204 protein-coding genes and 2 tRNA genes (2 of these 206 running past the window's edge) are annotated in these 230,686 nt (G+C 36.9%); 81 read left to right on the top strand and 125 right to left on the bottom strand.

All coding sequences use genetic code 11. From position 1 onward, the window contains the following. The 4 genes from CRO54_RS08890 to CRO54_RS08875 all read left to right on the top strand — a co-directional run. Positions 1-446 carry the end of a FecR family protein gene (locus tag CRO54_RS08890; protein ID WP_097131109.1) on the top strand. 616 nt of this gene lie to the left of the window's left edge, so 446 of the gene's 1,062 nt are visible here — the last part of the coding sequence; its start codon lies off the left edge, out of view; it ends in the stop codon at positions 444-446. A 59-nt stretch (positions 447-505) separates the two neighbouring features. Further along, on the top strand, positions 506-3,754 hold the full coding sequence (locus CRO54_RS08885; protein WP_097131107.1) for a TonB-dependent receptor: 3,249 nt from the start codon (positions 506-508) through the stop codon (positions 3,752-3,754). 81 nt (positions 3,755-3,835) lie between these two features. After that, positions 3,836-5,224 (top strand): RagB/SusD family nutrient uptake outer membrane protein, encoded by a 1,389-nt coding sequence (locus CRO54_RS08880; protein ID WP_171047866.1) that lies wholly within the window; start codon positions 3,836-3,838, stop codon positions 5,222-5,224. Next, on the top strand, positions 5,217-7,127 hold the full coding sequence (locus tag CRO54_RS08875) for a TlpA family protein disulfide reductase (protein WP_097131103.1): 1,911 nt from the start codon (positions 5,217-5,219) through the stop codon (positions 7,125-7,127). The genes CRO54_RS08880 and CRO54_RS08875 overlap by 8 nt, the downstream gene beginning before the upstream one ends. 57 nt (positions 7,128-7,184) lie before the next feature. Here the strand turns inward: CRO54_RS08875 and mnmC2 are convergent, their stop codons facing one another. Further along, positions 7,185-7,856 carry a tRNA (5-methylaminomethyl-2-thiouridine)(34)-methyltransferase MnmC2 gene (gene mnmC2, locus CRO54_RS08870; protein ID WP_097131101.1) on the bottom strand — a complete coding sequence of 224 codons (672 nt, stop codon included), beginning with the start codon at positions 7,854-7,856 and terminating at the stop codon, positions 7,185-7,187. Positions 7,857-8,297: 441 nt separating this feature from the next. On the opposite strand from mnmC2, the gene CRO54_RS08865 reads away from it, so the two are divergent. Further along, complete coding sequence (locus tag CRO54_RS08865) at positions 8,298-8,636, top strand: MmcQ/YjbR family DNA-binding protein (RefSeq protein ID WP_097131099.1); 339 nt, start codon at positions 8,298-8,300, stop codon at positions 8,634-8,636. 102 nt (positions 8,637-8,738) lie between these two features. Here CRO54_RS08865 and CRO54_RS08860 read toward each other — a convergent pair whose 3' ends face one another. Next, on the bottom strand, positions 8,739-10,775 hold the full coding sequence (locus tag CRO54_RS08860) for a M13 family metallopeptidase (RefSeq protein WP_097131097.1): 2,037 nt from the start codon (positions 10,773-10,775) through the stop codon (positions 8,739-8,741). A gap of 285 nt (positions 10,776-11,060) precedes the next feature. On the opposite strand from CRO54_RS08860, the gene CRO54_RS08855 reads away from it, so the two are divergent. Together CRO54_RS08855 and CRO54_RS08850 are read left to right on the top strand one after the other, a co-directional pair. Then, positions 11,061-13,022, top strand: coding sequence for a heavy metal translocating P-type ATPase (locus CRO54_RS08855; RefSeq protein WP_097131095.1), 1,962 nt, complete (start codon positions 11,061-11,063; stop codon positions 13,020-13,022). Positions 13,023-13,117: 95 nt separating this feature from the next. Continuing rightward, positions 13,118-13,744 carry a Uma2 family endonuclease gene (locus tag CRO54_RS08850; RefSeq protein ID WP_097131093.1) on the top strand — a complete coding sequence of 209 codons (627 nt, stop codon included), beginning with the start codon at positions 13,118-13,120 and terminating at the stop codon, positions 13,742-13,744. 2 nt (positions 13,745-13,746) lie between these two features. Here CRO54_RS08850 and CRO54_RS08845 read toward each other — a convergent pair whose 3' ends face one another. Next, positions 13,747-14,166 (bottom strand): hypothetical protein, encoded by a 420-nt coding sequence (locus CRO54_RS08845; RefSeq protein ID WP_097131091.1) that lies wholly within the window; start codon positions 14,164-14,166, stop codon positions 13,747-13,749. 733 nt (positions 14,167-14,899) lie between these two features. Between CRO54_RS08845 and CRO54_RS08840 the strand changes: the two genes are divergently transcribed. Both CRO54_RS08840 and CRO54_RS08835 read left to right on the top strand, forming a co-directional pair. Next, a complete protein-coding gene (locus tag CRO54_RS08840) occupies positions 14,900-17,434 on the top strand; it encodes an ATP-dependent Clp protease ATP-binding subunit (RefSeq protein WP_097131089.1) in 2,535 nt (844 codons plus the stop codon). Between the two features lie 196 nt (positions 17,435-17,630). Then, positions 17,631-17,984, top strand: a complete 354-nt coding sequence (locus CRO54_RS08835) for a septal ring lytic transglycosylase RlpA family protein (RefSeq protein WP_097131087.1) — start codon at positions 17,631-17,633, stop codon at positions 17,982-17,984. A 12-nt stretch (positions 17,985-17,996) separates the two neighbouring features. Here CRO54_RS08835 and CRO54_RS08830 read toward each other — a convergent pair whose 3' ends face one another. The 3 genes from CRO54_RS08830 to recN all read right to left on the bottom strand — a co-directional run bounded on the left by CRO54_RS08830 (position 17,997) and on the right by recN (position 22,223). Beyond that, positions 17,997-19,067 carry a PA0069 family radical SAM protein gene (locus CRO54_RS08830; RefSeq protein WP_097131085.1) on the bottom strand — a complete coding sequence of 357 codons (1,071 nt, stop codon included), beginning with the start codon at positions 19,065-19,067 and terminating at the stop codon, positions 17,997-17,999. A 191-nt stretch (positions 19,068-19,258) separates the two neighbouring features. Continuing rightward, positions 19,259-20,476, bottom strand: a complete 1,218-nt coding sequence (locus CRO54_RS08825) for a carboxypeptidase-like regulatory domain-containing protein (protein WP_179747341.1) — start codon at positions 20,474-20,476, stop codon at positions 19,259-19,261. Positions 20,477-20,570: 94 nt separating this feature from the next. Then, positions 20,571-22,223 (bottom strand): DNA repair protein RecN, encoded by a 1,653-nt coding sequence (gene recN, locus CRO54_RS08820; protein ID WP_097131081.1) that lies wholly within the window; start codon positions 22,221-22,223, stop codon positions 20,571-20,573. A 176-nt stretch (positions 22,224-22,399) separates the two neighbouring features. On the opposite strand from recN, the gene CRO54_RS08815 reads away from it, so the two are divergent. Further along, on the top strand, positions 22,400-24,823 hold the full coding sequence (locus CRO54_RS08815) for an outer membrane beta-barrel protein (RefSeq protein ID WP_097131079.1): 2,424 nt from the start codon (positions 22,400-22,402) through the stop codon (positions 24,821-24,823). 687 nt (positions 24,824-25,510) lie between these two features. On the opposite strand, the gene CRO54_RS08810 is transcribed toward CRO54_RS08815, so the two are convergent. From CRO54_RS08810 to CRO54_RS08735, 16 genes are all read right to left on the bottom strand, one after another. Further along, on the bottom strand, positions 25,511-27,439 hold the full coding sequence (locus CRO54_RS08810; protein WP_097131077.1) for a M56 family metallopeptidase: 1,929 nt from the start codon (positions 27,437-27,439) through the stop codon (positions 25,511-25,513). A 2-nt stretch (positions 27,440-27,441) separates the two neighbouring features. Continuing rightward, a complete protein-coding gene (locus CRO54_RS08805; protein WP_097131076.1) occupies positions 27,442-27,819 on the bottom strand; it encodes a BlaI/MecI/CopY family transcriptional regulator in 378 nt (125 codons plus the stop codon). 112 nt (positions 27,820-27,931) lie between these two features. Next, complete coding sequence (gene porD, locus CRO54_RS08800) at positions 27,932-28,828, bottom strand: type IX secretion system protein PorD (protein ID WP_097131074.1); 897 nt, start codon at positions 28,826-28,828, stop codon at positions 27,932-27,934. 21 nt (positions 28,829-28,849) lie between these two features. After that, positions 28,850-30,052: a bifunctional phosphopantothenoylcysteine decarboxylase/phosphopantothenate--cysteine ligase CoaBC gene (coaBC, locus tag CRO54_RS08795; protein WP_097131072.1), complete on the bottom strand. Its 1,203-nt coding sequence runs from the start codon at positions 30,050-30,052 to the stop codon at positions 28,850-28,852. Between the two features lie 124 nt (positions 30,053-30,176). Continuing rightward, a complete protein-coding gene (locus CRO54_RS08790) occupies positions 30,177-30,503 on the bottom strand; it encodes a DNA-directed RNA polymerase subunit omega (protein ID WP_097131070.1) in 327 nt (108 codons plus the stop codon). A gap of 1 nt (position 30,504) precedes the next feature. Beyond that, a complete protein-coding gene (locus tag CRO54_RS08785; RefSeq protein ID WP_097131068.1) occupies positions 30,505-31,449 on the bottom strand; it encodes an outer membrane protein assembly factor BamD in 945 nt (314 codons plus the stop codon). A gap of 233 nt (positions 31,450-31,682) precedes the next feature. Beyond that, complete coding sequence (locus CRO54_RS08780) at positions 31,683-33,119, bottom strand: TolC family protein (RefSeq protein WP_097131066.1); 1,437 nt, start codon at positions 33,117-33,119, stop codon at positions 31,683-31,685. Then, on the bottom strand, positions 33,112-36,285 hold the full coding sequence (locus tag CRO54_RS08775; RefSeq protein ID WP_097131064.1) for an efflux RND transporter permease subunit: 3,174 nt from the start codon (positions 36,283-36,285) through the stop codon (positions 33,112-33,114). The genes CRO54_RS08780 and CRO54_RS08775 overlap by 8 nt, the downstream gene beginning before the upstream one ends. 19 nt (positions 36,286-36,304) lie before the next feature. Next, complete coding sequence (locus tag CRO54_RS08770) at positions 36,305-37,381, bottom strand: efflux RND transporter periplasmic adaptor subunit (protein WP_097131062.1); 1,077 nt, start codon at positions 37,379-37,381, stop codon at positions 36,305-36,307. Positions 37,382-37,622: 241 nt separating this feature from the next. Next, positions 37,623-38,021 carry a hypothetical protein gene (locus CRO54_RS08765; RefSeq protein WP_097131060.1) on the bottom strand — a complete coding sequence of 133 codons (399 nt, stop codon included), beginning with the start codon at positions 38,019-38,021 and terminating at the stop codon, positions 37,623-37,625. A gap of 129 nt (positions 38,022-38,150) precedes the next feature. Further along, the gene (locus CRO54_RS08760) at positions 38,151-38,714 is read right to left on the bottom strand and encodes a hypothetical protein (protein ID WP_097131058.1); all 564 of its coding nucleotides are present in this window, start codon (positions 38,712-38,714) and stop codon (positions 38,151-38,153) included. Positions 38,715-38,788: 74 nt separating this feature from the next. Next, entirely contained in the window at positions 38,789-39,955 is a 1,167-nt protein-coding gene (dnaJ, locus tag CRO54_RS08755; RefSeq protein ID WP_097131056.1) for a molecular chaperone DnaJ, read from the bottom strand. An 86-nt stretch (positions 39,956-40,041) separates the two neighbouring features. Further along, entirely contained in the window at positions 40,042-40,632 is a 591-nt protein-coding gene (locus tag CRO54_RS08750) for a nucleotide exchange factor GrpE (RefSeq protein ID WP_097131054.1), read from the bottom strand. Positions 40,633-40,965: 333 nt separating this feature from the next. Then, positions 40,966-41,655, bottom strand: coding sequence for a cell division ATP-binding protein FtsE (locus CRO54_RS08745; protein WP_097131053.1), 690 nt, complete (start codon positions 41,653-41,655; stop codon positions 40,966-40,968). A 1-nt stretch (position 41,656) separates the two neighbouring features. Continuing rightward, positions 41,657-41,860, bottom strand: a complete 204-nt coding sequence (locus CRO54_RS08740; protein WP_097131051.1) for a fructose-6-phosphate aldolase — start codon at positions 41,858-41,860, stop codon at positions 41,657-41,659. Positions 41,861-42,015: 155 nt separating this feature from the next. Further along, positions 42,016-43,038, bottom strand: a complete 1,023-nt coding sequence (locus CRO54_RS08735) for an acyl-CoA reductase (protein WP_097131049.1) — start codon at positions 43,036-43,038, stop codon at positions 42,016-42,018. Positions 43,039-43,117: 79 nt separating this feature from the next. Between CRO54_RS08735 and CRO54_RS08730 the strand changes: the two genes are divergently transcribed. Then, positions 43,118-43,468 (top strand): 4Fe-4S dicluster domain-containing protein, encoded by a 351-nt coding sequence (locus tag CRO54_RS08730; protein WP_097131047.1) that lies wholly within the window; start codon positions 43,118-43,120, stop codon positions 43,466-43,468. A 129-nt stretch (positions 43,469-43,597) separates the two neighbouring features. Here CRO54_RS08730 and CRO54_RS08725 read toward each other — a convergent pair whose 3' ends face one another. The 6 genes from CRO54_RS08725 to CRO54_RS08700 all read right to left on the bottom strand — a co-directional run bounded on the left by CRO54_RS08725 (position 43,598) and on the right by CRO54_RS08700 (position 50,855). Further along, the gene (locus CRO54_RS08725; protein WP_097131045.1) at positions 43,598-44,455 is read right to left on the bottom strand and encodes an EamA family transporter; all 858 of its coding nucleotides are present in this window, start codon (positions 44,453-44,455) and stop codon (positions 43,598-43,600) included. A 136-nt stretch (positions 44,456-44,591) separates the two neighbouring features. Further along, complete coding sequence (locus CRO54_RS08720) at positions 44,592-45,980, bottom strand: Gfo/Idh/MocA family protein (RefSeq protein WP_097131043.1); 1,389 nt, start codon at positions 45,978-45,980, stop codon at positions 44,592-44,594. 46 nt (positions 45,981-46,026) lie between these two features. After that, positions 46,027-47,091 (bottom strand): dihydrodipicolinate synthase family protein, encoded by a 1,065-nt coding sequence (locus tag CRO54_RS08715; RefSeq protein ID WP_097131041.1) that lies wholly within the window; start codon positions 47,089-47,091, stop codon positions 46,027-46,029. After that, positions 47,091-48,110 (bottom strand): NAD-dependent epimerase/dehydratase family protein, encoded by a 1,020-nt coding sequence (locus CRO54_RS08710; protein WP_097131040.1) that lies wholly within the window; start codon positions 48,108-48,110, stop codon positions 47,091-47,093. The genes CRO54_RS08715 and CRO54_RS08710 overlap by 1 nt, the downstream gene beginning before the upstream one ends. Positions 48,111-48,116: 6 nt before the next feature. Then, on the bottom strand, positions 48,117-49,346 hold the full coding sequence (locus CRO54_RS08705; protein ID WP_097131038.1) for an Nramp family divalent metal transporter: 1,230 nt from the start codon (positions 49,344-49,346) through the stop codon (positions 48,117-48,119). 3 nt (positions 49,347-49,349) lie between these two features. Further along, on the bottom strand, positions 49,350-50,855 hold the full coding sequence (locus tag CRO54_RS08700; protein WP_097131036.1) for a PQQ-dependent sugar dehydrogenase: 1,506 nt from the start codon (positions 50,853-50,855) through the stop codon (positions 49,350-49,352). Positions 50,856-51,083: 228 nt separating this feature from the next. On the opposite strand from CRO54_RS08700, the gene CRO54_RS08695 reads away from it, so the two are divergent. From CRO54_RS08695 to CRO54_RS08670, 6 genes are all read left to right on the top strand, one after another. Then, the gene (locus CRO54_RS08695; protein ID WP_097131034.1) at positions 51,084-54,257 is read left to right on the top strand and encodes a SusC/RagA family TonB-linked outer membrane protein; all 3,174 of its coding nucleotides are present in this window, start codon (positions 51,084-51,086) and stop codon (positions 54,255-54,257) included. An 11-nt stretch (positions 54,258-54,268) separates the two neighbouring features. Further along, on the top strand, positions 54,269-56,101 hold the full coding sequence (locus CRO54_RS08690; protein WP_240775061.1) for a RagB/SusD family nutrient uptake outer membrane protein: 1,833 nt from the start codon (positions 54,269-54,271) through the stop codon (positions 56,099-56,101). Positions 56,102-56,218: 117 nt separating this feature from the next. Continuing rightward, a complete protein-coding gene (locus CRO54_RS08685) occupies positions 56,219-56,617 on the top strand; it encodes a hypothetical protein (RefSeq protein WP_097131032.1) in 399 nt (132 codons plus the stop codon). Positions 56,618-56,627: 10 nt separating this feature from the next. Then, positions 56,628-57,623, top strand: coding sequence for a DUF4466 family protein (locus CRO54_RS08680; protein WP_138765789.1), 996 nt, complete (start codon positions 56,628-56,630; stop codon positions 57,621-57,623). Between the two features lie 19 nt (positions 57,624-57,642). Beyond that, the gene (locus CRO54_RS08675) at positions 57,643-60,357 is read left to right on the top strand and encodes a hypothetical protein (RefSeq protein ID WP_138765788.1); all 2,715 of its coding nucleotides are present in this window, start codon (positions 57,643-57,645) and stop codon (positions 60,355-60,357) included. Positions 60,358-60,417: 60 nt separating this feature from the next. Continuing rightward, positions 60,418-61,056: a GntR family transcriptional regulator gene (locus tag CRO54_RS08670; protein WP_097131028.1), complete on the top strand. Its 639-nt coding sequence runs from the start codon at positions 60,418-60,420 to the stop codon at positions 61,054-61,056. A 22-nt stretch (positions 61,057-61,078) separates the two neighbouring features. On the opposite strand, the gene CRO54_RS08665 is transcribed toward CRO54_RS08670, so the two are convergent. Beyond that, positions 61,079-61,873: an SMP-30/gluconolactonase/LRE family protein gene (locus CRO54_RS08665; RefSeq protein ID WP_097131026.1), complete on the bottom strand. Its 795-nt coding sequence runs from the start codon at positions 61,871-61,873 to the stop codon at positions 61,079-61,081. Positions 61,874-62,013: 140 nt separating this feature from the next. On the opposite strand from CRO54_RS08665, the gene CRO54_RS08660 reads away from it, so the two are divergent. From CRO54_RS08660 to CRO54_RS08610, 10 genes are all read left to right on the top strand, one after another. Then, entirely contained in the window at positions 62,014-63,336 is a 1,323-nt protein-coding gene (locus CRO54_RS08660; protein ID WP_097131024.1) for an aspartate aminotransferase family protein, read from the top strand. A gap of 8 nt (positions 63,337-63,344) precedes the next feature. Further along, complete coding sequence (dgoD, locus tag CRO54_RS08655) at positions 63,345-64,523, top strand: galactonate dehydratase (RefSeq protein ID WP_097131022.1); 1,179 nt, start codon at positions 63,345-63,347, stop codon at positions 64,521-64,523. A gap of 9 nt (positions 64,524-64,532) precedes the next feature. After that, positions 64,533-65,300, top strand: coding sequence for an SDR family NAD(P)-dependent oxidoreductase (locus tag CRO54_RS08650; RefSeq protein ID WP_097131020.1), 768 nt, complete (start codon positions 64,533-64,535; stop codon positions 65,298-65,300). Positions 65,301-65,312: 12 nt separating this feature from the next. Continuing rightward, positions 65,313-66,683: a hypothetical protein gene (locus CRO54_RS08645; RefSeq protein ID WP_097131018.1), complete on the top strand. Its 1,371-nt coding sequence runs from the start codon at positions 65,313-65,315 to the stop codon at positions 66,681-66,683. A gap of 33 nt (positions 66,684-66,716) precedes the next feature. After that, entirely contained in the window at positions 66,717-68,285 is a 1,569-nt protein-coding gene (locus CRO54_RS08640; protein ID WP_097131016.1) for an SLC5 family protein, read from the top strand. 5 nt (positions 68,286-68,290) lie between these two features. Then, complete coding sequence (locus CRO54_RS08635) at positions 68,291-69,499, top strand: M20 metallopeptidase family protein (RefSeq protein ID WP_097131014.1); 1,209 nt, start codon at positions 68,291-68,293, stop codon at positions 69,497-69,499. Further along, positions 69,492-70,460, top strand: coding sequence for a Gfo/Idh/MocA family protein (locus CRO54_RS08630; protein WP_240775060.1), 969 nt, complete (start codon positions 69,492-69,494; stop codon positions 70,458-70,460). Before CRO54_RS08635 ends, CRO54_RS08630 begins: the two co-directional genes overlap by 8 nt. A gap of 55 nt (positions 70,461-70,515) precedes the next feature. Beyond that, positions 70,516-71,370 (top strand): fumarylacetoacetate hydrolase family protein, encoded by an 855-nt coding sequence (locus CRO54_RS08625; RefSeq protein WP_097131010.1) that lies wholly within the window; start codon positions 70,516-70,518, stop codon positions 71,368-71,370. A 196-nt stretch (positions 71,371-71,566) separates the two neighbouring features. Next, positions 71,567-71,980: an EVE domain-containing protein gene (locus CRO54_RS08615; protein WP_097131006.1), complete on the top strand. Its 414-nt coding sequence runs from the start codon at positions 71,567-71,569 to the stop codon at positions 71,978-71,980. Positions 71,981-71,993: 13 nt separating this feature from the next. Further along, positions 71,994-72,512, top strand: a complete 519-nt coding sequence (locus CRO54_RS08610; protein WP_138765787.1) for a hypothetical protein — start codon at positions 71,994-71,996, stop codon at positions 72,510-72,512. Here CRO54_RS08610 and CRO54_RS08605 read toward each other — a convergent pair. From CRO54_RS08605 to CRO54_RS08570, 8 genes are all read right to left on the bottom strand, one after another. Next, on the bottom strand, positions 72,509-73,699 hold the full coding sequence (locus CRO54_RS08605) for a cation:proton antiporter (RefSeq protein ID WP_097131002.1): 1,191 nt from the start codon (positions 73,697-73,699) through the stop codon (positions 72,509-72,511). The genes CRO54_RS08610 and CRO54_RS08605 overlap by 4 nt on opposite strands. Before the next feature lie 6 nt (positions 73,700-73,705). Next, positions 73,706-74,239, bottom strand: coding sequence for an acyl-CoA thioesterase (locus tag CRO54_RS08600; RefSeq protein WP_097130999.1), 534 nt, complete (start codon positions 74,237-74,239; stop codon positions 73,706-73,708). A 101-nt stretch (positions 74,240-74,340) separates the two neighbouring features. After that, on the bottom strand, positions 74,341-74,865 hold the full coding sequence (locus CRO54_RS08595; RefSeq protein ID WP_097130997.1) for a YfiT family bacillithiol transferase: 525 nt from the start codon (positions 74,863-74,865) through the stop codon (positions 74,341-74,343). Between the two features lie 6 nt (positions 74,866-74,871). Further along, the gene (locus CRO54_RS08590; protein WP_097130994.1) at positions 74,872-76,128 is read right to left on the bottom strand and encodes a type IX secretion system plug protein; all 1,257 of its coding nucleotides are present in this window, start codon (positions 76,126-76,128) and stop codon (positions 74,872-74,874) included. A gap of 141 nt (positions 76,129-76,269) precedes the next feature. Then, complete coding sequence (locus tag CRO54_RS08585) at positions 76,270-77,250, bottom strand: Gfo/Idh/MocA family protein (RefSeq protein WP_097130992.1); 981 nt, start codon at positions 77,248-77,250, stop codon at positions 76,270-76,272. 293 nt (positions 77,251-77,543) lie between these two features. Continuing rightward, complete coding sequence (locus CRO54_RS08580) at positions 77,544-79,451, bottom strand: ABC-F family ATP-binding cassette domain-containing protein (protein ID WP_097130990.1); 1,908 nt, start codon at positions 79,449-79,451, stop codon at positions 77,544-77,546. A gap of 333 nt (positions 79,452-79,784) precedes the next feature. Continuing rightward, entirely contained in the window at positions 79,785-80,465 is a 681-nt protein-coding gene (locus CRO54_RS08575; protein ID WP_097130988.1) for a response regulator transcription factor, read from the bottom strand. Further along, complete coding sequence (locus CRO54_RS08570; RefSeq protein WP_097130986.1) at positions 80,458-81,759, bottom strand: sensor histidine kinase; 1,302 nt, start codon at positions 81,757-81,759, stop codon at positions 80,458-80,460. The genes CRO54_RS08575 and CRO54_RS08570 overlap by 8 nt, the downstream gene beginning before the upstream one ends. A 115-nt stretch (positions 81,760-81,874) precedes the next feature. On the opposite strand from CRO54_RS08570, the gene CRO54_RS08565 reads away from it, so the two are divergent. Continuing rightward, a complete protein-coding gene (locus CRO54_RS08565) occupies positions 81,875-84,037 on the top strand; it encodes an outer membrane beta-barrel family protein (protein ID WP_097130984.1) in 2,163 nt (720 codons plus the stop codon). Positions 84,038-84,596: 559 nt separating this feature from the next. Here CRO54_RS08565 and CRO54_RS08560 read toward each other — a convergent pair. Beyond that, the gene (locus tag CRO54_RS08560) at positions 84,597-87,689 is read right to left on the bottom strand and encodes an AsmA family protein (RefSeq protein ID WP_171047865.1); all 3,093 of its coding nucleotides are present in this window, start codon (positions 87,687-87,689) and stop codon (positions 84,597-84,599) included. Between the two features lie 282 nt (positions 87,690-87,971). Here CRO54_RS08560 and CRO54_RS08555 point away from each other — a divergent pair, with 282 nt between their 5' ends. Then, positions 87,972-88,385 carry an RrF2 family transcriptional regulator gene (locus tag CRO54_RS08555; protein ID WP_097130980.1) on the top strand — a complete coding sequence of 138 codons (414 nt, stop codon included), beginning with the start codon at positions 87,972-87,974 and terminating at the stop codon, positions 88,383-88,385. A gap of 210 nt (positions 88,386-88,595) precedes the next feature. Then, positions 88,596-89,441: an SDR family oxidoreductase gene (locus tag CRO54_RS08550; RefSeq protein ID WP_097130977.1), complete on the top strand. Its 846-nt coding sequence runs from the start codon at positions 88,596-88,598 to the stop codon at positions 89,439-89,441. Between the two features lie 89 nt (positions 89,442-89,530). Here the strand turns inward: CRO54_RS08550 and CRO54_RS08545 are convergent, their stop codons facing one another. From CRO54_RS08545 to CRO54_RS08530, 4 genes are all read right to left on the bottom strand, one after another. Continuing rightward, complete coding sequence (locus CRO54_RS08545; protein WP_097130974.1) at positions 89,531-90,022, bottom strand: hypothetical protein; 492 nt, start codon at positions 90,020-90,022, stop codon at positions 89,531-89,533. 97 nt (positions 90,023-90,119) lie between these two features. Beyond that, complete coding sequence (locus tag CRO54_RS08540; protein WP_097130972.1) at positions 90,120-91,208, bottom strand: hypothetical protein; 1,089 nt, start codon at positions 91,206-91,208, stop codon at positions 90,120-90,122. 86 nt (positions 91,209-91,294) lie between these two features. Then, the gene (locus tag CRO54_RS08535; RefSeq protein WP_097130970.1) at positions 91,295-91,840 is read right to left on the bottom strand and encodes a hypothetical protein; all 546 of its coding nucleotides are present in this window, start codon (positions 91,838-91,840) and stop codon (positions 91,295-91,297) included. Between the two features lie 134 nt (positions 91,841-91,974). Then, complete coding sequence (locus CRO54_RS08530) at positions 91,975-92,478, bottom strand: hypothetical protein (RefSeq protein ID WP_097130968.1); 504 nt, start codon at positions 92,476-92,478, stop codon at positions 91,975-91,977. 375 nt (positions 92,479-92,853) lie between these two features. Here CRO54_RS08530 and CRO54_RS08525 point away from each other — a divergent pair, with 375 nt between their 5' ends. Beyond that, positions 92,854-94,158 carry an ATP-binding protein gene (locus tag CRO54_RS08525; protein WP_097130966.1) on the top strand — a complete coding sequence of 435 codons (1,305 nt, stop codon included), beginning with the start codon at positions 92,854-92,856 and terminating at the stop codon, positions 94,156-94,158. Position 94,159: 1 nt separating this feature from the next. Beyond that, a complete protein-coding gene (locus CRO54_RS08520) occupies positions 94,160-95,422 on the top strand; it encodes a tetratricopeptide repeat protein (protein ID WP_097130964.1) in 1,263 nt (420 codons plus the stop codon). A gap of 12 nt (positions 95,423-95,434) precedes the next feature. On the opposite strand, the gene CRO54_RS08515 is transcribed toward CRO54_RS08520, so the two are convergent. The 8 genes from CRO54_RS08515 to CRO54_RS08480 form a co-directional block, all read right to left on the bottom strand. Then, a complete protein-coding gene (locus tag CRO54_RS08515; protein WP_097130962.1) occupies positions 95,435-95,851 on the bottom strand; it encodes an arsenate reductase ArsC in 417 nt (138 codons plus the stop codon). 130 nt (positions 95,852-95,981) lie between these two features. After that, on the bottom strand, positions 95,982-96,455 hold the full coding sequence (locus CRO54_RS08510; protein ID WP_097130960.1) for a DUF6428 family protein: 474 nt from the start codon (positions 96,453-96,455) through the stop codon (positions 95,982-95,984). A gap of 59 nt (positions 96,456-96,514) precedes the next feature. Continuing rightward, positions 96,515-96,841, bottom strand: a complete 327-nt coding sequence (locus CRO54_RS08505) for an ArsR/SmtB family transcription factor (protein ID WP_097130957.1) — start codon at positions 96,839-96,841, stop codon at positions 96,515-96,517. Between the two features lie 293 nt (positions 96,842-97,134). Next, the gene (locus CRO54_RS08500; protein WP_097130955.1) at positions 97,135-98,571 is read right to left on the bottom strand and encodes a serine hydrolase domain-containing protein; all 1,437 of its coding nucleotides are present in this window, start codon (positions 98,569-98,571) and stop codon (positions 97,135-97,137) included. A 76-nt stretch (positions 98,572-98,647) separates the two neighbouring features. After that, positions 98,648-99,481 carry a helix-turn-helix domain-containing protein gene (locus tag CRO54_RS08495; protein WP_097130953.1) on the bottom strand — a complete coding sequence of 278 codons (834 nt, stop codon included), beginning with the start codon at positions 99,479-99,481 and terminating at the stop codon, positions 98,648-98,650. Between the two features lie 249 nt (positions 99,482-99,730). Then, the gene (locus tag CRO54_RS08490) at positions 99,731-100,156 is read right to left on the bottom strand and encodes a hypothetical protein (protein ID WP_138765786.1); all 426 of its coding nucleotides are present in this window, start codon (positions 100,154-100,156) and stop codon (positions 99,731-99,733) included. Positions 100,157-100,318: 162 nt separating this feature from the next. Then, on the bottom strand, positions 100,319-100,966 hold the full coding sequence (locus CRO54_RS08485; RefSeq protein ID WP_097130949.1) for a DUF4279 domain-containing protein: 648 nt from the start codon (positions 100,964-100,966) through the stop codon (positions 100,319-100,321). Between the two features lie 51 nt (positions 100,967-101,017). Next, positions 101,018-101,383: a ferredoxin family protein gene (locus CRO54_RS08480; protein WP_097130947.1), complete on the bottom strand. Its 366-nt coding sequence runs from the start codon at positions 101,381-101,383 to the stop codon at positions 101,018-101,020. Between the two features lie 373 nt (positions 101,384-101,756). Between CRO54_RS08480 and CRO54_RS08475 the strand changes: the two genes are divergently transcribed. Continuing rightward, positions 101,757-102,785 (top strand): quinone-dependent dihydroorotate dehydrogenase, encoded by a 1,029-nt coding sequence (locus CRO54_RS08475; protein WP_097130945.1) that lies wholly within the window; start codon positions 101,757-101,759, stop codon positions 102,783-102,785. Here the strand turns inward: CRO54_RS08475 and CRO54_RS08470 are convergent. Further along, the gene (locus CRO54_RS08470) at positions 102,782-103,219 is read right to left on the bottom strand and encodes an SRPBCC family protein (RefSeq protein ID WP_097130943.1); all 438 of its coding nucleotides are present in this window, start codon (positions 103,217-103,219) and stop codon (positions 102,782-102,784) included. The genes CRO54_RS08475 and CRO54_RS08470 overlap by 4 nt on opposite strands. A gap of 171 nt (positions 103,220-103,390) precedes the next feature. Here CRO54_RS08470 and CRO54_RS08465 point away from each other — a divergent pair, with 171 nt between their 5' ends. After that, positions 103,391-103,711 (top strand): hypothetical protein, encoded by a 321-nt coding sequence (locus CRO54_RS08465; RefSeq protein WP_138765785.1) that lies wholly within the window; start codon positions 103,391-103,393, stop codon positions 103,709-103,711. 78 nt (positions 103,712-103,789) lie between these two features. Here the strand turns inward: CRO54_RS08465 and CRO54_RS08460 are convergent, their stop codons facing one another. The 3 genes from CRO54_RS08460 to CRO54_RS08450 all read right to left on the bottom strand — a co-directional run bounded on the left by CRO54_RS08460 (position 103,790) and on the right by CRO54_RS08450 (position 104,966). Continuing rightward, positions 103,790-103,960 (bottom strand): spore protein, encoded by a 171-nt coding sequence (locus CRO54_RS08460; protein ID WP_097130939.1) that lies wholly within the window; start codon positions 103,958-103,960, stop codon positions 103,790-103,792. Positions 103,961-103,998: 38 nt separating this feature from the next. Then, positions 103,999-104,069 (bottom strand) — tRNA-Cys (locus CRO54_RS08455). 156 nt (positions 104,070-104,225) lie between these two features. Continuing rightward, the gene (locus tag CRO54_RS08450; protein ID WP_097130937.1) at positions 104,226-104,966 is read right to left on the bottom strand and encodes a TrmH family RNA methyltransferase; all 741 of its coding nucleotides are present in this window, start codon (positions 104,964-104,966) and stop codon (positions 104,226-104,228) included. Here CRO54_RS08450 and tamL point away from each other — a divergent pair. Next, on the top strand, positions 104,957-107,356 hold the full coding sequence (gene tamL / locus CRO54_RS08445; RefSeq protein WP_240775059.1) for a translocation and assembly module lipoprotein TamL: 2,400 nt from the start codon (positions 104,957-104,959) through the stop codon (positions 107,354-107,356). The genes CRO54_RS08450 and tamL overlap by 10 nt on opposite strands. A gap of 127 nt (positions 107,357-107,483) precedes the next feature. On the opposite strand, the gene CRO54_RS08440 is transcribed toward tamL, so the two are convergent. The 11 genes from CRO54_RS08440 to CRO54_RS08395 all read right to left on the bottom strand — a co-directional run bounded on the left by CRO54_RS08440 (position 107,484) and on the right by CRO54_RS08395 (position 116,843). After that, a complete protein-coding gene (locus tag CRO54_RS08440) occupies positions 107,484-108,011 on the bottom strand; it encodes a hypothetical protein (protein ID WP_097130935.1) in 528 nt (175 codons plus the stop codon). After that, a complete protein-coding gene (locus tag CRO54_RS08435; protein WP_097130932.1) occupies positions 108,012-110,327 on the bottom strand; it encodes a patatin-like phospholipase family protein in 2,316 nt (771 codons plus the stop codon). Between the two features lie 50 nt (positions 110,328-110,377). Beyond that, positions 110,378-110,866, bottom strand: a complete 489-nt coding sequence (locus CRO54_RS08430; protein WP_097130930.1) for a TspO/MBR family protein — start codon at positions 110,864-110,866, stop codon at positions 110,378-110,380. A gap of 80 nt (positions 110,867-110,946) precedes the next feature. Then, positions 110,947-111,093 (bottom strand): C1orf53 family protein, encoded by a 147-nt coding sequence (locus CRO54_RS21185; protein WP_171047864.1) that lies wholly within the window; start codon positions 111,091-111,093, stop codon positions 110,947-110,949. Positions 111,094-111,151: 58 nt separating this feature from the next. Continuing rightward, positions 111,152-112,102 (bottom strand): MBL fold metallo-hydrolase, encoded by a 951-nt coding sequence (locus tag CRO54_RS08425; protein ID WP_097130928.1) that lies wholly within the window; start codon positions 112,100-112,102, stop codon positions 111,152-111,154. A 107-nt stretch (positions 112,103-112,209) separates the two neighbouring features. After that, entirely contained in the window at positions 112,210-112,806 is a 597-nt protein-coding gene (gene coaE, locus CRO54_RS08420) for a dephospho-CoA kinase (protein WP_097130926.1), read from the bottom strand. Further along, entirely contained in the window at positions 112,806-113,753 is a 948-nt protein-coding gene (locus CRO54_RS08415; protein WP_097130925.1) for a CdaR family protein, read from the bottom strand. The genes coaE and CRO54_RS08415 overlap by 1 nt, the downstream gene beginning before the upstream one ends. Before the next feature lie 68 nt (positions 113,754-113,821). Beyond that, positions 113,822-114,130: a preprotein translocase subunit YajC gene (yajC, locus tag CRO54_RS08410; RefSeq protein WP_097130922.1), complete on the bottom strand. Its 309-nt coding sequence runs from the start codon at positions 114,128-114,130 to the stop codon at positions 113,822-113,824. Positions 114,131-114,271: 141 nt separating this feature from the next. Then, a complete protein-coding gene (locus tag CRO54_RS08405; RefSeq protein ID WP_097130920.1) occupies positions 114,272-114,715 on the bottom strand; it encodes a DUF1573 domain-containing protein in 444 nt (147 codons plus the stop codon). 36 nt (positions 114,716-114,751) lie between these two features. Then, positions 114,752-115,672 carry a transcription antitermination factor NusB gene (gene nusB / locus CRO54_RS08400; protein WP_240775058.1) on the bottom strand — a complete coding sequence of 307 codons (921 nt, stop codon included), beginning with the start codon at positions 115,670-115,672 and terminating at the stop codon, positions 114,752-114,754. Between the two features lie 82 nt (positions 115,673-115,754). After that, on the bottom strand, positions 115,755-116,843 hold the full coding sequence (locus tag CRO54_RS08395; RefSeq protein WP_097130916.1) for a Glu/Leu/Phe/Val family dehydrogenase: 1,089 nt from the start codon (positions 116,841-116,843) through the stop codon (positions 115,755-115,757). Positions 116,844-117,047: 204 nt separating this feature from the next. Here CRO54_RS08395 and CRO54_RS08390 point away from each other — a divergent pair, with 204 nt between their 5' ends. Both CRO54_RS08390 and CRO54_RS08385 read left to right on the top strand, forming a co-directional pair. After that, a complete protein-coding gene (locus tag CRO54_RS08390) occupies positions 117,048-118,829 on the top strand; it encodes an ABC transporter ATP-binding protein (protein WP_097130913.1) in 1,782 nt (593 codons plus the stop codon). Positions 118,830-118,932: 103 nt separating this feature from the next. Next, positions 118,933-119,256, top strand: a complete 324-nt coding sequence (locus CRO54_RS08385; RefSeq protein WP_097130911.1) for a DUF3276 family protein — start codon at positions 118,933-118,935, stop codon at positions 119,254-119,256. A 111-nt stretch (positions 119,257-119,367) separates the two neighbouring features. On the opposite strand, the gene CRO54_RS08380 is transcribed toward CRO54_RS08385, so the two are convergent. Continuing rightward, complete coding sequence (locus tag CRO54_RS08380) at positions 119,368-119,838, bottom strand: DUF5362 family protein (RefSeq protein WP_097130908.1); 471 nt, start codon at positions 119,836-119,838, stop codon at positions 119,368-119,370. Between the two features lie 171 nt (positions 119,839-120,009). Between CRO54_RS08380 and ychF the strand changes: the two genes are divergently transcribed. After that, positions 120,010-121,104, top strand: coding sequence for a redox-regulated ATPase YchF (gene ychF, locus CRO54_RS08375; RefSeq protein WP_097130906.1), 1,095 nt, complete (start codon positions 120,010-120,012; stop codon positions 121,102-121,104). Positions 121,105-121,213: 109 nt separating this feature from the next. Here ychF and CRO54_RS08370 read toward each other — a convergent pair whose 3' ends face one another. From CRO54_RS08370 to accD, 4 genes are all read right to left on the bottom strand, one after another. Continuing rightward, positions 121,214-122,296 carry a nuclease-related domain-containing protein gene (locus CRO54_RS08370; protein ID WP_097130904.1) on the bottom strand — a complete coding sequence of 361 codons (1,083 nt, stop codon included), beginning with the start codon at positions 122,294-122,296 and terminating at the stop codon, positions 121,214-121,216. 92 nt (positions 122,297-122,388) lie between these two features. Then, positions 122,389-122,703 (bottom strand): hypothetical protein, encoded by a 315-nt coding sequence (locus CRO54_RS08365; protein WP_097130902.1) that lies wholly within the window; start codon positions 122,701-122,703, stop codon positions 122,389-122,391. Positions 122,704-122,710: 7 nt separating this feature from the next. After that, positions 122,711-123,328 (bottom strand): hypothetical protein, encoded by a 618-nt coding sequence (locus CRO54_RS08360; protein WP_097130900.1) that lies wholly within the window; start codon positions 123,326-123,328, stop codon positions 122,711-122,713. 305 nt (positions 123,329-123,633) lie between these two features. Beyond that, entirely contained in the window at positions 123,634-124,479 is an 846-nt protein-coding gene (gene accD, locus CRO54_RS08355; RefSeq protein WP_097130898.1) for an acetyl-CoA carboxylase, carboxyltransferase subunit beta, read from the bottom strand. A gap of 770 nt (positions 124,480-125,249) precedes the next feature. Between accD and fbaA the strand changes: the two genes are divergently transcribed. Then, the gene (fbaA, locus tag CRO54_RS08350) at positions 125,250-126,329 is read left to right on the top strand and encodes a class II fructose-bisphosphate aldolase (protein WP_097130896.1); all 1,080 of its coding nucleotides are present in this window, start codon (positions 125,250-125,252) and stop codon (positions 126,327-126,329) included. A gap of 198 nt (positions 126,330-126,527) precedes the next feature. Next, positions 126,528-127,010: a low affinity iron permease family protein gene (locus CRO54_RS08345; RefSeq protein WP_097130894.1), complete on the top strand. Its 483-nt coding sequence runs from the start codon at positions 126,528-126,530 to the stop codon at positions 127,008-127,010. 446 nt (positions 127,011-127,456) lie between these two features. On the opposite strand, the gene CRO54_RS08340 is transcribed toward CRO54_RS08345, so the two are convergent. The 3 genes from CRO54_RS08340 to CRO54_RS08330 all read right to left on the bottom strand — a co-directional run bounded on the left by CRO54_RS08340 (position 127,457) and on the right by CRO54_RS08330 (position 129,853). Then, positions 127,457-128,374, bottom strand: coding sequence for an NAD(P)/FAD-dependent oxidoreductase (locus tag CRO54_RS08340; protein WP_097132313.1), 918 nt, complete (start codon positions 128,372-128,374; stop codon positions 127,457-127,459). An 84-nt stretch (positions 128,375-128,458) separates the two neighbouring features. Further along, complete coding sequence (locus tag CRO54_RS08335; RefSeq protein ID WP_097130892.1) at positions 128,459-129,082, bottom strand: chloramphenicol acetyltransferase; 624 nt, start codon at positions 129,080-129,082, stop codon at positions 128,459-128,461. 84 nt (positions 129,083-129,166) lie between these two features. Next, the gene (locus tag CRO54_RS08330) at positions 129,167-129,853 is read right to left on the bottom strand and encodes an HAD family hydrolase (protein WP_097130890.1); all 687 of its coding nucleotides are present in this window, start codon (positions 129,851-129,853) and stop codon (positions 129,167-129,169) included. 74 nt (positions 129,854-129,927) lie between these two features. On the opposite strand from CRO54_RS08330, the gene CRO54_RS08325 reads away from it, so the two are divergent. Continuing rightward, the gene (locus CRO54_RS08325) at positions 129,928-130,482 is read left to right on the top strand and encodes a Crp/Fnr family transcriptional regulator (protein ID WP_097130888.1); all 555 of its coding nucleotides are present in this window, start codon (positions 129,928-129,930) and stop codon (positions 130,480-130,482) included. A 4-nt stretch (positions 130,483-130,486) separates the two neighbouring features. Here the strand turns inward: CRO54_RS08325 and CRO54_RS08320 are convergent, their stop codons facing one another. The 8 genes from CRO54_RS08320 to CRO54_RS08285 all read right to left on the bottom strand — a co-directional run bounded on the left by CRO54_RS08320 (position 130,487) and on the right by CRO54_RS08285 (position 139,208). Further along, positions 130,487-131,362 (bottom strand): hydroxymethylglutaryl-CoA lyase, encoded by an 876-nt coding sequence (locus tag CRO54_RS08320; protein WP_097130886.1) that lies wholly within the window; start codon positions 131,360-131,362, stop codon positions 130,487-130,489. Beyond that, entirely contained in the window at positions 131,337-131,786 is a 450-nt protein-coding gene (locus tag CRO54_RS08315; RefSeq protein WP_097130885.1) for a methylglyoxal synthase, read from the bottom strand. Before CRO54_RS08315 ends, CRO54_RS08320 begins: the two co-directional genes overlap by 26 nt. Beyond that, positions 131,767-133,062 carry an NAD(P)/FAD-dependent oxidoreductase gene (locus CRO54_RS08310; protein ID WP_097130883.1) on the bottom strand — a complete coding sequence of 432 codons (1,296 nt, stop codon included), beginning with the start codon at positions 133,060-133,062 and terminating at the stop codon, positions 131,767-131,769. Before CRO54_RS08310 ends, CRO54_RS08315 begins: the two co-directional genes overlap by 20 nt. A 774-nt stretch (positions 133,063-133,836) precedes the next feature. Then, positions 133,837-136,797: a protein translocase subunit SecDF gene (gene secDF, locus CRO54_RS08305; protein WP_097130881.1), complete on the bottom strand. Its 2,961-nt coding sequence runs from the start codon at positions 136,795-136,797 to the stop codon at positions 133,837-133,839. A gap of 151 nt (positions 136,798-136,948) precedes the next feature. Next, positions 136,949-137,419 carry a hypothetical protein gene (locus tag CRO54_RS08300; RefSeq protein WP_097130879.1) on the bottom strand — a complete coding sequence of 157 codons (471 nt, stop codon included), beginning with the start codon at positions 137,417-137,419 and terminating at the stop codon, positions 136,949-136,951. 27 nt (positions 137,420-137,446) lie between these two features. After that, entirely contained in the window at positions 137,447-137,935 is a 489-nt protein-coding gene (locus tag CRO54_RS08295; protein WP_097130877.1) for a dihydrofolate reductase, read from the bottom strand. A 33-nt stretch (positions 137,936-137,968) separates the two neighbouring features. Continuing rightward, on the bottom strand, positions 137,969-138,346 hold the full coding sequence (locus CRO54_RS08290; protein WP_097130875.1) for a four helix bundle protein: 378 nt from the start codon (positions 138,344-138,346) through the stop codon (positions 137,969-137,971). A gap of 67 nt (positions 138,347-138,413) precedes the next feature. Beyond that, positions 138,414-139,208, bottom strand: coding sequence for a thymidylate synthase (locus tag CRO54_RS08285; protein ID WP_097130873.1), 795 nt, complete (start codon positions 139,206-139,208; stop codon positions 138,414-138,416). 282 nt (positions 139,209-139,490) lie between these two features. On the opposite strand from CRO54_RS08285, the gene CRO54_RS08280 reads away from it, so the two are divergent. The 4 genes from CRO54_RS08280 to CRO54_RS08265 all read left to right on the top strand — a co-directional run bounded on the left by CRO54_RS08280 (position 139,491) and on the right by CRO54_RS08265 (position 142,700). Next, the gene (locus tag CRO54_RS08280; RefSeq protein WP_097132312.1) at positions 139,491-140,078 is read left to right on the top strand and encodes a DUF1287 domain-containing protein; all 588 of its coding nucleotides are present in this window, start codon (positions 139,491-139,493) and stop codon (positions 140,076-140,078) included. A 73-nt stretch (positions 140,079-140,151) separates the two neighbouring features. Further along, on the top strand, positions 140,152-140,955 hold the full coding sequence (gene ispE / locus CRO54_RS08275) for a 4-(cytidine 5'-diphospho)-2-C-methyl-D-erythritol kinase (RefSeq protein ID WP_097130871.1): 804 nt from the start codon (positions 140,152-140,154) through the stop codon (positions 140,953-140,955). A gap of 68 nt (positions 140,956-141,023) precedes the next feature. Then, positions 141,024-141,437 (top strand): OsmC family protein, encoded by a 414-nt coding sequence (locus CRO54_RS08270; RefSeq protein WP_097130869.1) that lies wholly within the window; start codon positions 141,024-141,026, stop codon positions 141,435-141,437. Between the two features lie 96 nt (positions 141,438-141,533). Next, positions 141,534-142,700, top strand: coding sequence for an O-succinylhomoserine sulfhydrylase (locus CRO54_RS08265; protein WP_097130867.1), 1,167 nt, complete (start codon positions 141,534-141,536; stop codon positions 142,698-142,700). 270 nt (positions 142,701-142,970) lie between these two features. Here the strand turns inward: CRO54_RS08265 and CRO54_RS08260 are convergent, their stop codons facing one another. After that, the gene (locus CRO54_RS08260; RefSeq protein WP_097130864.1) at positions 142,971-143,798 is read right to left on the bottom strand and encodes a CvfB family protein; all 828 of its coding nucleotides are present in this window, start codon (positions 143,796-143,798) and stop codon (positions 142,971-142,973) included. 153 nt (positions 143,799-143,951) lie between these two features. Here CRO54_RS08260 and CRO54_RS08255 point away from each other — a divergent pair, with 153 nt between their 5' ends. Continuing rightward, positions 143,952-145,655 (top strand): tetratricopeptide repeat protein, encoded by a 1,704-nt coding sequence (locus CRO54_RS08255; RefSeq protein ID WP_097130862.1) that lies wholly within the window; start codon positions 143,952-143,954, stop codon positions 145,653-145,655. Positions 145,656-145,747: 92 nt separating this feature from the next. Then, positions 145,748-147,739, top strand: a complete 1,992-nt coding sequence (locus CRO54_RS08250; protein WP_171047863.1) for a T9SS type A sorting domain-containing protein — start codon at positions 145,748-145,750, stop codon at positions 147,737-147,739. Between the two features lie 287 nt (positions 147,740-148,026). Here the strand turns inward: CRO54_RS08250 and mgtE are convergent, their stop codons facing one another. Then, positions 148,027-149,400, bottom strand: a complete 1,374-nt coding sequence (gene mgtE, locus CRO54_RS08245) for a magnesium transporter (protein ID WP_097130857.1) — start codon at positions 149,398-149,400, stop codon at positions 148,027-148,029. A gap of 137 nt (positions 149,401-149,537) precedes the next feature. On the opposite strand from mgtE, the gene CRO54_RS08240 reads away from it, so the two are divergent. Beyond that, positions 149,538-150,338 (top strand): SDR family NAD(P)-dependent oxidoreductase, encoded by an 801-nt coding sequence (locus CRO54_RS08240; protein ID WP_171047862.1) that lies wholly within the window; start codon positions 149,538-149,540, stop codon positions 150,336-150,338. Between the two features lie 26 nt (positions 150,339-150,364). Here CRO54_RS08240 and CRO54_RS08235 read toward each other — a convergent pair whose 3' ends face one another. Beyond that, positions 150,365-151,435, bottom strand: coding sequence for a YARHG domain-containing protein (locus CRO54_RS08235; RefSeq protein WP_097132310.1), 1,071 nt, complete (start codon positions 151,433-151,435; stop codon positions 150,365-150,367). A gap of 69 nt (positions 151,436-151,504) precedes the next feature. Beyond that, entirely contained in the window at positions 151,505-152,155 is a 651-nt protein-coding gene (locus CRO54_RS08230) for a hypothetical protein (RefSeq protein WP_138765784.1), read from the bottom strand. 284 nt (positions 152,156-152,439) lie between these two features. Here CRO54_RS08230 and CRO54_RS08225 point away from each other — a divergent pair, with 284 nt between their 5' ends. Together CRO54_RS08225 and CRO54_RS08220 are read left to right on the top strand one after the other, a co-directional pair. Further along, the gene (locus CRO54_RS08225; protein WP_097132309.1) at positions 152,440-153,246 is read left to right on the top strand and encodes a phytanoyl-CoA dioxygenase family protein; all 807 of its coding nucleotides are present in this window, start codon (positions 152,440-152,442) and stop codon (positions 153,244-153,246) included. Positions 153,247-153,514: 268 nt separating this feature from the next. Then, positions 153,515-153,586 (top strand) — tRNA-Arg (locus tag CRO54_RS08220). 42 nt (positions 153,587-153,628) lie between these two features. Here the strand turns inward: CRO54_RS08220 and CRO54_RS08215 are convergent. The 7 genes from CRO54_RS08215 to CRO54_RS08180 form a co-directional block, all read right to left on the bottom strand. After that, a complete protein-coding gene (locus CRO54_RS08215) occupies positions 153,629-153,823 on the bottom strand; it encodes a hypothetical protein (RefSeq protein ID WP_097130851.1) in 195 nt (64 codons plus the stop codon). 82 nt (positions 153,824-153,905) lie between these two features. Then, positions 153,906-155,255: a MutS-related protein gene (locus tag CRO54_RS08210; protein ID WP_097130849.1), complete on the bottom strand. Its 1,350-nt coding sequence runs from the start codon at positions 155,253-155,255 to the stop codon at positions 153,906-153,908. A 76-nt stretch (positions 155,256-155,331) separates the two neighbouring features. Next, positions 155,332-156,129 carry a tRNA pseudouridine(38-40) synthase TruA gene (gene truA, locus CRO54_RS08205; protein WP_097130847.1) on the bottom strand — a complete coding sequence of 266 codons (798 nt, stop codon included), beginning with the start codon at positions 156,127-156,129 and terminating at the stop codon, positions 155,332-155,334. A 4-nt stretch (positions 156,130-156,133) separates the two neighbouring features. Continuing rightward, the gene (locus tag CRO54_RS08200) at positions 156,134-156,595 is read right to left on the bottom strand and encodes a DinB family protein (protein WP_097130844.1); all 462 of its coding nucleotides are present in this window, start codon (positions 156,593-156,595) and stop codon (positions 156,134-156,136) included. 172 nt (positions 156,596-156,767) lie between these two features. Further along, positions 156,768-159,191, bottom strand: coding sequence for a S9 family peptidase (locus tag CRO54_RS08195; RefSeq protein WP_097130842.1), 2,424 nt, complete (start codon positions 159,189-159,191; stop codon positions 156,768-156,770). Between the two features lie 396 nt (positions 159,192-159,587). Next, the gene (locus tag CRO54_RS08185) at positions 159,588-160,922 is read right to left on the bottom strand and encodes a hypothetical protein (protein ID WP_138765783.1); all 1,335 of its coding nucleotides are present in this window, start codon (positions 160,920-160,922) and stop codon (positions 159,588-159,590) included. 7 nt (positions 160,923-160,929) lie between these two features. Then, positions 160,930-161,478 (bottom strand): RNA polymerase sigma factor, encoded by a 549-nt coding sequence (locus CRO54_RS08180; protein WP_097130836.1) that lies wholly within the window; start codon positions 161,476-161,478, stop codon positions 160,930-160,932. A 176-nt stretch (positions 161,479-161,654) separates the two neighbouring features. On the opposite strand from CRO54_RS08180, the gene CRO54_RS08175 reads away from it, so the two are divergent. After that, a complete protein-coding gene (locus CRO54_RS08175) occupies positions 161,655-162,965 on the top strand; it encodes a DEAD/DEAH box helicase (protein WP_097130834.1) in 1,311 nt (436 codons plus the stop codon). Between the two features lie 39 nt (positions 162,966-163,004). On the opposite strand, the gene CRO54_RS08170 is transcribed toward CRO54_RS08175, so the two are convergent. From CRO54_RS08170 to CRO54_RS08160, 3 genes are all read right to left on the bottom strand, one after another. After that, entirely contained in the window at positions 163,005-163,613 is a 609-nt protein-coding gene (locus CRO54_RS08170; RefSeq protein ID WP_097130832.1) for an alpha-ketoglutarate-dependent dioxygenase AlkB family protein, read from the bottom strand. A 17-nt stretch (positions 163,614-163,630) separates the two neighbouring features. Further along, positions 163,631-163,987, bottom strand: coding sequence for a four helix bundle protein (locus CRO54_RS08165; protein WP_097130830.1), 357 nt, complete (start codon positions 163,985-163,987; stop codon positions 163,631-163,633). Positions 163,988-164,062: 75 nt separating this feature from the next. Then, positions 164,063-164,905 (bottom strand): bifunctional helix-turn-helix domain-containing protein/methylated-DNA--[protein]-cysteine S-methyltransferase, encoded by an 843-nt coding sequence (locus tag CRO54_RS08160; RefSeq protein ID WP_097130828.1) that lies wholly within the window; start codon positions 164,903-164,905, stop codon positions 164,063-164,065. Between the two features lie 156 nt (positions 164,906-165,061). On the opposite strand from CRO54_RS08160, the gene CRO54_RS08155 reads away from it, so the two are divergent. The 3 genes from CRO54_RS08155 to CRO54_RS08145 all read left to right on the top strand — a co-directional run bounded on the left by CRO54_RS08155 (position 165,062) and on the right by CRO54_RS08145 (position 166,884). Further along, positions 165,062-165,616 carry a hypothetical protein gene (locus CRO54_RS08155; RefSeq protein ID WP_097130825.1) on the top strand — a complete coding sequence of 185 codons (555 nt, stop codon included), beginning with the start codon at positions 165,062-165,064 and terminating at the stop codon, positions 165,614-165,616. 105 nt (positions 165,617-165,721) lie between these two features. Then, the gene (locus CRO54_RS08150; protein WP_097130823.1) at positions 165,722-166,300 is read left to right on the top strand and encodes a nitroreductase family protein; all 579 of its coding nucleotides are present in this window, start codon (positions 165,722-165,724) and stop codon (positions 166,298-166,300) included. Positions 166,301-166,440: 140 nt separating this feature from the next. After that, positions 166,441-166,884, top strand: a complete 444-nt coding sequence (locus tag CRO54_RS08145; RefSeq protein WP_097130821.1) for a 3-oxoacyl-ACP synthase — start codon at positions 166,441-166,443, stop codon at positions 166,882-166,884. On the opposite strand, the gene CRO54_RS08140 is transcribed toward CRO54_RS08145, so the two are convergent. From CRO54_RS08140 to CRO54_RS08130, 3 genes are read right to left on the bottom strand one after another with little or no spacing between them, the layout of a single operon-like run. Further along, positions 166,881-168,245 (bottom strand): M1 family aminopeptidase, encoded by a 1,365-nt coding sequence (locus CRO54_RS08140; RefSeq protein ID WP_097130819.1) that lies wholly within the window; start codon positions 168,243-168,245, stop codon positions 166,881-166,883. The genes CRO54_RS08145 and CRO54_RS08140 overlap by 4 nt on opposite strands. Positions 168,246-168,299: 54 nt before the next feature. After that, on the bottom strand, positions 168,300-169,157 hold the full coding sequence (locus tag CRO54_RS08135; protein WP_097130817.1) for a polysaccharide deacetylase family protein: 858 nt from the start codon (positions 169,155-169,157) through the stop codon (positions 168,300-168,302). Positions 169,158-169,169: 12 nt separating this feature from the next. Continuing rightward, positions 169,170-170,057, bottom strand: coding sequence for a polysaccharide deacetylase family protein (locus tag CRO54_RS08130; protein ID WP_097130815.1), 888 nt, complete (start codon positions 170,055-170,057; stop codon positions 169,170-169,172). A 335-nt stretch (positions 170,058-170,392) separates the two neighbouring features. Between CRO54_RS08130 and CRO54_RS08125 the strand changes: the two genes are divergently transcribed. Beyond that, the gene (locus CRO54_RS08125; protein WP_097130813.1) at positions 170,393-172,897 is read left to right on the top strand and encodes a S9 family peptidase; all 2,505 of its coding nucleotides are present in this window, start codon (positions 170,393-170,395) and stop codon (positions 172,895-172,897) included. A gap of 485 nt (positions 172,898-173,382) precedes the next feature. Here the strand turns inward: CRO54_RS08125 and CRO54_RS08120 are convergent, their stop codons facing one another. The 7 genes from CRO54_RS08120 to CRO54_RS08085 all read right to left on the bottom strand — a co-directional run bounded on the left by CRO54_RS08120 (position 173,383) and on the right by CRO54_RS08085 (position 182,797). Next, positions 173,383-173,871, bottom strand: coding sequence for a hypothetical protein (locus CRO54_RS08120; protein WP_097130811.1), 489 nt, complete (start codon positions 173,869-173,871; stop codon positions 173,383-173,385). Positions 173,872-174,228: 357 nt separating this feature from the next. Beyond that, positions 174,229-175,686, bottom strand: coding sequence for a serine hydrolase domain-containing protein (locus CRO54_RS08115; protein WP_097130809.1), 1,458 nt, complete (start codon positions 175,684-175,686; stop codon positions 174,229-174,231). A gap of 189 nt (positions 175,687-175,875) precedes the next feature. Next, positions 175,876-176,139, bottom strand: coding sequence for a hypothetical protein (locus CRO54_RS08110; RefSeq protein ID WP_138765782.1), 264 nt, complete (start codon positions 176,137-176,139; stop codon positions 175,876-175,878). Between the two features lie 839 nt (positions 176,140-176,978). Then, positions 176,979-177,458: a hypothetical protein gene (locus CRO54_RS08100; protein ID WP_097130802.1), complete on the bottom strand. Its 480-nt coding sequence runs from the start codon at positions 177,456-177,458 to the stop codon at positions 176,979-176,981. Positions 177,459-177,736: 278 nt separating this feature from the next. Next, complete coding sequence (locus CRO54_RS08095) at positions 177,737-178,387, bottom strand: outer membrane beta-barrel protein (protein ID WP_097130799.1); 651 nt, start codon at positions 178,385-178,387, stop codon at positions 177,737-177,739. Between the two features lie 596 nt (positions 178,388-178,983). Next, positions 178,984-180,411 carry an amino acid permease gene (locus CRO54_RS08090; RefSeq protein WP_097130796.1) on the bottom strand — a complete coding sequence of 476 codons (1,428 nt, stop codon included), beginning with the start codon at positions 180,409-180,411 and terminating at the stop codon, positions 178,984-178,986. A 121-nt stretch (positions 180,412-180,532) separates the two neighbouring features. Continuing rightward, complete coding sequence (locus tag CRO54_RS08085; protein WP_097130794.1) at positions 180,533-182,797, bottom strand: sodium-translocating pyrophosphatase; 2,265 nt, start codon at positions 182,795-182,797, stop codon at positions 180,533-180,535. Between the two features lie 324 nt (positions 182,798-183,121). On the opposite strand from CRO54_RS08085, the gene CRO54_RS08080 reads away from it, so the two are divergent. The 5 genes from CRO54_RS08080 to CRO54_RS08060 all read left to right on the top strand — a co-directional run bounded on the left by CRO54_RS08080 (position 183,122) and on the right by CRO54_RS08060 (position 189,921). Further along, positions 183,122-184,564, top strand: coding sequence for an APC family permease (locus CRO54_RS08080; RefSeq protein WP_097130792.1), 1,443 nt, complete (start codon positions 183,122-183,124; stop codon positions 184,562-184,564). A 687-nt stretch (positions 184,565-185,251) separates the two neighbouring features. Next, complete coding sequence (gene mnmL / locus CRO54_RS08075; RefSeq protein ID WP_097130790.1) at positions 185,252-186,199, top strand: tRNA modification radical SAM protein MnmL/YtqA; 948 nt, start codon at positions 185,252-185,254, stop codon at positions 186,197-186,199. 394 nt (positions 186,200-186,593) lie between these two features. Beyond that, positions 186,594-187,952 (top strand): ammonium transporter, encoded by a 1,359-nt coding sequence (locus CRO54_RS08070; protein WP_097130787.1) that lies wholly within the window; start codon positions 186,594-186,596, stop codon positions 187,950-187,952. A gap of 270 nt (positions 187,953-188,222) precedes the next feature. After that, on the top strand, positions 188,223-189,266 hold the full coding sequence (locus CRO54_RS08065; RefSeq protein WP_097130785.1) for an outer membrane beta-barrel protein: 1,044 nt from the start codon (positions 188,223-188,225) through the stop codon (positions 189,264-189,266). Positions 189,267-189,339: 73 nt separating this feature from the next. Continuing rightward, positions 189,340-189,921, top strand: coding sequence for a DUF4468 domain-containing protein (locus CRO54_RS08060; RefSeq protein WP_097130783.1), 582 nt, complete (start codon positions 189,340-189,342; stop codon positions 189,919-189,921). 103 nt (positions 189,922-190,024) lie between these two features. Here CRO54_RS08060 and CRO54_RS08055 read toward each other — a convergent pair whose 3' ends face one another. Then, entirely contained in the window at positions 190,025-190,498 is a 474-nt protein-coding gene (locus tag CRO54_RS08055; protein WP_097130781.1) for a ribonuclease H-like YkuK family protein, read from the bottom strand. Between the two features lie 254 nt (positions 190,499-190,752). Here CRO54_RS08055 and CRO54_RS08050 point away from each other — a divergent pair, with 254 nt between their 5' ends. Next, a complete protein-coding gene (locus CRO54_RS08050) occupies positions 190,753-192,060 on the top strand; it encodes a DEAD/DEAH box helicase (protein WP_097130778.1) in 1,308 nt (435 codons plus the stop codon). A 152-nt stretch (positions 192,061-192,212) separates the two neighbouring features. Next, entirely contained in the window at positions 192,213-192,440 is a 228-nt protein-coding gene (locus CRO54_RS08045; protein ID WP_097130775.1) for a DUF1456 family protein, read from the top strand. Here the strand turns inward: CRO54_RS08045 and CRO54_RS08040 are convergent, their stop codons facing one another. After that, positions 192,441-192,827: a response regulator transcription factor gene (locus tag CRO54_RS08040; protein ID WP_097130773.1), complete on the bottom strand. Its 387-nt coding sequence runs from the start codon at positions 192,825-192,827 to the stop codon at positions 192,441-192,443. It abuts the gene before it with no gap. Positions 192,828-193,084: 257 nt separating this feature from the next. Between CRO54_RS08040 and CRO54_RS08035 the strand changes: the two genes are divergently transcribed. Genes CRO54_RS08035 through CRO54_RS08020 form a run of 4 tightly spaced genes read left to right on the top strand, consistent with a single transcriptional unit; the run spans position 193,085 to position 195,327 of the window. Further along, positions 193,085-193,588, top strand: coding sequence for a GbsR/MarR family transcriptional regulator (locus CRO54_RS08035; RefSeq protein WP_097130771.1), 504 nt, complete (start codon positions 193,085-193,087; stop codon positions 193,586-193,588). 59 nt (positions 193,589-193,647) lie between these two features. Beyond that, positions 193,648-194,004 carry a hypothetical protein gene (locus tag CRO54_RS08030; protein ID WP_097130769.1) on the top strand — a complete coding sequence of 119 codons (357 nt, stop codon included), beginning with the start codon at positions 193,648-193,650 and terminating at the stop codon, positions 194,002-194,004. Between the two features lie 11 nt (positions 194,005-194,015). Further along, a complete protein-coding gene (locus CRO54_RS08025) occupies positions 194,016-194,414 on the top strand; it encodes a hypothetical protein (protein WP_097130766.1) in 399 nt (132 codons plus the stop codon). Positions 194,415-194,424: 10 nt separating this feature from the next. Further along, a complete protein-coding gene (locus CRO54_RS08020) occupies positions 194,425-195,327 on the top strand; it encodes a TIGR01777 family oxidoreductase (RefSeq protein WP_097130764.1) in 903 nt (300 codons plus the stop codon). Between the two features lie 71 nt (positions 195,328-195,398). Here the strand turns inward: CRO54_RS08020 and CRO54_RS08015 are convergent, their stop codons facing one another. After that, complete coding sequence (locus CRO54_RS08015; protein WP_097130762.1) at positions 195,399-196,013, bottom strand: outer membrane beta-barrel protein; 615 nt, start codon at positions 196,011-196,013, stop codon at positions 195,399-195,401. Positions 196,014-196,493: 480 nt separating this feature from the next. Beyond that, positions 196,494-199,091, bottom strand: a complete 2,598-nt coding sequence (gene clpB / locus CRO54_RS08010; RefSeq protein ID WP_097130760.1) for an ATP-dependent chaperone ClpB — start codon at positions 199,089-199,091, stop codon at positions 196,494-196,496. 344 nt (positions 199,092-199,435) lie between these two features. Between clpB and CRO54_RS08005 the strand changes: the two genes are divergently transcribed. Then, positions 199,436-200,647 carry an MFS transporter gene (locus tag CRO54_RS08005; protein ID WP_097130758.1) on the top strand — a complete coding sequence of 404 codons (1,212 nt, stop codon included), beginning with the start codon at positions 199,436-199,438 and terminating at the stop codon, positions 200,645-200,647. 269 nt (positions 200,648-200,916) lie between these two features. On the opposite strand, the gene CRO54_RS08000 is transcribed toward CRO54_RS08005, so the two are convergent. Next, positions 200,917-201,312, bottom strand: coding sequence for an SRPBCC family protein (locus tag CRO54_RS08000; RefSeq protein ID WP_097130755.1), 396 nt, complete (start codon positions 201,310-201,312; stop codon positions 200,917-200,919). A gap of 36 nt (positions 201,313-201,348) precedes the next feature. Next, entirely contained in the window at positions 201,349-201,993 is a 645-nt protein-coding gene (pyrE, locus tag CRO54_RS07995) for an orotate phosphoribosyltransferase (protein ID WP_097130753.1), read from the bottom strand. On the opposite strand from pyrE, the gene CRO54_RS07990 reads away from it, so the two are divergent. Continuing rightward, entirely contained in the window at positions 201,992-202,603 is a 612-nt protein-coding gene (locus tag CRO54_RS07990) for an NUDIX hydrolase (protein WP_097130751.1), read from the top strand. The two genes, pyrE and CRO54_RS07990, sit on opposite strands and share 2 nt — an antisense overlap. Positions 202,604-202,648: 45 nt before the next feature. On the opposite strand, the gene CRO54_RS07985 is transcribed toward CRO54_RS07990, so the two are convergent. Both CRO54_RS07985 and CRO54_RS07980 read right to left on the bottom strand, forming a co-directional pair. Continuing rightward, positions 202,649-203,254 (bottom strand): hypothetical protein, encoded by a 606-nt coding sequence (locus CRO54_RS07985; RefSeq protein ID WP_097130749.1) that lies wholly within the window; start codon positions 203,252-203,254, stop codon positions 202,649-202,651. Continuing rightward, positions 203,244-203,747 carry an RNA polymerase sigma factor gene (locus tag CRO54_RS07980; RefSeq protein WP_097130747.1) on the bottom strand — a complete coding sequence of 168 codons (504 nt, stop codon included), beginning with the start codon at positions 203,745-203,747 and terminating at the stop codon, positions 203,244-203,246. The genes CRO54_RS07985 and CRO54_RS07980 overlap by 11 nt, the downstream gene beginning before the upstream one ends. 214 nt (positions 203,748-203,961) lie before the next feature. Here CRO54_RS07980 and CRO54_RS07975 point away from each other — a divergent pair, with 214 nt between their 5' ends. After that, a complete protein-coding gene (locus CRO54_RS07975) occupies positions 203,962-204,399 on the top strand; it encodes a hypothetical protein (RefSeq protein WP_097130745.1) in 438 nt (145 codons plus the stop codon). Here the strand turns inward: CRO54_RS07975 and coaD are convergent, their stop codons facing one another. The 3 genes from coaD to CRO54_RS07960 form a co-directional block, all read right to left on the bottom strand. Continuing rightward, positions 204,400-204,861: a pantetheine-phosphate adenylyltransferase gene (coaD, locus tag CRO54_RS07970; protein ID WP_097130743.1), complete on the bottom strand. Its 462-nt coding sequence runs from the start codon at positions 204,859-204,861 to the stop codon at positions 204,400-204,402. Between the two features lie 110 nt (positions 204,862-204,971). Next, positions 204,972-205,502: an RsmD family RNA methyltransferase gene (locus tag CRO54_RS07965; protein WP_097130741.1), complete on the bottom strand. Its 531-nt coding sequence runs from the start codon at positions 205,500-205,502 to the stop codon at positions 204,972-204,974. Next, positions 205,493-206,317: a DUF3822 family protein gene (locus CRO54_RS07960; protein ID WP_097130739.1), complete on the bottom strand. Its 825-nt coding sequence runs from the start codon at positions 206,315-206,317 to the stop codon at positions 205,493-205,495. The genes CRO54_RS07965 and CRO54_RS07960 overlap by 10 nt, the downstream gene beginning before the upstream one ends. Before the next feature lie 202 nt (positions 206,318-206,519). Between CRO54_RS07960 and CRO54_RS07955 the strand changes: the two genes are divergently transcribed. Beyond that, on the top strand, positions 206,520-207,971 hold the full coding sequence (locus CRO54_RS07955; RefSeq protein WP_097130737.1) for an ATP-dependent DNA helicase: 1,452 nt from the start codon (positions 206,520-206,522) through the stop codon (positions 207,969-207,971). On the opposite strand, the gene CRO54_RS07950 is transcribed toward CRO54_RS07955, so the two are convergent. Together CRO54_RS07950 and CRO54_RS07945 are read right to left on the bottom strand one after the other, a co-directional pair. Beyond that, positions 207,968-208,711 (bottom strand): LytR/AlgR family response regulator transcription factor, encoded by a 744-nt coding sequence (locus CRO54_RS07950; protein WP_097130735.1) that lies wholly within the window; start codon positions 208,709-208,711, stop codon positions 207,968-207,970. The genes CRO54_RS07955 and CRO54_RS07950 overlap by 4 nt on opposite strands. Then, on the bottom strand, positions 208,708-209,775 hold the full coding sequence (locus tag CRO54_RS07945) for a sensor histidine kinase (RefSeq protein ID WP_171047861.1): 1,068 nt from the start codon (positions 209,773-209,775) through the stop codon (positions 208,708-208,710). Before CRO54_RS07945 ends, CRO54_RS07950 begins: the two co-directional genes overlap by 4 nt. Before the next feature lie 174 nt (positions 209,776-209,949). On the opposite strand from CRO54_RS07945, the gene CRO54_RS07940 reads away from it, so the two are divergent. The 9 genes from CRO54_RS07940 to CRO54_RS07900 all read left to right on the top strand — a co-directional run bounded on the left by CRO54_RS07940 (position 209,950) and on the right by CRO54_RS07900 (position 219,719). After that, positions 209,950-210,456, top strand: coding sequence for a very short patch repair endonuclease (locus tag CRO54_RS07940; RefSeq protein ID WP_097130730.1), 507 nt, complete (start codon positions 209,950-209,952; stop codon positions 210,454-210,456). A 214-nt stretch (positions 210,457-210,670) separates the two neighbouring features. Then, positions 210,671-211,108 (top strand): RrF2 family transcriptional regulator, encoded by a 438-nt coding sequence (locus CRO54_RS07935; RefSeq protein WP_097130728.1) that lies wholly within the window; start codon positions 210,671-210,673, stop codon positions 211,106-211,108. 328 nt (positions 211,109-211,436) lie between these two features. Then, complete coding sequence (locus CRO54_RS07930; RefSeq protein WP_097130726.1) at positions 211,437-213,527, top strand: HEPN domain-containing protein; 2,091 nt, start codon at positions 211,437-211,439, stop codon at positions 213,525-213,527. Positions 213,528-213,624: 97 nt separating this feature from the next. Beyond that, positions 213,625-214,392 (top strand): uroporphyrinogen-III C-methyltransferase, encoded by a 768-nt coding sequence (gene cobA, locus CRO54_RS07925; protein ID WP_097130723.1) that lies wholly within the window; start codon positions 213,625-213,627, stop codon positions 214,390-214,392. Then, positions 214,376-215,920 (top strand): TSUP family transporter, encoded by a 1,545-nt coding sequence (locus tag CRO54_RS07920; RefSeq protein WP_097130721.1) that lies wholly within the window; start codon positions 214,376-214,378, stop codon positions 215,918-215,920. The genes cobA and CRO54_RS07920 overlap by 17 nt, the downstream gene beginning before the upstream one ends. Position 215,921: 1 nt before the next feature. Next, positions 215,922-216,617 carry a phosphoadenylyl-sulfate reductase gene (locus CRO54_RS07915; RefSeq protein ID WP_097130719.1) on the top strand — a complete coding sequence of 232 codons (696 nt, stop codon included), beginning with the start codon at positions 215,922-215,924 and terminating at the stop codon, positions 216,615-216,617. A gap of 312 nt (positions 216,618-216,929) precedes the next feature. Continuing rightward, a complete protein-coding gene (gene cysD, locus CRO54_RS07910; RefSeq protein WP_097130717.1) occupies positions 216,930-217,835 on the top strand; it encodes a sulfate adenylyltransferase subunit CysD in 906 nt (301 codons plus the stop codon). An 89-nt stretch (positions 217,836-217,924) separates the two neighbouring features. After that, positions 217,925-219,175: a sulfate adenylyltransferase subunit 1 gene (locus CRO54_RS07905; RefSeq protein WP_097130715.1), complete on the top strand. Its 1,251-nt coding sequence runs from the start codon at positions 217,925-217,927 to the stop codon at positions 219,173-219,175. Between the two features lie 319 nt (positions 219,176-219,494). Continuing rightward, entirely contained in the window at positions 219,495-219,719 is a 225-nt protein-coding gene (locus tag CRO54_RS07900) for a hypothetical protein (protein ID WP_097130713.1), read from the top strand. Positions 219,720-219,772: 53 nt separating this feature from the next. On the opposite strand, the gene CRO54_RS07895 is transcribed toward CRO54_RS07900, so the two are convergent. From CRO54_RS07895 to CRO54_RS07885, 3 genes are all read right to left on the bottom strand, one after another. Then, positions 219,773-220,195: a DUF983 domain-containing protein gene (locus CRO54_RS07895; protein ID WP_097130710.1), complete on the bottom strand. Its 423-nt coding sequence runs from the start codon at positions 220,193-220,195 to the stop codon at positions 219,773-219,775. Then, a complete protein-coding gene (locus CRO54_RS07890) occupies positions 220,182-221,072 on the bottom strand; it encodes an AraC family transcriptional regulator (RefSeq protein WP_097130708.1) in 891 nt (296 codons plus the stop codon). The genes CRO54_RS07895 and CRO54_RS07890 overlap by 14 nt, the downstream gene beginning before the upstream one ends. A 341-nt stretch (positions 221,073-221,413) precedes the next feature. Further along, positions 221,414-222,058 carry a phosphatase PAP2 family protein gene (locus CRO54_RS07885; RefSeq protein WP_171047860.1) on the bottom strand — a complete coding sequence of 215 codons (645 nt, stop codon included), beginning with the start codon at positions 222,056-222,058 and terminating at the stop codon, positions 221,414-221,416. Positions 222,059-222,259: 201 nt separating this feature from the next. Between CRO54_RS07885 and CRO54_RS07880 the strand changes: the two genes are divergently transcribed. Beyond that, positions 222,260-223,063 carry a HipA family kinase gene (locus tag CRO54_RS07880; protein ID WP_097130704.1) on the top strand — a complete coding sequence of 268 codons (804 nt, stop codon included), beginning with the start codon at positions 222,260-222,262 and terminating at the stop codon, positions 223,061-223,063. Beyond that, complete coding sequence (locus tag CRO54_RS07875; RefSeq protein WP_097130702.1) at positions 223,041-223,424, top strand: DUF3037 domain-containing protein; 384 nt, start codon at positions 223,041-223,043, stop codon at positions 223,422-223,424. Before CRO54_RS07880 ends, CRO54_RS07875 begins: the two co-directional genes overlap by 23 nt. Positions 223,425-223,672: 248 nt before the next feature. Here CRO54_RS07875 and CRO54_RS07870 read toward each other — a convergent pair whose 3' ends face one another. The 4 genes in view from CRO54_RS07870 to CRO54_RS07855 are tightly spaced (at most 6 nt apart) and all read right to left on the bottom strand, a layout consistent with a single transcriptional unit that may run on beyond the window. Continuing rightward, the gene (locus CRO54_RS07870; RefSeq protein WP_097130699.1) at positions 223,673-224,194 is read right to left on the bottom strand and encodes a DUF3347 domain-containing protein; all 522 of its coding nucleotides are present in this window, start codon (positions 224,192-224,194) and stop codon (positions 223,673-223,675) included. Next, positions 224,191-226,632: a zinc-dependent metalloprotease gene (locus tag CRO54_RS07865; RefSeq protein ID WP_097130698.1), complete on the bottom strand. Its 2,442-nt coding sequence runs from the start codon at positions 226,630-226,632 to the stop codon at positions 224,191-224,193. Before CRO54_RS07865 ends, CRO54_RS07870 begins: the two co-directional genes overlap by 4 nt. A 6-nt stretch (positions 226,633-226,638) precedes the next feature. Further along, positions 226,639-228,066: a RagB/SusD family nutrient uptake outer membrane protein gene (locus CRO54_RS07860; protein WP_097132308.1), complete on the bottom strand. Its 1,428-nt coding sequence runs from the start codon at positions 228,064-228,066 to the stop codon at positions 226,639-226,641. A gap of 4 nt (positions 228,067-228,070) precedes the next feature. Continuing rightward, positions 228,071-230,686, bottom strand: partial view of a SusC/RagA family TonB-linked outer membrane protein gene (locus tag CRO54_RS07855; protein WP_097130696.1) — the 3' portion only. It continues 1,008 nt past the right edge of the window; the window shows 2,616 of its 3,624 coding nt (coding positions 1,009-3,624); the start codon falls outside the window, past its right edge — the gene reads right to left on this strand; the stop codon is at positions 228,071-228,073.

Below are 230,686 nucleotides of genomic sequence, written 5' to 3'. Positions count from 1 at the left end.
TTTTCGCTGCCAAAACAAAAATTGAAGCTTTGGGTACTGAATTCAATGTAAACTACTACAGCGGAAATAAAGGAGTTAAAGCATTTCTGATAGAAGGTTCTATTAGTGTTTCTAAGAAAGATGGACAATCTTTAGTAAAGCCTAATCAACTTTATGAGGGAGATGATGTAACAGGGGCTTCATCAATTACTGAAGTAGAAAAACCAGAAACACAGTATGCTTGGAAAACTGGTTATTTTGAATACTCAAATACACCATTAAACGAAATTCTTGAAGATTTGTCGAGGTGGTATAATTTCAGTTTTGAAATAAGTCCCATATATAAAAATAAAACGCTTACAGGGAAAATCGCTAGAAAACAACCATTTAGTGAAGTGTTGGCCATCCTAGAGTTTTCAGGTATTAAGTATAGAAAGGAGGGTGTGCATCTAGCATTGATTCCATAAACAACCACTCCAACAACCAACTATTATAACATTACAAATTATTAACCTAAACCTTTTTTATGAAAATAAAAATCTACTTATTGCTTAGTTTGTTGGCCTATTTTGGGCCGGCAGCAGCAGCTCAAAATTTAACCCTCAATCTCACAAATGCTAAATTTCAGCAAGTGGTCAAAGAAATTGAGGGTCATTCAAAATTTCGATTTATATACGATCCTAATGAAATTAACAATAATACACTTTACAATGTTAATGTAAAAGATAAGAGTATAGATGTTGTTCTTAATCAGATTTTCAAAAATAGTGAGCTGAAATATCAAACCTTTGATAACACTATTGTAGTTAAACGTAAGAATGCCAATGCTGGTGAAGCAGTACAAGATGGCATTATAGTAACAGTGCTGGATGAAGCCAATAAACCTATTCCTGGTGTAACTTTAAAGATTAAAAATAAGCCTAGTGTTTTTGGTACTAACGAACAGGGTAAGGCCAATATTACCGGATTTAATGCTGGTGACGTTTTAGTAGTATTATATATTGGCTACAAAACACAGGAAATTAAGTTAGAAGGAAATAACGTAAGCGTTGTTCTTATTCCAGATTTAAGCAAATTAGATGAAGTTGTGGTAGTTGGTTATGGTACATCTACCAACAGGAACAACGTTGGTTCTATCTCGAGCGTAACAGCTAAAGATCTAGAAACGCAGCCAGTAGTTGATCCTTTGGCGGCGTTGCAAGGCAGAGCTTCAGGTTTAATGATTTCTTCGAACAGCGGTTTGCCGGGTGGCGGGTTTAATGTCCAATTACGTGGCGCTAATTCTTTAACTAATGGCAATAGTCCTCTTTATATTGTCGACGGTGTGCCTTTCTCTGATGACAATATGAACCAGTTTATAGCTGCTAACGGTCGTCAAAGTGCATTGGCAATGATTAATCCTAAAGATATTGAACGTATAGATATTTTAAAAGATGCAGATGCCACAGCTATTTACGGATCTCGTGGCGCAAACGGTGTTGTTCTAATCACTACAAAAAAAGGTCAAGCTGGAAATTTGAAAGTAGATTTTGGAGCTAACTTAGGTGCTTCTAAAGCTGTTAAAACATTAGAGATGTTAAATACGCAGCAATTTTTAGAGTTAAGAAGAGAAGGATTCGCCAACGATGCTAATACACCAACGATAACTAATGCACCAGATTTGCTTACTTGGAGCCAAACAGATTACAATGATTGGCAAGACAAATTGTATGGTTTTTCTGCACCTTTTGCCAATTATCAATTATCCGTAGGCGGCGGTTCTGATCAGATTAAATATTTATTTAGTGGTAACTACACCAATCAAGGCGATCCGTTGCCTGGAAATAAAGATTATAATAGAATAAACGGAGTGTTTAATATTAGCAGCCAATCTAAAAACGGAAAGTTCAAATTAAATGCCAGTGTAAATTATGCGACAGATAAGAATAATACTGTTCCAACGGATTTAGCGCAGTACTATAATTTAGCTCCTAATTACTACTTGTACAATCCAGATGGCAGCTATTATTGGTTTGGTAATTCGATACAGAATCCATACGCTTATATGGAAAGAACTTCTACATCTCAGTCTAAATCACTTTTAGCAAATACAGTGGTTTCCTATCAAATTCTTCCAGAATTAGAAGCGAAGGTTAGCTTTGGCTATAACTTGAAAAAGATGGATCAGGTTCAAACTTTACCGTTTAAAGGATTTAACCCTGTTTCGGCTACCTCTAATCAAGCTTCATACGGGTTTTCTGATTACAATTCTTATATCGTAGAACCTCAGCTAAACTATGTTAAATCATTTAATAAGCATGAACTTAAAGTATTATTAGGGGGTACATGGCAAAAAAGTATAAATGATGGACATAATTTGTTAGGGACTGGTTACGCAAGCGACGCTCAGTTGGAAAATATGGCTGCCGCTGGCGCCTTAAGGGTAAGTAGTTTCAGTTTCTCCGATTATCGATATCAGTCTTTTTTTGGTAGGATAAACTACAGTTTCGACGGTAAATATCTGCTAAATGTTTCAGGACGTAGAGATGGTTCTTCTAGATTTGGTCCAGGAAACAAATACGGTAATTTTGGTGCGATAGGTGCGGGATGGCTGTTTAGTAACGAAGACTTCTTGAAAGACAGCAAAATTATCAGCTTCGGTAAACTAAGAGCTAGTATAGGTTTAACGGGTAATGATCAGATTGGTAATTATCAATATTTAGATACTTGGAGTTCTAGTTCTTTTCCATATCAAACCATCGTCGGACTATCTCCAGCAAGAATTTTTAATCCAACATATGGTTGGGAAGAAAATACAAAACGAGAAATTGGCTTAGAATTAGGTTTTTTAAAGGATAGAATTTTCTTTAATACTACTTATTACAACAATCGTTCTGGAAACCAACTAGTGGATATTACTTTAGCTCCTCAAACAGGATTTAGCAGCTACAATGGAAATTTGCCCGCAGTTGTTCAGAATTCTGGATGGGAGTTTGATTTATCTTCAACTAACATTAATCGAAGTGATTTTAAATGGACTTCTAGCATCAATCTTTCTATTCCGAAAAATAAATTATTGGAGTACCCAGATTTAGCTAAATCTAGCGATGCGGCAAGGTACGTAATTGGCGAATCTACCAGAATAGTAAAAGGCTACCAATTCACGGGTGTTGACCCAGCTACCGGTGTTTCACAGTTTTTGGATCTCAATGGAGACAATACGCTATCCGTGGCAGATCAAGTGGTACTTGGTGATTTAATGCCTAAATTTTACGGAGGATTAAATAATACTATTTCCTATAGGGGTGCAACGCTCAGCTTTCTGTTTCAATTTGTGAAGCAAGAAGGACCAGGTTTAGCCTATGGACCTTTAGCGGGCAACCTCGGTGGTCTCACTAATTTTGATACCTCTGTTTTAAACCGTTGGAGAAAAGCTGGAGATATTACCGATATACCAAGAGCATCTACACTAACTACATCTTTGGCTTACACAAGGTACACTAGTAACTACCGATATTCTAGTGCAGCATGGGAAGATGCTTCTTATATTAGGTTGAAAAATGTTTCACTGGCTTACGATATTTCTAAATGGACTGAAAAAATTAGTATTAAAAGAGCAAGCGTTACATTTAATGCACAAAATTTAATCACTTGGACATCATTTAGAGGTTTAGATCCGGAAATTCAAGGTTTTGATAGATCGTTTGTATCGCAAGCTAATCCTTTTGGGTCATCAAAAACATCTAGTACGCCAACTATGAGAACATTTACGTTTGGTTTACAAATGACTTTTTAATGGATTCAAAATAGGTTCAAAATGAAAAGTGTATTCAAAAATAAATGGAAGTTACCCACTTCTGTTAATAAAATTAAGACAATGAAAGTTAAATTTATCCCACTATATATTATTGCAACGAGTGTTAGTTTGCTATCGTGCGAAAAATTTTTGGAAGTTGATTCTCCTAAAAATCAAGTTGCTGCCGAAACCGCATTTCAAGATGAAAAAATTGCAAATGCAACCGTAATAGGTATGTATACCAGCATGAATGGCTTTAACTCTCAATTTGGGAGTGGCCTGTTATCTACGCTTCTATCAATCGCTGCAGACGATTATCTTTATGCTGCTGGCTCTTACGATGCATTTAAAGATAATGCACTATTATCTAGTACTAGTTTTTTAGATAGGTTATGGAGCCAGCCCTATGCACACATTGGTCAGGCTAATAAAGTCATAGAAGGTGTAGAAAATTCAACTTTAAGCACGTCTGTTAAGGCGCAGCTCATAGGAGAAGCAAAATTTGTAAGAGCATTCTGTTATTTCTATTTGGTAAATACTTTTAATAAAGTTCCGCTTGTGAAAGATACGGATGTGTTTAAAAATAATCTCTTGCCTCAATCTAGTAAGCAAGAGGTTTACGATTTTATCACGCAAGATTTAGTAGATGCCGTAGCCAATTTAACTGACCCTTATGTGGGTACAGAACGAGTTAGGCCTAATAAAAAAGCTGCACAAGCATTATTAGCAAGAGTTTATTTGTATACCCAAAAATGGGAATTAGCAGAAACAACGTCAAGTGCCGTAATAGCCGATACGAGATATAAAATCCCAACTGATTTAAACTCCGTATTTTTAAAGACTAGCGAGGAAGCTATTTGGCAATTACAAACAGTAAATACGTCTACAGCTGGCGTAAATACTTGGGAAGGTTTTAGTATCGTGCCAACAAGTGCTACGGTTAATCCTTTGTATAGAGTTTACCAAAAAACATTGGATGCATTTGAAAGTACAGTTCTAGGTACAGATAAACGTAAGGTAAACTGGACAAAAGAGCAACCATTTAATGGAGTACCATATAGTTATCCATCTAAATATAAGGTCAGAACATCAACGCCTGTAGCAGAATATAATACAGTTTTACGCTTGGCCGAGCAATATTTAATTAGGGCGGAAGCGAGAGCAAACATAGGTACTGCGGCTAAGCTATCAGTAGCGGTTGATGATTTAAATGTACTTAGAGCCAGAGCCGGTGTAACTTTGTTAAGTAACACTTTAAATAAGGCTGACGCTTTATTAGCTGTTGAAAAAGAAAGACATTTCGAATTATTTGGCGAATGGGGCCATCGTTGGTTTGATTTAGTGCGCACCAATCGTGCTGTGGCAGTGCTTTCGGTAACTAAAGGTAATGGCTTTACTGCATCAGATATGTTGATTCCTATACATGATGAAATTATGAAAACTAACCCTAACTTAAAACCAAATGACTAATTTAAAGGTATTTATTTTAGCTTCAACTTTGTTCTTGTTCGTAAAAGCTTACGGACAAGAACTTGTAAAAGTGGAACCAGCGCAACCACAAGCTGGAGAAGTTTTAACGGTAACTTTTAATCAAAAAGGAAGTAAAATTCCCGATACGGTGAAGAAGCTGTTCATCAATTTTACGTATTCCAATTTTTACGAAATGCCAAATCGTTTGCCAATGCAAAAGGTAAACGGTTTGTGGAATGTTTCTTTTAAATTGCCATTCTATTCTAAGTATGGTTCTTTTACCATTTCTGATGTAAATAAGGATTTTGTACAACAACCGACAGATACTTCGCATTATGAATTTTTCGTGTACAAAGATGGAAAGTTGATAGAAGGTAATTACCTAGCCAAAGGCTATAGCTTGTCGGCACAGAACAGAAAATCACCAACTTACGAGCAACAGCAACTGGCGTGGTTTAAGAAAGAGCTTACGCTTTATCCAGAAAACTACGAATCGCAATTACGCATTTTGGCTTACGATATGAAAAAATCTAAAGGAAAAGCAAAATGGGACGCTCGCGAAAAAGCACTCGCAGTTATCGAGAAGAAATTTAGAAGTAATCCCACTTTTGGAGGAAACATCAACTCTACTACCATGGGCTTTTTAATTATTGGCGAAAACCAAAAGGTAGATTCTATTAGGCAAGTTGTGGCTAAAGATTTTCCAAATTCTAGTTATGCTAAAGAGCATAACTTAAGTAAGTTTTTGCAAACTAAAAACGAAGTATTGGTAGTTGATAGCCTTCAAAAACTATTAAAAACGGTAAAAAATGAAGATGAGAAATCCTATACTAGTGCTCATAATTATCTTTTTAGGTATTACATTAGAAAAAAGGATAAAATAAATGCGCTTGCTCATTATCGTTACACTATTAAAGCCGATACTAGTCCGTACCGTTGGAGAGATTATAATAACCATGTTAAGTTTTTAGAAAGCAATGATATGTTGTTGGATTCTGCCAAGAAACTGAATGCTTATATTTTAAAGAACGTAGATAAATACCCAACCTCGGTAATTCGTTTTTTTCCAGAAACAGGCTATTTAATTGGTTTCGATGAGAAAAAAGCAGAGAACTTAAAGCAAGCAGAAAGCGAATTAAAAGCTATGCAGGGCATTTTAAGTTACAAATTAGGCGATAAAGCTGAAGCGCTGAAATGGTTAGGTGAAGTAAGAACGACCCTGCAATCTAAAGAGTTGCTGCTGAAAGTAGCCGATGTTTACAAAAGCATGGGAGACAAAGCAGCGACTACAGAGATGTTGGGTAATGCATATAAATTAACTCCTTTCGATAGCGCAACAACAACTCTTTTAAAAGAAAGTATTTTAGCGAACGGTGGAACAGAGGCCGATGTCAAAACTAAACTACTTGTTTTGGATAAGGAATGGAAAGCAAGCCATTTTAACAGCTTAAAGAAAATTGTTTTAGACAAAAATTTCCCAGATTTTCAAATTGTGGATATGAACAAAAAGCCTCTAACTGCCGCAGATTTGAAAGGAAAAATAGTGCTAATTGATTTATGGGCTACTTGGTGCAAACCGTGTATCGAGTTCTTTCCGTATTTACAGGTCATCTACAATAAATACAAAGACGACAAAGATGTGATGTTTGTGATTTTAAACACCGCTAGTGGTAATACATTTGAAGATGCTTCTACTTGGGTAAACCAAAACAAAAACTTCACTTTTCCTTTCTATTTTAATGAGGATAAAAAGTTAAATGCAAAATTAGATGTAAATACAATTCCTACCACGTTTCTTTTAGATAAGAATGGCAAAATTAGATTTAAGAAAGTTGGGAATGAGGGAGAAAAAGCAATGCCTCAATTAGATGCCATGATTGAGTTTTTAAAACAGCAAAAATAGAAGGTTAGTTAATATATTTTTGAACTGAGCCGATTTTTATAATCGGCTCTTTTTATTTTAAGATACATTAATCGCTCTCAACATTTCTCTTTTGCCAGGTGCTCCAGGTAATTTTTCAATCTTAAACCCACAACTTTTAACTGCTCTTTTTAAATTTCCGGTAATAGCGTAGGTTACAAAAATACCCCCTGGTTTTAAAAAACTACAAGCATGAGCAATCATTTCGTTGGTCCAAAGCTCTGGTTGGTGCCTAACTGAAAATGCATCAAAATAAAGTACATCAAAACGTTTTTCGGTACCGAAGTTTTGGAGTGTAGTATGGCTTATTTCTAACGAACAATTGTCGGAAAGTTCAGCTGCACTGTTGATCGCTGTTTCATACTTCTCAAAAAAACTATTCCAAACGAATTGTGGGACGTATTGATGATATCCTGTGGAAGCAATAGTTTCTGCTGATAAAGGAAATGCTTCAATAGAATGATAGTTTAATTTTTTGCTGGCATCCTCGCAATTTGCATAACTCAATAAAAAATTCAAGCCTGTACCAAATCCAACTTCCAGAATATCAATTTCAGGTTTGTCAAATTTTTCTAATCCATGCATTAAACCGGCTTCTATAAAGACGTGCTTGCTTTCTTGCAGGGCACCGTGAGATGAGTGGTAATGTTCACCAATTTCTTCGTTGAATAAAGTGTTTGAACCGTCGGCAGTGGGAGTAAGGATGTTCATGGAGCAAAATTAAGCTAATTGTTGGATTGTTAAATGGTTTATTGTTAGGAGATTTGAGAAATGTAAATTTTGAGTGTTTCGGGAACTGTTGCCCCGCTTTCCGCTACAATCTTTTGTTTCCATCACAAACCTTATAGGTTTAAATTGACATTGAGCAAAGGAAACCTATAAGGTTTTTCTCCTACAAAAGTATTTCCGCTTCAATCGGGTTTGTTGAACTTAAATCTGTGCACAGCACTTGCGTTTTAAACCCGACAGTAGCGAACACGTATCCCGATTTAAGCACCTATTTTTATTTATGTGTGGTGTGCTTGCTTGTTGCACAGGTTTCATCGGGAGAAGTAAAGCGCATGGCGGGACTAGCGACAATAGTAGCATTGTTTTTGCTTTTCTAAATAGCTTGATTATTGGAATTTTGGATTTGGTGCTTATCTTTAAATTATGGATATCGAAAGCTTTAGAGAATATTGTTTGAGTTTACCTGGAACTACTGAGGGTATGAAATGGGATCATCTCTGTTTTATGATCGAAGAGAAAATCTTCGTCATTCTAGCAATTGATGACGGAAATAGATTTTCTACCAAATGCACGCCAGAAGAATTTGATGAGTTGACCGCTAGAGACGGTATCAAACAAGCTTACCATTTGGCCAAAAGACAATGGGTGCAAGTAGAAAATTTGGATGTTTTGAATGATGTAGAACTGAAGAAACGTGTAGAACGTTCGAGAGAGTTAGTGTTGGCAAAATTGCCGAAGAAAGTGCAAGCTAAATATATTTGATCATTAGCTGATGCGATGATTAGCTAGTGCCGTTAAAATGAAAAGACAATTAGCCAATTCAAAAATTATCGAATTAGCTAATTGTCAAATCATCAAATTAACTTACCAAAGTTTAATTCTATCTTCTGGTTTTTTGTAAAGTTTATCACCAGGTTTTACATCAAATGCATTGTACCAAGCATCCATGTTTACTGGCGCTCCAATAGTTCTGTACTGTCCTGGAGAATGTGGATCTGTTTTAATCAACTGCGCAGCTGTTTCTGGCAAAGCATTACCTCTCCAAACTTGTGCCCAAGCTAAGAAGAAACGTTGATCAGGCGTAAAACCATCAATTTTCTCATTGCTTTGACCTTGTTTAGTCATTTTAAAAGCAGTGTAAGCAGCATTTAATCCACCTAAATCGCCAATGTTTTCGCCCATGGTAAATTTACCATTTACATGCAGTGTATCTAAAACAGTGTATTTGTCAAATTGCTCGCCCAATTGTTTTGTTCTCTCGTCAAATTTCTTCCTGTCTTCAGCTGTCCACCAGTTTTTTAGGTTACCATCCTTGTCGTATTGGCTACCTTGGTCGTCAAAACCATGGCTCATTTCGTGACCAATTACCGCACCAATACCACCATAGTTAATTGCGTCATCAGCATCTGGATGGAAGAATGGGAATTGTAAGATACCTGCTGGGAAAACAATTTCATTTAAAGTTGGACTATAGTAAGCATTTACCGTTGGAGGTGTCATGCCGAAACGCTCTCTGTCTACAGGTTTACCTAATTGACCAATGTTTTCATTGTAAGCCCATTTGCTTGCGTTACGCAAGTTTTGGAAATAAGTAGCTCTGTTGATTACTAAGCCATCGTAGTTTCTCCATTTAGTGGTATAACCTACTTTTGGTCTAAAGGCATGAAGTTTTGCCAAAGCTTTTTGCTTAGTTTCGGCACTCATCCACTCTAAACCGTTAATGCGAATTTCGAAAGCTTTACGTAGGTTCGCAATCAACTCATCCATACGAGCTTTTGCCGCAGGTTTGAAATATTTAGCTACATATAACTGACCTAATAAATCGCCTAAAACACCGTCAGTTAACGACGACATGCGTTGCCAACGTGGGGTTTGAACTTTTTGTCCGGTTTGCGCCTGTGTGAAAGCAAAGTTCGCTTTTACAAATGGCGAACTTAAGCTACCTGCAGCGCCTTTTAAGATATTCCACTCTAAATAAGTTTTCAAATCTGCAACAGAAGTTGAGGTTAATAAACCATTTAAAGCTTTGAAGAAAGCAGGAGAGTTTACCAAAACGGTATCTTGTCCAGTAACTTTTAGTTGTGTTAACGTGTTTTTCCAGTTGATGTTTGGCGTGATTTTATCAAAATCTGCAACAGTTAATTTGTTGTAGGTTTTGTAAGGGTCACGCATTTCTAAACGGCTCATTTGTGCCTCCGCCAAAGTTTTCTCAATAGTGAAAACAGTTTTAGCTTTTTGTTGAGCAACAGCTTCTGTGTAACCGATTAGCTTGAAAAGCGTAGTCATGTAAGTATCGTACGCTTCTCTAATTTTTACGCTACGGCTATCGTCTTTCAAGTAATAATCTCTATCGCCAAGGGTTGTTCCGCCTTGAGAGATATTCACCATATACTTGTTTACATTCTTTCTGTCCTGCCCAACGCCAAAGCCATAAAAAGTACCACCAATACCGTTAGAACGTAAGTAAGTAGTGTAATCTAAAATACCTTGTAAGTTGTTTAACTGCTTGATTTTCTCTAGCTCACCTTTGATAGGAGTGAAGCCTAATTTTTCGATAGTAACGCTATCCATTGCAGCGGCGTAGAAATCGCCAACGCGTTTAGTTACCGAACCTGCAGCAGCAGATTTATCTGCAGCAGCAGCTTCTACTAAACCTCTTACCGCATTTACGTTAAAATCACGAAGCTCATTAAACGAACCCCAACGAGTTTCTTTAGCTGGAACAGGATTGTTTTTCACCCAAACACCACTTGCATAAGCATAAAAATCATCTCCTGGCTTTACGGAAAGGTCCATGTTAGCAGGGTCGATAAATTTTTTAATCGGAGTTTGTGCATTTGCAACGCTTACGGAAACAACTCCAAGGGCTGCAAAAAAAGTTTTAAACTGATTGATATTCATCTTTTGTAATAAATTAGAAAGATGAAGTTAGAGAAAAAGAAAAACCTATTCGTATTCTTAATAGAAATATTACTTATTGAACCAGTCGTAAATTTTGGTCAATCCTATTTTCCGAAGAAACTCATTGGTGAAAGAAGACAATCTGAACGCTTTCATGCTGATTTGTTTTTATACTCATTTAACATTATTTAACACTTTTTATTGTGCAGCGAAAAAAATAATGTGACATAATTAAAACTTTACAGTGTAGAAAAAACGTAGTTTTGAATAATTCTAAACAAGGATATGGCACCACATCAACATCATACGGATGGATGCTGCGGACATCAGCACCAGCACGAAAAACCTAACGACAGACATGACCACGACCATGATCACAATCATGGTGACGCTTCGTCATTTAAAACATACTTACCTGCAATAGCTAGCTTAGTGCTTTTGCTGATTGCAATAGTGTTTGATCATTTCTCGCTTTCTTTTTTTCAAGGATATTTAAGATTAGGTTGGTATTTACTTGCTTATATCCCTGTAGCTTGGCCAGTAGTTAAAGAAGCTTTCGCTACCATAGCCAAAGGCGATATTTTTACAGAATTTCTTTTAATGGCATTGGCGACAATTGGCGCATTTGCTTTGGGCGAATATCCAGAAGCTGTTGCGGTGATGTTGTTTTACAGCATTGGAGAATTATTTCAGGGAGCTGCAGTGAGTAGGGCAAAAAATAACATTAAAGCTTTATTGGATGTAAGACCAGATACGGCAACCGTTTACAGATACGGCAAATACATCTCCATAAATCCCAAAGAAGTAGCTGTTGGAGAAATTATTCAGTTGAAAGCCGGAGAAAAAGCACCTTTAGATGGAGAGTTAGAAAGTGAAAGTGCAAGTTTTAATACTGCGGCTTTAACAGGAGAAAGCAAACCTAAAACAATCAGAAAAGGTGAGCAAGTACTAGCTGGAATGCTGAACCTTGAGGGGGTGATTACGCTAAAGGTTACTAAGAAATTTGAAGACAGCGCACTTTCGAGAATTTTAGACTTGGTACAAAATGCTAGTGCGAAAAAGGCTAAAACAGAATTGTTGATACGCAGGTTCGCAAAAATCTACACCCCAATAGTATTCTTCTTGGCAGTCGCTTTAACCTTATTGCCTTACTTTTTTGTCGCCAATTACGATTTCAATGTTTGGTTGTACCGTGCTTTAGTGTTCTTGGTAATATCTTGCCCCTGCGCTTTGGTCATTTCAATCCCATTGGGATATTTCGGAGGAATTGGAGCTGCATCTGCCAACGGTATTTTGTTTAAAGGTTCTAATTACTTGGATTTAATCACAAAAGTAAATACGGTAGTTCTAGATAAAACAGGAACCTTAACACAAGGAGTTTTCAAGGTTAAGGAAGTACAAGGTGAAATCCCTGAAAAGGAGTTTATCAGTTATCTGGCTAGTATTGAAAGTCAATCTACACACCCGATTGCCAAAGCAATTGTGGAATATAGCGGCGCTGATAATTTGCTGAAAATCCGAAATGTAAGGGAGATCGCTGGTCACGGATTAGCAGCTGAAATTAATGGTAATGAAGTATTGGCAGGGAATGGCAAGTTGCTTAAACAATTTGGTATTGCTTATCCTAATGAAGTTGATGAGAAAGTAGAAACTACCGTACTGTTGGCTATTGATGGAAAATATGCTGGTTTTGTAACCATTGCTGATGAAGCTAAAACAGACGCTCAACAGGCTATTACTGCTTTACATGCTGTTGGAGTAAATAAAATCGTCATGCTTAGTGGCGACAAAACTTCCATTACACAAAAAGTAGCAACAGATTTGGGAGTGGATGAAGCACACGGAGATCTACTGCCGGAAGATAAAGTTGCTCAACTAGAAAAGATAAAAGCTGAACCAAATAGGGTGGTTGCTTTTGTGGGCGATGGGATTAACGATGCTCCTGTTTTAGCATTAAGCGATGTAGGGATGGCAATGGGTGCTTTAGGAAGTGATGTTGCCATAGAAACTGCGGATGTTGTGATACAAAACGATATGCCAAGTAAGATTGCTACTGCCATTAAAATCGGTCGTGCTACGAAGAAGATAGTTTATCAGAATATAGGTTTGGCATTTGGTGTAAAAGCAGTTGTTTTGATTTTAGGCGCTGGTGGCTTGGCTACCATGTGGGAAGCCGTTTTTGCAGACGTTGGCGTAGCGTTTTTGGCTATCCTTAATGCAGTGCGTATTCAAAGGATGAAGTTTTAGCTATTGCGCTGTATTTCTTGTGTTTATTAGTTTTTTGAAGCTTGATTTGAACTCAGAAAAAATTGTTTTTTAATCGGTTTTAGCTAAATTTGAGTATGCCTACAGTGAAAACATATCCATTACCTGATGAGAAGGTGTATTCCGTTAACGAACTCGACGAGACGTTAACTTACAGTTATGCGCATTATTTGAACTGGCTTTTCGAGGAAAGATTAGAACTGATTAAAGGGAAAATCTACAAGATGAGTCCAGCTCCGTCAAGAGTGCATCAAAAAGTTTTGACCAATTTATTTATACCAATAGGTAATTTTCTTAAGGGGAAAGCTTGTGATGTTTATGTAGCTCCATTTGATGTGCGTTTTCCAAAAGGTAGCAAAGCAGATAAAGATATCTATACTGTTTTGCAGCCAGACCTCTGTGTGATTTGCGATAAAAGTAAATTGGACGACCGCGGTTGTTTAGGTGCTCCAGATTTGGTGATAGAAATTCTGTCCCCAGGAAATAATAAGAAAGAGTTACTACATAAGTACAAGGTTTATGAAGAATTTGGCGTAAGAGAATATTGGGTAGTTAGTCAAAGCGACCAAAATATTTTGATTTATACCTTAGATGATAAGGGCAAATTTCAACCGTCAAAGATTTTTACGTTAAGCGAAGAAGTTGGTTCTTCAGTGTTGCCAGGCTTTGTTTTGAAACTTGATGATGTTTTTGAGGATTTATAACGTTAATGTATTGGCATTATCGTTACACCATTGTAACTGGTAAAGGGAGATAAGGTCCAGTCGTCGGTGGAGACTTCACATTTATAATTTTCTGTCTCTTCTTTTAAATTGCCAATCTTTAGAATTTCGCTTTTATCTGAATATCCCTTAGGATAAACTAAATCAATTTGTGTGATTTTTCTTGTTATTGGGTCAAACTTAATAATCAGTATTCTTCCATCAATTGTGTAATTATCTTGTTTATGGGAAATTGATTTACGAAAAGGCCTTTCTCTATCTTCTTGGTCTTTCAGTATTTCTCTAGCTTCATCAATATCTTTTCCAATAAGCGGGGGTATATCATAGTAGATTTTGTTTTCTGAGCAACTTAAAAACGATATCACTATAATGATATAACTTAGAGTGATCAATCTATTTGCCATTATTTTTTTAAGTAAATCTATTAAAAATTGCCTTGAATAACAACGCATTTTATCTACAATAATTTGCTGAATTTTTTTTATTTGAGGTTAATTTAAACGTAGATATTTTTTAAGTATTCGCAAAGAACGCTAAGTTTGGTTTGCCTAGGATTTTAGTGCAAACAAAACTAAACTTTGTCAATCTTTTTAGGCAAAAGGATAGAAGATTGACAAAGTTGTTTGTACAGGCTTTTGTTATCCAAACCCGATTGAAGTGGTAATACTTTTTGCCAGTGTCATCCTGAGCTTGTCGAAGGATTGGTATGTAAAAGATGCTTCGATAAACTCAGCATGACAATTATTTAAGAGCGGTGCGAGCAAAAAGATTGCAACGGAAAGCGGGACTAACATTAACAGCACTCCAGTTTTTGCTTTTCAAAAAATAAAAAAACTGTCAAAAGTTCTACTTTTTTACTAGATTTTGTATCTTTTGTCAGTAATTACGGTGCTGTTAAAGCTTACAAAAAACCGACAATCGCTACGTTATCGTATGTATTATTGTAAAAATCTTATTTAAATGGGGTAACAAAAGCAACATTTAAAACATATTTATGGTAAAAGGTTGTTATAGATGAAGAGATAAGGTGGCTTAATTCACCAATATGGCGTAATTGTTGATAAAATATAAAAATCGAGACGCCGTATTTATAAAACAAATTTATAGTTTAGTGTCGTCCCCGATAACATACAGATTATGGAAGCTAAATTTTCACCACAAGTTAAAGACGTGATTTCTTTCAGCAGGGAAGAAGCCCTGAGGTTAGGACACGATTATATAGGAGCTGAGCACTTGTTGTTGGGCCTTATTCGTGAAGGAGATGGTATGGCGATTAAGATTTTGAAATCTTTAAGTGTTGATACCTTGAAACTTCGCCGCTCTATTGAAGAGGCCGTTAGAGGCACTTCGAGCGTTACGGTTAATTTGGGTAATATCCCGTTGACCAAGCAAGCTGAAAAGGTTTTAAAGATTACCTATTTAGAGGCTAAAATATTTAAGAGCGATTTAATTGGTACAGAGCATTTATTGTTATCTATTTTAAGAGATGATGACAACATTGCATCGCAAATTTTATTGCAATATGGTATTAACTACGAGATTTTTAAACAAGAGGTAGAAGTTAATAAAAACGGTTTTAGAGACGAAGCGCAAGGTGGTGGTACTGCTGGTGGCGATGACGATTACCAAGAGGAAGAAAGCTTTACGGCTCCTAAGAAAGTTTCGGATATTAAATCAAAGACTCCTGTTCTAGATAATTTCGGTAGAGATTTAACACGTGCTGCTGAAGAAGGTAGATTAGACCCAATTGTTGGTCGTGAGAAGGAAATTGAGCGTGTGTCGCAAATTTTATCGCGTAGAAAGAAAAACAACCCAATATTGATTGGTGAGCCTGGCGTGGGTAAAAGTGCCATTGCCGAAGGTTTGGCATTACGCATTGTACAACGCAAGGTTTCTAGAGTATTGTTTGGTAAACGTGTAGTTACGTTAGATTTAGCTTCTTTGGTGGCAGGTACGAAATACCGTGGTCAGTTTGAGGAGCGTATGAAAGCCGTGATGAACGAGCTAGAAAAATCTACCGATGTAATTTTGTTTATCGATGAAATTCATACCATTGTAGGTGCTGGTGGTGCTTCGGGTTCTTTAGATGCTTCGAACATGTTTAAGCCCGCTTTGGCCAGAGGCGAAATACAATGTATCGGTGCTACAACTCTAGATGAATATCGTCAGTACATTGAGAAAGATGGTGCTTTAGACCGTCGTTTCCAAAAGGTGATGATTGAGCCTGCTACGCCAGATGAAACCATTGAAATTCTAAATCGTATCAAAGAAAAATACGAAGAACATCATGGTGTAACTTACACAGAGGCGGCAATTAATGCTTGTGTGGCGTTAACATCTAGGTATATCACCGATAGATTCTTACCTGATAAAGCGATTGATGCATTGGATGAAGCTGGTTCTAGAGTTCATTTGACCAACATTCACGTTCCTGATAATATCATTTCTATTGAAAGCAAAATAGAAGATATCAAGTTAGAGAAAAACCGCGTAGTGAAAAGCCAAAAATATGAAGAGGCAGCTAAACTACGTGATACCGAGAAAAACTTACTGGAAGAATTGGATAAAGCTAAGGCTGAGTGGGAAGCAGAAACTAAAACTAAACGTTATGAAGTTTCTGAAGATAATGTAGCTGAGGTAGTTTCAATGATGACTGGTATCCCTTTGCAACGTGTTGGACAAACCGATAGCAACAAGCTATTGAATATGTACGACACGGTTGCTGATAAAATTATTGGTCAGGATGATGCGATTAAGAAATTAACGAAGGCTATCCAACGTACTAGAGCCGGATTGAAAGATCCTAAGAAACCAATTGGTTCTTTTATTTTCTTAGGTCCAACTGGTGTTGGTAAAACTGAGTTAGCAAAAGAATTAGCTCGTTTCATGTTTGACGCGGAAGATTCGTTAATCCAAATCGACATGAGTGAATACATGGAGAAATTTGCTGTATCTCGTTTAGTGGGAGCGCCTCCAGGATACGTGGGTTACGAAGAAGGTGGTCAATTGACGGAGAAAGTTCGTCGTAAACCATACTCAGTAGTATTGTTAGATGAGATTGAGAAAGCACATCCAGACGTATTTAATATCTTATTGCAAGTATTGGATGAAGGTCAATTAACTGATAGTTTAGGCAGAAAAGTTGATTTTAGAAATACCATTATCATCATGACATCGAACATTGGTGCACGCCAACTGAAAGATTTCGGTGCTGGTGTTGGTTTCTCTACAACTGCTAAAACTAGTCAGAATGAAGCTCACAGTAGAGGTGTAATTGAAAGTGCTTTGAAACGTGCTTTTGCGCCTGAGTTCTTAAATAGAATTGATGACGTAGTCGTATTCAATTCTCTTGGTAAAGAAGAAATCTTCAAAATCATTGATATTGAATTGAGAGCATTGTTTGGTAGAGTACAAGGTTTGGGTTACCAAATTAAATTGACCGACGAAGCGAAAAGCTTCATTGCTGAAAAAGGTTTTGATAGCGCTTTTGGTGCTCGTCCGTTGAAACGTGCTATCCAAAAATACTTGGAAGATCCAATTGCTGAGGAAATTCTTAAAGGCGAAGTAAACGAAGGCGATACGCTGGAAGTAAATTACGATAAAGAAAAAGAAGAAATCGTAATTGCGCCGAAAGGAAGTAGCAAGAAGAAAAAGAAAGAAGAAGGAGCATAATCCTCAAAATAGATAGCCCCGAAAGTAATTTCGGGGCTTTTTTTATGTTTAATTAATATGAATTCGTTTTGTGTTTTGGAAAATGGCCACAGATACACAGATGAATATTTTAAAATGAATTTAGGTATACAACGCACATTTCATTATCTGACATTATAAATCTGTGCATCTGTGGCAAAATATAAAATAGTTTAATATGAGAATTAGTTTACTACTTTTAGCCGTTTCGTTTTTGTTTGCTTGTAGTCAAAGGGTTAGCCAAACAGGAAAGGCATCTTATTATGCTGATAAGTTTAATGGAAAGAAAACTGCCAGTGGGGTTACGTTCAGAAATTCAACAAAAATTGCAGCACATAAAACTTTGCCATTTGGTACCAAGGTTAAAGTGACCAATTTGTCCAATGGGAAAAGTACCAAGGTTACCATTCAAGACCGCGGGCCACATGTAGTAGGCAGAATAATAGATTTATCTAAAAAATCTGCGAAGAAAATTGGATTAATAAATCAGGGAGTTGGTAATGTTAAAATAGAATACAAGAAGAAAAAATAGAACTTTGTTTCGTTAAAACAGATTTAGTTGAGCTTTTGGTACTTTGAAAGAAGAACTATCAAGCTCAATTTTTTTAACGTTTAATCCGTTTAATTTGCAGTGTAATTTGAAAGTGCTGCTCATTAGCTGGGCGAAATTTCCTTCTCCACGCATTCTTGCGCCAAACCGGCTATCATTTACATTTCCACCATGGCAATCTTGAATTTGGTGCCAAACCTTTTCGAATCTATCAGGGAAGTTTTTAGCTAACCAATCTTCAAATATTTTACTAATAGCCCCGTTGAGCCTAACTACAGTATAACCTGCTCCAATAGCACCAGCATCGGCACTTGCCTTTAAAATAGCAGGTATTTCATGATTGTTCAGTCCCGGTATCATTGGTGCTGCCATTACGCCCATTGGTATGTTGGCTTTGCTTAATTGTTCAATTACTTTTAAACGTTGTTTGGCAGTGGTAGTTCTTGGCTCTAGTTTTTGTCTCAAATCTTCATTTAAGGAAGTAATAGATACATAGACACTAATCAACTTATGCTTTGCCATTTCTTGTAAAATATCCAAATCTCTAATGATAAGCGAGTTCTTGGTAATCATAGAAATAGGTTGTTTATAGTCTAAAGCGATTTTTAGGATTTGTCTGGTAAGTTGAAACTTCCGTTCGCATGGCTGATAACAATCTGTATTGCCAGAAATGGAGATAGGTAGTGCATCCCAACCTTTTTTTTCTATGAATTTCTTGAAGAGTTTGGGCGCATCTTTTTTTACGATGATTTTTCGTTCAAAATCTAATCCTGCACTGTAGCCCCAATATTCGTGAGAGTTACGGGCATAACAATAAATACAACCATGTTCGCAACCTTGGTATGGATTAAGCGAATAAACCATATTCACGTCAGGACTTTCTACTTTATTAACGATAGATTTTGCACTACTAAAAATGAAAGAGGTTTTTTCATTGGTGATTTCCCAATCGTCAATAGCCTCTATGTGTTCTTTGCTAAGGCTGTTCTTTAGAAAACGATTATCAGTATTTAACTGAGCTCCTCTACCATTTAAGTATTCTCTATTCTTCTCGTCCAAATCCATGGATTAAAATTACTAAAAATATTAGTAATTTTAATCTTTTTAAATTGGCGTCTGACAGGAATTTTAGCCGATTTTGTAAGAATGTGAGTTTATTAAACCCGATTGTAGGCGGCAGCTCCCGATGCAATCGGGTCTAATGTCGAAAAGCGGGACTATCGGATCATGAGAAATACTGCCATTGCTTTTCAAAACTACTTTAGAACGATCGGTTTATATTCTATAGGAACTGAATCACCCATCTTTTCATAAGCCCAAAAACCTTTGTATAAAAAACTTCTTGGATTAGCGATACTACCACTTTTATAAAATAAGATAGGAGGTTCTAATAAATTGATTAATGAAACCTGAAAATTACCCATATCTGGGGCTCGACTTACATAAAAGCCTAAGTTCGCATATTCTTCTGTCTCTTTTTCCTTGGTATACATCACAAAAAGGTCGTCGGTAAAATTAACAGATTTTACATCCTCATTGTAGGTTTTTACTAGTGTATCTGTGAGTACTTTTGCTTTGTTCAATACTGCCATAGCCTTAGGTTTGCTACGCTCTTTAAGCCAAAAGTTAAGCGAATCATCTTTGGTAAACGTAAGCATGTTAATGGCTCGCGGTCCAGCAGAAAGCCGTTTGATATTAGCATTGATGGTACTGTCTGGCAACCTGTTTTTATTGCCAATAGTTGCTAGCTTATGTATTACAAAGCCTTCTGTTTCTGATGTTCCCTGATATAGGGATTGAAAAAAGTGCTGCGAAGAACCGTAATAGGCGATATTACGTTTTTTGTTCCATTTGTTGATTCTAGATTTGGAACCTTTCATTTCCTCAAAAAATGGAAAGCCAGCAAAATAAACGATGCGAGTGCTGTAATCGTACTCGAAGTTTTGCAGTAAATACTTGATTTTATAACCTAGCGCCTTATTTTCTATAATCAGGAATTCATCGCTACCTACAGATAATATTTTGCTTTGTTTGTTATAATCGATACGAAGTACGTGACTATTTAAGATTTTGCACTCTCTAGAATTAGGTGTTTGACCGATAAAGAAGTCTTTGAATAGGTTTAAGTACCTCAAACGGTTGGGATCTGGCTTGATAACTACCTCGTTTAAAGTTACCGCATTTGCCTTTATGGTGGCGTCTATATAGATATTTTTATCTGAAATGGTAATGCTTTTGGAATAGGGAAGGTAACCTACCACCTGAATCAATACATCATAATTTCCCGCTGGGAGTTTCCCTAAACTAAATTTTCCTTCGTTATTGGTAATGGTAGATATCTTGGTGCCGCTTAAATAGATTGCCGCACCAGGAATAGTTTCTTTATCGTCTCTTACCACACCACTAATGGTGAAATTACTTTGAGCGAACGACGCCACTTTAAACAGCAGTATGAACAGTAAAAGGGTAGGCAATTTTAAACGCATCCCCTAAATTACTTCATATTTTAGCTTTTCAAAGGATTGTGGATAAAATGTTACGAAAATTTCGTAGATTTTTGATTTTGAACTATCCCAATAATTCTTTCGCATTTTGAAGTGCCGATGCACCAGGGTTTTTACCGCTCAACATTTCGGCAATGGCACTTATACGTTCATCTTTAGCTAGTTTTTTAATTCCTGTGGTGGTTTTATCTGCTTTTTCAGCTTTATAGACAAAGTAATGCGAATTGCCTTTGGCAGCTATTTGGGGTAAGTGCGTGATAGCCAAAATCTGCATATCCATCGCCAAACTATCAATTACTTCACCAACACGTAAAGCAGTTTCGCCAGAAATACCCGTGTCAATTTCATCGAAAATCAATGTAGGGAGAGAAGTGTGCTTTGCCAACAGTGCTTTTACTGCCAACATTAACCTAGAAAGTTCTCCGCCAGAAGCTACTTTTCCAACTGGTGCTGCCTGCTGACCAGCATTTGCGGTAAATAACAATTGTACTTCGTTAAAGCCATTTACATTAAGTTGTGTTTGCTGCGTTAAATTAAAACTGATAGAAGCATTTGGCATACTCATCTGTTTTAAGGCACTACCAACTTCTTTTTCTACCAAGGTAACTGCTTTTTTTCTATTATTATCTAACTGTGCTGCCTGTTTAAATAAGCTTTCGGTGAGCGCATCAATTTCTTTTTGAAGTTTGCTTAACTGTTCGTCGCTATTTAAAATAGCATTTAGATTTTCGGAAAGTTGTTCTTGGATGGCTAATAACTCTGTGTTACTAGTTACGCGGTGTTTTTGCTGTAAACTATAAAACAAATCCAATCTTTCTTGGATAGTTTCTAGTCGTTGAGAATTGTGTTCAGTACCTTCTTCAATTACACTGATTTCGCTAGCAATATCCTTCAGCTCAATTAAAGATGATTTTAACCTTTCATTTAATTCGGCAATTGCAGTATCAAATTTCTCTACATTACTGAGTTGAGAACTAGCTTCTTTAATCAAATTAACGGCTGCGGTTTCGCTTTCGCTGATCAAGTTTGCTCCCACCAATAAAGAACGTTTGATGCTCTCGGCATGAGTCAGTTTTTCTAACTCCTGTTCTAATTCTTCTTGTTCTCCTTCTTTCACAGCAGCCTGCTCTAATTCAGTAAAAAGGAACTGCTCGTAATCTTGCTTGTTTTTTGCTTCGTTGGTTTTCTGCTGCAATTCTTTAAGCTGCTGTTCGGTTTGTTTTAGCTGCTTAAATTCTAATTTATAGTTTTTCAGCAAAGGCTGATGATTTGCCAAAGCATCTAAAATGAGTAGCTGAAAATCTGCATTGCTAATTTCTTGCGTGGCGTGCTGTGAGTGGATGGCAATTAACTGTTCGCCAATTGATTTTAAAGTCGCCAAGTTAACAGGCGTATCATTCACAAATGCTCTTGATTTACCATCAATGGCAATTTCTCTACGCAACAAAGTTTCTTTCTGAAAATCTACATCATTGCTTTCAAATAATGGTTTTAGTATTTCATCCGGCAGTAAAAAACTACCTTCTATTACACACTTTTTATCTTGGTTAAAAAAGTACTTGCTCTCTGCCCTCTGCCCTAAAATCAAAGATAATGCACCTAAAATGATAGATTTACCAGCGCCAGTTTCTCCAGTTATAATATTCAATCCTTTGCTAAAATCAATATCAAGTGTATCAATTAAAGCGTAGTTGCGTATAGAAAGTTTTTGTAGCATATCTACCGCTAAATTAAGAAAACCGATAGTTTAAAAGAATTTATGTGTACAGATAATTTATTTGGCTGAAATATAGTTACTTCCGTTTTTATTTGCAGGTTGGTGCAACGTTACTCATACTTCTGCGTCTGTTAAAGAGAATTACAAAACTAATTCGAATACCAAACAAAAATATAATGAGCAGATACTTCTTAACTCTTTCGATTTTCATGCTGAGCGTCTTTATTTCTTTAAGTTCGCAGGCACAGGAAAAAACATTTCAACTTAAAGGTGTAATTACAGACAGCTTAACACAAAAGCCTGGAGAATATTTCACCGTTGCACTTAAAAAAGATTCCACAGTTTTAAAAACTGTAATTTCCGATGAACAGGGGAGATTTTCGTTCTCGGCAGTTAAAGAAGGAAAATACACTTTGATTTTAGGCTCTATCGGTTATCAATCTAAGCAAATTTCAGTTAAAATAGCTAATGATATAGATTTAGGGAAAGTTAGCATGAAGCCCCAAGGTAACGATTTAAACGAAGTTGCTATTACTGCGAGCAAACCTATCATTAAACAAGAACCTGATCGGATTGTGTATGATACGCAAGCCGATCCTGAAAGCAAGGTGCTATCTGTATTAGATATGATGCGTAAAGTGCCTTTATTATCGGTAGATGCAGATGATAATGTGAAATTAAAGGGTACCGGTAATTATCGTATCCTTATCAACGGAAAGCCATCAGGAGTTTTAACCAGAGATCCTAAAGAGTTTCTGAGAAGTATGCCTGCAAATGGTGTACAAAAAATTGAGGTGATTACCACGCCTCCATCTAAATACGAAAGCGAAGGTTTATCTGGTATCATTAACATCATCACTTCAAAAAAAGTGGGTAATGGTTACAATGGTAATGTAAATGCTCGTATGCAAGAACCATTTAGTCCAGGGCTTAATGCCAACTTAACACTAAAACAGGGAAATTTTGGTGCTAATTTATATGGAGGAACTGGTGTTTGGCGAGTAGATGGTGTAAAGGTTATCGATATAAGAAATAGTCGTAATGTGTTGCCAGAGTCGAAGCTTTACTCTTTAGGTTTTCAAAAAACAGATAACTTTTGGGCTTGGGGCGGTGGCGAGTTGAGTTACGAAATTGATTCACTTAACCTAATCACAGCAGAAATTAATCCTTACGGTGGTTATAACCAGCAGGATTTGGGACAGCGCTACGATATTACTAATGGATCAGATATGGGGTCTTATAATATGAATAGTGGTACACGTTACGAATGGCGTGGTACTGACTATACCCTTAATTATCAAAGGGGATTTAAAGATAAGAAGGAACATTTGTTGACTTTCTCTTATAAGTTTTTTGATAACGAAGAGCCTCAGTTAAATGATGTGAGTTTCTTTAACCCCGTAAACTACACATCACCCTTGCAGAATTACCGACAAAACAATAATAGTAAATCTAGAGAGCAAACAGCGCAGTTAGATTACATTAATCCTTTTAAAATAGTAACTGTAGAAGCAGGAGTGAAGGCGATTTTGAGGAGCGGTGAAGGGGATTTTCAATCGTTAAGATTTGATGATGCTGCAAATGATTATTTATTAGATACGAAGCAAAGTAATGTTTATAGCAATGACCAAAATATCTACGGCGTTTATAATACTTATACCCTTAAGATGAAAGATTGGACCTTTAAGGCAGGTGCTCGTTTGGAAGCTACCTACGTTACAGGTTTGTTCGAAAGTACTAATTCTACCGTAAAATCAGAATATTTCAATTTGATTCCATCTATTTCTTTTAACAGAACTTTAAAGAATAGCCAAAGTGTGAGTGTAGGCTTTACGCAACGTATTCAACGTCCAGGTATTTGGGATTTGAATCCATTTCCAGATGAGTCTAGACCTGGTTTTATATATGTTGGTAACCCCAATTTAGAAGCGGTATTGAGTAATAACTTCGAGCTAACTTACAGCAACTTTAAGAAAGGTTCATTAAATATTAGCTTAACTTATAACTTCGCTAATAATACGCAACAACGTGTTTTTCAATTCATCGAGGCAGAAAACGTGACTAGAGTAACTTCTTTAAATATTGGTAAGGATAAATTGTTAGGTTCAAATATTAACTTCAACTATCCAATTACTCCAAAATGGAACTTAAGTTTAAGCGGTAACCTTAATTACATTTGGATTGAAGGAATGATTGATGGCAAGCTGGCTAAAAATAGCGGTGTTACGGGTTATGCTAATTTCAATACCAGTTACAAGTTCGAAAAAACTTGGAAAGCAACAATGTCAGCTAATTACGGTGCGCCAAGTGTGATGTTGCAAGGCCAGTCTAACGATTACTACTATTTAGGTTTTGGTGGTAGTAAAGATATCATCAAAGATAAATTGACTTTCTCTGCATCGGTGGCCAATCCATTCCAAAAATTTAGAGCTTACAGAAGCTATACAGAAGGGCCTAATTTTACTCAGGAACGTATCAGAGAAAACTATTTCAGAAGAATTTTCTGTAGTTTAAACTGGAAATTTGGTAAGCTAGAAGGTTCTATCAAGAAAAGTGAGCGTAGTATCAGTAACGACGATACCAAGAAATCAAGTAATTAATTGTTTTGTATTATACTCAAAGCCGAACTGCTAATGTTAGTAGTTCGGCTTTTTTATTTTTAACTATTTCATTTTTAATCTTAAAATACTCGTAGTAGTTATAGGTGCGTTCGAATAGTTTAAGTTTATTAGTCGGATTTCTATTATAACGATAAGGTTTGGACAACAAACAGCTTTAGCTTACTAGTGTGGGTGTGCTATATACTTCGGTCGTCATTGCGAGCTTGCGAAGCAATCCTAAAGCGTAGTTTGAATTTATTAACCTGAGCTAGATAATCGATTCATTGAAAATCAACTGTTAAAACAGATGCTGGCCTGTAGCGAAGCGGAAGCTACGCAGAAAATAAATTCAGCATGACGGATCATTGATTTCCACGTCACCCTGACCTGTAGCGAAGCGGAAAGCTATGAAATAAATTTATTTCAGGGTCTACCACGTGTTAAACTAGATGTATAACTAATAAATTGGCAAAATAATAATCGAACTCAGGTTATTAATCTATGAGATTGCTTGATGCCTGCCTCTGACGAATTTGTTTTATGTTGCTGTGATCAAAGAACTATAGATAATCAGCAGGTACTTTGCAACTGCTAAATATTAGATGGTATAACATAAAAAAAGGCAAGAGTTTACACTCTTGGCCTTGTGGTTTCACTTGATACGTTATACTTGAGCTGTGTCCAACCTTACTTAATTGGTTGAGTTTCTGCCAAAGCTTCCAGTTTTGCAATTGCTTTTGGTGAACTTAGGAACGCTTTTTTAATAGCTTCTACAGATTCATGTGGCAAAGCCGCTATCTGCATAGGATTTGAGCCATCATAGATTAAAAAAGCTTTATCTGTAGAAATACCTTTTTTCTTTTTCAGCTCTTCTACCTCTTTCTCATATTTCTCACGAAGTTGTTTATACTCAGGAGATTTTTCCAATTCTTCAAGTTCCTTCATTTTTTTCTTCCACTCTGGCGAGTTAAATTTCTTGTCAAGTTCTTTGGTGTTAAATTCAATTTTATCCATTTTAGCTTTCCATTCTGGTGAATTAAATTTTTTCTCTAGTTCTTTGCTATTAAATTCAATCTTCGCCATGTTTTCCTTCCATTCTTTGGAATTGAACATTTTTTCCATCTTGCTGGCATCAAGCTCGATCTTTGCCATTTGCTTTTTCCACTCTGGCGAATTAAATTTTTTCTCTAGTTGCTTGCTATTGAATTCAATTTTCGCCATGTTTTCCTTCCATTCTTTGGAATTGAACATTTTTTCCATCTTGCTGGCATCAAATTCAATCTTTGCCATCTTGTTTTTCCACTCTTTAGACTCAAACATCTTAGTCATTTCTTCAGCATTCGATTCAACTTTAGCTAAATTCTCTTTCCACTCTGGAGAGTTAATCATCTTCTCTACATCAGCTAACTTCACTTTCAAGCTGTCCGGCATTTCGTCAATTGAATTGTAAACAGTTTTCTTTCCATCTTTATTTCTAATGATGATTTCTCTTTTTACTTTTCTTTTAACCGTGTCAGTATCTGCCGCTAAGCTTATTAGTTTTTTTTCATTGTCAGTATTACTGATGATATGAGCTACCGTTGTTAAGTTTTTATTTTTCACTTTGGCAGTTTCTGTTTTTGTAGGATTAATCCAAGCTAAAGAAGCTACCGTAGCTAATGTTAAGCAAAGTGCTAATATCTTTTGCTTAGCGTTCATATAGTTCGTTTTCATGTCTGTGATTCTTTTAATACGTTGATACAAATGTTGGTTTTTACCCGTAGCGGCCAAACTAAGGGCTGGTTGTGTTTTGTTTTTAATGAGCTCTAATTTCAACAAAGCATGGGCATAAGTAATGGGCGAATTGGTAAACTTTACCACTAAATCATCGCAGGCGTGTTCTCGTTCGATATGGATAAATCTTGTAGTTAACCATACAAAAGGATTAAAGAAAAGTAAGGTTTCTATGCCTGTTTTGAGTAGGTTTAAGATGTAATCATTTCTGCGAATGTGAGATAGCTCGTGAATCAATATCGCTTCCACCTGTTTAATGTCTAGCTGCGTAACTAGAGCAATAGGGAAAAGCACTACTGGTTTTAAAAAGCCTACCGCTAATGGAACATTAACTGTTTCTGATAGAAAAAACTGTACTTTTTTAGTGATGCCAAGTTTGAGTAAAGTGTTTTCGGCAACATTTAGCCAATCGTTCGGCATGGCAGATATATGTGATTGTTTCAGTTTTTTAAGCTTGATATAACCAGAAACTAGTACTACCAATTGAAAACTGATACCTATTACATAAAAAGCAACAATAAATGGAAAGTAGCTCTCCGTTTTAAAACTCCAACTATGGGTAAAGTTGTAAATTTGCTCCAGTGCCGCACCATTCAACTCTAGATTCGCTGTGCTAGCTGCAGCTTTGCTCGGCAAATTAAACAACGATGCAAAAGTTAGGCAAAAGCCGATGAAAATCAGAAATAAGGCCCCCATAGACAAGTTGTGCTTTATTCTGGCACTCATCTTTGGTTTTACGGCTAATGCGATAAATAGCACAGCAAAAATGATAGCTCCTTGCCATAATGAGTGTAAAATGCTCCACCCAATAGCTTTAATAAGGTTGTTGATGATGGCTTCCATGATTATTTGTTTTCAAGTTTGTCTAGATATTCCTTAATTAAATCTATCTCCTCCTTGCTGGCGCTTTTGTTGCCCAATGCTTGCATTACTAACCTTGCTGCAGAGCCATTAAATACGTTGTCAATCATCTTTTTTACCAAGTGTTGTTGCGTAGTTTCTTGGTTGATTAAAGCTCTGTACACATGTGTTTTAGAACTGGTGTCTCTATCTACCAAACCTTTCTCATGCATAATTTGCATTAGTTTAAGTGTAGTGGTGTAGCCAGAATCTTTCTTATCTAAAGCTTCATGAACTTCTCTAACGGTACAATTGCCTTTGGCCCAAAGCACTTGTAGTATTTCCATTTCTCCCTCAGTAGGTTTGATGTTGTTTTTGCTCATTTGTTACTTGTACGAATTTTTTCGTATTCAAATGTACGAACATATTCGTATTATCAAAATATTTTAACAAATTTTTAACAGACTGCTTTGAAAATGGATTAGGAGAGGAGGCTTATCGCTTCTTTAAATCATCGTATTTGCCTGTATTGGCAACATCAATTTCAACAAGCAAGTTGTAGGCTTTGATTTTGTCTTGTGGGTCGGCTAGCGCAAGTACGTTGGTTATTTCATCAGCTTTTGCGGCAAAATATACATTTGGAAATATAGCGCCTAGCTTTTGTTTATCGAAGTTTTTTAAATCTGAAAGGGAAGATAAGATGCTCTTTGTTCCGCTATTGGTGTTTTCTTGTAATTTATCCAATCCATTTAAGTGGTATTCGTAAATGAAGGTACGCAACCCTTTAAAAGAATTGCTCAGTAAGTTTTCGTTTAGCCAATAACGGTTTCTTAAGCCGTCAACTGGTCTCCAACCTTTACCGCCACCCGTTTGGGCGAGATTAATTAAGTTAAGTGCTTTTTGATAGTAAGGAGTACCTCCCAGTTTTCCAAAACTATCTTTATCTAACCCAATAATCGTATAAGCATAAAAACCTAATAATGAATTGAGATTGCCAATGTAGTTTTGTTCTGAAAAATCTAAGGATTGACCCTCGCTAAAAGAGAAACTGAAATCTTTGTCGCTCATATTTAACAAAGTGGTAGAGTAGGAACTGCCAAAAACTGGCCTGCTAGATTGTATCTGAGCTTCTGCTGTATAGCCCGAATTTCCATCCCAAGCTGTAATGTTGATGACCAAGTTGCAATCTATTTTTTCCTGAGCAAGATAAGTTTCTGTTGTCCACTTATTGTTGTTCATGAAATCCCTAATGGCATTTTGTAAAACATCTAAGTTTCTTTTATTGGCATTGTTAACTGTTGGAGCCAAGATTTGAACACGAGTGTTTAGTTCTTGAGCGTTGATTTTAAAGCTAGCAAGGCATAAAAGGAGTAATCCGATAGTTGTTTTCATTAGGTTTTTCAATTATAGGTATTAACTGATATTCATTGTTTTTAGTATCTCTGCACAGATATCTTTAGCAACTTCTGTTTTAGATTTGGTTTCAAATGTTGTTTTAGCCTCTTCTTTGTTAAAGATAGTGATTTTGTTGGTTTCGGTTTTAAAACCTGCGCCTTTATCGTTTAAAGAATTCAGCACGATCAGGTCTAGATTTTTCTTTTTTAGTTTCTCTTTTGCATAGTTTTCTTCGTCAGTTGTTTCTAGTGCAAAGCCTACTAAAAGTTGCTTTTCTGCTTTTTGCCTGCCAAGCGTGGCTAAAATATCGGTAGTTTTTTTCAGTTCAATATTAAAGTGATCTTCTTTTTTCTTGATTTTCTGTTGAGCAACATCTACAGGTGTGTAATCTGCAACGGCAGCGCTCATTACTGTAATATCGCTTTCACTAAAGTATGTCAGACAAGCATCTAGCATCTGTTGTGCACTAACTACATCAATTCGTTTGATGCTGATGTTACTTTTTAGAGCGGTTGGTCCAGAAATTAAAGTTACTTCTGCACCAAGTTGATACATCTCTTCGGCGATGGCAAATCCCATTTTGCCAGACGAATGATTGCCTATGAAGCGTACCGGGTCGATGGCTTCGTACGTTGGACCGGCCGTTACCATTACTTTTTTTCCTAAAAGTGGAAGTCCTTTGCGGATTTCTGCTTCTAAAAAAGTCACGATTTCCTCAGGTTCTGCCATTCTGCCTTCGCCATGTAAACCGCTTGCCAATTCACCACTACCAGGTGCAATCATGATATTACCGAAACTTTGTAGTTTAGCAATGTTATCCTGGGTACTTTCGTGCTTCCACATATCTAAATCCATAGCAGGAGCAAATAGTACAGGACATTTTGCAGAAAGATAAACAGCGCTAAGTAGATTATCACAAAGTCCATTTGCCATTTTGCCTAAGGTATTGGCACTTGTAGGTGCAATAATCATATAATCGGCCCATAAGCCAAGTTCTACGTGATTGCTCCAAACACCAGTTTCGGCCTCAAAGTATTGCGTATAAACAGGGTTTTTAGAAAGTGTGGCTAAGGTAAGCGGAGTAATGAAGTTACTCGCATCAGCAGTAAGGATTACCTTAACATTCGCCCCAGCTTTAACGAGCAGCCTCACCAGCACAGCAGCTTTGTAAGCAGCAATGCTACCGCAAACGCCAAGTATAATGTTTTTGTTATTCAGCATCTATGAGCAAATATAGATAGATTCTAACAGCTTAAAAAGCATTTAAGCCACAGATGCAAAGATTATGTGAAATCAATGTATCTGTGGCCTAATATAATCTGTTTTGCGTAGCGCAGCTTTGTTATTATTGCTCTTTACTCGGGTTTCTGTTATAAACTTTACCGTTCAAGAACTCGTCAATAGCGATTAACGTTGGTTTAGGCAAACGCTCATAGTGCTTGCTAATCTCAATTTGCTCTCTATTTTCAAAAACCTCTTCTAAGTTGTCGTTAGATGAAGCAAACTCTGCTAACTTGCCATGTAGCTCCTCTTTCATATTGTTAGAGATTTGATTAGCTCTCTTCGCAATGATTACTAAAGACTCATAAATGTTATCAGTAGATCTATCCAAATCATGAACATTTCTAGTAACCGTAGTATTTGGAATAGCTGGTTTTGGAGTAGTACTCATTTTATTTTTGTGTTTTATTATCTAAATTATTGTTAGTCGTATCTTTTTTCTTTTTGCCTGCTTTATCACTTTCTTCAAGTGCTTTGTATTTAGCAATCATTGCTTGCTCTTCAGCAATGATTCTTTTAGCATTTGCAATTCCTGCCTCACTATCATCTTTTAGCTGTTTTGCTTCTTTTGCAAATTTGCTGTTAGGATAAGCTTCGATAAATTCGTTATAATACTCGATAGCTTCGTTAAAACGGTCTTCCTGTCTGATAGGATAACTATTTTTTGCATACATGAACTGAGATTTAACAATCAATAAGTTCATTTCTTCTGCGTACTTGATATCAGGAAATTCTGTTTGTGCATTTTTTAACGCCACAACTGCCGATTTGTAGTTGGTGATATCGTAACCTCCCAAATTAAAATAAAGCTTAGCGTTATCAAAAGCCTTAGTTTCTAATTTGTTTCTTAAGTTGGCAATATATTGAGCAGCTTGCGTAGCTCTATCACTTTTTGGGTAAAGGTTGATAAATAACTGTAAGGCATCAATTGCTTTATAAGTATTCTCTTGGTCTAATGATGATTTTGGAGAATCTAAATAATAACAATAAGCACCCATGTACCTACATTCTTCCGCATTTTTACTGGCGGGATAAGTATCTGCAAACTCTTTAAACTTGTAACGTGCAGTAGTGTAATCTTTTAGGCGATATAAAGTGTAGGCGTAGTAGTAGTTCAAATCTTCTGCCTCGGCAGTACCTCTATATTTCTGTACCAAACCTTCGAATAAAATCAAGGCTTTTGAGTAATCTTTCTTGTTATAAAGTCTAATTCCTTCTTGGTATTTTTTAGCTACATCATTACTTAAACGAAGTTTTTCGAAACGACTTTTACATGCGCCTAAACTTAAAAGGGCAATGGCGAAGCAAGAAATAATAAGGTGTTTAATTTTAAACATTTTACAAAGATAAGGTAATAATACGACAACGTCAATTAAATAATAAGGGCTAAACTACTTAAACGTCGTTGAGCTTGAAAATACTTAACAAATTTTAACAAAAGAGAGTGCTAGCTTGAGTTTACTGAACGTAAATGGTTTATAGATAGTGTATCGTTAAATGTAAAAAAGTCCCAGATTAACTGGGACTTTCCAACTAGTAAACAATTAATTAGCCAAAACCTCTAAGCTAACTAATTCCATCCGCCACCTAATGCCTGATAAACTTTTACCATGGCATTCAATTGCTGTTTCTTTGTTTCTATCAATTCTAATTTTGCTTCCAGTGCATCACGCTGTGTCATTAATACTTCTAAGTAATCAGCTCTGGTAGATTTGAATAAATCATTAGAAATTTCGATAGATTGTGTTAAAGCCTGTACCTGTTTAGCTTTTAACTCGTAGCTTTTACTCAAATTGCCGATGCTAGAGAGTTGGTTAGCTACTTCAATATAACCATTCAAAATGCTTCTTTCATATTGATAAACCGCCTGAATTTGTTTCGCGTTCGCTGTTAAGTAGTTCGCTTTAATCGCATTTCTGTTGATAAGAGGAGCTGCTACATCGCCGGCAATAGAGTAAAGTAGCGATTCTGGCGTCTTCACTAAATAGGAAGGGTTAAATGCTTGAAACCCTATACCCGCTGAAATACCTAACGAGGGATAGAACTGCGCTTTTGCTACTTTCACATCCAACTTTGCAGCAATTAAATCTAACTCCGCTTGTTTAATATCTGGCCTGTTGGCTAGCAACTGCGAAGGAATTCCTGTATGCAGGTCATTGGCTAAGTTCGTATCGAAGCTGCTTTTGTCTCTATCGATGTGTTGTGGATACCTGCCCAACAAAAAGTTGATTTTATTCTCTGTTTCTGTGGTTTTTTGTAAGATATCAAACTCCAAACTTCTAGAGCTCAATACTTCTGCTTCAAATTTACGAACGGCCAATTCGGTTACTCTCGTAGCTTCTTTTTGTATTTTAACTACTGCCAGTGCATTGGTTTGTAGTTCAATATTTTTACGCACCATATCTAACTGGTTATCTAAAGCCAGCAACTCGTAGTATGAATTCGCAATTTCTGCTACTAAACTCGTTACTACAAAGTTCTTGCCTTCTACAGAGGATAGATATTTGGTGTAAGCAGCTTTTTTAGAGTTGCGTAGCTTGTGCCAAATATCAACTTCCCAATTGGCGTACAAACCAACTAGGTAATCGGGTAGGGGTTCTGGCATTTCTTTACCGGGCTTAATTTCAGTACTGGCATCACCTGCACCCTGACTAGTATATCTGCCTACTTTTTCCAAGCCTGCTCCAGCTTTTAAGCCCAAGCTAGGTAGTAGTTCGCCTTTTCTTACCCTTACTTCGTTTCTAGCAATTTCAATTTCCTGTAAAGTGATATTTAACTCTTGATTGTTCTGTAAGGCGGTATCAATCAAATTGGTTAAGTATTGGTCTTTAAAATATTCTTTCCATTTGATATTGGCCGAATTTGCGGTGTCATTGGTATAGTTGGCGAAAGCACTCGGAGTGCTCTTGTTCTCTGTTTTTTGAACAATAGCGGGGGTTTTACAGCTGGCATAAGCCAAGCTCAACAAGGTAAATCCCAATATTTTGTGATGATTTTTATTAAACATTGCCTTCAATTTCTTCGGTTAATGGATGTTCGTCTTCAATTTTAATGAGTTTGCGTTTGCTGGCGATAGTGCCAAAAACATAGTACAGCCCTGGGATGATAATTACACCGAACACAGTTCCAAGTAACATACCTCCAGCGGCTGCCGAACCAATGGTACGGTTGCCAATAGCACCTGGACCACTTGCAAAAACCAATGGAATTAAACCTGCAATAAACGCAAAGGAAGTCATCAAAATTGGGCGGAACCTTACTACAGCACCTTCCATTGCGGCGGCCAAGATTGTCTTGCCTTCTGCATGTTTCTGCGCAGCAAATTCTACAATTAGCACTGCATTTTTGCCAAGCAAACCAATCAACATCACCATGGAGACTTGTGCGTAAATATTGTTTTCTAAGCCTAGAAGCTTTAAGAAAAGAAAAGCACCAAATATCCCAGCAGGTAAAGAAACGATTACTGCCAGTGGCAAAATGAAACTTTCGTACTGTGCTGCAAGTACCAAATACACGAAGCCTAAGCAAATGAGGAAGATGTAAATGGCCTCGTTACCTCTCGACGTTTGGTCTTTTGAGATGCCTGCCCAATCGATGCCATAACCTCTTGGCAAGGTTTTCTTCGCTACTTCTGCTACGGCTTTCAGCGCATCGCCAGAACTATAACCTATTGCTTGCGAACCATTAATTTCGGCAGAATTGTACATGTTATGACGAGTGATTTCCGATAGTCCGTAAACTTTTTTCATGGTCATGAACGATGAAAAAGGAACCATCTCGTCTCTATTGTTTTTCACGTACAGTTTCATCACATCAGCTGGTAAAGCCCTGTATTGTGGCAACGACTGTACAATTACCTTGTACTGGCGACCGAATTTGATGAAGTTGGTTTCGTAATTACTGCCAATTAAGTCCGATAAGGTTTCAAGTGCCTTTTCTGGTGTAACCCCTTTTTGTTGCGCTTTATCGTTATCAATATTTAACATGTATTGCGGGAAACTGGCACTGTAGAAGGTAAATACAGATTGTAGCTCTGGACGTTTGTTCAGCTCTTTCACAAAATCCTTGCTCACTTTTTCCATTTCTACATAATTGTTCCTTCCAGCTTTGTCCAATAAACGCAATTCGAAACCACCAGCAGCACCATAACCCGGAATAGCAGGCGGTTGGAAGAATTCTACCATGGCCCCTGGCATATCTTTAGATTTCTCTTCCAGTTCTTTAATGATATCCTGAGCTGTATTTTTACGGTCTTTCCAATCCTTGAGGTTGATTAAGCAAGTACCCGAGTTGGCTCCAGTTCCTTCCGTTAATACTTCGTATCCCGCCAGTGCAGAAACAGAACTTACGCCTTCAATTTCCTCACAAATTTTTTCAAGCTTTTCTGAAATTTGATTAGTTCTTTCTAAGGTAGAGCCAGGAGGAGTTTGAATAATCGCATAAATCATCCCTTGGTCTTCATTAGGGATAAATCCCGATGGTACTGAATTGCTCAAGAAATAAGTAGCTACGCAGAAAATACCCAATACGCCAAAAAGAGCTACTTTACGGGCAATTACTTTGTTCATTACTTTTTGGTAACGACCAGTCAATCTGAAAAACCAAGCGTTAAAGGCATCCAAGCCTTTATCTATAATTGATTTTTTTGTGTGATGATTGGCATTGTGTTTCTTCAACAAGATAGCACATAAAGCGGGTGTTAAAGTCAGCGCCACCACACCAGATAGAATGATCGCCGTAGCCATAGTAATGGAGAATTGACGATAAAAAACACCAACCGGACCCGACATAAATGCTACAGGAATAAATACCGATGCCATTAGGAAAGTGATGGCTACAATGGCGCCTCCAATATCAGTTAATGCTAATTGTGTAGCTTTTAATACCGATAAGCGTTTGTCTGCTTCCATCTTGGCATGTACCGCTTCGATCACTACAATTGCATCATCGACAACAATACCAATAGCCAATACCAACGCAAATAGCGTGATGAGGTTAAGCGTGATGCCGAAAAACTGCATGAAAATAAAGGAACCTATTAGTGAAACTGGTACTGCAATGGCCGGAATTAGCGTAGAACGCCAATCACCCAAGAAAATGAAAACTACTAAACCTACGAGGATAAAGGCTTCAATTAGGGTATGCACCACTTTTTCTATGGATGCATCCAAGAATTTAGAAACGTCATAACTGATTTCGTAATCCATCCCTTTGGGGAAGTTTTCTGCCTTGATCTCTTCCAAACGTTTCTTCACATTCTCAATAACCTCTTGCGCATTACTTCCGTAAGATTGTTTCAGAACGATAGCAGCAGAAGGTTTTCCGTCAAGGTGAGAATACAAATCATACATGGCACTGCCAAATTCTACATCGGCAACATCTTTCAATCTTAATAATTCGCCATTGGCACTTGCTCGTAAAACAATGTTTTTGTAATCGGCTTCTTTCGTGAAACGCCCTGGGTATTTTAAGACATATTCAAATGATTCTGAACGTTTACCTGAGGCTTCGCCTGTTTTACCTGGAGATGCTTCAAAACTTTGATTGTTCAGTGCTTCTAAAACTTCTTCAGAAGAAATCTTGTACGCCAGCATTTTATCGGGCTTTAGCCAAATACGCATGGCATATTCACGGTTACCCAAAATGTCGGCAAAACCAACTCCTTCTACACGTTTCAATTCTGGAATTACATTGATGTCAGCATAGTTGTACAAGAAGTTTTCATTCATGTGTGGGTCTTTACTGAACACATTTACATACATCAACATATTTGGTTGTTGGCGACTGATTTTGATACCTTCACGAATAACCAATGGAGGTAATTTGTTGGTCACAGCTGCTACACGATTTTGTACGTTCAACGTGGCTTGGTCAGGGTCGGTGCCCAAATTAAATACCAGCTGTATCGAACATTCACCATCATTACCAGCATCAGAAGTCATGTATTTCATTCCTGGGATACCATTTAAGGCTCTCTCCAATGGGATAACTACCGCTTTAATCAGTAACTCATTGTTTGCACCAGGATATTCGGCCACAATGTTTACCATTGGCGGCGAGATATTTGGCAATTGGGTTACGGGCAGGCCAATCAAAGCCAGCACACCCATAAATACGATGACAAGGGATATCACGATGGATAGCACCGGTCTTTTTATGAATTTACTAAACATAATTTTCTTGAAAAATGGCCTATTCTGCTTTTAATTGTAATTGGCTTAACACTTGTTTTGGTTCCATGAAAGTGAATTTGATTTTTTCATCATCTTTCACTTTTTGTACACCGTCAAGCACTATTTTATCACCCTGTTGCAAGCCGCTGGATACCACATAGATATCTGGTAGTTCACCGCCAATCTTAATTTCTCTGGATTTTACAGTTCCATTTTTCTCAATCACAAATACATAATTTTTGTCTTGTAATTCGTAAGTCGCTTTTTGAGGAATGATTAAAGCATTTTTCAATGGAATAACCATTTGCACTTTTCCGGTTTCTCCATTTCTTAATAGCTGATTAGGATTTGGGAATTTTGCCCTAAAGGCGATGTTACCAGTTTCGGAATCAAATTCCCCTTCAATGGTTTCTACTTTTCCCTTACCGTTTAATGTTTCGCCATTGGCTAAAACTAAGCTTACGGATTGGTTATGGCTCGTTTTTGCTTGCTGGAAGTTCAAATATTCAGGTTCTGAAACATTGAAATAAGCAAACATCTCACTGTTATCGGATAAGGTGGTAAGTAACTCACCTTCGTCGATTAAGCTCCCCAATTTTTTAGGCAAGCGATCGATAGTGCCATTAAATGGTGCCCTGATTTCGGTAAATGATAAATGCAGCTTTGCTAATGATGAGCTAGCTTTGGCCTGTGCTAATTTGGCTTTAGCCATTGCCAATTCATTTTGTGCCACTACGTTTTTATCTGCCAGTAGTTTAGTATTAGCTACTTCAATTTCGGCAGCGTTGACCTCAGCTTCTGCTTTTAATACTTCAGCTTCGTACATTTTAGGCATAATTTTGAAAAGCAATTGACCAGCCTTTACGGTTTGGCCTTCATCTACATAAATGCGTTCCAGAAAACCTTTCTCTTGCGCTCTTAACTCGATATTGCGAACCGAGCGGATTTGAGATACATATTCTTTAGTGAAAGAAGTATCGATAGTTACTGGACTAGTTGCCGTGTAGTTGGTTTCTTCTTCTTTTTCTTCGCGATTTGATGCGCAACTGGAAAATAGCAAAGCACATACGCCTGTGAGCATTATAATATTTTTCATCTGTATAAAAATTGTGTTTTAAAGATGATGAAGCTATCAAGATGAGATCTAGATAGTTTCATTACGGGTTTTGATTTTTGTTTAGAATTGAGAAATCACATCATCTTTTATCAAAGCGGTGAGTGGTTCTCATTATTTGTTTAATAGAATTTCTTTAGATAAATTTTACAACAAATACCAATGCCAAATAAAAGGCAGGCAAATTTGTTTCGACAGCTAATCGATTAAGTAAAAGAGGGTATCAAATTCTAAAAACTCTCAGCAAGAGATATTTGAAGCTTGAAGTATAAGATAAATGCTCGCAGTAAGGTAATGCAAGCTTTTGGATTGTTCGGAGATTTCCTACTAATAGCGCATAACAGAAATAGGCAGCTTGTTTGATGCTGATGATTCCTTTTCTCGAAATACTTTCGTCATCCTCTTGACTTTCTTCTGCGTAGTTCATTTCGCTTGAAGAGAAACTTTTTTGGATATGAACGTTAGCGTTTTTATGGAAAGGAGTGTGATTTTGTTTAGTTTGAGGGTTTTCATTAAAAAACTCGTAACCCTGAGCTAAACGTGGAGCTACTGCATGCGTATTCTCACTTCCCTTCAGTAAAAGGAAAAACAAGGATAAACAAAATATAATTGTAGCTCTCATTATGGCGTCAAAAGTAAAATAAGGTTTTATATTTTTTTACACTTGATGAAAATTCTTCGTCTGCTTTTTGTCAGATTTTTAAAATTGCGTTAGTAACAGTCTAAAAAGTTAGTTCGTCAATTTTATTATTTAGTCTTTCCATCCCCAAGGAGCGGTGGGAGCGGCGATTGGTTTGGTTAAATCAAATTTAACGGTAAACAAACGGTCTGTGCCAATACGACGCAGATTATAGGTGAAACTATTCTCATCAATGGTAATCCACCAAACATTACCGGCTGCGGCTGGTAGTAAATCTATGGTTTGTTGATCTGCTGGGAAAATTTGCATATTAGCTGTTCCGCTGTTTGAAGTTAAGCCTCCGTATTGCGTTACTTTATCTTCCGAACCATCTGCATGTCGATGATCATGCTTTAATAAAATCCTGCTGTTTGCAAGTTTCAGCACCCAAGTCCTAGATTTATCTTCTCCGACAAAAAATGGAATCTTAATTAGGCTATCATTACATTGCCTAACATGCATTACCAATGGTCCATTTTTAAATGCATCCGTCATGCCATGTGTAATTTCTCCTTGGTAGGCTTTGCCGCAATGCTGTTTTAGTAAATCCCAAAATTGCTGTGCACCTGATTTTTGTTGAGCGTAGGTATTGAAGCTTAAAAGGAATAGTATCGGAAGTAATAATTTTTTAATCATTGGATATCGAGCTTTGTATGCAAATTAGGTTTAATTTGTAAAAACAAAAAATCCCGCATCAAGCGGGATTTCTATTATTCGAAATATTCTTTCATTTTATCGAAGAAACTCTTGTCATTTTTACCAGGTTGTGGTTTAAAGTTCGCAGATTCTCTCAATTTTTCGAGCAATGCTCTTTCTTCACTATTTAGTGCTTTTGGAGTCCAAATGTTTACGTGTATGATTTGGTCGCCTCTATGGTAAGAATTCACCTCTGGAATACCTTTGCCTTTTAAACGAAGCAGTTTTCCACTTTGTGTGCCTGGCTCAATTTTAATTTTTGCCTTGCCATCAATAGTTGGTACTTCCACACTTGCACCTAAAGCTGCATCAGGAATGCTTACATGCAAATCGTAAACTACATTGTTTCCTTCTCTTTTTAAGGTTTCGTGAGGAGTTTCCTCAATCAAGATGATTAAATCCCCTGGTACACCACCATTTGGAGCTGCGTTACCTTTTCCAGCCATACTTAACTGCATGCCTTCGCTCACACCAGCAGGAATATTGATGGTAATGGTTTCTTCGCCACGAACCGTTCCTTCGCCATGACAAGCACCACATTTTGCAGTAATTTGTTGTCCGCTACCATGACAAGTAGGGCAGGTAGCTGTAGTTTGCATCTGGCCTAAGATAGTATTGGTAACTCTACGTACCGAACCTGCACCACCACAAGTGCTACAAGTACTTACCGATGATTTGTCTTTCGCACCAGTGCCATCACAAGTTTTACAGCTTACTTGCTTGTTAACTTTGATTTTTTTCTCGGCACCATTAGCAATTTCTTCTAAGGTTAACTTTACTTTGATACGTAGGTTACTTCCTTTGGCTACTCTGCGGCCACCTCTCGATTGACCTCCACCGCCAAAGAAACTATCAAATGGGCTACCGCCGCCACCACCAAAAATATCTCCAAACTGACTGAAAATATCTTCCATGTTCATGCCGCCACCGCCATAGCCACCACCTCCAGCTGCACCGCCAACTCCGGCGTGTCCAAATTGGTCGTAACGTTGTTTTTTCTCTGCACTACTTAATACTTCGTAAGCCTCTGCCGCTTCCTTAAACTTATCTTCTGCAGATTTGTCATCAGGGTTTTTATCAGGGTGATATTTAATAGCCAACTTACGGTAAGCTTTCTTAATTTCTTCCGCCGATGCGCCTTTGGCAACTCCAAGTACGTCGTAATAATCTCTTTTGCTCATTTTTGTTTAATGATTGAATGACTAAATGAGAAAATGATTGAATGTGTCCGATTTAATCATTCAAAATTTAACCATTCAAAATTCCTTTATGCTCCAACTACCACTTTAGCAAAACGAACTACTTTTTCGTTAAGCGTATATCCTTTTTCTAATTCGTCAATTACTTTTCCTTTTTGCTCTTCTGTTGGCGAAGGAATTTGGGTAATTGCTTCGTGCAAATCTGTGTCAAAAGGAGTGTTCAAACTTTCGATTTCTTTTAAGCCTTTTTGAGTTAAAATACTCTTCAATTTGGTTTGAACCAATTCAATACCTTCACGAACTGGTGCTACTTCTGTAGATTTTTCAGTTGCTTTAATAGCACGTTCAAAATCATCTAAAACAGGTAAGAGAGAAACGACGATATCTTTACCAGCAGTTTGTAACAACTCAACACGCTCTTTTTGTGTACGACGTTTGAAGTTGTCGAACTCAGCAAATAGACGTAGGTATTTATCATTCAATTCAGCTACTTGCTGTAGTAATTTTTCTTCTACTGATAATTCTATTGCAGGCTCGCTCGCTTCGTTTTCAGCTTGCGCTGCTGTGTTTTCTACATTATCTTTAGTGCTTTCCGCTGCTGCTTCAGCTGTATTATTTTCAACCAATGGTTCTTCTTCCTTTTTCTTCTTGTTAAACATGTGTACTCGTGTTTTTTCCCAAAGGGATTCCTTTGAAAGGGTTCTTTACAAAAGTTTTGCCAATGCAAATAAAACAGCCATGCTGTCAGTTTTACGTCAAGTTAGACTAACAGAATGGCTGTAAATTAATTTTTTGTCAGAATACTGCTTAATATAAATTAGCTTTATAATCTTACCCTTTCAGGGTTCCGTGGGCGTAATAACTATAATTTTCTATTATAATATCACCACTTTGTGGTTATATCTAAAGTCCGAAGGACTGGTATTATGATAGCATTTAAATGTTAAAATTTTAAACCACGGAGTGGTGACATAATTAGCGAACTTGAATATTTAAGCGATCTGAACATCTTCATGCACTAATCCATTTTCACATTTGATGATGCGAGAAGGGAAGGTACGGATGATATGATAATCGTGGGTAGCCATTAAAACAGCGGTTCCGTTTTGACTGATTTGCTTCAATAAAAGCACAATTTCTTCCGAAGTTTCTGGGTCTAAGTTTCCTGTCGGCTCATCCGCTAGAATAATCTCCGGATTGTTTAATAGAGCTCTGGCAATTACAATACGTTGTTGCTCACCGCCAGACATTTCGTGAGGCATTTTCTTGATTTTAGAACGCAAGCCCACTTTTTCCAAAACATCTTTAATACGTTCGGTAATCAGGTTTTTGTCTTTCCAACCCGTAGCTTTTAGAACAAATTCAAGGTTTTGCTCAATGGTTCTGTCGCCCAATAACTGAAAATCTTGGAAAACAATCCCAAGTTTTCTTCTCAAGTAAGGAACTTCCTTTTCAGCAAGTGTTTTTAAATTGAAATTAGCTACGCTTCCTTCGCCATTACCGATGTGTAAATCGCCATAAATGATTTTTAACAAACTACTTTTTCCCGAACCAGTTGCGCCAATTAGAAATACAAACTCGCCTTTGGCAACATCAAGTTTTACGTTAGATAGCACTAAGTGTTTCTGCTGAAAAACATCAACGTTGTTTAAGGTAATTACATTTTCTACGTACTCTGCCATGTTAAATATCTAGTTTAGTTACCTGTCCAAAAGGCAACTCGTTAATAAAACTCATTATTTTTTCCTGCTTATCTCCAAAACCTAGTTTCTCTAAAGATTTATCAGGTCTATCTACCCTAAAATAAGCCAACAAAGTGAACTTTTCGTCTCTTAGTTGTACGTAATCAGGTATTTTGGCAATGCCTTTAACTTTGATGATATACATTCCTTCAAAAGTAAGAAGTTAAAAGTTAAAAGTGGAAAGTTAAAAGTAAAAAGTCTTGAAGTCGGAAAGACCAAAGTTAAAAGTGTTCAGTTAAAATTGGCTACAAATCTTTTCTCTCCCTTTTGGGGAGAGATGCCTACAGGGCAGAGAGGCGCTTAATCCCCTAATCCCTTCAAAAACTCAATCGTATCAACATTGTCTGCGTAGTCCCAAAGTTTAGGGTGCTGGCTTTCTCCAAAGCGGAGTACCTGCAAATCTTTATCAATTAGGTTGCCTACAACACATTGAATTTGTTCTCGTTGCTGCTTCAGTTTTTCAGTAACGTCGCCTATGTTCTCATAAGTTTCGTAATATAATACAGCCAAAGGCGATGACAAGCCTTCATCTTCTTTCAACAATAAAAAACCATTGTCGTAATGTTTTTGCTGATTTACCAAATAAATAGACTTGTTGTAATCGTAGTTGTTGTTGTATTTAAAATGGTTGATAATGTCTTGATATTGCTCTAAAGGCTCAAAAAAGTTTTTGATTTCGTAATTTTCAGGGATGTAGATTTTTGAGATACTGCGACAGCCCATGCCAAAGTAATCTAAAATATCATGACCTAGTTCCGCAATTTCTTCTTCTTTTTCCTCTCCAGTTAATACAGCTACACTATTTCTATTTCTTCTGATGATGTTGGGTACTTTACCGAAATAATATTCGAAATATCTTGATGTGTTGTTGCTGCCAGTAGCAATTACCGCATCGAAACCTTTCAATTGTTCGGCATAAATAATGTGGTTTTTCAGCTCTGGTAAAATTTCACAGAGTTGATTTAGCAGAAAGGGCAGGAGTTTATTGTCAGATGAAGATAATTTAATTTGTGCAATATTTCCTGTTGCTAATACACACATCACATCGTGAAAGCCAACCAAGGGAATGTTGCCAGCTAAGATTAACCCCACTTTTTTAGGTGCTGTTGTAACTTCAATATTTTCAAACCATTGTTCTAAATCGGCCTCGTTTAGCATTTCAGCTAAGGCTTTTACCGATTTGTTTACTTCATCTTCTGTAAACCAAGCATTTGCATTTTTAGCCGAATAGACAGCTGATTTGAAGGCTTCATCTGGCTGATTTAGATATTTACCTAGTTGTTTAAAAGCAGAAATGAGCTGTTCTTTACGAAGTGAAGACATATTTAGAACTATTATAAATTTATTATGTATTATATTTGCGACGCAAAGGTAAACTTCGCATTTAGATTTAGACGAAAAGATGGCAATTAAAATAACAGACGAATGTATAAACTGTGGGGCATGTGAGCCAGAATGCCCTAATAATGCAATTTATGATGCTGGTACCGCTTGGAGATTTTCTGATGGTACCGCTTTAGACGGTATTATTGATTTTGGAGGTAGTGAAGTAGATGCAGGTGCTGCTCAAGATGCGGTTTCTGATGAGGTATATTATATTGTTTCAGACAAGTGTACAGAGTGTAAAGGTTTCCATGATGAGCCTCAATGTGCTGCGGTTTGCCCAGTAGATTGCTGTGTAGACGACGAAGATATTCGTGAGACAGAAGAAGAGTTATTGACTAAGAAAGCTTGGTTACACCAGGAAAACTAAGTTAAAATTATAAAGTCAAAAGTTTAAAATATCCGAGAGGATATGATAGCTTAAAGGGAGATGCATTTTTTGTATCTCCTTTTTTGTTTAGTAAAGTTTTCGGTGAACTGCTTAACAGCGCCAATTTACTTAATGGCTTGTAGGTTGTTTGGCCTTAGTTAATGTAGAGCCTGTGCTAGCACCAACTACTAATGCAATGGCTGCCCATTCGTTAAAAGACAGGTATTCGTGTAAAAAGAATAAGCCACAAATTGCCGCTGCCGCTGGTTCCAAACTCATTAAAATACTGAAAGTTTTAGCTGGAATATGCTTTAGTGCGTTCATCTCTAACGTGAACGGAATGGCGCTAGAAAGCAAGGCAATAGCCAAGCCCATAGCTAAAAGTTTTGGAGTAACGTCGAACAGATGGCCATCTGCAAAAGCGAAAGGTAGAACCACGCAACTAGCTATCAGCATTCCTACACTTACCGCTGCTCCGCTATCCATCGCCTTTGAAACTTTACCTCCCATAATGATGTAAAGTGCCCAAAAACCTCCAGCAACCAACGAAAGCAATGCACCTATCATATCAACATTACTTTCTCCGCTCCAAGGTGCAATTAAAGCAATACCTGCCGCCGCCATTACTGCCCATATTAAATCTGTCGCTTTTTTTGAGGCAGCAATTGCGAGAATTAAAGGGCCTATAAATTCTAAAGTAACTGCCAGCCCCAATGGTATGCGTGACAAAGAGAGGTAGAAAGTTAGGTTCATTGAGCCTAACGATATGCCATATAAACTCACCAATTTCCACTGTGTTGCGGTGATTTTTTTGAAATTAGGGCGATAAGCGAGTAATAAAATGATAGCCGAAAGCCCAATGCGCAAGGTAACTGTTGCTGTAGCGCCCAACAGCGGAAACATCCCTTTGGCAATAGCCGCACCACCTTGTACGCTAGTAATAGCTAGTAGTACTGCAGGGATGGGAGGGATGTTTTTGATTTTCATTTCGACTAAATTTTTGCAAATCTAGTTCTTTGCGATGGATAAAATTGCTTTTAATAGAGTAGAAAAGTATAGTAAACAAAAACGGATGAAGGTTTAAGTTTTCATCCGTTAAAAATAATGAGCTAATGGCTTTTTGTTAAACTTTAATATCCATTATTTTTCCTTTTTTCCTGCTTTCTTCGGCCATAAAACCCATCAAGTGACTTTCGATAGATTCATCGATGGTGGAAGTAAGTAGCTTTGCGTTTTGTTGACTTACCGCATTTACGAAGTCTTTAGTGAGCAGCCAATCCCCGCCGCCGTGTCCGTGGTCTTCATAACCTTTTACATCTTGTGCTTCTGGTATAAATTTGGTTTCTTTTCTTGTTCTAAAATCGTTGTGAACCAGCTCTTTCATGTCTCCCACTAAGTCTCCCATAGATCCCATAATTCTGGTGCGTCTGCCGTGGTAAGAAGTAAATGCCTCCATAGAAAAGCTTGCTGTTACACTGTCCGCAAATTGTATGCTGGTTACATAGTGGTCTGGTTGATCGTTATCCATGCGATAAACACAACGCCCGTAGTTGCTTGTTTTAAGTTTCTCCAATATGTATTCTCGACGATTTGGAATGTTATCTGGAACATCCAAAACAGATAAGAAGTGTGTTTGTCGGTCTGCGTATTCCTTCACGGCAGAGTAAGCGCATTCTCTTTCTACGCTACAGGTTACGCATCTATCGCTACTGTTGGCGGGTGCATTTTCTTTACGGAACCATTTTAAATCGCCCATGGCAACTATTTTTTTGCTTGGCTTGTTGATTACCCATTTAATAATATCTAAATCGTGACAAGATTTTGCCAAGATAATAGGCGTGGTTTCTTTAGAGTTGTGCCAGTTTCCACGAACGTAAGAGTGAGACATGTGGATGTGCTCAATTGGTTCGAAATGTTGTACACTCACTACTTCTCCAATAGCTCCTTTTTCTATCAATTCTTTCATTTTGATGAAGTAAGGTGCATATCTTAGTACGTGACAAACTGCTACAATTCTATTGTTTTTCTTGGCAAGCGCCAAAATATCTCTACACTCTTTTTCTGTTGGTGCAATAGGTTTTTCCAAAAGGATGTCGTAACCCATGGCTAACGCCTTCATGCAAGGGCCGTAATGTAAGTTGTCTGGCGTAGAAATGATAATTGCATCTGCAAACTTTGGTCTTTTAAATACATCCTCCCATGTATTGAATCTGTTTTCTTGTGGGATGGAGTGGATTTTAGCATACCTTTCATTTCTAAAAGCGACAGGTTCTGCTACACCTACAATCTTAAGGTCGTTTGGGGTAATTTCGGCGTAGGTTCCGTAAACCATCCCTCGGTTTCCCGCACCCAAAGTAATAGCCGTAACCGCTTTTTTAATGGGCTGATGAAGCGGGTTCTCTTTGATTTTATAACGATAGGTGTTCTTGTCAACTTTAGCCAAAAGGTCTGAAGTAATTACAGTAGCTCCTAAGCTTAGCGTTAATGTTTTTAAAAGATTTCTTCTGTTCATTTTGTTAGTGTTTAGGTTGTGTGTTTGCTAGCAAATCAGGTTTAACTTAATTAGATTTTTCTTTTAAGAACGCTTTTACAAATTCATCATCGTTTAGTTGTGGGTAATCTTGATAGATGCGATCAATCTCTTCGCTTTGTCCTTTAGAGAGAGTTTCTTTTGGACTAATACACCAAATGCCTTTTAATAAGCCTTGTCTGTGCAACACCTCGTGGATGCCAGAGATACAGCCGTGGAAATCATGCGAAGGGTCGAATAAAGCGGCGTTGCTGTCGGTTACTGCAATGTTGTGGCTCAATAATTCATCAGCAACTGCTGCACTTGGTTGAAGTTTGTATTGTTTGATTTTGTCTAGTAATTCTACGGCTTTTTGTGTCCAAACTGCCCAGTGTCCTAAAAGCCCGCCTCTAAAAGTAATTTCAGTCTGTCCTTTTGCAGTAGGAAAACGGTAGCTCGTTAGCAAATCGTTCACAATGTTGTCATCGTTGCCTGTGTACATGGCTACTTCATTTCTTCTGCTCGAGTTGGCTAAAGCTCTCATTACATCTAAAGTTTGGTATCTGTTGAAAGAAGCGCATTTAATTGCTTCCACATTTTCGATTTCCACAAACTTTGCCCAAAAATCGTAAGAGAAAATTCTACCGCCCACTGAAGGCTGCAGGTAAAAGCCAAACACAGGGATTACCTGCGCCACTTTGCGTACTCGCTCAAGAATAGCCTCTTCTGTCCAGCCTTGTAAACCGCCCATGCTTAATAAACCCATGTGGTAACTATGTTTTACTGCTATTTTGGCTTCATTAACCGCTTGCTCAGTTGGCCCACAAATACCACAAACTTTAATAAATGGTCTGTCTAGCTTCGCTTTTGCAATTTCTTCGCTTGCTAGTTCAATTACTTTTTCGAAAAGATTTACTTCGGGCTCTCTAATTTCAAATTGAGTAGAGTGTACGGCGATAGCAATTCCTCCAGCTCCAGAGCTCATGTAATACTGAGTCAATAAACGTTGGTGCTGTTCGTCTAGTGTTCTATCTTCATTCAATGCTAATGGATGTGCGGGGATGACCGTTCCCTGCATTAAGTGTTCTTTCAGCTCTTTTGATAGTTTGTTCATTAAAATTTTCCTCCTCTCTCTTGAAAATGGGTGTCTTTATTCCAAAGTTCTCCGCCATTTAAAATCCAATTAGCGGTGTGTTCAATAGCTTCTCTTATGGTGGTTTTTGGGTAGCCGAATAATCTGTGGCATTCTGATGCATTGTTTAGCAGTGCCGTATCAGCGCCTGAACCAGTAAATTGTGGTGTTTTATTCAATAGTATCCCGAACTGCTCTGCGATCCATTTGGTAGATAAAATTTCTGGTCCGGTAACATTTAGCATTTTGGCGGGCGAGCTGCAGTGCAATAAAGACCTAATGGCAATTTCATTCGCATCGCCTTGCCAAATTACGTTCACGTTTTGTGTGGTAAGGTCTACAGGTCTTTCTGCATTTACCGCTTTGGCAATTTCTATCAGTACGCCATACCTAAAATCAACGGCGTAATTAAGCCTGTAAATTAACATGGGTGTGTTGTTCTTTTTAGAGAAATATTCGAATATTCTTTCTCTTCCCAAGCAAGATTGTGCATATTCGCCTATTGGTTCTGGAGATTGCTCTTCAGATACGCCTCCTTCTTTTAGGTTTACAAAGGGCAATACGTTTCCAGATGAAAAAGCAACAATTTTGGAATTTTTAAAGTGTGATGAAACTAATCCTGGAAGGTATGCGTTCATTGCCCAAGTGAAATCTTCATTGCCTGTGGTTCCAAATTTGTGTCCAGCTAAGTAAATGATATTCGGTACTTGTGGCAGTTGCTTTAAATCAGCTTCATTGAGTAAGTCGCAGGCAATGGTTTGGATGCCTTCGTTTTCAAGTTCCTCTCTCAATCCGCCAGAAGAAAACCTTGATACACCAATTACGTTTTTTTCTATTCCAGCAGCTTTTAGTGCTCTTACAGTGAGTTTTGCCATGCTTGGTCCCATCTTTCCGCCAATTCCCAAAAACATGATGTCGCCATCTATCTTTTTGATGTCTTCGATTAGACTAGTTGAAGGAGCTAAAAGTGTGTCTTCAAATTCTTTTAAATTCAGGTTCATTGTTGTTTATTTTATTAAGGTAATGAGGTTGCTGATGGCTAAGCCCACCAATAGGATTAAACCTAATGCACCCCAAACTTTGGTAATAGGTTTATTTACATGTTCTTTCATGATTTCCTTGTCGTTAGCAATCATGAACATAACCACTGCTATAAAAGGTACAAGGAAAATAGTGATGCTTTGTGCCAGTACAATCAATTCTAAAGGCATTTTTCCAAAGCACAGGGCAATGATAGCTCCAAAAATCATCACTAAAGAAATGAAGATTTTGACCATGCGGTGGTTCAAGTCATTGCCATATTTAAAGGTGTCGCCAAGTAGAGAGCCGCCTAAAACTGCATTTCCAATTAACGAAGAAAAAGATGCGCCAAATAGCCCTATGAAAAATATGGCTTTAGCACTTGGACCCAATAATGGTTCTAAAGCTTTGCCCATTTCGGCTGCTGAGTTGACTTGAATATGTTGCGGATATAAGGTGTTGGCTGCACAGACTAATACTGCCATGCTCATTACGCCTAAAAGTATAGTTCCGGTTTGACTGCCTCTCAAGGTGTCCTTTGCGCTGTGTCCTCCAGAAAGTTTTTTACTGTTTTGCACCAGGTAAGCTTGGTAAAGTGCGCCTACGATAGAGAAGCAAGAAGCGGTAAAAGCAATTACTAAACCGATAGAGCCGTCTGGAATACTCGGGATAAAGCCTTTTGCAAATGCTTCAAATGGTGGCGGAACCATAATTGCGGTAGTTAAGAAAGAAAATAGTTTTAAAATTATTAAAGCAATCATCAATTTTTCGAAGATGTTATAGAATGACCTAAAAAATAAAAGTGAGATGCCTACAAGATTGAAGACTACAATCCAAATTTTGGGGCTGGTACCAGTGGCTTCCGAAGCGGATAAAGACACGCCGGTTGAGTTCCCAGATTGGAAGGAAACAGCAACTAGGAAGATGCCTAAGCCAATAATTATAGAGGTGATTTTTCCGTATTTCTTTCTAATTAAAGTAAGGATGGTATCATCAGAAGCCAAGCCAATTCGGGCAGACATTTTTGAATAAATCATCATAAAGAAAATAGCTACAACAATTACCCAAATTAAACTGAAGCCATAATCGGCTCCCATTTTGGAAGTGATTGTCATTTTGCTCGGACCGAAAATTAAGGAAGCAGTGATGATTCCGGGACCGAGAATGGAAAGGGTTTTTCTTAAAAAGCTATTATTGCTTTTGCTGGTGGTTTCCATGGTTTATTTAGTTTGTTTGAATTGGTTGATTGTTATGGTTGAACTTTGGTTGCCGAAGTTGGTTCTGATATAATTGATAATGGCCGTTGCTTCTTCATCTTTCAAAAAGTTGAATGCTGGCATTGAGGCTTCATATTTTACACCAGCTATGGTTTTGTCTTTTAATCCGTTTAAAATGATTTGAGATAAGGTTTGCTGATCGCCATTTACGGCGGTTGATTTGGCTAATGAAGGGAATGTTCCTGTTATTCCTTTTCCGTCTGCTTTGTGGCAAGAGGCGCAATAAGCTTCGTAAAGATTTTTACCAGATACTTCAACTACAGGTGTTAAAGTAGTTTTTACAGGATGGAAAACTCTGCCTACAGTTTTTTCTGTTAAACTCAATTTATATATTCTGTCATCTTCAGGTTTTGGAAAACCTTTTTGAGGATTCCAGTCTCTGTTGCTGGAACAGAAATAGATATCTCCATTAGGTAGTGTAAGTACCGAGCGTAGCCTGCCCAGTTCATCCTTAAATAAAGTGTATTCGTCTATAATGGCTTTGCCGTCTTCCGAAAGTTTTAAAATGCGAAGAGATTGACTTTTCAGGGTGCTTAGGATAAGACTTTTTCTCCACTCGGCAATTTTTGTGCTGCCGTAGTAAGCAATACCAGCTGGAGCAATCACTGGTGTCCATGATTGAAGCGGTGTAGTAAAGGTAATTGCTTTCATGCTGTCCGTTTCCTTTTTTGGGGTATTTTTTCCTTCTATTAACGGCCATCCGTAATTGTGTAATGGCTGGATTAGGTTTACTTCGTCTTCTACGGCATCGCCATGTTCAGAAGTGTAGATTAGGCTGTTTTCGCCTTGGGCAAGTCCCTGCATGTTACGGAACCCCCAAGCGTAGACGTAGCTGTTGGGTATCGGGTTGTCGTTCGGAATGCTACCATCAATATTTATTCTAAGAATTTTACCATTTTGTTTGCTGATGTCTTGTGCATTGGCGTCAATCGCTGCATCGCCAGTTGCCCAATAAATCTTCTTATCCGTACCTATGATTATTCTGGAGCCATTGTGCCCAGTATTGCCTGGTATCTGTAAAAGTAAATTAGGATTGGTTATGGTTCCATCCTTGTATATATATCTACATAAATTAGAGTAGATTTTTTCATTTGTTTTTGTAGTGTACGATACAAATAAATAATGTTCGTTTTGATGCGGTTGATATAACGCCATGCCCAGCAAGCCGGTGGTACGCTGTTGGAAAACGTTTGGTATGGTTGCTATTAACTTAACACTATTGTCACTAAGGTCTAGTTTCTTGATATTACCTTTGATTTCTGAGAAGATAATATAGTTGTTGGTTTTGTCGTATTGCAAATCCCATGGTACATCTAAACTGTCTGCTTCCTGCGTTAGCAGCAGTTTAGAGTTGCTCAATTCTACAGTGCCTATTATAATTTCGTTCTTTTGAGTGCAAGAACTTAATATGCAACATATATATAATAACAGGATGGTGATATGGTTCATCTTGCCTAGTTTGGTTGTTTGTTTGTCTAAAGTAATTAAAATAAATATATATACAAAAAAACATTAAAATTGTATACAAAATTTTATTTCGTTTGCATATTTTTTAGTTAAATAATTTTGTTTTTTAAAAAATACTTTCTAATTTCAACTAAAAGTATTCAATTGTAGCTTAATAATGTATACAATTTTACTTAAACAACCTAACAAACTATATTAACCTAAAGTACTATGAAATGTAAATTTCTAAAGGCAAGAGCAATACTGAAGTCTCGGTATTTTATGCTGCTTTGCGCTATTTGTCCTGGTTTGAGCCACGCTAGGGATAGGGCAGAAGAACACTTTGATGCCAAAGGGTATCATGTTTACGACAATGAAGTGTTTTTGAAAACAGCAAATTTTCAAAGAACCGTAGTTGGTTTTGTTAAGGATGAAGAAGGGATGCCCTTACCTGGCGTCGAAGTTCGAAATCTAAAGACATCCGAAGTTACAGTAACTAATGGTGAGGGTAAGTTCCAAATCAAAGCTTCCGAGACAGATAGGATTCAATTCAGATTGCTTGGATTTGCTCCAATTGAACTTGCGCCCAAAGATGCTGTGGCTGTAGTAATGAAACCTGAGTTGAGTAAACTTAACGAAGTTGTGGTGGTGGGCTATGGAGCACAAAAAAAGGCAAATATCATTGGTGCTGTCGCTTCTGCTAAATTCGATGAAACCGTAAGTAGTAGAGGTCTTTCTAATGCTTCCTCTGCATTACAAGGTTTGTTGCCTGGCTTGGCGGTAACTCAAAGTTCTGGTATGGTGGGTAATAATGCTGCGGAGTTAATGATTAGAGGATTGGGGACGGTTAATAATGCAGGGCCACTTATTGTGGTAGACGGTATGCCCGATGTGAATATGAATAGGATTAACGTCAATGATATCGAAAGTGTTTCAGTACTTAAGGATGCATCTTCTGCGGCAGTTTACGGTTCTAGGGCAGCTAACGGGGTAATATTAATCACCACAAAATCTGGTAAGCGAAATACTAAACCAAGTATTAGTGTTAACAGCAGTCTATCGATGGTTAGTCCTACCGCTAACGTAGATTTTGTAGATAATTATGCGAAGGCATTAACGGCTACGCAGATAGCACAATCTGCTAATACAGCTGCCTCTGCATTTAACTTTAAAAATGGCACTATTGATCAGTGGTTGGCGCTGAGCATGATTGATCCAAAAAGATATCCAAGTACCAATTGGTGGGACGTGGTGTTGAGGGATGGTTTGGCGCAGAACTATAATGTTGCTGTGAATGGTGGTAGCGATAATACTAATTACTACTTATCTACTGGCATTTTAGACGAGAGAGGAATTCAGATTGAAAATAACTTCAAACGCTATAACCTTGCTTTTAATTTGGAAACCAAGGTTGCTGAAAAAATTACTTCTGGAATTAGGTTTGCAGGTAACTGGTCGCAATTTAAGTATAACTACTCTGAAGGAATGACTAATAACGGAACGAGTGGTTTAGATTTGTTTAGTGCGCCAGCCGGTATTTTGCCTTTCGATCCTGTTACTGGTTATTATGGTGGGGCAATGGCTTACAACGAGAGCTCTCAGGCTTCTAATATGTATGCCGACTACATGGTGAGGAATAGAAATAACATGAACCAAAAGCAGGCTAATTTGAATGGTTATTTAGATTGGAAGCCGATTTTAGGCTTGGTTGCTCGTGTAGACTATTCTCTTGCCTATAACAATAGGTTTGATTGGCGAGCCGACATGCCTACGCAGGCTTATAATTTTCAAACAGACAGTTTTGGTCCGAGGATTTATGTGGGAAACAACGAGCCAATTTACAATACCGATCGTGAGAATATTAAAACACAATTAAATGCAAAGTTGAGCTATGATAGAACTTTCGGCAAATTGCATGCTATTTCTGCTACTGCAATCTATAGCGAAGAGTTTTGGAAAGACAGATATCTTTCGGCAAGTAGGGGAACCCGTTTAAATCCAAATATTTTCGAAATTGACGGAGCTTTAAACGATGTTCAAACTACAGGAGGTAGCTCCGACATGGAAGGGCTACGTTCTTATATCGGGCGTTTAGGCTATACTTTTAAGGATAGGTATATTTTAGAAGGTACGTTTAGGGCCGATGGCTCATCTAAGTTTCTGCCTGGTGATCAGTATGGTTATTTTCCGGCTGGTGCATTCGGTTGGAGGTTATCTGAAGAGGAGTTTATCAGGCCGTTTCTAGAAAAAATAAAAATTAATTCTGCAAAATTTAGAGTTTCTTATGGTAGTCTAGGTAACAACAGTGGAGTTGGGCGTTACGAGCAGCAAGAATTATTAACTGCTGGACATTACTTTTTAGATGGAGCGGCAGTGGTTGGTCTTACCAATAAAAAGTTCATCAACTATGCGCTTACTTGGGAGAAAACTAATATTTTCAATGTAGGTTTTGATGTGTCGATGCTAAGTAATAAGCTTTTGGTAGAATTGGATTACTACGACAGAAAAACCATTGGAATGAATCGTGAATCTGATTTGTCAACTCATCTAACAGGTGTTTATCTAGCTCCTAGAAGAAATATAGGTGACATGAGCAATAAGGGTTTTGAAGCAAATTTGACCTGGAACGATAAGAAAGGTGATTTCAGATACATGGTTAACCTGAATTATTCTACCAATAAAAATACACTATTGTCTTGGAGCGAGACGCTACAGCGAGGTTCGTTATTTGTAGATATGCCATACAATTTTGTTTATGCATTCGAATCAGCCGGTATAGCGCAAACTTGGGAAGATGTATATAAGGCAACGCCACAAGGTGCATCTCCTGGCGATGTATTGATTAAAGATTTAAATGGTGACGGTAGAATTGATGCAAATGATAGGAAAGCTTATCCTAATCACCAGCTGGGTCGTCCTACCTCAAATTATGCTTTGAGGGGTTCTGCGTCTTGGAAGGGATTTGATGTAGCTATCTTGCTACAAGGTGCTTATGGTAGGAAGGAGTTTTGGATGAATAGAGTGAATAGCCCATTTTTAGGAACATCAGCACAGGCGGTTACTTACGAGCAATTGTATCAAACTTGGAATTTGGACCGCAGGGATGCCGAATATCCTAGGTTGTTGCCTAGTGGTTCGGGTTCTACAAGTACCAATAACTATGCAAGTACATTTTGGCTTCAAGATTTATCTTACTTAAGGTTAAAGAATGTGCAGTTAGGGTATACTTTTAATAACAGTGTGATTCAGAAAATAGGGGTGAAAAAAATAAGAGGATATGTTTCTGCTGACAACCTTTTGACCTTTACAAAGTTCAAGGGATTGGATCCTGAAAAAAACACTTATGCTAACGACTCTTATCCAATTACAAAGACATTTGTATTTGGGCTAAACTTTGACTTTTAATGATGATCGCCATGAATAAGAAAATTTTATATATCATTTTTGTCTTTTTGTCGGTTGTAATCATGACCGGTTGCAGGAAAGATTTACTGAACCAAAATGCCACCGTATCTCCAAATAGTAATACTTTTTGGCTAACGGAAGCTGATGCTACTTCTGCATTAATGGGAAATTATAATGAATTTAGACCGTGTTTCGATAGGGATTATCACTTCGATGGACACGGAGATTTCCTTAAAATGTATAATACAGGCGTTGCTCCTATTAGCATCACTGTAAATAGCCCTAGTGCATATGGTGGAGGAGCTGCCGCTTTGTATAGGGAATTGTATGGCAGTATCAATACCTCTAATTATGTGATAGAAAATATCAGAAGTAAACTGTTGCCCAACGCAAAAACAACTGTATCTAGGCAAAACTTAGAGGCTGTTATTGGGGAAGCTCGATTGTTGAGAGGTATTGCCTATTTCCGTTTAATTTCTTTATGGGGAGATGTGCCTTACATTTATAAAATAGTAAATGCACCAATAGAAGTAGATACTATTTCAAGGTCGTCGATAACGAAAGTTAAGGACTCGATTTATGCAGATTTTACCTATGCCGCAGAAAAGTTGCCAAACAGGGGTGCTGCTGTTGGTAGAGCTGGTAAGCCCGCTGCATTAGCTTTTAGAGGGAAACTGCAGTTGTTTTGGGGCTCTTGGAAAAAGAATGGCTGGCCAGAGTTGGAAGGTTTTCAGCAATCTGCAGTCGAAGCTAAAACCGCATTTGAAGGCGCTGCAGCAGATTTTAACAGAGTGATTACCGAGTTTGGCTTGAATTTGTTTAGAGGCGGTGCTCCGGGCGAATGGGGCGAAATGGGTAAGGCTGATGTGTTACCGAATTACTATTACTTGTTTATACCCAATCCAGGAAATGTAAATAATGGAGAAACCGAAGTGTTGATGTCGATTACTCACGGAGGAAATGCGACTGGTCAAAGTGAAGAATATATGAGGGTTTGGACGGGCGTTTCTGTAGGGCTTTCGCAAAATCAAGCTATACCTAGATATGAGCTTGCAGATAGGTATCAGTCTACTATTACAGGAGATTTCTTGCCTAAGATGATTCAAATGAATCCTTCTACTAATAGTGCGGCTCGTACCACGCCTAATTCTTCTGTAAATCCAGAAAGTTATAGAAACAGGGACTATAGGATGAAAGCCAGCTTGTTGTGGGATTATGAAAAAATCATGGGTATTGGTACTACCGAAACAACTGGTTTTGTGGCGTTTTTGTATAAAACCTGGAGCGGTAACATAACTATTGACGGAGTAACTTATCCTGCGTTCAATGATAATACAACTAATCTTTCTGGTTTGCAATCGAGAAAGTTTGTGCGTAATTATGGTGGTGCAAACAGAAGTTCTGGAGATTATAATTGGCCGCTAATGCGTTTGGCAGATGTTTTCTTAATGTATGCCGAAGCTACAAACGAAGTAAACGGGCCACAAGCTGATGCAATTGCATTGGTAAATAGAGTAAGGGCTAGGGGCAAGTTGCCTGCTTTGGCAGCATCTAAAACGGCTTCTCCTTCGGCTTTCTTTGATGCGATAGAGCAAGAGAGAATTGTGGAATTGTTTGGAGAAGGACAAAGAGCTTTTGATTTAAGAAGATGGAGAAAGATAGAATCTGTTTTTGGCCCTGCTTACGGTGCTGGAAAATGGTTTCAGGATAGCTGGGGTAACAATTGGGAGCGTTTTTTCTTTAACGCTGATGAGTTGGTTTATCAGAGATGCTATATTTATCAGATACCTGAAGCCGAAAGAGTGAGAAATAATAAGCTTACGCAAAATAAACCATGGAGATAATCCTAACTATTTAAAATCATGAACCGTCCATGTTTAAATGATAACTAAATATATCAGGCAATGATTATTTAAATATGGTAAGGAACATCTGATAATTAAAAATAAAGATAAAAACAGATGAAAAGAATATTATTAATTCAATTGATATTGGTGCTGTTAGTGGTGGTTTCTTGTAAAAAAGATTACCCTATGGATGATGACGGGCTTTTGATTACTAAACGAGCAGATTGCTATGTCAGTAATTTCGAATTGTTGGGGGCTGATTTCCAAACGGTAAGAACAAAAGCTGCAACAATTGATACTACAGCGCAAACCATTAACGTAGAGGTGCTTTTTGGTACCGATTTAAAGAATCTTTATCCTCAGTTTACTTTGGTGGTAGATGCTGTTTTAGACCCTAAAATCGTAGGTAAGGTAGATTTTTCTGATTTATCGAAACCTAAAGAATGGACGGTGGTATCGGGCAACCGAAAAGTGCGCAAAACCTATAAAGTGTTTTTAACTGTGAAACAATAAGCTAAGCAAGATGAAAAATATAAGATTTAAAATATTGATGTCTTTGACGTTATTGGTTTTATGCCTGGGAGCATGTAAGGATAAGGAATATGCAATTCCAACGGCATTAGATAAATTGCAGAACGATTTAATCAAAAGGTCTCTGGGACCTAATATTGTGGGCGGAACTATTGAATTTGCCTACGCGGCGGCTATTCTGCCTGAAAAAGGGAAGCTTTCTTCTATGACTGTAGAAGCGAGTATTGCCGGTGCTACGGGTACATACTTGGATAATAGGTTTTTTAATACAAGTAGTTCCGGTGCAGATGTGGGTACGGCGGTAGGAGATCCTTCGGTAACCACTGGAAAATCAACTTCAGTAACTTACACCGGTAATTTCTCTGCAGCTACATTACGTTATTTCTATAAAATTCCGGAAGAAGCTAGAGGCAAAACCGTTACTTTTACTTTTACGGCAAAATCTAGTAATGGCGAAACAATTTCTTATCAATCTGGTCCGCATGAAATTAGAAACCAGGATATGGTTTTGGATTTGGTAGCCAAAGATGGTACAGAGTGTTATCTGTCAATTGCCGATATGAAAATGTACGATGCTGCCTTCGCTACTGCTAATCCGGGTAAAATAGATTTGATTTACTTGTACAGGGCACCTGCTAATGTAACTTATTTACATTCATTGGTGGCTCCAACTGCCGATGCGTCTTATAAGCCAACGTTTACAATGCCTGCAGGTTTAAGTAATAGAACCAAGATAGTGAAAGCTTTTACGGTGCGAGATCAGCAATTGTCGAGAATACAGTATGGTGTTTTTGTGGATGATGTGGATTTGAGAACGAAAGATTTTGCAGATGCGCCCGACTTTGCGATTAACGTAAAAGCTGAAGGAGGTGTTTGGGTGCAAACGGCTGATGGCGTGTATAATGCTTACGTTTACATTAACACTGTTACCAATACTGCTTCTGTTAAGGAGATGAAAATCAGTATTAAAAGATTAAAAATTAAATAAGCATTCCATCCGTATATAAATGAGATCCCTTATAGTTAAGAATTTCCTGACGTTAATACTTCTGTTGTTGACGGTGCAGTTTTGTTTTGCTCAAAATGATAAAAGGGAAATTCCTTTGTCTAAGTTTAAGGTAAATAAAAAAGTAGTTAATGAAGTTTTTAATGAAAAAAAGGGATTTCATTTACAGGGGGGGGTATCGAGACCAAGTCTTGATGCCGTTGTTCAAGCAGACTTGGAAGTAAGCTTGGCGGTAGATAAGCTGGGTGTGTTTGTTTTAGAGGCAGAAACAGAGCCTGTGGATTTAGAGAAATTGAAGAGAGAAGATCAAACAGGAAAGTTGACCTTGAAAGCCAAGTTTCAAAATGGTGCTGACAGATCAACCTACCGCATAGTTTACGATATTTACAAAGGAGGTCTGCAGGAATTGGGTAAATTCGAAATCAATTCGAAAAAACAGACGCTTAAGATTTGGCTACCAAATAATTTGGTGCTTAAACGTCTGTTCATTAAGCCTTATGTAGCTCCTAAGCCACCCGAAGACGCTGAACTTTACACTCCTAAAATTGTGCCTCCTAGCGGACATCCAAGATTATGGGTTAATAAGGAAACTTTGCCCATTATTAGACAACGGACTTTAGACACTGCTCATCAAATTGCATGGGCTGCGGTTAGGGCAAAAGCCGAATCGCCATTTAATTTTGCATTCGATAAAAACAAAGAGATGTTCCATGATGAAAAGCTGGAAAGTATTATCGAAGCAAAGGCATTTTATTTCTTAATGACCGAAGATAAAAAAATAGGTGCGGAGGCTGTTCAGCTTGCCTTGGATTACATGTCTGTTTTGGAGTTTGGAAATGTTACTTATGGCGATATAACCAGAGAAGTGGGCAGGGCCATGTATACTGCTTCGTTGGTTTACGATTGGTGTTATCCAATCATGAACGCTGAAAATAGACGACAACTAAGAGGTGATTTGATGCGTTTAGCTAATGATATGGAGATGGGCTGGCCGCCATTTCATGGTATAGAAAGTGTGGTGAATGGGCATGGCAACGAAGCGCAAATTTGCCGTGATTACCTGTCGATGAGTATTGCTATTTATGATGAAGACCCGCTGCCTTATAAATATACTTCTTATTGGATTTTATATCAGTTGGTGCCTTTAAGAAAGTTCGAATATCAATCGCCAAGACACAATCAGGGGATTGATTACGGAGGTTATCGTTTCGGTTGGGAAATGCATGCAGCTTGGCTGTATTATAGGATGTTGGGTTATCCAGTATTTGATGATAACATTAAAAACCTGCCGTACTATTGGGTTTACATGCGTACGCCAGATGGTAAAATGCTTCGTGATGGAGATATGTTCAACATCAAGTACAGCAAAAGCGAAAACTTCTATTGGAAAAATCCACAAACCATGTTGTTGTGCTACGCTTATTCTGGTAACGCAGTTATTAAGGGCGAGTTTGTTAAACAAGGAGGTTTGAAAGATAATCCGGTTTTGTTTTTGTTGCTAGATGACCCTTCGCTTAAACCAGATTTCGATTTGAATCAGCTGCCGTTGACTAAGGATTTTGGCTCGGTGCTTAATAGCATGGTGGCTAGGACAGGATGGGATGAAAAACCTAGCAGTGGAAATGTAGTGGTCGAACTTAAAGGCGGCGGTTTTCACTTCGGAAACCATCAACATGCCGATGCTGGTGCTTTGCAGATTTATCACCGCGGTATACAGGTTGGAGATTTGGGTTTATACCTTTCTTACGGTTCTCCTTACGATTTCAATTTTAACAAAAGGTCGGTTGCTCATAGTATGATGCTGATCAGAGATCCCAAAGAACCACTACTTTTCAGAACCAAAACTAATGATGGCGGAACTAGGTTTAGTCAGCGTTTCCCAAGAAATGTAACCGAAGTTTTGGGCGATGCTTGGTTTCAAACAGGATTTGTAAGGTCTTCAGCAATTGGCACAGATCCAATTCGTCCTTCTTACAGTTATTTTAACGTAGATATTACCAATGCTTATTCGGAAAAAGTAGAAGCGTATACCAAAAGCATGTTGTTCCTTAACTTGAAAAGAGATGATGTACCCGCAGTAATGGTGCTTTTAGATCATGTGGTTTCTAAAGAAGCAGGGATGAAAAAATATTGGCAAATCAATACCTTGGTAAAGCCAGATTTTGCAAATGGTAAACTTGTTTTAAGTAGCGAACTAGATGGGAAACAGGGAAAAACTTATGTGAACATGTTTAAACCAAGTTTAGCTGAAAGGGAAATGGAGGTTTTGTCGGGAGATTCTAGCACTAAGGTATTTGAGGACTTGTATACGGTAAAATCTGTTTGGCCAGAAGCCAAAGGAAGTAGGATCATGATTAGCCCTAAAAAGGAAGATAGGTTATCTGAATTTGCGACGTTGTTTCAAATCACCGAGGATGGAGCAAAGGAATTGCCAGTAGAAATTGTAGAGAAAGCTAATTATTTTATGTTTCAATTGGCGGATAAGGTAGTTTTAATGGCTAAACCGAATGCGTATCTAGCTGAGGAAATAGAAATTAAAGTGCCTGCGGGAAAAACCCATGAAGTGATTTGTGTAGGGTTTGCTCCAGGGTTTTGGGAAGTAAAGAAAATGGAGACAAGGAAAGTGAAAAATGAAAATATCTTGAAGGATCGTAATTCTTTTTCTTGGAATGCGGATCAAGGAATTTACAAATTACTTCCACGAAGAGTAAATTAAATTCTCGTGGATTTTGAAAGTTAAATTGTATTCTTATTTTTGGTTAAAAATGTATGCAAAATGAAAGAAGATTCGTTAGCCTATAAGGTGTATTTGGAGGTGAGAAAGAAAATTCTTTCGAGCCAGTTAGCGGGAGGCGCTCGTTTGGTTGAGAATTTTTGGGCGGAGAAACTGTCAGTGAGCCGTGTGGCTGTAAGAGAGGCTTTTATGAGGTTAGCGGGCGAAAGTTTGGTGGAGTTTGGAGGAAAAGGCGGCTGTTTCGTAAAAAGCATGACGATAGATGACGTGAAAGAGATACGTGAGTTAAGGGAAATATTAGAAATTGGAGCTTTAAAAATCCTTTTTGCAAAGAAAAATAAAGAAGTTTTAAAAGAACTTCAGTTGATTTGTGATGATTTTTCTGCGATGGTAGAGAAAGGATATTATGGCGGTGCTTGTGAAGCTGACGTGAAATTTCACGAAAAGATGATCGAAAGTACTGAGAACGCAAGATTGATATTGATGTACAAAAATAGTAATATCCCTTTGTTTCACATGAGGTTAGGTGCGGTAATGGATCAAATGGAGGATTATCAAGATACTGATAAAGAGCATCGTGCAATTGTGGAAGGGCTAGCTAATGACGATTGGGAGCTATCGTATTCGTCTTTGGTTCGCCATCTGTACAGAGGAGAGCAGGAAGCTTTAGAGTTAGTTTGATAATTATTAAAAGAGGGATTGCTTAAATAATCCCTCTTTTTTTCGTTTTATGCTGAACTAACAAACCGTTTTCCGCTTCAGTGATGAATAACCCTTTTTTGCCATAAGGATCTAGAGCGCAGTTTGTTGGATTGTGTCCTAAAGCGTCAATTTCTTCTCTCAATACGCCATTTTCATCCCAAACTTTCACTTTCCCAGAGCCATATACTGCCGCATAAAGGTGGTCTACTTCATCAAAAGCAATTCCGTCTGGACCAATGGATCCGCCTGTTTCTGTAAATAAGTTTTTGTTGCTAAGTGGTTTGTTGGCAGTGTAGTCAAACTTCCATATTTTTTTAGTTCCCGTTTCTGCTACAAATAAATGAGTTTGCTTTTTATTTAGTGCTAATCCGTTGGGATAGTACATGCCTTCGAAAATCTTCGATAGCTGTTTCTCGGGTGTTAAGCAGCAGATGTATCCCGTGTTGTCTTCCAGTGAATCTCCAGGGCAAGTAAATAACAAATTTCCACTTTGGTCAAAAGTTAAATCGTTTGGCATTTTAAGTGCTTGATTTTCAAAATGCTCAACTATGGTTACTGTGCTTTTTAAAATAGGATCAAAGGTCCTAATGCTGTTCCGTTTCGAATCGCAAAACCAAACTAAGTCGTTGTTGTCTATGGCAATTCCGTTGGGGGCGCCATCTACAAAATACCTGCTGACTATATTTTCGCTGATAAACACTAGATTTCCAGCATCTTTCTCTACAAGCCAGATGTTGCTTTTACTGTCAAAACAAGGTCCTTCTGGGAAGTTCAAATCATTTAAAATTATCGACATAGAAAAAAATTATCTTTTTATTTAAATGTATACATAAAAATTGTAATTTAGTATACAATAATAATCATTTATTGGATACAGATTTTTTAACTGTATGCTTTTAAAAATAGTTAAATAATACTAACAACGAATAACGTTTTATGCAAGAGAATTTAAAATCTGCAGCCATTTTGCAGAACAATGAACAGTGGATACCTGGAGGGGTTGTTTCTTTAAATAGAAAAACAGAACCCAATATTTGTTTTGTAAAAGGGCAGGGTAGTCGAGTGGTAGATGCTGATGGGAATGAGTACATCGATTACCAAGCTGGCTTTGCGGCTTCTTTTTTTGGGCATAACGACGAAGATATTAATGAAGCTGTAAAACGTACACTTTCAGAAAGTCAAGTGCTAATGGGTGCGGGACCTACCTTGTTGGAAGGTGCTTTTGCGAAGATGTTTTGCGAAAGTGTGCCAAGTGCAGAAAGTATACAAATTACTACTACCGGTTCTGAAGCTACTTATCACGCCATTAGAATTGCTAGGGCGGTAACGAAACGAGACCATGTCGTTGTAATGCAGGGAGGTTATAACGGTTGGCATAATGATGTGGCTTGTAATGTAATCAGTAAATTGGAAGATGTTGGTGGTCATGTAAGTCCTGGAGAATATCCATTCGATTCTTTAAGTGCAGGCGTGCCAAAATCACATAGCGATTTAGTGCATGTGGTAAATTATAACGATTTAGACAGCATCAACTATATATTAGAAAAATATGATGTAGCCTGTATTTTGCTAGAGCCGCTTTTACAGAATATCGGTATTGTTAAACCGCAAGCGGGTTACTTGGAAGGTTTACGTGAATTGTCTGATAAAAATGGTTGTTTACTTATTTTTGATGAAGTGAAAACTGGCTTCAGACATGCATTGGGTGGTTATCAATCTATTTGCGGTGTAACTCCAGATTTGTCTACTTTCGGAAAAGCCGTGGCGAATGGCTATCCTCTTGGTGTAATTGCAGGTAAGAAAAAATACATGGATTACTTCGTTCATCCTGATAAGGAAAACAGAGTTTTAATTGCTGGAACTTATAATGCTTTTCCTTTAACAACAGCTGCGGCTATCGCTACTTTAGAGAAATTAAAATCGCCTGTGCATAAGGTATATGAGCATGTAGAGAAATTAGGTGCTGCTTTAGAGAAAGGTTATCAGGAAATATTTTCTAAATTAGACAGACCGGTATACGTTGCCAGACAGGGATCGGCGTTTTGCGTTTACTTTATGGGGCACGAGCCAATAAATTTTCATGATGTGTTACTAAATCATGATTTTGATTTCGACGCTCGTTACCGCAAAGAATTGATAAAAGGTGGTGTATACAATTTTCCTGCGCCAATTAAACAAGGAAGTATTTCTTTTGCGCATACCATGCAAGATATTGAGCAAACTTTAGAGGTAACAGCACAGGTTTTAAAACAATTATAATTGAGTTCATGAAGATTACTGCAATTGAAACCTACGTGTGCAATGCACGTATGAGGAATTGGATTTTTGTTAAAGTAGTAACCGACCAGCCAGGTTTATGGGGTTGGGGAGAAGCTACGCTAGAATGGCATACCAAAAGCGTAGTGGGTGCTATTGAAGATATTTCTCAGTTATTAGTGGGCGAAGACCCTAGGAGAGTGGAGTACTTATGGCAAATGATGTACCGTCAGCATTTTTGGCATGGAAACGGTATTGTACGTGGTACAGCTATCAGTGGTATCGATATTGCCCTTTGGGATATCGTAGGTAAGATACACAACGTACCTTGCCACGAACTTTGGGGTGGTAGAGTGCGAGATTATATCCGTTTGTATTGCCATTTAGGTGGTGGAAAAATGGAAGATTTCTACGAGACTGCTCCTGGCGATGCTTCGCGTTTTGGTGAGTTGGCTCAAAAAGCAGTGGAAGATGGTTTTACAGCGTTCAAATCTATGGCAGTTCCGGAAACGATGCCCTTAGAAGGCTTGCGTCCAGTTAAATATGCAGAAGCTTGTGTAGCGGCAATGAGAGATGCCGTGGGTGACGATATTGACATTATGGTAGATTGCCATGCTCGCCCTAGCCCTAGAATGGGAATGTTGTTCGCCAAAGCATTGGAACCTTATGGTTTGTACTTTTTCGAAGAACCTTGCTGGCCCGAAACCATGGAGGATATTGCTTTAATTCAACGTGCGGTACAAACTCCAATTGCTTCTGGTGAGCGTTTGGTTGGTGTGCATGCATTTAGAGAACTATTAGAAAAACGTGCTGTAAGTGTAATTCAGCCAGATATTACCCACTGTGGAGGTTTAAGTGAAGCTCGTAAAATTGGGGCATTGGCCGAAGCTTACCGAGTTTCAATGGCACCACATAATCCACAAGGTCCAGTGAGTACAGCCGCTTCTATCGAGTTAGGGTTTGCCACGCCTTCTTACATCATCTGCGAGAGCGTTCATAAAGATGTAGAATGGAGAGAAGATGTAGTCTCTGAAGGATTTACCGTTCAAAAACAAGGTAGAATTGTATTGCCAAATGGCCGACCAGGCTTAGGTATCGAAATCAATGAAGAAGAGGTTAAGAAGCATCCTTTTCAGCAAGAGGTTTTACAAAGAACATTTTATAAAGATGGTAGCGTAGGCGACTGGTAAGCACAAAATATGCAGGAATTGAAAGATAAGATAGTTGTTATTAGTGGTGCATTGGGCGATATTGGCTTGGCCATTACCACCGCTTATTTAAAAGCACAAGCTATAGTGGTGTTGAGTGATATTTTGCCTTTGGATAAAGCACAGGAAAAATTGCTTCATTTAAAAGACTACGCAAGCAATTTTGAATACAAATGTCTGAACGTTTCTGATGATAAAGAAGTAGAGGTTTTTGTCAACCAAGTGATAGATAAATACGGTAAAATAGACCATTGTATTTCTAACGCTGCTCGAGTAACCATCAAAGATTTTAAAACTTTAAGTCCCGAAGAATGGTCTCTCGAAATGCGTGTAAACGTAGATGGCGCATTCTATTTTGCCAATTTTGCTGCTAAAAGCATGGTCGAAAAACAAGTCAAAGGTAGTATCCTGTTTCTGGGAAGTTGGGCTGCGCATGCGGTTCATCAAAATTTGCCAGCTTATAGTGTTTCTAAATCCGCTGTGCGTATGATTAACCAAACGATGGCACTAGAATATGCTGCAAATGGTATTAGGGTTAATGAAATTGCTCCAGGTTATGTGAATGCTGGTTTGAGTAAAACCGTATGGAGTGAATTACCTGAGCAAAAATTAATTTCACAAAGTAAAGTTCCATTAGGTAAAATTATGGAGGCCGAGGAAGTGGCGGCCCAAGTGTTATGGCTAAATTCGAGTCAATGCCAGCATGTAACAGGTTCTACTTTTTTAATGGATGGCGGATTGTCGCTGCTTAGACCTTAATCTATCGAAATTATGACGACTGTTGTACCTCCAACTTCAATTACTTCCTTAAAATTTCAAGTCGTAGAAATAGATATCACACCTCCAAAAGGGATTTACTCTAGAAATTGGGGTGCTGCTAAATTTGATGTCGCTTTGGGTGTCCACAAGGCATTGTACTTATCTTGTTTAGTTACACAGAGTAATGATGGAACTTTAGGTGCAATCATCGCTGCCGATTTAGGTTGGTGGAAAAATAACGATGATGAACGGAATTTAAGAAAGGCGATCATTGAAGAATGTGGATTGAAGGAAGAGCAATTGCTTTTTTGCTTGTCACATACCCACGCTGGACCAAGTATTTGTACTAACGATAAAGACCAAAATGGTGGTGAGCATATTATTCCGTATTTAGAATTTTTGAAAAACACAGCTATCACTAGTATCCACAAGGCCAAGGACAACCTAATGGATGGTTTTTTATCTTGGGAATACGGTTGTTGTGATTTGGCAACCAAAAGGGATTTAAATCATCAAGGAGAATACCTGATTGGATATGATTCATCGACTATTGCAGACCATACACTTTTGCTGGGTAAACTAAGTAGTATCGATGGGCAATTGAAAGCAGTAATTTGTAATTACGCCTGTCATCCAACCACGTTTGCTCACGAAAATACACTCATTTCTCCAGATTATGTGGGAGCAATGCGTGAGCTTATTGCCGAAAAATTAAATGTACCGACTATTTTTCTGCAAGGCGCATCGGGAGATTTGGCTCCGAAAAAGCAGTATGTTAAAGAACCAGAAACAGTAGACGCCAATGGAAGAAAGTTGGGCTACGCTGTTTTATCTACCTTAGAAAATACATCACCTGTTGGCCAAAAATGGGTTTTTGACCATGCTTTGCAATCGGGAGCTCCTTTGGCTATTTACACTGAGAAAGAAATTAGGCCTAGTCAAATATTCCGACAGATAAAATTTGAGGTAAGCATTCCCTACAAGCAGTTAGATGCTGTGGAGAAAATAGAAAAGGAATTTGAGGCTTGCGAAGATAGGGTGATGAAAGACCGTTTGTGGCGAAAGTTAAACACCCGCAAATCAATTGGAGACCAAACTCATGCACTACTACCCGTATGGATTTGGCAGTTCGGTGATGCCTTTGTAATAGCGCAAGCAAATGAAGTTTACTCCATAGGACAGCAACTGGTTAGATCACATTTTAAAGATAGGTCTATCGCTTTTATAAATATCGCCAATGGCTATTTGGGTTACCTGCCGCCACAAGATTTGTATGGTAAAGATATTTACGCCGTATGGCAAACACCATTTGAGAAGGGCGGATTAGAGCTGCTAATTGCTGAAATAATTAGCAGGATTGAACAGCTCATCACAACCTCGTAAAACAACCAAAACCGACTAACCAAACAACTAAACATGAAACTAGAACTAATTGATATCGCAATTTTTGCCATTTATATTGTCGGTATTGTTGCTTTGGGATTATATGCTTCTAGGCAGAGTTCCAAGTCAAAAAGAGATTATTTCCTGGCGGGAGATAAATTACCGTGGTGGATGATTGGTGGAAGTATCATTGCCGCTAATATCAGTAGCCACCATTTGGTAGGTGCAATGGGTGCAGCTTATAGTCGCGGTTTTGTAGCCATAACTTTAGAATGGGGCGCAATATTGATAGGTTTCAATGCTTTACTTTGGATATTCCTACCGTTTTACATCAGAAATGGATTTTATACCGTTCCGGAATATCTTGAAAAACGTTTCGGAACCTCTACAAGAGTACTTTATGCCATCTTAATTTTGTTTACTTACATTTTTGTGGAAATTGGTGCAGTGCTCTATCTAGGTGGTTTAACACTTCACGCACTGTTTGATATTCCAATTTTTTACAGCATTATCGGCATGGCGCTGCTTACTGGTTTGTATACCATTTTAGGTGGTTTAAAAGCAGTGATATGGACGGAAATGGTGCAGTTGGTGATTTTAGTTTTAGGCGGGTTAGTTTTAACTTTTGCAACCATAGATAAAGCTGGTGGTTTTGGAGCCATCATAGAGTCTTCAAAGGATTGGAAAATGTTCTATCCTGCTAACGATCCAGATTTTCCTTGGACCATGTATTTAGGAGGTTTGTTGTGTATCAGTGTGTTTTACTGTGCAACTAACCAGTTTATTGTGCAGCGTGTTTTGGCCGCAAAAAATGAATGGCATGGGCGTATGGGCGTTATTTTCGGAGATTATCTCAAGTTTTTTGTGCCTTTGATTATCACTATTCCAGCTTTGGTAGCACCGGCATTTTTACCAGCTTTAGAACAACCAGATTTACTTTTCTCTACCTTAGTAAAAACCTTATTGCCAAGCGGATTGATAGGTTTAGTAATGGCAGGACTGATATCGGCAATCATGTCGCATATTTCGGGTGCTATCAACTCTTGTACTACCATTTTAACGGTAGATGTTTACAGCGAATACATCAATAAAAATGCAAGCGATGAACAAGCCATTCGCTTTGGTAAAAGATCTGGTGTTGCTATCATCTTTTTTGGTATTTGCAGTGCTGTCTTGTTATTAAGCTATTCAGATAAACCAGTCTTTCTTTATTTGATGAACCTGTACGGCTTGTTTACGCCAGGTATCGCCACTATGTTTTTGATGGGTGTTTTCTGGAAAAAGACAAAATCACAAGGTGCTTTGGCTGCCGGTATTTTAACCATTCCGCTTTCATTGGCAATGGAATTTGCTTTCCCTGATATGCCTTTCTTTAATCGAACAGGAATTGTATTTTGGACCTGTATGGTAGTTTGTACTGTGGTGAGCTTGCTGTTTAAACAAAAAGAAGGCCTTGAACTAGATAACTTGGTCATCAACTATGGTAAATCAAGTGGAACCTTGGCTAATCAATCTCCATCTTATAAAGGTTTAAAAAATCCTACTTTGTGGTGGGCAATTATTACGGCTGCAGTATTGTATTTTTACGTTAGATATTTTTAACAATTATGAACGAGGTTTCTCAAGAGATTATTCAATTATCAAAAGCTGTACACGAGGATGTTATTGGCTATAGAAGGCATTTACATCAAAATCCGGAATTGTCTTTTCAAGAATATGAGACCTCGAAATATATTAAAGCGCAACTTAAAAAATTGACTATTCCTTACGAGGAAGTTGCAAATACTGGAGTTGTTGGCATAATTGAAGGAAAAAAACAAGGTAATGGAAAAACCATTGTTTTAAGAGCTGATATTGATGCACTCCCCATTAAGGAAGAAAATGAAACTGCATTTGCCTCACAGAGAGAAGGGTTAATGCATGCTTGCGGTCACGATTTTCACACTGCAAATTTATTGGGAGCTGCACGAATACTTCAACAATTAGCGCATACATTTTCTGGTAAAGTGTTGTTGTTGTTTCAACCTGCCGAAGAAAGGGTTCCAGGCGGAGCAAAAGCGGTAATCGCTTCTGGAATTTTAGAGAAACTAGGTGGTACTATTTCAGCTGTATTTGGACTACATGTGAGTCCGCGGTTAGACACAGGTCAAATTGGACTTTGCGCTGGTCGTTTTATGGCTTCGGCCGACGAATTTTACCTTAAAATAAACGGGAGTGGCGGTCACGCTGCAGAACCGAATAGAGCGGTAGATACGATTATGGTTGCTGCTCAATTACTCACTACCTTGCAACAAGTGGTCAGTAGAAAGGCGAATCCGCTAATGCCAAGTGTACTTACTTTTGGAAAGATTATAGGAAATGGAGCAGCAAATGTAATTCCAGACTCCGTTTGGCTAGAAGGTACTTTTAGGACCATGGACGAAGAGTGGCGTAAGCAGGCGTTAAAGCATTTGGAGGAGATGGTTTACGGTACCGTAAAAATGTTGGGCGCAACTGCAGAGTTGGAGATTAAACACGGTTATCCAATGTTAGTCAATGATATTTCTTTAAGCCAGCATTTCAAATCGTCAATCATCAAACACTTTGGACCAGCACATTTGGAGGATGTTCCACAATGGATGGCAGCAGAAGATTTCGCCTATTATTCGCATAAATATCCATCTGTATTCTTTTTAGTAGGCATAAAGAATGAGCAGCAAAGAGTTCAGTACGGACTTCACAATGCAAAATTCGATTTAGACGAACAAGCTTTCTTAACGGCTATGCAGGCCATGACCATTAGCTGCCTCGATTTTTTGGAGAATGAGCATGGATAGAAGAAAGTTTGTAGCTGCTGCAGGAACGTTAAGTTTAGCTTCTATGGTTTATGGAACTGAAAGTCTTGCTTTATCAATTTCAAAAAAGAGAATTGGCATAGTTGGTCTTGATTCTTCTCATGCTATTGCTTTTACTAAAGAGCTGAATGCGAACGTAGCAAATGATAGCTATAAAGGTTATCAAGTCGTTGCAGCTTATCCAATGGGAAGCCCGAGTATTCCTTTAAATGCACAGCGCATTCCAAAGTTTACCGAAGACATTAAAAAGTTAGGAGTAGAAATTGTATCCAGCTTAGAAAAATTGTTGAAAAATGTAGATTTCGTCTTGTTAGAAACTAACGATGGCAATAAACATCTAGAACAGGCAGAAATCATTCTAAAAGCTAGAAAGCCATTGTTCATCGATAAACCCATCGCCAATAGTTATCAGGATGCGTTAAAGATATTTGAACTAGCAGAGAAGTACAAAACGCCTATGTTCTCCACAAGTTCGCTACGTTATATCTCAGGTATGGAAGAGATAGACAAAAAAAATGTTCTAGGAGCTGATGTTTATTCGCCAGCCTATACCGAGCCTTCGCATAAGGATTTGTACTGGTACGGGATACACGGCGTGGAAATGTTGTTTACCTTGCTGGGAACAGATTGCATAAATGTACAAACGCAGCACACCGCTGATGGAGACATTTATATTGGCGAATGGAAAGATGGTAGGATAGGTACGCTGAGAGGAATTAGAAAAGGGGTTGATGGTTTTGGTGGCAGTGTATTTATGCAAGATAAAATTGTGCAATTGGGAACTTTCAAAGGCTATAATCCCTTGCTTAAACAAATCATTTCCTTTTTCGAAACAGGTTTGGTTCCTGTTAAAAAAGAAGAAACTTTGGCCATCTGCAAATTTATAGATGCCGCCCATCAAAGTAGAATAAATGGAGGCGACAAAGTGCTTCTAAATAACTAAAGATATTTACCATTCAGCTAGCCGATAAAACTAGCTTTTAATAACAACATAACACATGAAATTAATTCGTCACGGAAATTTAGGACAAGAGAAAATAGGCGTCCAAATTGAGGCTAAACATTATGATTTATCTGCTTTTGGAGAAGATTACAATGAGCAGTTTTTCGAGAGCAACGGAATTGAACGTTTAGCCAATTACATTAGCGAGAACAAAAATCAGTTGAAAGAAATTCCTGCCGATAGTAGGATAGGAGCGCCAATTGCCCGTCCATCTAAAATTGTTTGCATTGGTTTAAATTACTTAGATCACGCCAACGAAACAGGAGCGGCTATTCCGAAAGAACCTATCATTTTCTTTAAATCAACTACTTCGGTTGTTGGTCCTTTTGATGATATTATGCTACCTAAAGATTCTGAAAAAACAGATTGGGAAGTGGAGTTTGGCGTAGTAATAGGTAAAACAGCCAGATATGTGGAAGAAGCTGATGCTTTGGCGCATGTGGCTGGCTATGTATTGATCAACGATGTTTCGGAACGTGAATTTCAGTTGGAAAGAGGAGGTACTTGGGATAAAGGAAAAGGATGTGATACTTTTGCGCCAATGGGACCATATTTGGTAACCACAGATGAAATGTCGGATATTTCCGATGTAGGTTTATGGTTGTCGGTAAATGGAGAAATGTACCAAAACGGCAGTACCAAAAACCTAATTTTTTCAGTTCCACAGCTCATTGCTTACATATCTAAATTTATGACCTTACTGCCAGGTGATGTGATTTCTACAGGTACTCCAGCTGGCGTTGGCTTAGGCTTTAAACCTCCCATTTATTTGAAAGCGGGTGATGTAGTTGAGTTAGGTGCAGATGGCTTGGGTGTTTCTAGACAAAATGTAGTCGAGTTTTCTCTTTAATCAGAAATCTTTAAATAAGAATTGCAAAAAGTCTGACCATACGGTTGGACTTTTGCATTTTTAAATTGTCCGTAATTATATGCGAACGGTTGGTTATAGTTTGCTATTTTTGCAAATATTGACATAAAGATTAGTTCTGTTTCCATTGATTTTTCATTCGTTAAAGATTCAGTGGATGCCTTAAACATATTAAATCATGAAAAATACACAATATTGGCTGGTAAAGAGCGAGCCCTTTAAATATAGTTGGGATAAATTTAACGAAGATGGTCGTACTTTTTGGGATGGTGTGCGTAATTACCAAGCACGTAATAACCTAAAGGCTATGAAAGAAGGGGATTTAGTACTTTTCTATCACAGTAATGAGGGTAAACATGTGGTTGGAGTAGCGAAGGTGGTAAAAGAATTTTACCAAGATCCAACTACGCCAGACCCTAATTGGGTAGTAGTAGATTTAGCGCCTGTGGAACCATTAAAAAGTCCAGTTACATTGGAGCAGATTAAGGCGGAAGAAAGTTTGAAAGATATCTCTTTGGTGCGCCAAGGTCGTTTATCGGTAATGCCGTTGAAAGCTACTGAATTCGACAAGATTTTGGAAATGGGCAGTTAAATCCAATCAGTAGATGAAGTTTTTCTTACCACTAATTTGTTTCTGCTGCATATCGTTGTGCTGTATTGCGCAAAGTTATAACGGCGACTATGAAGTAAAAGTGGTGTCTTATCGTTACAAAACTACTAAAGGGCAGCTCAAAAAAATTACCCCAGAAGGAATTGGTATAGAAGATTATCGAGGTAACTATATCATATATCGTACGCCAGATATCGTAAAGATTAAAGTTAAAAAGAGAGGTTTGACCTTTGGTAAAGCTGTTTCTTCAGGAACATTATTAGGTTTAGCTATTGGTGGCGGTCTTTGGTCTCTAGATGAAAATGGAGAAAATGCAGGCGACATGGCTAAGCTCACCGTGGTGCTTACGGCAAGTGGCGCTGTGGTAGGCACAGCAGTTGGCGGAATTGCTGAGCTATCCAATAAAAAGCTAACCTTAAATGTAAATGGTAATCAGGAATATTTCAAAAAGAATTATCAGCGCTTAGAGAAATATGTTAATCATGCTCCTGAAACATTGCATGTAAACAATTAATTAGCTTCTTCGGCAATACTTATTTTTCGGCTAGACATTAATCCCACACTCATAATTATACTAGAACCTAGTACCACCATAAATAAGAATGGTGTCCCAATTTCCACCAGTTTCATGTGTTGTGGCAAATTATAGTACAGTAAAATGCTTATCAGTCCCCTAGGCGTTACAAATCCCTCTGGAAAAACATGTTCTCTCTTAAAGAAAAATAAGTAAGCGAATCTAATAACGTAAATGCTGGCCAATATAATCAGTCCGTTGGCTATGGTATTAAAATCATTGAGCTGGTAGATGTTCATCGTAAAACCAAATATTACGAAGAAAAATGTTCTGATGATAAATGCTGTTTCAGCAGATAATTGATGTAGCTGGATCAGGTCGTTAGATAGGTTTTTGTAGATAAATACAGACCTAAACCAAACGTGCTTAATAGTATCGGCGTTGTTTAAAAATAAACCAAAAGATAAAATCAATACTAAGGCCGACAAATGGAAAGATTGACTGATGGCGTAAACCATAATCAGTATGGAGATAATTAAAAAGAACTTAATGTGGTGTTTAAGTTTGCCCATTAAATAAAGTAAGGTAATACAAGCTACTACAGATAAGAGTAGAATTAGCACCGTATTTACTGCTAATTGGCCAAAAGAACCAATGGTGATATGTCGATTCGATACTGCAAAATTAAGCAGGATGATGCCCAGAATATCAGAAAATGAGCTTTCGTAGATGATAAATTCTTTGCTCTTTTTATTGATGTTGGCCACTGATGGTATGGCAATGGCGGAACTGATTACACTAAAAGGAATGGCATTTACGAAACAGAGATATAAATCGCTGCCTGTAATTTGGTAAATAATAAATGTGATAATAGCTACTGTGGCAATCAAAATAAGCAACGCTGAGAGAAATGCACCTTTGATTACCTTGTTTTTATCTCTCGCATATTTTAGTTCTAATGAGCCTTCAAAAACAATCAGAATTAAACCTACAGTGCCTAAAGTTGGTAAAATCTGAAGAAAATTATAAGTGTGTATTTGAAATTTATCTACTAATACCCTGAGACCTATACCCAACATCAGCAGCAAAAGCACCGATGGCAATTTAGTTTTGCTAGCTACCAAATCAAATAGATAGGAGAAGATAACTAGCGTACTTAAAATAATGAGTACGGTATATGTAGTCATATTTTTCTATTTAGTATTGCTTTCACTTTTAGCGAACAAAGCTATCAGTTCAGTCGCATCTCCTGCAGCCATTTTTCCGGCTAAAACTAATCGTAATTGTCTGCGGCGTAAGGCTCCTTCATAAAGTTCAGTTTCTTCTTCAGTTTCTGGTTGAAGTACAGGGACGTGTTTAGTGCCAGTTTGATCTACTGCAACAAAAGTATAATAGGCTTCATTAGATTTTACTCTGTTCGCAGTAGGTACGTTTTCTGCCCAAACATCCAATCTAACTTCAACCGAAGTATTAAATGATCGGGTCACTTTGGCCTCAATCGTAACTACATCACCAAGCTTAATAGGTTGTTTAAACGACACATTATCTACAGAAGCCGTTACCACAATACTATTGCAATGTTTCTGTGCAGAAATCGCAGCAGCTATATCCATCCAGTGTAATAATCTTCCACCCATTAAATTGTTCAATGTGTTGGTGTCATTGGGTAAAACTAGCTCGTTCATTATGGTGAAAGAATGACTAGGATTTTTGACGTTTAAACTCATGCAGCTAAATTAAATAAATAAAGTAACTCATGGTGTTTATTTAATGTAAAAGGTCTTGGTGACGGTTAAGCTATCCATCTATCATGATATCGAACAGTTTGCTAGTTATTTTTAGCTATCAGGATATGCGCTAGATGATGGTTACAATGCCAAGCATAGATGCCGATATTTTGTTTCAGCGAAATCAGCTCGTTATTTTCTGGATGGATAAACTGTCTTTCTAAATCTGCTGCGGTTAAACTTTCTAGCAGAACAGTCCACCTTTCATGAATGCCTTCCAGTATCTTTATGGAACTTGCTATCGGTAAGTCGGCATCTGGTAATTCTGCCCACAAATCTTCAGCATAAGGTTTGATTACAGGTTTATCTTCTGTTAAGGCAAGTTTAAATCTAGTAAAACTATTGATATGGCTATCCGCACAATGATGAACAACCTGTCTGATCGTCCAGCCATCGGGGCGATACTGTTTTTCTAATTGCTCGTCATTCAGGTCTTTCGTTGCGGCTATCAATCGTTCAGGAAAACTTTTGATTGCCTCAATCCAAGTTTTGATATGCTCGCTGGTGATTAAATCTGGCGCATTAAACTTCCCTATTGGGAACTTTAGGTTTTCAATATCGCTCATTACCAATTATCGTTTTACGCTATTAATGTTGGTAAAGCCCACTAAATCGTCATATCTAGCGCCAGGTCTGCGGTAGTAAGCTAATACTTGATAACTGTTTTCCGTTTCGAAGAAAGAACCCTCAAAAACAGTATCATTAAACTTGCCGTTTTCATCAACCCAAACGTATTTAAAATCGTAAATACCTTGTTTTAGTTTGATGTTACCATAATATCTGCGCCTCGACGATTCAAAAGTAAGTTTGTTTTCATCAGTTAATGCGTAATTGTTAAATCTGCCAAAAACGTACACATTTCCTTTTGGAGTAGGAGGTTGGGCCGCCAAAGTAAATAATATGTACGCATAATCGCTGTCTGTTGTGTTATCTCTTCCATCGGTGTTTCTGATGTAGAAATTACCATTTTCATCAAACTGATTGCTGTATCTGTTGCTTTCGTTAGGTAAATCTATGGATAGAATTACATTTTGGGTGCTATCGCGATAAATATCAGCTACGTGTTCTGCCTTGTATCTGAAACTACGGGTGTCGAATTTTCTAAACTCGTTTCCACCGTAAAAATGATTGGTATTGATGTCGTTGTAAACCAATGTGCCAGGTTTTACAAAAGAAGGTTTGATATTCACAATGGCGGTTTGTGGAATCATATTTTGCATCACCACCGCTTTAACCTCTAAATAAGGATTGTTGATGGGTGTTTGATGAAATAAGCTGAAATTGATTTTTTGCTTCGAATTTCTATCTGTAACTTCTGTAGCTGGTACCACCTCTGCACCAATATTAATGGTGTTGTTCAGTACGTGAAAACGTTGAGTAATTACTACTTTATTTGGGTCGTTATCTTCGTAAATCTTTAAAATATAATTTCCACCAATTTTAACTCTCATTTGATCATTGGGAAAGATCATCTGGTAGTGAGTAAACTTTACCAGCGTATTGAAAGAATAACGGTAATTAAACAAAATGTCTTGTTGTACGCCTTCTAGGTAGTCTAAAACGTTGATTTTCGACGATTTCCAATCCCACGTGCAATGCTCAACCACGTATGTGAAGTTCTTTTGTCCACCACGTAAATCGTCGAAGGCAAAGGTTAAGGTTTCAGAGCTTTTAAGGTTAATTACAGGGAAAGATTGCTCTTTACTAGTGTTGTAGCATTCCACCGTTTTGATGTAATCTTTATAAACTTTATTTTGATATTCGCCCTGCGCTTTGGCACTAGATAGATATAGAAAAGATAATAGGCAAATGATTAATCTGTATTTCATTTTATAAATATATCAAATTAACGAAAATACACGATGATTAGTGTTTTGATTTTTGCCACAGATGCACAGATTACATTACATCTTTATAGCTATATATCATTATGATAATTAATTAACTATTTCATATCTGTGTATCTGTGGCTAACTATTAGCAGTTGTAAAAGCATCCATAATTTTCATAGTTTCTAAAGCATCCTCAGCAGCGCAAGGATTTTCACCTTCGCCTCTAAAGTAAGCAACTACTTGTTCAATCATCGGTTGTTCTACATGTTGCAAAGCTTCAAAGCTGATGGTTTCTTCTTTTCCTTTTATGTTGATTCTAATGTATTGTCCAAAAACAGAGAAACTAATTTTACCTTTTGAACCGATGATATCGCAACTGTCTGCCTGCTCACTTTTAGGAACAGAGAAACACCATAAACCATTAAAAACTATATTGTTTTCAAACTGGATATGTCCAGTAACTAAATCTGCTACTGGTGCAGTAGCTTCTTGTTTGCTAGCTAAACCATGAAAATGTATTGCTTCACCAAAATAGTACAACATTAAATCTAACTGGTGCGGCGCTAAATCATGAAATAAACCACCTCCAGAAATTTCAGGATTAATTCTCCAGTTTTCTTCTGAATTGGCAATAATGTCGCTAGCTGCGGGTTGAAGCATTTTCAAGTCTACGAAGCGAACATCACCAATAGCTTTTTCCGTTAATAAAGATTTTATTTTCAAGAACAGCGGTTGCGCTCTGCGGTAATGGGCAACTACTAATTTTACGTCAAATTCTTTAGAAGCATCAGCCATTCGTTGTGCTGCGGCACTGTTTAAAGCCATTGGCTTTTCTACATACACTGGCTTTCCTGCGGCTAATGCCGCAATGGTGTATTCTTCGTGTTGTAGGGGAGGCGTAGCAATGTAAATGGCGTTTACCTCAGTGTCGTTAATTAAATCGGAAGCATTGCTATACCATTTAGGCACGCTGTGTCTCTTGGCATAATCTTCTGCTTTTGCAGCATCTCTACGCATTACCGCTACCAATTGTGAGTTGGCTATTTTGTTAAATGCAGGTCCGCTTTTAACTTCAGTAACATCGCCACAGCCAATAATTCCCCATTTAATTTCGTTCATGATTTTTTGCTTTACCGTAAATAGTTCGTCATTGCGAGCTTTGCGAAGCAATCTCTCTATAATAGAAACTTTTCTTTCGCATTAAGATTGCTTCGTGCCTCGCAATGACGATAAAATTACTTCCTTCGCTGTTCGGGATTTGCAATCCCGATTTAGCTATCCATGGATTTAAAATCCATACTTATGAAGGTACGGGATTGCAAATCCCGACCAACAAAAAAGATTGCCAAGTCGCCGCTCTCTCCGACAAATCGGAGTAAACTCTAGCAATGACGACAAAGGACCTGCAAAGTTTACCCTTCCAACTCCATTATCTCAGCTGCCAGCTCTTCCCAAGTATTTTGAGCAGCATCTAATAATGCTTTCTCCGATAAATATTTTTTATTGGTTTCATCCAGCTTTTGCTGATTACTAAAAACCTCTTCCTTTGCCAATTCTGCTTCACACTCTTTAACACTCTTTTCAAAAGCAGCAATTTCTTCTTCCACTTTTTTAAGCCTGTCATTCAGCTTTTTTAGTTGCTGTTGCACATTTGCGGTAACTGGTTCTTTAACCACAGGTTTTTTCTCTTCCTGTTTTACCGGAATTGCCTTTGGAATAGGTTTTACTCGTTTAGCATCCCATTCTTCAAATTCGGCATAAGTACCAGGATATTCTTTGATTTTCTCTTCCTCGATAAACCAAATTTTGTTGGCTACGTTATCTAGGAAATATCTATCGTGAGAAACAGAGATAAAAGTACCTTCGTACTGTTGTAAAGCCTGTATTAAGATATTTACCGATTGGATATCCAAGTGGTTGGTCGGCTCATCCAGAATTAAGAAATTACTGTCTGTAGTTAACGATTTTGCCAATGCAACTCTAGATTTTTCACCACCCGATAATACCTTGATTTTCTTAAAAACATCATCGCCGGTAAATAGGAAACAGCCTAAAATTCCGCGTAGTTCAGTATCTGTATGTTTAGGAGCAAAAGCCTGTAATTCTTCTAAAATGGCATTGTCTAAGTGTAAAGACTCTAATTGGTGCTGTGCAAAGAAAGTAGTAGTGACATTGTGGCCGGTTTCGCACATTCCCTCAAACTTTTCAGTGCCTGCAATGATACGTAACAAAGTAGATTTACCTTTACCATTGGCACCAATCAAGGCAATTTTATCACCTTTTTCAATTACCGCTTCAGCATTTGCTAAAATGTCGATGTTCGGGTAACTTTTGTAAGCATTTTCTATACGTACCACATGGCGGCCAGAAGGTTTAGAAAACTTGAAGCTAAAGTTCACCGTTGGGTTATCATCATCTACATCTTCTACACGCTCCAATTTGTCTAAAGCCTTCATACGAGATTGAGCCATTTTAGCTTTACTCGCTTTAGCTTTAAAACGCTCAATTAAACGCTCTTCTTGTTTTATTTTAGCTTGCTGGTTTTTAAATTCGCCTTTTTGTATCTCACCACGTAAAGCTTTTTCTTCTAGATAAAAAGTATAATTTCCTGCGTAAGAAGTCAATTTACCTTTACGAGATTCTACTGTTTTATTTACAATCTTGTCTAAGAAATACCTATCGTGAGAAACAATTACAATAGCACCTTCAAAGCTGCCTAGATAGGTCTCTAGCCACTTAATGGAGGGTAAATCCATGTGGTTGGTAGGCTCATCCAGTAATAGGATATCTGGAGTTTGTAAAAGAATTTTAGCCAACATTACACGCATTCTCCAACCCCCAGAAAAGGTGTTTAAAGGGCGTGATTGGTCGGCGGTGCTAAAACCTAAACCCGCCAAAATTTCGTTCGCACGGTATTCGATGTTGTAGCCATCTAAAGCTTCAAACTCTTGTTGCTTGTCGCTTAATTTGTTTAAAACTTCCTCACTATAATCCGTCTCAATTTTCTTTAAAAGTTCCTCAATTTCCTCATGAAGTTGATTTTGGCGCTCAAAAGCCTCCATTGCCACTTCTAAAATTGGGAGGTGTGAATCGTAGGATAACAAATCTTGGTTAAGGTATCCAATTTTTAAATCCTTGGCCATCGAAATACTTCCTCCAGAAGGAGCGTATTCGCCAACAATTATTTTAAGTAAAGTAGACTTCCCTGTACCGTTAGCGCCAATTAGGCCAACTTTATCACCGGGTTTAATGTGCCAGTCGGCCTCATCGTATAAGGCCCTAGAGCCAATCAAAAAACTAAGGTTATTAATAGAAATCATTGTGGCGCAAAGATAGCAATAGATTTACGATATACGATTTTAGATTTACGATTGGGCGAATTGTTTAATGTTTAGAAAAGCAGTGACAGTAGTGCTGTTATTGTTAGTCCCGCTTTTTGTTTTAATCTTTTTGTGTGCTGTTGTCGTCATTTCGAACGCAGAGAGAAATCTAGCGCTTAGTTTGCATCTAGTTAGATTTCTCCTCGTTCCTCGTCGAAATGACGCTCCAAAAAGTATTTCCACGTCAATCGGGTTTAGGGAACTTAAAACTGTGCAAAGAAATTGCCAGCTTCCTAGACTTACAAAGTTTCCAAAACTTCGTAAGTTTCCCTGTTACTCTGGAAAATCCACTTTAAAGCCAATTCCGCGAACCGAATCAAACTTTATGCGCTCATCTTCTTTAAAATACTTGCGTAATCTGGTCATGAAAACATCCAGACTTCTGCCTAAGAAATAATCGTTTTCGCCCCAAAGTTTTTCTAAAATTTCTTTACGGTTCACTACTTTATGATTGTTTTGGCTTAACAAAATCAGTAGCTCGGTTTCCTTTTCGGTAATCGTGTAGGTTTTATCCTTAAACACAATTTGATATTGCGATGGTAAAAAGCTGTAATTTCCAATAGAAATCGATTGTGTCAATTCACTTTTTTGTTCCCTTTTTAAAATGTTTTTCACCCTCAACAACAATTCTTCTGGTTCGCAAGGTTTAGCTATGTAATCATCGGCACCTAGTTTTAAACCTAAAATCCGATCAATGCTTTGCGCTTTGGCGGTTAGAAATAGAAAAGGAATTTTGGTTTGTTCGCTAATGGCTTTGGATAAATCGAAACCATTCATTTCTGGCATCATTACATCTATAATTGCCAACTGAATGTTGTGTACTTTGGGTAAGTTCTGTAGCGCTTCAAGCGGATTGGAGAACCAAGTAACCGCAAAGCCCGAAAACTCTAGGTACTGCTTTAAGACCAGTCCCAAATCAAGGTCATCTTCAACTAATAAAATATGGTTAGGCATTCGCTAAAGTGATTTTAAAAGTTACACCATTTGCTGTATTTGAAAATACTTTGACGCTTCCGCTGTATTTATCTACCATCTGTTTAACGATATGCAAACCCAGACCTAAGCCATTAATTTGCAAGTTTTCAGGTCTGCTCACACGATAGTATTTATCAAAAATATAAGGTTGGGCTTCTTCGGGTATGCCAATGCCATCATCCGTTACTTCGATAAGAACTTGCTTGCCAAAAACCAACCGTATTTTTACTTCGCTTGCTTTATATTTTATTGAATTTTCAATCAAATTATCTAGTATCTGCTCAAAATCTTGTTTTAATAAGCTTTCGTTGTTCTGATATTCAATTATTATATCCAGTTTAATGGGTTCAAATCGTTTGGTAATCGCAGCAATGTAAGCTTCAATATCATCTTTTAGGAGAAGCTCACTATCGGTAGAGGTATTGTGAATGGAAGAGACCACTTTTTCCAATCGTTGAATTTGTCTTTCTAATAGTTGCTTCGTCTCATTAGCCGGCGTGCTGGCTAAAGTGAATTTCAATGTAGTCAAGGGCGTGTTTAACTCGTGAGCAATAGAATCTATGGAAGTATAAAGTTGGGCTACTTTGAGCTGCTGTAGTTTTAGGTTTTTTAACGTTCGCCAAAAAAGATAAGTAAGCAAAAGAATAATTGATAAACTAACCAATGATAAGGGTAGGATTTTCTTAAAAATAAGATAATTGATATTTAGCAATTCAGCTGATACCCTTGATTTAATGATGTAATGGTAATGCTCATCAACCTTGAGCTCTGTATCTTTTTCCGAAAAATTCGAGTTCCATTTACCTTCGTTAAACACGAAGCCAGCACTGATTGGCTCCTTGGTTTTAAATAATATTAAGGGAGATTTGAGTGGTAAAAGTTCTTTTTTCTTAGTTCCATCAAATATAGAATATATTTCGCTCTTTAAAGCAATCTTGAAATTGGTGTGGATGGTTTCTTTAGCTAGAATGGAATCAACCTGCGGCTCGTAAAAGTTTTTGAAGTTGTACCAATGCTTCTTTTCGTTAATCTTCTGGTTCATGAACTTCCCGTTAGCAGACAGTTTCTTCAAACTCATAATCAGCGAGTCTTCACTAGATTCTTTCTCGTATTTTTCTAACTGCTCTAATACGTCGCTAGCGATTAATTGTACCTTTTTGTTCAACTCTTTTTTTTCCAATAAGTAAGAATTGTAGAGGTAATAGCTTTGCAATGCAATAAGCACAAAAAAGCTAAGTACGAAAAGCAAGGTGGTGCTAATTCTTTTATTCATTATTCAAAAATACAAAGCTAGATCAGTTCTTCACAACGTTAACGCTCCATTAACACTTCATTAACTAAGCTTCTGCCATTTTCGCAACAGTTTTGCAGAAAAATAAATTAAACATATGAAGTTTTACATCGCTTTCTTTTTCTGCCTGCCTCTTTTTGCTTGGGCTCAAAAAGAAGATTCTACACGAAAAACCTTAAAAAAAGATACCACAATTGTACTGGATGCCGTTAGCGTAAACTACAAAAAACCAATGCTGAAACGCAAAGCGGATAGGTTAGAATTCAATATCGATCAAACACCATTGCAAAATTTGAACGGTTGGGACATTTTGAAAAACACGCCGAACGTAGTAGTAAAGAATGATGAACTTTCTGTTCGTGGAAGTACGCAGATTTTGGTAACCATTAACGATAAAAAGATTTTGATGAGCCAAGAGCAGCTGAAGCAGTTCCTAGAAAACACAAAAGGAAGCAGTATTAATTCAGTTGAAGTGATTACCAATCCACCTGCGAAATACGAAGCCCAAGGCGGTGCGGTCATCAACATCAAAATGAAGCAAAATAAGCTTACAGGCTACAAGGGAAGGTTGTCGGGGCGTTACCATCAATCTATTTACGCAAAGGGTAGGATAGGTTTGATGCAGTCTTTCAATACCGATAAATGGCAATTGAGCGGCGATTATAACTTTGTGTCTGGAAATTACGTGCGTAAAAATTTAGATGTGGTGACCTTTGCAGACGACCAGACCCGTTGGGAGAGCGACATGGTTAGAAAAACGCAGTCTCATGCGCAACATTCGTACAATTTCTCAGCGCAATATGCCATAGATACGCTCCAAAACATCCAGTTTGGTTTTGATGGGAATTACAATCCAGCGTCCATTGGGAATTATAATGTGCCCACCAATATCTACAACACCGCTAACAATGCTTTAGAATCCAACTACCAAACTTTAAATGATAGAAGACAACGTTACGGCAGATTTAATGCCTATTTAGCTTACGACAAGAAGTTTGGTGCGCATAACCTAACGTGGTCCAATAATTACAGCACCAATCATCATCGCGAAAACCAAGAAGTGGCTACCTATTTTCGTTTTATTAACGAACCAGAACGTTATAATCGCTTTGCCAACCATAGTTTACAGCTGATTGATTTATATGCGTCGCAATTAGATTATCGGTTAAACCAAAAGAAATTGACTTTTGAAAGTGGTTTGAAATATAGCTTCGTAAGCAATCAAAACGATTTGAGTTTTTTCGATGGCAATCAGCAAAATTTAGTGCTAGACCCTAATAGGAGTAATTTGTTTAAATACAGGGAAAATATTTTTGCTGCCTATGCTTCTGTTAACTATCAGTGGGGAAAATGGGAAGCTAAAGCTGGTCTACGCACCGAAACTACCTTAATTCAGACGGTTTCCAATCAGCCTTTTGTAGAGAACAAAAATACTCGAACCAATTTGTTTCCTACTTTGTATTTGATGCACAATTTGGGTAAAGACCAGCAGCTCGGTTTTTCTTATGGCAAGAGGATTAACCGACCTAATTACGATTTCCTTAACCCCTCAAAATCGTACTACAATTTCTATTCTTACTTTCAGGGCGATGCCAATTTGAAGTCAACTATTATTCACAATTTGAGTACGACTTACACTTTGAAAGATTGGAATTTCGAAATCTATTATAGCCACAGGGTCAATCCATCGATGGAAATTTCTGTTCAAAATCCAGCAACTTTTGAAACTGTTTACAACTACACCAACATCGAAAAGAGTAATAATTTTGGGGCTAACTTTTCTAAGGGCTTTTCACTTAGCGAGAAATGGAAAGTTAATTTATATGCAATGGGCGAGTACAACGACGATTATTTTATAGGTGTAGATAAGGTTTTGTACAAGAACAAAAATTTCTTTTACTATGGTAATGTCTCTACTCAAATTACCTTAGATAAAGCAAAAACTTGGGATTTGAATCTGTTGTACGTTTACAATTCGAAATCGATACAAGGGTCGTTCAATATCACTTCGTCACAGAACACCAATGTGGTGTTGAATAAGAAAATGTTCGATAAGAAATTTGAAATTGGCTTAGTCATTAACGATATTTTTAAAACTGATAATAGTATTGTTTCTGCGAAGTACGCTAACCAAAACCAGTACTTTACAGATTACAGGGATACGCAATATTTTATGATCAACCTCAAATATAACTTCGGAAACCAGAAAGTGAAAGACGCTAAAGCAAGAGCAAAAACCGACGAACAAAATAGGATGTAGATGTTTTGGGAAAGCAGGGACTGATGCTACTATTCAAGTCAGTCCCGCTTTTCATTACAATCTTTTTTTCAGGGCTGTCATGCTGAGCTTGTCGAAGCATCTTCGTGGCAAGAAATTCTTCGACAAGCTCAGCATGACAAAGTTATTATCGGAAGAGATAAAAAAAGTATTTCCATTACAATCGGGTTTGAGAACTTAAAACCGTGCTAAACTTTGCGTTTTTTGCGCAACTCTTATGTTTCTTCGCGTTAAAATTTAACCGCAAAGATTTTGGATGGTTTCGAAAAGAACGCAAAGACTTAAGAAATACATGCCAGATAATATTTGAAAGTAAATCCGAAGGATTTTTAATATTTATAGCATGAAAGCAAGGATCAATCATATGACTCCGAAGGTGTCTAACAGGCAAACGTTTTATTTTCTCACTCGTCCGTCATTTCGAACGCAGGGAGAAATCTAACAAATAGCTTAACCCAATAGTTAGATTTTACTTCGTAGAGCTTCGGTTCTCCTCATTCTTCGTCGAAATGACGAGATAGGTTGTGAATTCAAAACAAAACTACTTGCTATCCGCATCTTCTGTTTCTTCCAATTTACCTTCTTTATTGCGCTTCAGTTTAATAATCGGTTTTTCTTGCGTACCCGTAACACTCAATGGAATACCAAACAAACCAAATGGAGGTAAACCCAATCTGCCTTTTAAATTCAAACGACCATCCAAACTTACTTCGCCTTCAAATCGTGGTCTAAAACCAGCAATCTTCATTTTGGTGCGTTCAATAGTCATGATGTTATTTTTGATAGAAGTTTTAACCACTACATCTTTCAAATTCGGATTGGTTAAGCTATCTCTTTTAGTTTCCTTACTTACTGCGTTCATCATCTTGAAACCAGCCAATTTCACATCTTTTAAAGTCAAAGCACCGCTACCTTTTACCGACGGTAATATGGGAAACATTTCGTCATTCAACCTGCCAGTTAATTCGTAATCTAAACCAACAATGCCTTTTACTTTCGAAGCCGAAGTTGCCATTTCCCTAAATAACTTGATTTCTTTATACGCTTTAGCAATATCAAATTCTTTTGCGTTTAATTTAAAATCAAAGTTGGCAGATTTGGGGCTAGTACTTTGGTAACTTGCATCCATCACCACTTTTGCTCCAATCAAATCAAATCCAGTTTCCGAAAGCATGAGCTTGCCATTGTTGATGACCATTTTGCCTTTTGCATTTTTAAGGTTGAGCCCGTTGTACTCCACATCATTGGGATTTGCAGCAAAAGTTACGTTTAAATTAGTTGGAATGATGATGACGCCTTTAGCAGCTGTACTACTGGTTGCTGCGGTAGTATCACCAGCGTAAGCCATAAATTCGTCCGCTATAATTTTGTTGCTGTGCAATACAAAACTTCCGCTCAGCTTCTCTCTTTCATCAAAAACAAAGTTCACGTAGTTGTTCAGGTTTCCATTCAATTTAAAATCCGAACCACCGTATGAAGCATTAAATTCATCAAATTTTAAAGCAGCAGAAGTAAACGAAAATTTGCCATTTTTAATGATAAAAGCATTCGGAAACATATCGGTAAGGATATTCAAATCCTTGATACTCATAAAACCTTTGTTTTGCAAACGACCATATCTTCCTGCCATGGCATCACTCTGTAAACCTTTAAAATTAACGTTGGTGTAGATTAGTCCGTGAACTTGGTAACCTTGAACTGCAAAAAGCTTATAAAGTTTCCCAATGTCTAAGGTTCCTCTTGAGGCAATGTCATAAGAGACATTTTCTAAATTGCTCACATTGGCTTTCAGCAAAAACGGTTGACCCGACATTTCAAAAGAAATAGGCTTGATGTTCAGTAAAGTGCCCTTCAAACTGCCATTTTTATTGGTAATGGCAGCATCAATGTCAATCTTTTCTAAAGCTTCACTGAAATGTACCGTTTTGATGTAACCTCTATCCAGTTTGATCAAAGCATTGGTAACAGGAAAGAGTTTTTTTACTTTGTCGTAAGAGCCTTTGCTGGTCACATCAACAGAAAGTTTACCGTTCAATACCAAATCTTTAATAGGGTAGAAGTTCTTGATTTCAGCGAAATTAATAGCCGTTTTTAAGCCTAAATCAACTGTGACGTTATTGATGGTTTGCAGTTTTAAATAACCCTTAATATAGTTCGACATCGCATTGATATCAATATGCTGTATCTCCAGTTTGGTATTTTTATAATCACCATTCACGTTGTTACCTACAAAATCAAAGTTGATTTTATCAATCGGAGATGGCAGCGAAGCATATTTGAAATAACCGTTGGTCAGCTTAATTTTTGCATCAAAAGTTGGCACCGTAGCAATTACCGTATCTACTTGTCTCAATCCACTTTTAACCACTTTTTTGGCATATTTTCCATCTGCATATACGCTCATCACCAACCTACCTTTAATATTTAGGCTGTCCATGTTTACTACTTTCGCCCATTTTTCTAAATCGATGTTAGAACGGGTTTTGGTATAAATTTGAGGTTCTTTCAGTCCTTTGATTTTAGTAACCGAAGCCAGATAATCATTTCCGATATTAAAAAACAGACTGTCCATATTCAAATCCAAACTATCAGGATTTAGACTAGGGATTTTCGTTTGTAGGTTTAGAAACAGGTTTTTGATAGGCTCGGGCGCATTTGGGTTGGTAATTTGTCCCTCACGAATTTTCATGTTGAAGGTTAAACTCGGCATGGTATTGCTTTCTGCAATGTACTTTCCAATTAGCGAAGCATCAATTTCTGCGTAGCCTTTTACTTTGGTTTTCTCTAATTTGTCAGCAATTTCAGCGGGTAGGGCAGTAAAAATGTTCTGTAAATCGGTTTCCTTTGCCTGCGTTTTAAAATCCATGTCGTAACCATCTTTCAAAAAAGAAAAGCGACCTACAAATCGAATAGGTAAAGAGTTGATTTTGATATCATTTTCGTCGAATAGTAAATCCAAAGAGCTGGTGTTGATTTTGGTAATAAGTTTAGCATTTAGCTCTTTATGAAGTAAATAAGGCGTGCCAGCGTAATAAATGTCAGCGTCTTTAATAGAAAGTTTACTCTTTAAGTCGAAAATCGCTTTACTCAAATCTCCAGTTCCACTGTAATTCACACCTTTGGCATCAATCATCATCGGTATCGACTTGTCATTGTAAACCAGATCACTGTTTTTGATATAGATACCTTGGATTTTTATGGCAGTGCTACTGGTATCTGTGTTTTTCTTGCCATCATCCTTACTCTCGTAAACGTTGTAGTTAGCGTGGCCATGTTCATCTGAAAGGATATTGATTTTGGCATTGTCTAAATAAAATTCGTCTACTTTGATTTGATTGCCGAATAAAGAGAACAAATTGATGCCCAGCGCCATCTGTTTGGCGTAGATTAAAGTATCATTTTTAAAAGGCTCGGAACCTTTCAATAAAAATTCGTCTAGGTTTAGGGTTAGGGATGGGAAATGTGTGAAAAATGAAATTCCAGTACCTTTAAAGCTAACTTCTCCCTTGATATTTTCGTTAATCGTTTTGGTGATTTGCTGATTAATCGTTTTTGGAATAAGAAACGGAATGATAAATAAAAGCGCTATCAATGAGGCAATACTGATGCCCAGAATTTTAAAAAACTTCTTCAAGATGGTAAGATTTAAATGGCGTTGAGACAAAGATAGTTGTAAAAGCCATTTGTTTGGTGTTTGCTAACATTTTTTAACATAAAATAAGCAATAATTTGTTGTTAGATGTCGATTTTAACCACATAGAAACATAGAACGTTTATTATGATGGTTCGATGTTAAATAGCTTGATGACCATCTTTCTTTACTTATATGAACTATGTTTCTATGTGGTTAAAAAAAATAATTTGTACGATTAAAAACTTTTATGTTACTTTGTACTGTAATAAATAAAATTACAGAATGAACAACGGAAGATTTGCCATATCACTACACATTTTAGTTTTACTAGATAAAGCTAAAGGAGAGTTACTTTCTTCTGATTATATGGCAGGTAGCATCAATATCAACCCTGTTTTAGTAAGAAAAGAGTTAATTAACTTGCGTGACCAAGGTTTTGTGGTAAGTAAGGAAGGCAAAAACGGAGGTGCAACTTTGGCTAAGTCGGCTGATAAAATCACCTTGGGGGCATTATACGAAAGTGTAAAATCTGCTCATTTGTTAGGTAGCCATAAAAATGACCCAAATCCACTTTGTGAAATAGGAAGAGATATTAATAAGCATTTAAACGCTTTGTACGATGATACTGAACGAAAACTAATTAGTCAACTTAATCAGCAAACACTTGCAGATTTTAGTGCTAGGTTTTCGAATTAATTTTTTTTGAATAAAACTGTAATAAAAATAGTTACAATAAATAGGGTGGTCAGGTACTAGGTGTCAGTAATCAGTTTAAAATAAATAAGTAAGGTGATAGTGACAGACAGATGGTAATACGTGCGCCTGAACACTAGTTACTGAAACCTAGAAATAAATAAACAATAACATTTAATCATTTAATAATTCACTCATTTAAAATTAGAAAATATGAAAATAGCAATCGCAGGAGCAACAGGTCAATTAGGTCGTGTTACCGTACAAAAATTAAAAGAAAAAACAGCAGCAGAAAACTTGGTGGCCTTAGTGCGTACGCCAGAAAAAGCTACAGATTTAGGAATAGAGGCAAGAGCTTTCGACTACACTAAGCCTGAAAATTTAGTTGAAGCTTTGAAAGGTGTAGATAAATTATTCTTAATCTCTGGAAATGAAATTGGTCAGCGTGAGATACAACATAAAAATGTGATTAATGCTGCTAAAGAAGCTGGAGTGAAAAATATAGTTTATACAAGTTTATTGCATGCAGCGACTTCAGAAATGGCATTAGCACCTGAGCACGCAGCTACCGAAAAAGCATTAATTGAATCTGGTATTAGCTATACGATTTTGCGTAACGGTTGGTACACTGAAAATTACGCTGGTTCTATCGCTGGTGCAATTCAGGCAGGTGGTTTTATTGGCAGTGCTGGCGACGGAAAAATTTCTTCGGCAACACGTGAAGATTTTGCCGAAGCAGCAGCAGTGGTTTTAACAACCGAAGGTCACGAAAATAAAATTTACGAATTAGGAGGTGATGAAGCTTACACTTTAAGTGATTTGGCTGCAGAAATTTCTAAACAAACAGGTAAGGATATTCCTTATAATAATTTGCCTGAGGCGGATTTTGCTAGTGTTTTAGTTTCTGTTGGTTTGCCAGAAGGCTTTGCGAAAATATTAGCGGATAGTGATTCAAAAGCTTCAAAAGGCGCATTGTATACCGAAGATAAAACTTTGTCGAAACTAATTGGTCGTAAAACTACACCATTGGCTGAGGTGGTTAAGAATTTCGTTTCTTAATAACTCAGGAGCTAAGTATTAGCCTTAGTTTATAGAAAAGTAGGAATTTGAGCTATAGTAGCCTATTCCTGCTTTTCATTTTATATTTTTTATAACCAGTTTGTTAAACCAACATTTTTCTTGTACAGTATACAAAATGCTTCGTCTGCATTTCCATAGATTATCTCATAACCTTTTAGATTCTTTAGATAAGAATTTAAGTCTTCATTTTTAAGTGTTGAGCTATAAGTCAGATTTTTAATTTCCAGTGGAAAGTTGTTATGATTTGGATTAGGTGTATGCAAAAATAATGCGTCACTACCGCTATGGAAATCAAGTATTGTCGCCCAAATTTGATAGTCGGTTTTCAAGTTCTTAGCTTTTTGTTCTAGCAATTCAAAATGTCTGAATAGTTTATCAAGATGAGGTTTCCTTTTTCTGAAACTGTCGTTGCCATACCCTCTCCAATCAAAGTGAGTATGCCATAGGTCAAACCAAGCAGATTTTTGGTCAGTAAAATTTAATCCAGACCAATCGTCAACTTTTGATGCAAGATTTTTGTAGTAACGTTTAAGTCCTCTATGCTTTTTAATTCCGTTCATTTCTTATTGTATTCTACATTTGAAGTTGGCTATAACGTTTCGGGGCTTTGCGATAGTGGGCCTTTAGAAGCACCATTTGTCAAGCTACAGCTAATTTTTATTCGGAGCCGAAAATTTTCTGCCACCACGAACGCCCCCCTTTTGGCAAGCTGCTGTTATATGCAGTAATTTTCTCCTCGTTCATTATTTCTGTTACCTCATTAAGTAAACTGTCCACCATTGGTGAAAAGTTTCTATACTTTTTCTGTTGAATGATAATAAGATTATATGATTTCTTAGATATCTCGTATGATGTGCTGTTTGTTTTAATAATTATTCTGCAAAGTTGCTCAACACAATCTCTTACAATATTATTATTGTCCGTTCCTTTTATTACTCTTTCAAGGATTTCAAAGGCTTTATCATTTTCACCGGTCTCAACATATAACTCTGCCAATTGTCGGTTGTAAATATCCCTTAGAAAATCCGTATCATTTTTTTCAATTGTTAATTTAAAGGCTTCAATCTCTAAAGTCTTATCCTCAGTGTATTTTGCGTATGTCCTATATAAACCAAGTTCTTCGTGTGTCCAGTTTCTTTCTTGCTTTATCCATTCTGGTAGTTTGGACAAAAATAATTCCCTTTCGTTTGTTGAATAAAGAAAATACAATTCATCTTGAATTGGGAATTTGTAACCTGTGAAATAGGATTTTTTATTTTCTTTCCAATCGTCTATATCCGCTTGTGAATAATTACAACTTTCTTCAGTCTCACCAATATATTTTAACAGTTCAGTTTTTAATGGATTGTCAAATGTTTTTAAGTATTGATAAGTTTCTTTAATGCCGACCGAAACCAAGTATTCTCCATCAAATCCAATTCCGCTGTCAAAGTCAATATTTTTAGTTTCAAAAAACAACCAGATGATTTCAAGCGAATTGAAAAGTGTCAGAATGAAGGCACAGAAGTATAAATTATCAACTTCACCGTCTTTCGAATATTTTCTCCATTCCTTTTCTTCTGTAAACAGGAATTTGACAATTTCATAGTCCGTCTGTTTAAGGTTATTGTAAATTGCAATATTTAGTCTTAATCGGTCGAAGTGTTTTGAATTTATGTCGTCTTTGTCAAAGCGATAATTGTCCAAGAGTTTTGGGTTCTGTCGGACTAATTCAAGTTCAGTTTTATATTTCTCTATTAATGTCAAGGTGTCTTGGTATTATTGCATAACGGTTTGGCTATACCTTGTTAGCGGTAGTAATTCCTTCAAATGTCAGTATGTTTGTCGTTTCGTTACTCATTTTTTTCTCCTTCGTTGTTTAAGTCAAGTTGACCAATGTTGTCTTTAATAATTGGTTCTATGTCAAATGTCGCGGAAATGTTGTGAACTTTGCCCAATAAGTTTGTCCCTTTGTAAAAATTGTTATTGCATATTGTTACTTCGTTTTCATACCAACAGTCAAAGAAGTTTACAAAGTCTTTGAATTCGTTGTTAGTTATGATTACTGGATTTCCTGTCTTGTTATGTCCGCCTGCTTGAAAGTCCAAGTAGTTGTCAAAAGTGCAATTGTCAATTGTTAGTCCACCGAAAAAATAAACGAATGTAAATTCGCAATTTTTAAAATGGCAGTTTGTTAGTCTAATTGGTTTTTCAAATTGCTGACCGATTGCAGAAAAAATTTCCACAATACAATTTTCAAAAACGACTTCTTTATCCCAATTTTCTTCAACTTCAATTTTCAATTCTCCTTCAACATAAATATCAATTAAAGGTTGTCCGTCTTTTAGCAAGTCGGTTGCTCTTTCTGTCGTTATGTTATGTTTCGGTTGTGTCGTCATATTATTACTGCTAACGTTTCGGGGCTTTGCGATGGTGTGGCAATCGAAGCACAAATCTTCAATTTTGCACAAAATTTGAACCGAAGAACTGCCGTTGAACTTTGCAGTTTCGCCCCACTATTGCAAAACCCTTGTTATGCGGTCGGCTTTTTTGATTGTCGTGATTTTCGTTGTTCGTATTCGCCTAAAAGTTTGTTTAATATTTGTATTTTACTGTTATCAATTGGTTCGGTTTGGCAAAGTTGGTCAACCATAATATTGATGTCGTAGAATTGATTGTCCGTTGTTATTTTGCCTTTTTGAATAATCTTGTCAACACGTTGGAAATAAGATTTAAAAATGTCAATGTCAAATTTGGTTTTTTCCTTCAAATACAGATTAAATTTCAAATCTACAGTTTCTACTTGCATTTCTGTTAAGTCACGAAACCATTGTTTTAGTCTTGTTAATCGTCCTTTTTGATAATGTTCTTCTGTTTGGATTTTAAGGCTTTGATAATGTTGTGCAGAGTCAAAGTCAACCGTTTTGATATGCATTTCTTTATTGTCAATGTAATAATCAAGTGTTGCTAAAACCAATTCTCGATACTTTGTAAGTTCCTCCTGTTTTTCGTCGTTATTTAGTTTGTTGCTTGTCATCATTTAGTTGTATCGTTCGTTCTTTAAGCTGTCGCATAACTAATTTATAACCCTCATCAAATGGCATAAAGCCAACCAATACAGTAGAGATAAGCGCCATTTTCCCCTAATCTACAAATTTTTGAATTCTCAGAAAAATGCTTAGCACCTATGTGTTTAGACTTCATGCATTTCTGCACAGCCTTTGTAAAATAAACCTTGGCGAAGCGGTTTCCCGATGTAAGCATTTACTTTCATTGTTGTACAGGATTCATCGGGATTAGCGAAAGCAAAGGACTACATTTGCCATTGGTAATGCAGGCGCTTTTCAAAAGATAAATACTATGCTATTTTCCGCCTTTTATCTATCTTAGGCGGTATTTAAATTTTTGCCAAATGAGTAATACCATTCTGAATTTAAGAGAAGCTTTAAAACATTCGCCAGATAATGCGCCGTTACGATTGCTATTGGCTGATGCATTATTGACTGCTAACAAACTTGTGGATGCAGAGATAGAATATACTATTTTGCTCACTTCGGCAAGTGCCAACAAAGCGAAAATTGGTTTAGCAAATGTGTTCTTCAAAAAGGGCAATTACTCTGCCTGCAATGTAATTTTAGAGGAAGCCATAGAGGGCGGAATGGAGGAATTAGCTGTATTTACCTTGTATGCAAAAGCTTTGTTGAAAGAAAGCAACTTCGGCAAGGCGGTGGAAATGTACAAAAGAGCACTAACCATTGACCGTAATTATTTTGATGAAGAATTGGATAGTCAGTTGCGTTTGCGTGATACCAATGCTTTTGAAGAAGAGGATATGGAAATAGACGATAGGTTTTTGCAAAAGCCTAATGTGAATTTCGATAGTGTAGGCGGCATGGAAGCGGTGAAGAAGGAAATTGAAATGAAAATTATTAAGCCACTGCAACATCCAGAATTGTATAAGGCTTATGGTAAAAAAGTAGGTGGCGGGATTTTGTTGTACGGTCCTCCGGGCTGTGGTAAAACCTATTTGGCTAAGGCCACTGCCGGACAGGTGAACGCCAAATTTATTAGTGTTGGCCTCAACAATATTTTGGACATGTGGATTGGCAACAGCGAGAAAAATTTGCATGAGATATTTGAACTGGCTCGCGAAAATGCTCCTTGCGTATTGTTTATTGATGAAATCGACGCTTTAGGTGCTAGTAGGAGCGATATGAAGCAATCTGCTGGTAGGCATTTGATTAATCAGTTTTTGCAGGAATTAGATGGGATTAATAATAATAACGAAGGGGTTTTAATTTTGGGTGCAACCAATACTCCTTGGAATTTAGACCCAGCGTTTAGGCGCCCAGGCAGATTTGACCGAATTGTTTTTGTACCACCACCAGACGAGCAAAGTAGGGAAGAGATTTTAAAGCTGAAGCTGAAAGATAAACCGGTAGAAGGAGTTGATTATAAAAGTTTAGCCAAGAAAGCGGAGCATTTTTCGGGGGCTGATATTGATGCGATGATTGACATTGCTATTGAGCTGAAGTTGGAATCTTCGTTTGTAGATGGTATTCCGAAGCCAATAAATACTAACGATTTGCTCAACGCCCTTAAAAAACACAAACCGAGTACGCAAGAGTGGTTTATGACGGCAAAAAACTTTGCCATGTTTGCCAATGATGCTGGCTTGTACGACGATATTTTAACCTATATGAAAATTAAGAAATAGCATGATTGAAGATAATAGGTTAGCGAAGATTGACATTCTTTTTCAACAACAGCGATTTGCCGAAGCCGAGCGTATTTTAAAGGAATTGCTTTCGCAAGATGCTGGAAATATTTATTGTTTGTCGTTACTGGCTGAAGCTAATTTGCAACAAGATAAATTAGAAGAAGCGCAAAAGATTATCGAAAATGCGATTGGCTTGTCGCCAGATAATCCGTATTTATTCTATATTAAAGCTAGAATTGCGATACAACAAGATAACTATAAAGCAGCCGAGCAACACATTCTACAGGCAATTGAATTAGATGCTTATGATGCTGATTACTTTGCTTTGTTAGCTAATATAAAATTGGCTGGCAAACATTACGAAGAGGCTTTGGAACATGCTGAAAATGCCTTGCAAATAGACGCTGAAAATTTGTTGGCCCTAAATATTAGAAGTACGGCTTTGTTGAAACTTAATAAAGTCGAAGAGTCTTTTAATACCATAGAAGGAGCATTAAGAGAAGATCCAAACAATGCTTTTACTCACGCAAACTACGGTTGGGGCTTGTTAGAGAGTGGAAATCATAAAAAAGCATTGGAGCATTTTAGAGAGGCTTTAAAAAACGACCCAGGTTTTAGTTATGCGCAAGCAGGAATGAGAGAGGCCTTGAAAGCTGGCAATCCAATTTATCGGATGTTTTTAAAATATGCCTTTTGGATGGGTAATTTAACCAGCAAATACCAGTGGGTGGTAATTTTAGGATTTTATTTTGGGATTAGAGGCTTAAGAGCGCTTGCAGAAGCTAATGAAACCTTGGAACCTTATTTGGTGCCACTAATTATTCTGCTTTCGTTGGTTGCGTTTTCTACTTGGGTAATTACGCCAGTTAGCAATTTGTTTTTGAGATTTAATAGGTACGGACAACTGCTGTTAGATAAGAATGAAACAATGAGTTCTAACTTTGTTGCGGCAAGTTTTTTTACTTTTCTTATTGGCACTTTGTGTTATTTCACTCTAGCTAAAGAAGAATTTCTTACGGTAGCTGTTTTTGGTTTTACCATGATGGTGCCTTTAAGCGTGGTATTTTCGCCCACCAAGCCTAAATTGTTTTTGCCTGGCTATACGGTACTAATGACCTTGTTTGGCTTAATTGCTATAGGTTTAGCTTTTTCTACTGGTGAAGTTTTTAACGGCGCATCTTTGTTGTATGTTTTTAGTTTTGTCGCATTTCAGTGGGTGGCTAACTTTTTTACAATTAAGGAAGGGAATAAGTATAGCTAGAAGAAGTTTCAATTATAAATATTGCTCACAGAAGTTTTTACAATACGCCTTGATGAGCTGTCCTACTTGTCTAAACTGGGCATTAATTTCTTCTTCTGTTCCTCTAGCTTTGGCTGGGTCTGGAAAATTGTAATGAAACTTTTTAGCCTTTGTAGGGAAGAAGGGACAACGCTCCTTAGCATTGTCGCAAACAGTAATTACAAAGTCGAAGTCTATGTGTTGGTATTCGTCAATGTGATTCGATGTGTGGTTTGAAATGTCAATTCCATCTTCTTTCATTGTTTCGATAGCTTTTGGATTTACTCCATGAGTTTCTACGCCTGCACTATAAATTTCCACTTCTTCGCCGGCATAAAATCTTAAATATCCTTCCGCAAGCTGACTTCTGCAACTGTTCCCTGTACAAAGTATCAATACTTTCTTTCTCATAATTTAAACGAATAACCAAATGAAATTGATGATACAAAATTTTGGGTCGAACCCAAAAACGAGTTGTAATCCAATTACAGCTGTGACAATAATGATAGGTTTCTTGTAATATCTAGATTTCTTTCTCATGTTAGCAGCAATTTCCGCCTGGCGTGCAAGCATTGTTCTGATTAACATTCAGTGCTATCAAATTTTTCTTCGCTTTTTCCGAGGGAATACCACAGGCATCCTGTGCCAAGCAAGCTGTCGTTTTGTTTCTCAGTATAAAGTTTTTTCCGTTAAAAGCTAAATCATATTTTCCAATGGTGTCACTTTGAAATTCTACTTCTATTTCAAAATCTTCAATGCCCAATTGTTGTTCGGAAAGTTTGATGATGCTGAGCAGTTTGTTAGGTTTCAAGCGATGTTCAAAGTCATCTGCGTTCCATAATTGAAAGTTTATTACTTTTTCTGAACGGATAGTGCCACCACAGTCGATAAAGGTTTTGCTGATCATTCCCACTTCGGTAACGTGAAAATCCTTGGGAACGAAAGTGCCATTTTCTAACTGAAATTCTACGTTTTCTAACGTTGGTAATAGTTGTTTCACTTCTGATAATTTCATTGTTCTTATTTTATATAGTTTAAATGCAATATTGCGATATAGGTGATCAAAAAAAATGCTTAACAGCATTTTGCTTTTGATACAGTTTTTATAATTTTTAAGAAATAAGTATTTAGAATATCGATAGTTTTCTCATCAATGCAATAGCAAATTGAATTTCCTTCTATACTTCCTTTGATAATACCAGCATTTTTTAATTCTTTTAAATGCTGCGAAACAGTGGGCTGTGCCAATGGTAGTTCGTTTACAATGTCCCCGCAAATGCATTCGTTTACCTTCATTAAATACTCAATAATTGCAATTCTTGCTGGATGTCCCAAAGCTTTTGCTATGGTTGCAATCTGGTTTTGCTGGTCGGTGAAATGCTCTGTTTTAGTTGCGCCCATTGCTAATATTTTTATATTGCAATATTACGATAATTATTTGACTGTGCAATTTTTTTTGAAAGTTGCTTGGATATTTAAGTTTGTACTAATGCGCTGCTAAGGTTGTGATTAGTATTTCGGGACTTTGCGACGATAAGGTAATCTGAGTACAAATCTTCAATTTTGCACAAAATTTCAATAGAAGAATCCCGTAAGTACGGGATTAAACTTTAAAATTTCGCCGCACTTTGCAAACGGCGAAGCCTTTACTGAAGGTAACCGAACTCAGTGTAGCTAAGCTCTTATTAGCTTAGTTATTTAGTTAGCAAGTTGTATTTTACTTTAGCGTCATTGTCTTCTGGTTCCTTTTCAAGATATAACTTTAGATATTCAATCGCTTGTTTTTTCTGGCCTGAAACCCTATATGCTTCACTGATATAATAATAGCCATAGGTTGAGTTGGGGAAAAAGCGAATATTTAACTTAAATAAGTCTATTGACTGATTAATCTTTCTTTCGAACAAGAGCTTACAGCCATATCTTTCAATAAGATTTTCTCTTAATGAATATTTCTTTGAATTTTGTTCGATTTGCTTAATACCAGCTTCGTAGCCTTTGTTGCTTACTGTCTTAATTATATCTTTAGTGTAGAAGAAATTGTTGATTGACGGTGCTGGGCCCACTAATTGTTTTTTAATTAGGTTACTCACTTCCCAATAGTTTTCAACTTCTCCATTGGTTAGAATAACAACAGTGTAGCCCAAATCTGGATAAATCATTATTTCACTGGCAACGCCGTCGTGTCCGCCGGTATGTCCAATAATGCGGTGTCCGTTGATGGTGATTTCTTCAAATCCATAGGCATACATTCCTTCTCTAAACTTCACTTTACCTGATGTACAAAGAGCTGTATTTTCTTTGCTAAGTAAACGATTGCTTTGTAATGCATTGGCAAAACTCAACAAATCGTCAACTGTGGAGTAGCCACCACCGGCAGGAGTTCCCTTTGTTGGATTTAAAAAAGTATTATTTTTCCATTGCCCTGGTTCTTCCAATGACATGGTATAGCCAGTAGCTAAATTTGCAATAACATTATCCAATTCGTAAGCATCTGTATTAATCATTTTTGCAGGTTTATAGATATGTTCTTTTACAAAATCAAAATAATTTTGACCCGACACTTTTTCAATGATTAACCCTAAAACCATATATCCAGAATTGCTATATAAGAAGTCACTACCAGGAGTAAAGGCTAGTTTTTTATTAACAAACAACGGAAGGTAATCAGCAACTGTTTTGAATTTTTCTTTTGCAAGCTTGTCGTATTCCTCCCAAAAACTGTGCATTCCTGAAGTATGCGTTAATAATTGATGGATAGTCACAGCGTCGGCAACCGTTTTATTGGGATAATCCAAAAGGTATTGACCTACTTTATCTTCAAGCGAAATTTTGCCAGATTCCACCAATTGCATTATCGCCATTGCTGTAAACATCTTGTTAATAGAAGCTAAGTTGAACTTCGTGTCTGGTTTATTTTTAATACGGTCTGGCAAATTTGCAAAACCAAATGTTTCCCTATAAATTGGTTTTCCATTTTTTGCAATAAGAACAACACCACTTAAGTAATTTTCTTTTTCAAGATTTTTTAAGTGAGCGCTTATGCTTTCCAAATTTTGTGCTTTAGCTAAGATAGGTTGTGAAATTGCTGCAAAGAAGATAGCTGCAATAAAATATATTTGACGGATTGTCATATGGTGATTATTTTATGATTAAGTGGCAAAAGTACGCTAATCATAAAAAGAAAAATTGTACAAGTGTAAACCCTATCTATAAAAACAGCCAGTGAATTTGTTTTTTTTCTAGCGCAGTCGTTTTTTCAAAAAAAACCTTAGGAGAGAGTCCTGTCACCGACTTGAATTCTCTTGTCATATGAGACTGGTCAAAGTAATCAACATCATACGCAATACCCGTTAAGTTGCTTTTTGTATTATTTGATGAGTATTTGTTGACCGCATTTCTAAATCTTAGTATCTTCTTGAATTGAGATGGTGTTTTACAGATATGTCTGGCAAAGTGTTTATTTAATGTTGTACGTGAAATAGCGTTTTTTTTGCATAGTTCGGTAATGGTTAAAGCGTCATTCTTTTTGCACATCATTTCAGACATAATATTTTCGAGGAAATTATGCTTAAACCCTATTAATTTTGACAACCAGTAACGTTCAACAGCTTGAATTTTTTCGATATCATTTTGCAGAGAAAGAATTTCAATCATAACTTTTCTATAATCTTCAAAAGGTAAAAATTCAGAGAAGTTTGATGTATTGTAATGGTTTAATTCATGCTCCAAAAATGAATTAATAGCTAACGGCTTAAATAAGATAGTGATTTCGTTTATTTTCCCTTCGTATTGAATATGCACAGGTTTATTGAAATCAGATACCAAATGTGTTTCAATCTTGTTTTCATCGCACTGCCCGATGATTAATTTATTTCCTTTATTAATAGTTTTGGATTTTTCACTTACTGATACAATGGTAAAAATAGATGGGAAGGTGATGTATTTGGTGTGTTTTTCTTCAGGTTTATGTGTGAGTATATAGATACACTCGATGTATTTTTTTAGTAAAGGATTTAAAGGGGAATAAACTTTTATTTTCATCGATTGCAATTGGAGCCTAACTAACTGTTTGTATAGTTGGAATTTGATTAATAAGTTGCTAAACAGTTTTTTAATTTATTTTGCATTAACAAGTCTATTGTTTTTACGTTGGTTCACTAAAAATTACACCTAACGTTTCGGGGCTTTGCACATTCGCGACAAGTTAAAAATAAATGTAATGAGAAATTGTGCTGTTCAGGGTATTTTCCAAGAAAGACAAACAAGTTATGGCGCAAAACTGCTGTTTTTTTACTTTAAAAATTGACTAACTATCATTTTCAGATCCTCTTCTGTTAAGTCTAAATTTGTTACATCAATCCATGTTTCTTTTCCCTTTTTATGATGAATTATTAGATCGTAATTTGGACTTAAACCAGGAGAACGAGTAACTCTAATTTCAGCATTTTTTACTTTTTCCCATTTTATTACTTTCTTTTTAGTTTTAATCCCTTCTGAATCAAATACCAATTTAATTTCTTTATCAAAATAACTTCGACAGAAATAGACTAAATTCAATAACCCCAAAATTATTACTGCGATTACTAATTTGGGATTGCCATTCAGGCCAAGAAAATATAAAAGTACACTTGGGATTATAATGCTTAAAGCTATAAATATTGCATACAAGGTTGATGAGTTCTTAAATTCGTATTTTGTAGGCTTACTTTTTATCATTGTAAGGGCGTTAAAAATGGCAACTAACGTTTGCAGGTTTAAGTTGAGCCTAATTTTTTTCACTAACTACCCACAGCACTAAACTAAATAAATAGCTTCAAATTTAGTGTCCTTGCTTCGCCCCGAGGTGCAACTTAAACCTGTTGTAGGCAGAAGTAGTAATTAATCTTTAAAACTTCTACCACCAACGTATAGATCGAAGTTTATTTCTAGCTCTAAGTCGCTCATTCTTTTTAAAGCATCGCTGTCGATATGCGGACCTCCCAACATAGTGTTTCCGTTATGGATTTCCATAGCTACCTGAATATAACCATCAGCTTCTCTTATTAGTCGTTTTATTCCTTCTATATCGATTTCCAAAAAGTCTAATAGCTTTTTAAGTTTGTCTGCAAATTCGTCTGGTTCTTTATTCGGTTCAAAAAAAATCGTACTTTCTTTCCAAAATCCAGTTCCTCTAGTGTCTCCTTTATTTCTTCCTCCTGTGGATTTTAAAATAGTCATCTTAGAAAGTTCTTCAAAGCCAAACCTGTCAGAGTCGGCTCTAAAATAGACACGGTTATCGGATTCGGTTCCTACATTTATTATTTCATTATTTTGAGTGTCAATATAGATTGCAAAGTAAAAACGTTCGTCAATTACAGGTAGGTAAGCAATAATTAATTCGTTTTCTCCTTCACGGTCAATTCGGTCAACTTTTAGTTTGTCGCGAGTATAGACAGGATTATGGATTGCTAGGTATTGCTCCGTCGTTCGAAGCGTTTTTTCCTTTAATTCTTTTTCTATCAGTTCTATTACTTGCTGGTCTGTCATTCTATTTCTGTTAACTTAAACCTGTTGTTATAGGCTGAGAGTTATGAACTTTTATTGTTTTATTAGCTTATGGTCACACTCTGTTTCTAGCTTTAGGTCATAAAGTCTTTTAATTATTTTTTGATTTGTTCCACCATACCTAACTGCTGAAACGCAGGATACAGCAATAGCATTTATAGCTTGTTCAATTTCTTCTTCGGTTTCAGGTTGTCTAATAAAATAGCATCCTTCGTCAGAATGACCCATTAAGCCAATTGCTTCAACTTCAGGTGCACCACATAAAATACAACAATCCTTTTCAACATAGAAATCGCCTTCTGCATTTAGTCCGTGCCTTGGTCTAGAGCTATTTTCAGTCGGTTCACAGTTAAGCTTATGTTTCGTTGAGTGATTAAATAAATTTTTAAAAATATTCATTTCCAGCGTTAATATTTAGAAGTTATAAAATTGAAGTCGGTTGAAACGTCGTCGAACGCTTGCCACTAACTTAATTATAACCCTCATCAAATGGCGTAAAGCCAACCAATGCGGTAGAGATAAGCGCCATTTTTTTCCCTAATCTACAAATTTCTATAAAAATACTTAGCACCCCTGTATTTAGGCCTTATGCTTTTTAAACAGCCCTTTGTAAAATAAACCTTGGCGAAGCGGTTTCCCGATTTGAGCATTGTCGTACTGGTTTTATAGGGATTAGCGAAAGCAAAGGACTACATTTGCCATGATTGCAGCAGATGCTTTCCAAAAAACAAATTAAGAATATATAAATTTCCTTTTTTATTATCTTCGCATCATGTATCGTTTGGTAAAGCCTATATTCTTCAAATTCGACCCTGAAAATGTTCATCATTTTGTGGTAAAACGCCTTAAATGGTTCAATGATGTTTTCCCTTTTGGAAAATCGGTGTTAAGAGGTAGTTACGATGTCAGCTTTAAAGGTTTAGAGCGTGAAGTTTTCGGACTGAAGTTTAAAAATCCGGTAGGCTTAGCCGCAGGATTTGATAAGAATGGAGAATATGTAGAAGCTTTGAGCAATCTGGGTTTCGGTTTTATTGAAGTAGGTACGGTTACACCTTTGCCACAGCCAGGTAACGATAAACCTAGGATGTTCCGTTTGCCAGAAGATGCTGCCTTGATTAACCGTATGGGATTCAATAACAAAGGCGTGGATACGATGGCAGAGCGTTTACGTTTGCTGAAAGACAGGCATCCAGAGATTATTGTAGGTGGAAATATTGGAAAAAATAAAAATACACCGAACGAAGACGCAGTTTACGATTATGTGAAGTGTTTTGATAGACTGTTTGATGTGGTAGATTATTTTGTGGTAAATGTAAGTTCTCCTAATACGCCAGGATTGAGAGCTTTGCAAGAGAAAGAACCTTTGATGGAACTTTTGAATACTTTGCAGAAACGAAACTGCCGAAACGATATTTCTAGACCCATCTTATTAAAGATTGCACCAGATTTAACTGACGAGCAGTTGGACGATATCATTGAAATTGTAAAAGAAACTGTAATTGCAGGTGTTATTGCAACCAATACAACCATTGGAAGGGATGATTTAGGCTCGTCAGAGAAACTAAAAGGTGAAATGGGTGGTTTGAGTGGCAAGCCGTTAACGCAGCGCTCTACAGAGGTTATACGCTATCTTTCTGAAAAGTCGGGTAAAGCATTTCCTATTATTGGAGTGGGAGGCATACATTCGGCCGAAGATGCGAAAGAAAAGTTAGAGGCCGGTGCTTCTTTGGTGCAGCTTTATACTGGTTTTATTTACGAAGGTCCCGGCCTAATCAAACGTATTTGTCAAACCTTGGTTTAGCTTTCCTCTTCTTCCAAATGATCTTTTAGGCTGGTGTGTAAAATATGATTCCAGCCTGCTGTGAAGCTTTCTTTACTAAAATCTGGGCCGCCTTCTTCTAAGGTGTGTATATCCGAATGGACTAACCTTACTATGGTTTGTTCGCCTTTATCTATCAATTGCCAACAAACCAACGAATTTCCAGGGTAATTGTCGTAGCGCCAAGTATAGGCTAGTTTCTCATTTTCAATTGCCTCTGTGATCTCGCACAGGTGTAAATACTGCGGGCCATCATCTGGACCTCCCATGAAATCAAATTTAAAACCAACCTTAGGTTCAAATTTTTCGATATCAAAATACCATTGCTCCATTTCATTGGTATCTGTTAATGCAGTCCATACTTTGCTAGTGGGCACATTAAAGGTTCTTTCAACTAAAATGCTTTCTTTTTTCATGCGCTTTAAAATTAGTTTCGGCTTTGTTATTTATATCTTAACAATCCTTAGTTTGTTTTGATTGTATTATTTATAACTGACTGATTTTCATTTATAAAATAATTACTTTGCTTTCTTATTTGGAATTGTTCTAAATAGTTAGATATTTGCATGATCAGCTTCTTAAAAGATATGTGCAAAAAAACCATGATTGCTAATTCGGGGGATATACAGATTACCCAGTGTAATAACTGTAAAATGATTAATGTGTGGAAACCAGGCTTATTGCTAAGTTTTTCGTTTAGTCAGTTCTACGAATTTACTAAGGTGGCCAAGCAGCTTAATTTCGATAAGTTTTTCGAATACAGTCCTGATGGAAACAGGGTGGTGATTTTATCAACGCCTTTCCCAGACATCTGTTTAAAATTTACTAGAGCAGAGCTGCATGATTTTGTTCATGCTATTGACGAGGCGATGTATATGCACAAAGTTTACGAACTGGTGCATAATTAATTTTTCGCTTATTTGGTTGTAAACGAAAAAAGTCCCGACATATCGTCGGGACTTTCTTATTTCTTTGTACTAAAAAGATTATTTAGCTAAAGCTGCTAATACAGCGTTGTTTTTTGCTAATTGGTCTTTAGTAGATTGTTGAGAACGGCTACCTAATTCTAAGTTAGTCGCCAATTTCAAATTTTTTACTTCTAAACGAGAAACAGTTTTATTGTATCTGTCTTTTCTTTTTAATCTGGTAACTGCCATGATAATAAGCTTTATTTCTTTTTAAATATTTTAACTTGAGGTCGAGAGCGGATTCGAACCGCTGTACAAGGTTTTGCAGACCTCTGCCTAGCCACTCGGCCACTCGACCCTTATTTTCAAGGTTGCAAAAATAACAATTAAATGTAAGCTTCCAAACTATATCGCTTAAAATCTTTAATTATTTTTCTGCTTTCGTTTCAGCTGTTTATTAGTGTATTGGTTCTTTGGAGGTTAACTGTGCAAAACTGTAGCCTGTTATTCAATCCTAATTCCTACTAATCTCGCTACAAAAAATGGCAGCAGATACCGCTACGTTTAAAGACTCTGCTTCGCCAAAACGAGGGATAGTCACTGGGAAGTTGATTTTCTCGATCAGTTCTTTGCTAATTCCGTGACCTTCGTTGCCTAGTAGAATCAATCCTTCGTTAGCCCATTGGGTTTGATAAATGTTTGCCCCTTTTAACAACGCTCCATAAATTGGAAGCTTGGTTTTTGATAAAAAGTTATTCAATGAAGTGTATTGAATGTTTACTCTACACAAAGAACCCATCGTAGATTGCACCGTTTTAGGATTGTAAGCTTCTACAGTGTTTTCAGAACAAATGATGTTTTTAATGCCAAACCAATCTGCAGTTCTAATGATAGTGCCAAAATTGCCTGGGTCTTGTACATCGTCAATTACTAAGGAGAATTGCTTGGCCAACAAACTTACATCAATTTCTTTTAGAGCTGGAATGTGTACTAAAGCCAGTATACTTTGTGGCGTTTGTAATGTGCTAATCTTTTGTAACTCAGTTTCTGTTACTTCAAATAAGTTTATATTTGCACTAATTTTAGGTAAAGTACCCGATATTTTCGGAGTGTAGTAAATGCTATGTAGTTGGTAATCAGAATTTAAAAATTCTACAATAGATTTTATACCTTCGATAATGAAAATTCCGTTTTCTTTACGGTACTTTTTTTGATGGAGCGATTTAATAAAACTGATCTGAGATTTTGAAAGCATATAAAAACTACAATAAACAGGACATTCAACTTCTTGCAATATTACTATTTATTCTTGTTTTTATAGCAGGTTGTGCTTCAACAAAATATATTGAGGACCACCAAGCCATTGTAAAAAAGGTAGAAATAGATAGTATTGATAAGGCTTACAAAGAGGCCGCTTATTTATATGTTCAAAAAGATATCAAGCCGATAGAGGGGTTTGGGATAGGCGTTGGCATCTACAATATTTTCAATACCAAAGACGGTAAATATCGCAAAACAAATATCAAACCTCTAGGCAATCCGCCACCTATTTTAGATAGCACTTTAGTCGAGATTTCTCGTGCCCAGATTGAGAAATTTTTGAAGAGTAAAGGCTTCTTTAATGCGGAAGTGAAATCTGATATTCAAGTTAGAAAGAAAAAGGCAAAACTTACGTTCACGGCCAAAACAGGTAAGCCTTTTATGGTAAATGAACTTACAAACGATATTGCCGATGAAGCTGTTAAATCTTTGTATTTAAGTTCTAAAGATAAATTTTCACGTTTACACGTTGGCATGCAATACGATGAGGATTCGCTGTCTTATGAACGAGAAGAGATATACCAATTGATGCGTAAAAACGGATATTACGATTTTGTAAGACCGTATGTAAAATTTAGTCCAGATTCTAACCAAAACAATAATAAGGTAAAAGTAAAGCTGATTATAGACAATCCGATTGATAGTACCGATAAACATAAGGTATATACTATAGGCGAAACCAATATTATTATAGCGCCAAATACAGATGGATTTACAGACTCAATAACCTTAAATAAGCGGATTTTTAACCGTATTCGTTTTACAGATTTATCTGGAAAATTTAGAAGAAATCCAATTACTCGCTACGATTTTATCAGACCTGGAGAAAGGTATAATATAGAAAATGAGCAACTTACTTATGATAGGCTTTACCAACTTAATATTTTCAAGAATGTAAAAATTGATTACTTGAAAAATAAAGATACCGCCAGCGTTATCGATCCTGTTATTTTACTTACTCCCCAAAAACGGATGAGCAATCGTATTGAAGGAGAAATACCTTTTAATAACGCTACAGTTGGGTTCACGTTAAGTAATACTTATATCGATAATAATTTTTTAAAGGGAGGAGAAAAGTTTCAGTTTCAGGTAAAAGGAGGTTTACAGTCGAGATTTTCAAACATTGGTAGTGTCTTTTCAGATATCTATCAAAGGGATTTTTCGGTTGGTGCTAGTTTAACAGTGCCACGTTTAATGGTGCCTTTTAGAATTCCAATTATGGGTAAAAATGGAATTCCATATACCACTTTTTCAAGTAGTTACCTTTATGCGCTACAGAAAGATATTACTATTCGTAGAATTTTTATTAATTCTATTACTTACGATTGGGTAGAGACCAAGTCTAAAATGCATTCTTTTACTCCTTTAAATTTCGAATATCGTTTCGGTAGCGTATTAATGGATATTTTAGATGAAAATAACGAACAAGCGGTGTTAAATAACTTTTTTAACCTTCTTTTGCTCGACAGAAAGAATGTTACATTAGGTATGAAGTATGCCTATTCCTTAAATGCAGATAAGTTATTGCAAAATACGAGCTTCATTTATTTTAGAGGAAATATTGATATTGCTGGAAATCTCTTGCAAGGAATATCGAGTTTAACTGGCAAAAAGCACAGTGCTGCTAATGGTAATGAGGGTAAAATATTGGGTTTGCCTTATAATCAATATGTACGACCAGAAATAGATATTAGATGGTATAAAAGTTTAGGTGCAGAATCGCAATTAGTAACCCGTATTAATGGAGGTATAGGGCATGCTTATGGTAATTCGGTAGCGATACCTTACGAGAAAATGTTTTATGCTGGTGGCTCAAGTGGAGTAAGAGCTTGGCAAGCTAGAACTTTAGGCCCTGGAAACTATAACAGAGCAACTATTTCCACGCAAGAAGCTAGGGCAGCCGCTTTTGGTTTTGATCAAATTGGGCAAATGCGTATAGAAGCAAACTTGGAATATCGTTTTCCTTTGGCTCGTAGATTTTTTGGAGGTAAGCTAAACGGGGCTACATTCTTAGATGCAGGTAATATATGGAATATAGGTTCCAGTAGTAGTACACAAACTGAAACTTATTTCAGATTTGATAAATTAGGGGAGCAAATCGCTTTGGGCACAGGTTTAGGTTTTAGGTATGATGTGCAGTTTTTTGTGTTCAGGTTTGATGTGGGATTGAAATTGAAAGATCCACAGTTTGTAGGCGACGAACAGTGGGTTATCGGCAAGTTTATTAATGGGGGTAAAGCGTTTAAAGCCAATTATTTAACAACACATAGTCCTGATAGATACCGTTTCTTGCAATACAATTTTGGTATAGGAATGCCTTTTTAATTTACAAGATAGATTTACGATTTTAGATTTTTACGGTCAATTGTTAATCCTAAAAGTGTATTATTGATTGAAGTAGCGCCTTTTTAATACTCAATTAATCGTAACTCGTCATTCTAAAATCGCAAATTTAAACTAGGTTCTTCAAATAATCGAATATCGTTTCGAAATACGTAGAGATATCTAAGCCATTGCTGTAGCTAAAGAAGAAGAAAATGAGAAATAGCACTACAGCCATGTAAATAAACTTTTTAAATGCAAAGGCAAGAAATACGATTACCAAAGGCACAATGATAAAAAATATCCTGCTAATTGTAATCGGATTTAAGTCGCCATCTTTTTTATACACATACAGCAATTTACTGTGCGTACCACTATCATTTGCATGCTTAACATAGACAAAAGTAGATTTGTCGATAGGGAGTGGTAAAACAGCCACACCGCCATTAAAATTAAGCTGTTGGGTAAAACCACTCACGCTAAAGGTATAAGTGCCGTTAATGGTTTCTAATGGGTTTTCTAAACTATCGGCAGCAATAATAGCTATTTTGCTGTTTTTAAGTAAGCTTTCCTTTACTATAAAATTGTTGATGCCTGTTGCCTGAGCAAAACCTGTGGTAGTTGAAAAAAGCAAGCAAATGAAAATGATTAACCTCATTTATTCTAATGATCTCTTGTTGTAAATTAAATAGCCGATGTGCAAAAGTACGCCATGTCTTCTCCGTGCTTCATCGTATAAATTATAACTTAAACTAATTGGTCCAACGGGCGATTGATAAACTAATCCAGCTGTGCCTGCATAACGCCAAGTGCTCAGTGTTTTTTCAAAGCCTACGCCCTGTAATCCAATCTTTTTAAATTCTTGATAGGGTAAAAATACATAACCTTCTACACGTAAATCAAGTTTTCTTTGAATATTAAAAATATTTTTAATTCCGCCAGCTGCATAATTAAATGCTCTAAAGTTTTCTAAAAAAATAGAACGACTGTCTTGGATTGGATAAAACGCTGGAGAAGCGATTAGGGTAGCATAATAATTATTGTAAAGAGGTTGATTAGAGGCTACGATTTCAGCCAAATAGCCTAAAGTGTAGCCTTTGGTTTTGAGGAAATAATTTTCATAGCTAAACTTGGCATGTAACCATTGTCTCAAATTTCTACTTAATTCAGGAGCCATTTGCGGACCTAAATTGTTGACCTGAATATTGCCAGGGGTGTAGTTTTCCCTTCCAGTAGTATAATTTACACTTAGTAGAATGTTCTGACCAGATGAAGCATATTGTTTTCGGTTTAAAGAGTTTTTTTCGAAGCTTAAACTTGCCCTAAATCCATTGAATACGGTACGGTCTAATAAATCACCAACAATAAATGTACCTGTAGGACTATATTTGTCGCCGTTATTGATAAATGACGAACTAAGTATGATCCTAGCATTTCGGTTGAGTGGCATCCCAAATTTAAAGTCGATTTTCCTATCTGATTGGTCAATATAAGTAGGCGAAGGATTCTCTACAAAGATTTTACTGGTATTGTAATAGTTCCAGTGATTGTAGGTTAACTCAGCGCTCAAAAACAATGGTAATTTACTTGGGAAATCTATTCTACCACCTAATTGTACCGACTCGTAAAAACGTCCAGAATAGAAATTGGAAGCAAAAGTGTAAGCTCTTCTGTTTAGGTAATTATACTGCACTCCAAGAAAAACGTTGCTAATTGGGCGAGTGGAAATATTACCGCCAAAATCTATCTTGATACTTTTTTTAGGTTGTGCTACAATCTGGAAATTATAACTATCCGTTAAAGCATCGTAGCTGATTTTTGGGTAGATTGCCTCAAAAACTTCGTCAGCAACTAATTTATAGTAGCCCCTTTTAATATCACTTAAATCGAAAGTTTCATTGTTGCTTTTAAAAAGTCGCTCAACATATTTTCGCTGTTGCGAATTAACGCCTGTAACCGAAACGCTATTAAAAATCAGCTCTGCCTTTTTGTTGTTAAAGGTGTTCCGTTTGTTTGTCAGCTCTTTTGTCGACACTCTTCTGTTGATTCGAGCTTTAATTTTTTCCATATCGGCAATCGTAGCATCGTAACCATGCTTAATCAGCTCTGCTACTGGGAGAAAGTTGGTAGCGCTATAATCGGCAAGATTGGGTTCTATGTAAATGCCATTTTCGCCTACCAAGGTAGAATCTGATTTAGCTAAGAACATGTAGACTAAAAATCTATTTAACAGCCTATCATCGTCCTTTGGATACTCATTAAAAGTTTTAGAAGATACGTTTGCGCCAATAATAAAATCGGGTTTAAATTCCGTCTTCATTACGTCAGCAGGAAAGTTGTTGTAAATCCCGCCATCAAAAACAAACTTCTCGTCTAGCTTTATTGGTCGATAAATAAGCGGGACAGTCATGCTTGCTCTTACTGCCTCAGTTAAACTTCCTTTGCTTACCGTGATGCTTTGTTGCGATAAAATATCTGAAGCCATACAGCGGAAGGGCACAAGCAGGTTGTCGAAGTTATCTTTGGCAGCAGCCGATGCTTGAGAAAAAAGCTCTAACAGCGCAAAGTTCAAAGGAATATCATTCACTAAATTAGGACGAAAACTCAACCTTAAACTGGTATCTATCGCCATTTTAGCAGTTACAATAGATGGATTCGGTGTAGATTTCTGAAAGTAAAAACTGTAATCACTTTGGTAACGCCCGCTCACCCAGTTTTGAAACTCACTGCTCAGCGCAATTTTCTCAATTTGTGCGGGCGAATAACCAGCGGCATACATTGCGCCAACTATTGCCCCCATAGAAGTTCCAGTAATATAATCTATAGGGATGTTGTTTTCTTCGAGTGCCTTTAGCGTACCAATATGCGCCAAACCTTTTGCTCCGCCACCACTAAAAACTACCCCAACTTTTTGTGCACGAAGTTGAAATGCAATGAATATTAGCGATATGACAAATAGACTTTTACGGAGCATGCTCTATAAAAGTACCGATTTTCTTTGGTTTTAAAATCTAATTATAGTACTTAATTCAGTATAAAAATGGAATAGGTGAGATAGGTGGCAAAGCTTACCCAAAGAAAATAAGGTAAGAATAGCCATCCGGCAAGTTTATCAAAACGATAGAAAATAAATGCATTGACTAGGATAAGTACAAGTAACAACACGATTTCTATCAGTGCAAAGCCAACTTGGTGTAGACCGAAAAAAATGTACGACCACATGAGGTTAAAAATAAGCTGTACCAAATAGATGATGACTGCCCAATGAAACCATTCCATCGTTTTACGCCTTTTCCATACCCTAAACGAAGCTACGCCCATTAAAACATAAAGTGTGGTCCAAACAGGAGCAAATATCCAATTAGGTGGATTAAATGAAGGCTTGTTGATAGTTGTATACCAAGTTTTAACCGATTCCATGGTAAACATGCTGCCTAAAAAGCCAATTGATAAAGGAATGGCAATGCAAATTAAGAATGCAAGCGTGTTGGAAAGAGGACTTTTCTTTGTCATTGTTGTTGATTATTTCAAAGTAACAACGATTTATTGAAAGTGTTTACTTAGTAAAACAAAAATTACCTTAAGAATAAAATCTATGCTTTTTTGCCTTTCGGTTTTCCGAAATTCCAAGGGCAATGCTTGCATTTATTTTTGCAGCAATAACCTCTTTTTAAATGGTAGGCTTTAGTAAAAACCATTAGCCCATCTTCATTAAAATAGAAATCCTCGCCTTCTTTCATGTAATTTAAATGATTGAATTTTGAATGATGGAATGAGTAAGTTACAAAACGTATCGAGCTAATTTAGAATTTTAACGGTAAGCTTGTCACTAAAGTGCGCTCGTAATTGTTTTCCGTCGCCGTGTAGGGTCCATACTTCTTTGGGCTGCACTTCTTCAATGGTTTTAATGATTCCTTCCCAATCTACATGATCAGAGATATAAAGATGCAAACCATTGCCCTGTTGTAGGTATTTCCACCCTGTGGCGAAAACCCTAACCACGTTTATTGCCCTAATGTAGCTATTAAATACCATTGGAGGTACCAAATAAATATTGCCTTCCAGTTGTTGCTTCATTATTTTCCTATCATAAACCTGATAATTGCCCATTTGTATGCCTTGTTGTTCATAGATTTGTATAAACGGCATAATGTTGTGATGCACCAAAATCTTTTTATCAGGGCAATGTTTATTGATCAGCGAAATTAGCCTTTGGCTTTTACCTAGCGCATAAGCACCTAACATGATATTGCTACTTACAGTATTTAGTTTCTTTATTTCCTCTTCCGCATCTGGATGTTTTACTTCTGGGTCGGCAAACGTAGTCTCGGTAATTAAAACATCAGCTTTAACAAACTCAATGGGCTCGCAAGTCGTATCGGGTTCTAATTTATAATCCCCAGTATATAAATAGCGAACATTCTGATATTCCATTAGTACCATTGCCGAGCCTAAAATATGTCCGGCAGGGTAGAAGCTAATTTTTACGCCGTTGATATCGAATTTCTCCTGATATGCTTTGATTTCGAAATTAGCTGCTGAAAACTTTTTATAACGGTGCTGCATGAAAAGCTGTGTGGCTTTGGTACAGTATACATTCTCATTTCCACTTACGGCATGATCGCCATGAGCGTGAGAAATTACCGCTTCAACAACAGGATCTTGTGGATCGAGATAGAAATTGCCGTAGCTACAATATAATCCAGTTTTGGTTAGTGTAATAAAATCTTGAAGTATAGGGTTGGTCATTTGTTGTTAGTCGATGGTTGATAGTTAATAGTTTGTATGGAGTTTCTACCACCATTTAAACAGAATTTATTTAGAAGAATATTATGTATCCAATCATTCAAAATTTATCATTCAGTCATTTTTAAAAACTGCTCATGCAAATCTAAAACTTGTAAAATAATAGACTTGTTTTCGTTGTTTTCTATGAAATAATCAGCCAATTTTAACTTTTGTCTATCAGTGAACTGTTTGTTCATTCTGGCCAAAACTTGCTCTTCGCTTACGTTATCCCTTTGGGTAACTCTGGCAATCTTTAAAGCATGCGGAGCCGTTACCAGAATGTTTTTATCACACATTTCGTAAGAGCCACTTTCAAATAGCAATGCAGCTTCTTTTAAGGAATAAGGTAGGTGTTTTGGCAACATCGCATCCCATTCATCAAAAGCTCTAAATACTGCCGGATGAACCAATGCGTTAAGTTTGTTCAACTCCGTTTCGTTACTAAATACAATGCTGGCGATGTGTTTATTGTTCAGTACACCGTCATTAAAATAGCTTTCTGCACCAAACGTATCTTTTATGCCTTCAATTAAGATGGTATCGGTGGTCATAATTTGTTTAGCCACCGTATCTGCGTAAAAAACTGGGATACCTAAAGTTTCAAATACCTTACAAATGGTGGTCTTTCCACTGCCAATTCCGCCAGTTATTCCAATTTTTAACATTATTTTTCGATGATAAAATCTACACTGCTGGGCGTAATGCTCACTAGTTTAGAAAATCCGGGTAGTTTGATGATTTTTACAGACAGTTTATTATGCTGTAAAACCTTCCATTCGTTTAAATTTATAGCGGCTTTTAACTGCTCTTCGTTGGTTTTCGCATAATTAGACAGCGCTACTAATAAAACTATCTTCACTTTTTTAGGGTATAGTTTTACATCGTAATATTCTTTGTTGTTAAGGATGCTGAGTGGTACCTCGATGGTTTTTTCAGTAAACTCATCTACAGGGATTTTAACACCGATGTTAGCTGGGTAAATGCTTACATTGCTGATAGGATTTTTGAATATATTCACCCTAACATCTACGTTTTTATTGATATCGCTCAATTTAAGGCTGTCAGTATGCCAAACATGTATCTTCTCCAGTTCTTCGTGTGGTCCAGAAATATTTACGTAAGACGGCGTAAGTTTAATTTCCTTTGAAACACCGTATTGGGGAGCAAAAGTTAAGCTCGAAATTAGTTTCAGAGGAACTCTTTTGTTAGTCCTTCTAGAAAAATCAAAATACAAGGTATCTGGCTTAATTGATATTATCTTTTGCGAAGTTTCCAGCTGTCTATTCACTTGGTCTAGCTGCTCCGAGAAAACCACATAGCTTCTACTATTCAGTTTTTGTAGACTAACGGTAATGGAAGGTGGTTTTATCCTTAAGCGAGCAAATAACAATTGCCAACCTGTACCTTCCACTTTCAAGTCTACCGTATCGGGCTGTAGGGCTTTAAAAGCTTTGCCCTGTGGCTCGTCTTTATATAGCAGTTCGGTTTGTACGGTGTAAGGATATTTCTTGTTGAGCGCCAAAAATAACCAAGCGCCAACAGCACAGAGCACACAGATGAGTACTGCTCCGAAGCGTTTTTGTTCTAACCTAGTTAGTTTTATAAAGGGCATGAGGTAAAATTACAATAAAAAAGCCACTCCAAATAAATTGAAGTGGCTTTAAAATATAAATCTTTTAACTATGCTTTTGGAGCAGCAGCTTTTGTTGCATCAAGTGAGATTGCAGATTTATCGAAACGGATTTTGCCGCCACCTTCTGTCTCAATCAAGAATGTAGTTTCTGCAGCACCTACAATTTTACCGTGTATACCTGCTGTGGTCACAATTTTATCGCCCACTTTAAGCTCTTCCACTAATTTTTTGTGGTCTTTAGCTTTTTTCATTTGTGGTCTAATCATAAAGAAATACATTACCACAGCCATTAAACCAAACATAATTAACGTTTGTGTTCCTTGGCCCCCTGCTTGTAAAATTACTGTTGATATCATTTTTAAATGGTGTTATTGTTAAATTGTTTTATTGTTGCTACGGTCGAATGCTAATAGTTGATAGTTTGGAAGACTATAAGTGCTTGATCAATGGATTTTGATATTTGCACCAACTGCTAACCGATTACTGTAAACTGACTACTATTTCTCCTTAACGTCGCCTACTAAATGAAGTTGCTCAAAAGCAGGGTTTGCGTTAGAAGTGATCGTTACTACCTTATCCTGTAAACCTAGTTTGCCAGTACTATCGAATACTACTTTGATCACACCTTCTTCTCCAGGTTTAACAGGTGCCGAAGGGTATTCTGGAACTGTACAACCGCAAGTAGCGGTAGCATTAGTGATGATTAAAGGCGTTTTACCTACATTCTTGAATTTAAATTCGTAGTTAACTTTTTCGCCTTGTTTAATCTCCCCAAACTCGTAGATCGCTCTTTCAACCTGTACTTTTGGTGCGTCAGCTTCTGCAATTACTGGCGTTTCTGTAGACGTCGTATCTGTTGTAGCTGTCTCTCCTTCGCTAGTTTTGTTTTGACAAGCAACAAACGTAGCAGCGCAAATAGCAATTAAGAAAAGTTTTTTCATTTTTATAAATTTAATAAGGTGTAAACTGAAAACTATTTATTCTTCAATTAAACCTCTACCTAATTTTTTAATACTGTTATTTTTCTTTAAATCGTTTAAAATCTTGTCCAAGATACCATTTATAAAAGTATTACTTTTCGGAGTACTGTAATCTTTTGATAACTCTAGGTACTCGTTAATCGTTACCTTCACAGGAATAGAAGGGAAGTTCATCATCTCGCAGATAGCCATTTTCATCAAAATCGTATCCATTAAAGCAATACGCTCCGACTCCCAATTTTTAGTACGCTCTGCTATTAACGCTTGATATTTATCGTCATTTTTAAGCGTATAAGCAAATAAGTCCTGTACAAAAGCACTGTCCTCTTTCCAGTCTGCGCTAATTGGAGTTAACTTATTTTCTAAAGGATTCTCAGATTCGAAGTTTTTCAATGTTTTAGCAATCATGCCTTGCATCACTTCACGGTCTACTGGCCAATTGATGAATTTATCTTCAAAAGCTTGTATTACATTTACGTTCTTCAATAACATTTTACGGAAAATGAATTTGATGATTTCCTTTGAGCTTTCTAAAGTTTCCTCAAAATCTTCTGCTAAATAAGCCTCGTATTCTTTCGTTTCTTTTAGTTTATTGAAAATTGCTTTAACAAATTCTGGGTCAGAAAACCAGTTGATTTGGTATTTGTTCACTGAAGCCACATATTCTGGATTGTGCTTTAGTGTAATAACAAACTTGTTGTTTAGTAACTTTTGATTTGGATTTAAATCTTCTGCGCTTGGCAAATGCTTGTTTGCTCTTTCTATAGCGTCGTTGGCGGTGTACTCTGTAAGATCTACAATAAGTGCCAACATGGAAACGTACATCTGATTTACTTCATCAATACTTTTCATCAAGATTTTCTGACTACTTACAGTGTCTTTCTTCTCGGTAGTGTGCCAAGCAAAAATGTTTTGCATGGCTTTAATTCTTAGGTGCCTTCTGTTTAACATGAATGTAAGAACGATTACGGTTTTAACCGCGTTGCTGTGTATAAATTAATTAATATGACGATTTGATTTTCTTAATATCTTCGATACGCTTTTCAGCGATACGGGATGCGGCTAAATTGGTTGGTATTTTTTCTGCTTTTGATAATTTGATCACCTCTCTAGTGGCATCGTAAATGTTCTCTGTAAGTTGGATAGTTCGTTTTTTTCCAAATCCAGTTAGTTCCGAGTAACAACTGATGATACCGCCAGCGTTGATTAGATAGTCTGGAGCATATAAAATGCCTTTATCTTGTAACATTTGCCCATGAATTTTTTCGTCTGCTAGCTGATTATTCGCAGAACCTGCGATAATTGCAAACTTCATGGTTTTTAAAGTTTTGTCGTTAATGGTTGCGCCCAAAGCACAAGGAGCATAAATGTCAGCTCCAATATTGAAGATTTTATCAGCTTCAATGGCCTTCGCTTTGTATTTGCGGGCAATCATTCGCATGCTGTCCTCATTAATGTCGGTTACGTAAACTTCAACGTTGTCGTTTCTTAGTAGTTCTACCAAGTGTTCGCCAACATTACCCGTACCTTGTACCACTACCGAACGACCAGCCAATTCATCTGTTCCGAAAACTTCCTTAACGCAAGCTTTGATACCTAGATAAACCCCCTTTGCTGTATATGGGGCGGGATTACCAGCGCCACCTAAAGATTCTGGAACACCAGTTACATGTTGTGTTTCCATACGGATATACTCCATGTCGCGTACAGTAGTGCCCACATCTTCACCCGCAATAAATTCTCCGTTTAAGTTTTTAACGAAACGACCGAAACTACGCATCAAAGCCTCAGATTTCTGTCTTCTCGAATCACCGATGATTACGGCAGTACCGCCACCTACATTTAAACCAGCAATAGCCGCTTTGTAGGTCATTCCTTTAGATAAACGCAAAACATCTTCTAAAGCTTCGGCCTCCGAATTGTAGTTCCACATTCTAACGCCTCCCAAAGCAGGGCCTAAAGTTGTATCATGAATAGCAATAATGGCTTTCAGCCCAGTATCAGGGTCGTTGCAAAATACCACTTTTTTGTGGCCAGATTGGCTTAATTGCTCTAAGATAGAATGATTAGACGAACTGATTTCTGGCATACAAATAACGTTGAAACGTACGCTGCAAAACTAAGACAAAAAAACCATTAAATCTAAGCGTATTTTAAATAATTAGTGGCTAGGTACCAGTGGTCAGGTATCAGGTATTGATTTTCAGTTTATAGGTATCAGTTTCCAAGCGAATAATTAAACAACTAAAAAACCAAACAACAAACAAACCAAATTGTCTAACTTTGCGCAGCAATGAAACACTTATTCTTCCTCAATAAATATTTTATAAAGTACAAATGGAGAGTTATACCAGGTGTTTTGTTTGTGGTTATCTCCAATATTTTCGGAGTTGTGCCAGCTCAGGTAATTGGTCATGCTTTCAATTTGATTACAGAGAACATTGCTATATACAGGTTGTATAACGGTTTCGATAGGCAAGAGATTGTTTACGATATTTTTGGCTATAGCTTATTGTTTTTTGGAGTGCTCATTTTGTTCCTCTATTTACTGAGGGGTTTGTTCTTGTTCTTTATGCGTCAAACAATTATCTTGATGTCGAGGCATATAGAGTTTGATATGAAGAACGAAATTTATGCGCATTACCAGAAACTGAGCTTAGGTTTCTATCGCCGCAATAACACAGGAGATCTAATGAACCGAGCGACGGAAGACGTGAACAGAGTGCGAATGTATGTTGGTCCGGCAATTATGTATGCCATTAATACCACCGTACTTTTCTGTTTAGTCATCTACTTCATGTTTTCGGTAAACAGCACCTTAGCTATTTATGCTTTGCTGCCGCTACCTATTCTGGTGATTGCGATTTATTATGTAAATACCATTATCAATCAAAAAAGCGAAAAGATTCAAGAGCAATTATCGAGATTATCTTCTTTCGTGCAAGAACGTTTTTCGGGAATTAGGGTCATGAAATCTTATGTACGAGAAAGTCACGCACAGGAGATTTTTGCTGAAGAAAGCAATGCCTACAAAAGAAATTCGATGGGCTTGGTGAAAGTACAAGCGTTTTTCTATCCAACGATGTTGTTGTTGGTTGGAATTAGCACCATTTTAACCATTTACATAGGGGGTAAGCAAGTGATTGATGGGGCCATTACACCAGGTAATATCGCCGAATTTATTGTATATGTCAATCAACTTACCTTTCCGGTAACTATGTTAGGTTGGGTAACCACTTTGGTGCAACGTGCTGCAGCTTCACAAAAACGTATCAATGAGTTTCTGCATTTACATCCAGATATTAAATCGGGCAAAGAAGAAATCTCGCTAAACGGAAATATTACTTTCCAAAACGTAAGTTTTACCTATGCTGATACAGGTATAGAAGCAATAAAAGAGGTAAGTTTTGAAGTGAAAAAAGGACAGTTCTTAGCGATTATCGGTAAAACTGGTTCAGGTAAATCTACTTTAGCCAATCTTCTGATGAGAATGTATGATATTACTTCGGGAGAGATCCTAATAGATGGGAAACCACTTGGAACACTAGATTTACAAGAATATCGTTCACAAATTGGCTTTGTACCGCAGGAAGTTTTCTTGTTTTCTGACAGCATTAAAAATAATATCGCCTTTGGCCTAAATACAGTAACTGACTTGCAGGTGGAACAGGCGGCAAAAGACGCGGCTGTTTATTACAATATTGTAGGTTTCGACCAGCAGTTTGAAACCATGTTGGGAGAACGCGGGATTACTTTGTCGGGCGGACAAAAACAACGTGTTTCAATCGCTAGAGCTTTAATCAAAGAGCCGCAAATGCTCGTTTTTGATGACTGTCTTTCTGCTGTTGATACTAAAACCGAAGAGGAAATTTTAAGTAACCTCGGTAGATTGATGAACGGAAGAACCAGCATATTGATTGCACATCGTATTTCTACCATTAAAAATGCTGATAAAATCTTGGTGCTAGATGAGGGCAGAATTGTAGAACAAGGTACACATCTGGAACTATTAAAGCATGGTGGCGCTTATGCAGAGCTATATCAAAATCAGCTTTTAGAGGAAGAAAATTTATAAAATATCAAAAAAACTCTATAATTACTGTCATTTCTATTTTGAAAGTTGGGAATTATTACATTATATTTACCCCAACCAAAACCACACTACACACGATAAAAAAATGGGAGATTTCGACAACAAAGAGAGAGAAGAGGTTTTTTCGAAGAAAGTAAGAGCGGGTAAACGTACTTATTTTTTTGATGTAAAAGCAACACGTTCAGGTGATTATTACCTTACGTTAACCGAGAGTAAGAAAAGATTAGAAGATGGCGTTTTTGTAAAGCATAAAATTTTCTTGTACAAAGAGGATTTCGAGAAATTTACAGAAGGGTTAACAGAAACTGTTGAGTATATCAAATCTCGCCAAGATGTGGTAGAAAAGCGTTACGAATATTCTGAAAATACCGAATATGCAGCGAAATCTGATGATGATTTCACTTTCTAAGTATTAAAAGACATTAAATCATATGGAAATCCTTCCCGATTTGGGAGGGATTTTTTTGTTTAAAGCTAATTTGATTGATGTTACTCGGAAGAAGAAAGTTTAAGAAACTTACTATTTGATTCCTCCAAGAATTGCCGAAATCAGGGTCAATAAGTAAAGACCTATGAAAATAATAGTTAAAACACCGAAGTATTTAAAAAGTGATTTCAACTTGGCAATTCCTTCGTCTAAACTGGCTTGTTCGCCATAAAGAACGCCTTGCTTAGCTTTGGATGCATAGCGAACCATTAAAAGGCTAGGGAAGAAAATGGCGAAACCGTAAATCAAGAAAACAATACTAAAGGTAGTTCCATCCATGGCGCCAAGCTGGCCTAGCATTTTAGCCATTTCTGGATTAGAATTGATGGTTGGTCCAATGGTTAACGCAGCCATGAGCATAAAGGCGGAGATTACAAAGCCCACAATACCCAAGAAATTTGCCCATTTAGCCATATCGTAGATATAACTACGCATGTCTTCTGTAACAATTAACTGCTCGTGTTTTTGATTCGATGCTTCTTCAAATTGCACTTGGTCTTCCATTTTTCTTTAATAATCTAAATTGCTAAGCTAGGGAAATATTTTTAATTGTTTATTTGTTCATTCGCTTATTGGTTATTTGCATTGAAATAATCATAAATCTATTGCTATCTTTGCGCCTTAATTTTGGATTGTTATAAAATCTAAAATCGTAAATCTAAAATCGTAAATATAATGGCATTACAATGTGGTATAGTAGGTCTACCAAATGTGGGAAAATCAACTTTATTTAACTGTTTATCTAACGCAAAGGCGCAATCTGCTAATTTCCCTTTTTGTACAATAGAACCAAACGTGGGCGTAATTACCGTACCAGACGACCGTTTAAATAAATTGACAGAACTGGTTAAGCCGCAACGCGTAGTTCCAAATACAATTGAGATTGTAGATATTGCAGGTTTGGTGAAGGGCGCTTCAAAAGGTGAGGGGCTAGGTAACCAGTTTTTAGGTAACATCAGAGCTACCAATGCAATTATCCACGTATTGCGTTGTTTTGACGACGGAAATATCATTCACGTAGATGGTTCTGTAGATCCTATTCGCGATAAAGAGATCATTGACACTGAATTACAGTTAAAAGATTTAGATACGGTAAGCAAACGTATCCAAAAGATAGAGAAGCAAGCTAAAAACGATAAAGATGCGAAGAAAGAATTCGAGATCTTAACGGTAATTAAAGATCATTTAGAAACTGGAAAATCGGTACGTTCTGCTGCGTTGTCTCCAGAAGACTTCGCTTTTATTGAAGGTTTGGGCTTGCTTACGCAGAAACCAGTAATGTATGTTTGTAACGTAGACGAGGCTTCTGTGGTAACTGGAAATGCATATGTAGACAAGGTTAAAGCAGCTGTAGCTGATGAAAATGCTGAGGTTCTAATCATTTCTGCTAAAATCGAATCGGAAATTGCAGAATTAGAGGACTACGAAGAGCGTCAAATCTTTTTGCAAGATTTAGGCTTGGATGAGTCTGGTGTCGCTAAACTAATTAGAGCAGCTTACCGCTTGTTAGATTTGTATACTTATTTCACCGCTGGTGTGCAAGAAGTAAGAGCTTGGACAATTACTAAAGGTTTCACAGCGCCACAAGCGGCAGGTGTAATCCATACCGATTTTGAAAAAGGCTTTATCCGTGCAGAGGTTATTAAATACAATGATTTTGTAACCCTAGGTTCAGAGAACGCTTGTAAAGAAGCAGGTAAATTAGGTGTAGAAGGTAAAGCTTACGTAGTAGAAGACGGCGATATCATGCACTTTAGATTTAATGTTTAATCCCTAAATCCTCCCGAATAATCGGGACGGGATCTGAAGGGAACTTTTATATAGCTTAACCTTGTAGGTTTACAAAACCTACGAGGTTTTTTGTTTTAAATTAAAACTGTTATTTGTAATCTTCATTAATCCGTAAAAGCATATCAGTAATTTTTTTAGTTTCATCATACGAAAATATTGGATTAAAATAAGTTACGTAGCTAAGGAGCTCATTAATAGTTAAAATTTTTACGTACTGAAACTCTCCTTTTGGCTTAGTGTTAGTTAAAACAATGAGATTTTTGATTGGTATTTTCTTATCCCCCCAGTGATGACTGTCCAGGCGCAAATGATAGTTACTCATATCATTGTTGAGTATGTGGAATAATGCAAAATTATTTCTTTTGATTTGCTCGACGGGTGAGCGTAAACTTAAGTTTTCCAGTGACTTTTCACTCCAGTTCTTTGTTTCAATTAGAAATATTCCTGATGGTCCAACAAGTATATGATCAATTTGAATAGACTTTATGTAATCATCCTCCTTCCTATTGTAGATTGCTCGTGAAAATGAAACGGAGAAGTCATTAATCAAAAAATAGTCATCAGATAAGGTTTCTAATGTTTTAACTACTTTTTGTTCTCCTAAGGCACCATAGATATAATTGTTAAGTTCGCTAATTATCGATTTTTTCCTTTCGAGTTCTGATAGCGGATATAAGGCACTTTGATTTACAGCTTCATTAAAATTTGAAGTTATAAATTGATAGCGATTTTTTTTGAACTGATAATCTTCAGTAAGGTCATTTGTAGATATTTCCAATTCTATTTCAAAACCAAGCTCTTTTTTCCTGATTTTTCTTTCGTTACTCCAGTTTTTTAAGCCTTTGGTTAGCTTTCGAAAAAAGTTCGCTGAAGGGTTAGCCGATGTATTTAGTTGTTGTTTCAGCTTATCAATTTCATTTGTTAACCTTTCGACTGATTGCTGTTTTTGAGTTTCGATTGCGTAATATAGATTTGGTAAATCTTTATTTAGTGCGGTTCTTTCTTGCTCAATCAGATTCTGATGATAAGAAACTAATTGTTGTCGTAAAATCGGATATGATTTTTGAAAATTAATAACTTCTTTTAGTGACTTAAAATCATTGATATTACTTTCTGTTAAATTTGATTTTAAAGTTGTGAGTGAACCAATTGTATTATAAGTTTTGCACATTCTGCCTGCAAGTTGTTAATTTTTGAATAATGTTACTCAATTGCTTTTAAAATGTATATTAACATTTAACTATGGTAAATATAAAATAAATATTATTTCGCATACGGAGTAAAGTTAATATCATATGCAAAAGGATCTTCTTTTGGGGGATTAACCGCTTCGCTGTCATATATTTCGACGTCATCATATGGTGTAAAGCCAATTTGGTTGCCTACGCTAGAAAAGATTTCTGCTGCTTGTTTATAATCTAAAGTCCATACTTTCATAGACACATAAGCTGGTCCGGGTCTACAGGAAAATTCATCAATAAGATTTCCTACTTCACAATTGCCAATAATTGTGAAGTGCTTATAGGGAGTTTTAATTTTTCCGTAACGTAATTTTAGTTTCCAATCTTTTAAATCCATAGATAGATTACTTTTCAAGTGTGAATATGTTACGAAATGTTTCTAGTAATTTTTCGGTGCGGATTGTATTTGGATTACTCGAATAAAGACTTTCTGTTACCAACGGAAAGTCATCTATAAATTTTAAATCATCAATTTGATATAAAGAGAACTGGTGCATAATTTCAAGAAACTCATCTTTATCATTTCCCCAAAATTGAATGTATTTAGCTTTTTTGACATAAGCCTCCTTCAGCTTATCATCATCATGATAGATTACTCCAAATTCAATAAAGCCATCTTGAGAAAGCTCTACCTGATAGTCTTCTATTTTATTTAAAACTTCATATTTGTCGCAGTACTCGCTATAATTTGGTTCTGCATCAACATGATTGAAAATAAAAGATATTTCTTCTTCATAAGATAAAGTTAGTGCCTTAAAAACTTTCCATAGTTGTGAATTGTCTACGTTTATCTCTGAAAAGAATGAAAATGGAAGCTTATGTTCAGTGTTTTCTTGAAATGTAAAGCCTTCAATGATTTTTGCAGTTTTACTGTCAATTATCCTATCTATATAGTTATTCGTTTTCGGTACTTCATCGAGATTTGCAATTCTAATGGTTGGAGGTAATTCTAGATTTTTCATTGAGAGGGTTATTTATAACATAAATTATAGCAAACCTCTAATATAACTAATCAATAGTTAAATTTAAGAATTAGAGTAGCTGACATTGTTCAACAAACATTGCTATCTAAACATTGAAGGTGGGAATGTATTTGGCTTAACCTCGTAGGTCTGGTAAACCTACGAGGTTTTTATTTATTTAATAAAATATAAATAGAAGTTAATCTGGATTAGTACTAACAAAAAAGCAGGGTCGGCATTCTCACATGCACAAACCCTGCTTTTTATCAGTTAAACAATTAACCAACTAAACGGTTAACCAAAACTTAATTCTTCATCATTTTCAAGAAGGCAGCCAATTTATCCTTCATTTCTCTACGGTCTACAATAAAATCTAGGAAACCGTGTTCCTGCACAAATTCTGAAGTTTGGAAACCTTTCGGTAAATCTTTTTTAATCGTTTCTTTAATGACGCGAGGACCAGCGAAACCGATTAAAGCGCCTGGCTCAGCAATATTAATGTCGCCCAACATCGCATAAGATGCCGTTACACCACCCGTAGTTGGGTCGGTTAATAAAGAAATGTAAGGGATTTTTGCCTGACTTAACAAAGCTAGTTTTGCCGATGTTTTAGCCATTTGCATCAATGAAAATGCAGCTTCCATCATACGGGCACCGCCAGACTTAGAAATCATTAAGAAAGGGATTTTCTTTTTAAGGCTATAATCGATAGACCTAGCGATTTTTTCACCTACTACCGAGCCCATAGAACCGCCAATAAAATTGAAATCCATACAGGCAATTACGATATCTTCGCCATCTATTTTACCGTAGGCAGAACGGATAGCGTCTTTTAAACCTGTTTTTTTAGTGGTTTCTACAATTCTATCAGTATAAGGCTTGCTATCAATAAAGTTTAGTGGATCGCCGGAAGTTAAATTAGCGTCAAGCTCTGTAAACTCGTTATTATCGAAAAGTACGTGGAAATATTCTTTTGAACCTACGCGTAGGTGGTAGTTGCAGTATTGACAAACCCACTTGCTTTCTTGAAGGTCGGCACTGTGAAGGGCTTTTTTACAGCTTGGACACTTGTTCCATAAGCCATCTGGTGCCTCTTTCTTTTCATCTGTACTAGTGCTAATTCCTTTTTTCTCTCTTTTAAACCAAGACATGTGTATTTTTTAAAATGCGACTACAAAGAAACGAAAAAAATATTTAACGCAAAGTGTTTTTAGGGGTTAGGGAATAGTGGTCAGGTATCAGGCATCAGTAGTCAGTCTATAACTTGCCTAGTGCTGATAGTTTAATTTCACATCACCTTTTAAGTCACTTGTTTTTATGAAAGCTACTTTACTGCAACTATTTGAATTCAGTCCCGCTTTCGCTCATAGTCCTAGCTTCGTTTCGCTAACGCTTTCACTACGCTGCGGGCTAATCCGCTCAATCGGGTTTGGAAAGCAAGTTTATTGCACAGGTTAGCGTTAGCCAAACCCGATTGCAGTGGAAATACTTTTTTGAGCAAGTGAAAAACCTTACAGGTTTGCGCTATAGTCCATGCGTTGGCAAAACCTGCAAGGTTTGTAGCATAGGATAAAAAAGATTGCAACGAAAAGCGGGTCTGATGGAACGTTTGGAAAACTGAAATTGCTTTTCAAAAAAAATAGCAAAGTAACAACCAGTATAGAAATGACCAGTAATCAAATAGCTATCAACTTAACGAATGAACTAATGAGCTAATGTTGAGCATAGCGAAATCCCGAAAGTTCGGGAAACCAATGAACAAGTTATTCAATTAACCAAATGAACTAGTGAACCAATGAACAGCATAAGTAAAGCTTAGTGTATAATTGACAATAAGTATTTTTTCATTACATTTGTGAACGAACACTAGTTGTTAGATTAAATTTCCTAACTTCGAAACAATAATAAAACTAAATATAAAATGAGTTTAAAAGGCTACAAAGGCGTAATCCATGGTGCTGCAGTACAAGAACTGTTTGAGCAGGCCAAAAAACATCAATTTGCACTTCCAGCAGTAAACGTAACAGGAACCAATACAATTAATGCGGTAATGGAAGCGGCTAAGGCGGTAAATTCGCCGGTAATTATTCAATTGTCTAATGGTGGTGCACAGTTTTATGCTGGTAAAACCTTAAACAATGATAACCTACAAGCTTGTGTATTAGGAGCTGTTTCTGCTGCTAAACACGTGCATTTATTGGCAGAGCACTACGGTGTTGCGGTTATTTTACATACTGACCACGCTGCTAAAAAGTTGTTACCTTGGATTGACGGTTTGTTAGACCATGGAGAAAAATTCTTTGCTGAAACTGGTAAACCTTTGTTCTCGTCGCACATGTTAGACCTTTCTGAGGAGCCAATAGAAGAAAACATCGAAATTTCTGCTAAATACTTAGAGCGCATGAGCAAACTAGGTATGACGATTGAAATTGAGTTAGGTGTTACTGGTGGTGAAGAAGATGGTGTGGATAACAGCGATGTAGATAGCTCGAAATTATATACGCAACCAAGTGAAGTTGCTTATGCTTACGAAGAATTAAGCAAAGTAAGCGATCAGTTTACGGTTGCTGCTGCTTTTGGTAACGTACATGGTGTTTACAAACCAGGTAACGTAAAATTACAGCCAATCATTTTGAAAAACTCTCAAGATTTTATCAAAGAGAAATATAGCTTAACTGCAGAGAAACCTATCAATTTCGTATTCCACGGCGGTTCTGGCTCTTCGCAAGAAGAAATTAGAGAGGCTATTTCTTATGGAGCTATTAAAATGAACATCGATACAGATTTGCAATGGGCTTTCTGGGATGGTATTTTAGGTTTTTACAAAACGAATGAAGCTTTCTTACAAGGTCAAATTGGTAACCCTGATGGTGAAGATAAGCCTAACAAGAAATTTTATGATCCACGTGTTTGGTTGCGTAAAGCGGAAGAAACTTTCGTAGCTCGTTTAAAAGTAGCTTTCGAAGATTTGAATTGTATAAATGCGAATGATAAATTGTAAGATTTAACATCACATATATTGAAAGCCATCCCGAAATGTCGGGATGGCTTTTTTGTTTTTGGTTTAATTCGTCATTGCTAGGCACGAAGCAATCTTACTAATATAGCATGTCACTTTAGGATTGCTTCGTGCCTAGCAATGATGATAAGGCTAAATATTGCTTACAATTCCGTAAATTTCTCTTCTAAAATTTAAAACATGAGCGAAAAAAATAAAGTTAGCTTATTCGAAAGATTTTCAAATGCTGCTACCAAGTTTACGGGAAGTTCTCAAGCGTTTATTGCTGCGGTTGCTATTGTAGTGATTTGGGCAGTTTCGGGCCCAATATTTGATTATTCGGAGACTTGGCAGTTGGTGATCAATACTGGGACAACAATTATTACTTTCTTGATGGTTTTCTTGATTCAGAAAGCACAAAATAAAGATGGAAAAGCAATTCAGTTGAAGTTGAATGAATTGATTGCTTCTCACGAAAAGGCGAGTAATAGGATGGTAGATATTGAAGATTTAACAGAAGTAGAATTAGACCAATTCCATAAGTTTTACGCTACTTTGGCCAAGTTAGCCGAAGAAGATGCTGACATTCATAAATCACATTCTATCGATGTGGCTAAGAAACTGCATCGCCAAAAGATGGTGAAAATGATAAAGGAAGTGGTGAACGATAAAAAGGAGGAGTAAAGTATAGGTATCTTTCGAAAAGCTTTGTTTATACGTAGTTGGACTGGAGTACAAATCCAGTCCTTTTTAGTTTCGGATTTGTAATCTGATATGAGTTATTTGCATTGGGGATTACAAATCCCTTTTTATTTGAGTCTGGATTGCAAATCCAGACTAGCGAAGTGAAAATGAGGAAGTGGTGAACGATAAAAAGGAGGAGTAAAGTATAGGTATCTTTCGAAAAGCTTTGCTTATAGATAGTTGGACTGGATTTGTAATCCAGTCCTTTCTAGCTTCGGATTTGTAATCCGATATGAGTTATTTGCATTGGGGATTACAAATCCCTGTTTATTTAAGTCTGGATTGCAAATCCAGACTAGCGAAGATTCCGAACAGGCCAAGGCCGAATCTACGTGAACGAAGATTTTTGCTAGGGCTAGAGAAGATGCAAATCCATAGTTTTATAATTAAGCTTTCGCAAACTCCTCTGCTATTAACTCCTTACTAACAGCAGCTCCTGCCATATTGCCACCATAAACAGCATTTGCTACAGAGCGCATCATGTTGGTACTATCGCCAGCGGCAAACACACCTTCTATAGTTGTTTTTTGCATCATATCTACCTTCAGCATTCCCATTTCAGTAATTTCGCAACCTGAGTTTTGCGGAATGTCGCTATGCTGGATAAATGGTATTTTAGCATATAGTGCATCTAATTTTTGAGCGCTATAGTCTGAGAATACCAACTCTTGGATTTTTCCATGTTCATGGTTGATTTTTACAATCTCTTTTTCTACAATGTGAATATTTTTGTTCGCCAAAGTTTTTGTTTGTTCTACACTTAAAGTAGATTTTCCATTAGTGTAAATGGTGAGTTCTTTCGTCCAGTTCCAAAGTAATTTACCGAACTCATAAGCCATATCGCCATTGGCGAACAAGCCAGTTTTCTGATTACGAACTTCGTAACCATGACAATAAGGACAATGGATGACGCTAATGCCCCAACATGCTGCAAAACCTTCGATATTGGGCATTATATCTTTAACGCCAGTACCGAAAATTAGCTTCCGACCTTTAAAGATTGCCCCTTCCGCTGTTGTGATTTCAAAACCACTGACATTTTTCTCCCCTTTAATAGCGATATCATTTACAAAACTGATGGTATTATAATTAGCAACTTGGGATTTCGCTATCTCTGAAATCTCTTTTGGCGTTTTTCCATCCTGTGTAAGGAAATTATGCGAATGTGGCGTTTGCTTGTTGCAAGGATTACCAGCGTCTATCACTAACACCTTTCTTAAAGCTCTACCTAGCGCCAATGCAGCAGATAAACCTGCGTAACTTCCACCTATGATGATCACATCGAATTCTTGTTGGTTTGCCATATTTTGTAAAATCATGTTGAACGAAAGTACAAAATAATTTATTGTTGCAATTTAGTTGCATTTATTGTTTCAAAAGAATGACAATTATTCTTCGTCCATCAGTTTCTGAAATCGCTCTACAAATTGTCCTACGTGGTAACCATCAGCTAAGCCATGGTGAATATGGATAGATAGAGCCATTGTTTTGATGCCGTCTTTATCGGTTACCTTACCAAAGGAAATTTTTGGCGCACTATCAGGAAAGGCAAAACTGCGGGCGTGAGATAGGGAAGTAAAATCCACCCAAGGAATAGCAGAAAAGTGTATTTCGCTGGCACCTGGTTGCGATGGAGTTAAGCCTTCTGTATTTTGCACTTCTAATGTGGCTTTTTGGGCGCCAGCAATAAATATATTTTCATCGTCATGATAATCGAAGTAACCGAAGCCGAAAGTACCATTTGGACGATTAATCGTGGTAGAAACACTGGCTTGGTCATGAAGAATTACATCGCCATTTAAAACACGGTAACGAAATTCTTCAATTGAATTTGCTGCTTTTAAAGCTCGGTACAGGTAATGTAAAAAGAAAGATTTGCTTGCTGTTTTAGCATTAGTGTAAGCTTTGCTACAGTTTATATTTACCACTACACCAAAAAATGGTTCTTCAAACTGACTGAAGAGTTTGAAGTGGTCTCTGCGTTTCCAAGTGTCTATGTTGATTTTTTTCATACGTATTTAAGTTCGCCACAGATGCACAGATTTGCTTTTATTAATTAATATTCAAAATTAATCTGTGCATCTGTGGCTAAAAAATTATAACAAACCAATAATCTGGTCAATACTCGTTACCGAAACAAAGTTCGGATGCTCTATAGGTTCTTCATGTAACTCGTGGATCCAAGTGGTGTGGTAGGGTACTTCTATTGCAAAAGCGTTTAGCGCTAGTACAGGTACAATATCCGAGCGACGAGAATTGCCCACCATTAAGAAGTTTTCAGGCTTACAATCCAAATGATTGATGAGTTTTTGATAATGGCGGGGCTGCTTATCACTCATAATTTCGATATGATGAAAGTACTTTGCCAATCCAGATTTCTCTAGTTTTCGTTCTTGGTCTAATAAATCACCTTTGGTAGCCATTACTAATCTGTATTTGCCGTGCAGGTGTTGCAAGGTTTCCTCAATCCCATCTAAAAGTACAATGGGTTTTTGCAGCAATCGGTGACCGATATCAAATAGCTGATTGATTAAACTACTTTCTATTTTATCTCCGCTCAATTTGGCGGCAGCTTCTACCATGCAAAGCATAAAGCCTTTAATGCCGTAGCCGTACATTTTTAAGTTTTTCATTTCGATGTCGAATAAATCTTTAATCACATCGTCTAGGGGTAAATGACCGAATAGCTGTGCGAATTCTAGTTCCGCCTCGCGGAAATAAGGTTCATTCTCCCATAAAGTGTCATCGGCATCGAAAGCAATGGTTTTGATTTGGTTCTTCATCGTTTATCTTTGTTAATGTTGCAAAGGTGAAAGAAAAACTTGCACAAAAAAAGGACAATTGTCCCAAATGATTTATGCTGAGAACCAATACTGAATTTTTATCTTATATCGATAGCCTTTACAAGGACGAACAATTGGGGATAAGCTTGCAAAACTTTGAAAAGGATAGCTTGTTGCTTCGTCAGGGGGAGAAGAACCACCGCGTTTTTGTCATTAAAGAAGGAATTGCCAAATGCTTTTTTCTAGAAGAAAACGGGAAGGATTATATCTTAGAATTTATGAGCAAAGGACAGGTTTTAGGCGAAATAGAAATGATTCGCCGCATAGATTGTCTTTGCAATGTGGCTGCGCTAACTGCTTTGCAAGTTTATGTTATTCCTGCTGCTACTTTTAAAGAGCTTCTGGCAAAAGATTTAATGCTAAATAAAATTCTATTGGAGGAATTGGCCGATCGTATCATCAATACCAGCAGTAGGGCTTCGTTTCAGCAGTTGTATACGGTAGAACATGGTTTAGCGAAGTTATTGGAGCTACAGGAAAAACAGGGAATGGAAATCAGTAAGGAGGATATGGCCGCTTACTTGGGGATTACTTTAAGAAGCTTGAATAGGGCTTTGAAAGGGCTGTAGACAGCTAACCGAACACCCTAGCCGAAACCATCATCGCTTCGCCCCATTTCTCCATATCTAAATTCAATTGAGTACCTGTTAAATTCAAATAACTAATCACATCTTCCGTGGCAATATTTCCCGTTAAATCATCGGCAGCCATTGGACAGCCTCCAAAACCTTTCAATGCGCTATCCATACGGGTACAGCCAGCATTAAAAGCAGCTTCAATTTTTTCCAGACGCTGTTGTGGAGTGCTGTGTAAATGTAATCCAAACTCGATATTCGGAAACTGCTGAACTAGGGGAGGAAGTATCTCTATGATTTTTTCAGGAGTAGAAACGCCAACCGTATCAGCTACAGAGATGATTTTTACGCCTTTTTGTACCAATTCATTTGCCCAGTGACTAACAATATCGGTATTCCATTCATCACCGTAAGGGTTGCCAAATCCCATAGATAGGTAAACTACTGCTTCTTTATTATGCTTATCGCAAAGGTTCAGCATTTCTTCAACGGTGTTTAAAGACTGTGCAATGCTAGCATTGGTGTTGCGTTGCTGGAAAGTTTCTGAAATAGAAAAAGGGAAGCCAAGATAAGTGATTTCTTTATACTTTATGGCTTTTTCAACGCCTTTTAGATTAGCTACAATAGCCAGTAATTTGGTTTCGCTAGATAAGTCTAAACCAGCCAAAACCTCTTCTGTATCCCGCATTTGCGGAATTGCCTTTGGAGATACAAAACTGCCAAAATCTAATGTGTCAAAACCTACTTGAAGTAATAAATTCAAATATTCGATTTTTAGTGCTGTCGGCACAAAATCATGTAAGCCCTGCATGGCATCACGAGGACATTCAATCAGTTTGATAGGATTGTTAAAGCTTTCTGTTCTTGTACTCATCGTAATCAGTTAAAGCCGCAGTGTAAGTGCCTTTCATGTAAGGCGATGAAATCAGGAAATCGGCAGTAGCCACATCGCAAGCCATTGGAATGTTCCAAACAATACCTACACGTAGCAAAGCCTTCACATCTGGGTCATGTGGTTGCGCTTCCATCGGGTCCCAAAAGAAAATTAACACATCAATTTCCGATTGTGCAATTAAAGCACCAATTTGCTGGTCGCCACCTAATGGACCGCTCAATAACTTTTTTACAGGTAAACCAAGGTTCTCTTCTAATAATCTACCAGTAGTGCCGGTAGCCACTAAATTATGCTGACTAAGTTCCTCTTTATTGGTTATTGCCCATTTAATTAAGTCATCTTTACGGTGGTCGTGTGCTACCAGTGCAATGGTTTTATTGGCATTAAGTTGCTTCTGCGTCATTTGGTTTCTTGTATTCTTTGTAAGGTTTAAATGGTCGGATGATTAATCTTGTACCTCTATCGTAGCTAAAATAGCTCCAAACCCAGTTAACGAAAACCACCAGTTTGTTCCTAAATCCTACTAAGGTCATTAAATGTACAAACATCCAAGTAAACCACGCAAAAATTCCTTGAAATCTTATTTTATTGATATCCACAACCGCTCTATTTCTTCCCACAGTAGCCATTGCGCCCTTATCGAAATACTTAAATGGTGTGGTAGGCTTATTTTCTATAAGGTTAATGAGGTTTTTAGCTAGCAGCTTGCCTTGCTGTATCGCTGCAGGGGCCACACCTGGATGTCCATTAGGAGTTTCATCGGTAATCATTGCTGCCACGTCGCCAACGGCAAAAATGTTCTGATAGCTGTCTACCAAGTTAATTTCGTTAACCTTCAAACGATTTCCCCTTACCACTACTTCGGTATTCAATCCATCAAGTACCACACCTTTTACACCGGCGCTCCAAATCACCGTAGCAGAACCAATATTTCTACCATCAACTAAGGATAAATTTCGTCCATCGTATCCCTGTACACGAGCTTCAGTATAAACGGTAACGCCAAGCTCTTCTAAAAACTGCTTAGATTTTTGCTGTGCTTGCACCGACATAGCGCCTAGTAATTCTGGGGAGCCCTCAATTAAATAGATGTTTACTTTATCTAAATCAAGCTCTGGATAATCATTTTTAAGTACGTGTTTTTTTAATTCACCAATAGCACCAGCAGTTTCTACACCTGTTGGACCACCACCAACCACTACAAAATTTAGCAGCTCATTTTCTCTTTCAGGATCTTTAGCAATAATCGCAGCTTCTAAATTCTGCAAAATTAAACTTCGTAAGTTTAACGCCTCAGGAATTGATTTCATTGGCATCGCGTTTTGCGAAATCTCCGTCTGACCAAAATAATTACTTGTAGAACCTGTGGCAATTACTAAATAATCGTAATCAATATCACCGATAGTGGTTTCCAATCTATTCACCTCTGGAATTACCTTTTTTACTTCGGTAACTCTAAATTTTAAGTTTTTTTGTCCTTTAAATATTTTGCGGATAGGAAATGCAATGGAATCTGCTTCTAAACCGCCCGTGGCCACCTGATAGAGTAGGGGCTGAAAGGTATGATAGTTATGCTTATCTAAAATCAGTACTTCAACGTTTTTATTTTTTAGCTTTTTTGCTAGCTCAATGCCACCAAAACCACCTCCAATAATCACAATTTTCTTTTTTTGTTCCATATCAAATAAACTATGTGAACTGCTATTTAGTTTTGGTAAATATAGGAATTAAATGATAGGGTAACTGGTCGCTTTGTAGGTAGTTTTGGTCAAAAAGTGACAGTGATCACAAATGTTGAACTAGCTTGACAGAAGGTTTGTTTGGTATTGGAAATTAGCTCGGTCGTCATACCCAACTCGATTGGGTATCGTAGTGCATTAAAGGTTTATAGGTTATGTTGGTCCCGCTTTTTGCTATAATCTTTTTCTTTAAGCCAATGCTAAAACCTCGTAGGTTTATTATGTTGTCGCATAAAGAGTATTACCGCTACAATCGAGTTTAAAGAACTTAAATCTATGCACAGCACTTGCTTAAACCCTTTCTGCCTTTGGCATCTATTGACAGTTTATTGTATTTGTTTTTGTATCAATGAGCTTCGCTTTGCTGCGGTTCTCCCTAAAAGGGAGAGAAAAACATATAGCAAGTTAGACGTATTATTTCCCCTCTCATTTTTAAGGAGAGGGTTAGGGAGAGGTTTTTACTTAAACGTATGCACAGCACTTGCATTTTAAACCCGATAGGAGTGAGCACGTATCCCGATTTTATCGGGAGAAGTAAAGCGGATAGCGGGACCAGCATTGATTGTTGCAGTACTTTGCTTTTCTAACTCAAAAATTAAAACATTAAGGAATGAAGATGATTAAGACTTAGCTCCCTAATGTTTCCAATTTTCTTTAAACAAAAAAGTCCCGACTTTCATCGGGACTTAAGATTTATGATTTGGTTTTTAATATCTATTTAACTGCTTTTTCGTCTTTCGATAAATCGATTACGATTGGCGTAGAGATACACAATGATGAGTAGGTACCAATGATACGACCAATTAACAAAGCAAAGATGAAACCACGGATGCTATCGCCACCGAAAATGAAGATTACGATTAATACGAAGAATACCGATAATGAGGTAAGGATAGTACGACTTAAAGTACTGTTTAATGCAAAGTTGATTAGCTTGTTACGCTCTTCGCCATACATATCGTCTTTACCAGCTTCTGCTAAACGCTCACGAATACGGTCAAATACAATTACCGTTTCTGTCATGGTGTAACCCATTACTGTTAAGATAGCTGCGATGAAATCTTGACCAATCTCTAGAGGGAAAGGTAACACGCCATCTAAAATTGTGTAGAATGAAAGTACCAATAAAACGTCGTGGAACAACGCGATTACCGCACCTAAACCATACTGCCATTTTTTGAAACGTACCAAGATGTAGATAAACATCACTAAACACGAGAACAATACCGCATAAATAGCACTAGTGATGATATCGCTAGCAATAGTAGGGGTTACTTTTTGTGAACTCTCGATAGTGTATTTAGCACCTAAGCCATCTAAACCTTTACGTAGTGCAGTTTCAACAACTTTATCTGCATTAGGGTCTTGGTCTGTAATGTGGTAAGGAGTAGTGATTTTTAATGAATTGTCAGTTCCGATAGTTTTAACTAAAGCTTCTTCACCTTCGAAATTAGTTGATAAAGTTTTAGCTACTTCTTCAGTATTCAATTGCTTGTCGAACTTTACCATGTAAGTTCTACCACCTTTAAAGTCAACACCTAAGTGTAAGCCATCGTTTTTAACATAGAAGATAGCACCGAAGATGATGATTACTGCAGAAATGATATAGTAAAGTTTTCTACGTCCAACAAAGTTGAATGCTAAGTTTTTGAAGGCATTTCTAGTTACGCTATTATCGAAAGTGATGTTAGATTTTTTCTCCATCAACGATTCGAAAACTAAACGAGAAATTAATACCGCTGCAAATAATGAAGTAACGATACCCACACACAGTGTGGTTGCGAAACCTTGTACTGGACCAGAACCGAAAACAAATAAGATTACACCTAAGATGAATACGGTAATGTTTGAGTCTAAGATAGACGACATGGCATGTTTGAAACCTTCTCTGATCGCCAAGTTGGTTGATTTGCCCAAAGCTAACTCTTCACGAACACGTTCGAAGATAAGGATGTTAGCATCTACCGATAAACCAATGGTTAATACGATACCTGCGATACCAGGAAGTGTTAGTACTGCACCAAATGCAGCTAAAACGCCCATGATAAAGAATACGTTGATTAATAATGCAATGTTTGCCACCCAACCTGCTTTGTTGTAATACAATGCCATGAATGCTAGAATTACTACGAAAGCTAATACGAAAGAGATTAAACCGCTATCGATAGCTTGTTGACCTAATGATGGACCAACTACGAAATCTGAAACGATTTTTGCAGGAGCAGGTAACTTACCAGCTTTTAATACGTTCGCTAAATCTTTGGTATCTTCTTTAGTGAAACTTCCAGTGATTGAAGAAACACCGTTAGGAATTTCATTTTGTACAGTAGGAGCAGAATAAACTGTGTTGTCTAATACAATAGCAATTGCTTTTTTGTTGTTAGGGTCAGCAGCTGCTTCTGCAGTCATTTTTTTCCATTTAGATGCACCTTCGCTCGTCATGAACATGGTTACATCAGGATTGTTGTTTTGGTCGTAACCATCACGAGCGTTAGCTACAGCATCACCACTTAAATCAGGGCGACCATCTAACGAAGTAGATTTGATTGCATAAAGTTCGAATGCTTTAGTACCAGTTCTAGGTTTTAATCCCCACATGAATTTCAATGTAGAAGGAATTAAAGATTTGATCTCTGGTCTAGATAACATTGCGTTAACTTTTGCAGTATCTTTTTGTAAAGCATAACCAACTACAGCACCTGGCATTAATTGCGGTTGACCGTTTTCGCCTTGGTAAATAGGTAACTGTAATAAAGTATTGATTAAAGGACTGGTTTTAGCTAACTCTGCAGCTTTTGCAGTAGCGCTAGTATCTTTAGCGGCAGGAGCTGCTCCTTTAGTTAAACCAGCTAATTTACCACCTTTAGCAGTAGTATCAGCAGCAGCCGTAGTAGCTACAGTATCTTTAACCGTAATTGCTAATGTTTTATTGATATTCTCTAAGATTGGATAAACCTCTTGAGATTGATATACTTGCCAGAATTGTAATTCTGCAGAACCTTGTAATAATTTACGAACACGTTCTTTGTCTTGGATACCTGGCATCTCAATAAAGATTCTGTTAGAACCTTCTTGTTTCTGCATGTTAGGGCTAACTACACCAAAACCATCAATACGGCTACGTAAGATGATAAACGAACGGTCGATTGCGCTATTAGCTTCTTTGCTTAAGTAAGATTTAACCTCAGAATTACTAGCGTTAGCTTTTAACTGTGCTGAATTGTCTTGAGTAGCGAAAAAATCTGCTAATTTTCCGTTAGGAACTAATTTCTCATATTCGCTTACAAACAATGCAATGAAATCTTTACCACCAGCATTCATTTGCGTTTGCGCATTTGATAGTGCTTTGTTGAAGTTATCATCAGACGTGTTGCCAGCTAAAGACTTGGTCAACTCGGCTAAAGAAATTTCCATGGTAACATTCATACCACCTTTAAGGTCAAGACCTAAGTTAATTTCTTTGCTTTTTACTTGGTGATAGGTAAGGCCCAATACAGGATATACCTTTTCGGTAGCCATTGAGTCTAAGTATGCTTTTTCTTTTGCTTCATCGCCTTTAGCGAACTCCTTTGCTTTTTTCTCTACGTTGTAAGTAATGATGTTGAAAGAAAGTGAATACAGACAGACAATACCCAAAAGTATTGCCATAAATTTAATAAAACCTTTACCTTGCATTGTTTGTTTATTCTATTTTTATGTAATATGCTGTTTTTTAACAAGTCGGCAAATCTAATTATTTTTTTATATAATAGAACTCCTAAATGTAATTTTGTTAATATGTATGAGTTATATCTTATAACTTCATGCAAACATTGATTAATATTCTCTAATATTTCTTTTTAGCAATCAATTTTTGCAAGAGAACAATAAATTCTCGGTTCTCCTTTTCAGAGATGTTGTATTTAATATTCAGTAACTTTCCATCATTGTCTGTTAAGTATAAGTTATAAAAACACCTATAGAAAGTTCGCCCTAATCCACCGTCTAGCTGTGACGAATTATAGTCATAATTACCACGACCATCGATTTCAGAAATGCCATTGAAATTATATTCTCTTTCTATTTTAAATGGATAGATATAGTTTAAGGAAATTCTATCTTCAAAAAGTCTCAAAATACATAAGTACCTTCCTATAAAATAAAATGCAAGCAGATTTATGCCAATAATACAAATAATGGAACTAGTAATATCTAATCTCCCAATTACGGCAAATACCGAAAAAAGAACAATGGTGAAAACAAGAATTGCTAGTAGTAAGTAGTAGGAAATTGGATTTTCTGATTTAAAATAGGTCATCAAAAGTTTTAATAGGGTATGCAATTTTTAAGCCCGCTCTAAAGTAGAAAAAGTATAGGCAAATTTGTTCTTCTCGTCGGGCAAGTGGTCTTCTTTCCAGACCTCTTTCCATGTTTCGCTGGCTAGCTCAGGAAAAAAGGCATCTGCTTCAAATTCTTGATGCACCCGAGTAAGCTCAATTTTATGGACTAAAGGCAGTGCTTGCCTATAGATTTCTGCACCGCCAATAATAAAAACTTCTTCATCAGCTTTGCAAATCGATATCGCTTCTTCTAACGAATTTACCACTTCAATACCTGCTAGCTGTAATCCCCGCTGACGTGTAATTACTATATTTCTTCTGTTTGGCAATGGTTTGCCTATAGAATTATAAGTTTTACGCCCCATGATAATGGTTTTGCCAGTAGTTTTATTTTTAAAATGCTTTAAATCGGCAGGTAAGTGCCAAAGTAATTGGTTGTCTTTGCCGATGGCATTGTTTTCTGATACAGCGACAACGATGGTGATTTGGTTCATTGATTAGTTCATTAGTTCATTGGTTCATTACTGCTATGGTGTTTTAGCTTCTTGTTTTCCAATGAATTTGATATAGCTATTTAATTTGATATGTACTGTCTCTAGTTTTTTAAGTAAGCCAGAATATTGCTGTTCGCTAATTAGATTTCTTTTTATCGATTTTCGAAGGAATGATTTTACTTCCAAAATTGAGCCTCTGCTGTAATAACAGAAATTCTTGTTCTCTTTAAAATGAAATCTCCCATATCCTTCAGCAATATTAGCACTGATGGAGTCTGCTGCCCTGCAAATTTGTTTTCCGATGGTGTCTTTTGCGAAGAAGTCCCAGTTTAGAACAATGTTCCATATCTCATCGGATATTTCTTCTGCAAGAACGTAGACTTCTAGTTCTTCAATTCTATTATGGCTCATATTTTTTGGTAGTTGATTTGGCTAAGCTATGGAAAATCAACCAATGAACAAATGAGCAAATGAACTATTAAACAGCTACTGCTCCCTTAATATGTGGATGTGCTTCGTAGTTTACTAATTCAAAGTCTTCAAATTTAAAATCGAAGATATCTTTAACCTCATGATTAATTTTCATGGTTGGCAGAGGTTTTGGGTCTCTACTCAACTGCAATTTCACTTGGTCTAAGTGGTTGTTGTAGATGTGCGCATCGCCGAAAGTATGGATGAAATCTCCAGCTTCTAAGCCACATACTTGTGCTACCATCATGGTCAACAAAGCGTATGAAGCGATATTAAACGGCACGCCCAAGAAAATATCTGCACTGCGTTGATACAATTGGCAGCTTAACTTACCATCGGCTACATAAAACTGGAAAAAGGCGTGACACGGAGGCAAAGCCATGTTTTCGATTTCGGCCACATTCCAAGCAGAAACAATGATACGCCTCGAATCTGGGTTGTTTTTAATGGTATTGATGATTTGGGTAATCTGATCGATATGACCACCGTCTGGTTTTGGCCAGCTACGCCATTGTGAACCGTAGACAGGACCTAAATTTCCATCTTCATCGGCCCATTCGTCCCAGATACGTACGCCGTTATCTTTTAGGTATTTGATATTGGTATCGCCCTGCAAAAACCAAATTAGCTCATGAATAATAGATTTTAAATGCAGTTTCTTAGTGGTTACCATCGGAAAACCTTCCTGCAAATTAAAACGCATTTGGTAACCAAATACGCTAATCGTACCAGTTCCCGTGCGGTCGTGTTTTTGTGCACCGTAATCCAGCACATGCTGCATCAAATCTAAATATTGTTTCATATACTCCTTTATAGGTGTTGTTCGTCATTTCGAGCGAAATATAATGTAGTCGAGAAATCTTTGAATTTGCCTATACAAGTTTTAAAAGATTTCTCCATTTCGCTGCGCTCCAGTCGAAATGACGGCAAGATTTAAAATAGCCTTGCCATTCCCACTGAAACACAAATCTAACTATTAAAAATTAACCAAGTGTTTAAGTTTTTCAACAGTGTTGATGATTGTTAGAATTACATGTTGTAAAACGAGATTTTATCTTAAAATGCATTAGATTTGTTCTTAATGATGTTTAGAAAAATAATCTTTTCAGTTTTTATAGCTAGCTTGTTGTGTGCAACGGGCTTTGCACAATCCGCTACAGCCTTAAAGCTTTCTGATGCTACAATTTCTTTGACCAAGGACCGAGTGATTTATGATCCAGCATATTTTAAAATAGCTTATCCTAATGGAGATGTGCCTGCCGATAAGGGGGTTTGTACTGATGTGGTGATTAGAGCTTATCGTAAATTGGGAACTGATTTGCAAAAAGAAGTGCATGAGGATATGAAAGCTAACTTTAGGTTGTATCCTAAAAACTGGGGAATGAAGACTACAGATCGTAATATTGATCATAGACGTGTACCTAATTTGATGGTTTTTTTCGGTAGAAAAGGAACGAAGAAACCGATGACTAAAAATGCTGGAGATTATTTACCAGGCGACATTGTATGCTGGGATTTAAATGGCCGACAATTACATATTGGTCTAGTCATCAATAAGAAATCTGCAGATGGAAAGCGTTATCTAATTGTTCATAACATAGGTTCAGGGCAAGTGATAGAAGATGTTTTGTTCGCTTGGAAGATTATTGGACACTATACTTATAAGTTGTAGGTTTTAAGTTATACGTGTGGTCATTGCTCCTTTATCTTTGTTCCTTTATCAATCGTAAATCGTAAATCAAAAGATGTTAACATTTGCTAACGCAAAAATAAATTTAGGCTTATTCCTTACCGAAAAACGTGCCGATGGTTACCATAACCTGCAGACCGTTTTTTATCCTATTAAGATTAATGACGTAGTTGAATTGGTAGATGCAGAAGAGACTTCGATGCTGATTAAGGGCGTTGATATTCCTGGCGATGCAGCTGATAATATTTGCTTTAAGGCATTTCAGATACTACAAAAGGAATTTAATTTGCCCAACCAACAAATAGTGTTATTAAAGAATATTCCAGTGGGAGCTGGTTTAGGCGGTGGTAGTTCGGATGCTGCTTTTTTAATTAAGTTGGTTAATCAGAAGTTTGAACTAGGATTAAATGACGACCAGATGGAAGCCTATGCAAGACCTTTGGGAGCAGACTGTGCGTTCTTTATCAAAAATAAACCTACTTATGCTTTTGCCAAAGGCGATGAATTTGAAGAGCTAACCATTGACTTGTCTGATTACTATTTGGTGTTGGTTAAACCACCTGTACATGTTTCTACTGCACAGGCTTACAGTAAAGTAAACGTAAAACAGCCTTCCAGTTCTTTAAAAGATTTGATACATTTGCCGCTACAAGATTGGCAAGCTCAAATCTACAATGATTTTGAACCTTCTGTTTTTGAAAAATATCCACAAATTGATGAAATAAAAACAAAGCTTTACCAAGCGGCGGCTAAATTTGCACTAATGAGTGGCAGCGGATCATCTGTATTCGCTATATTCGAAAAAGAAGTGAAACTACCAGAATTGGAGAATGATAATTTAGTTTTTTACGATATATAAAGGTATAGGGCTTGAGGTTTAAGGCGTAAGGTCTCATATCTCACATCTCAATACTCAATACTGAAATAATGGAAATCAACCTGATCCGCAAAAGCGGAAAATTTAATTTTGAAGCAGAGAACGAAAGCGGTTTTACCGTAGAGTTGGATGCGAAACCAGCCATAGGAGGAGAGGGGAAAGGCTTTCGTCCCATGGAGATGTTGTTAATTGGTTTAGGTGGTTGTAGTGGAATTGATATGGTAAATATTCTTACCAAACAAAAGGAAGAATTGAACGATATCAAAATCAATATTAAAGCTACCAGAAAAGAAGAAGAAGTGCCCGCTATATTCGATGTGATTAATATAGAATTTAAGCTGTTCGGCGATTTAAGCATTCAAAAAGTAGAGCGTGCCCTGCAAATGACTTTTGATAAATATTGTTCTGTTTCAAATATCTTGGACAGATCAGCAACTATAAATTTTACATATACCATTAATTAGTAGCAAGTATTTAGTATCGAGTATCAAGATTTAGCCAATACACCATCTCGATACTTAATACTCATATCTCGATACTAACAATATACTAAGAAAAAAATGTCTGATAATTTCGAAACCATCGCTATACGCACTCAAACCGAGAGAAGTTCGCACAAAGAACATTCTGCACCTATTTATTTAACATCGAGCTATAAGTTTGACGATGCTGAGGAAATGCGTGCTTTGTTCGCTAATGAAAAAGAGGGAAACGTTTACAGTCGCTATTCTAACCCAAATACTTCGGAGTTTATTGAGAAGATGGCTTTGTTGGAAGGTGCAGAAGATGGTTTTGCTACAGCTACAGGTATGGCGGCAATTTTTACCACCTTTGCTGCATTCCTAAAAAGTGGCGATCATATTGTTTCTAGTCGCTCTGTTTTTGGCTCTACTCACCAATTGTTAACCAATGTATTTGCTAAATGGGGCGTAACTTTCGATTATGCTGATTTAGATAAGCCACAAGATTGGGAAGCTTTAATTAAGCCAAATACCAAAATCATTTTCGTTGAAACACCATCTAATCCAGGGATTGATATTATCGATTTGGAATTTTTAGCTGGTTTGGCGAAGAAATACAATACTTTGTTGGTAGTTGATAATTGCTTCGCTACACCCTATTTACAGCAGCCTATCAAGTTAGGCGCACATATTTCTATCCACTCTGCAACCAAGTACATTGATGGACAGGGACGTGCTTTAGGTGGAATTATTTTAGGCACAAAAGCTTTAATTGCTGAAGTGGTAGCTTTTGCCCGCCACAGTGGCCCATCGCTTTCTCCTTTTAACGCATGGATTTTATCGAAAAGCTTAGAGACCTTGGCTGTTCGTATGGACCGTCACTGCGAAAATGCACTGAAAGTAGCGGAGTATTTGGAGAAACATCCAAAAATTAAATTGGTGAAATATCCATTCCTACCTTCTCATCCTCAACATGAAATTGCTAAAAAGCAAATGAAGCAAGGTGGTGGAATTGTAACTATCGTAGTAAATGGTGGTATCGAAGCTGCTCGTAAATTCATGGATGGTTTGAAGATGTTCTCTATCTCGGCAAACCTAGCAGACACAAGGTCTATTGCTACACATCCAGCAACAAGCACACACAGCAAATTGAGCGAGGAAGAACGTAATATTGTGGGTATTGAGCAAGGTTCTATCCGTTTATCTATCGGTTTAGAACATATTGATGATATCCTAAAAGATATTGAGCAGGCGTTGGGAAGTTAACAGTAGGCTATTTTCAGATTTCAAAGACTTACGAAGTTTTCAAACCTTGGTAAGTTCTCATACAATAGAAAAGGAGCAAATTAATTTGCTCCTTTTCTATTTTTAAATTTAGTCGTCATTGCGAGGTACGAAGCAATCTTAAAGCTATTTATAAAATCATGATAGTTTCCTTCTTACCTCCCAATTCCTTGGGGACTTACGAAGTTTTTAAAACTTCGTAAGTCTATCAATATTCGTACCTAACGGTGACGTATAATGAATGTTTATGTATTAATCCGCCAACTTGATATGATGGTCTGAAAGTACAATTAAACGCTCTTTATACAAACCACCAATTGCTTTTTTAAATGCGCTCTTACTTACTTGAAATCTATTATAAATCTCTTCTGGAGTACTCTTATCACCTAGATTAATCTCACCAACTACTTTAAGTTCTTCCAAAATATAATCTTTTGTTTCTAAGACGTGTCCAAAACCCGAAGGCTGTAAAGTCAAATCTATTTTGCCGTCTACTCTAATGGTCTTAATCCAACCTGTGGTTCTTTGACCAGGCTCTATAATAGAAAATACTTCGTTACGATAAAGAAGACCAATAAATTCGTTGTTAATGATGGCATTATAACCTAAATCTGATTTGTCTACAATTAATAAATCGACAGTGTCACCTTCTTCAAAATCAAAATTGTGGTGTTCTACAAAGTTGTCTACTTTAGAAGAAGCCAATAATCTGTTAGATTGGTCGTCTAGGTAAACAAAAACAACATAACTTTCTCCAATTTCCATTGGTCTTTTCTGCTCTCTATTGGGAATAAAAACGTCTTTGTCAATGCCAATATTCACGTAGGCACCATCGTCCGTAACGCTTACTACAGTGAGTAGTGCAAACTCATCGGCAGTTGCCAACACCTCTTTTAGCGTAGCAACGGTACTGCCATCTTTATTGAGATAAACAAATGCCTCTACATCGTCGCCTAGGTTAATCTCTTTCGGAACCTCCAAGTATGGCAAAAGAACTTCATTGGTTCCATCTGTTAAACTTAAACCCTGACTGTTTTTTGCCGCTACTCGCAATTGATTGTATTTGCCTATTTCTATCATTGTATTAAACTATGCGGCAAAGATAGCAAGATTATCATGATTAGCTTTCGTTTTAAAGTTTTAAAACAATTAGGAATGTTATCTTTGGTTTAAGATTCTCTCCTTATGTTCCGTTCGCCTTTTTTTATCATTCTGATACTTCTGTTTTGTAATTTGTCTTTTGCTCAAAAAGCTGATGTAGTACGCTTTTTGAAAGCTTGGTCGTGTAAGGATAAAACACAGACTCAAAAGGCCGAGGAGACTTATCTGGTATTAAAAAAGGAATATAATCCGAATAAATTGGAGGCTATTTCTAAAGATTTAGATTCATATTTAGATCGTGATAAAGATCATAGATTAAAAGCTAGAATCTATATGTTTCAGGTGTTGGGCAAGAGAGAGTTTAGCCTTATCTTAACCAAACAGGATACTTTAAAAGTAGCCCAAGTCATCAAAATAGCTCGCAATTTAAAAGACGATCAGCTATTGGCAGAAGTATATGCGTTGGCTGCTGATATAGATTTTCAGGGTGGATATTTGCTTTACAATTTAAAGGCGTTAGAGCTGCAAAGAAAAATAGGATTCGGTTACTTTTCATTTGTACAAAACCGATTTTTTGGAGCTAGTATAGCCTTATATCGTACCCATGATTTTAAGGAAAGTATTGAATACGGTAAACAGTGCTTAGCTTTTCGTAACATGAAATCTCAAAATTGGGATCCAATGGTTTACATTTTTCAATTGGATGTGATAGGTGCTTCTTACATTGCTTTAGGGAAATATGAAGATGCGATTGATTACTACAAGCAAATAATTGATACTGTAAGTTCTAAAGCGTACAACGGCGAAACCAAGGAACTCTGGAAAGGGATTGCTAATGGAAATATTGGTCGTTGTCTTTTTTATCAGGGGGAAATCCAGCAAGCTTTGCCATTAATTGATGCTCATTTGGCAATAGCTTTAAAATATGAACAATGGAATAATGTTGCCATAGCAGAGAATTCGAAAGGTGAGATTTTCTTGAAACAGCGAGATTTTTTACAAGCATATTCCTCATTTAAAAAGGCACTTTCGGCTGCAATTAGGAGCGATAGACTGGAAGATAAAGTAAAAGCGGCGGAAGGTTTAATGAAAAGTTTTGCCAATACAGGGAACACGGACAGCATACTTTATTATCAGAAGGCACATAGTGGATATCTCTTGAAACAGGCAGAAGTAGTTAATAATGGCAAACTTTCTTCCATGAATTCGAAGATGTTATTTGATAATGGACAGCGAGATTTGGAAAATGCCAATGCTAGCGTTTCTAAATTAAAACAAACAAGAAATATTATCATTATTGGAATAGTGATTTTTGCGGTTTTTCTACTATTACTTTACAATAGGCAAGCGCTGAAGAATAAACTGGAAAAACAACAAATTATTTTTGAAGCACTGCAGGCAAAAGCAGAAGTAGATAAAGCCAAGAATAGCTTACAGCAGTTCCGGAATCAAATGGTAGAGAAAGATCAGTTGATTGTTAACCTTCGCCAATCGCTACAAAAAAGTGTACTTGAAAACAATTTAGATGAAGCTCAGATAGGTAAGAAATTGTTGGCTTACGTGTTGGTTACCGATGAGGAGTGGGTGAAGTTTAAGGACGATTTTAATAAGGTTTATCCACTTTTTTATCCTCGTATTAATGCTGTTTTGCCAAGTTTGTCATCGGCAGAAGAACGTTTGGCTAGTTTAATTTTTTTGCAAATGAATAATAAGGAAATTGCCAGTACTTTGGGAATTGGTGTAGATAGTGTAGCTAGGAGCAAGCGACGTTTGAAACAGAAGCTTCCATTGTTAGAAGAGCAATCTCTCGAAAGTTATATTCTATCGTTGGTTTAAGTGCCAATGACTGTTGTCCGCTTTTTGTCCGCCATATAATCTTGTTTTAGGATAGTTTGGAGCTAATATTTGCAGTATTAACTCAAATGCAGATGAAACTGAAATTTACTTTATGCTTAATACTTTTGGGCTTGGGTTCGTTAAAAGCTCAGACCATTACTCCAGATGCTAACGGTATCGTTTATATTGATGCGAATGGTTCTGGGAATAAAACTGGAAATTCTTGGGCTAACGCTGCGGAAATAAGACCTGCATTTACTAGTGCAAAGACAAATGTAGCCATTCAGCAGTTATGGGTAAAAGCCGGAAACTACTATCCTACAACGGATACAGACAGACAGAAATACTTAGAAATTACCAGAAATATTAAAGTGTATGGCGGTTTTTCGGGTACGGAAACCAGTATTTCAGGTAGGAATTTACAAACTAACATTACCACCATTAGCGGAAATATTGGAAATGCAGCTTTAAAAACTGATAATAGCTATCATTTATTGGTGATTTGGCCAAAAAACGAAGCTATAATCAGCAACCAAACTGTAATAGATGGTATTGTTTTTAAAGATGCCAATGCCAACTCTGGCTCAGTAATTAATCAAGAATTACCTTTGTATATGGGAGCTGCTATTTTTGCATGTATCCAAGATTTCGATCAAAAAAATTATCCTATTATCAGCAATTGTAAGTTTTTGGATAATTATGCCAATCAAGGTGGTGCAGCAATTTATTACGACGGGATGCTAGCATCAGCTGAACAAATTAAAATTCAGGACTGTGCTTTCGAGAACAATGTATCTTCTTACGTTGGTGGCGCTCTATTTTTCTTTTATGATGCAGATTACTTAGATCCGCTAAATCAGAATTTGAATTATTATAACGTAGAAGTTGCCAACTGTACTTTTAAGAATAACAAAGTAAATAATAATGCTCAAGGTAGAGGTGCTGAAAGTTCTGGTGGTGCTATTTGTGCTTTGGGCAAGGGAAATTTGGTTGTAAGAAATAGCACTTTTCAAGAAAACACTTCAGAGATTACATTCACAGCCCACGGTTATGCAACTTATGGCAATGGCAGTGGTTTAGCAGCAGTAAGAAATGCAGATGTAAAGGTTTACAATTCATTATTTTACAATAACAATAAAGCGGCCATTTTTAACCGAGAAGCTAATTTGAAATTGATAAATTCTACGTTGCATCATACTGCAAATGAGTTGGTGTCTCTATCTCAAGCAAAATCATTTGAGATGCATAATTCTATATTGTGGAACGATGCAAATATGCCAGCGCTACTTTTACCAGATATACAGGCAACAATAGCGATCATCAATAACAGCATCTTTAACTCAACACCTGCAATCGTACTCACCTCATCAGCTAATAATTCATCTCAAAATCCGCTATTTGTGGCAACAAATAATTTTACCCCATCATCTAATAGCTTGGCAATTAATGCAGGCGATATTTCTTTCTACACGCCTTATTCAACATTAGCAAACGATAAGGATATTTATGGAAATCCGAGATTGGATGGAGCGAGCATCGATATTGGAGCGGTAGAATACCCCGCAACGTTACCTGTAGATCTTGTTGATTTTAAGGCAAGCAAAAAATTAAATGGCGTACAACTAGCATGGAGAACACTTTCTGAAACGAATAATAAAGGTTTCAACATCTTAAAATCTTCAGATGGAATTAGTTTTAAACATGTAGCGCACGTATCAGCAAGAGGAGCCTCAAATTACAACTGGTGGGATGAAAAACCGTTTGCTGGTAAGAATTATTACGAACTGCAACAGGTGGATTTGGATGGGACTGCAAAAATAGTTGGCTATGGTACTGTAAATTTCGAAATGTCTACTAATGCTGTATATCCTAACCCAACGAGAGATGTAGTTAATATTCGTTTGGATGGAAACACTTACCGGGTAGCAAAATTGTTTGATGTTTCCGGTCGATTATTATCTAATAACACTATTGATAATGATGCTAGTATCGTTTCAATTGATTTGTCTAAGCTTTCTTCAGGAGTTTATTTTCTAAAGCTGTTTGGTACAGAAAGTAAAAGTTTTAGGGTAGTTAGACAATAGCGGTATTCTAATCATTTCGGCTATGTCAAAGTATCAAAATCAAAGATTATTAATTGTACTCATTTTATTAGCACTACTTGCTATGGCTTTTGTTTGGTGCTATTTTGATAATAAGTTATTTCAGATGAAATAAGCTGTTTGAACTCGAAGCTTTAAAAGATATTGGTTTAACGCACCTCTGGGTCGGTAGAAATACTGACCTTTTTTTGCCATACTATATAATGAATTGAATTAATTAAATCCGTTTTTCGGACCCTAGAAGTAAAGGCAGTGCTTTTCTAATTAGATTATAGCAATACGCCTTTTAAGAAGAGTAACGCAAAAGAGAAATAGATAATCAAACCAGTTACATCTACCAAAGTAGCTACAAATGGGGTAGAAGAAGCGGCAGGATCGGCACCGAGTTTTTTAAGCAATAACGGAAGCATAGACCCCATTAAAGTGCCCCATAATACTACGCCAACTAGCGAGCAACCTACTACCAAGCCAATGCGGATGTAATGTTCGCTGAATCCAGGCATAACGATATGCCATGCGCCGATTACTGCAAAACTTAGTAGGCAAAGGGTTGAACCTAAGAAAATTCCCGAGAAAATTTCGCGGCGCATCACATTCCACCAGTCTTTAATGGTGACTTCGCCCAATGCCATGGCTTGGATAATTAATGTTGCTGCTTGCGAACCGCTATTACCACCGCTAGATATAATTAAAGGGATAAAAGTTGCTAGAATTACTACTTTGGCTATTTGGTCTTCGAAACCCGACATGGCTGCAATAGTGAGCAACTCGCCAAAGAACAATACAATTAGCCAAACCACACGTTTTTTATAGAGCTGAAACACTGGAACATCCAAATAAGGCTCATCGAGGGCTTGTGTACCCCCCATTTTATGCATGTCTTCGGTGTATTCTTCGTGAGCAATCCATAAAACGTCATCCACCGTTACAATACCTAAAAGCACGTCTTGGTCATCAACCACGGGCAAAGCCACACGATTGTTCATCTTAAAGACGTTGATCGCTTCCTCCTGAGGATCATTTACGTTTAATGAAATGAGACGGTTATCTGTTAAGTCGCCAATTTTTGCATCTGGGTCTGATAATAGAATTTCGCGGATACGAATATCGTCTAGCAGTATACCATCTTTATCGATAACGTAAATTACATCAATGGTTTCGGAGTTTTTTCCGTACCTACGGATGTGGTTTAACACACGACTAACCGTCCAATCGGTTTTTACAGCAATAAAATCTGGCGTCATCATCCGGCCAACGCTGTCTTCGGCATAACCCAAAAGGTTTAATGCTTCTTTACGGTCGTTGTCGGGCAAAAGCACCAAAAGTTTTTTTACTGCTTCGCCTTTTAATTCTCCAAAAAGGGCAGTTCTATCATCGGGCGGTAACTGCCTTATGATTTCTGTTAACTTGTTGGCTTGTAGTTTTTTGATGATACGCTCTTGCGTAGGGAAATCGAGGATACGGAACACGTTAACAGCACGTTTGCTAGACAGTGTCTCGATAAATTTAACTGCATATTGAGGAAGTTCATCAATAAGCTCTTCTACATCAGAGATATTGAGTTCGTTGAGATAAGTTTTTAGTTGCCTATCGCTCTCGTTTTCCAACAAATTTAATACTTCTTCTACTTGCAGTTCTTCCATAAGCGTTGGATTTTGTGTGTTATTTACTCTATGGGCGTGTAAAGTTGCGTTTTTATTTTCAAATTGCGGTTATGTACACGGTGTTTTCTCGTTTCGAATTATTTAACATTTTTGTACACAGTGTGGTTTGTTAATTTATGATTAAAGATTTGATGGAAAAACAAGAGAATTATGCCTTGATAACTGGTGGTAGCAAAGGAATTGGTAAAGCGATTGCACTACAATTAGCAAGTAAAGGAAGCCATTTGTTGTTAGTTGCCCGCAATGAAACTGAATTAAAAAAAGTTGCAGAAGATATCAAAGCGAGTTATCAGGTAGCCGTTCATTTTCTTGCTGTTGATTTAAGTTCAGCTAGCGCTGCGGATGAAGTTTTTAAGTGGACTACCGAAAACAATTTCGCCATCAATGTTTTAGTAAATAATGCAGGTTTTGGCGTATTTGGAAGCTTTGTAGATGTGCCTTTGAGCGAACAAATGAAAATGCTGGAAGTAAACATGAGTACTTTGGTAAAGCTTTGTCATTTATTTCTACCTAGTTTAAAAGCGCAGGCTGAAGCATATATCCTTAATGTTTCTAGTACGGCTGCGTTTCAGGCAGTGCCAGCGCTTGCTTTGTATGCAGCTTCTAAATCTTTTGTACTTTCATTTAGCAGAGCCATTAATTATGAGCTAAGGAAAACTTCTGTTGGAGTTACTTGTGTTTGCCCAGGACCTGTAGAAACAAATTTTGCCGATAGGGCAGGGTTGGGCGCTTTAGATAAAATGGCGAAGAAGTTTAACATGCAGCCTACTGAAGTTGCGGCTATTGCACTAAAAGCCATGTACAATAGAAAGATTGAAGTAACACCAGGCATTACCAACAAGATTGGTGCTTTTGCATCACGTATTTTATCGAAAAGATTCCTGGAGAAAACTGCTGCGGGAATTTATAAGGTTTAACAAATCTTATATTAAAGATTTAAGTGTTACTTCCATTTGGCTATCCATTTTCTTTCCCGCTCCGTTAACTTCTGTAAATCGGGTAGATAATTTGGGTTAGGCATATACCAATCTAGTTGCTGATAAAATTGTTGGACTTGTTTGTCCTTAAAAACATAACCTCGTCTTGCAAAGGGTAGATTTCTGAATACTTTTTTATCGAACTCACTTTTTGGTTCTTTGATGCGTTCTTCTTGGAAATATGAAAAAGGAATATAACCTTCATTTAACATTACGTTTTGAGCGTATACAAAAAGTTCATCTGCTGGTTTAAAGTTTTTCTTGCTAAAAGCAATGGTTCCTTTTTGGATATGAAACCTTAAAACCTCTTTATTAAGAAAATGACTTTTTTGGTTTTCGGTTTTACCTACACCATTGATAGTCCATTCGCTAGCATTTTTAAAAAATCCCTTGGCAATGTTGAAGGTCTCAAATTCGCCCATATCCAAGATTAAAGTAAAATCATCTATCTGTTTGTTTTGCCAACGTTTTGCGGCAGTTAGCACATATTCAAAATCGTAATGAAAATCTACTGAACCAGATAAATCATAGCTGTAAGTATGTTTAATAATATTGATTCCCTTCTTAAACTTCGCCTTGAAATGGTAAACGTAAAAGAAATCTACATAGTTTCCGCTTTTGCTTCCTTCAAATTTGTTAAGGTCGATAGATTTAATTTTACCATTATTGTTATAAAGTGTATCGGCTACATAAGCAATTTGATGAGTCAAGTTTTTCCCATTCATGTTCACGGTAAAATTGCGCATGTAAGGATGTTGGCCATTTTTTGGGGCGCCATCCACATCTCCATCGGGAGAAAAAGCCTCGAAGCCAACGGTAATTTCTTTCTCATCCTTTGGATTATAAAACTCGTAATAAACTGAAACTTCAATGAATTTATCACGAACCTTTTTCAATGATAATATTTCCTTTTTTACGCTGATGCTGGTCTCGTTAATCGGAATCAACTGATTGCCCTTTGCAAAAAAGGCACCATCGTTGGCAGATAACGATTGGCTTAACATTACAAATAACAAGGCGGATAGCAAATATTTCATGTTCATTATTTTTAAAATATTAATTTGAGGCTAATATAGCTAAGCTTCTTAGCTATTTTGGCTTTGTACTTATGGATATTCAAAACCAAATTCAAATTCTTCAAGCCTATCATTTCGGAATTTATAACTGGCAAAATATTTAGGCATATTGTTATTCTTCAAAATATTTGATCTGCTATCTTTTGGTTGTTCAATTGAATAATAAAGTTTAATATGGTTTTTTGTACTGTCCAGAGGAAGGTAACAAGTTCCAAGTTTTTCAATGATTTGCTTTTTCGTCAATCCGAGTTTTATTCCTTTTTCTGTTTTAAAAATATCAGTATCCAATTTTTTAAAACTATGACTTGCTTTATCAGATTTCTCAACTTTAAAAATTGAAATCTGGTTTTTTCCGTCTCCTGGATGCTGTGTTAATGTTAAAGTTTCGCCTTCAAACTTCGAATAGAATTGGTATTCTTCAACATCATTCAATTTATTGTCGTTACCAATAACTTTTGTTGCACTTTCAGGATTTCTTAAAATCATCCCATTAAGAGAGGTGTCAGGTTCAATAAATGAACAACTAGATTCTGTTAGTTTTTCGGCTGCATGGTGTTTCAAATTTTGAACTTTATCCGGTTCAGGTGCCAGTTCAAATCTATGATTTTGACCAACAGATTTTGTCTGCGAATTATTGCAGTTAGTCAAAAAAAGCAATGCTAATACTATGATACATCTCATATTTTTTACTTAACGGTTCGTTTTATAACGTTCCAGTCTTGCATATGTTCTTCAATGTGCAATTTATGCTCTGCCAAGATATTTCTAAAATTTATTTTCTAAAATATTTGCACTAATTGATTGAAAATATTACGTTTGTATTAAATACTACTAAATCTATAGATAATGTCGTTAAAAATGCAATATATCTCTTTTACACATCGAATGCCGATGTGTTGTTGCATGTAATATACTATAGGCTTTTCACCATTTTCTCCAATTTTTTTCCTAAAACCAATTTGATGATGATTAACTCATACAGCACCTTTACACTAAACAATCAACTCACAGAAGAGCAGAAATTCTTTTTCAATAAATATGGTTTCTTGCATTTTAAGAACTTTTTAGATACTCACGCCATTCAGTCGATTATCCAAGCATCACAGCAGGTGCAAGATAAATGGCTAGCTGAAGACGTTAAAAAAATAAATGGTGTTCCCATTAAATACGGAACTGATTTAGATGGCTCTTCTATTGTGCAGCGTTTTGCGTTTATCAACCAACACCATCAAACATTAAGTGGCCTAACCTTAGACCCAAGGTTTGATGCACTGTTAGAACTGGCAGGAGAGGGAGCGAGGTTAGGAACTGAGGAAAAAGACGGAATGGTATTTAATCACTATGTGAATGGACCAGACAGTAAGTTTACCAAGATGGGATGGCATACCGATGGTTTACGTGATATTTTCTATGGGCAGAAATTAAATCCGATGCTAAATGTTGGTATCCATTTAGATACGCTAGATGTAAAAAATGGTGGCTTGAAAATATTACCAGGTACACATAAACAAAGCATTTACCAGATGTTATTTAGGAAAAAGTACTTTTTAGACCATAAAGCAGACCCATCAGAAATTGCCATTACTCCAGAGGCTGGAGATTTAACCATTCACGATGGTAGGTTATGGCATAGGGTTGCTCAATCTGAAGTTACCGGTGAAAAAAGTAGAAGGAGAGTAATTTATATTCCCATCATCGCAGGAAAGTATGCTCCTAAAAATGAGAACAGTCCAACAGTTTTTTACCAGCGTTTTGCGGGAATTGTAAAATAAGCACGTATGTTGATAGCCGCATTAGTTAGTTATTTAATAAAAACAGGGAAAATAAAACTGGTTTCGGCTTATTTTAAGAAGCTAATGTTTTGGAAATTAGGTGTTTGATTTATCCGTGATTTGAATTTAGGAAACAAAAGTTGTTAAGCTATATTTCCTCCATTAGGTAAATAATTTGATCTGTTGAGGAGAGACCGAAAATTCCTTTTGATGTGTAAAGCAATTATATTGCACATCAAAAGGAATTTATCTAAGTTTGCACACTTTTGCTCCCGTAGTTCAATGGATAGAATTATGGTTTCCGGTACCATCGATATGAGTTCGAATCTCGTCGGGAGCACAAAAAAGCCTCAATAGTTTACACCGTTGAGGCTTTTGTTTGTTATTTTTCTTTGGGCGCTTTTTTCACTGAATGAACTGGTTGTTCTGCCTGTTCTCGTTCCTTTGCCGGATTACTATTTTTAACTGGCTTGATTTTACCATCCTCAATTTCATCTTTAACTGAATTTAAAGGCTTGATGTTTTTATCCGTTTTTTTGGTGTCTTTGCCACCTTTTGTATTCCCTGTAATATTCATCTTGTGTAGGCTTATGGTTTAGATGAGTAACAAATGAAAAACAGAGAATGTTCTTTAGCAGTTATAAAAGTTTGCAATTACTTTAGTTATTTAAAGATGCTTTTTCAGCAAAAGAAAGTAGTTTAGGGATATTTTCATTGTGTATGAAGTACATCCCAATCCCATCTTTGGTAACTCCTTTCTTTAATTGATAAGTAAAAATAGGTTTGTCGCTTTCCATCAAATGTTCCATGTGCATCAAGCTGATGTTTTGATTTTTAAATCTTTCAGTTAATTCTGTAATATGACTAGAAATGATGAAAGCTGAGTTTTTTATCTTAGAAAAACCATCAACTACTAATCCAGTTGCTTCAGAAGCATCTTTTGAATTTGTTCCCTTAAAAAGTTCATCAAGTATTACAAAAATCTTTTGTTTTTCGATAAGAAGGTTGAGCAAGTATTTTACCCGCATCACCTCACTTAAGTAGTGGCTTAAACCATTTTGGACATTATCAGCAATGTTAATGGTAGTAATTAAACCGTTAAAAATAGTAGTTTGCATTCGCAAAGCTGGTACAGGAAAACCAATGTGGGCCAAGTAAATAGCAATTCCTATAGATTTTAATAAGGAAGATTTTCCTGCCATATTAGAACCGCTTAAAAATGTAAGATGATTTTGGTGATTGATAGTGAGATTGTTTTTAACTGCCGAAGATATGGCTGGATGATAAAGACCTTCGATAATGATATTAGGATTTGTCGTATTGTTAAGGTATTCTGGTAACGTTAATTCTCGTTGTACAACGGTATCGGCAATAGTTTGTAACGCATCTATTTCATATAAAACATCAAATAATTCGTAGAGTAATTTTAGGCTTTTTGAAACTCTAATTACAGCATCTATTTTACTGAGATCAAGAAAATTCAGCTTCGTTTTTTTTGAAATATAATAACTCTTATCAATAGGTAATTGTGCTATAAGTTTTTTGATTGCAATACCTAATTCTTTTAAACGGGTGGGGGTTTCTAGCGTCTCCAAAGAGATACTTAACAAATACGAGGAGTTGAGCAATAGCAGTAGATTTCCTAAACCAATCTTAACGACATAATAATCTTGTGTCTCGTTGAACTTGTTTTTTAGGTATACAACAAGCGCATCAACTAGATTGCCTCTTAATTTCCCTTTTCCATGTTTTAGATAATGTAAAATTAAATCGATTTGACTGTCTTCAATATCAAGTTTGATATGCTGTTTACGTAAGTAGGCAATTGCATTTTTTCGTTCGTTTAAAAACTGAAAATCATTGCTAGGCTTGCGCATCATTTCCTGCACTTTTTGCCTACCATATATCGTCTTACAATTTTTAAATAAATCATAAACTGAGAAATCAGATTTATGGTTTTGAAAGATATTTAGGTCGTTATAAGTATGTGCGTCAATTTCAAAGCTCATATGGCTGCTTTTTTCTAAAGTAAGGTATTTTTTTAATGTTTGAAAAATACCACGCCATTTAGTTTTTATTGAGCAACTATATTTCTATCCAATCGCTTTTAGCAAAATTATTAAACTCTGTTCTAGGTTCTAGATTAAGGTATGGATAAGTTACTTTAGAAAGGTATAGTCCAGTAGGTTTGGCAATTTCAAAAATTTTAGGGATTTCTAACGAAGAAAGCCGATGTTCAAATTGTTCTACTGTGAACTCATTTTTTCCAATCTTCAAAAGATTTCCCATTAAAATTCTTATCATTTTGCCTAAAAAACGGTTAGAAGCAATATGAAAACGGAAATGTTGTTCATCTGCCGAGCAATACAATTTCGCTTCCATCACATTGCAAATGGTATGCTCGTTTTTATCTGGTGCTGTACAAAAAGCTCGGTAATCCTTATATTTTGGTAATAGGTCTACTGCTTTTTTCATTTCCTGTACGTTGAGGTTTTTTACATCGTAGTAAGAGCTTAGCTGACCTAAAAATGGATTTTTATAAGTGTGTAAATAGTAATCGTATTTACGTTGTACGGCATCGAAACGGGCATGCTGTTTTCCATCCATAGGGATGATATTAAATACTGCAATGCTATGAGGCAAAATTCTATTTAGGATAAAGAATAAGTCGAAATCTATTTCTCGTTCAATATCAACATGGAAAAAATATTGACTTGCATGTACACTCGTATCTGTACGTCCGCAACCATTAATGTCAATTTGGGTTTTGAAAATATTGCTCAGCTTTTCCTCGATAGTTTCTTGTACGCTATGCGCTTTTGGATTGCGCTGCCAACCATTGTAAGTGTGGCCATTATAGCCAATGTGGAAAAAATATCGCATTTAGTTAAACGAATTTCCTCATCATTAAACTACAGCCATAATGCAAGCCATCGTGAGAAACAATAAATTTAATGGCATCCTCAATTTTTTCCAATCGATAGCCCTTGTAGGTGCTAATGCTGTAAGGAGTATAATTCGAAAATTTATCAGTAGCTAGATCTTGCTCTAATTGGTCTATGGTGTCTAATAAATAAGCTTTGATTTGAGCTATTTCTTCTGCAGAGATAAAACTTTCTGGTTTAGATCCGTTCCTGTATTTATCAACCAAAGTAGGGTCAATCATTAATTCGTTATTTGATAATTTATAGCACAAAACCTGTTGACTAACCACCAAATGTCCCATTTGCCAAGCCAAGTTGTTATTAAACCCAACGGGGATTTTGTTCATTTGCTCGGTGCTTAAATCTTCTACCAAGCTCAGTAATGCTTTGCGGCTAGCTCTAATTACTTCGAATATTTTATCCATCAAACAAAGATAGCTCTCGTTTTTCACGAAAGCTATCTTTAATTTGTTTTTAGTTTATTTATGCCACAGATGCACAGATAAAAGCTTTTTCTGAGCTTATCAAACACTATTTATTGAAAAAAATGTTTTGACGAGCTCAACATGGCACTGTGTTTTATGAAATAATGCTAAGTTATTTCGCCGCTGTTGGCTTAGCATTTTTAACATAGGAATCTAACCATTTGTTGGTTTCCCAAATCATGTGTAAGATATTTTCTTTAGCTCTGTAACCATGCGCCTCATAAGGTAAATAAACAAAACGAGTGGTACCACCATGACCTTTAACTGCATTAAACAAACGCTCACTATTAATAGGGAAAGTACCTTGGTTATCGTCCATTTCACCGTGTATTAAAAGGATAGGCGTTTTGATTTTATCAGCATAACTGAAAGGACTCATCTCATAATACAACTGTGGAGCTTGCCAATACGTACGGTCTTCGTTTTGGAAACCAAATGGTGTTAAAGTTCTGTTGTAGGCACCACTACGAGCGATACCAGCTTTAAACAAATTAGTGTGTGCTAATAGGTTCGCTGTCATAAAAGCACCATAACTGTGTCCACCAACTGCCATACGGTTTCTATCTCCAACCCCCATTTCGCTCAATTTATTGATAGCAGCATCAGCGTTTAATTTCAACTGCTCTACAAACGAATCGTTAGGACGTTTACCTTCTTTAGCAACAATTGGCATTTCTGCATTATCTAAAACCGCATAACCTTGAGTTACATAGAAAACAGGTCCGCCAGAACTAATCGTGATGAATTTGTTTTCAGAACCTCTAATTTGAGCAGCATCACTTGCTGAGTTGAACTCACGAGGATAAGCCCAAATTAAAGTTGGCAATGGTCCGTCTTTATCTTTGTTGTATCCTTTTGGAAGATATAAATCACCTGTTAAATCTACACCATCGGCACGTTTATAAGTGATTTTTTGTTTAGTTACACCATCTAAAGCTGTGTACGGATTCGTAAAATTAGTGATTTGTCTATCCGCAACGCGAAGCACTAAGTTTTTAACGAAGTAGTTTGGAACTTCAGTTTTACTTTCTCTACGAGTTAACAAAACTAATTTTTGAGGGTCTAAAACATCGGTTACCACTTCAAAAGTTCCTTCTTGACAACGCCACAAAATTTCAGATTTTTTAGTAGCTAAGTCAAATTTAGCAATGAAAGGTAAATCTCCCTTTGGAGAAGCACCAGTAGTGTTGTTCAATAATAATTTGGTTCCGTTATCAGTAGTTAAAATCACTTGGCGACCAAATTTGTTTTTCTCTGTTACTGGAGTACCTGGATTGTTGTAAGCATCGGTAGTATTTAACTCATAAAGCGTTTCTAAAGCACCTGTAGTAGGATTAAATCTGCTTACTTTGCTGCTTTGTTTAGCTCTGGACATTTCCCTAACTAAAGCTAGGTTGGCATTTCCCCAGCTAGTACCTGCGTAACGGGTTTTAGTTTTGAAGAGTTCTTTACTTGCACCAGTAAATGGAGCTTTTAGTTCATAAACACCATCGTGGAATTCTACATTTTTCTTAATTAAACCGCTATCTAATGGTTGTGCCCAAACTACAGTTGCCGCTTCGTCATCTCTCCAATCGAAGCCACGAGGAACATTTTGTACGTTATCATAGCCAGACGGACGAACTTCCGTTGAAGGTAGTTCTGCTAATACTTTGATTGTTTTTCCTGTTCTATCGATAACTTTTACCGTAGAAGGGAAACCGTAAGACGCCACTAAGTAAGAGAAAGGTTTTTTAATGGTACGCACCATCAAATAGTTTTTATCTGGAGATAAACTGACCGTGCTATAAATTGCTGGTGCTCCAATTGGTGTTTCTACGCCAGCTTTGTTCTGTACCAATTGCGAAGTTGCGAAGAATTCAAACAACTGCTCATCGTAAGGTGACTTGATTAAATCTTGGATAGTAGCACTCGGAGCTACTTTACCTAAGTTTTCTTGTACGGTTGGACCTTTAGGTGCCAAAGGACGTTTTGGGGCTGCACTTGCAGGTTTGGTAGCTACCTGATAAATCAAAGTAGCATCGTCAACCCATACTATGCTCGAACCTAAAATTGCGTTTAACGGTTGTTTGTTAATTTTCGTGGCTTTTGCGGTAGCCACATCAATCACATATAAATCTATTCTATCTTGTGCAGTTTGTGTAAATGCAATTTTGGTTTCGCTAGGATTCCAACGTACATTTCCAGCATATAAAGTGGTAGGTAAACCTGTAATGGTACTAGTTTTACCAGTTTTGATGTTTTTTAAGCTAAAGCTATTCACGTAGGTTTGTCTGCTAGGCGAGTAGTTGTTAGGGTTGATACGCATGCCCGCAAGTTTGTACTCAGGCATCGCCAATTCTTCAATTGAAGGGTACGGATTACGGTCGCTGAACAAAATCCATTCTGCTTTGCTATCTATGCTTACACCTGGAGTAGGTTTCGCCAATAGCAAATCTGCCATTATTTTGGGAGGAGTTTGGTAGGTAACGGCATCTTGTGCTAAAACGCTACCTCCTAAACCTGCAAATAGGAGGTTAAGTATAACTTTTTTCATTTTCAATATATAAGTTTAATTGATGATATAAACTTACATATTGTTTACTGCTTTGAGCTTTTGTATCAAAAATTTTTGATACGCTAACTACAGATTTTTAATTGAAATAATCTTTGTCAATCCATCATTTGGGTAGTACATAGCGCAAACCGGACCTCGAAAAGATTCATCTTTACATTCTTTAATCAGACTGTAATTTGCTAGAACTTTTTGCCCATTTGAGAATGGAGCCGTTTTTTTGATGTTGCACACCATATATTCCTTATCTAAAACTTGTAGGTAAGTACCCGTACAGTTTTTGATGATGGTAGCGTTTGTAAAATTTTCTTTTTTACAAGAGAGAAAGAGTACCAACGTGGTTATCAGAAGTAGATAATTTAGATTTCTCATGGTGGTTTATTTTTTAGAGTTACCGCTAAAGTTAAATTTAAGATTAAGCCCAGCAGAACTGATTCTCAGATTTTTATCACCCATGGTACTTAAAGCTGGTTTATAATAAGGCTCAAAAATCAATATGTTTTTACCAATATTTTGGTTAATACCGATGGCGATGATAGCACTGTTTGCAAAATCAAATCCCTTTAAGCTGCTTTTTTCTGTCTCTTGTCGAGGCTGTGCTTCCCCATTTTTCACACCAAAATTACTCCAGTTATAGTTGTAAGTATATTTCTGCGTGATGTAAGAACTCGAGTTAATGCCTGTAGAAATATAGAAATCCTGCTTTTTAGAAGGGAAAAACTTAACCACCATCGGTAAATCTATGCTCAGAAGTTGTCCATTAAAATTAACGTCATTCGTAGCCGTAACCGAATAAACACCGTTTGAAGGTGCCATGTTCATGGCTCCCTCTCTCGAAGAAAACATAGCTTGTGACACTTCTACTGGCACTTTATTTTCGTAACTAACTTTGTTCTGGCTAATGCCAGCACCTAAGCTTAAAACTAAATTTTTAGCCACTTTTATATTGGCGTTTAAGCCTATTCCAGCACTTAACTTAGCTTCATTATCATCATGGTAATTAAAGAAGGTTCCAGTAAATACATCTAAAGTGGTTGTTGAAGAACTGTTTTTCTTCATGCTTTTAGTTTCGCTATTGGCTAGTATTTTACTTTGTTCTTTAAGGAAATCCTCAGTAGATAATTTTGGTTTTGATGGTTGTTCAATCACCTCTTTAGGTGTTTCCATTCCTGCGTTTGCAATAACTTTTTCGTCTGATTTAGTTGAAGCTATTACTGTATTGCTATTTTCAATTGTATTTGAAGGCTTTAATTGTTCGGTAATCGAATTTAGAATTATTGGATTAGCTTCTTTTACCAAATTTGTAGGACTGCTTTGCGCAATATCATACTTAGCATCTTCCGATACATTCCTTGACTTACTATTTTGCTTTTGTAAATTTTTGAGAAAAGGATTTATTTCAGATGCGATAGAGTCTATTGCTGTAGTTGAAGCACTTTCTGTCCTATTAATGCTATTGTTAGGCAAAACACTCTCTTTAGGCGTATGGTTAGCCCTTAAAATCACTTTTTCTGTATCAAAGGCATTGCTGAAATACAAACCAACAACTACAAGTAAGGTTGCAGCAATTCCTGTTAACCACCAAATTGGTAGCTTTTTGTTTTCCTTTTCAGGATATTTTTTGCGTAGCTCAGTCCAGCCCTGTTCTCCTAAACCATCATCATAGTCGTCGAAAACAGAATTTATTTGCTTTACTAATTCTTCGTCACTCATTTTCATACTATTTTGTGTATATGGAGTGGGTAGTTAATAATTGTTGCAAAGCTTGTTTAGCCCGAGTTAAATAAGTTCTAGATGAACTATCGGGAATATTTAGCATGCTTCCTATTTCTTTATGCGAGTAGCCGTCAATTTCGTATAAGTTGAAAACCGTTCGTTGCATTTCATTTAGATTTTTCATTAGTGCCAAAATATCTTGAGCGCTAAGTTTATCAATAACAGAGGTGTGTATAGTTTGCGGAACAGTATCGGTTAGCTCAATTGCTTCGCTAAAACGCATGTTTCTTCGTTTATAATCTAAAGAAGTATTAACCAGAATCTTTCTGAACCAAGGCTTAAAATCATTCTCCTCATTAAAACTGCCGATAGATTTAAAAACTTTGATAAAACTATCATTTGCCGCTTCCAAAGCATCATCTCTATTTCCCAAATAACGGATACAAATACCCAAAGCGTAGCCATAGAACTGTTTGTATAACAATTCCTGCTGGCGTAAATCACCTTTTTTACAAGAAGCAATGAGCTTAATTAGGCTCTCGTTGTCTGGCATTCGTTTCTTCTATTGGCCTCTTGATATTATTTGGCAACATGTTTAACATGTGCTCCATTTTTAGTTTATTTTTTACTGACTATACGTTTTGTTGCAATAAAACGCTACAAAGATTTTAAAATTAACCTATTCTTTTTTATTTACTTAAATTTGCCCTTTCAATAAAAAATCAAAACGTGTCGTTAGAACAATTAAAGTTAAGTAAGCCACTAATCGCTGCCATGAATTCCTTAGGTCATTTGTCGGCAAAGGAAATTCAGTTAAAAACCATGTCTAGAATTTTAGGTGGACAAGATGTAATTGCCATTGGCCCAGAGGGAAGTGGTAAAACGACCACCTACGTTTTGGCTACTTTAATGCGTTTAAAAATTGGTGGTGGCGATGCTCCTAGAGCTTTAATTTTGGTGCCAACCAAAGAAAAAGTGTTCGAGGTTTTGGAAACATTCAACCTTTTAAACAGAAACGACACGTTTAGAATTGTTGGTATTCATGCTGATGAACCTATTGATAAACAAGTAGAAGACTTAACGGATGGAGTAGATATTGTAGTGGCCATTCCATCTAGAGCTAGGGCTATTTACCTAAAATTGGGCTTAAATACCAATAAAATCCAAGTGATGGTGGTAGACGATGCCGCTGATATGGTGAAAAAAGGATTTCAATTGCCGATTAACGAGTTGGCTAGAAGTATTCAAAAGTGTCAGCATTTGATATTTACCGAAGTAATGCACGAGAAACTGAACCATATGATTGATGGGTTTATGTATCTGCCTGCAACCATTGAAGTCGAAGAACTTTCAGAGATAGCGGTTGAAACTTACCAGCAGCTAATTTATCAAGTACCTAATTTTCGCACCAAACTCAATTTGTTGAATTTGCTTTTAAGCGATACCGAAGTATTTGATAAGGTAGTCGTTTTTGTGAATACCCGTTTAACTGCACAAACGCTGTCTAGAGATTTATTTGATGGCAAAGCCGAGGATATTTTTGTCTACAAACCGTTGTTTTTCGATGAAGCAGGTTACGACAGTTTAGAAGTTTTCAAAGTTCACGATAAAGCCCGCGTATTAATTATAGCTAACGAAAATTTTGAAGAGGAGAAATTGACGGATATTCCATTCGTTATTCATTTTGAGTTGCCAGAAGATAAAATGCTTTACATTAACAGGGTAATGAAAACTGATGATGTAGATTTAGTAGCGCTTAATTTTATTACTGATTTGGAGTTGCCTCAGTTGAAGAAGATAGAACAAACTATTGGTCAGAAATTAGAAGAAGCAGAATTGCCACAAGATTTACTAATTGAAGATTTGAGCAAAACTACGAAACAGAAAAGTAAGCATGCTAAAGAATTAGAACGCCAACATGCCGAAGAAGAAGCTTTTAGAAATGCTGCTTTTCAACCTAAAAAGGAGAGTAATGCCAAAACAACTAACTTTAGTAGTGGTGAAAAGGCAAAAATGAACAAGCAGAAGAAGCACGGGTAGATAGTAGTCAGTTTTCAGTAGTCGGTAATCAGTTTATAGCTACTTTACTATCGTTCTAAAAGTTAAGTTTATTCTTGGTTTGGAAACCAATTTGGTAGGAGGGAGACGATGAAGCCAGTGGGTTTGCGTGGTGTCCTTCATGATAAGCAAACTGCCGTGTGCTAGCTTTAAAGATACGGTAGTTTTATCCACTTTGTGTTTAAAGGCAAACTTACGTTCTGCGCCGAAACTTAAAGAAGCAATGGCTCCGTTCTTTTTCAAATCTTTTTCGCCATCGCTATGCCAAGCCATACCTTCATCTCCGTTATGATATAGGTTTAATAAGCAAGAGTTGAAGGTTTCTCCCGAAAGTTCTTCAGCTTTTTGCTTCAATGATAGCAATTCTTCAGTCCAAGGTAGGGCTGTTTTTGTAATGTTGGAGTAAGTGTATTCGAATGGCTCTCCGCCGTACCAAGCTACTTTTCGTTTAGTAATAATAAGCTTTCCAAAAATTACAGCCTGATCGTTTTCCCAAGCGATTTCGTTTAGCAGACGTTCGTAATAAAAATCTGCTTCAGCTTTGTTAAAAACAGTCCCGTAATAATTTACAATTCCATCTTTTGGTAATAAGTTAGTTTGTGATGAATACTCGTTTGAAAATAAGTCCATTAATTAGTAGCTAGGTATTAGGATTTAGGTATTAGTGATTTGATTAGGCCGCTAATTATTTTCGCAACCTCTTCAGATTGTATTACTATTTTTTTGAAAATAGCTTCATTAATATAGCCAAGTCGTAGTGCTAAATGTAACATTGACCTGACCTCGCTATTTGATGCCAACGCGATATATAAAAAGCGTCTAAATTCAGGTTTAGTTCCTCGATCAAAACCTTCAGCAATGTTGTTGGAAATCGATACTGCAGCCCTACATATTTGGCTTTTAAAATCCCAATCCTTATTGTTTTTAAATTCTTTGTAGATAACTATTGCGATATCTTGAGCTTTTCGCCAAGCAATAACATCTTCGAAACATTTGATAGCCATAGGTAGTAGTTTTCGTAAGATTAAATTTACTAAAATACTTCGACCAACTAGTAGCTAGTTCCTAAATCCTAACACCTAATCCCTAACAAAAGCTTGCTCCCAACCAATAATCGCAGTTTTTCTCGTATTGCCCCACATGTAACCTCCAAAAGTTCCGCTAGATTGTATTACCCTGTGACAAGGAATTAAAAAAGCAATAGGGTTGCTACCAATAGCTGTTCCAACTGCCCTAGAGGCATTCGGGTTTCCTAGTTCATTAGCTAATTTTCCATAGGTTGAGAGTTGGCCCATTGGGATTTTTAACAAGGCTTCCCATACTTTTAGTTGGAAATCTGTACCTTTCAAATGCAGTTTAACATCCTTTAATTTCGACCAATCGTTTTGAAAGATGAACAGTGCATTTTGCTGTAACACATCTAATTTTCCCTCGTAGCTCGCATTTGGAAATTTTGCTTTTAGCAAAGTTAAAGCCATTTGTTCATCCTCATGAAAAGCCATATAGCAAACGCCTTTTTCGGTTGACGCAGTTAGTAACGAACCAAAATGTGTCTCTGAAAAGCTGTAGTTGATGGTGAGTTCGCTGCCACCGTTTTTGTATTCAGCTGGCGTCATTCCTTCAATATTCACAAACAAATCGTGTAACCTGCTAGTTCCCGAAAGTCCAGTTTCAAAAGCAACATCAAATAAGTTGGCTTGTTCAGTTTGTAGTAATCTTTTGGCATGGTTTACACTAACATATTGCAAGAATTTCTTCGGACTCGTTCCTGCCCATTCCGTAAATAGCCTTTGGAAATGAAAGGGACTTAGATTCACTTTTTCGGCCACTTCATCTAAATTAGGCTGACTTTTGAAATGTGTCTTGATATAATCAATAGCCTTGGCAATCCTTTCGTAATTTACTTCCTCTTGCGTGTTCATCAGCTTTAAATTTATACAAATATGGTGAGAGTAGGACGTATTAAAAATCCGAAACTTGCTTTTCTTTACAACCACATAGATACATAGCTATTTCTATGTGTCTATGTGGTTTCAATTATTTTTTAGTTGAAATAAATCGTTAATTTCGATGACAGTATGAAAGAACAGCTCATCGAAGACATCAAAACTACATTGTCGAAGACCAAGGTTGACTTACTTGCTCAAATAGCAGCAAAGCAAGCTAATGCAGTAAAAGATATTATTGATTTAACTTTTCATCCAGAAGAAAAGATAGCTTTTAGGGCGGCATGGATTTTGGAGAATGTTTACATTAATAATCCGAAGGAATTTGTCGCTGATGTCGATTATTTCTTAGCTAGATTTTCTTCGCAGAACAATCTTTCAGCACGTAGGCATTTTGGTAAAATATTGGCCCTGCTTAGCAAGAAGAATGCACCACAAGAAATTAAAAAGATTTTACAGGAATATAGCACTGAGGAATTGGTGGAAACTACTTTCGCTTGGTTAATCGACGAAAACGTACCGGTAGCTATTAAATCACATTGTTTAAATATCTTAGCTAATTTTTCGGTGAAACATCCTTGGATAAAAGAAGAACTGCTGCAGACTATGGATTACCTAGTGGATAAGGAAAGTATTGCCTTTTTTGCGAAAGTGAAACAGGTTAGAAAACAGTTGAAAAGAAAATAGGACTGAGCACTCTACATACGGTAAATATGGTCTTTTTGGTGTAGGATACTACCAATTTTACAAGTATTAAACATTAAAACCGCACTTAAATCTTACTTTTGGGATATGAGTAATAAAGCAGAAATCCTATCAGAAATTATAAAAAACAGAAGAAGTATTTTCCCTGAAAGTTATACTAAGGAAGAAATTCCTACTGATGTTATTGAGCAAATCTTAGAAAGTGCGAACTATGCACCTACACATAAATTAACCCAGCCTTGGCGTTTTATGGTAATCAGAAAAGAAGGCAAAGCGAAGTTAGGTGCAGAACTAGGTGATATTTACAAAAGAGTTGTTCCTGCTGAAAAGTTCTTACAGAAAAAGTATGATAGTTTTGGTCAGAAGACTTCGCAGGCAGATGTAATTATTGCTATCAACATCCAGTTTCACGAAGATAAAGTACCCAATTGGGAAGAAATTGCTGCGGTAGGTTGCGCTGTTCAAAATATGGCCTTAACAGCCGAAGCTTTGAATGTAGGGGCTTATTGGAGTTCACCTCCACTAATAGACCATCTAGGAGATTTCTTGGCTTTGGGCGAAAATGAAAAATGCTACGGTTTGTTTTACATGGGCTATCACAACGCCGAATCGAGACCTGCAAACCGTACGCCGATTGCAGAGAAAGTGAAGTGGATAGAGAAGTAGGGGGCAGGTATCAGTTTTTAGGAATTAGGTTTTAGTGGCTAGGAATTTAGGGCTTAGATTATTCACAATCAACTATCATCCATCAACAATTAACCAGTTAAACAATTAACCATTTATCATTAACAACTAACCATTAATCATTGAAGACCCAACTATATCAGCTTTGCTTAGACTTTATTGAGAAACGAATAGCTACGGCAACGGAAGCTTTGCAACAAGCGCAGGAAGCGAGTAACGATGACACTAAAAGCAGCGCTGGCGATAAATTTGAAACTGGTCGCGAGATGGCGCAGCAAGATATCAACCGTAATAAGCAATTATTAGCCGATGCCCAGCAGCAAAAGGCAGTTTTATTGACGCTTGCAGACATCACTGAAACCGCTAAAGTAAGAAGTGGTAGTTTGGTAATTACCAATAATGGCAGTTTTTATATCGGTATTAGTGCGGGGCAGTTGTTGTTAGAAGGGAAAACTTATTTTGCTATTTCTGCAGCCTCACCAATAGGTAAATTACTTGTTGGCAAAACTGCAGGGGCTCAATTTGATTTTAATGGTAAAGCTTATCAAATTGAAGATATTAGTTAATATTTGATGAGTGCAGTTACGTTTTCGCTCTCGATAAACTGCTTTTCAAATAAACCCCACTCTTTATTGCTAATGCCAGATTTTAAAGCCTGTTCTTTGAGAAAAGCATAATCGGTAGGTTTCCCTTTGGCATTTAAACATTGCTTCAAGAAACCGAACATACGCTTTTCTCCTATAATTTGTTCTAAACCTCGTAATATCAGTGGACCATAATTGTATCTGTAAGTTCCGTTAATTTGATTGATCTCAGTTACTTTGTTTAAAGGCACAGCCTTGAAGTTTCTCAAATTGTTACTGGCGTTTTTAAAGTAAGTACTACTATAAGTTTTGCCAAATTTGGCTTCGCTGGCTTTTACCGAAAGATATTCTGCAGTAGACTCTAAGAAAAACCAAAATAGGGTGGAGTTAGGTTGAAGTACGTTTCCAAAGTAATAATGACCTACTTCGTGTGCATAAAATGGATAATCGGTGGAATCTTTGAATTTTTTGTTGATTTCATCAATCGTTTCTCCCAATTTGCCGCCAGCGATGGCAATAGTAGGATAGGAAGCGAAGCCCCAAGTTCTGCCTTTATTGAACTTTTCGATAGCAGTGTGCTCGATAAACACATTTTTAGTTTCGTACGGAATACCTAGAACTTTGTTGTAATACGCTTTCATCTCTGCAATTTCTTTTTCAAAAACTGCTAATTGCGCTTTATTCATATCGGTATTTAAGAACAAAGCATTAGATGTTTGTTGCACATTATAGTTGCCGATAAACAGCATTGGAGCCAATGGAACACGAGATTTGAAATTGGCAGATGGACCTGCTTTTGGCAAATCGCCATTAACGAAAATCTGTTGAGCATTTTTACATTCTACGGTAATGTCAAATGTAATTTGTTCCAATTGCTGGTCTGCTTTTACATCGTAAATAATGGGATACCATTTAGATTGCTCCGAAGCTCTTAAAGTTGTTCCATTAAAGGCAATCAATCCTTTAAAATCTAAAAAATTATATTCGTCCTTGTAAATTGGGAAGGCTCCAGTGTAACTAATGCTCAGTTGTTTGGGGTTTTCTAATATTTCGTTTTTGTTAGATGGCGTATATACCAATCCTTCGCCACGCATTTTGCCATTGTAAAAACCATCATATTTAATTACTTCACCAGTAGCATTTTTCAGGTGCTTGATATTAAATCCTTTGTTCAGCAGTAACTGATAGTCTTTTCCTAAATCAGGAATATTAGTTATCGTAAAATCACAAGTAATTTGCCCTGTTTGCATATCCACAATTGTTTTTCCAATAAGGTGTGGGATTTGGGCTTGTAAAGAAAAGGCAAGGAAGACTAAATAAAAGGGAAGGAATAGCTTAAACATGAGTATCAAATTAGGTTCTTGCGAAACTAGCAAAGCTTCGCAAGAAACCAAAAACTATTTGAAACTCTTTTTAATGCTATGCATCAGATTTCTAGCCGTATAATTCCCCGGATCTATGATTCTTCTGATGGTATAAAGCGGATAGTTTTCATCTCTCTTAGTAGATAAAATGAAAGCAGCTTTAAAGCCGTGTTCTTTTAGCTTAGGCAGCAAGCTAGCTTTATAAACGCCATAAGGATAAGCGAAATATTCTACCTTTTTGCCTGTAATTCTTTCTAATTTCTGTGTAGGCTCGTCAATCTGAGTTTTCCAATCTTCTTCGGTAAATTTAGAGAAGTTTTTATGGTCGTAGGTATGGCTCGCAATCACGTTGCCCTCATCAGAAAGTTCTTTAATTTGTTGCGCATTCATGTAAGCAATTCGGCCTTTTTTACCAATAGAAACCGTCATAATGAAATACACTGCCTTAAAACCATATTGCTTTAAGGTAGGATAAGCTACGGTATATTGGTCTAAATCGGTATCATCAAAAGTAAACATAATCGGTTTTTCTGGGAGCGATTTTCCATAAACCAGATAATCATAAAGTTGGTCTGGTAATATAGAATGGTAACCGCTATCAGCCAACATCTTTAAGTGTTCCTTAAATTTCGCAGGAGAAATGATATCATCTTTCGCTCTTTTTCCATCGCTAGGTAACCAATCTCTAATTTGATGATAACATAATACCGGAACTTCTTTTCTGGCTAATATGGTTGCTGAATCGGCAGGTTTGCTTTCTTCTTCAGCGTTAATTTGTTCTTTTGAAACGGTATCAGTTTTGGTAACTGTATGGTTGGTATCTCCAGAAGTAGACTGGCAAGCAGAAAATATAAAGGGGCATAACAATGCCCCAAGTAAAAATTTTTTCATGAATAAATTTCCTTAGAAACTTTTTACGATGTTGTTGTGTAAAGTTTTTGGACTCCAAAAGCCACTAGCAATAATTCTTCTCACACACATTAAAGGGTCGTTTTCATCACGTTTGTCGGCTAAAGCAAAAGCCATTTTAAAACCTCGTTTCTTTAACTCTGGAAAACCTTCCTTGTTCCATAAACCAAATGGGTACGCAAAATACTCCATCTTTTTACCAGTAATCTCTTCCAGCTTCTTAGTTGGTTTGTCTAATTGCTCTTCCCAATCTTTGCCAGTATATTTTTTAAAGTTTTTATGGTCATAAGTATGGCTACCAATGGTATTGCCTTCGTCAGAAAGTTGCTTAATTTGCTCTGAACTCATGTAGTTAACAAACTTGCCTTTTTTACCGATAGAAACCGTCATGATGAAATAAGCTGCTTTGTAGCCATATTTTTTTAATGTCGGATTAACCACGGTATATTGGTCTAAAACGGTATCATCAAAAGTTAGCATAATTGGCTTTTTAGGAAGCGGTTTTCCTTCGTTCAAATAAGCATAAAGTTGGTCAGGTAAAATGGTGTTGTAGCCGCTGTCTGACAACATTTTCATTTGGTCTTTAAAGTTTTGTATTTCTACGGTGTAATCTTTTCCCATTGCCCCATCGGTAGATCTCCAGTTACGTACTTGATGATAACATAAAATAGGAACCTGAGGTCTGGCTAATATAGTTTTTGCATCAGCTACCTTAATGTTTTTAGTATCAATTGGAGCAGCTTGGTTTTCAGTTTGGGCCACTTCGTTGCTATTGGTAACACTATCTTTTGCATCTGCAGATGACGAAGGTTGAGATTTAGATTGACATCCAGCACCGTAAATTAGTGCCATTGCGATTAAAGGGAAGAAAAAACGTTTCATAAAATACTTTATATGAAGCAAAACTAAACAATAAGATGATATGTGATAATGGTGTTGAAAAAATAATTGTTTTATCTGTTGTGTGGTTAGCCACAGATGCACAGATTTTATCACTTTTAATTGAAATGTGATCATCAAATAATGGGTTTCAATTGAATAGAAAAATAGTTTCCTATAATGCTTATGCGTATTTCATCCGTGTATCTGTGCCTAAATTTTACTAAACAGGTTCTAAATCAAACTCACTCAATTATTACAGAAAATCGGCAGCAAAAATTCTTTTTTGGTTTAATTTAGCTCCATCAAAAATCCAACACTTAACTAACTTATAAAGCATGAAGAAAATTTACTTTTTTTCTTTGTTGGGCTTACTTTCTGGAGGAACTGTTTTTGCGCAAACTAAAACAATAACCACTACAGAAACTGTTCAAGCACCACAAAAAGCCAATTATCAACAAGCAGCTAGGTTTTCTCCAAGTAAGCTCAAGAAGATGATTTACTCTACTTCTGTAGATCCGCATTGGTTGAAACAGAGCAATCGTTTTTGGTACGAATACGAAACACCAAGTGGCAAAAACTGGTACATGGTAGATCCATCTGCTAGAAGTAAGAAAACGCTTTTCGATCCAGCAAAACTAGCTGCAGAAATCACTTTAATTATTCGCGACCCTTTTGATGGGCAACATTTACCCATCGAGAACTTGAAGTTCAGCAATGATGAGAAAAACATCACTTTCGAGATTAAAAGTACCATTGATGAGGTGAAACCTGATAGAAAAGATAAAAAAGCTGCGGATTCGATGCAGAAGAAAATCTTTAAGTTTCAATATGAACTAGCGGGGCAGAAGCTCATCGAAATTAAAGATTATAAGAAAGCAAAAGCGAAACCAGCTTGGGGAGCTGTAGCGCCAGATTCGTCTGCAATTATTTTTACCCGCAACTACAATTTGTTTTGGATGGACAAAGCAAACTATCAAAAAGCATTGAAAAATGAAGAAGATAGTACCATTGTAGAGCATCAGTTGACCAAAGATGGCGTTAAATATTATTCTTTTGGTAGCGATGGTAGCGGCGAAAACAATGAAGAAATCATCAAAAACGATAAGAAACGTAGAAGAGCTTTTGTACTTTGGTCGCCAGATGCAAAGTATTTTGTAATTCAGCGCTCTGACAGTAGGAAAGTTAAAGATCTTTGGGTAATCAATAGTGTTGCTTCCGTTAGACCAACTTTAGAAACCTACAAATATCAAATGCCAGGCGAAGCCGAAGCACCTCAGGATGAAGTTTGGCTATTCGATTTCGCTGCAAAGACTGGCAAAAAGTTAAATGTTTCTGCCTTTAAAGACCAAAGTTTAAACACTTACAGTAAACCTGCGCTTAATTCAGATAGAGATAACGAATTCCGCCCTGCGATTTGGTTGGGAGACAATAGCAAGTTTTATATGGGGCGTACCAGTCGCGATTTAAAACGTATTGATGTTTGTGTGGTTGATGTGAAAAGTGGAACGATTAAGCCTGTAATCGAAGAGCGTTTCAATACGTATGTAGAAGTGCAACGCCCAGGTTTGGTAAACGGTGGAAAGGAATTAATTCACTGGAGCGAACGTGATGGTTGGGGACATTTCTACCTGTTCGATGAAAACGGTAAACTTAAAAATCAGATCACCAAAGGTGCTTTCCACAGTGAGGAGATTGTAAACATCGATGAGAAAGCGAGAGTACTTTATTTCACTGCAAATGGCAGAGAAGCAAAGGAAGACCCTTACTACTATCACTTGTACCGTGTAAATTTTGACGGCTCTGGTTTAAAATTATTAAACGCTGGCGATTTTGACCATGCTGCGGTGATGAACGATGCAGGCCGTTACTTCGTAAATAACTATTCTAGAGTAAATACGGTTCCTAAATCTACTTTGTACGATAATAATGGGAACAAAGTGATGGAACTGGAAACTGCTGATTTATCATTACTGATGGCTACGGGTTACAAATTCCCTGAACCATTTAAGGTAAAAGCTGATGACGGTATTACCGATTTATTTGGCGTAATGTATAAGCCTTTCAATTTCGACCCGACTAAGAAATATCCGGTAATTGAATACGTGTATCCTGGACCACAAACCGAAGCGGTAAACAAAGCTTTCGGAAAAAGTATGGACAGAACAGATCGCTTGGCACAATTAGGTTATGTGGTAGTTACCGTAGGAAATAGGGGCGGACATCCAGCTCGTTCTAAATGGTACCATACTTACGGTTATGGCAACTTAAGAGACTACGGTTTGGCTGATAAAAAAGCTACCATTGAGCAATTGGCAGATAGATATTCGTACATCGATGCAACTAAAGTGGGAATTACTGGTCACTCTGGCGGCGGTTTCATGTCTACAGCGGCAATGCTAGTTTATCCAGATTTCTTTAAAGTGGCGGTTTCTAATGCAGGTAATCACGATAATAGCATATACAATCGTTGGTGGAGCGAAAAACATCACGGCGTAAAAGAGACGGTATCTTTAAAAGGTGATACTTCTTTTAAATATTCGATAGACAAAAACCCCGACTTGGCGAAAAACCTAAAAGGACATTTGTTATTGATGCACGGCGATGTGGATAACAACGTACACCCAGCTGGAAGTATTAGGGTAGCTAACGCTTTAATTAAAGCTGGTAAACGTTTTGATTTTATCTTGGTTCCTGGTCAGCGCCATGCTTTTGGCGACATGACCGAGTACATGTTCTGGCGCCTAGCCGATTATTTCAATAACCATTTACTGGGCGATTTTTCACAATCTACTAATGTGAATATGACCGAAATGGATAGGGAAGTAGAGCGTAAGAATTAGATTTTAAAGTAGCTTTTGAAATCCCCAATGGTGTTAAAGCCGTTGGGGATTTTGCTTTTTAGGAGCGCAGGTATGCTGGTACTATTTTCCGATAGTCCCGCTTTACGCTATAATCTTTTTGTTGGCATTGCTGCTCACACTTGTCATGTTGAGCTTGTCGAAACATCTGCTTATTAACAAACAATCCTTCGACAGGCTCAGGATGACAGCAACAAAAAGTATTACCGCTGCAATCGGGGCTATTTAACAAAAGCATGTGCAATAAACAAAGTTGCTATCCCCTTAAAATGTCGTTCTAGAAAGATTTTGTAATCCTTTTGCTCTTCGGAATTTGCAAATCCGAAGTCTTATCTACGGATTTGTAATCCGTATTAAAAAGAGTAGACTTAAATGTGGATTGAAAATCCACAGATAGAGCTTCGCGATTGCAAACCGAACTTGCGAGCTCACGAAGTAATCGCGAAGAGCGGGTTATTCTGGTCTTATTATTCCTTTGGGAAATCGTCCAAAAATTGTTTGGAGTCATCCACAAAGCGGGTTGCATTTGAAAGCTGAATACTTTCATCAAGTGCAGCTATTGTTGGTTGAAATAGTCTACCTCTGCTGTCCATAAGCAAACAGTCATAAAGCGTTGCAATTGAAAGAACTTTTTTAATAAAGAACTTGTCAACGTTTCTTAGGTCAAGCCTACAACTTAGCTCTTCTACTTTGTTAGTTTTGTTGTCAAAGCAGATTGAAATGTCGTTGGTTTCTGTATCTCCAAAACTTCTTAATCCATCAGTTTTTGAGGTCCATTCTTGTAGATCGCCAAATTGTTGAAGTAAGGGTAATAGTTCTTTAGTGTCCACATTTAAATTTAGCCACCAATGAATTTTAAAAGCCTTTTCAAATTCAAGCTTTGTCTGAACTTGTCCATACTTTTCGAGAAGAGTTTGTCTCGGTATAAAGTAAATGTTGAATTGCCAAATTGCCACTTGTGCTTTATTTAGTTTGTAATCTGTTCGCTATTACCACTAACGTCTTTCGGTTTGGTTTTGGATATAGTTGGTATGGTTGTTTTTTCCTGTGGTTGGTGTTATTATCAATCACCCTTGTTTTATGTTCTATATGATAGGTCGCTAAATTACCCTGGTTGGTGATAACACCAACCAGGGGTTTAATCGTCTATAGTTTTAACTCCCATATTGTCGATCAGTAGCCTTACAGCTAACGTTTCGGGGCTTTGCGTTCGGGCGGGAAATCGAAGCACTAAAGCTTAATTTATTACTAAGGCTCAATTGAAAAATTACCCTTGAGTTTTGCACTTCAGCCCGCCTGACGCAAAACCCAGGTTAGCGGTTGTTTTTCTCCCTTTCATCATTTTTAAGTTTTTGAAGTATGTAAGTCAAGTGAGTATTCTGCGGATCTAGTTCGAAGGCTTTTTCAAAATATTTCACAGAAACTTTCTCATTCTTATTTCGTCTATAAGTTTCTCCTAAACTTTCATACACAATGGAAGATTTAGGATACTCTTTTAAATTCAGTTCATAGATTTTTATGGCTTCTTTTATTTTATTATTCTTTCTTAACTCATTTCCTAAATAATTGAGTTGATTTTCATTAAAAATAAACGACGTGTCTTTTGATTCTTTAAGCTGTAGATAAAGTTTAATAGCGTCGTCAACTCCATTGGTTTCTATAGTTTCTCTGAGGGTATCCAATAAGGACCAGTTATATTTATATGGGTCAATTCTACGGTCAGGCTCAAGGATGTACCTACCAATATCAGTTACAGTATTGTTTGAGTTAGATAAAACAACTACTCCAATTTTATTCTTTTTGTCTATTCCCAAAAAAGTTCTGTATCCAGGCATTCCACCATCTTTAAAAAGTAAATATCCGTCCGCATTCACGAGAGTCCAACCCATTGTAGTAAAAGTGTCATCTCCATCTTTTTTTGCCTGTAGGACATGGGTTAATTCCATCGCAGAGAACAGATCTGTTTTAATGAGCCCCAAATTGGCTTCTGCAAAAGTAAGAAGATCATTAACGGTTGAACGTAATGCTCCGCCAGCATCAATTGCACCTAAATCAGTTAAGCCGACTTTTGTTCCTGTTTCTGCATGACCTATTGCCAGATTTAATTTTTGTTTTGCTGTTAATGAAATAACGGTATTATTCATTTTTAACGGCCCGCAAATTTCTTCTTTTATTAAAGTTTCAAAATCTTTTTTAGCAGTCAATGTCAATATATTTCCCAATACCCCATAAGCAACGTTTGAATATCTCCATTTTGAATCAATATCGTAAGGCGGTTCAAAATTTGAGACGTATTCGTAAAGTTTATTTACGGTGTAATCGATATATGGCTGATCTAAATTTTTGGGGTCAACATTATATGGAAAACGAGGCATTCCAGATCTGTGGGTTGCCAGACTGAGCAAAGAAATTTCTTTTCCATTTCTTACAGGCGTTTTTACATTTTTTGGAAGTCCTTTGGAAATAGGGTCATTCAGATTCAGTTGATGCTTTAAACTCATATCTGCCAATAATAAAGACGTGAATACTTTTGTAATTGACCCGATTTCATAAATCGTATTGCCGTCTGGTAGCGTAGAATCGCTGTCGCTTTTTACACCTGCTGCAAATATTTGTCTGCCATTGGCATCAATAATCCCTACAATGATACTTTTGCTTCTTTTATCAGCAACCTCTTGTTTAATGATTGTTTTTATCCTGTCAATTGGAATTTGAGCCGAAACAATATTTGTAGCTGTGAGCAGGAAAGTGATTATTACATACTTTTTCATTTCTGTCTTTGAAGTAAATATTAAGGTTGGTTAAAATAACCGCTAACGTTTTCGGGGCTTTGCGTTCGGGCGGGTTTCGGAGTACAAAGTTTCAATTTATTACTAAAGTTTATTAGAAGCAGATAACTGCAAGTTTGCACGTCAGACCGCCTGACGCAAAACCCGTGTTAGTGGTAGTTTTTCCTATATTCATTTTAACACATCATAGTCTTCAAGTACATCAAAGTCAAGTCCGCCTTTTCTCACAGTTACTCTTACGCTATCTGCTTTATTAATTTTATCGGTGTCGGCATAACGAAACACTAATTCCTTTTCAAAGCTAAAGTAATCTATTCTCACTAAAGGTTGTCGCTCATTGCGATGATGTTTTCGACCAGGCATTGAACTTTTTTCCTTTATTAAAACTCGATATTCAGTTGTTGTTTTGTCTGCTGAATAATAATTGATCGCCATAAAAATGTAACAAGAAATAGAACCCCAAGAAAATAAATTCTGTATTACTGGAAAAAAAAATTCCCGTAAACGAATATGTCTTTTTATAATGGTTTCTATTGAAATAGAATGTCAATAAGCCAACAACCAAAATAATTAAAATTGGAATATAAACGTCTATGATTGTTTTACGATAAATAGTAATTTCAAAGACAAATAATACAAGGCCGATGAAAAATGCTACGGAATAAAAACCTTTCCAAAGCTTCTCATTTTTCACTGTTTCTTGCTTTCGTTTTATTGTCTTCATAAAATTACCGCTAACTTATTTATACCCCTCATAAATGTCGCTAATCCAACTAAATTATGTTGGCTCTACGCCATAAGTATGGGGATTTATTTCTAGTAAAAAAATCGGAAAATCTGTGAGGAAGTCCGAGCGTTAATTGCACCTAAGCTAGTACTTTAGTTTACTATTTGCAAATTCATCTATCAACAGCCAATGATGGTGCTACAAGGATAAAATTACCTCTCAAACAAGCATTATTGCTTCTAAAAGCATCGAACGAGCTTCTCCGAGAGGCAACATTGCTTCTCTTACAAGGAAACATTACTTGTAGTTGGATAAAATTGCTTCTCAAAGGTGCTACATAGCCTCTTTAAGGTGAAACATTCCTTCTCTGAGAAGAAAAACATTGCTTGTGGTCAAACAAAATTGCTGCACGAAGCTACAAAGCCAAACCTTTGTGAGGCAATTTAGGAGGTGAGGAAAGGATAGGGCTTGCTTAGCGTAGGGTTTGTTTAGCGATCATTAGGCATGAAAAAGGGCCGAAAATATCCGACCCCTTTGTTTTTTGTAATTATGCAGAAGGTAAAGTTGTTCGCCTTCTACCCGGAAAGCGATTTTTTAAATCATTTTCTATGGCTTGTGAACCGCCAATATTAGACCTTGCAGCGCCTTTAACTGAGTTGTAAAAGATGAGTGCGGCATCGTAGGCTTCGCTGCCTGCTACCATTTCTGCATCTTCTATTGCCCTTAATAGAGCTGAAACTCTTTGTTTAATTACCTGTAAGCCTGCTGCCAACTCATAGTCTTTTTGAGCCTCGGGCAAGGATAGGAATGTGGGGCACAAGGCCATATTCTGCGAAGCATATTCAAGTGCTTTTTGTAAAAAGGCTAGCGTTTTGTCGCCCATTTTCAGCATGTGGCTTCTGTCGTCGGTAGTAAGATTGATGGTAAGCACATCTTTTAGAACGTTGTTGATGTTGTCAACGTTTTGCATCACAGCAGTAGACTGTGCGGCAGTAATTTCTGCCGAGACTTGGTTTTTCTCAATCATAGCGTATGTGTTTTGCTGAATACGAATCAAATTAGGAAACAATATCAAGACGCTGAAATTTAAGTAATTCCGTAGAGTTGTGAACGTTGGATAGGAGTAGCTACAGTTTGCAATGTTAGTAGCGACCTGGCTAGTTCGCAAGCTCGGTTTGCAATCGCGAAGAGCGGAAAAAAAATGTAAGTTTTAAAAAATTACGAAGTTTGAAAGCGCTAGAACGAAAAATCCTTCGCTATTTAATAACAGCGAAGGATTTTTAGATATTAGAATTAATATTTTGCTTAAAAATGGAAGTTAACTCCTAATATTGGTTTAGTTAAGTCGCTACCAAAAGAAAAATGATTATATCTAGAACTAGTGATGCTTGGATCATGGTAATTAACTTTCTGATGATGGTATTGGAATAACGGCACCTTTAATTCTATTGCAAGTCTTTTAACAGGGAAAAATGCTATTCCAGATTGAATGCTGCCCTTAAAATAGGTGTCATCGACATTTTCACTTTCTGTCCCATCAATATTTAGGGTGGTTGATTTGCCCCAAGAGATACCAGTATTTGCCTGTCCAAATAATTTTACACGCTCATGTAAATCCCAGTAATATCTAAAAAAAGGAATAATTCCTAAGCTTTCACCTTTACTACCATTAGTTCCGTTTGTGTAAGGCAAGCCATTAAAATATGCTGTATAACTGTAAGGATCGTTTTTGTTAGTAGTATATTCTAAACCTAAACCTACAACAATGTTTTTGTCGACAAAAAAGCCAATAGCAGGACCTATGTTAAATGAGGTCGCTTTTTGCTCAGCTTGTCCGTCAACTTTTGAAGAATTAAAGCCAATGCTTCCACCAAGAATAACTTTTCCTTTTTCTGTTTGTGCGTAAGAGCATACGCAAAAGCCCGCCGCAATGGCGGTTAATAAGAGTCTTTTCATAATTTAAATTTCAATTTGTGTGTCCTTAATGTTAATAAATAAATAGCAAGAAACAAAATTATTGAGGTTGAAATTTTGTTAAATATTCATTTATGTTTTAAGTAGAAATTGCGTGCTTTTGCAGTGAAAAGCCTTTCCTAAAAAATAGTGTATAAAAAAACCTCCTAATTGTGTTAAGAGGTTTTTTCACCGCAATACTCCTGTTTAGTCTGAACAGCTTTGAGGGGCAACACGTATTGCTATGAAATACTAAACGTTGTAAAATAAACCTGATTGAGCGGATTAGCCCGCATTCCGATTTATCCTATCGTGTGGATACATCTCATTCCTCCCCCTGCCCCCTCCAAAGGGGGACACATGGTGCTTAAGCATTTTGCATATCCCCCTCTCCGAGGGGGCAGGGGGAGGAAAATAACATTCGCCAATATTTGTGTCCCACACGATAGGATGTTAAATCGGGAGAGAGGACTGGCTATGAGTGAAAGCAGGACGAAAGTATCCGATTGATGATGAAAGACCTTTTCCTAAATTAAAATCTGATGCAAAAGAAAAGCCCCGATTTTGCAACCGAGGCTTTTCTGATATAACGAAAGTTATTATCCTTGTTTGTTTTTTCTACCAAGAACAGAGTTTCCTTTTCCGTAGAAGAAATAGATAGCTACGCCTAAGGCCATCCAAATGGTTAGCCTTATCCAAGCCTCTATAGGTAACGCTGCCATTAAATAAACACAAACAATGATACCTAAAATTGGAACTAGAGGTACCAAAGGTGTTCTGAAAGGACGAGGTCTGTCTGGATCAGTTTTACGTAAAATCATTACGCCAATACAAACTAAAGAGAAGGCTAACAAAGTACCGATAGATACCATGTGACCTAAATCTGTAACTGGAACAAAACCAGCAAACAAACTTACAAACACCATGAAAAATAAGTTAGTTTTATAAGGAGTTCTGTATTTAGCGTGGATGCTACCGAAGAATTTAGGTAATAAACCATCTTTAGACATGGTATAGAATACCCTTGATTGTCCCATTAACATTACTAAGATTACAGAGGTGTAGCCAGCTAGAATAGCAATGATTAATCCCATTTGTAACCAACTGTAACCTGTTACTTTAAATGCTGTAGCTGCAGGAGAAGCATCACCTTTGAAGATTTCAAAAGGAACTAAACCAGTCATTACGTGAGCAAATAATACATATAATACGGTACATACTGCTAATGAACCTAAGATACCGATTGGCATACCTTTTTGTGGATTTTTAGCTTCTTGAGCTGCTGTAGAAACGGCATCGAAACCGATAAATGCAAAGAAAACTAAAGCCGCACCAGAAGCAATACCAGAAATACCAAACTGTCCACGAACACCTGTGTTTTCAGGAATGTATGGCGTGTGGTAAGCAGGATTGATGAATTTCCAGCCTAAACCGATGAACAACAATACTACAGCTACTTTTACCACTACTAAAAAGTTGTTTAAGCTAGCAGATTCTTTAGTGCCACGCATTAACAATAATGAAAGTAGGGAAACGATGATTACTGCAGGTAGGTTAATACCGCCACCTTCACCTTCTGCAAAGGTTCTGCTTAAATAAGTGGGTAATTCGAGACCAAATTCGTGCAAAAGTTTATTGAAATAGCCCGACCAAGATACCCCCACAGTGGCAGCACCAAGTGCATATTCTAGTACTAAATCCCATCCAATGATCCAAGCCATGAATTCGCCCATGGTGGCATAAGAGTAAGTGTAAGCACTACCTGCTACAGGTATCATTGATGCAAATTCTGCATAACATAATCCTGCAAAAGCACAGCCTACAGCAGCCAATACAAATGATAAGGTTACGGCAGGTCCAGCATGTTCGGCAGCAGCAATACCCGTTAAGGAGAATAAACCTGCGCCAATAATGGCTCCAATACCTAATGCAACAAGACTTCTGTTGCTCAAGGTACGTTTGAGAGTGCCTTCGCCACTTTCTGCCGATTCGGCAACAAGTACATCAATAGGCTTCTTTAAATTCATAAATTAATAAAATTAGTTGAGTTAGTCTGTTTGTTGATTTTTATGACGCTTCAAACCTAAAAAAAAATATCTATAAATGAAAAAGGGATTTTTTGCAAAATCCCTTTCCTATAGTAACAATTTAGTGTTTTGTTAAAGTGTCAATTTCGTTAACTAGTGTATCTATAGTTTCATTACCTAGAGAGTCTACCGATTTTTGCACTCTTATTTCTTGTTTTACTTCTATTTGATTACCGTTTGTTGTGCTTGCACTGATAGCAATGTAGGGTGCAATTACTAAAGACACGATAGACATCAACTTAATTAAGATATTCATTGATGGTCCAGAAGTATCTTTAAAAGGGTCTCCAACGGTATCACCTGTTACAGATGCTTTGTGTGGTTCAGATTTTTTATAGTACATCTCGCCATTAATTTCTACACCTTTTTCAAACGATTTTTTGGCATTGTCCCAAGCACCACCGGCGTTAGATTGGAAAATGCCCATCAATACACCTGATACCGTAACGCCTGCTAATAAACCACCTAACACTTCTGGACCAAACAAGAAACCTACAATTACAGGAGTAATTAAAGCAATTGCGCCCGGCAACATCATTTCACGGATGGAAGCTTTAGTAGAAATAGCTACACATTTTTCGTACTCAGGTTTGGCTTTATATTCCATAATACCTGGAATTTCGCGGAACTGGCGACGTACTTCTTGTACCATATCCATGGCCGCTTTACCCACTGCTTGGATACACAGGGCAGAAAATACAAATGGAATCATTCCACCAACAAATAAGCCTGCTAAAACTGGTGCTTTGTAGATATCGATAGCTGAAATACCTGCAATGCCCACAAAGGCGGCAAATAGTGCTAACGAAGTTAAAGCTGCTGAAGCGATTGCAAATCCTTTACCTGTTGCTGCAGTAGTATTGCCCACAGCATCTAAGTTATCGGTACGTTCACGCACTTCTGGAGGTAATTGGCTCATTTCTGCAATACCGCCTGCGTTATCGGCAATCGGACCAAAAGCATCAATGGCCAACTGCATAGCTGTGGTAGCCATCATACCTGCGGCAGCAATAGCTACACCATATAATCCTGCAAAGTAATAAGATGCCATAATTCCGCCAGCTAAAACCAAAATTGGAATAACCGTAGATTTCATGCCTACAGATAAACCAGCGATAATGTTAGTAGCGTGTCCTGTAGACGATTGTTGAATAATGGAATTAACTGGTCCTTTGCCCATTGCTGTGTAGTATTCGGTAACGATACTCATGATGGTGCCAACCACTAGGCCAACGATAATCGCATAAAATACATTGATGCTGGTAAACTCGTAGCCACGTAGACTTAAAGTCTCTGGCAACATCCATTTCACGATAAAGAAAGAAGCAATCGCTGTAATGATAATAGAAGACCAGTTGCCTAAGTTTAATGCATTTTGAACATTTGATTTTTCACCTTTAATGGTTACAAACCAAGTTCCTATAATAGAGAAGATAATGCCTAAGCCGCAAATCACCATAGGTAATAGGATAGGAGACATGCCCCCGAAGTTATCGGTTACTGTGATTTCTTGTCCTAGAACCATCGTTGCTAAAATAGTTGCTACGTAAGAGCCGAATAAATCGGCGCCCATGCCGGCTACGTCTCCCACATTATCACCTACGTTATCGGCAATGGTTGCAGGGTTGCGCACATCATCTTCTGGGATACCTGCTTCTACCTTACCTACCAAGTCGGCACCTACATCGGCAGCTTTGGTATAAATACCACCGCCCACACGTGCAAACAGCGCAATAGATTCGGCTCCCAAAGAGAAACCGGTTAATACTTCGATGGCCGTTTTCATGTTGATTACACTCACAGTTCCATCTGCACCTATGACGTTAAAATAAGAAAGAAATACGATGAATAAGCCACCTAAGCCTAAAACAGCTAAGCCAGCAACACCTAATCCCATTACAGTACCGCCAGTAAAACTTACTTTTAGCGCCTGCTTTAAGCTTGTTCTGGCAGCTTGCGTGGTACGAACGTTAGCTTTTGTAGCTACTTTCATCCCAATATATCCTGCAGTTGCAGAAAATACGGCACCAATAATAAAAGAAAGGGAAATAATCCAGCTGGAGTGAATTGCCCTGCCGTTAATTTCGGTAATTGTTCCAGAATAAGCCAGTAAAGCTGCTGCAAAAACGGCGAAAATGCTGAGCACTTTCCATTCTGCCTTTAAAAAAGCCATCGCACCATCCGCAATATAGCCAGCTAGTTCTTTCATATTGGCATCGCCGGCATCTTGTTTGGTAACCCAAGCGCTTTTAACCGCCATTACCAAAATGCCTACCAAGCCAAGTAAAGGAATTGAATAGATTAAATTGTTTTGTAAAAACTCCATAGTTCAAATTTATATTTAGTGGTTTAGTTGATTAATCTAAATACAAGGTAAATAAAAAAACTATTGAGTGTCAAGATATTTAGTCACGTAGCTAAAAAAAAAGCCACAGATACACAGATAAAATTCAAAAGGATTATGTATCTAATTTTTTTGAAAATCTTTTAACCTAAATATGTATATGACTTATTTAAAAAATCAAGTCAATTTTACTAATTGTTTATAATTTATATTAAAGATAAAATCTGTGCATCTGTGGCTACAAAACAAAATTGTTCATCTCTTTTTCTATCTTAGCTTTTCATAACCAAAAACTAAACTAAACAAATGGAGAATAAACAAGAAGAAGTGTCTTCTAAACGAAAGCTTGGCCTTTTTGATGGGGTAATGCTGGTAATGGGCTCTATGATTGGCAGCGGTATTTTTATCGTGAGTGCCGATGTAATGAGGAACCTAGGCTCTGGCTACTGGCTTATTGTGGTTTGGATAATTACTGGCGTGATGACGGTGGCAGCCGCAATTTCATATGGTGAGCTTTCTTCTATATTTCCAAAAGCCGGTGGGCAATATACTTACCTTAAAGAGATTTTTGGTAAAATGATGGGCTTTCTTTACGGTTGGGGGCTGTTTACTGTAATCCAGACCGGTACTATTGCGGCAGTTGCTGTGGCTTTCGGTAAGTTTACTGCATATTTAATACCAGCTTTAAACGATGCAGCTCCAATTTTTCAGAGCGGAAGCTATAAAATCACTTGGATACAGATTTTGGCTATTGGCGTAATTTTGTTCCTTACCTATATTAATACAAGAGGTGTGGAGGCAGGTAAACTGTTGCAAAATGTTTTTACAGGCTCTAAGATTATTGCATTGCTAGCACTGATTATTCTAGGTTTTCTTTTGCTGAAAAGTAATTTCTGGGCTCAAAACATGAGTTTCGAATGGGCTTCTTTCAATAATCTGGCGAAAGATGGTAGTGGAGAGTTTCTGAAGTTAGGCTGGGAATCTATCTCTGGAATGACTATCGTAGGCGGAATTGCAGCAGCGATGGTGGGTTCGGTATTTTCTAGTGTGGCTTGGGAGAATGTAACTTTTGTTTCTGGTGAAATTGAAAACCCTAAAAAGAATGTCGTACGTTCTATGGTGTTAGGTACCAGTGCGGTAATGATACTTTATCTATTGGTAAATTTTGTTTACCTCTCGGCTTTAAGTAGAGATGGTATTGCTTTTGCCCCTAATGATAGAGTTGCAGTAGTAGTTTCAGAACAAATTTTTGGAAGTGGGGTAGGTACCATCTTAATTGCAGTATTGGTGATGATTTCTACTTTCGGCTGCGTAAATGGTATTGTATTGGCGGGAGCTAGAGTTTTCCAAACGATGGCTAAAGATGGTATGTTCTTTAAGGCAGCTATAGCCAATAACAAAAATGGTGTTCCAGAAAAGTCACTTTGGATGCAAGGAATTTGGGCTTCTGTTTTATGTTTAAGTGGTCAATACGGTAATCTTTTAGATATGATTTCCTTTGTAATTGTATTGTTCTATATGATTACCGTTTTTGGTGTCATCTATTTAAGATTTAAAAAACCTGATTTAGAGAGACCTTATAAAACTTGGCTATATCCAGTTACGCCAATTATTTACTTGTTAATTGGCACCGCTTTTTGTGTATTGCTGCTCATCTACAAACAGCAATATACTTGGCCAGGACTTTTAATAGTTTTACTTGGCGTTCCTGTTTACTTTTTAATTAATAAGAAGGAGCAACAACAATAGTAAGTTGCATATGTATATATAGGGATGATTGGATTATGGTTCAATCATTTTTTTTTGAAAAGCAATTTCGGTGCTAGTCGGTTACTAAATTCCCGCCTTCGCTCCAATCTTTTTGTTATATGCTGTAGTGCTAAGCTTGTAAAAGCATTTCATGGCAAAAATACTTCGACAAGCTCAGCATAACAAGTGAATTGAATGGCAATTGCAAAACAAAAAGTATTTCCGCACAGTCGGGTTTAATTAACTAATACTTGTGCATATAAACAAGTTTACTCGTAATGTCGCAAACCAGATTGACAAGTTTAGATGCTCTTTAGTGTCTTTGTGGTGATTTTTAACGCAAAGATTTCTAAGGCATTCGCAAAGAAACGCAAAGATTAGTTTTAAAAACGAGGAGCTTCGAGATTGCAAATCTGGAATAGCGAGAACGATAATCACAAAAGGTAAAAAATATTGGCGCAAGCTAGGTTTGATAAACATTGTTTATAGCAAGTAACTTCGTTTCTAAACCCGATATAAGCGAACACGACGCGTTGTGAAAGCAAAAGCGCAGTAAAGCGTTTAGCGGGACTAGCAATAATAAAAATACTGTTACTGCTTTTCACAGTATTTTGTATTTGCAGCTTGTTGTTAGCTGTTTATTGAAAACTGACCACTGCCAACTTTTTTTCTTATTTTTGCAGGCAAATGGGAACAGCACTAGATTGGGGTATAAAAGGTTATAACAATTATGGGACTTATCTGCGTGAGCACTATAATGGTCAGCGGGTATTTAAAGTGATTGTAGATGGCGGTTTTACTTGCCCAAATCGAGATGGTAGCAAAGGTTACGGCGGCTGTACTTATTGTAATGTAGATTCGTTTACACCAGAGCTTTCCAGAAAACTTCCAACAATTAAAGAACAGTTGGTAGAAGGGATGCAAAGAGCTCGCAATTCTTACAAGGCAGAGAAGTTCATCGTTTATTTTCAGCCCAATACCAATACCTATGCTCCAACACATTATTTAAAGATGATGTATGATGATGCATTGTCTATAAATAGCGAAGATGTGGTAGGTTTTGCCGTAGGCACTAGACCAGATTGCATAGATGCCGAAAAGGTAGCTTTATTGGAAAGTTATGCGGATAGGTATGATGTGGATTTGGAAATGGGGATGGAATCTATCTACGATGAAACATTGGAACAAATTAACCGTGGTTGTAGCCATGGCGAATTTGTGGAAGCGGTAAAGTTGTTAGAAAATACAAGGCTTAATCTCTGTGTGCATACTATTTTCGGCTTCCCTTGGGAAACTCGAGAGATGATGCACGGCTATATTCATGAGATTAATCGTTTTCCGCAGATTAAATTTGTTAAATTTCATCATTTACATATTGTTGAAGGCTCTATTATGGGCGTGAAATACAAAAGGGAGCCTTTTAAACTATTCAGCTTAGAAGAATATACAGATTTGCTCTGCGAATTGATTCCTTTGTTACGTCCCGATATCGTAATTCAACGTCTTTTTGGTATTTCTGATTGGGATCTACTGATCGCTCCAAATTGGGGATTGAAGAAATCAGCTATTCAAAGCTATATTGATAAAGAGATTGAACGCCGTGGTGTAGTTCAAGGCTCTGCTTACCAAGCATAGTTATTCTCGATTCTGTTTATGCATTGGCATTAAGCCGATGTATATCTTCTTTTATGTGATTTTGATTTAACGAACCATATGTTATTATCTGTTTTGTTGTGGTGAACGCTATTTTTGTCTTTTTATTTCTGTTTTATTTAGTTTTTGATAGTTATTTTTTGATTTAAACTGTATTTTTTCGGTTTTTGTGTTCTTGTTTTGTTTGTTTTGAGTTATTTTTTTGTTTTTGGTGTTTTGTTTTGTTTGTTTTTTTATTTTTTATTGTATTTTATTGCTTTTTTGTTGTTAAAATTTGATAAAAATTAATAAATCATTAAAAAATTGTAAAAATTATGATGAAAATTAAAATGTTATTTATAATTTAGGTTTAAAATCAAACACTAAAATTTAAATTATGAGTAAAGTTTTATTCAAACAGTGGGCTCCCTTCGCAATTTTGATTGTAGTTGCAGTTGCCGCATTATTTATTCCTCTATTGCCAAACTTTGATGATGGCAAGTACAGTGCGCCAGATGTGGCTTTTGTTTTAATTGCTGCAGCTTTGGTATTTTTAATGACACCAGGTTTAGCATTTTTCTACGGCGGTATGGTTCACCGCAAAAATGTATTGTCTACCATGATAAAAAGTGTGGTAGCTGCTGGAGTTATTTCAGTACTTTGGGTTGTTGTAGGTTTCAGTTTAGCCTTCGGCGATTCTATCGGTGGTTTCATCGGTAACCCAAAAACCTTCTTATTTTTCCAAGGTGTAAACTCCGGACCGGCATGGGGTACCATTCCATTATCATTGTTCGCTATTTTCCAGTGTATGTTTGCTATCATTACACCTGGTTTAGTAGTTGGAGCAGTTGCTGAGCGTATTCGTTTTACGGCTTACATCTTGTTTATCGTATTGTTTGCAATCTTCGTGTATTCGCCTTTGGCACATTGGACTTGGCATTCTGAAGGCATCCTGTTCAAAATGGGTGTGCTAGATTTTGCAGGTGGTACAGTGGTACACATTTCTGCAGGTATGGCTGCTTTAGCAGGTGCTTTAGTATTGAAACGTAGAAGGTCTCACTTAGAGCATAAAGAAGTTCCGCCAGCAAATATTCCTTACGTATTAATTGGTACTGGTTTACTTTGGTTCGGTTGGTTCGGTTTCAACGCAGGTTCTGCATTAGGTGCTAATGCATTAGCTGTTTCTGCTTTTATCACTACTAATGTTGCGGCAGGTTCTGCAGGTTTATCATGGATGTTTTTTGATGCCGCTAGAGGTAAAAAGCCATCTGTGCTAGGTTTCTGTATTGGGGCTGTAGTAGGCTTGGTAGCTATTACGCCAGGAGCTGGTTTTGTGAGCATTCCATCTAGTATATTCATTGGTGTGTTTGCTGCAATTGTTTCTAACTTGGTAGTTTCTTGGAAACAAAAAACAGCTTTAGATGATACTTTAGATGTTTTCCCTTGTCACGGTGTTGGTGGTATTGTTGGTATGCTTTTAACAGGTGTATTTGCAACTAAAACTGTAAACGGTGCAGGTGTTGATGGACTGCTTTACGGAAATCCAGAGTTTTTCTTCATCCAATTAAAAGGTATGGTATTGGTAGTGGTGTTTAGCTTTGTAGTTTCTTTTGTAATCTTCAAACTAATCAATCTTTTCTTGCCAATCCGTGTAACTGCCGATGAGGAAGAAGAAGGTCTAGATGCATCGCAACACAATGAGAAATATTCTCAAGGTACTTTGATCGTCGCTGGACAAGAAGTTCCTAATATCTAAAATCTATCCCGCTTAGGCTAAGTTAAAATCATGATGTTAAATTGTCTTTGATATAAATTTTCGATCCCGATTCCTTTAATAGGAGTCGGGAAAAGAAAGCCAGATTTACTTGGATAAGTATTTCTGATATCGTGACAATTTGTTGAATACAGCTCCAGGTTTGGAGCTGGGTGGGCTTGCTTTGATTAAATTTTGCACTACGCTATATGTTATACCCTTCTTTTAATGGAAGGTTGAATTCAATTATTAACCCCCTAATTTTTTGAAAAAATGAAAAATAATATAGCTGCACTAACTTTTCTTTTATTTGGCGCTACAACGGTAGCTGTTGCACAAGAAAAAGCTTCTCCACTAGAAATTTCAGGATCTGTAGATACCTATTATAAATATGATTTTAATAAATCAGCAAATATAAAAACCTATTTCGCTAACGACCAAAATTCTGTTTCTCTAGGGATGATAGATTTGGCTTTGAAAAAGACAACAGGAAAAGCTTCTTTTGTTGGAGAGCTTTCTTTTGGTCCGAGAGGTCAATTTCAATCCATTCCAGATGCTGCGGGAGGTTATGATCCAGTTTCAAACGGTTTTAACATCCAAAACTTATACGTAAACTACGCCTTCACTGATAAATTCACTATGACGGCAGGTTACATGGGTACTTTTATTGGTTATGAGGTGATTTCGCCGGCTGCCAATTTCAACTATTCTACTTCATACTTATTTGGTTCTGGTCCTTTCCAAAATGCAGGTATCAAAGGAACCTATAGCTTTTCAGAGAAGGTAAGCTTAATGGTCGGTTTGTTTAACGAGTGGAACCAATATAGTGCCATAAGAGGTGTGTCTAGTGTAGGTGGACAGTTGATGATTTCTCCAGTAAAAGGATGGACTGCTTACATTAACGGTTTACATGGTTTGGATGGCTACGGAAGTTATAGCACTATAGTTGATTTAACTACTGCTTATCAAATTACAGAGAAAGTCAAAATAGGTTTAAATGCAGCAAATTTGAGTGCTGGCGACGATGAGTTTGGTTACTCTGGAGTTGCGCTTTATCCTCAATATGCATTTACACCTGCTGTTGCTTTGGGTTTAAGAGCAGAGTATTTTAATTATAAAGGTATTTCTGGTGGTCCTAGCGCTAGCGTGACTTCGTTTACGCTTTCTGGTAATATTAAAGCTGGTGGTTTAACTTTCATTCCAGAAGTTCGTTTTGATAATGATAAAGATTTCACTCAAAGTTTCACAAAAAGTGATTTGACAACATTAAATAAATCAGCTGCACAGTTTTCTTTGGCAGCAGTTTACAGTTTTTAGCAAATTATGATAAGCTAATCACAACCGAAAGCGCCTCGAATATCGGGGCGCTTCATTTTTAATCTTAAATTTTATGAAATATCTTCTTTTTTTGTGTTTTTTGATGATTTTCGCTCAGTATTCTTGGGCTCAGGATGTTGTATTGCTACCAAAAGATGAAACTGGGAAATATACCTATTACGAAGTCGTGAAATCAACCATTAAAGACGATAGTTTAAAGATGAGATTGTTGAGTTTTCTCGCTAACAATAGAAAGGAAATCAAATTAAGAACTACATCTGATGGAAAGTTAATTACTGCCAATGGCAAGTTGATTATACAAAAAAGTCTAGCCGTGATATCTCATCCTTCTGGCGAAATCAATTACCAGTTTAATTTTGAAACAGGAGATGGTAAATATCGCTTTTGGTTAACTGATTTTGAGTTTATTCCTTACCAAAAAGATAGATATGGGAATTTTGTGCCGAGTACAACGGTAGGTATCCCTCTAGAAAAAGAGCCTAAAAAATCTGCTGCCGACCAGTGGCAAGATTACCTACAGCAATCCTCTGCATACGCTGCTAATTTCGCAGTACGATTAAAAGATTACTTGATAAACAAGGCAATACCTCTACCTTCACCTGCAGAAAAGAAAGTGATTTCTAAGACTTGGTAGTGCAGTGGTCAGTCATCAGTGGTCAGTCATCAGTTGAGAAGGAAAGCATAAAATTGCTACTTATGCAATTAAACTGATCACTGAATCCTGATAACTGTCAACTTTAATGCACCATCTTATCCGCACAAGTAGAACTGGCAAAGGCTTCTGGCTTGGCTTTGAAAATAAAGCCCATGCTTAAAATGTAACCCATTGCTTCGTTTAGCGCTTTGTTCGACTTAAATGATGGATTGGTATTGATATCTGCATGTACTTCCAGGTCAACATCGTAAATATCTAGCAAATCGCAAATTGAGTAGGCGGTTTCGATAGATTTCTGCACCTCTAGGAGCATTCTTTCTTTAATGCCCATTTTAAGCGTAGATTTTTCTTGCGCAATGTACATGAAACCACCATGATGCTCTCTTAGCAGTACAATTACCGTAGCAAAATCTGTGTGATTGCTTTTTACTTGAGAGTCGGTGCCGATGCAAACTTTTAATTTGAAACCATTTTCGGTTTCACGGAGAATTGCTTTTTCTACCTCTTCTAAGATTGACGAATGGATAACTTCGCCACTAAATTTCTTCCAGGTCATAAGTTATATATGTAAAGCAAACCCTAAATCAGGTTTCTTAAAATTAAGTCTTTTATTGTTAAGCTGTCTTTATGTTAATGTTGTTTATTTGCTAACATTTTGTTGTTTATCAACAAGTTATGTTGATTTAAGATTTTAGATTTACGAATTACGATTTGCATGGTTAACCGCTAATTGGTTATTCTGTTAACTGATTCCTGTAAATTGTCGATTGAAACTGGAGACTGCCAGTTGAAAACTGTTAACTTTGTCAAATGGAACTGCAAAAACTGCTCTCAAATCTTAATATCAAAAAACTTAATCCTTTACAGGAAGAAGTAACTGCTAAAGCTAAATCTGGAGCCGACTTGGTGGTGCTTGCACCTACGGGTTCCGGTAAAACGCTGGCTTTTCTAATTCCGGTACTTCGTAATTTAGATAAAGAGAAGAAAGGAGTTCAGTGCTTAATCTTGGTGCCGTCAAGAGAACTGGGTTTACAGATTGAACAGGTTTTTAAGCAAATGTCTACTGGTTATAAAGTCACATGCTGCTACGGAGGTCACTCGGTAAAGGTAGAAAAGAACACTTTAGTAGAGGCGCCAGCGGTGTTAATTGGTACTCCGGGACGTATTGCGTTTCACTTACGTGGACAGAATTTTGATGAAAGTACCATCACTACGTTGGTACTGGATGAATTTGATAAGTCGCTAGAATTTGGTTTTACGCAAGACATGTCGGCTATCATTGGAAGTTTATATTCATTAACCCAACGTGTGTTAACTTCTGCTACCACCATGCCTGAAATTCCCGAATTTACTGGTATCAAAAATCATGAAACGGTGAATTTTTTAGGCCAACAAGAAGTAGTACCAGATTTAAAATTGAAAAGAATTGACACACTTGCAGAAGAAAAATTAGAAGCATTATTCAAGCTTATCTGCAAAATAGGTAATCATTCTATGCTGATTTTCTGTAATCACCGCGAAACAGTAGATCGAATTAGTGATTTATTGATAGACCAAGATTTAGTACACGATATTTTTCACGGAGGGATGGAACAAGACGACAGGGAACGTGCTTTACTGAAATTCAGAAATGGCAGTGTAAAAATTTTAATCACTACTGATTTAGCCGCTAGAGGCTTGGATATTCCAGAAGTTGAGTTTATCATCCATTATCAATTGCCATATACTAAAGATGCTTTTGTGCACCGTAATGGACGTACAGCTAGAATGAATGCAAAAGGGACTGCGTATTTAATTTTTGCGGAAGGAGAAGATTTTCCTTATTTAGATAAGGATATTGAAGTAGAGAAACTGGATGGAAAGTATCAAATTCCAGCCGATAGCGAATGGCAAACCATTTACTTGGCAGCAGGGAAGAAAGATAAAGTCAATAAAATAGATATTGTAGGCTTCTTGTTAAAGGTAGGAGGATTAGTGAAGGAAGATTTGGGATTAATAGAAGTGAAAGATTTGAGTGCTTATGCCGCAGTAAAGCGTAAATTAGCACCACAATTGATAAAAAAACTGTCTGGAGAAAAAATGAAGGGCAGAAAAATAAAAGTAGAAATAGCTAATTAGGTATTAGGTATCAGGGGATAGGTAGGTGTCAGTAATAAATTACCAATAATCAAATTCCCATAATCAATATGGTAAAAATCTAGTTAGAACTTTTACGTATGTTGAGCAAAGCGAAATCCCGAAACTTCGGGAAACAATGAACTAAAAAAAATATGAGCAACAACGATATCATCAAAAAATTAAGGGTAGCCTTATCTCTAAATTCAGACCAAATTATAGAAATTTGTAAACTGGTAAATTTTACGGTAACAAAAAGTGAGTTGGGCGATATCTTCAGAAAAGAAGACCACCCAAACTTTAAAAAATGTGGAGACCAAATCCTTAGAAACTTCCTTAACGGATTGGTGATCTATAAACGTGGCCCCAGAGAAGAAAAATAACTAGTTGATGTTATGTCTAATTGCTTTTTTGCTAATTAGGCTTTCAATTTTCTCTAGCAATACGTCCATCTTAAACGGCTTTGGCATAAAGTCGTCTGGTGGAGTTTCCAAAGTGCTAATTTCATCCGGCTTATAAAGACCAGACATCATCAAAATAGGGATGTGTTTGGTTTTTGGATTGGTTTTGATTTCGTTGCAAATTGTGCGGCCATCAATTTTCCCTAATACAATATCTAGAATAATTAAATCTGGATTAAAGCTATTTACGGTTTCGTGGATTCCTTCTGCACTGCTAAGAGGCTCTACTTCGTAACCACCAATCTCAAGAACAAGTTCAATCGTATCTAAAACCTCCTCGTCGTCATCTACTACAATAATTCTTTTCATAACCGCAAATATAACATTGTTGAATTATTTACATAACAACGATTTAAGAATAGAGTTTACATAAAATGATTATTTAACTAAAGTTTTCGTGAATTCTATTTTAAACTAACAGATGTCATTTTTTGATAAACATGTTTTAATCGAATAAAATAGGACTGAAGGCAGATTTAGCTTAATAATTGAGCATAAATAGAAAATAAACAAAGAAAAACTTTCAATTATTTTTGAAAGTTTAAAAACTATATATACATTTGATCATGCAATTTGACGAAGCAAAAAATAAATTTGTACAAACATGGGGTGCTTTAGGCTCTCAATGGGGCATTAATAAAACGATGGCGCAAATACATGCTTTGTTAATGGTTTCTAAAGAGCCAGTTTCTATGGAAGATATTATGCAAGAGCTGCAAATTTCTAGGGGCAACGCCAGTATGAACTTACGTGGCCTAATGGATTGGGGAATTGTGTATAAAGCCAATAAGCCTGGAGAACGTAGGGAGTTTTTTATTGCTGAAAAAGATTTAGATGAACTTGCTACCAAAATTGCGAAGGAGAGGAGCAAACGTGAAATTAAGCCAGCGCTAAAAGTTTTAAAAGAAGTAAGTGCTGTAGATGGTAATACCTCAGAAGAAGCGAAACATTTTGTGGCGCAAACTAAAAAGCTTTACGAATTTGTAGCTAGCGCTGATGAAATGATTGATAAAGTGACGGAGTATAAAGATAATTGGTTGGGTAAATTGATGATGAAGATATTGAGATAATATATTTTTTAATTTAAAGTTTCAATGTTTTCTGAAATTTTAAAACTAACTAGGGTGTTATGACAAACTTAAATTTAATTGGTTACGGCATTTTTATTGGATTAATGGTTTTCATCATCTTAGTGGTAGGGAAAATCTGTTATAGAAATGGAAATGTCTTTGTGGCTGAGCTGATACCCGGACATGTAGAGCTTTGTCAGCAAATCAATAAAATATTGCTAATTGGTTATTATTTAGTCAACATTGGTTACTGTGCGGTTAATTTATCCTTTTGGCAGCATGTTAGTTCTGCGCCTATGTTGATAGAAGTAATATCGATAAAGATGGCGGGTATTATCATCATTCTTTCAGGTTTACATTACCTCAATATCTACATTTTGGTTACGCAAGTTCACAAATTAATTAAACAATCATAAATTTTAACATTATGGACACTACAAAAATTCTAATTGGTTATGCAGTTTATTTACCAATTGCTTTATTGCTTACCTTATACGTTTCTAGAACACTTTTTAGAAATAGTAAAATCTATATGTTAGATATTTTTAAGGGTAGAGAAGAGATTGCTTTTGCAACAAATAAGCTTTTTGAAACAGGCTTTTACCTACTAAATATTGGCTTTGCCTTAATGATTTTGAAGATTAACTTGTATGACAATAATTATCAGGAATTGGTGGAAGCTTTAAGTTATAAAATAGGAAGCTTCTCTATCTATTTAGGTCTAATGCTATTTATCAATCTTTATTTCTTCTTTCGAGGGAAAAGAAAAGCCAAAGAAGGTTTAAAACCTTTAGTACCTCAACCTACAAGATTTACAGGACAATAATTATATCACCATGGAAAATTATCAGAATAAAAAAGTAGTGTTGGCTGGTGGAACTGGTTTTGTAGGCAAGTATTTTGCCGACCAATTCAAAGCAATGGGCTATCAGGTTATTCTTATCTCGAGAAATAATGCGCATATACAATGGAGTAATCAGCAGAAGGTTGTAGATGCCTTAAACGATGCAGAGATACTGATAAACTTGGCAGGGAAGTCAGTTAATTGCAGATATAATCAACAAAATAAAGATGAAATTTTGCATTCAAGGGTCGCGACCACCAAAATTTTAGGCAATGCAATTTTGAAATGTAATCATCCGCCAAAGCTTTGGATTAATTCTAGCACCGCTACTATTTATAGGCATGCAATGGATAGACCGATGACTGAGCATGATGGTGAAATTGGAAGCGGATTTTCTGTAGATGTAGCTACAAAATGGGAGCAGTCATTCTTTGATTTTGATTTGCCGAAAACGAGACAGATTGCTTTGCGGATGGCTATCGTATTAGGTGCGGGTGGAGGTGTGATGCAACCTTTTGTAAATTTGGTAAGATTTGGCCTCGGTGGTAAACAAGGCGATGGAAAGCAAATGTTTAGCTGGATACATTTAGAAGATTTGTTTCAAATAGTCTTGTTTATACAAAATGACAAAGATTTAAAAGGCACTTTCAATTGCTCGTCTCCAAATCCTATCGATAATGCTACTTTAATGAGGAAACTAAGGCAAAATATGAAAATTAATATTGGTTTGCCCTCTCCAGAATGGATGCTTAAAATGGGCGCTGCGCTAATAGGGACTGAAACAGAACTTATTCTCAAGAGTAGATGGGTGGTTCCAGATAGACTTTTGAAAGCTGGTTATGAATTTAAGTTTCCTGTAATTGAAGAAGCATTAGAGGATATTTTAAAAAATTAATTTCTGCATACCAAAATAAAATCAAAAAAAAGCCACCCATTAGGTGGCTTTTTTGTTACTTTTTACTAAAATTAAAAGTGGAATTGTACACCTAATTTAGGAGCAAAAGTATTTGCCTCTAAACCAAAACTGTTAGTTTTTACTTTAGCACCAGTAGCTTCTGCTTTAGTAGAGAAATTCTCATATCCTAAACCGTTAACAGAAAATTCGATGCCGATTTTTTTGTTAGGGAAGAACGCAAAACCTGGAGCAACGTTAACACCAATAGAAGTAGTACTAGCAAATTTAGAACCTGTTTCTCCATTTGCGTCTACGCTTTTAAGGGAACCAAAAGCTAAAGGAACAGATACCTGACCGAAGAATTTAAATTGCTCTGTCAAGTTAACGTAGTAACGACCGAAAGGAGCTACTCTAAAAGCTTCAAGTTGACCGCGTTCAAAAGCTGTGCCTGAAGCTGTTTTGTCGTACTCGTAACCTACACCTGTACCAATGGCAAAGTTGTTGCCTACAAAATAGCCTACACTTGGAACCACACTAAAATTGATATCTGCTTTTGATGCTCCGTCTACTTTAGAACTGTTAAAGCCAACGTTACCACCTAAAATAATTTTTCCTTTTTCTGTTTGTGCATTTGCACCAAAAGTTAAAGCTGCTACAGCTACTAACGATAATAAAAGTTTTTTCATGTTTTTAAATTGTTTTCAATTTTCATGAATCTATCCGACGTCTCGGACAGTTTCATGTTTTTTAATATTTATGTGTTATAAATGAATGATCTTTCGACCATTTGATAAGTCTATTTTCAACTAATATGCCGTAATGAAAAATTGTCATGCGTGCCAAAAACAGTGGTTTTCTATTAATCAATTGATTAATAAATTGTTAATTTAAAGTGAACAAAGGCGAAATTATACTGCTTTGACAAAACTCTATTTTGGTGACAATTGAGTGATTTTTAAGCTTTTTTTAAGCTTGCCGAATTGGCATTTATTGTCAGTTTTTGACATGAAAAAAGGCAGGTAAAAGCCTGCCTTTTTCTTAAATATATGATAGAGTTACGAATAGTAAGGTATGGTTGTCAGGCTGAGCTTGTCGAAGCCCAATTAGCTACTTTTCGACGACCTGTTCCGATTTATCGGAAAGCTCAATGTGACACAGGTCAGTTTTTATTTGTCTTCGTTCAAAAACACAAATTGATGATCGAACATATCTAATTTGATTTTACTGTCTTTATCTACTTTTCCAGCTAATATTTCTTTAGATAATTCATTCAAAATACGTTTCTGTATTACTCGTTTTAAAGGTCTTGCACCAAACTGAGGGTCATAACCTAATTCTGCCAACCAATCTAAAGCCTCCGTACTTGCCTCCATGGTAATACCCATTTCTGCTAGGGTATCCTGAACGTGTTTAAATTGTAAGCTTACAATATCTCTAATCTCAGTTCTGTTCAATGGTGTGAACATAATTAGCTCATCAATTCTATTTAAAAACTCTGGACGTATGGTCTGTTTCAATAGTTCGAACAATTCATTTTTGGTTTTTGCTACAACCTCGTCATGATTATCTTCATCCAAGTTTTTGAAATTATCTTGGATCAAGTGCGAGCCAATGTTAGAAGTCATGATAATGATCGTGTTTTTAAAATTTACCACCCTACCTTTATTATCGGTCAGTCTTCCATCATCTAATACTTGCAATAAGATATTGAATACATCTGGATGCGCTTTCTCAATTTCATCTAACAATACCACCGAATATGGCTTTCTGCGAACTGCTTCTGTCAATTGACCACCTTCATCATAACCCACGTATCCTGGAGGCGCCCCAATTAAACGACTTACGGCATGGCGTTCTTGGTATTCGCTCATATCGATTCGGGTCATGGCATTTTCATCGTTGAACAAGAACTCCGCAAGGGCTTTGGCCAATTCTGTTTTACCTACACCAGTTGTGCCTAAGAAAATGAACGAGCCAATAGGTTTGCGTTTGTCTTGCAAGCCTGCACGAGAGCGGCGGATAGCATCTGAAATTGCTTCAATAGCTTCATCTTGTCCAGCTACACGTTTATGCAATTCTTCTTCTAAGTTGAGTAATTTCTCACGCTCGCTAGATACGAGTTTCGTTACCGGAATACCAGTCCAACGACCAACTACGCCCGCAATATCGTCTGCCGTTACTTCTTCTTTTAGCATACGGCTATCGCTTTGTCTGCTCTCTAAATCAGCTTTTAGTTTTTCAACCTTATCTTGCGACTCTTTGATTTTTCCATAGCGCAACTCTGCCACCTTTCCATAATCACCAGCACGTTCTGCCTGTTCTGCTTCTAATTTGTAAGCTTCAATTTGCTCAATTTCTGTGTTAATGGCGTCAACTAAATCTTTTTCGCCTTGCCATTTTGCTTTAAACTCATCACGCTCTGCAGCTAAATTGGCAATTTGCTCACTTAGCTCTTTTACCTTATTTTCATCTTTTTCACGTTTAATTGCTTCACGCTCAATTTCCAAGCGCATAATTTCACGGTCTAAAGCATCTACGTTTTCAGGTACGCTGTCCATTTCCATACGTAGCTTTGATGCCGCTTCGTCCATCAAATCAATGGCTTTATCTGGCAAGAAACGGTCCGCAATGTAACGCTGGCTCATTTCTACAGCAGCAATAATTGCCTCATCTTTGATCCGCACTTTGTGATGCGTTTCGTAACGTTCTTTCAAACCACGCAAAATAGAGATGGAATCTTGGGTATCAGGTTCTTCAACCATTACTTTCTGGAAACGACGCTCCAAAGCTTTGTCTTTTTCTAGATATTTCTGATACTCATCTAAAGTCGTAGCACCAATGGCTCTCAATTCGCCACGAGCTAGGGCAGGTTTTAAGATGTTTGCAGCATCCATGGCACCTTCACCACCACCAGCACCTACCAGTGTATGTATCTCATCAATGAACAGCACAATTTCGCCATCGCTTTGCGTTACTTCCTTAACAACAGCTTTTAAGCGCTCCTCAAATTCACCTTTGTATTTTGCTCCCGCGATAAGTGAACCCATATCTAAGGAATAAACTACTTTCGATTTTAGGTTTTCAGGAACATCGCCTTTGATGATTCTAAATGCAATACCTTCCGCGATGGCAGTTTTACCCACCCCAGGTTCACCGATTAAAATGGGATTATTCTTCGTTCTACGTGATAAAATCTGTATTACCCTTCTAATTTCTTCATCACGACCAATTACCGGGTCTAGCTTTCCGCTTTCTGCATATTCGTTTAAGTTACGGGCGTATTTATTTAGAGCTTGGTAAGTGGCTTCTGCATTTTGGTCGGTTACACGATTATCGCCGCGTAACTCGGTTATTGCCTTTTTAAGGTCTTTTTCGTTTACCCCTTGGTCTTTTAACAGTTTGGAGGTGATGTCGTTAGCTGCTAAAATTCCCAGTAGTATATGCTCTACAGAAACAAACTCATCCTTAAATTCTTTTAAGAAAGCTTGTGCCTTTTGTAGCGCCGAGTTAGCACTAGATGATAAGTAGATATTGCTACCGCTTACTTTCGGGAATTTCGAAATATCTTCATCTAGCTTTTGGCTAAGTGCATTTAAGTTGACGTTTAGTTTCTTTAAAACGTATGAAATCACATTCTCATCAACCGTTAATAAGCCTTTCAGCAAATGAGCTGTTTCTATGGCCTGCTGTTGGTTGCCTTGTGCAATTTCAGAGGCTTTTTGTACAGCCTCTTGGGCTTTGATTGTAAAATTATTGAAGTTCATAATATTGTTTTTCTTTTTAAAGCACAAAGACACAAAGGACACTAAGTATTTTTTGTTCTTTTACTTTGTAGTTAATAGCCTAAGGTCAAAACAGATGCCATGGAAAAAAAGATTTTAAAATCGGAAATTTTGTCGTGAAGTTATGTTTTTTTAATGAATAATTGTCTGGTAATTAGTTGTTTGTGATGAAAAAGTGGCAGGGTTTAAATAATCAAAAATCAAGTAGTCAATTATCAATTGCCTAACAAATAACAGTTCAATAGGAAGTTAAGTGAACCAATGATACAAATGAACCATTGAGCTAATCAACCAATAAGCTATCTTTGCAGCCCATTCCATTTTCAATGAAAACCTATATCAAAAGTTACTTTTCAGTTTATCAAGGCTTGTCTACTCCCGCTTGGATGTTGGCTCTGGTAATGCTAGTAAATAGGAGTGGAGCTATGGTGGTTCCTTTTCTTGGTGTTTACATGGTTAAGCATTTGGGATTTACACTAGAAAATGCAGGGATTTTGTTGAGTTGTTTTGGTATCGGTTCTGTTGTTGGATCGTCCTTAGGTGGTTGGTTAACCGATAAGTTTGGGCATTTTAAGGTGCAGCTTTTTAGTTTGATGGGAGTGATACCGATGTTTCTGCTATTGCCTAAACTAACAACGATGCCATCACTTGCAGCGGGAATATTGGCGCTAAGTATGATAAGCGATATTCTCCGTCCTGCAAATTCAGTGTCTTTGGCTTATTATTCGAAACCTGAAAACGTGGTAAGAAGTTTTACGCTAAACAGAATGGCGCTAAATCTTGGTTTTTCTATAGGACCAGCTTTAGGTGGGTTTTTAGCAGCTATTTCTTACGATTTACTGTTTTATGGAAATGCAGTAGCAGCTACTTCGGCCGCGATTATCTTCTTTGTATATTTTAGAAACAAAGAAGGAAATAAAAAAGAAAAGACTGATATAGAAGAACTAGAAGTCCCTTATCAATCGGCGTACAAAGATGTACCATTTTTAGTTTTTACGCTTTTAAGCATCTTATTCGCTATTTGCTTTTTCCAATTGCTAAGTACTTTGCCACTTTATTATCGAGAAGTTTACCAACTTTCGGAAAAAAACATAGGTGTAATTTTGGCTTACAGTGGCGTGGTGGTTTTTAGTTTGGAGATGTTGATTGTCCATATTGCAGAGCGAAGAACTACAGCTGCAAACGCAATTATTATTGGTGTATTTTTTTGTGGTTTAGCATTTGCTTCGCTGGTAATTACCCATGGTATTTGGTTACTTTATGTTTCCATGTTTATACTTTGTGTGTCGGAAATGCTGGCGATGCCTTTTATGGCGACGGTAACTTTGCAGCGTTCCAATGTTAAAAATAGAGGTGCATACATGGGGCTAAACTCGCTGTCGTTATCTGCAGGCTTAATTTTTGCACCTTATTTGGGAACTAAAATTGCGGCAAACTACGGGTTTAATATTCTTTGGATTGGAACTGGCTTATTGATGTTTATTACGGCAGTTGGGTTTTACATCTTGATGAAAAAGATGGTGTTGAAGAAAAATTAAAATAGATTAAGGTAGTGTTAGAGTTGTTAAATAATGCTAAAATAATAATATAGACTAAACCTTTGCCGTATAATTACGCTCATAGATAATATATGAAATTCTTGATGCGTTTTTTTGGAATAGTTTTTACTTTGTTTGCCTTGATTATTTTCTTTATGCTCAATGTTTTTAAACGTGAGGATGATATTAAAGAATGATGGAAGTTCTTCTCATAAAAAAAGGCTTATCTTTTAAGATAAACCTTTATATACATTTTTGTCTTTTTTAGACTATCCTAATACTTCTTTCAATTTCGTGGTTTGGTGGTCTGCTAGTTTTTGCAGTGGACCTGCGGCTAACATTTTCATCATCATATTTAAATCTGCCGAGATGGTAAGCGTAGCGGTTGTTCCGCTTCCGTTTTCTTTTACAGACCAAGCTAAGGACAAATCGAATGGTGGTTTTTCTGTAGGAACAGCAACTAACCTTTCGTTTTCTACTTTTTCTGAAATATGAATTGCCAATTTAGCCATGTTTTGAATGGTAAAGCTAGCGGTGTCAGCAGTAGAAGACCAATTGTAGATGTTCTCTGGCATTAATTGCTGATGATTGTTCATGTCAGCAAGAAACTGATAAACCTGAGCTACAGGTAAATTAATTTCGGCGTTACTTTCAATGATTGTCATTTATATTAGGTTTGTGATTGTCGACAATTAAATAGTTTAGTTTTTTCCCCATTCAGCAGGGTTTTCACGCCATTTGTTTAGGAATTCGATATCAGATTTAGCGATAATCGCATGTTCTGCAGCGTAATCAATCAATGCTTTGTAGTTAGAAAGGGTAGAATACCTACATTTAGCAGCAGCAAAATTATCGTCAGCTTGTTGGAAACCATAAGTAAAGATGGCAACTAAACCAGCTACAGATAAACCTGCATTACGTAAAGCTTCTACAGCTTGTAAGCTACTTTTTCCGGTAGAAATCAAGTCTTCGATAACTACTACTCTTTGTCCTTCAATTACTTCGCCTTCAATTAAGCTACCCGTGCCGTGCTCTTTTGCTTTAGCTCTTACGTAAATGAAAGGTAAACCTAGCTCTTGAGCCACCAAAACTCCTTGCGGAATTCCTGCAGTAGCTACTCCAGCAATTACATCAACAGCTCCATACTCTTCTTGGATCAATTGTGCCAATTTCTGACGTATATAAGTTCTCACAGATGGGTGAGATAAAGTTATACGGTTATCACAATAAATTGGCGATTTCCAGCCCGATGCCCAAGTAAATGGATTAGCAGGTTGTAATTTAATTGCTTTTATTTGTAATAAAAATTCAGCTACCTTTAATTCAATATCACTTTTATTATACATGGCGCAAAAATACAGAATTTATATTAACGATAACACTTTGTTTATAACTCATGAACTCCCTGCTCAAATCGAAAAGATACAACAAATTGAAGTAGAGGGTTTTGGTTTTGAATCGTTTTATAAAAACCTTAAAAGCAGCAAAAAAAAGAACTATTTGTTATTAACAAAAAATCCGGATGCTGTATTTAAAAAGATAAAAAAAGATTTAACTGTTATTAAAGCTGCGGGAGGCTTGGTTGCTAATGCTAAAGGCGAATTTCTATTTATTTTTAGGAATAAAAAATGGGATTTACCTAAAGGAAAGGTAGATAAAGGCGAAAAGGTAAAAGATGCGGCGGTACGTGAGGTTGAAGAGGAGTGCGGGGTTAAGGTTGAAAAAAGAAATGAGCGTATTTGCAAAACATACCATGTTTACGAAATGGGTGGCGAGCTCATCTTAAAAAGAACCAGCTGGTACCACATGACGGTAAAGGGAAGTCCTAAATTGGTGCCGCAGTTAGAGGAAGGAATTACAGAAGCAGTTTGGATAGCGCCGCATGAAATTAAAGCAAAAGTGAAAAATACCTATGCTTTGATCACAGATGTTTTAAAGAGCGAGAAATTGGTTTAATTAGGTTAATTGTTTTAATCGGTTAACTGAAAACTGCGAACTGAATTATTCTTCATCAATGCTATCAACGATTATTTTTATTCGTTTAAGGTATTTGCCATAATATGATGTTGCCCATAACTCGGTGATAACACCAATAATTACTATAGTTACAACGGCATTAATGGCGATGTAAGTAATAGACATTTTAGCTAATATTTTGCTAGAGAGGTCGCTTTTAATGGTAAATAAGGCGATAGCACTGAAAGCAAGCAAAATAAACCCTACAATATAGGTAAGTGATTTATAAAGCTCTAAATTAAGTCTCATTTCATAATAAAACCATAACAAGTTTTTACGGCTGTCTAGACTTAAATCGTAAGAGTGTTTGTAAAAGCGATAAAATTTGAAGAAGTAGTAAGCCATAAAGCCACAAATAATAGCGTAAAACAAAATATAGATATTTTTTAGCTCATCTGTAAAGCCAATTAGTTTAGGAATAAATGCTAATAAAATTAAAGAAATAAGCTGACCGAAAAACTCATATTTCATCTTTTTTCTTAATTGGTCAATTGGGGTGCTTGCTTCTTTCAATTTGAGCATATTTTCCGAAACTTCGGTTGACACAGGTTCATTTTTGTTCCAGTCATCTTTCAATTTATCAAAATTCATAGCCGTTCTTTTTAATGATTTGTTGTAGTTTTTCTTTGGTTCTGTTGAGTTTAACTCTGGCATTAACTTCGGTAATCCCTAAATTTTGCGCTATTTCTCGGTGCGATTGATTTTCCAAAAACAGAAATATCACCGCCTTTTCAATCTGATTTAGCTCTTGCATAGCTTTGTACAAGTAGGCCAGTTTTTCTTCTTTTTCTTGGCTGTCACTGGTGTCGGCAATTTCTATTTGTTCGTTTAGCGGTGGTTTATCTACTTTTCTGTTATCTTTTTTAAAGAAAACGATGGCGGTATTTAAAGCTACTCTGTACATCCAAGTTGAAAACTTACTGGTTCCTTTAAATGATGGATAAGCTTTCCATAACTGCATTACAATCTCTTGAAACAAATCTTCTTGGTCTAAAGCGTTATCCATGTACATTTTAGTTATCTTATGGATAATGCCTTTATGCTCGTTAATTTGACTTAAGAATTCTTCTTGAGTGTAGCGCATTTAATTTTTTAAAACTTCGTAATTTTAAAGGTATTAATAGGTTCGTTTTTTACCATCTAATTTATTGGATTAGTATCAACTATCGAAAAACGTTACATCATATTTGAGGATATATAGAAAGGATTTTAAAATGTTAGTTTAGATACTTAGCTAGCTGCGTTTTTTCTTGATCAGAAATATTCAATAAAATCGTAATTTTGAACGTTATAATCATATGAAAAAACAAAGTCAAGTTTTAGTCCTTTCTGTTTTATTGCTTTTCACGCTTGCATTTGCTTGTAAGAAAGATGAAAATGAAGAGGTTATCGATATCATCACTTCCAAATCTTGGAAATTTGGCTTAACTGATTTGAATACGCATACAAATCCGGCTGGTAATAATAGCTATTATGCAGTTTTAGAATGTGAAAAGGACGATACCTTTACTTTTAAAGCTGATGGGACGATGGTAAGGACTTTTGGTGCTAAGAAATGTGATGAAAGCAAAGAAACGAGCAAAATAGTGAATTATAGTTTCAATAAAGATACTCGAGAATTAACTATTGATGGTGTAAAGTATTCGGTTGCGGAAGAAAATAAAAGCCAATTAAAATACATACTTACTACTTCTGGAACAACAGGCGTAAGTAATAAGATTTATTTACTTCAATAACTATAGGAAACGAAGTGCTTCTTTAGGCACAAACTGACTTACATCGCCATTATTTCGCAAAATATCTCTTACAATGGTAGAACTGATAGCAGAATATTCTGGTCTGCTCAATAAAATAATGGTTTCTACTTCTGGCATCATGCTTTTGTTGATTTGAGCAATGGCTCTTTCGTACTCAAAATCTGCAGCCGAGCGAATACCTCTTACCATATAAGTAGCACCAATTTTCTTTGCGAAATCGATAGTTAAGCCTTGGTAAGTTTGTATTTCTACATTTGAATCATCAAGAAAAATACTTCTCACAATTTCTTCTCTTTTCTCCGCAGATAAAAAGTTTTGTTTAGAACTGTTCAATCCAATACCAACCACAATTTTATCAAATAAAGGCAATGAACGTTTTACAATATCTACGTGGGCAATCGTAATTGGGTCAAATGAGCCTGGAAATAACGCGATTTTCATAACCAAATATAATTTAAAAGGATTAAGGAGCAAAGAATAAGGAATAAAGATAGATTGTAAGAAAATAACATTGCATATATTTCCTTGCTCTTTTATCCTTGTTCTTTTATCTATTTAAAAAAACTAAAAGAAGAATAGCCGTATTTTCTAGTCTCTGTATATCCAGGTTGCTGTTCTAGTTTTAACATCGATGGATGTTCTACTACCAAAACTCCATTTTCGCTAAGTAATTGATGTTGATGTACCAATTGAGGTAACAAAGGGATATTTGGTAAATCGTATGGCGGATCTGCAAAAATGATGTCGTATTTTTCTTTGCTTTGGGCTAAAAATTTAAAAACATCAGCTTTACGGATATCTATGGTGTTTAATTGATGTTTTTCCTTCACTGTTTTTAACCAAGCAACACAAGCAGGATGTTTATCTACTGAAGTGATACTTTTTGCATCTCGAGACGCAAACTCAATACTAATATTGCCAGTTCCTGTAAATAGGTCAAGTATTTTGCATTCATCAAAATCGTAGCTATTTAACAAAATATTGAATAAAGCTTCCTTTGCCATATCCGTGGTTGGTCTTACTGGAAGTTTCGCAGGTGCATGAAACTGTATGCCTTTTAATCTACCACCAACTATCCGCATTGTAACAATGAAAGTAAGCTGGTGTAATAATGAGCAGGCATATCATCCAAAATATTAGTATCCAAATCAGAAGAAACTGCTAACAAATCAACTTTGTTAAAGTACTGGGAAAGTAAATCCCACTTGGGATCGCCTTCATGAATAATTCCACAGGTTTTTATGTCTGTTTTTTTAGTGTCGATACTTAATTGAGTTGTGATGAGTAAAATGTAGTAGGTTAGCTCGTCCACATCTTCAAATTGATAGCTTTGCGTAAAAGCGATTTTTTCATCTCTGATGTAGGATAGTTGAAAAGAACCAACCGTAAAATCTATGATGATGCTATCTGTATCTATCTTCGTTGCAAGCTCAACCAAACCAGCATTTTGTTGTAGCTTAGTGCTGTTTGCCCAGTTTTCGTCTATCACTTTTTCTATCGATTGAGGCAAAGAGAAAATGGTGTGAATGTTTTGTTGTAAGCTAGGTTGTACATACACATTTTGAGAATCTGCATCTGCAAAAAACTTGGTATAAAGTGCTACATCACTCTCATTAAATAGCTCTTGTGGCACAAAAATGATGTTCTTTGTATGTGATGCAACTTTCACATTTTTATAGTCCAACTTTAAATATGTATCTGTTTTTAAGCGTTCCTTTAACTTTTCGTACCCGCTGTCACATTCTTGTTCGTCATAAACAGCATGGACAAGTTTGTGCTCAATGTCTACGATGGCGTACGAAAAAGTGTCGGCACCTATTTTAACCAATAAACTTAAATTCGTACTGTTTGTTGGTTCAAAGTTTGGGTTAATTAGTAAAATGCTGTTATTGCTCATCTATCAACAAAAATAGTTTTTTTTATTTAATTGGTTCAATTGTTCATTAGTTTCCCGACGTTTCGGGATTTCGCTTTGCTCAACATAGGTAAATGTTCTAACTGGATTTTTACCATATTAATTATAGGAATTTGATGATTGGTTATTAACTTAACTGTTGTCTAACTCCCGATAGCTGACCGCTAATCCCTATCTTTACCGAATGGACAAAGCTAGTTTAATTGCACAATCGTACCCTTTTGCACCAACAAAAGAACAACTACGTTTTTGTATTGAAGCCGCAACATTTTTAAGTAAATCTAATGATGAAGCTTGTTTTGTTCTAAAAGGATATGCGGGAACGGGGAAAACTACATCAGTAGCAGCTTTGGTAAAGGCTTTACCAAAATTTGGATTGAAATCTGCTTTGCTGGCACCCACAGGTAGAGCTGCAAAAGTGATGAGCAATTATACGGGACAGAAGTCACTCACCATCCATAAAAAAATCTACAGAAAGAAGAGTGCGGTAAGTATGGACATGGTTTTTCAATTGGCTCCAAACTTGGCAACAAATACTGTTTTTATAGTAGATGAAGCTTCTATGATTGCCGACGAGTGGAGTACGCAGAATGGTTCATCTTTCTTGGCAGATCTGTTGGAGTTTGTTTTTCAGCCAGCACCAGATGGGTCGCCGAAAAATTGTTTCCTGCTATTTGTGGGAGACACCGCCCAACTTCCGCCAGTTGGCAGTGTAGATAGCCCTGCATTAAACCCCGAATACCTAAGCAGTAATTTTCATTTAGATGTTACCTGTGTTGAACTTACCGAAGTGGTTAGGCAGGAGAAAAAATCGGGTATTTTAGCCAATGCAACTATGCTGCGTAAATTGGTAAATACCTACGAAGATGAAGCTCAATTTCCGAAATTTATTACCAAAGGATTTAAAGATATTTTTAGAATGACCGGGGTAAAATTTGTTGAAGGATTGGAATACGCTTATGGTAAATATGGATTAGAAAGTTCGCTAGTGGTTTGTAGGTCTAATAAGTCTGCCAATATTTACAACAATCAAATAAGGGCTAGGCTACTTTACAGAGATGAAGAATTGAGTGGGGGAGATTACATCATGGTGGTTCGCAATAATTATTTTTGGTTACCAGATGATAATGAAACTGCCTTTATTGCCAATGGCGATATGGCAAAAATTATTAGAGTTAGACGAGAAGAAGAGCGTCATGGTTTCCGATTTGCAGAAGTTCAATTAGAGTTGATAGATTTTCCGGACATGGGCGCAATTACTTGCAAGGTGTTGTTAGATACTCTACAAATTGAAAGCCCTAATTTACCTTACGAAGCCAGTAAAAAATTGTACGAAGGTTTATTGTTAGACTACGAACATATTACGAATAAGAAAGAACGGTTGCAGGCTATTAAGCAAGATCCATACTATAATGCACTGCAAATAAAATTTGCTTACGCGGTAACCTGTCACAAAGCTCAGGGTGGCCAATGGGATGCAGTTTTTGTAGATCAAGGTTACCTAACGGAAGATATGATTGATCTAGATTTTTTGCGATGGTTGTACACTGCGGTAACTAGAGCCAAGAAAGAGCTTTTTTTAGTGAATTTTGGTAAGGATTTATTTGCAGAGAAAGTAGAAGATGATGACTATTAAATCTCAAATCGTTGTCTTAAACTCTCGCTATTTGACCTGCTAGAAGTTACTTTTTCTCCATTGCTCATTACAAAAACCAAGGCACCATTAAAGCCTCTTCTTATTTCTGTAATGTGATTGGTATTGATGATGTCGCTACGATGAATACGCAAGAAGTCTTCTGGTAATTTTTCTTCTAAAGTAGATAAGGTATAATCTGTAAGATGTTTTTTGCCATCAGCGGTATGCAGAAAAACATATTTGTCTTCGGCTTGTATGTGAACAATATCTTCAAACTTGATCAAAAGAATCCTATCTCCGAGTTTTACCGTAAGCGTTTTTGCTGTTGGTTTTCCCTTAATTTGCTGCAGTAAATCTTCAATAGCGATAGCTGGTTTAGCTAAATTGGTTTGTTTTAGTTTAGCAATAGTTTTGTCTAAACGCTCTAGCTCAATTGGTTTCAGTAGATAATCTATAGAACCTTCTTCGAATGCCTTTATTGCATATTGGTCATATGCGGTTGTAAAAACCACTTTAGGCTGATTTTCCGTTAGTTGGGCTAGCATTTCAAAACCATTTAAAATGGGCATCTCAATATCTAGAAATATCAAATCTGGCTGGTGTTTGTTAATAAGCGCTAAGCCTTGTGCTCCATTTTCTGCCTCCGCAATAATTTCAATTTCCGAATAGTTATTTAAAAGCCTTTTAAGTCGTTGTCGTGCTAACTGTTCGTCTTCAATAATAATGGTTTTCCAGCTCATCCGTTTAAAGGTATTGTAATTTTAATTTGTTTAGTAGGTTGGTTAATCATCTCAATTTCGTGCTCATTAGGATATAAAAGCTTCAGTTTATCGAAAGTGCTCTGTAAGCCATACCCTGCGATGAGCTCATCTGGAAATGGAATGCCGTTATCTATCACCGAGATGCTGATTGTGCTTACAGTTTTACAAATTTTTACCCCTAAAAATCCATTCTCGAAAGTATTCTTTAAACCATGTTTTAAGGCATTTTCTACCAAAGGCTGTAATAAGAAACGAGGAAATTGTAGATGTGCTAAACTTTCCTCTGTTTGAATATCAAAGTTAATTCTGTTACCAAACCTAACTTTTTCAATAGCCAGATAAGTGTTTAAAATATCTATTTCCTCCTTTAAGGTGCAGTAGTTTTCTTGTTGCGAGTTAATACTGTACCTAAACAGTTTAGAAAGTTTAATGGTCATGTCTTCCGCTTTGTCTGGGTCTTCGTGAATTAAACTTGTAATGGCATTTAAAGCATTATACAAAAAATGAGGGTTTATTTTTGATTGTAAAGCCTGTAGCTCTGCTTTAGTTTTAAGTTGGTTTATTCTAATTAAATCGGCTTCTTTTGCTTTTATTGCATTTTCTGTGTTTCGTTGCTGCAAATGATAAAGCAGCATGATCGTACCCACTATTAACACTACTACCGAAATTGACTTGTAATCTTGCGTATGGTTAAAAAGTTCAAACGGAATGTCGTAGAAAAATGAAATGATAAAATAACTTACTTCGATCCCTACAATCATTCCCAGTAAATTGCAGGCATAATACAGTAGTGTAATTTGCCAAAAGTTACGAGCAAATTTGTAGCTACATCTCTGAAAAAATGAAAAAATGTTAGAGATTGCGATACTGATAAAAACACTGAATAAAATGTTGAAGAAAATTTGTCTGCCCGAAATGCCGTTTCTGCTTACTACCGCTATAAGAAGATTGATGCAAATTCCCACGCATATACCTACACCAATGTATTTGATGTTGTGTTTGACGATTTTGTTTTCGAATAATTTCTTTAGCTGTAGTGTCATTTTGTTGAAGTAAAAATACGATATCAAACCAATTAACAACGATGGTGTTGTGGTAAAGATGCAGAAATGTAAAACGTAGTTGATGCTAAAATCGACGATCTGCATTTAACATAGGCTTAAAAGCATTGAAACAGGAATGATTGGTATTTGTATTAAATGTAATTTCGCAGAGCGATGAAGAAGCAGCGTAAATATGATCTGCCGATAGAGGAAAATGCGATAAAAGTACCTCGGTTTGAAGAAAGTGCTGGTTTTTATACTACCAAGCAGCGAAGCAAAACTATGGCTAAGATTAAAGGTGCCAACAGTAAGCCCGAGCTATTGCTAAGAAAAGCACTTTGGAAAGAAAATATCCGATTTAGAATTCATCGTAAAGATTTACTAGGTAGACCAGATTTAGTGATAGAAAAATACCAATTAGCTATATTTATCGATGGTGATTTTTGGCATGGTTACGAATGGCAAAAGCGTAAACCTAAAACCAACCAAGCTTTTTGGATACCTAAAATAGAACGTAATATGCAGCGTGACCAATTTGTAAATCATGGTTTACAAGCAATGGGTTATGTAGTGATGCGCTTTTGGGAACACGAAATCAAACAAAATTTGATGGTCTGCGTAAATCAGATTAAATTATATATTGAAGCAGCAAAAAAGGGAAGGATACCAGAGAGGGATTAGTGGTCAGGGGCTAGGGGACAGGTATCAGTTAAGAATGACCAGTAATCAATATCCCAATTATCAAAGAGTTAAAGACATATCAAATCATCAAATATCTGCGGTCAAATCTGCGAACATCTGAAGGAAATGTTCAGTCTGCAATTTATCAGTTAACCAGTTTCAACAATTAACCAACAATCTAACAATCCAACAATATTTCATACATTTGTAACGTATGCTTTCTAAAAAGACAAAATACGCCATTAAAGCGCTAGTTGCGCTAGGTAAAAATCTAGACATGCCTCCAATGCAAATTTCAAAAATTGCAGAAGAAGAGCGCATCCCCAAGAAATTTTTAGAGCAGATTCTTTTAGACTTAAGGAACGCAGGCTTTTTATACAGTAAAAAGGGTGCTGGAGGTGGTTACAGCCTTAATAAAAAACCTGAAGATATTTATTTGGTGCAGATTTTACGCCTAACTGACGGGCCTGTTGCTATGCTTCCATGTGCTAGTTTAAACTTTTATCATAAATGTGATGAGTGTAAAGACGAAGTAACCTGTGGTATCAGAAGTGCTTTTATCGATGTGCGTGACGCAACGCTTAAAATTTTAGGTGAAACTAGTATTGCTGATGTAATTGCTAGAGAAGATAACCTTAAAATAGAAATTTAAAATCATTCTAAATAAACTGTCTGTTTATTTGCTTTCTTTTTGTTTTTCAGTACGTTGAGGTAATTTTCGTATATCTCGATAGACGCTTTTAAATCTAGCCTCCCAGCTCGATAGAGATAAAAATCAAATTTAATTACTACTATTCCTATATACTTTATATATTTGGTGTATGAAAATTATATTTACATACTGTCTGATGCCACAATCAACCATGAACCACTGTTGCAAAACGAGGTAGAAGAAGTACGTATATCATTTTAAAGAAATTGAATAGGAATGCTTCTCCCACAAGAGAGGCATTTTTTGAATAAAAGCACAACCAACAACCATGCAGAGTTTTAGAACAGAGCTTGAAAACCCAATTGTAGAACAGGATATTATTGATCTTGAACGTAAAATCAAAGCCTTTCGTGACGGCACGATACACGAGGAAAAATTTAGAAGTCTTCGCTTAGCTCGTGGTGTTTACGGACAGCGCCAACCTGGTGTACAAATGGTACGTATTAAGTTGCCTTTTGGTAAAGTAACCTTTAAGCAATTATTGCGTATTGCCGATGTTGCCGACGAATACGGAAGCGGTAACTTACACTTAACTACTCGTCAGGATATCCAGATTCACTATGTGAGTTTAGATAGAACTCCAGAGCTTTGGGCAGAGTTAGAAAGAGACGATATCACTTTACGTGAGGCTTGTGGTAATACAGTGCGTAACGTAACAGCATCGCCAAATTCTGGAATAGATAAAGACGAACCATTTGATGTTTCTCCTTATGCACAAGCGGTTTTTGCCTACTTTCTACGTAATCCTATCTGCCAAGAAATGGGAAGAAAGATCAAGATTTCTTTCTCGTCCAGCGAGAAGGATACGGCGTATAGTTATATCCATGATTTAGGTTTTATTCCTAAAATTAACGAAAACGGGGAGCGAGGTTTTAAGGTAATGTTTGCTGGTGGATTGGGTGCGCAACCATTTTTGGCAAGTGCAGTACAAGAGTTTTTGCCAGAAGATCAGTTAATCCCTTTTACAGAAGCGGTTTTGCGTGTTTTTGATAGATACGGCGAACGTAACAATAGAAATAAAGCTCGTTTAAAGTACTTGGTTCAAAAACTTGGATTGGAAGAGGTATTAAGGTTGGTAGATGAAGAACGTATCGCAATTAAAGTAAAAACCTTCAAAATCGATTTAGATACAGTTCCACAACCGGAGCCACAGCCAGAAAAAGAATACGTTGCGGTTGAAATTGCAAATGAAACACACTACAAGCACTGGTTAGCTACCAACGTTATTGAGCAAAAGCAAGAAGGTTTCTTTGGGGTTTACGTAAAAGTAACCGTTGGCGATATCAAAACTGATTTGGCCAGAGCTTTTGTTGCTGCGGTTAGACCACACATCGCTGACGAAATTAGAATTACGCAAAATCAAGGCTTGTTGCTGAAATTTGTTAGAAAAGAAGCTCTTCCATCATTATATGTTGCTTTAAACGAATTGGGTTTTACCGCTTTAGGTTTCGATAGTTTGGCAGATATTACCACATGCCCTGGTACAGATACCTGTAATTTAGGTATTTCTAACAGCATGACTTTAGCTGAGGTTTTGGAAGATGTAATTTACCATGATTTTCCCGAGTTGATTTACGAAAAGAATATCAATATCAAAATTAGCGGTTGTATGAATTCTTGCGGTCAGCATGGTTTGGCAGAGATAGGTTTTCACGGTAGTTCGGTAAAAGCGGAAGGAAAAGTTGTGCCGGCTGTGCAGGTAATGCTAGGTGGCGGAACGGTAGGTGATGGTTTTGGTCGTGTGGCGGAACGTGTCATAAAAGTACCTTCTAAGCGTGCTACAAGTGTACTACATTATATCTTAAACGATTTTAAAGCAAATAACGAGGCAGAAGAAACTTTTCATAAATATTATGATAGAAAAGGTAAAGACCACTTCTATCAATTATTAAAACCATTAGCAGATTTAACCAATTTAAAAACGGAAGAATTTGTAGACTGGGGACATGAAGAAACTTTCGTTACTGCCATTGGCGTAGGCGAATGTGCGGGCGTAGTGATTGATTTGGTAGCTACTTTACTGCTAGAGGCCGACGAGAAATTTGGATGGGCTACGGCATCATTAAACAACGGTTCTTACGCAGATGCTATTTATCACACTTATGCATCGATGGTGAATGCAGCAAAATCCTTATTGCTAGATAAAGGTGTAAATGCAAGTACACAAGCTGGTGTAATCAAAGAATTTGATAATCACTATGTGGAAAGTGGAGAATTTAGCCTAGGACAAAGCTTCGCCGATTTGGTACTTCAAATTAACAAGAATGAACCTTCGGAAGAATTTGCGAAAGCCTATTACGCACAAGCAGAGGAGTTTTTAAACGGAATTAAAGCGAAACGCACTGCATTAGCGAACTAGTAATGAATAAATGACAAAGTGATTAAATGAGTAAGTATTGAATTGCAGCAATCCTATTTTCTCATTTAGTCATTCAATCATTCAAAATTGTAAAAACATGAACAAAAATATAGAACCAAGAGTAACCTTATTAGGCGCAGGTCCTGGTGACCCAGATTTACTGACTTTAAAAGGTGTGAAAGCTTTGCAAACTGCTGATGTAGTATTGTACGATGCTTTAACTAATGAAGCTTTGTTGGAACATGCACCATCAGCTGCTATCAAAGTTTATGTAGGTAAACGTTCGGGAGAACATTCTCATTCGCAAGATGCCATTAACCAATTGATGATAGATTACGCATTAAATTATGGTCATGTAGTGCGTTTAAAAGGTGGTGACCCATTTGTGTTTGGTCGTGGTTACGAAGAATTGGATTTTGCAGCTTCTTACAATGTTCCTGTGTCGGTTATCCCAGGTATTTCTAGCTCTATCGGTGTACCAGGGTTGCAGCAAATTCCAGTAACACATCGTGGTTTAAGCGAAAGTTTTTGGGTAATTACAGGTACAACTACCAATGGTCAAATTTCAGATGATATTTACCAAGCAGCAAATTCTAATGCTACAGTTGTAATTTTAATGGGTTTGAAACAGCTATCAAAAATTGTAGAAGTTTTTAAAGCTGCCGGAAAAGCACAATTACCCGCTGCGGTAGTTCAAAATGGTTCTACCGAAACAGAAAAATTAGTAATTTCAACTGTGGAAAATATTGTAGCTAAAGTACAGGAAGAGAAAATTCAAGCACCAGCGTTATTGATTTTTGGCGAAGTGGTGTCCTTGCATCCATCCTTTAAAAACGTAATTAAGCAGTATGCAACCATCTCCTAATCAAAATACAGCAGAGGTTTTGCCAGCAGGCGATAAGAGCATTGAAAGCGTCGAGAACGTTGAGAGCATTAAAGGCAATCAGCTTTTTCCGGCTTTCATTAAATTGAATGAGTTGCGCACTTTATTAATTGGTGCTGGCGAAGTAGGTCTGGAAAAACTAAGTGCTATCGTTAAAAACAGTACTTTAGCACAAGTTACCATTGTAGCTAAAGATATACATGTTGCCGTTGCTGAAATTGCATCGATCAATCCTAATGTTACCATCAAACAAAAGGCATTTTCTGCGGATGATTTAGAAGATGTTGATATTGTTTTTGCAGCTACCAACGATAATGATTTTAATACGGAATTAAGAACCTTAGCTCATCAGAAAGGGTTGTTAATTAACGTTGCAGATAAGCCAGAGCTTTGTGATTTTTATTTAGGTTCGATAGTTCAGAAAGGTGATTTGAAAATTGCTATTTCTACCAATGGCAAATCGCCAACCATGGCTAAAAGATTGAAAGAAATTTTAGATAAAGCCATTCCGCAAGAAATAGATGATTCTATAGGTCAGTTAAATCAGATTAGAAATAACCTTAACGGTGATATCAAGCACAAAGTAAAAGTGCTAAACGGCATTACCGCTACATTTTTGGAGAAAGAGAACAAGTTCAATACCAAGAAAATTATCATTTGGGTGCTTTCAGTAATTGCAACGATGGTAGTGGGACATATTTTCTTGTCCTTCATTCCTTTTGCCAAATTGGGCGACGTAGCTGTGGGTTTAGCAGATCAAGTAGATAGTACCATTCTTTATTTTATCATCGGTGGCTTTTTAGCACAGTTGGTTGATGGTGCTTTGGGTATGGCTTATGGTGTAAGCGCCACCACATTTTTGCTTTCTTTTGGTGTTAGTCCAGCTGCGGCAAGTGCCAGTGTACACGCGTCGGAGATTTTTACCAGCGGTGTTTCTGGATTAATGCACTTGCGTTTTGGTAATGTTCGCACTAAGCTATTTAAGAAATTATTGCTACCAGGTATTATTGGCGCAATTGCTGGTGCTTATATTTTATCATCCTTAGAGAACTACGGACATATCATTAAGCCTGTAGTATCTGCTTATACCTTATTTTTAGGGGTGAAAATTTTGTTAAAAGCAATTGCTAAACACAAGAAAACAAAGCCTTTGAAAAAAATAGGCCCTTTAGCATTTATTGGCGCTTTTTTAGACTCGATAGGTGGTGGTGGTTGGGGACCAATTGTAACCTCTACATTAATTGCAAGAGGTGGAAATCCGCGTTACACTATTGGTTCGGTAAACTTAACCGAGTTTTTTGTAACCTTAGCTAGTTCATTAACTTTTATCATGATGATTGGCTTAGTGCATTGGCAAATTATTGTAGGCTTAATTTTAGGTGGTTGTATCGCTGCGCCTTTTGGTGCTTTGCTAACCAAGCGATTAAATGCAAAAACCATCATGATTATGGTTGGTATTATCGTAATTATCACTAGTTTAAGAACGATTTATATTTTGTTGACTAAATAAAATGATTGCAACTTTAAAACAAGAATTAGAAGGGCTGGATGTAGTTGCTAAACTTAAATATCTAGCTGAAAAGAGTAAAAACAAGATTGTTTTCTCTACCAGTTTTGGTTGGGAAGACCAAGTGGTAACGCACTTGATATTCGCCAACAATATTCCAATTAAGGTTTTTACTTTGGAAACTGGGAGGCTTTTTCCGGAGACTTACTACGTTTGGAATAGGACTTTGGAAATTTACCAAAAACCTATCCATGCTTATTTTCCGCAAAACGATTTGCTGCAGAACATGGTAAATGCGAAAGGGCCGAGCAGTTTTTACGAAAGCATAGAAAATAGGAAAGAGTGTTGCTACATCAGAAAAATTGAACCTTTAAAAAGAGCTTTGGCTGGCAACGAAATTTGGATTACAGGCATTAGAGCCGACCAAAGTACCAACAGGGAAGGCATGGAAGATGTAGAATGGGATGAAGGAAATCAGTTGTTTAAGTTCCACCCCATTTTTGATTGGACTTTGGAAGATGTGAAACATTATGTGAAGGACAACAACATTGTGTATAATACTTTGCACGATAAAGGTTTCCCAAGTATTGGCTGCGCACCTTGTACTAGAGCGGTGAGAGAAGGAGAAGATTTTAGAGCTGGCCGCTGGTGGTGGGAAGACCAAAGTAAGAAAGAATGTGGGTTGCATGCTACTTCGTAGAGGACAGGAATCAGTGGTCAGGTATCAGTAAACTTAGTGGCTAGGTATTAGGAGTTAGGTATTAGTCAGAAAGACCGCAAGTCGGAAAGGGACATTAGGCAGTACGCAATTCCCCTCTTTTAGAGGGGTGCCCAAAGGGCGGGGTGTTTGGGGAATTACAGAATAGTCCCAACAAAAATAAACCCGATAGCAGTGTAAAGTTTGTCAGTCTGAGCCTGTCGAAGACAAAAACTTGAAACGGATAGCGGGACTGAAAATACCGAAAGGCGATTAACCTTGCTTTTCAAATAATAAAAAGACACAACCAAAAAAATGAGTAAATATAATTTTGATTACTTAGACGAGCTTGAGGCGGAGGCAATCCATATCTTAAGGGAAGTTGCGGGGCAGTTTGAAAAACCTGCTTTGTTGTTCTCGGGAGGGAAGGATTCCATTACTTTAGTTCGTTTAGCAGAGAAAGCTTTTAGACCAGGTAAGTTCCCATTTCCGTTGGTACACATTGATACTGGTCACAATTTTGAAGAAACCATAGATTACCGAGATAGGATGGTGGCTCGTTTGGGCGAACGTTTAATTGTGGGTTCGGTACAACAATCTATTGATGAAGGGAAAGCGGTTGAGCAAAAAGGTAAAAATGCCAGTAGAAATGCTTTGCAGACCGTTACTTTGTTAGAAACTATCGAGAAACATCAGTTTGATGCTTGTATTGGTGGCGCCCGTAGAGACGAGGAAAAAGCCAGAGCAAAAGAACGTATTTTTTCGGTAAGAGACGAGTTTGGTCAATGGGACCCAAAACGCCAACGCCCAGAATTGTGGAATGTTTACAATGGTAAAATCCATAAAGGTGAGAATGTACGTGTTTTCCCAATCAGTAACTGGACTGAGTTAGATGTTTGGAACTATATCCGCAGGGAAAATATTGAGTTGCCTAGCATTTATTTTGCTCACGAACGCGATGTTATTACCCGCAACGGTCAATTAATGGCGGCTTCTCCTCACGTAAATATGGATGAAGAAGATGTAGTAGAACGTAAGAAAGTCCGTTTCCGTACCGTAGGTGATATTTCTTGTACGGCAGCAATTGAATCGGATGCTTTTTTGATTGATGATATTATTTCGGAAATCAGTCAATCTAAGATTTCGGAGCGTGGCGCTCGTATGGACGATAAAGTTTCTGAAGCGGCGATGGAAGACAGGAAAAAGGGAGGATATTTTTAATATAGTTGGTTAGTTGTTTCGTTTTTTAGTTGGTTAGACTTGGGTCTTTCCGAACAACCAAACAACCAATCATCTAAACAACCAAAAGCATGAACATACTTAAATTTTTTACGGCAGGCAGTGTAGACGATGGCAAGAGCACATTGATTGGCCGTTTATTATACGATACAGATTCTATTTTAGCAGACCAATTGGAGGCTATCCAAAATGCGAATAGAAAAAATGATGATGGAACAGTAGATTTGGCCATTTTAACGGATGGTTTAAGAGCCGAACGTGAGCAGGGAATTACCATAGATGTGGCTTACAAATATTTCCAAACGGATAAACGAAAGTTCATCATTGCAGATACGCCAGGACATATCCAGTACACCAGAAACATGGTTACTGGTGCTTCTACTGCTAATTTGGCTATTATTTTGGTTGATGCTAGAAATGGCGTGGTAGAGCAGACCATTCGCCACTCTTATTTGGTTTCCTTGTTGGGGATTAAACATGTAGTTGTAGCCATCAATAAAATGGATATGGTTGATTACAGCGAAACGATTTTCGAAGCCATTACTCAAAAATATAAAGCATTGGCTGAAGAGTTAGGTTTGCAAGACGTAACCTACATTCCAGTTAGTGCATTAAAAGGTGATAATATTGTACACGTCTCTGAGCGTATGAACTGGTACAGTGGTGAAAGTCTACTGCACTTTTTAGAACAGGTAGATACCGACGTATTAGAGCAATCTGACAAAGCTAGAATGCCAGTACAGTGGGTGATTAGGCCTCAAACAGACGAACTGCATGATTACAGAGGTTATGCTGGCAGAGTGGTGAGTGGTACTTTTAAAGTAAATGATCAAATAACGGTGCTGCCATCGGGAGCTAGCTCTACCATTAGCAAAATTGAATTTTTTGATAAGGAACTAGAAGAAGCTTCTTCGGGTCAATCGGTGACGATACATTTAGCTAGCGATGTAGATATTAGCCGTGGCGATACGATTGTAAATTCATCGGCTTTGCCACAAGAAAGCAAGTTGGTAGAAGCAGATTTATGTTGGATGGATACCAAAGCTTTAGATACTTCGATTACTTATTTACTACAACATAACAGTAAAGTAACCAAATGTAAAATAGCCGAGGTGGTTTATAAGGTTGATATCAACACCTTGGAGAAACACGCTGCTGATGAATTTAAATTAAATGATATTGGCAGGGTAGTGCTTAAAACAGCAGATAGTTTACCATTTGATTTTTACGGTGAAAGTAAAGCCAATGGCTCGGCAATATTAATTGATAGTAGAACAAATTTAACTGTTGGCGCTACCATGTTTAGGGCTTTAGCAGATTAATTTATATACAAATAGTAGGTTAAAAGGTTGTTGGTTTTACTAACAACCTTTTTTGCTAAAAAACGTAAGCCTTCATTTTCTTAATTCCTTAATGGTTAAAACATTAAGAAGTTAAGGGGGTTTAAGTTTCGCATGATGTTGAACTGATTATCTCTAAATTATATTTGCTGTTTTGATGGTTAATTATCACCTGATTACTGTAGATGATTTAATGTTTTAGTAACGTTTAATTCAACTGTCTAGTTTAATTTAGATGACAGCAAACAATTTCAATATTAAGGTGTTTACTCGAATATAGAATCACTAAAACTATAAGGAAATGGCTGAGAATTTTATTTTACTTGAGGATGCCAACAATAGTCATCGCTCAAACAAGACATCAACAGAGAGAAACTATTCGTCTACAGCAGTTAAAAGTTACGTAGATCAACGCAAGGAGAAAGCAGAAAAACAAAAGCAAGACGAGAAAAACGGTATTTCTAACGCCAAGCTTGCCGAAAGGAAGTGGGACGAAATGCAGAGTTATAAATATGCTATTTTTTAATAGCTATAATGATGAAAAAAGGTGTTTGAGGATATTCAAACACCTTTTTTTGTTTATTTTTTTGGCGCACTTCGTGCTGGTTCATAGTTTAAGTTTGGAGAGAGCCAGTATAATAAAACCATTCTTGAGTATCTGTAATTAAACGGTGCAAATAACAGCGTAGTTAGAAATAGTACGCCGATAAAAGACCAAAGGTTATCGTAATCTAGCGTTAAGCCAAAAACGTAAGCCGCTACGCCTGCGGTAATCATTTCGGCAACGTTCATGGCATAGCTCACAAACATGGCTACGTAAAAATACCCTGGCTCACGCTCAAATTTCAATCCGCAATGCGGACAAAATTCGTTCATCTTCTGCATTTTGAAACTGTAGGTGTTTCCAATAAAAGCATTTCCAACTCTACATCTAGGGCATTTGGCATTAGAAAAGCCTTTCCATTGCGATACATAGTATTGTGTTTCTTTATTCGGTTCCATATGGTGTTGTTATGTATTGTTTTCTAAATCTGTCGGGGGTTGTGCCCTCATATTTTTTAAAGAATTTAACGAAGTAAGATTGGTCTTCGAAATTCAATTTTTCGGCAATTTCTACTACTCTTAAATCAAGGTTGATGAGCAAACGCTTGGCTTCTAATATAATTCTATCCCTAATGAGCTTGCCAGCCGAATTTCCTAAAAAATCATTACAAAGGGCATTTAAATGATTTGGGGTAATGTAAAGTAGCTCTGCGTATTGTTTTGGCAATCTAAGTTGCGTATAGTTTTTTTCAATCAGTTGTTGGAAATTTCTTAGAATGGTATGATTGTAAGGGTTGATGTCTTCTTTGTTTTGTAAATCTGTAGCTCTAGCAACTTCAATTAATAGGCGGAGCAATAAAACTTTCACCAAATCATCGTTAATTGGTGTTTCTGTATTTCCTTCTCTTAAAATCTCTTCAAAAATGGTAACTAATTTTTCGCTTGTGCTGGTATCCAAAACTAAAACCTGTTCTTCGGGTTTACCACTAAAAAAACTAAATTTATCCAGATATTCTTGTTTCAGCAACAAAGAACTAAAGTACGAAGCGGAGAAGTTAATCAAATAGCCATCAGGTTCACTCTCAAAATTCCAGCTATGTACCTGCCCAGGTATCATAAAATAAATGAGGTTGGGTTTTACATCAAAGGTTCTAAAATCAATTTGCTGTTTGCCCGTCCCTTTGGTAAAAAAAACAAGGTGATAAAAACTATGACGATGTGCGCTATGTAAATGTTGGTGCTGCTGTGAATAATAGCCAAACCTGCTCACTAAAATTCCATCGTTTTTATACGCTGAAAAATTTTGGATATCGTAAACAGGAATACTCTTTTTCATCTGTGATTACACTTACGGCATTCTAACCGTTTCAACAAGTCACTAAATTTAAAAGAGACTTGTTTTTGGAAAGAATTTATGTCACAAATTTATCAAAAATAATAGCTTTTTTCATGGTGTTTTACATTCTTAAAAAGGTATTTTTTACTTGTTTGATATTTGTTTTTTCAGTTTTTAGGCATTTTTTATGGTTTTATATACCTTTGTTGTAGTGTGTTTGAATTTGTGTGATTCCTAGAAGTGATAAAGTTTTTGAAAAAAAAGTGAAGATATAATTTGAATTATCAAAAACTGCCGTATATTTGTCCTCGAGAGCGTTAATTTAGATGATGGGGGTAGGACTACGGTTCTATCTCCATTTCTTTTTTCAGACCTTTTTTGTAGAAGTTATTTAGCTGTAAAAGGTAAATTAACCCAATCAGCAATCCCCCCACAATATCAGTAAACCAATGCGCTCCCAGATAAATTCTGGAGATAGGTCCGACGATAAACATGAAATAGGCGAATACAGTAATAAAGTTCCTTAAATAGCTAGGCATAGTCTTTAGCTGCTGCATCAAGAAAATAATAAAGCCAAAGAATACTACGTAAGAAAGTGTGTGCCCACTTGGAAAACTGTGATTTTTATAGCTTTCTATAATGGTAACGTATTCATCAGTTGGCCGTGGACGGGTAAATAAGCGCTTTAAACTAAAGGTAATTAATCCTGTGAAGGAAATTGCCATCACGAACAAGGCTTCACGCCTATACCTGAAAATAAAGAATAGTAATGCGGTAATGACCATGCTTGCAAAAGCGATGGACACGTTGCCAAATGCGCTGATTCCTATCATCACTTTATCTAATGTTGGATGATGGAACTGCTGCACAAATCGAGAGATGTTGATATCGAAATTGTTTACAGGATTGTAGCGCACAAAAATCGCTAATAAAACGAACGCAATAAAAAGTATAATAGAATAGGTTAAAGTTGATGATTTTAGCATAAACATGTTTTATAAACACATAGATACACAGATTTTAGATTTTAAAGAAACCTATTTGAGATAAAGGTTTGCTGCAAATGCCGAGATTGATAAAAATATTGATGATTAAAATTATTTGTAAGTAACTCGTAGAGCCAAATCTCAGTTTCTATGGCTAATTAAAAAATAACTGTCTATAATTTTAAATTATCTTTGCTTGGTATGGCAAATACAACAGAAAAAAACTTAGAATTAAGAACCGTTAATGTTACGCGTTACGTAACGCCTTTGAGAGAAGGTGGTTCTATGCCTGCAATTGCAGAGGCGGATGACGGATTTTTGTACGTGCTGAAGTTTAGAGGCGCAGGGCAGGGGCATAAAGCACTTATCTCAGAAATTATTGGTGGCGAAATTGCTCGTGCATTAGGTTTGAAGATGCCAGAATTGGTTTTTGCCAACTTGGACGAAGCTTTTGGAAGAACGGAACCCGATGAGGAAATCCAAGACTTGTTGAAAGCAAGTGTAGGCTTAAATTTGGCACTGCATTATCTTTCTGGAGCCATTACCTATGATCCGACCATTAACAAAGTAGATTCGAATTTGGCTTCTAAAATAGTGTGGATGGACTGCTTGTTAACCAATATGGATCGTACTGCGAGAAATACGAATATGCTTTACTGGCATAAAGAACTTTGGTTAATTGATCACGGAGCGTCACTGTATTTCCACCACTCGTGGCAAAATTGGGAAGAGCAAGCTAAGCGTCCGTTCGTATTGGTGAAAGACCATGTGCTGTTACCGCAAGCAAGTGAAATTGCTGCAGTTGATGCAGAATTGAAAGCTATTTTAACGCCACAATTGATCGATAACATTTTGGCTTTGATACCTGATGAATGGTTAGACGAACGTAGTTTCGAAAAGCCGGAAGATCAGCGAAAAGCTTATGCCTATTTTTTAAATACTCGAATTGAAAACTCTTCAGTTTTTGTTAACGAAGCCGAAAATGCAAGACAGACACTTATTTGAGTATGCCGTAATTCGGGTAATGCCTAGGGTAGAACGCGAAGAATTTATTAATGTGGGTGTGATCTTGTACTGTGCAAAATTAAAGTATCTCAACGCCGCATTTAAAGTATGTCCAGAAAGATTGAAGGCTTTGAACTGCGAGTTGGAGGTAGCGGTAATAGAGGAGAACTTAAATGCGATTGTCAATATCTGCAAAGGTGGTAAAACAGCTGGGCCAATTGGTCAGCTAGATCTAGCAAGTAGATTTAGGTGGTTAACTGCAACCAGAAGTACGGTAGTACAATGTTCTAAAGTACACCCAGGCTTTTGTATAGATGCAGAAGAAACATTAGGAAAACTGATGCAAGAATTAGTTTTGTAAACGGATAGATTTCCACATCGTTACTTTAGAATATTAAGTTTGCTAAAGCATGCTAAATAGCTGATGCTGAAATAAATTCAGCATGACGAAGCGCCATATATGCCGTCACCCTGAATTTATTTCAGGGTCAGTTTTGTAAGGTTATTTATATTGCTGAATTAGTTTTCAATGCAAATTTGTTATAATAAGACAAATGCGGCCTCTATCCAGAACGCCGCATTTTGTCAAACTAAACCTAAATTTACTCTTTATAAACTTGCTTTCACTTCTCCGCAAGTCAACATGTTTTTAGGAAAATAAGGGTTTTTGATTTCCTTACTTCCGCTTAACCAAACGTCGCCAGTCATCGGACAAACTTGTTGGTATAATGGCATATCAGCTGGTTTTAACTTTGCCGCAATTGTCCAAAATTTTGTAGAAAGCACACCAAAAGCTTTACGTTGTTTGTTGATGTTTTTGGTTGCTGCAATTTCTGTAGCTAACTCTACAATTTGCTTTCTTGTTGTTGTAGCTTCATTCATTTGGTCAAGTGTTAATTTTTTAAACTTGAACTTACCGAACGAATTAACTAATGCCTTTGCGTTATTTACTGCTGCTACGCTATCAGAAGTGATAAAATTATCGCTCAGTGCAAGGTAACTGTTGGTAATTTCCTTTTTTTGCGTTTCGCGTTGTGCTACCAAATCTGCAGTAACTTCCTTTTCCGACATGGTCTGTGCTTGTACTACACTGCCTAAACCTAAAAGTGCTACTATCAATAATTTTCTCATGCCTCTGTTTTGTTAAGTTTTGAAATGATTTTGTCGATATCGATTAAAATACTTTCGAAATGCTGTTTGTTAAACCCAGTAGTTGAAGCCATAAGCTTTACGATGTCAGCTCTCAGTTTTACTAAATGCTGTTGACCGTAAAGCCTCACATCACTGCGTTGCGCTGCATTTAAAGCTTTTCCTGGCTCTACTTCCTTAGGGAGTAATAATATGCCTATTTTCTCAATGTAGCCACGTTGTAGGCTTCTTCTGTACACATCTAATTTTTCGTCGCCAGAGAAGTTTACCCAAACTGTTTGCTGTACATCATTTAAAAATTCTGGTACAGTGTAAGCACCTTCAGATTGCAATGCTTTTTGACTGATATTATAGAGCATACCAGTACTTAAAAACATGTTCAACATTTGATTTTGTTGATCAGATATTTCATCTGCTGTTTTTAAGGGGATCAATTGTGCAATTTCCTGAGGATACATCCATAAAGGAGCTATAAATAACTGTCTTCCTACGTAATCTATAGCCGCTTTTACTTTTGCTTTTGGCACTGGTCTGTAAACTATCCCTTTTTCATCTACGGTTCTTTTAGTTACATAGTTGTTGCCGATGTTTTTCATTACATGATATAAGTATCTGCTGTATTGTCTTACCACAGCTTTATGCATGTCCGAAAGGTTGTCATAAGCATCGTTCGGTGCATAAGTCCATTTGATTAGGTTTGGCACTACACGCTTCAAATTCTTGATACCATAATCGCTGGCTAAAGCTGCATCGTCACCAATGTCTTCTGTTTGACTACGAGGGTCTTCATCTTTACCTTCGCCACCAAACCATAATTTAGGATTTGCAGTTAAACTATCGGTAGTTAGTTTGGCTAAAATGCTTTCTTCCTCAAATTCATCTTTTGCTTTAGTGAAATAGCCATAACCCCATTTAATTGCCCATTTGTCGTACATGCCAATGCGTGGGTAAATTCCTTTAGGACTGATATTATCTTCTGGTTGAGCTACGTAATTGAAACGAGCATAGTCCATGATAGAAACGGTATGACCGTTGGCTTCAACCCATTTTTTGTCCCTTAATTTTTCTACTGGCGTTGCACTGCTAGCACCCATGTTATGACGTAAACCGATGGTATGGCCAATTTCATGCGAAGAAACGAAACGGATTAGTTGCCCCATTAATTCATCATCTAAATGCATTTTTCTTGCTCTTGGGTCTAACGGTCCAGCTTGGATCATGTACCAGTTTTGCACTAATTTCATCACATTGTGAAACCAACCAACATGACTTTCGAGGATTTCTCCACTGCGGGGATCGCTGATGCGTGGTCCGTAAGCGTTAGGAGTTTCAGAAGCATAATATCTCACTACCGAATAACGAGCATCTTCCAAGCTCATAGTGGTATCGGCTTCTGGCCATTCTTTACCTACAATTGCATTTTTAAAACCAGCCGCTTCAAAAGCTTTTTGCCAATCGTTAATACCAGCAATCAGATAAGGTCTCCATTTTTTTGGCGTAGCCGGATCGATGTAGTAGATAATTTGTTTTTTCGGTTCCACCAACTGTCCGCTTTGATATTTTTTGATATCTGCATCTTTTGGTTCTAAACGGTAACGTTGAATGATGTATTTCGTTTGAGCACGTTGTTCATCATCATCGAATAACACGTATTTATTAGCGAAATAACCTACTCTTTCATCAAAGAAACGCTTACGCATTGGAATTTTTGGCAACAAAACGATAGAGGTGTTCAATCTTAGTGTTACACTTCCAGCACTTGCAGTAGCATTGGTGTAAGTTTTTGTGGTTTTTACCTCAATGTTGATAGGGTAGGAGTTGATGGCTTCGATGAAAGATTTATCATCTGCCAAAGAACTTAACTTCTTCTCCGATTTTTCTGAGTTTGCCAAAGAAAACATCGGGTTTTCCTTTTTAAAAGTCTCCGTTACTTCAATCACCACATTTCCGTTAGCGGGATTTGTTGTTTTGATAGGAAAAGCGGTAACGATTGGATTTTCGTTACTGCCAGCTAATGCCTTTGCCAACATGGCGTCCGCTTTGCGCACATCTTGTCTGTATTGTAATGATCTTAAAAAAACAGTGTTGTTGGGACCTTTCTCGAAATAGATGGTTTGTTCATTAGCTTTTTCGCCACCGAAACTTCCCATACCTTGCGGTGTAGCCAAGTAACGAGTTACTGTGAGCATGTACCTGTTAAATAAGCTATCTGGAATTTCGAAGTAAAACTTAGTGTCTACTTGGCTTACGGTAAATAGCCCTGCTTTACTTTTTGCATTGCTCGTGATAACCTTATTATAGGGCTGTAGAGTAGATTTTTGTGCACTTGCACTATCGGCTTTCTTCTCTGGCTGAATTTGCGAATAAGCATACTGCTGCGAGGCAGCTAGTATGCTTACGATTACGAGTAGTTTCTTCATCTAAAATTAAAAAGGAATTTTTTCGTCTGTATTTAACGTAAGAGAAGGATTCATTCTCAATACGTTTAATGGGAACGGAATAATATATAACCTTGAACCTGGTTTTAACGTGTACGTTTGTTGCGGAACTGTTTTGTTTACAATAGGGAATACACGAGTAATGGTTTTGGCATATTCAGTTTCGTTGTTTAGCCTTTTCAAATCAAAAAAGCGATTGAAACCAAATAGTAGCTCTTTTCTACGCTCATTAATGACTAGCTCCATAGTTTCTTTCCTAGTAGAAGGAACCGTTAAATTTACCGTTCCTCCAGCTAAAATGCGTTTAGCTCTTAATTTATTAAGGATATCAACTGCCTCCGTAAATTTGTTATCTCTAGCATAGCATTCTGCTAGTATTAGGTGTACCTCAGTAGTTTTCATTCCTACGGTTCCGTAGAAGAAACGAGTGTAGGCTACATTGTGATAGGCTGTGTTTGAACCAATATCTAAAAAGCTGGCATTTGTGCTATTAAAGAATAAGTTGAAACGAGCATCATTGTTACCAAATAAAGTTCTTAGTTCGGGACTAATGATGTATTGATAAGCAAAATTCATTTCGTTATAACCAGTCATGTACATATAGCTCAATACTTCTGGGTTATTTGGTGCAATAACTGGTACAGAAGTAGGGCCTCCTTGTGCTGCGTAGGCTACTAGATCAAATATTTGGTTATTGTAGCTGAGCGATTGTTCTGCTGCAGTCTTTGCGGCAGCAATTTCTCTTTTAAATAAATGGACTTTTGCTTTAAAAGCATAGGCAAAAGCTAAAGAAGGATGATATGGATCCGAAGGGTTGACTTCTAAAAATGGAAGTGCTTCGTCGATATCTTTTTGAATGAAACTGTAAACTTCAGCTACTGTAGACTTTTTTGGTTGTGCTTCTAAATCATATTTATCCATGATGCAGATACCTCCATCTGTAGCAGCAGTTGCTGGATCGTAAGCTTTTGCATAAGTGTTAACTAATAAGAAGTGATCGTAAGCTCTTAAAACCTTCGCTTCTGCTTTAGCCAACTGCTTAGTTTTTTCATCGCCTTTACTATCATCTACTAAAGAAATCACGGTATTCCATCTATTGATATATACGTAAGCTTGGTTGTAAAAGCTTGAACCAGTTAACATCGAAACTCTATCAATACTTTCGTTAAAAGTAAAATTGATGGTATTGATGTTAGGTGTAATACCTATAACATTTGATTCCTTCATCCACTGGTCATCCACTAAATATTGAAAGTTATTGATAGGATAACCTCGATTTGGTAAAGAAACCAATTTATAAAAATCATCAGCAGTTTCTACTATAAAAGCTCCTTTTGGAGTAATGTCTGTATATTTTTCGCAAGCTGTAATGCTTAGCATCAGCAACGATAGTAGTAAAATATTTATGCGTTTCATCGTTTTATAATGTAAGGTTAAAGCCAAATAAATAAGTTTTAGGCAATGGGATGTTACGTGTAGCGGAGTTTGAAGTGTAAGTCTCTGGATCAATGTTGTTTCCAGCTGCACTCCAATACCAAATGTTATTCATTTGAAAAGTTATTTTTGCCGACGAGATCTTAATTTTATTAGCAAATGATTGAGGAAGGTTGTAACTGAGTGAAACGTTTCTAAGTTTTACATAATCAGCATCTACCACGTTAACATCAGAATTACGCCACATTGAGATGATGTTTCCAGCGTAGTTTAACAAATTCTCCGGATAATCAACTACTAGTCTTGGCAGGTTATTCTCCTGTCCGTTGGTAACTACGGTATTGGTTATAGTCGTTGTTTTTGTTTCGCCCGGATCTATGAAATCTTTTCTTAATTTATTTCCTCCAGAGAATACCATTAATACGTTTAAATCAAATTGCTTATATGACATCCGCTGAGAAAGTGAGCCCGTGTAAGTAGGAGTTAGGGGCCCCATATTTACTAATGCTGCCGAGTTATTGATGCTACTTTTGATACTAGTAGCAATAGGGTTTCCATTAGAATCAAAACTGATTGATGGATTCCCATTTTCATCTAAAACATAAGGATAGCCGTTTATCATTCCTCCATATTTGTAGGCATAAAGACTACCGAAGGTTTCATCTTCAAAGAAATAATTTTGAGGAGCCGCTACGTAATTTTGAGCTGTTGAGTTAGTGATATTTACTTTTTTTACTGCATTATTGTTGAAAGCAATAATAAAATTAGAACTGAAACGGAGATCATTTTTATTGTACCAGTTAGAACCTAATCCAATTTCAATACCGCGATTTCTCATTTCGCCACTATTAAGAACTCTGTTTAAAGCGCCTACAGTAGGATCTAGCTCTGTAGTTGCTAATAAGTCTGAGCTATATTTGTTATACACATCGAAATTGCCTCTTAACTTACCTTTAAACAAGGAAAAGTCTAAACCGATATTTGAACTAGCAACTTTTTCCCATCTCAATTTAGGATTTGGCAAAACAGTGATATTGGTGTATTGTAAGGTTGGAAATAGATTGTCGTTTCTTCTCGTAGCAGTTAAATAGGGAGTAGTAGTTTGATCTACATTTCCATTTACACCGTAGGTTGCTCTTAATTTCAGCATATCAATCCATGATACGTTACTTAAGAACTCTTCATTGCTTGCATTCCAACCCAATCCAACAGACCAAAGTGGACGATTTTTGTACTGAGGGTCAACTCCAAATAAGTCTGCTCTATCTATTCTAACACTTCCGGTTACATTATATCTAGAAAGATAAGTATAACTCATGTTGCTGTAGACAGAAAAATAGCGATGTTTAACTTCGGTTTGTGTACGTCCAAGTGTACTCAAAGTTCTGTTACCACCATAGATATAACTAGGTAAACCTGTTTGACTAAGACTTGCATTATCTAAAATCACAGACGATAAGGTAACAGGATCATAGCCGTATCTCAATTGTTCAATTGATCTTGGACTGAAAATCTCCCTCATTTCAAAACCAGCAATTGCCGAAACCGAATGCTTGTTTTGGTTAAATGATTTATCGTAGTTTAACTGATTCCTAAATGTATAGCTGCTAGATTGATTGTTATATTGATAATAACGCCCTCCTGCAGGCAATCCGCTAGTATATAGGTTGGTAGTGCTAGAATAGTTCGCTAAAGCATCAGATGCGTATCGCATTTTGTATGAATTTGCATCATAAAAGCTTTCTCTGCTATTTCTTCTATTTTCGTATTGAAACTGAGTGCCAAAGCTTAAGCCATCGTAAATTTTTGCTTGTAAGTTTGCAAATGCCCTAAGCGCTAACGAGTTCCTCTCTTCTATTCCTTCTTGTAATGCATTTAAGATGTTAAAGCTAACAGGTTTTAAGCTAGTTGTACTATTTATTTTACCTGCCACTACACCATTCATTGCTAAGGATCCGGTAAAGCCGTCTTTAATATTTACATAAGGTGAAATGACTAGGTTGCCATTCGCATCTACAATTTGCTCGTAACGATTCTGTATCGTAAAGTCACTATACGAAGCGTCTGTTACATCAGCTGTACTATAAGAACCATTAAAACCAATGGTAGCGTTTAACCAAGATTTTAATTGAAAATTACTTTTCGCATATAAGGTGAAGTTTTTGTCTTGATTGTATTTAATGCGTTGTTTTGAATCATCGAAGTTAAAAGATAGGAAAGTATTTTGCTTGTTGGTACCTCCAGAAAACGATAAATTGTAGCGTTGTCTAAATTCATTTTGCCAAACATTGTTCTTGTAATCTTCAATATAATCATTAGTCCTCCATTGATTAATTGTATTATCAAATTGTGTGGTAGTAATTTTTCCTTCTTCCTTATCTCTGTTTAATTGATATAATGGAGAATAATATTTGATGGTTCCATTAGCAATATCTCCATATGCATTAAACATTGAAGCAGTGTTGGTATATCTAGCTCGTTCCTTATTATAAATAGCTTGCTCATAATCTATAGCCTCACTGGTAGAGGCATAGTTCATCAAGTTTAAGTTTGGTTTAGTGCTGACGAAAAAATCTGAATTAAGTGTTACTTTCAGATTACC

It is taken from the genome of Pedobacter xixiisoli (assembly GCF_900215335.1).
GTDB classification, from domain to species: domain Bacteria; phylum Bacteroidota; class Bacteroidia; order Sphingobacteriales; family Sphingobacteriaceae; genus Pedobacter; species Pedobacter xixiisoli.
This window is presented reverse-complemented; position numbering and strand designations above follow the sequence as displayed.

What these genes read in the sequence shown, in the direction of transcription:
- CRO54_RS07990 (WP_097130751.1), top strand. Translation starts at nt 201,992, where the DNA reads ATGGCGCAAAAATACAGAATTTATATTAACGATAACACTTTGTTTATA.
- CRO54_RS08210 (WP_097130849.1), bottom strand. Translation starts at nt 155,255, where the DNA reads ATGAGCTTTGAAATTGACGCACATACTTATAACGACCTAAATATCTTT.
- CRO54_RS21185 (WP_171047864.1), bottom strand. Translation starts at nt 111,093, where the DNA reads ATGAAAGAAGGCGAGGATTTCTATTTTAATGAAGATGGGCTAATGGTT.
- CRO54_RS08440 (WP_097130935.1), bottom strand. Translation starts at nt 108,011, where the DNA reads ATGAGGTTAATCATTTTCATTTGCTTGCTTTTTTCAACTACCACAGGT.
- CRO54_RS08615 (WP_097131006.1), top strand. Translation starts at nt 71,567, where the DNA reads ATGAAAAATACACAATATTGGCTGGTAAAGAGCGAGCCCTTTAAATAT.
- CRO54_RS07905 (WP_097130715.1), top strand. Translation starts at nt 217,925, where the DNA reads ATGAACATACTTAAATTTTTTACGGCAGGCAGTGTAGACGATGGCAAG.
- CRO54_RS08460 (WP_097130939.1), bottom strand. Translation starts at nt 103,960, where the DNA reads ATGGCAGTTACCAGATTAAAAAGAAAAGACAGATACAATAAAACTGTT.
- CRO54_RS07875 (WP_097130702.1), top strand. Translation starts at nt 223,041, where the DNA reads ATGCAAGACAGACACTTATTTGAGTATGCCGTAATTCGGGTAATGCCT.
- CRO54_RS08885 (WP_097131107.1), top strand. Translation starts at nt 506, where the DNA reads ATGAAAATAAAAATCTACTTATTGCTTAGTTTGTTGGCCTATTTTGGG.
- CRO54_RS08195 (WP_097130842.1), bottom strand. Translation starts at nt 159,191, where the DNA reads ATGAAAAAAGTTATACTTAACCTCCTATTTGCAGGTTTAGGAGGTAGC.
- CRO54_RS08025 (WP_097130766.1), top strand. Translation starts at nt 194,016, where the DNA reads ATGGACACTACAAAAATTCTAATTGGTTATGCAGTTTATTTACCAATT.
- CRO54_RS07945 (WP_171047861.1), bottom strand. Translation starts at nt 209,775, where the DNA reads ATGACACTACAGCTAAAGAAATTATTCGAAAACAAAATCGTCAAACAC.
- CRO54_RS08585 (WP_097130992.1), bottom strand. Translation starts at nt 77,250, where the DNA reads ATGAACGAAATTAAATGGGGAATTATTGGCTGTGGCGATGTTACTGAA.
- CRO54_RS08165 (WP_097130830.1), bottom strand. Translation starts at nt 163,987, where the DNA reads ATGGCTATCAAATGTTTCGAAGATGTTATTGCTTGGCGAAAAGCTCAA.
- CRO54_RS08020 (WP_097130764.1), top strand. Translation starts at nt 194,425, where the DNA reads ATGGAAAATTATCAGAATAAAAAAGTAGTGTTGGCTGGTGGAACTGGT.
- CRO54_RS08625 (WP_097131010.1), top strand. Translation starts at nt 70,516, where the DNA reads ATGAAATTAATTCGTCACGGAAATTTAGGACAAGAGAAAATAGGCGTC.
- CRO54_RS08645 (WP_097131018.1), top strand. Translation starts at nt 65,313, where the DNA reads ATGACGACTGTTGTACCTCCAACTTCAATTACTTCCTTAAAATTTCAA.
- truA (WP_097130847.1), bottom strand. Translation starts at nt 156,129, where the DNA reads ATGCGATATTTTTTCCACATTGGCTATAATGGCCACACTTACAATGGT.
- recN (WP_097131081.1), bottom strand. Translation starts at nt 22,223, where the DNA reads ATGCTACAAAAACTTTCTATACGCAACTACGCTTTAATTGATACACTT.
- CRO54_RS08050 (WP_097130778.1), top strand. Translation starts at nt 190,753, where the DNA reads ATGGAACTGCAAAAACTGCTCTCAAATCTTAATATCAAAAAACTTAAT.
- dgoD (WP_097131022.1), top strand. Translation starts at nt 63,345, where the DNA reads ATGAAGATTACTGCAATTGAAACCTACGTGTGCAATGCACGTATGAGG.
- CRO54_RS08805 (WP_097131076.1), bottom strand. Translation starts at nt 27,819, where the DNA reads ATGAGCAAAAACAACATCAAACCTACTGAGGGAGAAATGGAAATACTA.
- CRO54_RS08855 (WP_097131095.1), top strand. Translation starts at nt 11,061, where the DNA reads ATGGCACCACATCAACATCATACGGATGGATGCTGCGGACATCAGCAC.
- CRO54_RS08080 (WP_097130792.1), top strand. Translation starts at nt 183,122, where the DNA reads ATGGAGAATAAACAAGAAGAAGTGTCTTCTAAACGAAAGCTTGGCCTT.
- CRO54_RS07940 (WP_097130730.1), top strand. Translation starts at nt 209,950, where the DNA reads ATGAAGAAGCAGCGTAAATATGATCTGCCGATAGAGGAAAATGCGATA.
- CRO54_RS08450 (WP_097130937.1), bottom strand. Translation starts at nt 104,966, where the DNA reads ATGCTTTCAAAATCTCAGATCAGTTTTATTAAATCGCTCCATCAAAAA.
- CRO54_RS08435 (WP_097130932.1), bottom strand. Translation starts at nt 110,327, where the DNA reads ATGCTCCGTAAAAGTCTATTTGTCATATCGCTAATATTCATTGCATTT.
- CRO54_RS08685 (WP_097131032.1), top strand. Translation starts at nt 56,219, where the DNA reads ATGAAAAGAATATTATTAATTCAATTGATATTGGTGCTGTTAGTGGTG.
- CRO54_RS07955 (WP_097130737.1), top strand. Translation starts at nt 206,520, where the DNA reads ATGGACAAAGCTAGTTTAATTGCACAATCGTACCCTTTTGCACCAACA.
- CRO54_RS08385 (WP_097130911.1), top strand. Translation starts at nt 118,933, where the DNA reads ATGGGAGATTTCGACAACAAAGAGAGAGAAGAGGTTTTTTCGAAGAAA.
- CRO54_RS07920 (WP_097130721.1), top strand. Translation starts at nt 214,376, where the DNA reads ATGCAACCATCTCCTAATCAAAATACAGCAGAGGTTTTGCCAGCAGGC.
- fbaA (WP_097130896.1), top strand. Translation starts at nt 125,250, where the DNA reads ATGAGTTTAAAAGGCTACAAAGGCGTAATCCATGGTGCTGCAGTACAA.
- CRO54_RS08330 (WP_097130890.1), bottom strand. Translation starts at nt 129,853, where the DNA reads ATGAAGAACCAAATCAAAACCATTGCTTTCGATGCCGATGACACTTTA.
- CRO54_RS08155 (WP_097130825.1), top strand. Translation starts at nt 165,062, where the DNA reads ATGAAAGAACAGCTCATCGAAGACATCAAAACTACATTGTCGAAGACC.
- CRO54_RS07980 (WP_097130747.1), bottom strand. Translation starts at nt 203,747, where the DNA reads ATGCGCTACACTCAAGAAGAATTCTTAAGTCAAATTAACGAGCATAAA.
- CRO54_RS08600 (WP_097130999.1), bottom strand. Translation starts at nt 74,239, where the DNA reads ATGAGTTTAAACGTCAAAAATCCTAGTCATTCTTTCACCATAATGAAC.
- CRO54_RS08595 (WP_097130997.1), bottom strand. Translation starts at nt 74,865, where the DNA reads ATGAGCGATATTGAAAACCTAAAGTTCCCAATAGGGAAGTTTAATGCG.
- CRO54_RS08115 (WP_097130809.1), bottom strand. Translation starts at nt 175,686, where the DNA reads ATGAAAAAGTATGTAATAATCACTTTCCTGCTCACAGCTACAAATATT.
- CRO54_RS08235 (WP_097132310.1), bottom strand. Translation starts at nt 151,435, where the DNA reads ATGAAATATTTGCTATCCGCCTTGTTATTTGTAATGTTAAGCCAATCG.
- CRO54_RS08845 (WP_097131091.1), bottom strand. Translation starts at nt 14,166, where the DNA reads ATGGCAAATAGATTGATCACTCTAAGTTATATCATTATAGTGATATCG.
- CRO54_RS08125 (WP_097130813.1), top strand. Translation starts at nt 170,393, where the DNA reads ATGAAGAAAATTTACTTTTTTTCTTTGTTGGGCTTACTTTCTGGAGGA.
- CRO54_RS08160 (WP_097130828.1), bottom strand. Translation starts at nt 164,905, where the DNA reads ATGAACACGCAAGAGGAAGTAAATTACGAAAGGATTGCCAAGGCTATT.
- CRO54_RS07880 (WP_097130704.1), top strand. Translation starts at nt 222,260, where the DNA reads ATGGCAAATACAACAGAAAAAAACTTAGAATTAAGAACCGTTAATGTT.
- ychF (WP_097130906.1), top strand. Translation starts at nt 120,010, where the DNA reads ATGGCATTACAATGTGGTATAGTAGGTCTACCAAATGTGGGAAAATCA.
- CRO54_RS08665 (WP_097131026.1), bottom strand. Translation starts at nt 61,873, where the DNA reads ATGTCGATAATTTTAAATGATTTGAACTTCCCAGAAGGACCTTGTTTT.
- CRO54_RS08735 (WP_097131049.1), bottom strand. Translation starts at nt 43,038, where the DNA reads ATGTCTTCACTTCGTAAAGAACAGCTCATTTCTGCTTTTAAACAACTA.
- CRO54_RS08040 (WP_097130773.1), bottom strand. Translation starts at nt 192,827, where the DNA reads ATGAAAAGAATTATTGTAGTAGATGACGACGAGGAGGTTTTAGATACG.
- CRO54_RS08635 (WP_097131014.1), top strand. Translation starts at nt 68,291, where the DNA reads ATGAACGAGGTTTCTCAAGAGATTATTCAATTATCAAAAGCTGTACAC.
- CRO54_RS08740 (WP_097131051.1), bottom strand. Translation starts at nt 41,860, where the DNA reads ATGTATATCATCAAAGTTAAAGGCATTGCCAAAATACCTGATTACGTA.
- CRO54_RS08875 (WP_097131103.1), top strand. Translation starts at nt 5,217, where the DNA reads ATGACTAATTTAAAGGTATTTATTTTAGCTTCAACTTTGTTCTTGTTC.
- CRO54_RS08840 (WP_097131089.1), top strand. Translation starts at nt 14,900, where the DNA reads ATGGAAGCTAAATTTTCACCACAAGTTAAAGACGTGATTTCTTTCAGC.
- CRO54_RS08380 (WP_097130908.1), bottom strand. Translation starts at nt 119,838, where the DNA reads ATGGAAGACCAAGTGCAATTTGAAGAAGCATCGAATCAAAAACACGAG.
- CRO54_RS07950 (WP_097130735.1), bottom strand. Translation starts at nt 208,711, where the DNA reads ATGAGCTGGAAAACCATTATTATTGAAGACGAACAGTTAGCACGACAA.
- CRO54_RS08690 (WP_240775061.1), top strand. Translation starts at nt 54,269, where the DNA reads ATGAATAAGAAAATTTTATATATCATTTTTGTCTTTTTGTCGGTTGTA.
- CRO54_RS08340 (WP_097132313.1), bottom strand. Translation starts at nt 128,374, where the DNA reads ATGGCAAACCAACAAGAATTCGATGTGATCATCATAGGTGGAAGTTAC.
- CRO54_RS08580 (WP_097130990.1), bottom strand. Translation starts at nt 79,451, where the DNA reads ATGATTTCTATTAATAACCTTAGTTTTTTGATTGGCTCTAGGGCCTTA.
- pyrE (WP_097130753.1), bottom strand. Translation starts at nt 201,993, where the DNA reads ATGTATAATAAAAGTGATATTGAATTAAAGGTAGCTGAATTTTTATTA.
- CRO54_RS08310 (WP_097130883.1), bottom strand. Translation starts at nt 133,062, where the DNA reads ATGGAACAAAAAAAGAAAATTGTGATTATTGGAGGTGGTTTTGGTGGC.
- CRO54_RS08485 (WP_097130949.1), bottom strand. Translation starts at nt 100,966, where the DNA reads ATGACAGACCAGCAAGTAATAGAACTGATAGAAAAAGAATTAAAGGAA.
- CRO54_RS07930 (WP_097130726.1), top strand. Translation starts at nt 211,437, where the DNA reads ATGCAGAGTTTTAGAACAGAGCTTGAAAACCCAATTGTAGAACAGGAT.
- CRO54_RS08295 (WP_097130877.1), bottom strand. Translation starts at nt 137,935, where the DNA reads ATGAACCAAATCACCATCGTTGTCGCTGTATCAGAAAACAATGCCATC.
- CRO54_RS07890 (WP_097130708.1), bottom strand. Translation starts at nt 221,072, where the DNA reads ATGAAAAAGAGTATTCCTGTTTACGATATCCAAAATTTTTCAGCGTAT.
- CRO54_RS07870 (WP_097130699.1), bottom strand. Translation starts at nt 224,194, where the DNA reads ATGAGAAAATTATTGATAGTAGCACTTTTAGGTTTAGGCAGTGTAGTA.
- CRO54_RS08230 (WP_138765784.1), bottom strand. Translation starts at nt 152,155, where the DNA reads ATGAGATGTATCATAGTATTAGCATTGCTTTTTTTGACTAACTGCAAT.
- CRO54_RS08710 (WP_097131040.1), bottom strand. Translation starts at nt 48,110, where the DNA reads ATGAACCTGAATTTAAAAGAATTTGAAGACACACTTTTAGCTCCTTCA.
- cysD (WP_097130717.1), top strand. Translation starts at nt 216,930, where the DNA reads ATGAGTAAATATAATTTTGATTACTTAGACGAGCTTGAGGCGGAGGCA.
- CRO54_RS08430 (WP_097130930.1), bottom strand. Translation starts at nt 110,866, where the DNA reads ATGACAAAGAAAAGTCCTCTTTCCAACACGCTTGCATTCTTAATTTGC.
- CRO54_RS08090 (WP_097130796.1), bottom strand. Translation starts at nt 180,411, where the DNA reads ATGAATTTAAAGAAGCCTATTGATGTACTTGTTGCCGAATCGGCAGAA.
- CRO54_RS08745 (WP_097131053.1), bottom strand. Translation starts at nt 41,655, where the DNA reads ATGGCAGAGTACGTAGAAAATGTAATTACCTTAAACAACGTTGATGTT.
- coaE (WP_097130926.1), bottom strand. Translation starts at nt 112,806, where the DNA reads ATGTTAAAAATTGGAATAACTGGCGGAATTGGCAGTGGAAAGACCACC.
- CRO54_RS08675 (WP_138765788.1), top strand. Translation starts at nt 57,643, where the DNA reads ATGAGATCCCTTATAGTTAAGAATTTCCTGACGTTAATACTTCTGTTG.
- mgtE (WP_097130857.1), bottom strand. Translation starts at nt 149,400, where the DNA reads ATGGAAGAACTGCAAGTAGAAGAAGTATTAAATTTGTTGGAAAACGAG.
- clpB (WP_097130760.1), bottom strand. Translation starts at nt 199,091, where the DNA reads ATGAACTTCAATAATTTTACAATCAAAGCCCAAGAGGCTGTACAAAAA.
- yajC (WP_097130922.1), bottom strand. Translation starts at nt 114,130, where the DNA reads ATGATATCAACAGTAATTTTACAAGCAGGGGGCCAAGGAACACAAACG.
- CRO54_RS08850 (WP_097131093.1), top strand. Translation starts at nt 13,118, where the DNA reads ATGCCTACAGTGAAAACATATCCATTACCTGATGAGAAGGTGTATTCC.
- CRO54_RS08240 (WP_171047862.1), top strand. Translation starts at nt 149,538, where the DNA reads ATGATTAAAGATTTGATGGAAAAACAAGAGAATTATGCCTTGATAACT.
- CRO54_RS08545 (WP_097130974.1), bottom strand. Translation starts at nt 90,022, where the DNA reads ATGAACGGAATTAAAAAGCATAGAGGACTTAAACGTTACTACAAAAAT.
- CRO54_RS08860 (WP_097131097.1), bottom strand. Translation starts at nt 10,775, where the DNA reads ATGAATATCAATCAGTTTAAAACTTTTTTTGCAGCCCTTGGAGTTGTT.
- CRO54_RS08610 (WP_138765787.1), top strand. Translation starts at nt 71,994, where the DNA reads ATGAAGTTTTTCTTACCACTAATTTGTTTCTGCTGCATATCGTTGTGC.
- CRO54_RS08170 (WP_097130832.1), bottom strand. Translation starts at nt 163,613, where the DNA reads ATGGACTTATTTTCAAACGAGTATTCATCACAAACTAACTTATTACCA.
- CRO54_RS08785 (WP_097131068.1), bottom strand. Translation starts at nt 31,449, where the DNA reads ATGTTTAAAATTAAACACCTTATTATTTCTTGCTTCGCCATTGCCCTT.
- CRO54_RS08515 (WP_097130962.1), bottom strand. Translation starts at nt 95,851, where the DNA reads ATGAGAAAGAAAGTATTGATACTTTGTACAGGGAACAGTTGCAGAAGT.
- CRO54_RS08000 (WP_097130755.1), bottom strand. Translation starts at nt 201,312, where the DNA reads ATGACAATCATTGAAAGTAACGCCGAAATTAATTTACCTGTAGCTCAG.
- CRO54_RS08180 (WP_097130836.1), bottom strand. Translation starts at nt 161,478, where the DNA reads ATGCCAGACAACGAGAGCCTAATTAAGCTCATTGCTTCTTGTAAAAAA.
- CRO54_RS08005 (WP_097130758.1), top strand. Translation starts at nt 199,436, where the DNA reads ATGAAAACCTATATCAAAAGTTACTTTTCAGTTTATCAAGGCTTGTCT.
- CRO54_RS08775 (WP_097131064.1), bottom strand. Translation starts at nt 36,285, where the DNA reads ATGTTTAGTAAATTCATAAAAAGACCGGTGCTATCCATCGTGATATCC.
- CRO54_RS08405 (WP_097130920.1), bottom strand. Translation starts at nt 114,715, where the DNA reads ATGAAAAAACTTTTCTTAATTGCTATTTGCGCTGCTACGTTTGTTGCT.
- CRO54_RS08660 (WP_097131024.1), top strand. Translation starts at nt 62,014, where the DNA reads ATGCAAGAGAATTTAAAATCTGCAGCCATTTTGCAGAACAATGAACAG.
- CRO54_RS08730 (WP_097131047.1), top strand. Translation starts at nt 43,118, where the DNA reads ATGGCAATTAAAATAACAGACGAATGTATAAACTGTGGGGCATGTGAG.
- CRO54_RS08140 (WP_097130819.1), bottom strand. Translation starts at nt 168,245, where the DNA reads ATGTTTAAGCTATTCCTTCCCTTTTATTTAGTCTTCCTTGCCTTTTCT.
- CRO54_RS08490 (WP_138765786.1), bottom strand. Translation starts at nt 100,156, where the DNA reads ATGATAAAAAGTAAGCCTACAAAATACGAATTTAAGAACTCATCAACC.
- CRO54_RS07935 (WP_097130728.1), top strand. Translation starts at nt 210,671, where the DNA reads ATGCTTTCTAAAAAGACAAAATACGCCATTAAAGCGCTAGTTGCGCTA.
- CRO54_RS08060 (WP_097130783.1), top strand. Translation starts at nt 189,340, where the DNA reads ATGAAATATCTTCTTTTTTTGTGTTTTTTGATGATTTTCGCTCAGTAT.
- mnmL (WP_097130790.1), top strand. Translation starts at nt 185,252, where the DNA reads ATGGGAACAGCACTAGATTGGGGTATAAAAGGTTATAACAATTATGGG.
- CRO54_RS08835 (WP_097131087.1), top strand. Translation starts at nt 17,631, where the DNA reads ATGAGAATTAGTTTACTACTTTTAGCCGTTTCGTTTTTGTTTGCTTGT.
- CRO54_RS08500 (WP_097130955.1), bottom strand. Translation starts at nt 98,571, where the DNA reads ATGACAATCCGTCAAATATATTTTATTGCAGCTATCTTCTTTGCAGCA.
- mnmC2 (WP_097131101.1), bottom strand. Translation starts at nt 7,856, where the DNA reads ATGAACATCCTTACTCCCACTGCCGACGGTTCAAACACTTTATTCAAC.
- CRO54_RS08670 (WP_097131028.1), top strand. Translation starts at nt 60,418, where the DNA reads ATGAAAGAAGATTCGTTAGCCTATAAGGTGTATTTGGAGGTGAGAAAG.
- CRO54_RS08285 (WP_097130873.1), bottom strand. Translation starts at nt 139,208, where the DNA reads ATGAAACAATATTTAGATTTGATGCAGCATGTGCTGGATTACGGTGCA.
- CRO54_RS08535 (WP_097130970.1), bottom strand. Translation starts at nt 91,840, where the DNA reads ATGACGACACAACCGAAACATAACATAACGACAGAAAGAGCAACCGAC.
- nusB (WP_240775058.1), bottom strand. Translation starts at nt 115,672, where the DNA reads ATGCAAAACATTTTTGCTTGGCACACTACCGAGAAGAAAGACACTGTA.
- CRO54_RS08225 (WP_097132309.1), top strand. Translation starts at nt 152,440, where the DNA reads ATGATTAACTCATACAGCACCTTTACACTAAACAATCAACTCACAGAA.
- CRO54_RS08605 (WP_097131002.1), bottom strand. Translation starts at nt 73,699, where the DNA reads ATGACTACATATACCGTACTCATTATTTTAAGTACGCTAGTTATCTTC.
- CRO54_RS07895 (WP_097130710.1), bottom strand. Translation starts at nt 220,195, where the DNA reads ATGGAACCGAATAAAGAAACACAATACTATGTATCGCAATGGAAAGGC.
- CRO54_RS08865 (WP_097131099.1), top strand. Translation starts at nt 8,298, where the DNA reads ATGGATATCGAAAGCTTTAGAGAATATTGTTTGAGTTTACCTGGAACT.
- CRO54_RS08045 (WP_097130775.1), top strand. Translation starts at nt 192,213, where the DNA reads ATGAGCAACAACGATATCATCAAAAAATTAAGGGTAGCCTTATCTCTA.
- CRO54_RS08110 (WP_138765782.1), bottom strand. Translation starts at nt 176,139, where the DNA reads ATGGCGATCAATTATTATTCAGCAGACAAAACAACAACTGAATATCGA.
- coaD (WP_097130743.1), bottom strand. Translation starts at nt 204,861, where the DNA reads ATGAAAATCGCGTTATTTCCAGGCTCATTTGACCCAATTACGATTGCC.
- CRO54_RS07960 (WP_097130739.1), bottom strand. Translation starts at nt 206,317, where the DNA reads ATGAGCAATAACAGCATTTTACTAATTAACCCAAACTTTGAACCAACA.
- CRO54_RS08390 (WP_097130913.1), top strand. Translation starts at nt 117,048, where the DNA reads ATGAAACACTTATTCTTCCTCAATAAATATTTTATAAAGTACAAATGG.
- CRO54_RS08465 (WP_138765785.1), top strand. Translation starts at nt 103,391, where the DNA reads ATGTGCAAAAAAACCATGATTGCTAATTCGGGGGATATACAGATTACC.
- CRO54_RS08345 (WP_097130894.1), top strand. Translation starts at nt 126,528, where the DNA reads ATGAGCGAAAAAAATAAAGTTAGCTTATTCGAAAGATTTTCAAATGCT.
- CRO54_RS08250 (WP_171047863.1), top strand. Translation starts at nt 145,748, where the DNA reads ATGAAACTGAAATTTACTTTATGCTTAATACTTTTGGGCTTGGGTTCG.
- CRO54_RS08095 (WP_097130799.1), bottom strand. Translation starts at nt 178,387, where the DNA reads ATGAAAAGACTCTTATTAACCGCCATTGCGGCGGGCTTTTGCGTATGC.
- CRO54_RS08395 (WP_097130916.1), bottom strand. Translation starts at nt 116,843, where the DNA reads ATGCCAGAAATCAGTTCGTCTAATCATTCTATCTTAGAGCAATTAAGC.
- CRO54_RS08035 (WP_097130771.1), top strand. Translation starts at nt 193,085, where the DNA reads ATGCAATTTGACGAAGCAAAAAATAAATTTGTACAAACATGGGGTGCT.
- CRO54_RS08705 (WP_097131038.1), bottom strand. Translation starts at nt 49,346, where the DNA reads ATGGAAACCACCAGCAAAAGCAATAATAGCTTTTTAAGAAAAACCCTT.
- CRO54_RS08590 (WP_097130994.1), bottom strand. Translation starts at nt 76,128, where the DNA reads ATGAAATACAGATTAATCATTTGCCTATTATCTTTTCTATATCTATCT.
- CRO54_RS07985 (WP_097130749.1), bottom strand. Translation starts at nt 203,254, where the DNA reads ATGAATTTTGATAAATTGAAAGATGACTGGAACAAAAATGAACCTGTG.
- CRO54_RS08495 (WP_097130953.1), bottom strand. Translation starts at nt 99,481, where the DNA reads ATGAAAATAAAAGTTTATTCCCCTTTAAATCCTTTACTAAAAAAATAC.
- CRO54_RS08360 (WP_097130900.1), bottom strand. Translation starts at nt 123,328, where the DNA reads ATGAAAAATCTAGAATTACCTCCAACCATTAGAATTGCAAATCTCGAT.
- CRO54_RS08100 (WP_097130802.1), bottom strand. Translation starts at nt 177,458, where the DNA reads ATGATTGAGAAAAACCAAGTCTCGGCAGAAATTACTGCCGCACAGTCT.
- CRO54_RS08790 (WP_097131070.1), bottom strand. Translation starts at nt 30,503, where the DNA reads ATGAGTACTACTCCAAAACCAGCTATTCCAAATACTACGGTTACTAGA.
- coaBC (WP_097131072.1), bottom strand. Translation starts at nt 30,052, where the DNA reads ATGCTGAATAACAAAAACATTATACTTGGCGTTTGCGGTAGCATTGCT.
- CRO54_RS08070 (WP_097130787.1), top strand. Translation starts at nt 186,594, where the DNA reads ATGAGTAAAGTTTTATTCAAACAGTGGGCTCCCTTCGCAATTTTGATT.
- CRO54_RS08715 (WP_097131041.1), bottom strand. Translation starts at nt 47,091, where the DNA reads ATGAACAAACTATCAAAAGAGCTGAAAGAACACTTAATGCAGGGAACG.
- CRO54_RS08265 (WP_097130867.1), top strand. Translation starts at nt 141,534, where the DNA reads ATGTCTGATAATTTCGAAACCATCGCTATACGCACTCAAACCGAGAGA.
- CRO54_RS08320 (WP_097130886.1), bottom strand. Translation starts at nt 131,362, where the DNA reads ATGAGTACAAGAACAGAAAGCTTTAACAATCCTATCAAACTGATTGAA.
- CRO54_RS08570 (WP_097130986.1), bottom strand. Translation starts at nt 81,759, where the DNA reads ATGAATAAAAGAATTAGCACCACCTTGCTTTTCGTACTTAGCTTTTTT.
- CRO54_RS08315 (WP_097130885.1), bottom strand. Translation starts at nt 131,786, where the DNA reads ATGACGCAGAAGCAACTTAATGCCAATAAAACCATTGCACTGGTAGCA.
- CRO54_RS08055 (WP_097130781.1), bottom strand. Translation starts at nt 190,498, where the DNA reads ATGACCTGGAAGAAATTTAGTGGCGAAGTTATCCATTCGTCAATCTTA.
- CRO54_RS08565 (WP_097130984.1), top strand. Translation starts at nt 81,875, where the DNA reads ATGAAGTTTTACATCGCTTTCTTTTTCTGCCTGCCTCTTTTTGCTTGG.
- CRO54_RS08810 (WP_097131077.1), bottom strand. Translation starts at nt 27,439, where the DNA reads ATGGAAGCCATCATCAACAACCTTATTAAAGCTATTGGGTGGAGCATT.
- CRO54_RS08555 (WP_097130980.1), top strand. Translation starts at nt 87,972, where the DNA reads ATGAACAACGGAAGATTTGCCATATCACTACACATTTTAGTTTTACTA.
- CRO54_RS08640 (WP_097131016.1), top strand. Translation starts at nt 66,717, where the DNA reads ATGAAACTAGAACTAATTGATATCGCAATTTTTGCCATTTATATTGTC.
- porD (WP_097131074.1), bottom strand. Translation starts at nt 28,828, where the DNA reads ATGAAAACAACTATCGGATTACTCCTTTTATGCCTTGCTAGCTTTAAA.
- CRO54_RS08525 (WP_097130966.1), top strand. Translation starts at nt 92,854, where the DNA reads ATGAGTAATACCATTCTGAATTTAAGAGAAGCTTTAAAACATTCGCCA.
- CRO54_RS07865 (WP_097130698.1), bottom strand. Translation starts at nt 226,632, where the DNA reads ATGAAGAAACTACTCGTAATCGTAAGCATACTAGCTGCCTCGCAGCAG.
- CRO54_RS08510 (WP_097130960.1), bottom strand. Translation starts at nt 96,455, where the DNA reads ATGAAATTATCAGAAGTGAAACAACTATTACCAACGTTAGAAAACGTA.
- CRO54_RS08015 (WP_097130762.1), bottom strand. Translation starts at nt 196,013, where the DNA reads ATGAAAAAACTTTTATTATCGTTAGTAGCTGTAGCAGCTTTAACTTTT.
- CRO54_RS08695 (WP_097131034.1), top strand. Translation starts at nt 51,084, where the DNA reads ATGAAATGTAAATTTCTAAAGGCAAGAGCAATACTGAAGTCTCGGTAT.
- CRO54_RS08480 (WP_097130947.1), bottom strand. Translation starts at nt 101,383, where the DNA reads ATGAATATTTTTAAAAATTTATTTAATCACTCAACGAAACATAAGCTT.
- CRO54_RS08085 (WP_097130794.1), bottom strand. Translation starts at nt 182,797, where the DNA reads ATGGAGTTTTTACAAAACAATTTAATCTATTCAATTCCTTTACTTGGC.
- CRO54_RS08650 (WP_097131020.1), top strand. Translation starts at nt 64,533, where the DNA reads ATGCAGGAATTGAAAGATAAGATAGTTGTTATTAGTGGTGCATTGGGC.
- CRO54_RS08200 (WP_097130844.1), bottom strand. Translation starts at nt 156,595, where the DNA reads ATGGATAAAATATTCGAAGTAATTAGAGCTAGCCGCAAAGCATTACTG.
- CRO54_RS08880 (WP_171047866.1), top strand. Translation starts at nt 3,836, where the DNA reads ATGAAAGTTAAATTTATCCCACTATATATTATTGCAACGAGTGTTAGT.
- CRO54_RS08270 (WP_097130869.1), top strand. Translation starts at nt 141,024, where the DNA reads ATGGAAATCAACCTGATCCGCAAAAGCGGAAAATTTAATTTTGAAGCA.
- CRO54_RS08765 (WP_097131060.1), bottom strand. Translation starts at nt 38,021, where the DNA reads ATGAGAGCTACAATTATATTTTGTTTATCCTTGTTTTTCCTTTTACTG.
- CRO54_RS08150 (WP_097130823.1), top strand. Translation starts at nt 165,722, where the DNA reads ATGAGTAATAAAGCAGAAATCCTATCAGAAATTATAAAAAACAGAAGA.
- CRO54_RS08815 (WP_097131079.1), top strand. Translation starts at nt 22,400, where the DNA reads ATGAGCAGATACTTCTTAACTCTTTCGATTTTCATGCTGAGCGTCTTT.
- CRO54_RS08470 (WP_097130943.1), bottom strand. Translation starts at nt 103,219, where the DNA reads ATGAAAAAAGAAAGCATTTTAGTTGAAAGAACCTTTAATGTGCCCACT.
- CRO54_RS08370 (WP_097130904.1), bottom strand. Translation starts at nt 122,296, where the DNA reads ATGTGCAAAACTTATAATACAATTGGTTCACTCACAACTTTAAAATCA.
- CRO54_RS08750 (WP_097131054.1), bottom strand. Translation starts at nt 40,632, where the DNA reads ATGTTTAACAAGAAGAAAAAGGAAGAAGAACCATTGGTTGAAAATAAT.
- CRO54_RS07900 (WP_097130713.1), top strand. Translation starts at nt 219,495, where the DNA reads ATGGCTGAGAATTTTATTTTACTTGAGGATGCCAACAATAGTCATCGC.
- CRO54_RS08290 (WP_097130875.1), bottom strand. Translation starts at nt 138,346, where the DNA reads ATGAGCCATAATAGAATTGAAGAACTAGAAGTCTACGTTCTTGCAGAA.
- CRO54_RS07975 (WP_097130745.1), top strand. Translation starts at nt 203,962, where the DNA reads ATGAAAAAACAAAGTCAAGTTTTAGTCCTTTCTGTTTTATTGCTTTTC.
- CRO54_RS08550 (WP_097130977.1), top strand. Translation starts at nt 88,596, where the DNA reads ATGAAAATAGCAATCGCAGGAGCAACAGGTCAATTAGGTCGTGTTACC.
- CRO54_RS07885 (WP_171047860.1), bottom strand. Translation starts at nt 222,058, where the DNA reads ATGCTAAAATCATCAACTTTAACCTATTCTATTATACTTTTTATTGCG.
- CRO54_RS08830 (WP_097131085.1), bottom strand. Translation starts at nt 19,067, where the DNA reads ATGGATTTGGACGAGAAGAATAGAGAATACTTAAATGGTAGAGGAGCT.
- CRO54_RS08760 (WP_097131058.1), bottom strand. Translation starts at nt 38,714, where the DNA reads ATGATTAAAAAATTATTACTTCCGATACTATTCCTTTTAAGCTTCAAT.
- CRO54_RS08630 (WP_240775060.1), top strand. Translation starts at nt 69,492, where the DNA reads ATGGATAGAAGAAAGTTTGTAGCTGCTGCAGGAACGTTAAGTTTAGCT.
- CRO54_RS08770 (WP_097131062.1), bottom strand. Translation starts at nt 37,381, where the DNA reads ATGAAAAATATTATAATGCTCACAGGCGTATGTGCTTTGCTATTTTCC.
- dnaJ (WP_097131056.1), bottom strand. Translation starts at nt 39,955, where the DNA reads ATGAGCAAAAGAGATTATTACGACGTACTTGGAGTTGCCAAAGGCGCA.
- CRO54_RS08260 (WP_097130864.1), bottom strand. Translation starts at nt 143,798, where the DNA reads ATGATAGAAATAGGCAAATACAATCAATTGCGAGTAGCGGCAAAAAAC.
- CRO54_RS08280 (WP_097132312.1), top strand. Translation starts at nt 139,491, where the DNA reads ATGTTTAGAAAAATAATCTTTTCAGTTTTTATAGCTAGCTTGTTGTGT.
- CRO54_RS07915 (WP_097130719.1), top strand. Translation starts at nt 215,922, where the DNA reads ATGATTGCAACTTTAAAACAAGAATTAGAAGGGCTGGATGTAGTTGCT.
- CRO54_RS08030 (WP_097130769.1), top strand. Translation starts at nt 193,648, where the DNA reads ATGACAAACTTAAATTTAATTGGTTACGGCATTTTTATTGGATTAATG.
- CRO54_RS08780 (WP_097131066.1), bottom strand. Translation starts at nt 33,119, where the DNA reads ATGTTTAATAAAAATCATCACAAAATATTGGGATTTACCTTGTTGAGC.
- secDF (WP_097130881.1), bottom strand. Translation starts at nt 136,797, where the DNA reads ATGCAAGGTAAAGGTTTTATTAAATTTATGGCAATACTTTTGGGTATT.
- CRO54_RS08215 (WP_097130851.1), bottom strand. Translation starts at nt 153,823, where the DNA reads ATGAATATTACAGGGAATACAAAAGGTGGCAAAGACACCAAAAAAACG.
- CRO54_RS08130 (WP_097130815.1), bottom strand. Translation starts at nt 170,057, where the DNA reads ATGAAACGTTTTTTCTTCCCTTTAATCGCAATGGCACTAATTTACGGT.
- accD (WP_097130898.1), bottom strand. Translation starts at nt 124,479, where the DNA reads ATGTCTTGGTTTAAAAGAGAGAAAAAAGGAATTAGCACTAGTACAGAT.
- CRO54_RS08725 (WP_097131045.1), bottom strand. Translation starts at nt 44,455, where the DNA reads ATGAAAATCAAAAACATCCCTCCCATCCCTGCAGTACTACTAGCTATT.
- CRO54_RS07860 (WP_097132308.1), bottom strand. Translation starts at nt 228,066, where the DNA reads ATGAAACGCATAAATATTTTACTACTATCGTTGCTGATGCTAAGCATT.
- CRO54_RS08300 (WP_097130879.1), bottom strand. Translation starts at nt 137,419, where the DNA reads ATGACCTATTTTAAATCAGAAAATCCAATTTCCTACTACTTACTACTA.
- CRO54_RS08365 (WP_097130902.1), bottom strand. Translation starts at nt 122,703, where the DNA reads ATGGATTTAAAAGATTGGAAACTAAAATTACGTTACGGAAAAATTAAA.
- CRO54_RS08425 (WP_097130928.1), bottom strand. Translation starts at nt 112,102, where the DNA reads ATGACCAACCCTATACTTCAAGATTTTATTACACTAACCAAAACTGGA.
- ispE (WP_097130871.1), top strand. Translation starts at nt 140,152, where the DNA reads ATGTTAACATTTGCTAACGCAAAAATAAATTTAGGCTTATTCCTTACC.
- CRO54_RS08335 (WP_097130892.1), bottom strand. Translation starts at nt 129,082, where the DNA reads ATGAAAAAAATCAACATAGACACTTGGAAACGCAGAGACCACTTCAAA.
- CRO54_RS08575 (WP_097130988.1), bottom strand. Translation starts at nt 80,465, where the DNA reads ATGCCTAACCATATTTTATTAGTTGAAGATGACCTTGATTTGGGACTG.
- CRO54_RS08135 (WP_097130817.1), bottom strand. Translation starts at nt 169,157, where the DNA reads ATGAAAAAATTTTTACTTGGGGCATTGTTATGCCCCTTTATATTTTCT.
- CRO54_RS08415 (WP_097130925.1), bottom strand. Translation starts at nt 113,753, where the DNA reads ATGCCCTTTATAAAACTAACTAGGTTAGAACAAAAACGCTTCGGAGCA.
- CRO54_RS08520 (WP_097130964.1), top strand. Translation starts at nt 94,160, where the DNA reads ATGATTGAAGATAATAGGTTAGCGAAGATTGACATTCTTTTTCAACAA.
- CRO54_RS08325 (WP_097130888.1), top strand. Translation starts at nt 129,928, where the DNA reads ATGCTGAGAACCAATACTGAATTTTTATCTTATATCGATAGCCTTTAC.
- CRO54_RS08700 (WP_097131036.1), bottom strand. Translation starts at nt 50,855, where the DNA reads ATGAACCATATCACCATCCTGTTATTATATATATGTTGCATATTAAGT.
- CRO54_RS08505 (WP_097130957.1), bottom strand. Translation starts at nt 96,841, where the DNA reads ATGGGCGCAACTAAAACAGAGCATTTCACCGACCAGCAAAACCAGATT.
- CRO54_RS08185 (WP_138765783.1), bottom strand. Translation starts at nt 160,922, where the DNA reads ATGAGTGACGAAGAATTAGTAAAGCAAATAAATTCTGTTTTCGACGAC.
- CRO54_RS07965 (WP_097130741.1), bottom strand. Translation starts at nt 205,502, where the DNA reads ATGCGGATAGTTGGTGGTAGATTAAAAGGCATACAGTTTCATGCACCT.
- CRO54_RS08065 (WP_097130785.1), top strand. Translation starts at nt 188,223, where the DNA reads ATGAAAAATAATATAGCTGCACTAACTTTTCTTTTATTTGGCGCTACA.
- CRO54_RS08475 (WP_097130945.1), top strand. Translation starts at nt 101,757, where the DNA reads ATGTATCGTTTGGTAAAGCCTATATTCTTCAAATTCGACCCTGAAAAT.
- CRO54_RS08530 (WP_097130968.1), bottom strand. Translation starts at nt 92,478, where the DNA reads ATGACAAGCAACAAACTAAATAACGACGAAAAACAGGAGGAACTTACA.
- cobA (WP_097130723.1), top strand. Translation starts at nt 213,625, where the DNA reads ATGAACAAAAATATAGAACCAAGAGTAACCTTATTAGGCGCAGGTCCT.
- CRO54_RS08680 (WP_138765789.1), top strand. Translation starts at nt 56,628, where the DNA reads ATGAAAAATATAAGATTTAAAATATTGATGTCTTTGACGTTATTGGTT.
- CRO54_RS08720 (WP_097131043.1), bottom strand. Translation starts at nt 45,980, where the DNA reads ATGAACAGAAGAAATCTTTTAAAAACATTAACGCTAAGCTTAGGAGCT.